Raw genomic sequence first — 230,686 nt, 5'->3', positions numbered from 1 at the left:
GCGCGCGTTCGCCAGAGCGTTTGCTGGACGAGGTCACACTCTTTCTGCACAAAGTCGAATCGCAGTTGTCCCATGAACGGCAGAAGATGCTCAAGACCGCGCGCAGCCGCGACAAGGTCTTCGAGGGTCGCAAAGTGCTGCTGGTTGACGACGATGTGCGCAACATCTTCGCTCTGACCAGTGCACTGGAGACCAAGGGCGCAGTCGTGGTGATCGGCCGGAACGGTCGTGAGGCGATTGAAAAACTCAATGAAGTCGAGGACATCGACCTGGTGCTGATGGACGTGATGATGCCGGAAATGGATGGTTTCGAAGCCACCATTGAAATCCGCAAGGATCCGCGCTGGCGCAAGCTGCCGATCATCGCGGTGACGGCCAAGGCCATGAAGGATGATCAGGAGCGCTGCTTGCAAGCGGGCGCCAACGATTACCTGGCCAAGCCCATCGACCTGGATCGCCTGTTCTCGCTGATTCGCGTGTGGTTACCGAAGATGGAACGCATTTAGTGGAACGCAGTAGTCCCGTTGAACGAAATACCGAAATCGAATTGCGCTTGCTGATCGAGGCTATCTACCTCAAGTACAGCTACGATTTTCGCGATTATTCCGGCGCCTCGATCAAGCGCCGGGTGCAGCATGCGCTGGGGCAGTTTGAGTGCGCGACGATTTCGGCATTGCAGGAGAAAGTCCTGCATGACCCGACCGCGTTCATGCAGCTCCTGCAATTGCTGACGATCCCGGTCAGCGAGATGTTTCGCGATCCGTCGCACTTCCTCGCGATTCGCCAGGAAGTGGTGCCGTTGCTGCGCACCTATCCATCGCTGAAGATCTGGATCGCTGGTTGCAGCACGGGTGAGGAGGTCTATTCGATGGCCATCCTGCTGCGCGAAGAAGGCCTGCTCGACCGCACGATCATCTACGCCACCGACATCAATCCGCGTTCGCTGGACAAGGCGAAACAGGGAATTTTCTCGATGGAGAATGTGCGGGCCTACACCGCCAACTATCAGCAGGCCGGTGGGCAGCGCTCGTTCGCCGACTATTACACGGCGGCTTACGGTTACGCGATTTTCGACAAGAGCCTGTGCGAGAACGTGACGTTCGCCGATCACAGTCTGGCTACCGACAGTGTATTTTCCGAAACAAATTTAATTTCATGTCGTAACGTATTGATTTACTTCAATAAAAAGCTTCAGGATCGCGCCTTCGGACTGTTTCATGAGTCGCTGTGTCATCGCGGCTTTCTGGTGCTTGGCAGCAAAGAGACGCTGGATTTTTCCAGCTATGCCAACCAGTTCGAACCGCTGGTGAAACAGGAACGGATCTACCGCAAATTATGAACGAGACTGCGGAATTGCCTCGAATCGAGGCCATTGTGATGGGCGCCTCAGCCGGTGGCGTCGAGGCCTTGTTGGCGCTGCTGAGTCCGTTGCGCCAGGGTTTTGTGCTGCCGATCATTATCGTTCTGCATTTGCCGGATGATCGCCGCAGTCAGTTGGCCGAAGTGTTCGCACGCAGGCTGGCATTGCCGGTGGCCGAAGCCTCGGATAAACAGGACATCGAAGCCGGCACCGTGTATTTCGCCACGCCCGGTTATCACCTGTCGGTAGAGCAGGATCGCAGCCTGTCGTTGAGCCTGGAAGACCGCGTGCATTATTCGCGGCCTTCGATCGATTTCCTGTTTGAGTCCGCTGCCCACGTTTACGGATCAGCGTTGGCGGCCATTTTACTGACCGGTGCCAATCACGATGGCGCGCGCGGTCTGGCAGAAGTCAAACACTTTGGCGGGTTGACCATCGTGCAGGATCCCGGCGACGCCCAGGTCGCCACCATGCCTCTGGCGGCGCTGAACGTTCAGCAGCCGGATCATGTCTTACCCATTCACGGCATCGGCCGTCTGCTAGTCGAGCTGGAACGAATCGCATGCTGAGTAATATTCAAGCCAAATTGCTGATCGTCGACGATCTGCCCGAGAACCTGCTGGCGCTCGAAGCGCTGATCAAACGCGAAGATCGCACCGTCTATAAGGCGTTGTCGGCGGACGAAGCCCTGTCGCTGCTGTTGCAGCACGAATTCGCCATGGCCATCCTCGACGTACAGATGCCGGGCATGAACGGCTTCGAACTCGCCGAGTTGATGCGTGGCACCGAGAAAACCAAGAACATCCCGATCATCTTCGTCAGCGCCGCCGGCCGTGAACTGAACTATGCGTTCAAGGGCTACGAAAGCGGCGCGGTGGATTTCCTGCACAAGCCGCTGGATATCCACGCGGTGAAGAGCAAGGTCAACGTCTTTGTCGATCTGTTCCGTCAGAGCAAGGCCATGAAGCAACAGGTCGAAGCACTGGAGCAGGCCCGACGCGAGCAGGAAGCGCTGCTGCAACAATTGCAGAGCACCCAGCTGGAGCTGGAGCAGGCAGTGCGCATGCGCGATGACTTCATGTCGATCGTTGCCCATGAAGTGCGTACGCCGCTCAACGGCCTGATACTCGAAACCCAATTGCGCAAGATGCACCTGGCGCGGGATAACGCCGCCGCGTTCACCCTCGACAAGATGCACGCCATGGTCGATCGCGATGAGCGTCAGATCAAAAGCCTGATCCGTCTGATCGAAGACATGCTCGATGTGTCGCGCATTCGCACTGGCAAACTGTCGATCCGGCCGAGCCGTTTCGATCTGGTGCAGTTGGTCAGCAATCTGCTGCAAAACTTCGCGGCACAGATCGAAGCTGCTGAAACCGAAGTGTCGTTTACCGCGCTAGCACCGGTGGAAGGCAACTGGGACGAGTTCCGTATCGAGCAGGTGGTCACCAACTTGCTGACCAACGCCCTGCGTTATGGTGGTCGCAGCCCGATTCAGGTGCGGGTTTACTGCGAGGGCGATGAGGCGCGTGTCGAGGTGCAGGACCGTGGCATCGGCATCAGCCAAGAGAATCAGAAGCGTATTTTTCAACAGTTCGAACGGGTTTCCGCCAAGACGGTAGTCGCCGGCCTCGGGCTGGGTCTGTTCATTTCCGAGCAGATCGTCGCCGCCCATGGCGGCTCCATCGTCGTCGAGAGTGAAATCAACGAAGGCGCCCTGTTTCGCGTTTGTCTGCCGATCCAGGAAAACGGCAAATCCGACGCAACCTCTGAGTGACCGCACGGTCGTATCAGCAGCTATTGACCGAACAAAGGCTTCCCATGAGCGTAGATGCGCAAGATGTAGTACTCGTCGTCGAGGACGAACCGGTTATCTTGATGGTCCTGAGCGATTATTTGTCAGGGCAGGGCTATCGTGTGTTGCAGGCGGAAAGCGGCGAGCAGGCTTTCGAAATTCTGGCGAGCAAGCCGCATCTGGACGTGTTGATCACCGATTTCCGTTTGCCTGGCGGCATCTCTGGCGTGCAGATCGCCGAACCTGCGGTGAAGTTGCGACCTGATCTCAAGGTGATTTTCATCAGCGGTTATCCGCAGGAAATCCGCGAGACCGGCAGCCCGATCACCCTCAAGGCGCCGATCCTCGAAAAGCCCTTTGATCTGGACGTGTTGCAGGAAAAAATCCAGGAACTGCTGGCCTGACCCCAACCTGTAGCTGCCGCAGGCTGCGATCTTTTGATTTTGCTTTTAAAAAACAAGATCAAAAGATCGCAGCCTGCGGCAGCTCCTACATTGTTGTCTGGGGTTAGCTTTTGATCATTTCGCGGACCTTCGCAGTGAGAAGGTCGAAAGTGAAGGGCTTGGTGATCATCTGCATGCCCGGGTCGAGAAAGCCGCCGCGTACCGCCGCATGCTCGGCGTAACCGGTGATGAATAACACCTTCAGACCAGGCCGGTACTGGCGCCCGACTTCGGCCAATTGCCGGCCGTTCATGCCGGGCAGACCGACATCACTGATCAGCAGATCAATCCGTTGCGTCGAGTTGAGAATCGGCACCGCGCCGTCGGCATCACTGGCTTCGACAAACGCATAGCCCAACTCACTGAGCACGCCGCTGACCAGCACGCGCACGGCGGGATCGTCTTCGACAATCAATACGGTTTCGCCATCCATTGCATACGGGGTTTGCCCGCTATCAGCGACCGGTTGCTCATCTTCTTCGCCGCGAAAACGCGGCAGATACAGTCTGACGGTGGTGCCCTGATCGATTTCGCTGTCGATCGACACATGCCCGCGCGACTGCTTGCTGAAACCGTAGATCATCGACAGGCCCAACCCGGTGCCCTGGCCGATCGGCTTGGTGGTGAAAAATGGATCGAAGGCACGATTGATCACACTTTGCGGCATGCCGCTGCCGTTGTCGGTGACGCTGAGCATCACGTAATCGCCCGGTTCGAGGTTGCTGTAGGCCTCGGTGAATTCGCTCTGCAGCACCTGATTGCTGGTTTCCACCACCAGTTTGCCGCCCTCGGGCATGGCGTCGCGGGCGTTGATCACGAGGTTGAGCAGGGCGCTTTCCAGTTGATTGGGATCGGCCTCGGCGACCCACAATTTATCGTTCAGGCGCATGTCCAGATGGATGCTTTCATTGAGACTGCGTTCCAGCAGTTCGCCCATCGACAGCACCAGGGTGTTCATTTGCACGGCTTTGGAGTCGAGCGACTGCCGGCGGGAAAACGCCAGTAGTCGGTGGGTCAGGCTGGCAGCGCGGTTGGCTGAGGTCACGCCAAGGTCGATCAGGCTATCGAGGTCATCCGTGCGCCCACGAGCCAGACGCCGGCGCAACAATTCCAGGCTGCCGATAATCCCGGTCAGCATGTTGTTGAAGTCGTGTGCGATGCCGCCCGTGAGCTGGCCGACCGCTTCCATTTTCTGCGACTGGCGCAATGCTTCTTCGTTATGGCGCAATTGCGCGGTGCGTTCTTCGACTTGTTGCTCAAGGGTTTCCAGCGTCGATTGCAGACGTCGTTCGCTTTCGCTGAGGTCGATCAAACGGTCGCGGGCTTCGTATTGTCGTCGTCGCCCACGCAAGGCGGCGGAGACCAGGCTGACCAGTGTCGCCGGGTGAAACGGGCGTTCAAGAAAGGTCACGTTGCCGAGCAGATTGCTCAGTTGCGAGGAGGGACCTTGTTCCTGTCCGCCGTGATGGGTGAGCAGCACGATCGGCAGATCCGACCAAGCCGGCTGCTGCTCCAGATGCATAAATAGTGCTTCGAGTTCCGGACCGCGCAAGGCTTCGGCAGAGATCAGCAACAAGCCTGCGCCGAGTTCCAGCTCGGTGCACAACCTGTCCAGCCCTGGCGTGACCAGGCCGCCATAACCGGCCTCGTTGAGAATCATCAGCGCAATCTGGCTGTCGCGACCCACGGGCGCCAGAATCAGCGCCCGTTCGGCCAGCGGCACCGAAACCGTCACAAGGTTTCTTCCTGAAGCAACGGCTTGCTTGCGCCGAGGTAGGTCGGTACGCCGCGCAACACGCCCTGAAAGGCCTCCAATGGTTCACCGATGGTCATGCCTTGCGTCGAAATGCGGTATTCGCGAATCGTCGATTCGTGGCTGCCGGTGCGTTTCTTGATGATGGAAATGGCCCGGCGAACCTTGCCCAGTGCTTCGAAATAACGCAACAGAATCACCGTGTCGGCCAGGTAAGTAATGTCGACCGGCGCCTGCATGTCGCCAACCAGACCATGCTGGGCGACGGTCATGAAAGTCGCCGCGCCTTTGCGGTTAAGGTACAGCAGCAGTTCGTGCATGTGCAGTACGAGGGCGTTTTCTTCCGGCATCGCTGCCTGATAACCGTTGATGCTGTCGATCACCACGGTTTTGATCTGGCCTTCATCGACGCAGCGGCGCACGCGATGCGAGAACTCGCCGGGCGAAAGCTCGGCGGCGTCGACCTGCTCGATCAGCAGATTGCCGGTGTCTTGCAGGGCCTTGAGGTCAATGCCGATGTTCTTCATGCGCTCGAACAGCAAGCCCAGTTCTTCATCGAAAATAAACAGTGCAGCCTTTTCGCCGCGTTGTACGGCGGCAGCGGCGAAGACCATCGAGATCAATGACTTGCCGGTACCAGCTGGGCCGAGAATCAGCGTGCTTGAACCGGTTTCGATGCCGCCGCCGAGCAGCGCATCCATTTCCGGGATGCCGCTGGTCAATTGCAGGCGCGCGTAGTCGCCGCGATGTTCCGCCGCCACCAAACGTGGGAACACATGCACGCCGTCGCCCATGATGGTGAAGTCATGGAAACCGCCGCGATACTTCTGGCCACGGTATTTCACAACCCGCACACGCCGACGTTCGGCGCCGTAGTTGGGCGTCAGTTCTTCGAGGCGGATCACCCCGTGAGCGACGCTGTGCACGGTCTTGTCGAGTGATTCGGTGGTGAGGTCGTCGAGCAGCAGAACCGTGGCGTTGTAGCGTACGAAGTAATGCTTGATCGCCAGAATCTGCCGGCGATAGCGCAATGAGCTTTGCGCCAGCAGGCGAATCTCCGACAGGCTGTCGAGAACCACGCGGGTCGGTTTGACGCGTTCGACGGCCTCGAAAATCTGCTTGGTCGCTTCACCCAATTCCAGATCGGAAGAGTAGAGCAAGCTCTGCTGATGCTCGGCGTTGAGCAGGCTTTCCGGGGGCGTCAGCTCGAAAATCTCGATATTCTCGTCCAGTTCCCAGCCATGCGATGCGGCGCCCTGGCGCAATTCACGCTCGGTTTCCGACAGCGTGATGTACAGGGTGCGTTCGCCGGCAACGGAGCCCGCCCGGAGGAAGTGCAAGGCGACAGTGGTTTTGCCTGTACCGGGTTCACCCTCAAGCAAAAACACATGCCCGCGAGACAATCCACCGGCCAGGATATCGTCCAGACCTACAATGCCGGTGGCAGCTTTCGCACTGATAAACTCGTTGGATGTAGACAAAAAATGCCCTCTCATGACTACGGGAATCGAGGTCGCTGAAAAAATTAGCGCGGCCTGAATTACTTGACCCGTTGCCGTGATGGCAGTTCCGCATTTTCTTGCGGAATGTGTCGGGAGAACAGTTGCTTGTGGTTCAGAGGCCTTGCTGCAACGCCGGGTCATCCGGATTCAGCTGTTCGAGCTGCGCCAGCAGAATCTGCACGTTTTGCAGTTGGCCGCTTTCCTTCCAGTAATTGATCAGCAACACCCGCGCCTTGCGGTCGGCCGGATGGCGCTGGACGATGTCCTGCAATTGCTTCTGCGCCGCTTCCAGTTCTTCGGCGCTGTGCAGGGTCGTGGCGAGGTCGTAGCGGTAGTCCTTGTTGTCGGGCTCGAGTTCGACCGCTTTGGACAAACCGAGCAAGGCGTATTCGCGTTGGTTATGGTGCAGCAGCCACAGCCCCAAGGCATGTTGCAGATACGCCGAATCTGGCTGGGCCTTGAGTTGTTGCGCGAGCAATTGCCGGGCGGCATCGCTCTGGCCCTGGCGGTCGAGTACATCGATCTGCATGACCAGTGCCGGAAAATTACCCGGTTCGATACGCAAGGTGTTGTCCAGTGCTTCCTGCGCCTGCTTGAGTTCGGCGTTGTGTATGTAGAGGCGCGCCAGTTGCGCGTAAGCGGCGGCGCTCGGCGGCTGATCCTTTAGCGCCTGCTCCCAGCCATCGATGGCCTGTTGCAACGGCGCAAAATACAAGCCGAGCTCATCTGGAGACAAGCCGAGCAGGGCGTTGATCGCGGCAAATCGCACGGTTTGGTCTTCATCATCGAGCAACGGCCCGAGCAACAGGCTGCGTTGCCCACCCGGTATCAGTCCAACCAGACTTCTGATCGCCGCCAAGCGTACTTCGGGCGCTTCGTTCTGCAGGTCCGCGTCGGCCAGTTTCAACGCCTGCGGGCTTGGGTAGTTGGGCAGTTCGGCATGCAACCAGACGCGGCGTTTTACCGACAGATCCGGTCGGCCCAATTGCTGATACAACTGACGTGCGGCGCCCGGCTGGCCGGCGCGGGCGGCGGCCAATGCTTCGCTATAGCCATGTTTGATCGCTTCGGGCACCACCGGTGCAGTGCTGCGCAGGGACAACCAGCCGACGAGGATGACGAGTACGAGGCCAAGGCCGATGAGCAGAAAGCGGCGGGACTGAGGCATGCAGGGTTCCGGAAGCGTGCGTACTTGAGCAGAGCGGCAAGCTTCGGTCAGCTCGGGCCGCGAGTCAAACCCCGTGCATGCGAATCGCCCTACAAGTCGCGTCGACTCAGTTACCCGTCAGGCTCTCGATGCAGTGACTACGCTTGCAGGAGTCGCTTCGATGAGAGTTCCCATGCAAGCCCTGCTCAACTACTTCAAGGCTGTGATCCATCCCGGTCAAGCCGTATTGCTGTTTGCCCTGCGCACCATCGCGGCGGGGTTACTGACGCTGTATCTGGCGTTTCTGTTCGACCTCGACCAGCCCAAGTGGTCGATCATGGCCGTGGTCATCGTCAGCCAGCCTTTGGCGGGAATGGCCTTGGCGCGCAGCTTTGGCCAGATCATCGGCACCACGCTCGGCGCCGCCGTGGCGGTATTGCTCATGGCGATCTTTCCGCAGGCGCCACTGCCCTTCATTACCACGTTGGCGTTATGGCTGGCAGTGTGTACGGCGGGTGGCACGTTGTTGCGCTACACCAGTTCCCAGGCGTTCGTCCTCAGCGGTTATACCGCAGTAGTCGTAGCGTTGCTGGCGATCCCGGATCAGGACGGCACGTTTCTGCTGGCCGTCACCCGGGTCACCGAAACCTTGCTCGCCGTGGCCTGCGTCTGCGTGGTGAGCCTGCTCACGGCCCGGCCGGAAGCGGTCGCCAAAGGCTATTTCACCAAGGTCGATCAGGTGATCAAACTGGTCGCCAGCCACGCGGCAGCGGTCATTCGCACCGAAGAAAGCGAAGCGGATTTCCAGCGCCGGCAAATGCAGTTGCTCGGTGAAATCAGCGCACTGGAAGGATTGCGTCGGCATCTGTATTTCGACGCGCCGCGCCTGCGTAGCGCGAACAATCTGGTGCTGTTACTGGGTAATCAACTGATGCTGCTGACCTCAAGGTTGACGGCGCTGCGTCACCAACGGCAGTTGTTGACCGAGCGCTGGGAAGGGGATTTGCCACTGGATGTGCAGCGTCTGCGCGCAGAAGAGCTGGCACTGCTCGACCAGTTGGCGCAGCAGGGGCGCGCATTGCCGGCCGAAGCACGGCACCAGTTCGTCACGTTGCAGCAGCAATTCGAGCAGCTGGCATACAAGTCCGAACAATTGACCGAAGACATGAGCGCGACCCTGCGCTCGCTGGCGTGGGCGCTGCGCTGGGAGCAGGCGCGGCTTTTGCGGCAACTCGAGCAGATCCTCGAATTGAGCGAGGCCATCCAGGAGGGACGCGAGGCCAGTTGCATGTATCGCGGTCAGGCCAGCCCGTTGCATCTGGATTTCACCCTGGCCTCGATGAACGCCATCCGGGCCTTTACCGCGCTGCTGGTGGCCGGGCTTATCTGGATCGAGACCGCATGGGACGGCGCTCGGGGCGGGATGATTCTGGTAGGAATTCTGTGTTCGCTGATGGCCACATTTCCGCGTCCGCTGATGGCCGCACAGAGTTATGCACGCGGGCTGGGGCTGGCACTGCTGGTGTCGGCGCTCTATCAGTTCGCGCTGGTACCGGCAGTCAGTGATTTCGAACCCCTGGCCTTGCTGCTCGCGCCATTGTTGTATGTCATCGCTGTGGGGCTGGCGAGTCCTGCAACTGCGGGCATCGGCATGGGGCTGGGGCTTTCGAGCTTCCTGATGATCGGCCCGCAGAACATCGGTACCGGGCAGAACACCGCGATTCAATGGTTTGAGTTTGCCGGTGCCTATGTCTGCGCCGCAATGCTTGCCTTGATTGTCTACGCGTGGATTTTCCCGTTTCGCCCGGTGTTGCGCATTCGCCGCTTATATAACGAGGCGCGCGAGCAGGTGTATCAGTTGAGCAAGGCCCCCGCCACGGATGAACAACAGTTTGCCTTCGAGAGCCGTATGACCGATCGGCTGACCAGCATGCTTGGGCTGTTGCCAGCAGTGAATGACCGGGCGATGCAGCAACTGTATGAAATCAGTCTGGCCTGCGTCGCATTGGGGGTGGCCACCCACCAATTGCGGCAACAGGCACAAAACAATGCTTTGCTGACCGACGCCTTCAGCCAGCAGCTGTCTTCGGCATTGCGCAAAACCGGGCGGTTTGTTGCCGGGCGTGCGGACGTGCAACTGGCGCCGTTGCTGGGCACGCTGCACACCCTTGGCGAACAACTGGACGAGTTGCACGTGGCCAGTCACGAGCATTTATGGTCGGTGTTTCGCATGCGCGTGGCGTTGCTGATTGTCGAGGCGTTTCTGCAGCGTCATGGTGAACATTTGCAACGAAACGTCGAGGAAGGAGCACCGGCCCTTGCCCATTGATTTCGAGATTGGCGGCGTCTACTTGCCGCCCATTGCCCAGGCGTTGTTGCTGGCCATACCGATTTTCATGCTGCTTGACTGGTTCTTGCGACGCATGGGCGTATTGCGGCGTGTCTGGCATGAAGCCCTGTTCGAAGGCGCCTTGTATGCCTGCGTCTGCGCCACGCTGATTCTGTTGATGGGAGCCTGATGCCTTGAAAGTGTTAGTTGCGCGGTTAACGACAGTGGCAGTGGTGATTCTGGCCATCGTGCTTGGCTGGTTTGCCTGGGAGCATTACACCCGCGCACCGTGGACGCGGGATGCACGGGTGAGGGCGGACGTGGTGACGTTGTCGGCAGATGTCTCGGGGCGCATTGTCCGCCTGGCGGTGCAGGACAACCAGCATGTCGACAAGGGCCAGTTGCTGATGGAGATCGACCCTGCGCGCTACAGCCTGGCGGTGGATCATGCACGGCGTTCGGTGGAAGTGGCGAAGGCCACGCTGGGGCAGTCGCAAGCGGCGATCATTTCCAGTGAAGCGTTGCTCAAGCAACGCCAGAGCGAAGAACGCCGCAGGCGTACGCTGAAGCAGGGTTTCGCCATCTCGGGCGAGGAATGGGAGAAGTCCAGCACGGATGTGGCCGTGGCTCAGGCCGATCTGTTGCGTAATCAGGCCAATCTCGGCCTGGCTGAAGCCAATGTGCAGTTGGCAGTTGCCGCGCAGACTCAGGCCGAGCTCGATCTGCAGCGCACTCGCGTCGAGTCACCGGTCAGCGGCTACATCACCAATCTGCTGACCCGCGAGGGTGATTACGCGGTGGCGGGCGGCGCGCTCCTGGCGCTGGTCGACAGCGACTCTTTCTACGTCAGCGGGTATTTCGAAGAAACCAAACTGCCGCGGATCGAGGAGGGTGATCGGGTCCGGATCCAGTTGATGAGCGGTGAAACCTTCGGCGGCACTGTGCAGAGCATCGCCTTTGCCATCGCCGACCGGGAAAACGCCCCGGGCAGCCGATTGCTGGCCAACATCAACCCCAGTTATACCTGGGTGAAACTGGCGCAACGGGTGCCGGTACGGATCGCCATCGATGCCGATTACGCGGAAAAAAATCGCCTGCGCGCCGGCACCACCGCGACAGTCACCGTCCAACACCCCTGACAACGCAACCCACTGAAACACCTGACACACCCACGACAACGCTGGCCCTTGGCACACCCCCTCCTATAGGAGCTGCCGCAGGCTGCGATCTTTTGATCTCGTTTTTTACAGTACAGATCAAAAGATCGCAGCCTGCGGCAGCTCCTACAGGAGGACGGTTCGAAAATTAGGCAGGCACAAAAAAGCCCCGCGACCGAATGATACGCGGGGCAAAGAATTTGGTTGGTTGCGGCCAACCAAAGGAGCTCTTTAACAATCGATTACTTGCTGGCGACCGTCTCCGGTTGCCAGCCGCCACCAAGGGCTTTGTAGATCGCGACAATGCCGCGATACAGATCGACTTCGGCCTGGGCCTGACTGTCTTCGGCGTTCAGACGTTCACGCTGCGCATCGAGCAGCACGAGAAAGTCTGTGGTGCCTTCGCGGTAGCGAATCTCGGCGAGGTCAGCAGCCTTGCGGCTCGATTCACTCTGACGGATCAGCGAGATCAAGCGTTGCTGACGTTTGCCGTAATCACTGAAGGCGTTTTCCGATTCTTCCAGTGCCAACAGCACTTGCTGCTCGTAGGTCGCCAAGGCGCCCTCGGCGTCGGCATCGGCGCCGCGCAAACGCGCTCGCACACTGCCAAGGTCGAATGCAGCCCAAGTGATGCTTGGGCCGAGTGCCCAGGCGTTGGCCGCCGAGGAACCGATCTGCGAGCCACGCCCGGCCGTCCAGCCGAGGAAGCCGCTAAGGCTGACCCGAGGGAACAGATCGGCTTTCGCCACACCGATGCGCGCGGTGGCCGAAGCCAGTTTGCGTTCAGCGCTGAGGATGTCCGGGCGACGCTGCAACAGTTCACCCGGATCACCGATCGGCAAGGCCTTGGCAATCGCCGGCAGGTCTTTCGGGCTGAGATCGACAGTCAGCTTGTCCGGACGCTCGCCCAGCAGGGTAGCGATACGGTTTTTCTGCCGAACCTGTTCCGCCTGCAATTGCGGCACGCTGGCTTCGACCGAGGCCAGGCGTGCATCGGCACGTTCAACATCGAGCTGATCGCCAACACCGGCATCACGCAGGCTGATGGTGATCTTGCGCGATTCCACCTGGTTGTTCAGGTTGGCCACAGCGATCTTTTCGCGCAGTTGCGCACCACGTAGTTGGCCGTAAGCATCGACCAGCTCGGCAATCATGGTGACTTGCAGTTGGTACAGATCAGCCTCGACAGCTTGCTGTTCTGCATCGGCCGATTCCAGATTGCGCTGAATACGCCCGAACAGGTCCAGCTCCCAGGCCATGTCCAGACCGAGGTCATAGCGTTCGCTGTTGACCCGCTTGGTGGTCTGGCCAGGGATTTGACCCTTGGCCAGGTCACTGCTGGCGCGGCTGGTGATAGTTGGCATCGCGTCGTTGCTGACGTCGTCGCGGATCGCCCGGGCGGCTTTCCAGCGGGCGAATGCCACGCGCAGTTCACGGTTGCCTTGCAGCGATTGGGTCACCAACTGGTTGAGGGTCGGATCGTCGAATTGCTGCCACCAGATGCCTTCGAATTTCGAACGGTCGAAGTTCTTTTGCCCGGCGGCGCCATCGGTGACGGCCGTGATGTTGGCCGCCTCCGTGGCTGGGGTCTTGTAGTCGGGGCCGACGGCGCAGGCACTGAGGGCCAGTACCAGCAGACTCGGCAGGAAGACTTTCAGACTCATTGTTGCGCCTCCAGTTTCAGGGCTTTGGCCGCTTTGCGGGCTTCGCCGCGTTCGACAAAGTTACGGATCAGCACGTAGAACACTGGCGTCAGCAACAGACCAAAGAAGGTCACCCCGAGCATCCCGGAGAACACCGCCACACCCATGGCATGACGCATCTCGGCACCGGCACCGCTGGAGAACACCAGTGGCACCACACCCATGATGAACGCGAAGGAGGTCATCAGGATCGGCCGCAGACGCAGACGGCAAGCTTCCAGTACCGCAGCGAGCGGGTTGAGGCCTTCTTCCTGTTTATCCTTGGCGAATTCGACGATCAGAATCGCGTTCTTACAGGCAAGTCCCACCAGTACGATCAAACCGATCTGGGTGAAGATGTTGTTGTCACCCCCCGAGATGATCACGCCGGTGATGGCCGACAGCAGGGTCATCGGTACGATCAGGATCACTGCCAGTGGCAGGCTCCAGCTTTCGTATTGAGCCGCGAGCACCAGGAACGCCAGCAGTACGCAGAGCGGGAACACGAACAACGCAGTGTTGCCGGACAGAATCTGCTGATAGGTCAGGTCGGTCCATTCGTAGGTCATGCCGTTCGGAAGTTCATCCTTGAGCAGTTTCTCGATGGCTTTTTCGGCCTGGCCAGAGCTGTAGCCGGGAGCCGCGGCACCGTTGATTTCCGCGGTGATGAAGCCGTTGTAGTGCATCACGCGATCCGGGCCCGAGGTGTCGCTGACCTTGATGAAGGTCGCCAGCGGGATCATTTCGCCTTTGTTGTTGCGCACTTTCAGCTGACCGATCTGATCGGATTCGAGGCGGAACTGCTGCTCGGCCTGAACGTTGACCTGATAGGTGCGCCCGAAGCGGTTGAAGTCGTTGGCATACAGCGAACCCAAGTAAATCTGCAGGGTGTCGAAGATGTCGCTGACAGCCACGCCGTGGGTCTTGGCTTTTTCACGGTCGATGGCGGCATCGACCTGCGGCACGTTCACTGTGTAACTGGTGAACAGGCCAGCCAGTTCCGGCACGTTGTGGCTTTTGTTGATGATGTTCATGGTTTCTTTGTACAGCTCGTCGTAGCCCAGGTTGCCCCGGTCTTCGATTTGCAGACGGAAACCACCAATGGTGCCCAGACCTTGTACCGGCGGTGGCGGGAAGATCGCCATGTACGCTTCCTGAATGTTGGCGAACTGGCCGTTCAAGGCACCGGCAATCGCACCGGCGGACATGCTCGGGTCTTTACGTTCGTCGAACGGTTTCAGGGTCACGAACACGATGCCGGCGTTCGGGCTGTTGGTGAAGCCGTTGATCGACAGGCCCGGGAACGCTACGGCGCTTTCCACGCCTGGCTGTTTCAGCGCGAGGTCGGACATGCGCTTGATCACGTCTTCGGTGCGATCCAGGCTCGAAGCGTCCGGCAATTGCGCGAAGGCCACCAGATATTGCTTGTCCTGACCGGGTACGAAACCGGTCGGGGTGTGTGCGAAGCCGAAGAAGGTCAGCACCATCAGGCCTGCGTACAGTAGAAGGGCGATGCCACTGCTGCGGATAACACGGCCCACCGTGCCGACGTAACCATGACTGGCGCGATCAAAGAAGCGGTTGAATGGACGGAACAGCCAGCCACCGAAGATCTTGTCGAGCACCTTGGAGAAGCGGTCTTTCGGTGCGTCGTGGCTTTTCAGCAACACAGCGGCCAGCGCTGGCGACAGGGTCAGCGAGTTGAACGCCGAGATCACCGTCGAAATAGCGATGGTCAGTGCAAACTGCTTGTAGAACTGCCCGGTGAGGCCGGAGATGAAAGCGGCCGGGATGAACACCGCGCACAGCACCAGTGCCGTGGCAATGATCGGGCCGGTCACTTCACGCATCGCCCGCTTGGTCGCTTCGACCGGCGTCAATCCGAGTTCAATGTTGCGCTCGACGTTCTCCACCACCACGATGGCGTCGTCGACCACGATACCGATGGCCAGTACCAGACCGAACAGCGACAGCGCGTTGAGCGAGAAACCGAACAGGTGCATGACCGCAAACGTACCGATCAACGATACCGGCACCGCCACCAACGGAATGATCGAGGCGCGCCAGGTCTGCAGGAACAGGATCACCACCAGAACCACGAGAATCAGTGCTTCGAAGAGGGTGTGAACCACCGCCTCGATCGAGCCACGCACGAAGATCGTCGGGTCATAAACGATGCTGTAGTCCATGCCTTGCGGGAAGCTTTTCTTCAGCTCATCCATCTTCGCCCGGACTTCGTTCGAGATTTCGATGGCGTTGGAGCCTGGACGCTGGAAGATCGGGATCGCGACGGCCGGCTGGTTGTTCAGCAACGAACGCAGGGCGTATTGGCTGGAACCGAGTTCGACGCGGGCAATATCCTTGAGGCGAGTGATTTCACCGTTATCGCCTGCGCGAATGATGATGTTCTCGAACTCTTCCTCGGACACCAGACGGCCCTGAGTGTTGACCGACAACTGGAAGCTCTGCGCATTCGGAGCGGGCGGCGCACCGAGTTGACCGGCGGCGACCTGACGGTTCTGTTCACGAATCGCCGTGACCACATCGGTCGCGGTCAGATTGCGCGAAGCAGTCTTGTTCGGATCAAGCCAGACCCGCAGCGAGTAGTCACCCATACCGAACAACTGCACGTCACCGACACCACCGAGACGAGCGAGCTCATCCTTGATGTTGAGGATTGCGTAGTTGGACAGGTAAAGCATGTCGTAGCGTTTGTCCGGCGAGGTCAAGTGCACAACCATGGTCAGGTCGGGCGATGCCTTGTCGACAGTGATACCGATGCGCGTCACTTCCTCGGGAAGCTTCGGCTCGGTACGGGTCACCCGGTTTTGCACCTGTACCTGCGCGTTGTCCAGGTCAGTACCCAGGGCGAAGGTGATTGTCAGGGTGATCTTGCCGTCAGCGGTCGACTGCGAGGACATGTACAGCATGTTCTCAACGCCAGTGATGGCTTGCTCCAGCGGAGCCGCCACGGTTTCACCTATGACTTTAGGGTTGGCACCCGGGAAGTTGGCACGCACCACCACGGTCGGTGGCACGACTTCCGGGTATTCGCTGATCGGCAACTGGAACAGCGAAATCGCACCGGCGATCAGGATCAACAGCGACAGCACCGCTGCGAAGATCGGCCGTGAAATGAAGAATTGGGAAAAATTCATCGGAGTTGTCGTCCCTTAACCGCGTGGGGTCGCAGCCGCGAGCTTCACAACCGCACCAGACGCACCCTTGGCAGGGGCGACTTTGGGCAGGTTGCTGGCTTCCAGCGCTTGACGTTGTTGAGCGAGTGCCGCGATGGTCGTTTCGCTGGCCATCGGCACCACTTCAGGCGTGACCGGCGAGCCAGGACGAACCCGTTGCAGCCCCTTGACGATGATCGTGTCGTCCTTGTTCAGGCCGGTACGGACGATGCGCAGGCCTTCGATTTTCGGACCCAGTTCGACGGCGCGGTAAGCGGTTTTGTTGTCGGCATCCATGACCAGCACGAACTTCTTGCCGAGGTCGGTACCGACCGCTTCATCGTTGATCAGCATGGCGTTGTAGGTGCCGCTGCCGACCAGTTTCAGTCGTGCATACAGGCCTGGGGTGTAGGTGCCATCACTGTTGTCGAATACCGCGCGACCACGGATGGTGCCGGTTTTCGGGTTGACCTGGTTGTCGACGAAGTTCATCTGACCGAGGTGCGGGTTACCGTCTTCGTTCGACAGGCCCATGTACACCGGAGTGGTCGCGCCACGCTGACCGTTGCGGGCCAACTGGGTGTATTTGAGGAAGACACGTTCGTCAGCGTCGAAGTAGGCGTAAACGCGGTCAGTCGAAACCACGCTGGTCAGCGCGGTAGTGTCGGCAGTCACCAGGTTGCCGGCGGTGATCTCGGCACGGCTGACACGGCCACTGATCGGTGCGGTGACGCGAGTGAAGCTGAGGTTCAGTTTGGCCAGATCCAGCTGCGCTTGCAGGGCGCCGACAGCGGCGCGGGCTTCTTGAGCGGCACTGGTACGCGAGTCGGCCAGTTCTGCAGAAATCGCATTGCTGGCACGCAGACGTTCACCACGACCGGCTTCGTTTTCACTGCGGGTGGCGTTGGCGCGGGACTGGGCTACCAGTGCTTCGAGGCGGCGGACCTCAGCCTGGAATGGACGCGGGTCGATCTGGAACAGCAGGTCGCCTTTCTTGACCAGTGCGCCTTCAGTGAAAGCGACCTCGTCGATCTGGCCGGAGACCCGTGGACGGATTTCAACGGTTTCCGGCGCCTCCAGGCGCCCGGTGAATTCGTCCCACTCGTTGACCGGTTGTTCGATCACCTTGGCCACGCTGACTTTGGCAGCAGGCGCGGTGGCGGCAGTCTCCGGAGTCTTGCCGCAGGCGCTCATCACCAGTACGGCCAACAAGGCCAACGGGAAGCGCAAATGTTTGAGTGACTGTTCCATGGATGCATCCGCCAATGTATTGAAGATGGGCGGATGATGCTCGGCGGGGTGTGATGGCACGAATCGAATGAAGCAAAGGTAACTATCATTCGGAATGATATAAGAACGATTCGAGCCCTCTAGCATGCACCTTTCGTTAGGGTGCTATCAATGTCCGTGATGAAAGTTTCATGATGCGTTGCGTAGCAAATCACGGTGCAAATCCGCAGGCCAGAAACAAAGAGACGGCCATGAAGGCCGTCTCGATCAGCTAGATGCCGATGTGTATCAGTTGATGCCTTTGCGGTTCGGGCCGAAACGGTTCGGGCCCGGCTGGCTGTCTTGCGCCAGGAACACCAGGTTGACGATTGGCAGCAGCAACCACCAGCCGCTGCGATCGGTGTCGTGCATACGACGTACACCAACGGCAATGCTCGGCACCAGCAGCGCCAGATTATAGAGAGCTTGCAGAACCCCGCCGGTTTTGAAAAAACCGTCGATGAAGCCCATAACGAACGCAACACCCATGCTGATCAGGAAAAACAACCAGTATTCACGGCGCGTAGCACGACCGTTGAATACCGCGTAATTCTTCAATGCTTCAAGGTAAGGATTGCCCGTCGAAATGGCGGGGCCCTGTGCGTAGGACTGTTGGGTTGCCTGAGGCGCCCCACACTGTGGGCAAGCCACGGCCAAAGTGCTTATTTCCTTGGCGCAACCGCGGCAGAAAACCATGCTCATATTTTTTCCCTAAAATTATTCAATCGATAGACACAGCAAAACCAACGCGGTAAGGCCAGACAAAATGATGCCGGCGATCGCGAGGTTTCTTCCTGAGTGTTTTTGGTTGATGCAAATGATGCCGCAGGCGAGACCGGCGATGCTGATAAAACCAACACCGAGGATCGTTTCAGCGTCCCATTCGGAATCATCGAAGAGCGTGAGTGCGCAGATAATTCCGAGGATCATCGAAACGATGGCTAGCCAGGGTACTTCGGCTTGCGTTTGCGGCACGAAGGCCTGTTGGCTGGCCCCGCACTGGGGGCAAGTGTGCGCCGTTTCGTGAAGCTCCTTGGCGCAAGCACGACAATAGACCATTGCCATCGTTTTCCTTAACTGAGTGCGAAATCCCCGACCTTGCGTAGGCCGAGGCGGCGCTAAGTTAATCTTTATTACCAAATTTGTCATCAGGCACTGTGCCATTAATGGCATTTTTGCAGCGCAGAGGGTGTGGCAGGTGGTTCAACGCTCGTTTGGAGGCCTCAAGACCGCGGAGCGTCATCCACCACACTGACTTGCAATCGCAACGTCAGGCCTTGAAGTTGTCTGTTTTTCAGGACGCCCAATGGTGGTCCTTTGCGTTCTTTGCCATTGGCATCTACCCCAAAGCACTGAAGGTCAGGCACGGTCGAGCCTTCACGCGGAGCGCCTTTCCAGTGCGGAGGACGCGCACTACGGGGATTGCGTAGACGTGTTGCGAAAAAAGCATTGAGTCCGTCCTTGTGACTCCCTATAAGGCAATGGTTTGCGGCGGCGTATTTTAAGTTATTCCTGCGGCGCTATATGCGTGATTATTCTGATGCAACAAAGCCCCTGGAACGGGGCTTTGAAGAAAACAACAGGGTTGTACGACATCGAATCAGGGCATAGAGGCTGAGGCTCGAACGCCATGGTGCTCGGCTGCTTACGCTCTTGAGATCCGCACTCAATGACTTGCCTGACGGCTTCTGCCTTGAATTTCGGCGTGAGTCGTTGGGTGCTCATAGACTTCCTCCTATGCTCAAAGCAAAGGCCGGAGATGTCTGCGGTGCCGAGTTTAGTCGAAAAGAGCTTGCAAGGTGTTTAGAGAGCCCGAGGCGATTCACGGCCTGCAAACTTACTCTTGCGCCTACCGAGTCCGGATGATCTCGGAGCCTACTATTGTGGACGATTGGTGTTCCCATCGTTGAAGGGGCATGCACAAACGAAAGACTATTTCGAGTTGCTCTATCCGTCCCTTACAAGTGATGGCACCATGGAATCACTTTCAAAGGATGGGATGACAACACGTGGCGTCAGATTATTTTACCAGCGACCAATTCGATTGTTTAAGTGCATGGCACGACAAGGTCTTTGACAAAGACGACGCATCACATCGGCAAGCCTACAGCCAATTGCGCGAGGCTTATAACGTCACCAAGCAATGGGCGTACGCATTGCAACGGCGTGTATTTCCGAACAGCATTGCCCCCCAAGTCATTCGCAGGCCCATCGGCCAGTGGAACAAGAAATTTTTGGGCTACAACTGGGCGCGAATCTATCCTCGTGCGGACGCTCCTCAAGGCTTGGCCTACACCGTCGGTATCGATGCCAATTGGGGCTTTGTCGTCAAGCTTGACCTGGTCGATAAAAAGATCACCGATATCACGTTGCGAGAGCGCTATGACAAGTTGCGCGGCCCTTATCAATCCTCACCTATTGTTGCGACCTTGTCCGCTGAAGAAGGATTGGCGCTCGGGTTTCAGGGGATTGTGGATTGGAGTGCCGCGGCCATTGAAAAATTTGAAATCGGATACGACGATATGGCTGAACAGTTTGGATTGAACACTTCGCCCGCCTTGTCCAAATTATTGGAACACTTCCAGATCAGCAAGGACTTCAGACTGCGGCAGCCAAAGTGGAGTCGCGAGATGACGGAGTTATTTGCCCGGTTCGCCGTTGCGATACACGAACTCGGTTTTGACTGGTGGTCAACGAAGTCTACTAATACTCAGTTGGTCTTCGGCAGGAAGCGCAAAGATGCGTTAAAGGGATCATCAACGGGCGTGTTGTTTGTCCAAGCGAATCGTGTTTCGGTCCGGTGGGCATCATTCGGTGGTCTGAAGACGATATCGGTAAACGAGGATCTGAGTGAGGCGCTTGTGGCATCGGTTGAAGAGCTGAAGGCGCAAAATACCAACATCTGGCTTGAACAAGATCAGCAATCCAGTCGCGCAGGTTTCTGGCCGGATGATTACGGCAGCGAAGAAGGTTCGAGTGAGGAGGAGGGGGGACAGCCGGATAGCATCAGGGCCACTGATGCGGCTGTCATTCCACGCAATGAAATCTATTTTGGCCCTCCCGGCACCGGCAAAACCCGCAGGCTGCAGGAGTTGCTTCGCGAGAGCTACACATCCGCCGAAGGGATAAAACGCTATGAATTTGTCACCTTTCACCAATCCTACGGCTACGAAGAGTTCGTCGAAGGTCTGCGTCCGGTGCTTGTGGATCCCGAATACCTGACTCAAGAAAAGGAACAAGCAGATTGTCCAAAGGATGTCCGTTACGAGATCAAAAGGGGTGCATTCCTGCGGCTGTGTGAAGAAGCGCTGAAAAATCCGGATCAGCAGTACGCGATGGTGATTGACGAAATCAATCGCGGCAATATCAGCAAGATTTTCGGCGAGTTGATCACGCTGATCGAAGTCGACAAACGTATGGGAGGCGAATATGAGGTAACCCTCACACTTCCCTACTCAGGCAAGCCATTCAGCGTTCCTTCAAATGTTGATTTGATCGGGACGATGAACACGGCCGACCGATCACTGGCATTGGTTGATACGGCGTTGCGTCGCCGTTTCGAATTCATCGAGTTGATGCCAGAACCGTCTGTGTTGGCTGAAATAGCGATTTCCGAAGGAGGGCATTCCATCTTTCTCGGTCAACTGCTGACTGCACTCAACAGGCGTATCGAAGCGTTGTATGACCGTGAACACGCCATTGGGCACGCGTATTTCACGTCGTTGAAAAATCTCGCGATTGAGGAGCGTTTCAAAGCGCTCGGCGGCATTTTCAAGACGCGCATTATTCCATTGCTGGAAGAGTATTTTTTCGAAGATTGGCAAAAAATTCGATTAGTACTGGGTGATAACCAGAAATCAGCGGACATGCTTCAGTTTGTCCAGGAGTTGAAAACCGACAGTCTCCCCAAGGACCTGTTCGGCGCCAATCACGGCCTGGATGAATACTCGCTGCGGCCTCAGTACCGTTTGAATGCGGGTGCGCTGCTTGAACCGAAAGCTTTTATCGAAATCTACGCGACGCTTGTTTAATGACGTCCATGCAGATTTTCGAGTTCGACACGGTGTTCCCCAAGGCTGACGGTGTGAATGGTAACACCGTCCCCCCAAAGGTATTTGCCTGGCTTGAAGAACAATGCCTGACCCCTGACGTGCTGGCGCCGGTCTGGATGAAACTGACTAGTCGTCGGGGGCGGCGCGCCATTCAGTTCACCAACTATGTGGGCGTGGTCTGCGCTCCTTGTGGCTATCAAATAGAGATTCTGCCCAAGATTGGTCGCGATACGTCTGTAAAAACGGCACGTAATAATTTGATTGAAATGCTCAAGTGTCTGCGGAGCTTTCGTCATATCAAGACAGCCAATGCTGATCTTCAAAAGCAACAGATGCCATTGCTTGAGGTATTTCTCCAGCAGTTTCTAGCGTCAGCAAGGGATGTGGTAAAGCGAGGTGTTCGAAGTGACTACAGTACTCGGCAGGCTAATCTGTCGAGCCTGCGTGGCAAATTGTTGATAGCGCCTCATCTCTCGCAAAATGTGGTACGTCGTGACCGTTTTTTCAGCGAGTTCGACGAGTTTACTCAAGATCGGGCAGAAAACCGGCTCATTCATACCGCACTGCGAAAAACGCTTGGGATGTGCAAAGCACCGGGCAATCAGCGCTTGGCGCGCGAGTTGAGTTTCGTGTTTGCCGATGTGCCGATTTGCACCGATATTGCCCGGGATCTCAAACGTATCCGGCTGGATCGGGGAATGACCTATTACGAACCTGCGCTTGCTTGGGCACAGTTAATCCTGCAAGGCGACAGCCCGGTGACTGGTACAGGCGAGCACAACGCACCTTCCATGTTGTTTCCCATGGAGGCGGTGTTTGAAGCTTATGTCGCGAAGCACCTTGGGACTCAGGTCCGGCAGGGTTTCAATCTACGGACCCAGACCTGCAAGCACCATTTAGTGAGCCATAAGCAGCAAGACTGGTTCCGTCTCAAACCGGATTTGCTAATTGAGCAGGGCACACAAACTTGCATGGTGCTCGATACGAAATGGAAGCTTCTGGATAGCGCCAAGGGTAACAGTGGTGAGAAGTACCAACTCAGCCAAAGCGACTTCTACCAATTGCACGCGTACGCACACATCTATTTAAAAAGCCCGGGCAGCGTCGTGTTGATCTATCCGTGGACGGAGTCATTTACTCAACCTTTGCCTGTATTCGACTTCAGTAGTTCGAATGACTTGAAGCTCTGGGTTGTGCCGTTTTGCTTTGAAAGCCGCACGTTGTTACTGCCAGAGATATCACCTTTGGGTCTGTGTCTCTATGGCAGTAAAACGTGCGAAACCGTGGAGGGGACGATAAGGTGAGGTCGGCGGGCGGAATGCTTGCCGTTTTTACACAACCGGTGCAGAGAAGAAGTGCCAAGTACATGAAACTGCGGAATCTGTTCATTGGCCGAAAATACCGTTGAATGAATCAAAAATCAGATCACAGGCAGACTTCGCGCCTTGCACAGGTTCGATAAACATCCAGTCCGCGGAAGCATGGTGCCTATCAATGGCTTTATTGATGGTCGGACCGGCTTCGATCATCCAGCGCTCCCCGAAGTCAGCGACACCGTCAGATTGGTCAGGTGAGCTTGCGTTGGCTCGGATTTTGATCCATGTTTCAGCGACAGGCGTTGGCTGAGAAAAATAGATGTCGGAACCCAGCCATACGAGAAATCCTGCACCCACCGGATCCAGTGTCACCAGAAAGTTTCAAGAGGTCAGGTCGGGCAGTTGTGATCGATAGCAATATCGTAGAGCTCCAAGGCTGTCCGAGGATCGGCAGCCTTAAGCGGTCGTAATTCAGAGCTGCTGACGCGAGTCTCTGATGAGCGTTTTGTTGTTCGTGCGTTTACGTGGTGACAGTTGGCTTGAGATGAAAGGGGCCCGGGAGTAACTCTGCAGAAACGCGCCAAGGTCAGTCGCGTCAACTCTTTTAGAGACTATCCGGATCGCCAAAAAACATCTGAATCCGCGACCGCAACCAACGCTCCCCCGGATCATTATCCTGCGACCCGCGCCACGCCATATGCAGCTCAAACGTACGCGTCGGCAACGGCGGATCCTCCGCGCGCACACCGCCGGCCGCCGTCAGCGCATCAGCCGTGTAATCCGGCACGGTCGCGACAATGTCGGTGCCCGCCAGCAACGTACTCAATCCGTTGAACTGCGGCACGGCCAGCACCACATGTCGCTTGCGCCCCAGTTTCTCCAGCTCTTCATCAATAAAGCCACTCAGATCCCCGGCAAACGACACCAGCGCATGCGGACGCGCGCAATAGTCATCCAGGCTCAGCGGCCCCGGCACGGTATCGGCACGGAGCAATTTCGGCTGGCTGCGGCGCAGCACTTTGCGTTTGGCGTTGGCCGGCAAGTCGGTGGTGTAGCTGACACCGATGGATATTTCGCCGGAAGCCAGCAGGCCAGGCATCAATATGTAGTTGACTCGCCGCACCACCAGCACAATTCCCGGCGATTCCGCGCGCAGGCGTTTGAGCAGCATCGGCAGCAGGGCGAATTCGACGTCATCGGACAGTCCGATCCGAAATACCGATGTGCTGGTAGCCGGATCGAATTCCGATGCACGGCTGACTGCCGTGGAAATCGAGTCGAGGGCCGGCGAGAGCAGGGCGAAGATTTCCACCGCGCGGGCAGACGGTTCCATGCTGCGCCCGGTGCGTACAAATAGCGGGTCATCGAACAGGCTACGCAGGCGCGAGAGCGCCGCACTGATCGCTGGCTGACCGAGAAACAGCTTTTCCGCTGCCCGGGTCACGCTGCGTTCGTGCATCAAAGTTTCGAATACGATCAACAGGTTCAGGTCGACACGACGCAGGTCATTACGATTCATCTGGAGTCCTGGCAGAGTCATCAAGCTTGACGAGAGCGGCCATATGAGAACAATGGCCGGCATGAATATTACGGGGAAAGGCTGGTACTCTGCACCGGAAAATTCAGCTTTACTGAAACGGTGACAGCAGATTTTCCATGGTTTTTGCCAATGCCGCCCATACTGCGGAATCAATGACAGGCATGTCGACTATTAATAGCCACTGATAGTCTTGGGTCGAAAGCCCAGATAGAGTTCATGGCATTAGAGGTTACTTTGACGAGGTTTGCGATGTCCCGCACGATCCGTTTTCACAAGTTTGGTCCCGCCGAGGTGCTCAAATGCGAAGAGCATGCGGCCGCTCAGCCAGGTCCTGGCGAAGTGCAGGTACGTGTCGAAGCGATCGGCATCAGCTGGTATGACACGCTTTGGCGTCAGAACCTGGCCTCGTCTCAGGCACGACTGCCTGCGGGCCTTGGTCATGAGATGGCTGGCGTGATCACCGCGGTCGGTGACGGTGTCGATGATCTGGTAGTGGGCGACAAGGTCGCCAGTTTCCCGGCCGAGAGTGCGAACGACTACCCGGTCTACGGCGAGTCAATCGTGCTGCCACGTACCGCGCTGACCCGTTATCCAGACGTACTCAGCCCGATTGAAGCCAGCGTGCATTACACGCCGCTGTTGATCGCTTACTTTGCTTACGCCGATCTGGCGCGGGTCAAACCGGGGCAATTTGCGCTGGTGACTGACGCTAGTCACTGCGCCGGCCCTTCGTTTGTCCAGTTGGGCAAGGCCATGGGCGTACGGGTGATTGCCGCCACCAAAGAGGCGGAAGAACGCGAATACCTGCTGTCCCTTGGGGCCGAAAAGGTGATTGTCACCGAGGAAGAAGATCTGCTGATTCGCGTCAACAAGATCACCGACAACCGTGGCGTTGACGTCGTGTTCGACGGTCTGGGTGGCCCGCAGATGTCGTTGCTTGGCGACGTCCTGGCACCGCGCGGCAGTCTTGTCCTGTATGGCCTGCAAGGTGGTAACCAGACGCCATTCCCGGCGTGTGCAGCGTTTCAGAAGAACATTCAGTTCTTCGTCCACTGCATCGGTAACTTCACCGGCAAGCCGGAGCTGGGCATCACCCAGGATCACGTCGCACTGCAACGTGCCCTGCGTGACATCAACCAGCTGACAGCCGATCGAGTGCTGGTGCCGTTGAAGACTCGGGTGTTTCCGTTCAACGAGTTCGTCGAAGCGCACCGCTACATGGACGAATGCCCATGCCGCGAACGGGTCGCACTGCAAGTCGAACCTGCGTAACCCTGCTGAACAGAGTCCGTGGCCCCACGGACTCTTTTGTGTTTATCCCCCTCCAAAAATGAAAGCTTTTCAGGCTGCGCCTGCGCGACCGTTCAGCAACTGAACTGGTTTTTGCTTTCTATCTGTATCTTCTAATCATCATATAAGCCCTGATAATTGAATGATTACTTTCATCTCAAGGAATGAGCCATGTCTGTGCATTCTATTTGTCCTGTGCAATATCAAACGGCTACTTCTGTGTGCTGCGGCAATTTCTGTTTAATTGTTGTAGGGCGTTTCCGAGGCAGCGTCTTTTTTTCTTGTACTCAATTGTCGTGGGACGTTGTCGGAAGTTTCCTAGGGCATTTTTCATCTGGAAAATATCCTTTTATAACAATGCGTTGAAAGCCTCGGTTGGGTGCTGGCCAGTCTTTAATTGCTCATGTGTTTCAAATAACTACGATTGCGTAAGTGTTAGCATTTGAGCGTCTATTACTTATTGATGAATTGTTGTGCCGCTGACACTCTCAGTGTGCGCGGCATGAAACTATTGATACCGGGTAAATACCGATGACTACGATCCATGATCAGGCAATGAATTACGTCTTCCAGCAAGTTCTGCAACGGTTGCTGAGCTTCTTCTCCCGTGCAGAGCGGACGGCTTTGCAGCTGTTGATCCAGCGCTTGCTGGTGGCGGCCGGCGGCATGGAGCACATCGGTAACTTCAAGGTGCTGGTGATCCAGTCAGGCTCAAGGGACAGTTGTTACACGCTGGCCTTGCTGCGAGCCGCACAACTGAGCCTGGCGGGTCGCGCGCCGGCGACCTTTCAATTGCGCGTTGCCTCCTTGCGCTTGAATGGCACCAGCCATGGCGCGCTGCAAAACATGCACCGCAGCTACGGCGCGTTGTTTCTAAATGACGATCCACGGGTGGAGTTACTGATGGTGGATCATCGACAGGTTGGCCCCTTCGATCTCCAGTCGGTGGTCAGCGAAGCCAGCCGTGAGGCGAATCGCATCAATCTGCTGATGTCGGGGCATCGCCGAACGTCGAATGAAACACTCGAATTGTGGGATGACGCCTACCTGGCGACAGCGGAGTTCTACAGCCAGATCGCACGCTGGAACAACGGTGTCGACGCGATGATCGGCGCTGAGCCACCGCGTCGGCAGAAACTGTTTCTGGAAGGACTCAATCGGGCCGCACTCAAAGCGGGGCTTGGTGGACTGCCAGCGAATCATGGCGGTTTCGAGATGTTGTTTCCGATGCTTGACGGGCTCGGCAGCGACTACTACCGACACTTCTACACCGGGGGCGAGCAATTGCCGTGGCGTCCGGAAGGGCAGTTCGAGGCGTGTCGTCGTTCCAGTTTCATCGACATCAACGACATGATTGTCGGCAAGCTCGAAGAGCGCTGGCCATTGCTCAGTGACTTCCTCGGATTTCAGGCTGACGACCTGACGCTGTATCAAGGCGACTTTGAGTTCGTCGAACCACTGGTGGCCGCGCACCTGCGTGGCTTGCAGGCGAGTGTCATCGAAAGCCAAACCTATGAAAAGGGTGTCGCTGACTACCTGCAAGAAAGCCTGGCAGCATTGCGCCGCAATCAAGTGCCCGAGCCGGTTTGTGAGCATTTGCTGGCAACCTTCGGCAACCTGCTCGATCTTGAACAGCGACGAATACACGCGGCCAATCATTTGCAGGAAACCTTCAATCTCAGTGAAAACCAGCTGACTTGCCTGCTGTTTGCGCCTTTTATCAACAGCGGTGCGGGGCTCGAAATGTTTCTGCGCAAATGTCATCCGGGCATGCTCGTGGCATTGCCGGATTTGCACCGGGCCATGCAAGGCTTGCATGCACCGGAACAGGTGGTGAAGTGGATGACCGATGTCAGCGGGCTGCCGGTGAAATTGATTGCCCGTTTGTACGCCATGAGCGCAATCCAGATACCGGAATCGCTGGCGCAAGACCCGCAAAAAACTGCGGCTGCCGTAGCACCAACAGTTGCCAATGAGCGGTCGGCGGAAGGTTGAACGTGATTGTTGCCAGAGTCGCTGCGCAATGACTCGCGCAAACGCACCCACGAAGCCTCAGCGGGAAAATGATTTCGCCTATCAGGCGGTTTATCGCTACCTGACCGTATTGATCAACGCCTCCGTCAGTGGCTGTGCAGTGCGTTTACCTTCATTGAGGCAACTGGCAGAGCGTTTGAATGTTTCGATCTCGACTATTCAATACGCCTATTCGTTGCTGGAGAAGGAAGGGCGGGTCTATTCGGTCGCCAAGTCCGGCTATTACGCCCAGGCGTCCGCGCTCATGGTGCCATCCGGTAACGCCAGTGATGTACTTGAGGCCGTATATGGGAACGCGCGACGACCAGGGATGTGTGTATTGAGTGCGGATGAGCCGGCTTCATTGCAGTCGCTGGACAGTCCCTTGCTGATGCTCGAACGCGAGCTGCTGCGCCAGTATCCACGGCAGCCGCAGTTATTGGCGCAGCCTTGTGGTGAGCTGGAGCTGCGCACGGTGCTGGCCGCGCGATATACCGTTTCGCCGATTAACTGCTGGCATGCGGATGACGTTTATATCGGCGCCGATCTGCGTTCGGTGCTGGAAATTCTGATCGCCGTGCTGCAATTGCGCGGCGTGACGGTGCTGGTTGAATCACCCTGCGACTGGATGATTCTGCGACTGCTGGAAGCCGCGGAGGTACGGGTTATCGAATTGCCGTTGCAAGCTGATGGCCAACTCGATCCGCAGCAACTGCTGACGCTGCTTCAGTCCGAGCGTATCGGATTGATCCTGCTGTCTTCGGCGTTGAGTTTGCCCCACGGCAGTCTCGCACCCGACGCCAATCGGCAGTTGATTGCGCACCTGCTGGCTAACCAGGGTACCTGGGTGCTGGAGAATGACTGCAGCAGCGAGTTGGCTGACGAGCCATGCTGTCAGCGCCTGCGCGACTGGCTCGATCCTGATCGGCTGCTGGTATTTTCGGCTTTCGACAGACTCATCGGTGTTGAAGCGCCATACGGTTTCGTCCTGTCGCGGCAATGGCGCACCGAGTTGCAACGGCATTTTCTGCTGCGTTCATTTCGATTGTCGGCGACGCGCCAGAAAGCCCTCGCACGGTTGTTTACCAGTGGCCGCATCGACCAGCATTTGCAGGTATTGCGCCGTCTGCTCAAGGAGCGTCGAACGCAGTTGATTCATTTGCTGCGTGAGCGTCTGGGCGATGCGGTGGAGATTGTCGAGCCGCAAGGTGGCGCAACCCTCTGGTTACGTTCGGTTCGCCGGGTCGACATGAGTGAAGTGTTCCAGCACTTGCTCAGGCAACAGATCGTCATTGCCCCCGGCGAGCTGTTCAGCCTCAATGGCCATTATCCACATCACCTGCGCTTGAGCCCGATCAGTCACAGTGATCTCGATCTGCCTGATGTGGTCGGACGGGTGGCTGACGCGCTGCGACTTGCTCCCGGAGACTGACGTTAAAAAACATCTGAGTTGATCCGGATACATCCCATCGCACTGCGGTCAAACTGCCAGTAAACTGCGCTGTATTTCCTGAACCACTCGATCTCAGAGGTTTTGCATGACACTCAGTCCTTTTGCGGGCAAACCGGCACCGGCAGAATTGTTGGTCGATATCCCGCGACTGGTAACGGCCTATTACACGGGCCAGCCTGATGCATCTGTTTCTACTCAGCGAGTGGCGTTCGGCACTTCCGGACACCGCGGCAGTTCCTTCGACTTGAGTTTCAATGAATGGCACGTTCTGGCGATCAGCCAGGCCATCTGCCTGTACCGCGAAGCCCAGGGCATTACCGGCCCGTTGTTCGTCGGCATCGACACCCACGCCTTGTCGACCCCGGCCGGCGCCAGCGCGCTGGAAGTGCTGGCGGCCAACGGTGTAACCGTGATGATCGCCGAGGGTGACGAGTACACCCCGACGCCGGCCATTTCCCACGCGATTCTTTGCTACAACCGTGGCCGTACTTCGGGCCTGGCCGACGGCATCGTCATTACCCCGTCGCACAACCCGCCGCAAAGCGGTGGCTACAAATACAACCCCACCAACGGTGGCCCGGCCGATACCCACATCACCAAGTGGATCGAAGCAAAGGCCAACGAACTGCTGGCGAACAAGCTGGCCGGGGTCAAGCGCATCAGCTACGAGCAGGCGCTCAAGGCCAGCACGACCCATCGTCACGATTACCTGAATACCTACGTTGCCGACCTGATCAACGTCATCGATTTCGATGCCATCCGTGACGCCAAATTGCGTCTGGGCGTTGATCCGCTGGGCGGAGCAGGGGTGCGCTACTGGTCGGCCATTGCCGAGCATTACCGTCTGGATCTGGACGTGGTCAACAAGCAAGTCGATTCGACTTTCCGTTTCATGACCGTCGACTGGGATGGGCAGATTCGCATGGACCCATCGTCCAGCCACGCCATGCAAGGCTTGATCGGCTTGAAAGAACGTTTCGACGTCGCGTTTGCCTGCGACCCGGATCACGATCGCCACGGTATCGTCACGCCATCCGGTGGTTTGCTGGCACCGAACAACTACCTGGCCGTGTCGATTGATTACCTGTTCCAGAATCGCCCGCAATGGCGTGCCGACGCTGCCGTGGGTAAAACCGTGGTCAGCAGCGGTCTGATCGATCGCGTTGCCAAGCGTCTGGGCCGCCGCTTGTACGAAGTGCCGGTCGGTTTCAAATGGTTTGCCGAGGGTTTGTTCGACGGCTCGCTGGGTTTTGGCGGGGAAGAGAGCGCCGGCGCTTCGTTCCTGCGCAAGGACGGTGGTGTCTGGAGCACTGACAAGGACGGTCTGATTCCGGCCTTGCTCGCGGCTGAAATGACTGCCCGCACTGGCCGTGACCCAAGCCAGGCTTATCGCGCGCTGACCGATGAACTGGGCGAACCGTTCTCGGTGCGTGTCGACGCCAAGGCCAATCCGGAGCAGAAAGCCCTGCTGAGCAAGTTGTCGCCGGCGCAGGTGACTTCGACTGAACTGGCAGGCGAGAAGATCCAGAGCATCCTCAGCCACGCACCGGGTAACGATCAGGCGATTGGTGGCTTGAAAGTGATGACCGAAAACGGCTGGTTCGCAGCGCGTCCATCTGGCACCGAAGACATCTACAAGATCTACGCCGAAAGCTTCGTCAGCGACGACCACCTCAAGCAACTGGTGGCCGAAGCGCAGACGTTGGTGGATGGCGCTATTTCGACCAAATGATCCGAGCCTGCAGATAACCCAGTAGAGAAGGGATAGATCTCCCCAAAATACGGAGTTTGCAAAGCAGAGATGAAAAAGGGGCAACCGTCATGGTTGCCCCTTTTTTGTGGCTCGCGTTCAAGCGATCAAGCCAGATCCACCAAGACGATTTCACTGTCTTCAATCGCCGTGACGGTCAGCACCTGCTCATGCGCTACCGCGACACCGTCTCGAGCTTGTGCACGCAAGCCATTGACTTCAATCACACCGGTTGCTGGAACCAGATAGGCGCGGCGTCCTTCATCCAGTCGATACTCTGCGGTTTCCCCGGCCTTGATATTCGCCGCGACCAAACGTGCATCGGCCCGAATGCGCAGGCTCTGGTCATCGCCGTCCTTGCCGCTGGCCAATGTCACGAAGCCTTCACGTTCGCCCTTTGGAAACGGTTTTGCACCCCACGAAGGCGGCGCACCGGTTTCGGTGGGCAGAATCCAGATCTGGAAGATCTTGGTGTCATGCGCTTCCAGGTTGTACTCGCTGTGCGCAATGCCGGTACCGGCACTCATGACCTGCACGTCGCCCGCTTCAGTACGGCCTTTGTTGCCAAGATTGTCCTGGTGAGTAATCGCACCTTCACGGACGTAAGTGATGATTTCCATGTCGCGGTGCGGATGCTGCGGAAAACCGGTACCCGCCGCGATGATGTCGTCGTTCCACACGCGCAGATTGCCCCAGCTCATGCGCTGCGGATCGTAATACTCGGCGAACGAAAAATGGTGATGGGCATCCAACCAGCCGTGATGGGCGCCGCCCAGCGAGTTGAAAGGTCTGAGTTCAAGCATGATCGTCTCCTCAAAAGGTTCGTCATGGGGCGCGATGCTTGCACCCGACGCGAGACCGTTGGTTTATGACGGCGATCATCTATCAGTTAACCATCGATAAAAAGCGTAAAAAGTGCGGCGTTATTATCTAAATGACTGATGAGAACGGCGCTCGAAATCGTCTTGTCTCACCTTCAATTGATCGTCTAAACCAATGACCTGTAAGCATTTCGCTAGAACTCAACGGCAAATACAGACACCATAGCCGCAACAGCCTCACACACTGGAGCCCGTCAGCGTGGCGCAACACACCCCCGATCTTCCTCCCGAACTTCGCCCCCTGGCCGAGATGCCATGGTTCAAACGTCTGGCCGCGCGCTTTTTCGGCCACGGCTTGACCCGATTGCGTGCACAGCACCGTGCATCGTGGCTGCACGGTCAGGCTGATGGCTTTCGCAGCGGGCACACCGCTGGCGTCGAATATGGCTTTAAAGAAGGCAAGCTCGAAGGTCTGGAAGAGGGCCGGCAAGTCCTGCTGATCCGCGACAGCCGCAACACCGAGCATCGTCCGCCCAGTGTCGACAATCACCTGTTCGACGATTGGCGCCTGCCGCTGACGGCCGAGCTGAAAAAACGCATGAAGGCCGATGTCGCGCGTTTGCTGCCGGAGCATGCGCAGCCGAGCGCAGCGCAATGGAAGATGATCTTCAGCGATACGCCGTCGACCTCCGTGGTCGCTGGCGCTGGCGCCGGCAAATCGACCACGCTGGTGTTGCGCATCCTGCTGCTGAGCCATTACCTCGGATTCGAGCTGGACTCAATGACCGTGGTGACCTTCACCCGCGAGTCGCGCAAGGATTTCATCAATAAGTTGATCGAACTGTTCGCACTCTGGGGTCAGGCACTCAGCCTGAAACAGGCGCGCGAACTGGTGCGAACCTTTCATTCGCGGATCTTGCCGATGGTTCGCAGCCTGCCCGGGTTCGAGCGTTTGCAGGCATTTGAAAACCTCAGCCTGCGGCCGCAGGGCGGCGAAGAAGAGGTTGATAGCAATCCGTTCGACCTGCGTATCAACGATGCTCAGCGCCAGCAAATGAACGCCTGCTATCACCGTTTGTTCAGCGAGGACGAGCGTTTCCGCCAGTTGATTCAACCGCTTTCGCGCGCCGGTTTGCAGCTCAAGGAGCTGGAGCGCGATCATCCTGACGTGCAAAAACGCATGGCAGTGACCGAGCTGGCAGCGAAGCGCGACGAAGAGCTGTGCGACGCGATCGAAGATCTGTGGTTGCGCGCCGGTGCCTGGCCAATCAAAGGCATTGAGCCGAAGCGGCAGACCTTTGATATCAATGGCTCGACCTTCCATTGCCACGGCTATATTCCGGGTCTCGATGCTTGGGTAGTGCTTGGCTTCGACCCACGTGAAAACCCTCAGGTTTGCCGGCCCAACGCCAAGCTGTCAGTGCGGGCGGAGTGGGCAGTAAAGCGCACCCTGTTTCAAGCTTTCTGCCGTAAGCCATTGATATGGTTGGATAGTTACGAGTCATCAAAGCGCGTTTTGGCGACCTTGGCGGGCGATGCCAGTGCGGGGCCAGGGTTCGACTACAAGGTCAAAGGCGAGTTGGCATCGGCGCCTTTACTCGATTGTTTTGTCGCCGCTGCAGGCTTTATCGAGAACCTTGGGCTGGATGTTCCGGACGCTGTCGGGCGCATGAGTTTTGCAAAGGACGACCCGGACCGGTTTTTCTTTGAAGCGCTGAGTCTGTTCTGGCGCGCGTTCGAAGATCATTTGCTCGACCAGAAACCGCCGGTGATGACTTACAACCGCATGTTCGCGCTGTTCAGCGAACATTCGCCAGAGAATCTCAAGCTGTTGAGTGATGAGTTGCTGCGGCCACTCTCGCACCTGATGATCGATGAATTTCAGGATGTATCGCCCCAGATAGTCTCGTGGATCCGCGCCAGCCTCACGGAAATCCGCAGCCGTGGCCCGGCCATGCACGTCGGTCGCGGAGCGCAGCGTTCGTCGTTGTTGTGCGTGGGTGATGACTGGCAGTCGATCTATGGATGGCGGGGCAGTTCGCCGGCGTATTTCATGGAATTCAACAAGGAGTTCCCTTCACCGAGTACCACGCGCGTGATGCTCAGTGACAATTATCGCAGCCATCAACACATCATCGATGCGGCCGAGCATATTGTTCGCGCAGCACCGGCGATTCCCGGCAAGAAGGCGAAGGCCAGCGGCGAGCCGAAACCGTTACAGCCGGTCAACGTCCTGCAGCGTGATGATCAGGCCTTGGGGCAGCGCTTGGCCGAACACTATCACCAAGGTCATTCAATCTTGATGCTCTATCGAAAAAGCAGCGATAAGTTATTGATTGAAGAGCATATTCAGTCAGTAGTTAATGTTGATTCGAGCTTGCCGTATGACGCCCGCCGCCTCAAGCAACTGACTTATCACAGCGCCAAGGGTCTGCAAGCTGATGCTGTGTTCCTGCTGGGCGATTGTCAGCATCTGACCAGTTCGCCTTACAAGAATCAGGTCTACCGCATGGCCGGGCTGGGCAAAAATGGCGACAGCGAGCCCTACGATACCGCGCAGAAGGACGAAATTCTGCGCCTGGCCTATGTCGGTATCACCCGCGCCGTCAGTCACTGCTACTGGTACGTCGAGCCGCAGGAATCCCAAGCCGTGAACATGCCCCGGGCATCGGACCGGGTGGCCAAAGGCAAAGCGTTCTTCGCCGACCATCGACCGGAAAAACACACCGCCTAGTCACAAAAAAGCCCGCATAAATGCGGGCTTTCTTATTGTAAATCAGCAGCTTATGCGTAACTTCTAAAAGACTCTGGAGGTACAAAAGCCTCCAATTCATCCTCCACGGCCTCAATAATTCGCTCGACATCAGCGGCATTCATCACCGTGGCGCACGGTATGCCGGCGATGGCGATCATCGTTTCGCCACTGACTCGATCGAACAGGCGGGCAATCATGCTGCCCGGCGCATCCATCGTCGCCTCGAAACCCATGGGATGAAAATGCCAGCGCATCAGCTGGCAAGCGTTGGGGAACGTGACTTTGCTTGACCCTTTATTCATGTGTTGCCCGCCTTCTTCATCGAGCGCTTCCGTTTGCTCATGTTAGGTGGGAAGAGCCTTCATGGCTCAACCGGTGCTTGCCATTAAAAGTAGCATCCCGGTGTGAAATTCCTGTGAGAATTTTCAGTTCATTTGGCGATTGCTTTGATTTTTTTGATGTAGGTCACGCTCGTTGGCGAGAGTGCCAGATGGCCACTATCGATTAGCCATTGCTGCCGGTGTCGAACTTGGGCAAGCTCGATTCTTTTGTACTGAGCCTTTTATGCACGCCGACGACGACGGCCCCGATCAGACCGAAGCCACGGCCGCCACGGTCATGCGCTACCACTTGAGCTGGAAGCATCGGGATCTGGACAGCGTGATGGCGCTGTATCACCCGGACATCCAGTACAACGATTTCTTCCAGAACCGTGTACTTGGCCTGGATGAGTTGCGCGAGTACGTGCGCGTCAGCATGCCGCGAGAATCCGACGAACTGCTCGAGCATTGCGACCGCATTCGCGTCGACGGCAACACTGCGTTCATTCAATACGAAGTCACGCTGCGGGGCGGGGATGGCCTGGTGTCGTTTCGTTCCAGCGAAGCGATTACGGTCAAGGACGGACTGATCTGGCGCGTCAACGAATATGCTTCGCTGGTGCGCACGCAAAGCACTGGCAGCACGGCGGCGAACCAGCGCCCGGCAGTCAGTCGTCTGGGTTTGTCGCCACGCCAGTTAAGCTTCATGGCCGAAGATCTGCAGCAGTACTTCGAAAAACAGCAGCCTTACCTTGATCCCGAACTCGACCTGCAACGGGTGGCGAAGGAGTGCGGGTACAGTCGCAATCAGATTTCCTACCTGCTCAATCAGGTGCTGGGGCAAAGCTTCTACCGTTACGTCAATCAGGCGCGCCTGCAGCATTTGCTGCGTTCTTTGGACCATGCCGCGCCGCCGTTGCGCATCGATGAGCTGGCGTTCGCCGCCGGATTCAATTCGTTATCAGCGTTCTACAGCTGTTTCCGTCAGCACACCGGCCAGTCACCGAAGGCTTACGCCAAACAAATTTCTTTGCGGACACGCGCGCAAGACATCGGCTGAACTCACGCACTAGGATCGACGCCATCGAAGGTTTTCAGTGGCGGAGTCTTGCATGCCGGCGTGGCGCACTATCAGTTTGTGGATGGATCAACTCGATGAGCCGTTGCTTGCGCGGCCTGAGCTTGAGCGGGACCTGGACGTCGACGTGGCGATCATCGGCGCCGGTTACACCGGGCTGTGGACGGCGTACTACCTGAAGAAACTGGCTCCTGGCCTGGATATCGCCATCGTCGAGGCGCAAACCGCCGGCTTCGGTGCTTCCGGCCGCAATGGCGGCTGGTTGATGGGCAATCTGCTCGGCGAGGATCGGCTTTTGGCCGGTCTGTCGCCGGAACAGCGTCGCGCCTCGTTCGACCTGCTGCACAGCATTCCCGATGAAGTCGAGGTGGTCCTTGAGCGCGAAGGCATCGACTGCGATTACCGCAAGGGCGGCGTTCTTTACTGTGCTGCGCGCTATCCGGAACAGGAAGCCACGCTGCGCGACTACCTGAGCAAACTGCACGCCCAAGGCCTGACCGACAACGATTACCGCTGGCTCAGCCCTGAGCAACTGGCGCACCAGATCCGTGTGGCCAAGCCTTATGGCGGCATCTATGCGCCGCACGTGGCGACCATCCACCCGGCCAAACTGGTGCGTGGTCTGGCGCGGACCGTGCAGAACATGGGCGTGAAAATCTACGAAAACAGCCCGGTTACCCATTGGCAGGCGGGCAGCTTGCGCACCGCCAAGGCCAGCGTGCGCAGTCGCTGGATTGTGCCGGCGGTCGAAGGTTATTCGGTGACCTTGCCACCGCTGGGTCGATATCAGTTGCCGGTGCAAAGCCTGATCGTTGCCACCGAGCCGTTATCTGCCGCCACCTGGGACGAGATCGGGCTGAATCGCGGGCAAGCGTTCAGCGAGTTCAGCCGCCAGGTCACCTATGGCCAGCGCAGCGCCGACAATCGCCTGATCTTCGGCGCCCGTGGCGGCTACCAGTTCGCCGGCAAGCTGCGCCACAACTTTGACCTGACCCGCGATGAAGTCGAACTGCGCCGTTATCTGTTTGGCGAGCTGTTCCCGCAACTGAAAAACGTGCAGATCACCCACGCCTGGGGCGGCAACCTCGGCATGTCCCGGCACTTCAAGCCGCACATGCTCTGCGATCGCGCCAACGGCATTGCGTTGTCCGGCGGTTATGGCGGCGAGGGCGTTGGCGCCAGCAATCTCGGCGGTCGCACCTTAGCGGATCTGATTCTGGAGCGCGACAGCGAACTCACTCAGCAGCCATGGGTGCTGCCCGACGGCGGGATTCATGCGCTGCGCGCGTGGGAGCCGGAGCCGTGCCGCTGGCTCGGTTACAACGCGATCATCAAAAGTTTTGTCCACGAAGACCAGACCCTGGCCAACCCGGCGACCGCGCCATGGCGGCGCAAGCTTGCCAGCCAGGTGGCGAGCTTCATGGAAGGTTTCATGCACTAAACGTCGTTTATTGAATAGACAGGTCCGACCATGAGCATTACGCAGTTCAAGAACACCGCGACATTAAAACTCGACGAATCCAATCCGGTGGCCGTGCCGCTGGGCGAACCGGTCGCGGTTGCCTCGACCACCAGCGTCGAGCGCGACGACGGCGTCGAAACCGGCGTCTGGGAATGCACGCCCGGGCGCTGGCGCCGGCAGATCACCGCCCAGGAATTTTGCCATTTCATTTCCGGGCGCTGCACCTTCACCCCGGACGGTGGCGGCGAAACCCTGCACATACAAGGTGGCGACGCACTGATGTTGCCAGCCAACTCGCTCGGTATCTGGGATATCCAGGAGACCGTGCGCAAGACCTACGTGCTGATTTTCTGATTGCTTGATCCTTTGATTGCCTGCCAACAAAAAAAACCTCAACAGGAATCGCCCCATGATCCGCAAAACCTTTGCTCTGGCACCGCTGATGCTTGCCGTTTCCCTCGCCCAGGCGGCGGAAACGGTCAAGGTGTACAACTGGTCCGATTACATCGCGCCAGACACCACGAAGAATTTTCAGAAAGAAACCGGCGTCGGCGTCACGTATGACGTCTACGACAGCAACGAAACCCTCGACGGCAAGTTGATGACCGGCAAATCCGGCTACGACGTGGTCTTTCCGTCCAACCATTTCATGGCCCGGCAGATTCAGGGCGGGGCGCTGAAGAAACTCGACAAGAGCCAGTTGCCGAACTGGAAGAACCTCAACCCGGTGCTGCTCAAGGCCTTGCAGGTCAACGACCCGAACAACGAGCATGGTTTCCCGTATCTGTGGGGCAGCACCGGTATCGGCTACAACATCGCCAAAGTCAAAGCGGTGCTGGGCGACAACGCCCCGGTGGACTCCTGGGATTTGATCTTCAAGCCCGAGTACATGGAAAAGCTGCAGAAGTGCGGCGTGGCGATTCTCGACAATGGCCCGGAACTGCTTCCGGCAGCGCTCAACTATCTGGGCTTGCCGCCGCACAGCAAAAATCCTGAGGACTACAAGAAAGCTGAAGCGTTGCTGATGAAAGTGCGGCCATACGTCAGCTATTTCCATTCTTCGAAGTACACCAGCGACCTGGCCAACGGCGATATCTGCGTGGCCGTCGGTTTCTCCGGTGACATCCTGCAGGCGGAAAATCGCGCCAAGGAAGCCAAGAATGGCGTCGACATCGGTTATGCGATTCCCAAGGAGGGCGCCGCGATCTGGTTCGACATGGTGGCGATGCCGGCGGATGCGCCGGACGAGAAGGCCGGTTATGCGTTCATGAACTACCTGCTGCGCCCGGACGTGATGGCTGGGGTCAGCAACTACGTGCACTACGCCAACGGCAACGAGCAGGCCGACAGCCTGATCGACCCGGCAATCAAGAACGACACCAAGGTCTATCCGAGTCCGGAAATGATGGGCAAATTGTTCGCGCTGGAAGCAATGCCGCTGAACATCGACCGGATCCGCACCCGCGTCTGGAACAAAATCCGCACCGGCAGCTGACCCCCCGTTGGAGCTGCCGCAGGCTGCGATCTGTTGATCTGCCGTTAAATGCAAGATCAAAAGATTGCAGCCTCGTTGCACTCGTCAGCTCCTACAGTTTTGAGTGGGGTGGTGGCTGATATCAATACACTGGCATCGCACTATTAAAGTGCAGCAAAGTGAGACGCGCCTAACAAAAAACAACTTACCCATATTTAATAATTAAATAGAAAATCGTCAGACAATTAGGCAGTTCTCTACCGTTTAAAACATTCTTTCGTCCGCGCGCGCTTTGTTTACGGCAGTTCCACCAAACAGTTCAATTTGATCTCAAAAAAATGCTTTACGTCAGATTTCAAATTGTGTCAGGTTTCCGATGCCTTCATTGGGCGAGTGATAGGACTATCTCGCCAGAGATTGTCGCTATCGGACAAAAACTGTTCCATTGCTAAACAAGGAAGTGTGTTTATGTCGAAAGTTAAAGCTAATGCTATTGATACCGCCGAACAGGCTTTTTTGCTGTCCGCGGCGCCGCAACCTCTGGCCGCAGCCAGCTCGGCGTTTAACCAGATCGATAGCTTCAGCCACCAATACGATCGTGGCGGCAACCTCACGGTCAATGGCAAACCCTCCTTTTCCGTCGACCAGGCCGCAACCCAGTTGCTGCGCGACGGCGCTGCCTACCAGGACAAGGATGGCAGCGGCAAGATCGAACTCACCTACACGTTCCTGACCTCGGCATCGTCCAGCACGATGAACAAGCACGGGATCAGCGGGTTCAGTCAGTTCAACGCACAACAACAAGCCCAGGCCAAGCTCGCCATGCAATCCTGGGCCGACGTGGCTAACGTGACCTTTACCGAGAAAGCCTCGGGCGGTGACGGCCACATGACCTTCGGTAACTACAGCGGTGGCCAGGATGGCGCAGCAGCGTTCGCCTACCTGCCAGGCACCGGCGCCGGTTATGACGGCACTTCGTGGTACCTGACCAACAGCAGCTACACGCCGAACAAGACCCCGGATCTGAACAACTACGGTCGTCAGACCCTGACCCACGAAATCGGCCACTCCCTGGGCCTTGCTCACCCTGGCGACTACAACGCCGGTAATGGCAACCCGACTTACAACGATGCGTCCTACGGCCAGGACACCCGCGGTTACAGCATCATGAGTTACTGGAGCGAGAGCAACACCAGCCAGAACTTCAGCAAGGGCGGGGTGGAAGCCTATTCGTCCGGCCCGCTGATGGACGATATCGCTGCCATCCAGAAGCTCTACGGCGCCAACATGAACACCCGTACCGGTGATACCACCTACGGCTTCAACTCCAATGCCGGGCGGGATTTCCTCAGCGCCTCGTCGTCTAGCGACAAGCTGGTGTTCTCGGTGTGGGATGCGGGCGGCAAGGATACTCTGGACTTCTCGGGTTTCACCCAGAACCAGAAGATCAACCTCAATGATGCCTCGTTCTCCGACGTTGGCGGCCTGGTGGGCAACGTGTCCATCGCCAAGGGCGCCATCATCGAGAACGCCATCGGCGGCTCCGGCAATGACCTGCTGATCGGCAACAGCGTGGCCAACGAACTGAAGGGCGGTGCCGGCAACGACATCCTCTTCGGCGCCGGTGGTGCCGACAAGCTGTGGGGCGGCGCGGGTTCGGACACGTTCGTGTTTGCGGCCAGCTCCGACTCCAAGCCAGGTGCGATCGATCAGATTCTCGATTTCGTCAGTGGTCTGGACAAAATCGACCTGACCGGCATCACCAAAGGCGCCGGCCTGCACTTCGTCAGCGCCTTCACCGGTGCGGCGGGCGATGCAGTGCTGACTTCGTCGGGCGGCAACAGCCTGCTGTCGGTGGACTTCTCCGGGCACGGCGCGGCTGATTTCCAGGTCAGCACCGTTGGCCAGGCGGCGACCAGCGACATCGTGGCGTGATGTAGAAGTGGAAAGCGGCGTGTAATGCGCCGCTTTCTTCACTTGCATCGGCTGATCCTCTAGGCAAGGCTACGCGCCGGAGCGAATATTCCCATGATCTGTAAAGCTTTTACCTACACGACAATGGCGTGGCTGACGGCGGCGCTCTTCACGATTTCAGGAGAAACCACTATGGCAAGCAGCCTCAGACTTGAAGAACCCGCAGTATTCGCCGGCTCATGGCAGGCGACATTGTCCGGCCGTGATGACACGCCTGAAGCACAGGCGCTGCAGGACAAACCCTCGAATACCTGCGTCGTCGAGTTGCAAGTCAATCAGACCCTGGGCAAAGGCGCCGACTGCCTCGGTGCATGGCTTGAGCAGACGCCGATTGGCTGGTTTCCCGATCCGGATGGCTTGTCGATCACCGGCAAGGAAGGCTCAAGAATCCAGTTCTTCAGCCGACAACGTGATGGGTTTTATCTTGCGACTTTGCAGTCGGGCTTGAAGATTACTCTGGAGCGCACTGCGCAATAGTCGTAATGATCAAGTTGGCCGTAGAGTTTCAGTATAAGGCAGCAGCATGTGGTTATAAGTCGCCGAGTGAATGGCAACTGCACCGCAATAAACAACGCAAGTTGTTATGAAAGTGTAATCGGTCGTTCGCTAATTGCGTTGTGGCCAGGCACGAACAATTAATTGAAGTCTTGCCAAAGATTGGCGAGAGATCTCTTTCAGGAATAATCAATGAAGATGGCGAAGGCCCCAGCCACCGCTCCCTTATTCAAGGCTTTGGGTGACTATAAAAGCATCCTGATCAGCGTCGGCTGTTTTACCGCACTGATTAACGTGCTGATGCTGGTGCCCTCCATCTACATGCTTCAGGTCTATGACCGGGTGCTGTCCTCGCAAAATGAAACCACCCTGGCGATGTTGTCGCTGATGGTCGTTGGTTTCTTCGCCTTCATTGGCCTGCTGGAGGTGATCCGCAGTTTTATCGTGATCCGTATTGGCAGCCAGTTGGAGCGTCGTTTCAATCTGCGCGTCTATCAGGCTGCATTCGAACGCAATCTGTTCAAGGGCGAGGGCAATGCCGGGCAGTCGCTGGGCGATCTCACCCACATCCGTCAATTCGTTACCGGGCCGGCGCTGTTCGCGTTCTTCGATGCGCCGTGGTTCCCGGTCTATCTGTTCGTGATCTATCTGTTCAACGTCTGGCTCGGTGTCCTCGCCACGGCGGGCGCGCTGCTGCTGATCGCGCTGGCTTGCCTGAACGAATACATGACCAAAAAGCCGCTGGGCGAAGCCGCCGGGTTCTCGCAAAAATCCAGCCAGTTGGCCACCAGCCATCTGCACAACGCCGAAACCATTCAGGCAATGGGCATGCTCGGTTCGTTACGCAAGCGCTGGTTCCAGGTGCATTCGCGTTTCCTTGGCCTGCAGAATCAGGCCAGCGACACCGGCGCGGTGATCAGTTCTCTGAGTAAAACCTTGCGTCTGTGCCTGCAATCGCTGGTGCTCGGCCTCGGCGCTCTGCTGGTGATAAAGGGCGACATGACCGCCGGGATGATGATCGCCGGGTCGATCTTGATGGGCCGCGTACTGAGCCCGATCGATCAGTTGATTGCCGTGTGGAAGCAGTGGAGCGGGGCGAAGCTGGCTTACCGCCGTCTCGACGCCTTGTTGCAAGCGTTCCCGCCAAGCGACGACGCCATGGCGCTGCCGTCACCGAAAGGTCAGATCACTTTCGAACAAGTCAGCGCTGGCCCGCCGGGGCAGCGTGCGGCGACTCTGCACATGGTCAATTTCAATCTGGGGGCGGGCGAAGTACTTGGCGTGCTCGGCGCCTCCGGCTCTGGCAAATCGACCTTGGCGCGGGTGCTGGTCGGTGTCTGGCAGGCGCTCGGCGGCACCGTGCGTCTGGATGGCGCTGATATTCACCGCTGGAACCGCGATCAGCTCGGCCCGTACGTCGGTTACCTGCCACAGGACATCGAACTGTTCAGCGGCAGCATCGCCGAGAACATCGCCCGGTTCAGCGAAACCGATGCGCAGAAAGTCGTCGCTGCGGCGCAACAGGCCGGTGTTCACGAAATGATTCTGCGTTTGCCGCAAGGTTATGACACGCAACTGGGCGAGGACGGCAGCGGTTTGTCCGGTGGCCAGAAGCAGCGCGTGGCACTGGCGCGCGCCATGTATGGCAAGCCGAGCCTGGTGGTGCTGGATGAGCCGAATTCCAATCTCGATACCGTCGGCGAAGCCGCGTTGGCCAGTGCCATTGCGCAATTGAAAGCGCAAGGCACCACCGTGGTGCTGGTGACGCACCGTTCTTCGGTACTGGCTCAGGCGGACAAGTTGCTGGTACTCAACGACGGCCGTTTGCAGGCGTTTGGCCCAAGCCAGGATGTGCTCAAGGCGCTTTCCGGCCAGCAGGAACAACAACGTGAAAAACCGGCGCAAGCACCGGGCGGGCTCAGCATGAGCCGGCAGTATCAGCCCACGACAAGGAATTCGGGTGTATGAGCAGCGCCAGCATGAACACTGAAAACGAAGCGAGCATGGAACACGCCTACATCACCGAGCGTCCGGAGCGCGATGCGAAATTTTTCGCGCGCATGGGCTGGATCCTGGCCATCGTTGGCGCCGGCAGTTTCTTCACCTGGGCGGCATTGGCGCCACTCGATCAAGGCATCCCGGTGCAGGGCACCGTGGTGGTCTCGGGTAAACGCAAAGCCGTACAGTCGATGAGCAGCGGCGTGGTCAGCCGGATCCTCGTGCGCGAAGGCGAGATCGTCAAACAGGGCCAGCCTCTGTTTCGCCTCGACCAGACGCAAGTCGCCGCCGACGTGCAGTCGCTGCAAGCGCAGTACCGCATGGCCTGGGCCAGCCTCGCGCGTTGGCAGGCTGAGCGCGACAACCTCAAGCAAGTGACGTTTCCGGCGCAGTTGAGCACCGACCCGGATCCGCGCCTGGCACTGGTTCTGGAAGGCCAGCGGCAGCTGTTCAGCAGCCGTCGCGAAGCGTTCTATCGGGAGCAATCGGCATTGCGCGCGAGCATCGAAGGCGCCACCGCGCAACTGTCGGGGATGCGCCGCGCACGTACCGATCTGAATGCCCAGGCCGATTCCCTGCAGCAGCAATTGCGCAACCTGCAACCGCTGGCCGACAACGGCTACATCCCGCGTAACCGCTTGATGGAATACCAACGCCAACTGTCGCAAGTGCAGCAGCAACTGGCGGAAAACACCGGTGAAAGCGGCCGCGTCGAGCAGGGCATCCTCGAATCGCGCCTGAAGCTGCAACAGCATGGCGAGGAGTATCAGAAGGAAGTCCGCACGCAACTGGCCGACGCGCAACTGAAAAGCGTCACCCTGTCCGAGCAACTGACCTCGGCCGGTTTCGACCTGCAACACAGCGAAATCATCGCCACCGCTGATGGCGTCGCGGTCAATCTTGGCGTGCACACCGAAGGCGCGGTGGTGCGGCAGGGCGAGACTCTGCTGGAGATCGTTCCGCAAGGTACGAGGCTGGAAGTGGAAGGGCACCTGCCGATCAACCTGATCGACAAGGTCGGCACGCATTTGCCGGTCGATATCCTGTTTACCGCGTTCAACCAAAGCAAAACCCCGCGTGTACCGGGCGAAGTCAGCCTGATTTCCGCCGACCAGATGGTCGATGAGAAAACCGGCGTGCCGTACTACGTGTTGCGCAGCAGCGTCAGCGATCAGGCCATGGAGAAACTCAACGGTCTGGTGATCAAGCCCGGCATGCCGGCAGAAATGTTCGTGCGCACCGGTGAACGTTCACTCCTCAACTATCTGTTCAAACCGCTGCTCGACCGGGCCGGCTCCGCGTTGACCGAGGAATAAGGATGTTCGGCTGTATGAATAAGCTTTCGATGCTTACGGCGGCGCTTGCGCTGCTGGCGGGCAATAGTGCACTGGCGGCCATGGGGCCGTTCGATATCTACGAACAAGCGTTGCGCAATGACCCGGTGTTCCTCGGGGCGATCAAGGAGCGTGACGCCGGCCTGGAAAACCGCGCGATTGGCCGCGCCGGGCTGTTGCCGAAAATCGGTTACAACTACAACAAGGGCCGTAACACGTCGAAAGCCACGTCCCTTGATGAGCGTGCACGCAATCGTACCGATGAACGTAACTACAGCAGTTACGGCTCGACCCTGACCGTGCAGCAACCGCTGCTCGACTACGAAGCCTACGCGGCGTATCGCAAGGGTGTGGCGCAGTCGCTGTTTGCCGACGCGAACTTCCGTGGCAAGAGCCAGGAGTTGTTGGTCCGCGTGCTGGACAACTACACCAAGGCCTTGTTTGCGCAGGATCAGATCGACATCGCTCAGGCGAAGAAGAAGGCCTACGAGCAGCAGTTCCAGCAGAACGAACACATGTTCAAGCAGGGCGAGGGCACCCGCACCGACATTCTCGAAGCCGAGTCGCGCTATGAACTGGCGACCGCCGAGGAGATCGAGGCGCGCAACGAGCAAGACGCCGCATTGCGTGAACTGGGCGCGCTGGTCGGTCTGCCGGCGGTGGACATCACGGATCTGGCGCCGCTGGATCAGGATTTCCAGACGTTCACCCTGCAACCGGCCAATTACGACACCTGGCACGAACTGGCGATCAGCAACAACCCCAACCTCGCGTCGCAGCGTCAGGCTGTGGAAGTGGCGCGTTACGAGGTTGAGCGCAATCGAGCCGGGCACCTGCCGAAGGTCAATGCTTACGCGTCGGCGCGGCAGAACGAGTCGGAAAGCGGCAACACCTATAACCAGCGTTATGACACCAACACCATCGGCATTGAAATCAACGTGCCGCTGTATGCCGGTGGTGGGGTTTCGGCCTCGACGCGTCAGGCCAGCCGCACCATGGAGCAGGCCGAGTACGAACTCGACGGCAAGACTCGCGAGACCTTGATCGAACTGCGTCGGCAGTTCAGTGCCTGCCTGTCGGGGGTCAATAAACTGCGCGCTTACCAGAAAGCGCTGACCTCGGCCGAAGCGCTGGTGGTGTCGACCAAGCAGAGCATTCTTGGCGGCGAGCGGACCAACCTCGATGCGCTGAACGCCGAGCAACAGCTGTTCACTACCCGCCGCGATCTGGCGCAGGCGCGGTACGACTATTTGATGGCCTGGACGAAATTGCATTACTACGCCGGAACCTTGAGCGAACAGGACCTTGCCCGAGTGGACGAAGCGTTTGGCCAGGTGCCGAAAACCCAATGACAGCGACCTCCTGATGGCTGTGATCTATGCAAAGCAAGATCAACAGATCGCAGCCTTCGGCAGCTCCTGCATGACGGTTTCAACGATGAGGTTTGAGTAGCACAACACATCCCTGCAGGCGCTGCCGCAGGCTGCGATCTTTTGATGTTCGCGGCATGAGTCAGAACCTGCACAACAATAAGAAAGTGAGTGGTGAACATGGACGTACGCATCAAGCCGATCTCGGTCGGTACCCTGCTGCTTGTGATTTCGACAACCCAGGCCCAGGCGCAATACCTGGAAACCGGCAAACCCGGCGATCCGGGCAGTTGGCGCAGCGCCGAATTCCTCCGTGACTGGGGCCTCGGTCGTATGCAGGCCGATCAGGCTTACGCGGCGGGCATCACCGGTAAAGGCGTGAAAATCGGCGCCCTCGACTCCGGATTCGATGCCGCCCATCCCGAGTTCGCGGCCGACCGCTATCACCCGGTGTTGGCCAAGGGCACTTACGTCGATGGTTCGCTGTTCAACGTCGACGGCACGCTCAACCCCAACAACGATTCACACGGCACTCACGTGGTCGGCACCATGGGTGCATCGCGTGATGGCAGCGGTATGCACGGCGTCGCCTACAACGCGCAAATCTACGTCGGCAACACCAACAAGAACGACAGCTTCCTGTTCGGTCCCAAGCCCGATCCGCGCTATTTCAAAGCGGTCTACAACGCCTTGGCCGATGCCGGTGTACGTGCGATCAACAACAGCTGGGGCAGCCAGCCGCCGGACGTCAGCTATCGAACTCTCGCCGATCTGCATGCTGCCTACGCCCAGCACTGGAACCAGGACACCTGGCTCGATGCCGCAGCCGAGGTGTCCTCGCAGCGCGGCGTGATCAATGTGTTCAGCGCCGGCAACAGTGGGTACCCGAACGCTAGCGTGCGCTCGGCGCTGCCGTATTTTCAGCCGGATCTCGAAGGGCATTGGCTCGCGGTGTCCGGGCTCGATCAAAGCAATCAGCAGAAGTACAACCAGTGTGGCATCGCCAAGTATTGGTGCATCACCACGCCGGGAGCGAAGATCGACAGCACCATCCCCGGCGGCGGTTACTCGGTCAAGTCCGGCACCTCGATGTCGGCACCGCACGCGACCGGCGCCTTGGCGCTGGTGATGGAACGCTACCCGTACATGAACAACCAGCAAGCGCTGGAAACCCTGCTGACCACCGCCACGCAACTGGATGGCTCGGTGACCGATGCGCCGAACGGGCAGGTCGGTTGGGGCGTGGCCAACCTCAATCGGGCGATGCGCGGGCCGGGGCAACTGCTCGGCGCGTTCGACGCCAATCTGCCGGCCGGGCAGAGCGATGTCTGGAGCAATGACATCTCCGACAAGGCGCTGATCCAGCGCCAGCGCGAAGACCTCGCCGAGCACAGCGCCTGGCAGCAAACCCTGCTGGCCAACGGTTGGCAAAACGGTATTCCGGCCAGCGCCAGCCAGCAGGATCAGACCGACTATGCGGTCGGCATGGCTCGTGATGCCGCGGCCGCCACGCGGGTTTATCAAGGCAGCCTGATCAAGTCCGGTGACGGCCAATTGTTGCTGACAGGGGAGAACAGCTATCGCGGCCCGACCACGGTCAATGGCGGTCTGCTGACGGTCAATGGTTCGCTGGCCTCGGCAGTGACCGTCAACGACAGCGGCACCCTCGGCGGCTCCGGGCGGATTGGCGCATTGCTCGCCAACAGCGGCGCGCGCGTGGCGCCGGGTAATTCCATCGGCACTTTGAATGTGGCCGGCGACGTGACCTTCGCGCCGGGTTCGACCTACGCGGTGGAACTGTCGCCGACCAGCAGCGACCGTATTGTCGCCGGCGGCGCAGCGACCATCAGTGGCGCCACCGTAAGCCTGTCGCTGGAAAACAGCCCGACGCTGCTGAGCACCGTCGAAGTGCAAAGCCTGCTCGGTCACCAATACGACATCTTGCAAGCGGCCAGCGGGATTCAGGGCCGGTTCGGCGCCGTGCTGCCGAATTACCTGTTTATCGGCGGCAGCCTCGACTACGCCGCCAACGGTATTCAACTGAATATCAAGCGCAACACGAGGTCATTCGCCAGCGTTGGCCTGACGCCGAATCAACGCTCGGCAGGCGCGGCCGTCGAAAGCCTCGGTGCCGGCAATTCGGTCTATGAAAGCCTGTTGTTGTCGCCCTCAGCCACATCGGCACGACAAGCGTTCCAGCAACTGAGCGGTGAGATCTACCCGGCCATGGGGACGATGCTGATCAACGACAGTCGTCAGTTGCGTGATGCGGTCGGCGAGCGTCTGCACGATGCCAACGCTGCGCAAAACAACGGCTGGATCAAAGCCCTCGGCGCGTGGGGCACTACCGATTCGGGTCATGACACGGCGGGTTACAGCACTTCGCTCGGTGGCTTGCTGGCCGGTGTCGACGGCGCGCTCGATGAGCAGACACGCATCGGTCTGGTCACGGGTTACAGCGACAGCTCGTTGAGCATGGGGTCGGGCACGCACTCTTCGGCCAAGGTCGACAGCTACCACCTCGGTGCCTACGCCGGTCACGAAAGTGGTGCCTGGCGCTTGAGTACCGGCGCGGCCTACAGCTGGCATCGCGCGGATGTGAAACGCGATCTGCAATACGGCGAGGTCAGCGCCAAGCAGAAAGCCAAGGTCGATGCCGCGACCACGCAAGTGTTCGGTGAGGCGGCTTATCGACTGCAGCTGCAACCGTTGGCGCTGGAGCCGTTCGCCAATCTGGCCTATGTGCATGTCGACACAGAAGGGTTTACCGAGAAGGGCGACGCTGCCGCATTGAAAAGTTCTGGCGATCAACGCGACGCGGTGTTGAGCACCCTCGGCGTGCGTGCGGTCAAGACTTTCAATTTGTCGAACCGGCAGTCACTCGACGTCAGCGGCCACCTCGGCTGGCAGCACAGCTTGAGCGATATCGATGCCGAACAACACCTGCGCTTCGCCAGCGGCGGTACGCCGTACCGCGTCGAGAGTTCGGCACTGGTGCGCGACGCCGCGCTGGTTGGCGTACAAGCCAGCCTGGCCCTGAGCAAGGACGTACGGGTGAACCTCGATTACAACGGACAACTGGCCAATCGCGAGAAGCTGCATGGCGTCGGCTTGAGCCTGAACTGGCAGTTCTAACCCCTTACCCCCCCCTGTAGGAGCTGCCGCAGGCTGCGATCTTTTGATCTGGCCCTTGATGGATCAAAGGCAAAAGATCGCAGCCTGCGGCAGCTCCTACAGGTTATGTGGGGATGAATTGGATACACGGATTTTTCGCAACATCACTAAGGAAGGTCGCTGGATGAATAACAACAATACCCCCGCGCAAACGGGTGGCCGTTTTGCCCTCAAAACCCTGACGTTCGCCGTACTGTGCGCTATCGGCACGGCACATGCCGCTGGCTATGTGGAAAACGGGCGCAACGGTGATCCTTCAAGTTGGCGCAGCAACGAGTTTCAGGCCGATTGGGGCCTGGGCGCCATCGGTGCCGATCACGCCTACGCGGCGGGCTACACCGGCAAGGGCGTGAAACTGGGCATCTTCGATCAGCCGGTGTATGCCGCGCACCCGGAGTTTTCCGGCAGCAATAAAGTCATCACCCTGGTCACCAGCGGTATCCGCGAATACACCGACCCGTACATTCCGGTGAAGGCCGGCGACGCCTTCCGTTATGACGGCTCGCCCTCGGTCGGCTCCGACGGCAAGCTCGGCGCCCACGGTACTCACGTCGGTGGCATCGCCGCCGGCAGTCGCGATGGTGGGCCGATGCATGGCGTCGCGTTCGGTGCGCAGATCATCAGCGCCGACAACGGTGATCCGGGCCCGGAGGACGGCATCGTGCGCGGTAACGATGGCGCGGTGTACAAGGCCGGTTGGGATGCGCTGATTGCCAGTGGCGCACGGATCATCAACAACAGCTGGGGCATCGGCATCACTGACCGCTTCGACCTCGGCGGCCGCGATCCGGCTTACCCGCATTTCACTGTCAACGACGCCCAATTGCAGTTCAACGAAATCCGCACCTTGCTCGGGACCAAACCCGGTGGCGCTTATGACGGCGCTATCGCCGCCGCTCGCAGCGGTATCGTGACAATCTTCGCCGCCGGCAACGACTACAACCTCAATAACCCGGATGCCATCGCCGGCCTCGGCTACTTTGTGCCTGAGATCGCGCCGAACTGGATCACCGTCGCCGCGTTGCAGAAGAACCCGGATCTGGCCAGCGCCAACCCGTACATCATGAGCACGTTCTCCTCGCGATGCGGTTACACCGCGAGCTTCTGCGTCTCGGCGCCGGGCACGAAAATCTTCAGCTCGATCATCGAAGGCACCAACGCCGATAACCTGACCACCGGCTACAAAAATTACAACGGCACCTCGATGGCCGCGCCACACGTCGCTGGCTCCATGGCGGTGTTGATGGAACGCTTCCCATACATGACCGGCGATCAGGTCGCCACGGTGTTGCGTACCACCGCCACCGACCTCGGCGCACCGGGTATCGACGCCTTGTACGGCTGGGGCATGATCAACCTGCGCAAGGGCATCGATGGCCCGGCGATGTTTGTCACCGAGAAGGACATTCCCGAGGAATTCCGCATTCAGGGCGCCTACGGTTCCGGCCAGTTTGTTGCTGATTTGCCCGGCATTGGCGCGATCATCGATCAAGGCAAACCGACCGAGCGCGTGTGCAATGACATCACCTGCGGCCTCGACACCTGGCGCAACGACATCTCCGGCCATGGCGGTTTGACCAAGCAAGGCATCGGCACGCTGGTGATGACCGGCAACAACAGCTACAACGGCCCGACGCTGGTCAATCAGGGTCGCCTGGCAATCAACGGTTCGCTGACCTCGGCGGTCACGGTCAATGACAGCGGCATCCTCGGCGGTAATGGCCGCATCGGCGCGTTGTCGGTAAAAAGCGGCGGTACGGTTGCGCCGGGTAATTCCATCGGCACGCTGAATGTTGCCGGGGACGTGACCTTCGAACCGGGTTCGACCTACGCGGTAGAAGTCTCGCCAACCGCCAGCGACAAGATTGTCGCCGGTGGCAAAGCGTTGATTGACGGTGCCACGGTCAGTCTGTCGCTGGAAAACAGCCCGACGCTGCTGACCACCACCGAAGTGAAAAGCCTGCTCGGTACGCAGTTCAATATCCTGCAAGCGGCAGGCGGTATCGACGGCCAATTCGGTCAGGTGCTGCCCAATTACGCGTTCCTTGGCGGCACCCTGGCGTACTCGGCCAGTGGTGTGCAATTGGAGGTCGGGCGCAACGGTGCATCGTTCGCCAGTGTCGGTCTGACGCCTAACCAGCGTGCGGTCGGTGCGGCTGCCGAGCGTCTCGGCGCGGGCAATGCGTTGTTCGAAACCCTGCTGCTGTCGCCCAATGCGGCCACGGCGCAACAAGCCTTCCAGCAGTTGTCCGGTGAGATTCATCCGGCGATCGGCACGCTGTTGATCAACGACAGTCGTTACCTGCGTGAGGCAGTCGGCGAACGTCTGCGCGAGCGTGATCTGTTCAACGCCGATGCACCGACTGACGATCGCAGCAATGCCTGGGTCAAGGTATTGGGTTCGTGGGGCACCAGCGATGGCGGCAATAAATACGCCGATTCGACCAGCTCCATCGGTGGTTTGCTGGCCGGTGTCGATGGCTTGATTGCTGAAGATACCCGGCTGGGTTTCGTTACTGGTTATAGCGACAGTTCGTTGAGCATGGGCAGCGGCACGCATTCGTCGGCCTCGGTTGATAGCTACCACTTGGGTGCGTATCTGGGACATCAGATCGATGCCCTGCGCCTGACCGTTGGCGGCGCTTATAGCTGGCACCGCATCGACGCGAAACGTGATCTGCAATTCGCTGATGTCAGCGGCAAGCAGAAGACCAAACGCGACGCGACCACCGCGCAATTGTTCACCGAAGCCGCTTACGATCTGGGCTTGCAACCGATGAACCTTGAGCCGTTCGCCAACCTGTCCTACGTGCACCTGAACACCGAGAGCTTCACCGAAAAAGGTGATGCCGCCGCGCTGAAAGGTGGCGAAGACAACCGCGATGTGCTGTTGTCGACACTCGGCGTACGCGCCAAGCGCAGTTTTGCCCTGTCGGACCAGCATCAACTGGAGCTGGGTGCGAGCCTGGGCTGGCAGCACAACCTGAGCGATGTCGACGCTGACAGTCATCTGGCGTTTGCCAATGGCAACAGCGCGTTCACCGTGCAGAGCGTGTCGATGGATCGCGACGCCGCCGTGGTCGGCGTGCGCGCAGGTCTGGCGCTCAACCGCGATGTGCGGGTCAACCTTGATTACAACGGGCTGATCGGCTCGAACGAGAAGGACCATGGTGTGGGCCTGACGCTCGACTGGCAGTTCTAGGCAGCGCCGGCAGTTCCCCACGGAACTGCCGTTTTTTAAAAGGAAGAGAGAGCACAACATGGGATTGTTCGATTACAAAAATGCCGATGGCAAAGCGCTGTACAGCGACGCCATCGCACTGACGCTGTATGCCTACACGCCAACCGGCCAGCCTTTGCCGGCCACGGGCTGGGCACCGGTGGCTGCGACCGCGCTGGCTTACCAAGGCAAGGTCGGGCCGCAGGGCACGTTCTTCGGTGAGAAGGACGGCTTCACCAGCGCCGAAGCCGAGGTGCTGGGCAAATACGACGCTGCCGGCAAGTTGATCGGCATCGGCGTGGCCTTTCGTGGCACCGGTGGGCTGAGTTACAGCGATACCTTTGGCGACATGAAAAACAACTTGCTGGCGGCGATCGGGCCGTCGGATTACGCCAGTGACTACGCGAAAAACGCCTTCGACAATCTGCTCAAGGCCGTCGCCGCGTTTGCCATTGCCAACGGCATTGCTGCCAAGGACGTGTTGATCAGCGGCCACAGCCTCGGCGGGCTCGGGGTCAACAGCGTGGCCGAACTGAGTGGCAGCAACTGGGGTGGTTTCTTCAAGGACGCCAACTACATCGCGTTCGCTTCGCCAACCCAGAGCAGCACCGGCAACAACGTGCTGAACATCGGTTACGAGAACGACCCGGTGTTTCGTGTGCTTGATGGCACCACGTTCAGCACCGCGTCGATGGGCAAGCACGACAAGCCGCATGATTCGACTACCGACAACATCGTCAACTTCAACGACAATTACGCGTCCACCGCACAGAACCTCGTGCCGTTCAGCATCGTCAATCCGCTGAGCTGGTCGGCGCACGGCTCGCTGGGCTATGCCGATGGCCTGAATCGGGTGATCGATTCGAAGTTCTACAACCTCACCGGCAAGGACTCGACGATCATCGTCTCCAACCTGGAAGCGTCGTCCCGTGGCAAGACCTGGGTCGAGGATCTCGGCCGCAGTGGCGAGCCGCACACCGGCAGCACCTTCATCATCGGCACCGACAGCAACGATTGGCTCAAGGGTGGCGCGGGCAACGACTTCCTTGAAGGTCGCGCGGGCGATGACCGTTTCCGCGATGACGGCGGTTTCAACATCCTCCTCGGTGGCCAGGGCCACAACACCTTCGAGCTGCAGAAGCCATTGCAGAACTTCAGCTTCGCCAATGACGGCGACGGCACGCTGTATGTGCGCGACGCCTACGGTGGCATCAGCATGACCCGCGACATCGGCGCGCTGGTGAGCAAGGAGTCGGGTTCGTGGTGGGGCAGCAAGGAAATCACCTGGGGTGTGACGGCCAAAGGGCTGACCAATGGCAATGAGCTGACGCAGTACAACCATTCGCTGAGCGGTGATGGCTACGGCAACGCGTTGCATGCGACGGCTGATGGCGACTGGCTGTTCGGTCTCGGTGGCGATGACAAGCTGATCAGCGACAAGGGCCACGTGACCTTCGTTGGCGGCGCCGGTAACGACGTGATGACGGCGATTGGTGGCAACAACACGTTCCTGTTCAGCGGCGCGTTTGGCTTCGATGCGATCAATGGCTATCAGGGCAGCGACAAGCTGGTGTTCATGGGCGTCGAAGGCGCGGGGCAGGGCTACGACTACAAGCAGCATGTGGCGCAGACCGGCGGCGATACCGTGCTGAAGATTGGCGACTATGCCGTGACCCTGATCGGGGTGGGAGTGGCTAACCTGTCGGATTCATCGTTCGTTTTCGCCTAACCACAACAGCCCTGTAGGAGCTGCCGCAGGCTGCGATCTTTTGATTGTGTTTTTAAAGATCAACAGATCGCAGCCTCGTTGCACTCGACAGCTCCTACAGGGGATTTGATTCGTCGTTTGTTTTCGCCTGACCCCAACAGCCCCTGTAGGAGCTGCCGCAGGCTGCGATCTTTTGATGTGTTTTTAAAGATCAACAGATCGCAGCCTCGTTGCACTCGACAGCTCCTACAGGGGATTTGCATGTGGTGTTTGAAATGCTCCGGAGCGCTCTGTGAGGGGCGCCCTGGCTGTGAGCTATCTCTGAACAATTCCAACAAAGAGAGAGGCAATAGCAATGGGTGTGTATGACTACAAGAACTTCGGTACGGCGGATTCCAAGGCGCTGTTCAGCGATGCCATGGCGATCACGCTGTATTCCTATCACAACCTCGATAACGGCTTTGCCGCCGGTTATCAGCACAACGGTTTCGGCATCGGCCTGCCAGCCACACTGGTCACCGCGCTGATTGGCGGCACCGATTCGCAAGGCGTGATTCCCGGCATTCCATGGAATCCCGATTCGGAAAAACTCGCTCTCGATGCGGTAAAAGCGGCCGGCTGGACGCCGATCACTGCCTCGCAACTGGGCTATGACGGCAAGACCGATGCGCGCGGAACCTTTTTCGGCGAGAAGGCCGGCTACACCAGCGCTCAGGTGGAAATCCTCGGCAAGTACGACGCCCAAGGCCATCTCACCGAACTCGGCATTGCCTTTCGCGGCACCAGCGGCCCACGAGAAATCCTCATTGGCGACTCGATCGGCGACGTGATCAACGATCTGCTCGCGGCCTTCGGTCCCAAGGACTACGCGAAAAACTACGTCGGCGAGGCGTTCGGCAATCTGCTCAATGACGTGATGGCCTTCGCCAAGGCCAACGGCCTCACCGGCAAGGACATCCTGGTCAGCGGCCACAGCCTCGGCGGCCTGGCCGTCAACAGCATGGCCGACCTGAGCGGCGGCAAGTGGGGTGGGTTCTTCACCGACGCCAACTACATTGCCTACGCGTCGCCAACCCAGAGCGGCACCGACAAAGTGCTCAACGTCGGCTATGAAAACGATCCGGTGTTTCGTGCCCTCGACGGCTCGACCTTCACCGGCGCCTCGGTCGGCGTGCACGACGCGCCGCATGCCTCGACCACTGACAACATCGTCAGCTTCAACGATCACTACGCCTCGACCGCGTGGAATCTGCTGCCGTACTCGATCCTCAACATTCCGACGTGGATTTCACACCTGCCCACCGGTTATGGCGACGGCATGACCCGCGTGCTCGACTCGAAGTTCTACGACCTGACCAGCCGCGACTCGACGATCATCGTCGCCAACCTGTCCGATCCGGCGCGCGCCAATACCTGGGTGCAGGATCTCAACCGCAACGCCGAAACCCACAAGGGCAGCACGTTCATCATCGGCAGCGACGGCAACGATCTGATCCAGGGCGGCAGCGGCAACGACTATCTGGAAGGCCGCGCCGGCAACGACACCTTCCGTGACAGCGGCGGCTACAACATCATCCTGGGCGGGCAGGGCAGCAATACCCTCGACTTGCAGCAGGCGGTGAGCAAGTTCGACTTCGCCAACGACGGCGCCGGCAATCTGTACATCCGCGACGCCAGCGGCGGGATCAGCATCACCCGCGACATCGGCAGCATCGTCACCAAGGAGCCGGGGCTCCTCTGGGGTCTGTTCAAGGACGACGTGATTCACAGCGTCACCGCCAGCGGCTTGAAGGTCGGCAACAATGTCACGGCGTACGAGTCGAGCGTGAAGGGTGGCAGCGGTGCCGATACGCTCAAGGCGCATGCCGGTGGCGATTGGCTGTTCGGCCTCGACGGTAACGATCACTTGATCGGCAGCACGGGTAACGATGTGTTTGTCGGCGGTGCCGGCAATGACCTGATGGAGTCGGGTGGCGGGGCGGATACGTTCCTGTTCAACGGCGCATTCGGCCAGGATCGGGTGGTCGGTTACACCGCGAATGACAAACTGATCTTCCTTGGCGTGCAGGGTGTGTTACCCACGGATGACTTCCGCGCGCATGCCGCCACGGTCGGCCACGATACGGTGCTGACGTTTGGCAATGATTCGGTGACGCTGGTCGGTGTGGCGCTGAATAGTCTGAGTGCCGACGGCATCGTCATCGCCTGATATTGATGTGCTGACCAATACCTGTGGCGAGGGGGCTTGCTCCCGTCGGGAGGATAAGCGGGCCCGTTCCATTTCAGACAATAGGGGCCTGCTTCGCAGTCCAACGGGGGCAAGCCCCCTCGCCACAAGGTATTTAAAGTGACTCGATAGCCACTCCCTGACTCAAACCCTTGCGAAAACAACGGATACGGCCTAAAGCCAGCACGTGCGCGCACGTTCTATAGCTAGCCGTTATTGAGTACAGGAGATTCACACGTGAAAGGTTTCAAGGGGTATGTCGGTACGCTGGGGCTGGCACTGTTGTCAGCCAATGCCTGGGCCGACCTGCCTCAAAGCTCGATACTGAGCCGTTACGGCGTCACCAACGAACAATTGCCGGCGCCAGCCAAAACCGAAGTGGTTGAACCGGTTGAAGAGAAAAGCCGCTTTCAGATCCAGCCCGAACAGCCCTTCGTGACCCTGCGTCTGGGCGATGGCAAGCAGCCGCAAACCACCGGCAACCTGAGCATCGACCGCATGGCCCAACAGGACCTTGAACGTTGCCAGCGTCTACAGGGTGAAGTGGCTCGTCGTGGCGGCACCTACATGCGCTGCGACAACAGCCTGCCAGGCATGCCCGCCTTCGAATAACCTGTAGGAGCTGCCGAAGGCTGCGATCTGTTGATCTTGTGTTTTAAGATCAAAAGATCGCAGCCTTCGGCAGTTCCTACAGAAGCGGAGTCAGTCTTCTTTGCGCACGGTGGCCACTTCGTCGGAGCGGACTTTCACTTTGGCACCGGAAATATCTTCGAACTCATAGAAGCCGTCCTTGGTTTTGGTCTTCGGCATGTCCTTGGTCAAATACTGGGTGCCGTTCTGCAAGGTCACCACCGTCTGGGTCGAGCAACCGCCCAGCACCAGCAGCGCGGCGACTACCAAGGGAATGCCCAGTTTGTTGATATTCATACCCACCTCTAATTCCTCATGCGATGTGATCCCGAGCATTGTCGGTTCTCTAACGCGGTTGGTGCCACTCAGCCGGGAAAAGTTCGATTACCCGGTTAAAAAATGCCATTGATCCTTTTCCGTTTGCACCGGGCAGGGCTGAACTGGTATCTGTACGCATAACCAGTACTCGCTCGCCATGGCCCTGAATTCCCGTGACTGCCAATCCCCTCGACGATCCGTTCTATTACCTCAACAACTTCCGGCAAGTGCTTGATTGGCTTGAATTGCGCTATGCCGACGTGATGAGCGAAACCGAGCACGGCTTCATCCGCGACTTCAAGGCGTTGCCCAAAGCCTCGCAAGGCCTTTTGGTGCGCATGGTGATGCGCAAGGGCGTGCACTTTCGCGCCGGCAAGCTCAATTACCCTGAAATCGGCGACATCGCCCACGCCGCACAATCGTTGCTGGCTCATGGCTGGCTCGACGAATGCGCGCCGCTGGCAGTGGCCGAACTGTTCGATGTATTGCTCAAGGCCGAAATCCTCCAGGCATTCAGCGAATTCATCGAGCAACCCAAGGGGCGCAAGGACGATTGGCTGCCGCTGCTCGCCGAACAGTTCAGCGACGCCCGCAGCCTGCGCGATTGGGCGCCGCAGCTGACCGAGCGGCTATTCAGCCTGACCATCATGGACCTGTGTGATCGCCTGCGCCTGATGTTCTTCGGCAACCTTTATCAGGATTGGTCGGAGTTCGTCCTCGCTGATCTGGGCATCTTTACCTACGAGAAAGTCGAGTTCTGCGCTGATTCGCGCGGCCTGCGCAGCCGTGAAGACGTCGACGCCTGCCTGTTCCTGCACAACTGCCAGTTGCGCTTCGAGGCCGGTGAACCGCTGGACAGCATCGTCGAGCAAGTCAGCGCCGTGCATTTCGATAACCCGTGGCTGCAACGTCGACGTGGCAAGGTGTTGTTCCAGATCGGCCAGTATTGCGAGCGCATCAGCGAGTTTGCGCTGGCCTTGAGCATCTACCGCGAATGCGCCTACCCCGGCGCGCGATTGCGCATGATTCGCGTGCTGGAACGCTGCGGCGAATACGCCCTTGGCCTGCAACTCGGTACGCTGGCCGAACAGGCGCCTGAAAGTGCCGCCGAACAGCAAGGCTTGCAGCGAATAATGCCGCGCTTGCGGCGCAAACTCGGTGGACCGCCACTCAAGCGCACAGCGGCAAAACCGGTCGAGCGCCTCGATTTGCAATTGCTGCGCAGCGATCCTGGGTTGTCGGTGGAGTTTTACGTGCAGGCGCATCTGCATGACGACGACGGCCCGGTGCATTACGTGGAAAACAGCCTGATCAACTCCTTGTTTGGCCTGTTGTGCTGGCCGGCGATCTTTGCGCCGTTGCCGGGGGCATTCTTTCATCCGTTCCAGCGCGGGCCGGTCGATTTGCTCAATGAAGATTTCCAGCCACGTCGCGCTGCGCTGTTCCAGGCCTGCCTCGATGAACTCGACGATGGCCGCTACGCCTCGACCATTCGCCAGCGGTTTGCCGAGAAATGGGGCATTCAGTCGCCATTCGTGTTCTGGGGCGCACTCAGTGAACCGCTGCTGGAGCAGGCGTTGGCCTGCCTGCCGGCTGAACACCTCAAGCACTGGTTCCAGCGTTTGTTGCTCGACATCAAGGCCAACCGCGCCGGCATGCCGGACCTGATCCAGTTCTGGCCGCAAGCCAAAACCTATCGGATGATTGAAGTCAAAGGCCCCGGCGACCGCTTGCAGGACAACCAATTGCGCTGGCTGGAGTTCTGCCACGAACACCAGATGCCGGTGGCTGTGTGTTACGTGCAATGGGCGGAGCAGAGCGCGTGAGCTACAGCATTGCGGTGCGGGCGCTGTGTGAGTTCACCGCCAAGACCGGCGACCTCGACCTGCGTTTCACCCCGTCGCCGACGGCACTCGAAGGCATCGCCGGCCACCGCACCGTGGCCTCACGGCGCAACGACAAATACCAAAGCGAGGTGGCCCTTGAGGGCGAGTTTCGCCAGTTGAAGATCAAGGGCAGGGCGGACGGCTACGATCCTGGGCAAAACTGTCTGGAAGAAGTCAAAACCTACCGCGGCGACCTGAGCAAGCAACCGGCCAATCACCGTCAGTTGCACTGGGCGCAAGCGAAAATCTACGGCTGGCTGATGTGCCGCAAGCTCGATCTGCAGCAGATCAATCTGGCGCTGGTGTATTTCGACATCGTCAGCGAAAAGGAAACCTGTCTGGTCGAAGCGTTCAGCGCTGAGGCCCTGCAAGCGTTTTTCGAGCAACAGTGTGGCTTGTTCCTGCACTGGGCCGAAGAGGAAATGGCTCATCGCCAGGCGCGTAATCTCGCGGCGCAGCAACTGCGCTTTCCTCACGCAGAGTTTCGTCCGGGGCAACGGCATCTGGCGGAATCGGTGTTCAAGGCGATCAGCACCGGGCGTTGCCTGATGGCCCAGGCGCCGACCGGCATCGGAAAAACCCTCGGCACCTTGTTTCCGATGCTCAAGGCGCTGGCGCCGCAGCAGCTGGACAAAGTGTTCTTCCTGACCGCCAAGACGCCGGGGCGCAAACTGGCGCTGGACGCCAGTCAGGTACTGTTCGAGCAATCGGCGAACTTGCCTTTGCGGGTCTTGGAAATGGTCGCCCGGGACAAGGCCTGCGAACATCCGGACAAAGCGTGCCATGGCGAATCCTGCCCGTTGGCGCAAGGTTTCTACGATCGCTTGCCGGCCGCTCGTGAGGCGGCCAGCCGGGTCAATCTGCTCGATCAGGCCGCCATGCGCGCCGTCGCCACGCAGCATGCGGTGTGTCCGTATTACCTGAGCCAGGAAATGGCCCGTTGGGCTGACGTGGTGGTCGCCGACTACAACTATTACTTCGATTTCAGTGCGCTGCTGTTCGGTCTGGCGCAGCTCAATCAGTGGAAAGTCGCGGTGCTCGCCGATGAGGCGCACAACCTCGTCGAGCGCGGGCGGCAGATGTACAGCGCCAGTCTCGACCAGTTCGCCCTCGGTGCGGTGCGCAAAACCGCGCCCGAAGCGCTGAAGAAATCCCTGCAACGCCTCAACCGTGAATGGAACGCGCTGCATGCCCCGCAACTGGCTGCGTATCAGGCCTACGACAAGGCGCCGGAGAAACTGCTGCAAGCAATCTCGCTGTGTTGCGCGGCCATCGGCGATTACCTGAATGACCATCCGCAGGGACTCGACAGCGCATTGCAAAGCTTCTATTTCGAGCTGCTGCAGTTTGCCCGGGTCGCGGAGTTGTTCGATGAGCATTACCTGTTCGATATCAGCAAACGCGACCTCGACCGCAAGCGCCCGCTGTCGCAACTGTGCCTGCGCAACGTCGTGCCTGCGGCGTTTATTGGCCCGCGCCTGAAGGCGGCGCGCAGCAGCGTGCTGTTTTCCGCGACGCTGAGCCCGCGTAACTATTACGCCGACTTGCTTGGCACGCCGGCCGATACGGTGTGGATCGACGTCGAATCGCCGTTCAGCGCGGCGCAGTTGCAGGTGCAGGTGATCAGCCGGATTTCGACGCGCTTCAATCACCGTCAGGCGTCGCTGGAGCCGATAGTCGAGCTGATCGCCAGGCAATTCGCTGAGCGTTCGGGCAATTACCTGGCGTTCTTCAGCAGCTTCGACTATCTGCAACAAGTCGCAACGCTGCTCGCCGAACGGCACCCGCACATCACCTTGTGGCAGCAATCGCGCGGCATGCTCGAAGGGCAGCGGCAGGCGTTTCTCGACCAGTTCACCACGCAAAGTCAGGGCGTCGGGTTTGCCGTATTGGGCGGAGCGTTCGGCGAAGGCATCGACTTGCCCGGCGCACGGCTGATCGGCGCATTCATTGCCACGCTGGGGCTGGCACAACTCAATCCGGTCAATGAACAGTTGAAACGGCGCATGGCGGCGATCTTCGGCGCCGGCTATGACTACACCTACCTGTATCCCGGTGTACAGAAAGTGGTGCAGGCCGCCGGCCGGGTGATCCGCACGCGCGAAGATCGTGGCGTGGTGATGTTGATCGACGATCGCTTTGCCGAGAGTCGGATCCAGCAACTGCTGCCGCGCTGGTGGTCAATCAAAAACGAGGCGGACGCTTTTCAATTTGGCGGATTGACGCATACTCCAGCACATAACTGTGTGCGGTGAATGTGATGATTGAAAAGAACAAGGCCGCGGCGATCGAGGAAATGCGTTTCAGGCTGTTGATCGATGCGGTCGTCGACTATGCGATCTACATGATCGACCCCGGCGGCATCATCACCAGCTGGAACTCGGGCGCCAAACGCTTCAAGGGTTACGAAGAAGCGGAAATCCTCGGCGAGCATTTTTCACGTTTCTATACCGCTGACGATCGCGCCGCCGGGCTGCCGCAACGCGCGCTCGATACGGCGATCCGCGAGGGCCGTTTCGAAGGCGAAGGCTGGCGGGTACGCAAGGACGGCACCAACTTCTGGTCGCACGTGGTGATTGATCCGATCATCGACCCGAATGGCCAGTTGCTCGGTTTCGCCAAGATCACCCGTGATCTGACCGACCGCAAGATGGCCGAAGAAACCCTCAAGCAAAGCGAACAGCAGTTCCGCCTGCTGGTGCAGGGCGTGACCGATTACGCGATCTACATGCTCAGCCCGGAAGGTCGGGTGAGTAACTGGAACCAGGGCGCACAACGCATCAAAGGTTATTTGCCGGAAGAAATCATCGGCCAGCATTTCTCGATTTTCTACACCCCCGAAGACCGCGAGATCGGTGAGCCGGCACGCGCGCTGGAGATAGCCACCCGTGAGGGTCGCTTCGAAAACCGCAGTTGGCGGGTACGCAAGGACGGCACACGCTTTCTCGCCCACGTGGTGGTCGATGCGATTCGCGGTGACACCGGCACGTTGCTCGGTTTCGCCAAGATCACCCGTGACGTGACCGAGGCCCATCAGGCACAAGAGGCGCTGGAGAAAACCCGCGAGGCGTTGTTCCAGGCGCAAAAGATGCAGGCCATCGGTCAGCTCAGCGGCGGCATCGCCCATGACTTCAACAATCTGCTGACGGTGATTCTGGGCAATCTGGAGATTCTGCAAAAGCGCACGGGCGACGATCCAAAGCTCGGCCGTCTGCTCGAAAACGCTACCCAAGGGGCGCTGCGTGGCGTGTCGCTGACCCAGCGCATGCTGGCGTTCGCGCGTCGCCAGGAACTCAAGACCGAATCGGTGAATATTGCGCAACTGGTGCAAGGCATCATGGGCCTTCTGCGCAGTTCGATGGGGCCGGGGATCCGGATCGAAACGCAATTTCCCGAGGATCTGGAAGCGGTGCTCGCCGATACCAATCAACTGGAACTGGCCATTCTCAATCTGGCGACCAACGCCCGCGATGCCATGCCCGACGGCGGCAGCGTATTGATCACCGCGCAACCGCAAGTGGTACTTGAGCAAAGCCAGGCAACGCTGACGGCCGGGCGCTATGTGTGCTTGAGCCTGATCGACAGTGGCGAGGGCATGGACGAGCACACGCTGGCGTCGGCCAGAGACCCGTTTTTCACCACCAAGGGCCTGGGCAAAGGCACCGGGCTGGGGTTGTCGATGGTGCACGGGTTCATCGAGCAACTCGGCGGGCGTTTTGTGCTCAAGAGCGAAAAAGGCCGCGGCACCCACGCCGAACTCTGGCTGCCGGTGGCCGTCGCGGGCGCAACGGTGAAACCCTTGTATCCCGCGATCGAGCCGATTTCGGTGCCCAGACTCAGCGTTTTGGTGGTGGATGACGACTCGCTGGTCTTGACCAGCACCAGCCTGCTGCTCGAAGACCTCGGCCATCGGGTCGTCAGCGCCACGTCTGGCGCACAGGCGCTGAAACTGCTCGAGCAGAACGAAATCATCGATTTGATGATCACCGACATGGCCATGCCGCAGATGAGCGGCGCGCAACTGGCGCATTCCGTGCGTCTGTTGAAACCCGATCTGCCGATCATCCTCGCCACCGGTTACGCCGAACGCCTTGAAGGCTTCGCTGCGCAGTTGCCACGACTGCCAAAACCCTTCACTCAATTGAATCTGGTGGAGATCATTGCCCAGTCGATGAAATGACAAAACGCGGCAAATCCGCCTGAACTAGTGCGCAACGGGGGGCTTCTAAACGGTTTACCTGCCACGGAGCGTGCGTCTTTTGTCTCGCATACTGACCCAGCCGACCGCTGAAGAAAACCTCACCGAACACGACGCCAAGATGTTCGGTTCACCCAAGGAAAGGCTGGATTTCTATCGTCGGGAGATCCAGTACGAAACCAGCATTCTGGCCAATCGCACTGACGCTTACCTGGCGGCGCAATCGTTTCTGGTGATTGCCTTCGCCTCGTGCATGGCCAATCTCAACCCGGAATGGGGCAAGTTGTTCACCCTCGTGGTGCCACCTTTTCTGGCGCTGCTCGGGTTGCTCAGCTCGTTGAACGCCTGGCCGGGCATTCGCGCGGCGTACGACATCATCGATCACTGGCATTTCAAACAGAGTCATTTGCTGCACAGTGAGCCGCTCATGGGTTTGGCGTATGACGAGTCGCCGCTGTTCAGTGAGATGGAGTCGAGCCACAAGGGTTATCGCAAGTCGCTGCTGTTCTCAGTGCGTACCCCATGGATTTTTGCGGCGTTCTGGATGATGTTGGGCAGTTACTCAGTGTTCATCCAGGTGACTAACCCCGGGGGCTGATCGACAGGCAAAGAAAAAGCCCGGCCATACCAGCGCCGGGCTTTTTCTTTAGCTGAATCATTACGCCGTGGTTTCCAGCTGTCGACGCAACTGTACCGAGTTGTGCGAGGACATCGGGATCGGCGGGAAATCTTCGTTGAGCACACACAGATGGTCGATGGCATCTTCAAACATCAGATCGGCTCGTTTGCGCATGGCTCGATAACGCTCGAATTGCTCGAAGTCCAGATTGTCTGTTTCAAGCATTTCGTTGGCCGCACGGTTGAGGGCATGGGCGTTTTCGAACAATTGGCGATTGCGTTCCAGAGCCAGTGCTCTGCAGGCTTTGATTTGCGCAGGAGTCGAGCATTCTTTCATGACCGTAACCTTACTTTTCGGGATTCCTTTTCATAGGCATGAAGCCGCAGGGGAACCGAACCTGCCGGGCCCCACCGAATCGATCCAGCGGGGGTTATGCTTGTGACTGTCGGGAGTTACGCCGCGATCCATTTTTTTTGAAAAGAAAATTCGATGAATTTCTCCAGAAAATTTCGCGATAAAAATCAGTTTTTTCGCTGCTTGTGTTGTTCGTAGCGAGCGAGGATCGGCTGAGTGCTGATGCCATGCAGCAAAATGCTCAACGCCACCACCGACAACGTGAGGTCCGTGCACACCGTCGCCAGCGTGTCGCTCAAGCCATGGTTCAAGGCGTAGAACAGATAGAACAGGCTGCCGATCCCGCGAATGCCGAACCAGCCGATCATCCCGCGTTGGCGGCGGTCGAGCAGGGTTCCCCACGGCATCAGCGCGACACACGCCGGGCGAATCAGGCAGAACAACACACCGCCGACCAACAGCGCGCGCCAATCCCAATGCGCGATCAGTACCACGCCGAGCAGGGTCACCAGAAACACTTCCATTGCGCGCTCGACCAGACCGCCGAACGACAACATATCGCCCATCATGATGCCGGCCGCCACCTGACTGCTCTCCATCTGCTCGGTGTTGCCATGCACGGCATGCTGCGGCTCGATGTTCTGATGCCCGACCACTGGCTGCACCAGGTGTTCGGCGGGCGGTTGGCTGGCGCCGGTGGATTTCACTTCGACCTGGCGCAGGCCCAGGCCGGCGGCAAACACCGACAAAAAGCCGTAGCCGCCGATCGCATCGGCGACGACGTAAGCCAGGGCGATCAGCGATAACGCCAGATAATCATTCGGGCTCAGCGTGCTGTCGTCATTGCGAATGCGCAGCGACAGCGTCACCCGGCCAATGCCTCGACCCATCCAGTAACCGGTGAGCAAGCCGGCAGGCACCGCCCACAATAAGCTGCGCAAGACCCAGCCCTGCCATTCGGCAGCACTGCCTTCGCCATGAATCAGCAACAGCCCGAGGATGACGAACGGGAAGGCGATGCCATCGTTCAGCCCGGCCTCGCCGGACAGGCCGAAACGCACGCTGTCGACATCCCGAGCATCATTGACCTGGACCAGCGCCGCGAGTACCGGATCGGTCGGCGCCAACATCGCCCCGATCAACAGCGACGGCCCCCACGGCAACTGCAACGCCCAGTGCAGCAACAGGCAAACCCCGGCGATGGTCAGCACCATCACCGGCCCCGCCAGCCCGAAAGCGATCCGCCAGCGCTTGTCGCGCAAGGGCAGGCGCAACTTCAGTCCGCAGACAAACAGCGAAAACAGCACGGCGACTTCTGTCAGGTGCTCCATCCACAGCGAAGCGTCCTGCAAGGGCAATTCGAGCAAGTCGAGACCACTGGGGCCGATGCCGATGCCCAGCAGCAGGCAGACTGCCGAGGTGGTCACGGGCATCCAGCGCAGGTACGAGGAGGTCAGTGCAAGGGTCAGCAGCACCGCGCCGAGGACCGCCACCCACACGACAAAGCTCATGATGTGCCGCCCTCAGTGATTAATGACGGCCGCCTGCAGAGACCCTTTCGCTTCTGACGCCGCCCCTGTAGGAGCTGCCGCAGGCTGCGATCCTTTGACCTTGTTTTTAGCATCCACATCAAAAGATCGCAGCCTGCGGCAGCTCCTACAGTTCGATTACTCACAGCATCGGCTTACCGCCGGTCACGCCATAGCGCTGGCCAGTGATGTAGCTCGCTTCATCCGAGGCCAGCAGCACGTAGATCGGTGCCACTTCCACCGGTTGTCCGGGGCGGCCGAGCGGGGTTTGTGCGCCGAAGTTCTGTACTTCCTCGTCGGGCATGGTCGAGACGATCAAAGGCGTCCAGATCGGCCCCGGCGCGACGCAGTTCACGCGGATCTCTCGCGGCCCGAGCATCTGCGCGAGGCCGCCGGTGAAATTGGCGATGGCGCCTTTGGTGGTAGCGTAGGCGAGCAGGGACGGCTTGGGCATGTCCGAGTTGATCGAACTGGTGTTGATGATCGACGCCCCGGCGCGCATGTGTTTGATCGCGGCCTGGCACAGCCGGAAAATCGCCGTGATGTTGACGTCGAAAGTCATCACCCACTCCTCGTCGGGGATTTCCTCGAAGGTCTCGTGGGTCATCTGGAACGCGGCGTTGTTGACCAGCACGTCGATGCGTCCGAAACGCTCGACCGTCTTGTCGACCAACGCCTGGCAATGGGCTTTCTGTGCGATGTCACCGGGCAGCAGTAAACACTGGCGACCGGCCTGTTCGACCCAGCGCGCGGTTTCCTTGGCGTCTTCGTGTTCATTCAGATAGGCGACGGCAACGTCGGCACCTTCACGGGCAAAGGCTATCGCCACGGCGCGGCCGATACCGCTGTCGGCGCCGGTGATCAGGGCAATCTTGCCGGCCAGCCGACCGGAGCCGACATAGCTTTGCTCGCCGCAATCGGGATAGGGCTCCATCTTGCGTTGCGAACCGGGCACGGCCTGGGCTTGTGTAGGGAAGGGCGGTTTTGGATAGTCGGTCATCGCGGGTCTCCGAGGTCTCAGGGCAGGTATGGGTGGTTGACCCGGATTTTTTGCCGTGAGTTCGATCGGATTTCCGCCCCTCATGTAGGAGCTGCCGCAGGCTGCGATCTTTTGATCTTGATCTTGATCTTAAAAAACAAGATCAAAAGATCGCAGCCTGCGGCAGCTCCTACAGGGGAAAGGTGTTAGCGGGGAGTCAGAGCGCGCTCCATGCGGCTGATGCCTTCTTCGAGCAGCGAGCGCGGGCAGCCGAAGTTCAGGCGCACGAATTGCTGGTGCTGATCGCCGAAGTCGAGGCCGGCGCTGAGGCCGATCTTGCCCTGTTCGAGGAAGAACTGCTGCGGGTTGGCCAGCTCCAGCGCCGAGCAATCAAGCCACGCAAGGTACGTGCCCTGCGGCACATTGATGGTTACGCCCGGCAAGCGGCTGCGCACGGCTTCAACCAGCCAGTCACGGTTGCCTTGCAGATAGGTTTTCAGCTCGGCCAGCCACGGCGCGCCTTCACTGTAGGCCACGCGCGTCGCTTCCATGCCCAGCGGATTGACGCTGTCGACCATGCCGCAACGGGCGTGGTTGACGCGTTCGCGCAGGGCGGCGTCCTGGATGATCATGAACGAGGTCTTCAGACCGGCGATGTTGTAGGCCTTGCTCGCCGACATCAGTGTGATGGTACGTTGGGCGATTTCCGCGCTGAGCGAGGCGGTCGGAATGTGCACGCGACCGTCGAAGCACAGCTCGGCATGGATCTCGTCGGAGATGATCCATGCGTCCTGCGCCACGCAGATATCCGCCACGGCTTGCAGTTCTTCACGGCCGAATACTTTGCCGATCGGGTTGTGCGGGTTGCTCAGCAACAGCGCGCCGCCGCCGTTCAGCGATTCACGCAGCACCTCCAGCGGGGTCAAGTAGGTGCCGTCTGCCTGCGCGTCGAACTCCAGCTCGACCTTGTTCAAGCCCCAATGCCCCGGTGCATGGCGTAGCGGCGGGTAATTCGGCACCTGCACGACGACGTTCTGTTGCGGCTGCACCAGTGCTTTCAAAGCCATGTTGAAACCGGACTCGACGCCCGGCAGGAAGATCAGCTCTTGCGGTTTGACCTGCCAGGCAAACTTGGCCCATAGGTCGGCGACGATGGCCTCGCGCAGGTTGTCCTGAGCGACGCTGTAACCCACCAGCGGGTGCAGCAGGCGCTGTTGCAACGCCTCGATGATCACCGGTGGCGCGGCGAAATCCATATCAGCGACCCACATCGGCAACACATCGGCCGAATAGCGGCTCCATTTGGTGCTGCCGGTGTCGTGGCGGTCGAATACCTGATCAAAATCGAAAGTCATGCGCGGTCTCGTGAAGGCGGGTTGATTCTGCCGGCCATGATAAACCCTCAAACCCTGTAGGAGCTGCCGAAGGCTGCGATCTTTTGATCTTGTTTTTTACAAGCAAAGTCAAAAGATCGCAGCCTTCGGCAGCTCCTACAAAGGCTCTACAGCCTCCGACGGTCGGTTTTCACACAGATCGTGTGGTCATTGTCTACAGTGAAAAGGTCGGCAGACGTTTGCCGCAACCGTGTTTGTCCAGACAAAACCCGGCACAAGTACCGGGTTCCACCTGATCAGGAGTGCACGATGGATCTCAGCCGTCGTCAGTTCTTCAAGGTCGCCGGTATCGGCCTTGCAGGCTCGAGCCTGGGCGCGTTGGGCATGGCCCCAACGCTGGCCTTCGCCGAGCAGGTGCGCCACTTCAAGCTTGCCCACACCCATGAAACCCGCAACACCTGTCCGTATTGCTCGGTCGGCTGCGGGTTGATCATGTACAGCCAGGGCGATGGAGCGAAGAACGTAGCGCAGAGCATCATTCACATCGAGGGCGACGCCGACCATCCGGTCAACCGCGGCACCCTCTGCCCGAAAGGCGCCGGCCTGCTCGACTTCATTCACAGCCCCGGCCGTTTGCTCTACCCGCAAACGCGCAAACCGGGCAGCAGTGAATGGACGCGGATCAGTTGGGACGAAGCGCTCGATCGCATTGTCGACCTGATGAAAACCGACCGTGACGCCAACTTCATCGAACAGAATGCCAACGGGCAAACGGTGAATCGCTGGCTGAGCACCGGGTTCCTCGCCGCGTCGGCAGCGTCCAACGAAGCCGGTTACATCACCCAAAAGGTGATTCGCAGCCTCGGCATGCTGGGGTTCGATAACCAGGCGCGTGTCTGACACGGCCCGACGGTGGCAAGTCTTGCCCCGACGTACGGCCGTGGTGCCATGACCAATACCTGGACCGATATCGCCAACGCGAATCTGATCCTGGTGATGGGTGGCAACGCAGCAGAAGCGCATCCGTGCGGCTTCAAATGGGTGACCGAAGCCAAAGCGCACAACGCTGCGCGGCTGATTGTGGTCGATCCGCGTTTTACCCGTACCGCGTCCGTGGCCGACTATTACGCGCCGATCCGCACCGGCACCGACATCGCCTTCATGGGCGGGCTGATCAATTACCTGCTGACCGAGGACAAGATCCAGCACGAGTACGTGCGCAATTACACCGACGTGTCGTTCATCGTCAGAGAAGGCTATGGCTTCGAAGACGGCATCTTCAGCGGCTACGACGTCGCCAAGCGCAGCTACACCGACAAGTCCGGCTGGGGCTACGAGATGGGCGACGACGGCTTTGCCAAAGTCGACCCGACGCTGCAACACCCGCGCTGCGTCTATCAATTGATGAAGCAGCATTACAGCCGCTACACCATCGACCTCGCGAGCCAGATCTGCGGCATGCCGGTCGACGCCATGCAGAAAATCTGGGACGAAATCGCCACCTGCTCGATTCCGGGCAAGACCATGACGATTCTCTACGCCCTCGGCTGGACGCAGCACTCGATCGGTGCGCAGATCATTCGTAGCGCGGCGATGGTGCAACTGCTGCTGGGCAACGTCGGCATGCCGGGTGGCGGGGTCAATGCCTTGCGCGGACACTCCAATATTCAGGGGCTGACCGACCTCGGCTTGCTCTCAAATGCGCTGCCGGGCTATCTGACATTGGCCAGCGACAGCGAGCAGGACTACGGTCAGTTCATCCACAAGCGCACGCAGGTTCCGCTCAGACCGGGGCAATTGTCCTACTGGCAGAACTACAGCAAATTCCACGTCAGCCTGATGAAGTCGTGGTACGGCGCCAACGCCACGCTCGAGAACAATTGGTGCTACGACCATTTGCCAAAACTCGACATCCCCAACTACGACGTTTTGAAGATGTTCGACCTGATGAGCCAGGGCAAGGTCAACGGCTACTTCTGCCAAGGCTTCAACCCGATTGCCGCGTTGCCGGACAAAAACCGCGTGATGGGCGCATTGGCGAAGTTGAAGTGGCTGGTGGTGATGGATCCGCTGGCCACCGAAACCTCGGAGTTCTGGCACAACGTCGGGCCGTACAACGATGTGAAAAGCGACGAAATCCACACCGAAGTCATTCGCCTGCCCACCACTTGTTTCGCCGAAGAGGACGGCTCGCTGGTCAACAGCAGCCGCTGGCTGCAATGGCACTGGAAAGGCGCCGATGGCCCGGGCGAAGCGCAGACCGACATTCGCATCATGGCCGAACTGTTCCTGCGCCTGCGCAAGCGTTATCAGGCCGAGGGTGGCAAATTCGCCGATCCGCTGTTGAAACTGACGTGGCCATACAAGATCCCCGACGAACCTTCGCCGGAGGAACTGGCCAAGGAAATCAACGGTAGCGCCGTGGCGGATTTCACCGATGCCACCGGCGTCGCGGTCAAGGCTGGCTCGCAACTGGCAGGCTTTGGCTTGCTCAAGGATGACGGCAGCACCGCGTCGGGTTGCTGGATCTTTGCCGGTAGCTGGACCGAGGCTGGCAACCAGATGGCGCGCCGCGACAACAGCGATCCTTACGGCATGCACCAGCATTTGGGCTGGGCGTGGGCCTGGCCGGCCAACCGGCGGATTCTCTACAACCGTGCTTCGGCGGATGTCGCCGGCAAGCCGTGGGATCCGAAAAAACGTCTGGTGTGGTGGAACGGCAAGGCTTGGGGCGGCACCGACGTCCCGGACTACAAGGCCGACGTGCCGCCAGAGGCCGGGATGAATCCGTTCATCATGAACCCCGAGGGCGTCGCGCGGTTCTTCGCCGTCGACAAGATGAACGAAGGGCCATTCCCCGAGCACTACGAGCCGTTCGAAACGCCGATCGGCATCAACCCGTTGCACCCGCAAAACAAGAAAGCCACCAGCAACCCGGCGGCGCGGATCTTCGATTCGGTCTGGGAAACCCTCGGCGAGGCCAAGGACTTCCCGTACGCCGGCACCAGTTACCGGCTGACCGAGCATTTCCACTTCTGGAGCAAGCACTGCAAGTTGAACGCGATTGCTCAACCCGAGCAGTTCGTGGAAATCGGCGAAGTGCTGGCGAAAGAGAAGGGCATCGCTGCCGGCGATCGCGTGCGGGTCAGTTGCAAACGCGGCTTTATCGAAGCGGTGGCGGTGGTGACGAAAAGGATCCGGCCGCTGCAGGTCAACGGCCAGGTCGTGCATCAGATCGGCATTCCGTTGCATTGGGGTTTTACCGGCCTGACGCGTCACGGTTACCTGACCAACACCCTGGTGCCGTTCCTCGGCGATGGCAATACACAGACCCCGGAATCCAAGTCATTCCTGGTCAACGTGGAGAAACTCTAAATGGCCAGCCAAGACATTATTGCCCGCTCGGCCACCACCACTGTGCCACCGTCGGTGAGGAATCAGGAAGAAGTGGCCAAGCTGATCGACACCACCAAGTGCATCGGCTGCAAGGCCTGCCAGGTCGCGTGCTCGGAATGGAACGAGCTGCGCGACGAGGTCGGTCACAATCACGGCACCTACGACAATCCGCAGGACTTGAGCGCTGAAACCTGGACGTTGATGCGCTTCACCGAGCACGAAACCGACGCCGGCAACCTCGAATGGCTGATCCGCAAGGACGGCTGCATGCACTGCGCCGAACCCGGTTGTCTGGCGGCGTGCCCGAGCCCCGGCGCGATCATCAAGCACGCCAACGGCATCGTCGATTTCGATCAGGATCACTGCATCGGTTGCGGCTATTGCATCACCGGATGCCCGTTCAACATTCCGCGCATTTCGCAGAAAGATCACAAGGCCTACAAATGCACCTTGTGTTCGGATCGCGTGGCGGTAGGCCTGGAGCCGGCCTGCGTGAAAACCTGCCCGACCGGCGCCATCGTCTTCGGCACCAAGGAAGACATGAAGGAACACGCTGCCGAGCGCATCGTCGATCTGAAAAGCCGTGGTTTCGAGAATGCCGGTCTGTATGACCCGGCCGGTGTTGGCGGCACGCACGTGATGTATGTGCTGCACCATGCGGACACGCCGAAAATCTATGCGGGTTTACCGCAGGATCCAGCGATCAGTCCGTTGGTCGGTCTGTGGAAAGGCATCAGCAAACCTTTGGGCCTGTTGGCCATGGGCGCGGCGGTGCTGGCCGGGTTCTTCCATTACGTGCGCATCGGCCCGAATCGCGTCGAAGAAGATGAGCATCCAACGCCACCCGATACCTCGGTGCATGTCGTCGATCCGGCGGTGCACACCTTCGATCCACGCGGGGAGGAGCGGCCATGAGCAACAAGACGATCCTGCGTTACACCGCCAACCAGCGCACCAATCACTGGCTGGTGGCGATCCTGTTTTTCATGGCCGGGCTGTCCGGGCTGGCGTTGTTTCATCCGTCGCTGTTCTGGCTGAGCAACCTGTTCGGCGGCGGGCCGTGGACGCGGATTTTGCATCCGTTCATGGGTGTGGCGATGTTTGTGTTGTTCCTCGGCCTGGTGTTTCGTTTCTGGCGTGCGAATTTCTTTATCGACAATGACTGGAAATGGATGCGCCGCATCGATCGGGTGTTGGTCAACGATGAAGAAAGCGTGCCGCCGGTAGGCAAGTACAACGCCGGGCAGAAGATGCTGTTCTGGACTTTACTGCTGTGCATGCTCGGTTTGTTGTTTACCGGGCTGGTGATCTGGCGCGCCTATTTCAGTGCGTATTTCGGCATCAGCGTGATTCGCTGGGCGATGCTCCTGCATGCGCTGGCCGGGTTTGTGCTGGTGCTGAGCATCATCATTCACATCTACGCCGGGCTGTGGATCAAGGGCTCGGTGGACGCGATGATGCACGGCTGGGTCAGCCGCGCCTGGGCGAAGAAACACCATGAACTGTGGTATCGCGACATCACCCGCGATGAACGCAACCCGGACGTGCCGGAGCGACCGATCACCAAAAAGGGCTGACTTTTGCCAACCATTCTGGAACCTGGGGAAATCGAAGCGGCGGCGAGTTCGCCGCCGTTTTTGCATCTGCCGCCGCATAATCTGTTTTCGCTGCGTGCTGATCGGCTGGAGCAACTGGCCGAGGGGCATGCGCTGGCCGAGTATCTGCGCTTGATTGCCGGATTGTGTCGGGTGCAGCAGCAGGTGTTCGATGATCCACCGCTTGTAGCGCCGTTTGATCAGCAACGGATCGAGGTGTGTCAGCAGCATGGTTTGCCGCCGTTCGCCGCCGATACGCTGATCCGCGAAGACGCGTGGCAGGCGTATCTCGATGCTCTGTTGCAACGTTATGTCCCTGATGAGCAACCCGCCGTGGTTGATGCGCTGACGACGCTGCGGGTCGCCAGTTCCGGACAGTTGCGTTCGTGGGGCGTGGCGTTGGTCAGTGGTCAATATTCGATGGTGCCGGCGCAACTGGTGCCGTTTCTCGGCGCGGCGCTGCAAACGGCGTGGAGCCATTGGTTGCTCAGCGCACCGAATCTGCAACTGAAACCCGGCGACAGTCTCAGCCAATGCCCGGCCTGCGGTTCGCCTGCCATGGCCGGGGTCATCCGCCATCGTGGCAAACACAACGGTTTGCGTTATCTGGTGTGTTCGCTGTGTGCCTGCGAATGGCATGTGGTGCGGGTCAAGTGCGTGTACTGCGAGTCGAGCAAAGGTCTGGATTATTTCAGCCTTGAGGATGATCGCCATGCCGCCAATCAGGCGCCGATCAGGGCGGAGGTCTGTCCGGGCTGCAACAGTTATCTGAAACTGGTGTATCTGGAAAACGATGCCGACGCCGAGGCGCTGTCGGCTGATTTGAGCAGTCTGCTGCTGGACATGCGTCTGGCGCAGGATGGTTATCAGCGTCTGGCACCGAATCTGTTGCTGGCTCCGGGAGACGAGTGACCACAGCGTCTACACTCTTGTTTTTCACTGCGTGGCTCAGTGATCTGTCTCCAGGAGTGGCTGATGTCCCTGCGGTTACCTTCCATTGATGGTTTGTTGCGTCACCCGGCGTGCGTGCCGTTGCTAGAACGTCACGGGCGTGAGTCGCTACTGGCGAGTTTGCGTGAGTTGCTCGATGAACTGCGTCCAGGCGTGTTGAGCGGGCATTTGTCAGCCGTTGAAATCAGCCCCGAAGTGCTCGCCGGCCGCGTCGGCGAACGCCTGGCGCAGCAACAACGCAGCAACGTTCGGCGGGTGTTCAACCTCACCGGCACCGTCCTGCACACCAACCTTGGCCGCGCCTTGTTGCCGGACGAAGCCATCGACGCCGTGCAAATGGCCGCGCGTTATCCGCTCAACCTCGAATTCGATCTGGCCAGCGGCAAACGCGGTGATCGCGATGATCTGATCGAAGGCCTGATCCGCGAACTCACCGGCGCCGAAGCCGTCACCGTGGTCAACAACAATGCCGCCGCTGTGCTGCTGACGCTCAACAGTCTCGGCGCGCGCAAGGAGGGCATTATCTCGCGCGGTGAGCTGATCGAAATCGGCGGCGCCTTTCGCATCCCCGACATCATGGCCCGCGCCGGCGTGCGCCTGCATGAGGTCGGCACGACCAATCGGACCCACGCTCGCGACTATGAAGCGGCGATCAGTCCACGTAGCGGATTGATCATGCGTGTGCATGCGAGCAACTACAGCATCGAAGGGTTTACCGCTCGGGTGCCCACCGCCGAGTTGGCCGAATTGGCGCATCGGCATGGCTTGCCGTTGCTGGAGGATCTGGGCAGCGGCAGTCTGCTTGATTTGACTCGCTGGGGTTTGCCGGCCGAGCCAACAGTGCGCCAGGCATTGCTGGATGGCGCGGACATCGTCACCTTCAGCGGTGACAAATTGCTTGGCGGACCGCAGGCCGGATTGATCGTCGGGCGTAAAGAACTGATTGCGAAGATCAAGAAGAATCCACTGAAACGCGCGTTGCGCGTGGACAAACTGACTTTGGCGGCGTTGGAAGCGGTGCTCGGTTTGTATCGCGATCCGGACCGACTCGCTGAGCGTCTGCCGAGTTTGCGGTTGCTGACTCGCCCGCAGGCTGACATCTTCGCGCAGGCTTCACGGGTACAGCCCTTTGTGGCTGAACTGCTGGGCGAAAGCTGGCAAGTCAGTGCAGTTGAGGCCTTGGGCATGATCGGCAGCGGCAGCCAACCGGTGGCACGCTTGCCGAGTGCGGCGTTGTGCATGCGCCCGCAAGTCTCCAAGCGTTTACGCGGTCGTTTTCTGCTTGATCTGGAAGCGGCGCTACGTGCATTACCGATCCCGGTGCTTGGTCGTATCGACGACGATGCGCTGTGGCTCGATCTGCGCCAACTCGACGATGAACCGGCGTGGCTGGCGCAATTGCCGCAGTTGCAGGTTGAGCAGTGATTGTCGGCACGGCAGGGCACATCGACCACGGCAAGACATCGCTGCTGCAAGCCCTGACCGGGCAAACCGGCGACCGCCGCCCGCAGGAACGTGAACGCGGGATGACCATCGACCTTGGCTATCTCTACGCCGAACTGGAAACGGGCGCGGGGCTGACCGGGTTTATCGACGTGCCCGGTCACGAGAAATTCACCCACAACATGCTCGCTGGGGCGCAAGGCATCGATCTGGTGTTGCTGGTGGTCGCGGCGGATGACGGCGTGATGCCGCAAACCCGCGAGCATCTGGCGATTGTCGAATTGCTCGGGATTCCCCGCGCCTTGGTGGCGATCAGCAAATGCGACCGGGTCGAGACGGGCAGGGTGGAGGAGGTGCAGCGGCAGATTCTCGATCTGCTGGAGGCCGGGCCGTTTGCCGAGGCGCCGGTTGTGATTGTGTCGAGCGTGACCGGGCAGGGCGTTGATGAGCTGCGTGAGACGTTGTTGCACACGCAGCGTGAAGTGCAGGAGCGCAGCCGCGAGGGTGGTTTTCGCCTGGCCATTGATCGTGCGTTCAGCGTGGCCGGCGCGGGGATTGTGGTGACCGGCACCGCGCTGTCGGGCGAGGTTTCGGTGGGCGATAAACTCACGCTCGGGCCAATCGGAAAATCGGTGAAAGTGCGTGGATTGCACGCACAGAATCAGGCTGCCGAGCAAGCCTTCGCTGGGCAGCGGGTGGCGCTGAATTTGAGCGGCGAACGCCTTGAGCTGGCGCAGATCCATCGCGGGCAATGGCTGTTGTCGGAGTGGTTGCACGCCCCGACTCAGCGCGTGGATATCGAATTTCGATTGCTGCCGGGCGAACGGACTTTCGAGCATTTTCATCCGGTGCATGTGCACCTCGGCACACAGGACGTGATCGCGCGGGTGGCGCTGCTCGAAGGATCACGGCTGAGTGCTGGCGAGCGCATGTTCGCGCAACTGCTGATCAACGCGCCGGTGCATGCGGTGAGGGGCGATCGGCTGATCCTGCGTGATTCCAGCGCTCAGCGCACCCTTGGCGGTGGGCGCGTACTGGATCCGTTTGCCCCGGCCCGACAGCGCCGCAGCCTTGAGCGGCTGGCGCAGTTGCAGGCGTTGGCTGACAGCGAAAGTTTTGAGCAGGTGTTGCCAGCGTTGCTTGATCACAGTGCCGGCGGCCTCGACCCGCAACGGCTGGAACGCCAATTCAATCGGCCGCGCGCAACCTGGTCACTGCCTGAGAATGTGCGCCTGATCAACACCCGCCAAGGGCCGGTGCTGTTCAACGTGCAACGCTGGGGGCAGCTGAAATTCACCTTGCTGGAACAACTGGCGAAGTTTCATGAACTGGAGCCCGATCAGATGGGTCCGGATCGTGATCGCCTGAGACGCTTCAGTGCGCTGCCGCTGGAACGTTCGACGTTTGCCAGTTTGCTCGATGAATTGCGCGAGGCCGGCGCGATCACCGCCAGCGGCCCATGGCTGCATCTGCCCGATCATCAGGTGCGCCTGAATACCGAAGACGAAACCCTGTGGAAGCAGATGCAACCGTTGTTTGCAAACGCTGGATTCGATCCGCCGTGGGTACGCGATGTGGCGAAAGCGCTCGCCCAGGACGATGCCGTGGTGCGCCTGCTGTTGCGCAAACTGGCGCGCCTGGGGTTGATGCATCAAGTGGTGCGCGACCTGTTCATCAGCGACACCGTGCTCAGGCAAATGGCCGCGGTGCTGTTGCAACTGGCCAAGGAAAATCCGCAGGTCCAGGTGACAACCTTCCGCGATGCGCTAGGCTTGGGACGCAAACGCAGTATTCAGTACCTCGAATACTTCGACCGCATCGGCATGACCCGACGCCTCGGCGAATCCCGCCAGATCCGCCCCGACAACGCGCTGGCGCACGCCGATACACACTGAGTTCAAGGAAGGCAATCGCGCCCGGTGGCGCGGCCGGGCTTCAAACCCGGTTGGGGACGGCATCCGTTCCCGGGCAGGTTCGACTCCGGCTGCCTTCCGCCAGTTTCCGAAAAGCAAAAGATCGCAGCCTTCGGCAGCTCCTACACCGAACTGTGTTGATCGTTGATCGTTCCCACGCTCCGCGTGGGAATGCCTCAACGGACGCTCCGCGTTCGGCTTCGGAAGGAACGCGGAGCGTCCCGGGCTGCATTCCCACGCAGAGCGTGGGAACGATCTGTAATCCCCTGCAGGCCTTCGCCTGCTCGCGATGGAGGTTTTCAAACCCGATTTAGCAGGAGGTAAACCAGGACGAATCAGAGATTACGCTGCGCATCCATTCGATCATGCAGAACCCTGATGATCGCAATTCCGTACGCAGTGATTCGAAAATAGATCATATGCCTCTCCACCCGACAGCGGCGGTAGCCTATCGCCTATCGTCGAAGGCCGGCGCTGTTTTAGGGCGCACTGCCAACTGTGCAAATGAAGAAATAAGGACGTCAATATAGCTATTGCCTGGATCCACGCCCCACCGGCGAACGGTGTAAATCCAGATTGCTTCAAGGTCAGCTTCGGCAGCGGGCGTCAGACGATATTCACTCATGCGTGATTAACATTCTCTGTTTGAATGCAACAGGATCGAATGGTCGCGGTTTTCCCCTGGACTCACCCTCACGAAGCGCTGCACGAATAGTTTCGATTTCAGCGTTGCGTTCCTGTTCACGGCGGATCAGATCGCGGATGTATTCGCTGTCGTTGATGTAATTACCGGCTTCGATCTGGGCTCTGATCCAGTGGCCTTGCTGCTCAGTCAAGGTGATGGTTTTTCGTACGGTTACCATGAGCAGGCCTCCGGAGGATGGTCGACTGTGCGCGAAAGCAAAAAGCGGAGAACGTTGTCTGGTTCGCTGCGAAACGAAGGGAGGTGGCAGCTGTACGCAGGTTCGCAGACCGGGAATCAAGGTACCCGGCATACCCGAAGGTATCCCGCGCACAGCCGCCATGAAGCACCATTGCCATAAATCGTTGATGGCAATGAACTGGAGCGCTGTGCGCCTTGATTGATCCGGGCTGCGAAACCCGATCGCTGATTCGTCAGCGACCGTCCCACAATAGAACCCGTCCCTAAGGCGCACAAGCCGGCGGATTCTGGCGTAGCTGTAGGCAATGGCGCAAGGATGTGTAGCCTGGAAGGCGTGTCTGGAGGTGTCTTTTAAACGCCTGCGTTTAAAAGGCTGGCAAGTTAGCTCCCACACCTGGATTGCGTTTCGGTCAGAAGCTCAGCGGATACTGCACCACCACATAAACCCGGTCGATATCATCCCCAGCCTGCGCCTCATTGGCCCGGTGCGAAACGTGCGAAACCTGCACCGACAGATCCTTCGCCGCCCCCGACTGCACCACGTATTTCAAATCGATATCCCGCTCCCAATGTTTGCCGCCATCACCTTGCTGCGGCTGATACCCGCCGCTGTCCGGATCAAACGGGTTGTACGCGCCGCCCTTGGGCGCGTGGGTGCCGTCGATGTGGTCACCGGTTACGTAGCGGCTCATGAAAGTCAGGCCCGGGATGCCGAAGGCGCCGAGGTCGAGGTCGTAGCGTGCTTGCCAGGAGCGTTCGCCGGCGCCGTTGAAGTCGGCGTATTTGATCGAGTTGGCCAGATAAATCGAATCGCCACCGACGAAATCGAACGGCGTGTCGCCATCGATCCGTTGCCAGCCGAGCATCACGCCGTGGGCACCGAAGGTGTATTTGCCGGACAGGCTGAACGCGGTGTTGTCGATGGCGCCGGCCAGTGCCTGGCCGGTGTTGCGGGTGCGGTAGAGGTTAGCGTCGAGCAGCACACCGGATTGCTTGAAGTGCAGATTGCCGTAGTACTGCTGCCAGGTGTCGCTGAGTTCCGAGGCGTACAGGGAACCGCCAACGGGGCTGTCGCCGAACAGGTCGGCGCCGAGGAAGCTGATCCCGCCTGCCTCGGTATTGGCGCCATAACCGAAAAAATCGCCGTGGCTGGATGAACTGTCCTGATTCTTGAAGGCGGTGAAGTGTCCCGCCGTGAGACTGACGTTGTCGATCTCGTGGCTGGTTAACAGAAAACCAGTGGCGTATTCCGGTTGCAGGCGTTTGTCCGAGGTATCGAAAACCGGGGTTTCGACGGTCATTTCACCGAACGCCAAGGTGGTTCTTGAAACCTTTAATTTGAACGCTCCGCCCGCGTCGGAATAATCCGCTTCGCTGCGACCGTTGCTGTCGACCGGCAGTAAACCGGTGCCGGAATGGCCTTTGCCGCCATCCAGTTTCAAACCGAGAAAAGCATGGGCATCGACACCGAAACCGACACTGCCCGGCGTGAAGCCCGACGTAAATGTGCCGATGAATCCTTGCGCCCATTCCTGCTTGTAGTTTTTGCCGGTGGGCGAGGGCGAGCGGTAGTCGTTGCTCAGGAAGAAGTTGCGGCTGAGCACGTCGGTTTTTGCATCGTCGAGCAAACCACTGGCGCTGGCGGTTGCCTGCAGACCGCAGAGCAAAGTGAGCAGGCTGAGACGCGAAGGGGCACGGTCGATCATGGTCAGTGGCCAGCAATTAAGTGGGCTGAATGATCGAGTGATATCCGCTAACAAGATTGAGCCGATGTGCTGAATTGCACAGACGCCATCGCTGGCAAGCCAGCTCCCACAGGGTTTTGGGTCGCTCACACAATCCCGGGCAGCCCAAATCATTGTGGGAGCTGGCCTGCCAGCGATGGCGGTGGGTCTGCAACATCAATGTCGCAGAATTACTGCTATCGCGAGCAGGCTCACTCCTACATAAGTGACGGGTTACAGGATGCCGTATTCGCGGGCCGTGCGATCCACGGCGATACGGGTCTTGTCGATCAGTTCGTCCAACTCGGCGCGCGTGGCGATCAACGCCGGGGCCATGATCATCCGGCCCAGCGTAGAACGAATGATCAAACCCTCTTCAAAACCGATCGTGCGGCAACGCCAGGCGATGTCGTTTTCGTTGGCGAAACGCTTGCGCGTTACCTTGTCTTCGGCGAACTGCAACGCGGCCACCAGCCCGATACCCTGAATCTCACCCACCAGCGGATGGTTGCCAAACACCTCACGCAGGCAGTTTTGCAGATACGGGCCTGTGTCGGTTTTAACCTGCGCGACCACGCCTTCATCGCGCAACGCCTTGAGGTTGGCAATCGCCACAGCGGCAGCGACCGGGTGGCCGGAGTAGGTGAGGCCGTGCGCGAACACGCCACCTTTTTCCACCAATGCCTCAGCCATGCGCCGCGACAGGATCAGCCCGCCCATGGGGATGTAACCGGAGGTCAGGCCTTTGGCAATCGACAGCGTGTCGGGTTCGAAGCCGAGCGCCTGATGCGCAAACCATTCACCCGTACGGCCAAACCCGCCAATGACTTCGTCAGCGCACAGCAGCACGTCGTACTTGCGGCAGATGCGTTGAATTTCCGGCCAGTAAGTCGCCGGTGGAATGATCATGCCGCCTGCGCCCTGGAACGGTTCGGCAACAAACGCGGCGACCTTGTCGGCTCCCAGTTCGAGAATTTTCTCTTCCAGTTGCTGCGCGGCTTTCAGGCCAAACTCTTCCGGGCTGAGATTGCCTTCGTGGGCAAACCAGTACGGCTCATCAATGTGCGCGACATCAGGAATGGTGCCGCCCATTTCGTGCATGAACTTCATCCCGCCCAGCGCCGTCGCCGCGAGGGTCGAGCCGTGATAGCCGTTCCAGCGGCCGATCATGATTTTCTTCTCGGGCTGGCCCATCACCTGCCAGAACTTGCGCACGGTGCGGATCAGCACTTCGTTGGCTTCGGAACCGGAGTTGGTGTAGATCGCATGGCTGTAGTGCTTGGGCAACAGGCTGAAGAGCAGCTCGGACAGTTCGATCACCGCCGGGTGAGTGGTGTGGAAGAACATGTTGTAGTAGGGCAATTGTTCCAGCTGCTTCGTCGCAGCGCCAGCCAGATCCTTGCGCCCATAACCGAGGTTGGTGCACCACAGGCCGGACATGCCGTCCAGGTAACGATTGCCATCGTTGTCCCACAACGCCAGGCGATCACCGCTGACCATCACCCGCGGGCCTTCCTCGTTGAGGGCTTTCTGATCGACGAACGCGTGAATGTGGTGGGCGGCGTCGGCGTCCTGATAATCGCGGGTGCTGCGGGTCGAATCGAATTCGGCGGACATGGCTGATCTCCAGGGAAATGGACAAGGGCGTGCGTTCATTCCAGCGGTGCACGGCTAATATTTGGCATTTAAAAATATTTTTGTAAAGAAAATATTTGTCGATGTAAAAAGATATCCGTAGGCTGAAGCGCATTGGCAAGGATCATCAGAGGCAACATGAGCGGACTCAGAGAGCGGCAGAAGGAACAGCGCAGACAAGTGATCGCCGAAGCGGCGCTCGCGTTGTTCAAGACCCAGGGTTTTGCCGCGACCACGCTGGAGCAGATCGCCGTGCAGGCCGGGGTGTCCGCACCGACCGTGGTCAATTACTTCGGCGGCAAGCAGGAGATTCTGCTGGCGTTGCTCAAACAACCGGATGAACAGGCGATGCGTGAGGCGCGCGCCAATCTTGACGATGACAGCGATCCGCTGGAGGCGTTGTGCGAATTCGAAGGGCTGATGACCCATTACCAACTGCAGGCGATGCCCGCATCGTTGTGGCGCGAGTTGGCGCCATTTCTGTTCACCGGCGAGCTGGCCCGGGCACTTGAGCCGTGGAACGGTGCAGTGATCGAAGAAACCAAAGCGCTGCTGGTGCACTTTCAGCGCAACGGCAAAATCCGCCAGTCAATCGATATCGACGTCGCGGCGACCCTGTTCAATCAATATGCCAATGTCGCCTTCATTCGCCTCGCGACCGAAGCCACACCGGACCGCGATGCGCATGCCCGGCATATGCGCAGTGTGCTGAGCCTGATCTGCCACGGCATACTGGAGCTGCCCGTCACGACCGCTCCGATAACGTGACGGCGCTATAAATACGCTGTTCATCGAAGCTGAAGCGGATGTCGACATTGAACGCTTCGACGACTGTTTTCAGGGCCGGCGTCAGCACCTCGATGATGCATGGCCCAAAGGAGGCCGGCAGGTGCACCTTCAACGCCATTGCTGGCACGGGGCGTTGGCAAACCGGATACAGCGCTTTGTAAAACGCCTCTTTCAAACTGAACACCAACGTACCTTCGCAGTGACCATCGCTGGCAATGGTTGTGCCTGGGCGATGCCCGAGCACTCGCCGATACAGTGATTGATCGAGGTCGACATTCTGCTGGGCATCGATGCCGATGCTGCTGACTCCTGGCTTTCGGCACACGGCCGCCGCGCAATAGTCGCCCGTGTGAGTGATGCTGCCGGTCACCGCGCAGGGAAACAGCGGTTCACCCTGCGCACCCTTGCCAATCGCAACGTCCGGCAAGCCCAAGGATCGCAATGCCGCCCGGGCACAATTGCGCCCGGCGGTGAATTCACGGCGGCGCAATGCGTGCATTTTTTGCGCATGCCAGCGCTCTTCGGCATACAGTCCGCCTGACCACCACTGCGGTTCATCGGCTTGTTTGACGCTGCATCGCTTCGGCAGCAGCGCAACGAACGGTGAGTCACTCATGCGCTGTCGTGTGCCATCGCCGCACGGGCAGGCGCGGTGGCCGGCTGGTGCAGTTCGTGGCTGATACGCGCCGCGACGACTTCGACATGCGGCGGCGCGAGCATGCTCATGTGGTCACCCGGAACGCTGTGCAACACGGGAGGCGCGAGCAACCGCTGCGCACAAACGCGCAAAAAGCCCGCACGCAGCTTTTGCAGGAGCAGCGCCTGTTCCGCCAACAGTGCCGTGACCGGTGCACGCAGGATGCCGCTGGGTACGTAAGCCGCGAAGATCCGGCAATGTTGCAGGTACAGCGTTCGGGCGCTGGCGAGCAGGTCATCCTCGGCGATCTGCCCTCCAGGCAATTCTGGCGCAATCGCCAGCCATTCGGGCAAACGATCCGCCGGCGCGGCAATACCGGCCTCGCGTTCGAGCAGGCACGGGTCGACCAATGTCGCGTCGAGCAGGATCAGGCGCACAGAGAGTGACCGCTGCTCAAGCAACCGCGCGGTTTCGAAGGCAAGTGAACCGCCGAAAGAATGCCCCACCAAGGTAATCGGTGTGGTTTTACGGTGACTGATGATTGCCTCGGCGTATCGCTGGGCCAGCGCTTGCACCGTGACCAGTTGCCCGTCGGGTGATTCCGGCTCCAAAGGCTCCAGAGCGTGAAAGTTGCACACCGGGGCCAAAGCCCGCGCCAATGGAAAATAGGCCGCGCCGTGCATGCCACAGCCAGAAAAACCGTAAACGTCGGGCAAATCGGGCTGGCTGAACCAGGTAGTCATCCGCACTTGTTCAACAGCGTTCGGTTGCGCCTGTATTTGCAGATGAAGATCTAGCGCTGCAACCGTCTGGTGTTCGAAAAAAGTGCGCAGTGACAGCTGTTTGTCGAACTCACTGTTGATCCGTACCAGGCAACGGATCGCCAGCATCGAGTTGCCACCCAGTGCGAAGAAGTTGTCCTGCAGGGCGACATCCGCAATTTGCAGGGTTTGCGCCCATATCGCCGCCAGACGTGCCTGGCTGTCGCTCAATACCTCAGGGTTTGGCCGGGCATCGATGGCTGATGTCCGTGGCGGCGCGGGCAGGCGACTGCGGTCGATTTTTCCGCTGACGTTCAACGGCAGTTTTTCCAGGAACACCCACAGGCCGGGCACCATGTAGTCAGGCACCGATTGTTGCAGTTCGTGCGCGAGTGCTTCGCGATCCAGCGTGTGCCCCGGGCGCGCCACCACATAAGCCACCAGTTTTCGGCTGGCAGTTTCTTCGCCATGCGCGGTGACGACGGCCTGGCGCACGTCCGCAATCCTTCGCAGCGCGGCCTCGATTTCGCCCAGTTCGATGCGCAAACCACGAATTTTCACCTGGAAATCGATACGATCGAGGTAAACCAGATCGCCGTTGGGCAACTGCCGGGCGAGGTCGCCGGTACGATACATGCGGCTGCCTGGCGGACCGAACGGATCGGGCAGGAAGCGCTCGGCGGTAAGGTCGGGGCGATTGATGTAACCCCTGGTCAAGCCGTCGCCGCCGATATGGATTTCTCCGGTGCAACCCACCGGCAGCGGATTGAGGTGGCGATCGAGCACGTACAAACGAGTATTTTCGACCGGTCCGCCAAGAGTCGGCAGGTGCCCGCTGAGGATCTTTGTGCGGCTTGAATAAATTGTCGTTTCCGTGGGGCCATAGAGGTTCCACACCGTTTTGGCGAGGCTGCGCATGCCCTCAGCCAAGGCCGTATCCATCGCTTCGCCGCCACTCATGGCGGTGCGCAGCGACATGCTCACCTGGCTGTCGATCAGCATGCGCCAGGTGGCGGGCGTCGCTTGCAGCACTGTCGCGCCGTGCACCTGTGCCAAGCGTGCAAGAGCGCTCGGATCTGCAGCCTCTTCTTTGCTCGCCAGCAGCAGCGTGGCGCCCGTGATCAGCGGCAGATAAACCTCTACCGCGAAGATGTCGAAAGCGGCCGAGGTCACGCTCAGCCAGACATCGTCAGGCCCAAGGCCGGGCGCAGCCTCCATCGCCGCGAGCAGGTTACTCAGTGCCCGATGTTCGATCTGCACGCCTTTCGGACGGCCCGTCGAGCCGGAGGTGAACAGGCAATAAGCGAGCTGTTGCGGGCTGACTGCGATGTCTGGATCGCTCAGCGGCTGGCGGGCCAGTTGCTCATTCTGTTGATCCAGGCAAACCAGTGGTAATGGGCTTTCTGGCAGATGTTCGAGCAGCGCTGCGCTGGTGATGATCAAACTGACGCCGGCGTCTTCGAACATGTTGCTGATGCGCTGGGCAGGGTACATGGCGTCTAGCGGCAGGTAAGCGGCGCCGACCTTGAGGATCGCCAATAAACTGCTGACCAGGCGCGGACCGCGCTCAACCAGCAGCGCCACCACGCTCTGCGATCCAACCCCGAGACTGTGCAAGTGTGCGGCGAGTTGATTGGCCTGACGGTTGAGTTGCGCATAGGTGCAGGACTGCTGTTCAAAGATCAGCGCAATCGCCTCAGGCGTCCTGGCCGCCTGCGCGGCAAACCGCCGAAACACCGGCAACTGCTGATGTTCGCTGAACGCTGTCAGATCCTCGTTGGTCGACAGCGACGCGCAGCCTGCCGGCGCCAAGGGCCACTGCTCGATGCGGCTGTGCGGCGTCAGCGCCAATGCCTGCAACGCAGCTTCGAAGTGTCGCGCCATGCGTTGCAGGGTCACGTCAGTGAAATGCTCTGCGGCATATTCAAAGCATCCTGCCAAACGCGTCGGGTGGCTGTAGACGACCAGTTTCAGGTCGCAATCGATGGTCTGGCTGGCAAACGGCAATCCTTCGACGGCCACGCCGGTCAGAGCCAGTCGCGCAGGATCACGCCGTTCGAAGGTCGCGCTGAGACCATTCTCCAGCGTGCCGTCAGCCTCAGTGGCCGAAGCCGCGAGCAGGTGCGCAAGGTCGATATCAGGAAACTCTTCAGCCTTGAGCCGGGCCTCGCGAGTGAGCGATACAGCCTCTTCAAGGCTGACACCGTCGCTCAGCACCGTGCGCATGATCAAGGTGTTGGCCAGACCACCGATCAGGCCTTGGGTTTGGGCATGGCGGCGATTCGGCGTGGCGAACCCCAGGCAGATTTCATTCTGCTGGCTGTAGCGATATAGCACGGCGTTGAAGGCCGCTGTCAGCACCCCGTCAAGATTGCTGTTGTGGCGAGTGGCGATCTGTTCCAGCAAGGTCAGTATCGACGGATCGGCCTGCCATTCCACCACACCGACTTGCGCAGAGGCTGCGGTGGATGCGACATCCGTACGGGGCAGCTCGAGCGTCCATGGCCGCTCGCGATAATCCTCGCGGGCGCTGTTCAGCAGATCGCGTATTGCCGGAGTTTGCATCCGTTGATGTTGCCAGACACAGACATCGGCAAGCTGAACTTCCAGCGGCGGCAGTGTCGCGTCGGCAGTCAGGCCACCGGCATTATGGATCTGGCTCCACTCCTGGCAAAGAATGCGCATTGATGGGTGATCAGCGACGCTGGGGTGAGCCGTCAGTAGCAATAAATGCTGATCTTCGCCGAGCTGTATCAGGCAGACGCGCAGCAGCGGCCCACGGCTCAGGTCGAACAGTTCGTCAGCGCGCTGACGGGCCATTTGCAGACCGCGCGGCAATGCCGATCCAGCCAATGAAGAGAGGTCGATGAGCTCCAGCGGGATCTGCATCCCTTCATCAATCCATTGCACCAGCTCGTTGTCTTCCCAGGAAAAAACCGTGCGCAGGGCCTCATGCCGTTGCACCACGACGGCCAGGCTGCGTTCAAGTCCTGCGCAGTTCAGTGGGCCGTGCACGTGCATCAGCGCCGAGCAATGTGCCGGCGCCAGGCGCGGATCTTGTTGGTGGCGTTGCCACAGTCGACGCTGGGCCGTCGAGGCGCAAAACCGGTAGACGGGGGCGAGTTTGCGGTTCATCAGCACTTCCTTGTCATCAATGGTTCGCCACCGGGGCCGCAACGGCCCAACTGAATGGCGCAGGACTTCAGCGCAGGCTCAGCGGCCGCATGTCGGTCCAGTGTTCGGCGATGTACGCCAGGCAGGCTTGTTTGCTGCCGCTGATGTGCAGCGCGTCCCATCCTTGGGGACAGGCAAGGTGCGAGGGCCAGATCGAGTACTGTTCTTCGCGGTTTTTCACAACGGTGTAGGTCTGTTCGGACATGGGCTATTTCCTTGGCAAACGATAGAAGTCGGGTGCGGTTGCGCCGTGGTTGATCACGAAATCAGGCTGCGGACATCGATGCGTGGCTGGCGCAGGATCGGCGTCAGTGCCAGGCCGTCAGCCGCAGTCTTTTGCTGAACCCGCCATGCGGGTGGCGGCAATGCCTTGCGGTCCAGCTTGCCGTTGATATTCAGCGGTAGTTGCGGCAGCGCGATCCAGGTGTCCGGCACCATGTAGTCGGGCAAGTCCTCGCGCAAGGTGTTGGCCAGTTGCTCGCCGTCGATCACGTGGCCATCCCCGGCGACGAGGTAGGCGACCAGGCGCTTTTCACCCGCACCGGCCTCGAGCGCCATGACCACCGCTTCACGAATGGCTGCACAGGCTGACAAGCGACTCTCGATTTCGCCCAGTTCAATGCGGTGACCGCGCACCTTCACCTGAAAATCGATGCGACCGATAAATGCGAGGCTGCCATCGGACAGGTACCTGCCCAGGTCGCCGCTCTTGTACATGCGGCTGCCGGCAGGGCCGTAAGGGTTGGGGATGAAGGTTTGCGCGCTGAGTGCGGCACGCCGCAGATAGCCTTGGCCGACTCCGGTTCCGGCGATGTGGATTTCGCCGGCTTCACCGATCGCGACGGGTTGCAGGTTTTCGTCCAGCACAAACACCTGAACCCCGGGTATCGCCTGGCCCAACGGCATTTCAGCGGCCTGCGCCAGTGTTTGCATGTCCTGACTGCACCAGCTCGCGACGTCGGAGCACTCGGTCGGGCCATAGGAGTTGACCAGGGTCAGCGGGCGCCCGCGCAATTGTTCCAGCAGTGCGGCGTCGACTGGCTCGCCACCAAGGACCAGCATGCGCAGGCTTGCGGTGCGCGCTGAGCCGGCGAACGCGCGAAACGCCGACGGTGCGCAGTTCAGCCAGGTCGGGCGGTACGCTGTCAGTGCCTTCATGAAACCCATGGCGTGCGCGGGTGAGTGCTGCGGGATCATCAGGCACGCGCCGGCGCACAGCGGCCCGAGGATGTTTTTTTGCGTGAGGTCGAAACCGACCGAGCTGGCGAGCATCACCCTATCGTCGTTGCGCATGTGCAGGCCGTCACGCACATACCACTGCACCAGATTGGCGAAACCGCCGTGGGTATTGAGCGCTCCTTTCGGTTGCCCGGTGGAGCCCGAGGTATAGATGCAATAGGCGAGGTCTTGCAACGCGACGCTCAAGTTCAGGTTAGTCGTGTCGTGCGCGGCGGATTCTGCAAGGTTATCCAGGCACATCAGGTTCAACGCAAAGTCGGCAAACCGTGGCTGCAAATGGCTTGAAGTAAGCAGGGTGCCCAGGCCAGTGTCTTGCACAATGAAGCGAATACGCTCATCGGGATTGTCCGGATCAATCGGCAGATAGGCTGCTCCGGCCTTGAGTACAGCAAGGATGCCGACCACCATCTGCGGGCCACGCTCGATGCACAGGCCGACCAGTACGCCCGGCGTGACACCGGCATCGCGCAGGCTGCGAGCGACCTGATTGGCCCGGGCGTTGAGCTCGCGGTAACTCAGGCGGCTGTCCTCAAACACCACGGCAATGGCGTCCGGCGTCTGTTCGACCTGGGTTTCGAACCATTGGTGCACCGGACGACTGCTGGCGGGCGCGGCGGGCAGATCCCGCCATTCGGTGTCCGGGTTGCCCAGCACCGCCGACAGCAGATGGTGATACTGCTCGGCAAGCGCGCCGATGTCGGTGCGATCGAAGCGCATGTCGTCGAATTCGAAAACCGTGTCAAAACCGGTGTCGGTTTCGACAATGGCGAGGTTCATTTCGAACGCCGCGGTGATGTTTGTCGTCGGCAGCAGTTCAAACGTGCAGCGCCCGGCCTGAAAGGGCCGGCGCAGCACCGACGCATGGTTGAGAAAGACATGAAACAGCGCGCCGGTTTCCCGCCCGGCGCGCAACTGGCTGACCAATTCGTGGTACGGCAGATCGCGGTGCATCATCGCCCGCAGAATACGTGCCCGAACGTGTTGCAGCAGCTGTGCGAAAGTCCGCTGCGCGGTCAATTGCAGGCGCAGCGCGACGACGTTGACGAACAACCCCGTCAGGTCGTTCGTTTCCGCGCCGTCGCGGGTCGACAGCGGCATGCCGAAGACCATGTCTTCGACGGCGGTCTGGCGTTGCAACAACATTGCGCAGATCGCCATGTGCACCATGAACGGGGTGAACGTGCCGGGTCCGGTCAATTCACGCAGCTGTTGCGCCGCTGCCGGTTGCATCTGAGTAACGACGTCAGCGGCCCGGCGTGCGGTCTTTCCGCTGGCCAGCCGGGCACAGGGAAAGCGTTTGGCTGGCGGCCGATCAGCCAGGGTTTTAAGCCAATAGTCGAGGGCGGCTGGTGTGCGCACAGTCGCTTGACGCTCGACATACCCGGCATAGCTGAACGGCAGCGCTGCCGGCACCGCAGGCGTGCCTTGTGAAAACGCGACATAAGCCTCGCGCAGATCGCGCAACAACACCTCAATCGAGCCGCCGTCGAATATCAGATGATGGATGATCAGCAGCAGCACATGTTGCTCTGCGCCGGATTGCAGCAACACGCTGCGAAACAGCGGCCCTGCGGTGATATCCATCGACTGCAGCAGCAAGGCGTCAGTGCGCGCGTGCAGATCAGCGGCATCGATCCGTTCTTGCTCGAGCGGCGTGTGCCGGTCGGCGCTGATGATCTGGCGTGGTGTTTCTCCCTCCAGGACAAAGCGCGCTCGCAGGTTATCGTGGCGTTGCACCAGCCAGTCGATCGCTTGTTGTAACGCGGCGACGTCGAGTGCGCCGCCAATCGCCAGGCGCACGTGGATGTTATGCGAGGTGCTGGCCTGATTGACCTGTTCGCTGACCCACAGGCCAACCTGCGTGTCGAGCAACGGCAAGGAGCGGTCGGGCAATGGCATCGTGTTCATCAGGCTTGGGTCTCGACTTCACAGGTTTCCAGGTAATCGAAGATTTGCAGTGCCTGCTCTTTCGAGGCGCAGCTGAAAAAGGCCGTCAACACCGTCTCCATGGCCACGGGCGGGGCCATGACGAACTCGCCATTGTGGCGATGCTGGATGATGGTGCTGGCGCCCATCTCCCGGCATTGCGCGACAGTTTTCTCGATGGATTTCAAGACGCCGCTTTTTTTCACACTGAAGTCGTACTCGAGGCCGATGCGCCGATGGGGCAGCGCAAGTTGCAACGACGGCGAGGCGAGTTTGAAGTCGACGTCGTAGACGTCCAGCCCCAGGCAGATGTCCATCAGGTAACGCGAAGAGATGCCGCCACCGGAGATTCTCGGCGCCAGTTCGAGCACGTAGACGCGTTGCTCGGGCGTAATGCGGAACTCGGCATGGAACGGCGACTGGTCGAGGCCGACTGCGGCAATGATCTGGCGCAGCGCAAGCATGAACGGTTCGCCCAGGCGCTCATCGAATGGCCGCGAGATCTGCGCGTTCTCATGAAACGTCGGGCCTTCCAGCCGTGGGTATTTGTGGTGCAGCAACAGCGGTTTGACCTGGCCGTCGAGCACATAGCCGTCGACCGAAAACTCTTCACCGTCGATGTATTCCTCGACCAGAATTTCCGAATCGCCGCGTTGTTGGGTCATGAGCGCGCAGACCCGTTTGGTCAGAGTCAGGGCCTTGTTGAAGGCGGCGCGGTCGTCAACCCGGATAACCCCGGCGCTGTAGAAACCGTTGGAAGGCTTGAGCACCACCGGCAAGGTCAACGCTTGCTCGACTTGCTGCCACGCCTGCGCGGCGTCGATCTGCTGTGGCAGGCGCAGGTAGCGGCTGATGAAATCTGCAGTGGCCGGTACAGCCTTGAACGCTGCCTTGTCCGTCAGGGTGAACAGCGTGTCGGTGTTACGCGCGGCAAGGCCGAAGATTTGCTTGAACACATCAGCCTGAACCTGAAACCCGTCATTGAACGAGACCACGTGTGCGAACGTATGCCCCGGCGCGACGGCGTCGAGCGCGGCAGTCAGTTGCGAAGCCCATTGAGCCTTTTCGTCTTGTAGAAGAGCGGGCGGCGAAAAACACACGACGTCTCTGCCCAACCCCTGACAGTACGTCACGTAATCGTGTAAATCACACTCACGGCCCAGCGCCAGAATTTTCATTGTTGTTCTATCCCTGAAAACAAAATCGTCGGACTGCCCCCGCGCAGATCGCTTTGCGGGTTCAGTCAATTAACCGTTGGTTCGCAGCGCCCGTCAGGCGTCTTGCAGTGCCTGGTGCAGCTCCAGCCAGAGCGTCGATGTCAGCGCCTCGATCAGCGCAAAACGTTGCTCCAGGCGCGCCAGTACCTGTGGCGAGTGAGTCGCCTCGAATTTCAGCGCCAGCAGCGACAACGCCCGCCAATGATCGGTCAGCGTCTGGCTCATGTCCTGCAACCGCGCGTCACATCCGGCGCGTTGCAATGACTGCCCGAGCAAACTGAGGCCTGGAATGACGTACAGCACCACAATGTGGTCGAACAACCGCCGCGCCGCGATGGCCGCCGGTTGGGCCGGGCCGCGAAAGCGCCCCAGGCACAGTTCGCGATACACCTGCAAAGCGTCTCGATGGCGCTTGTTCACGCGATAGCTGCGGGCTTGGCGGAGGAGATTTTCACGGACATCGAAGGCGACCGGTTGCAGGGCAGGGCGCATCACCACGAAGTGGCCCATGTGATCGTAGGTTTCGGTGCGTACACGGTCGCAAATGGCCGTGGCGAATGCCTCGATCGACAACCATGCCTCACAACCGTGCGGCTCGCGATCGACGATCAGCGAGTCGAAGATTTTCACGTGGCTGGCGCTCTCATGAATGCCGGTGACCAGTACCGCGTGCAAATAACCCGGTTTGCTCCGGTAGACCGGCGCGTAATCGAGGTGGGCAGAGTTGACCCAGACGACGACGCCGGGATGCGTTTGCAGCAATGTGCGCAGTTGCTCCAGCCAATCCGCAGCGAACGGCAAACGCTGCACATCGGCGCCCAGCGCCTGGCAGGCGAGCAGGCCGACTTCTTCGACGGCGAAGGTGTATTCGGGCATTCCCCACTCATCGAGACCGGCGCGGTACAGGTAGCCGTCACCGGCTTCGAGCAGCTGCGCCTCATCAATCGGCGCGCCATTGCGTGCGTACAGTTGTGCCAGGCTGCCGGTGAAGCAGTTGATGGCCAGCGGTGCGAAACGCACGACTTCATCGAGGTTCATGCGGCACCTTCCGTGACGGTTTGATGATCGTTGTGCAAACGGTTTTCAGCACCGCGAACGGCCTTGGCGATCCGCCAGAAATAAATCCCGCCGATGGCAAACTCGAACACCGAACCGATGATCCAGCACGTCACCAGCGTCGACGGCGCATCACGGTTGTTCATAGCGAAGTAGTAGATCAACGGGATGCTCATGAACCACATCAGCACCAGCCGCACGATCAGCGAAAACCGCGCCATGCCGATGCTTTCGAGCACGGCCGCACCGGTCATGGAAAACACGAAGGCCCCGGAAAACGTCCATAAGACGCGCTGGGTATCGATCGCCAACGCCAGCGTTTGCGGGTTGTGTCCCAAGTCACCGAAGGCCTTGAGCAGCACCTGCGGCATAGTGATCTGCACCGTCGAGACCAGCAGCACGTAAGCCAGTTCGATGATCACCGTGACCCGCAGGATGGTGGCCAGTTCGGCGTATTGTTGTTTGCCCGCAGCGGTCGCGCAGAGAATGCTGCAGCCGATTCCCAGGCCGATGATCGGAATGATGCCGAGGTAATTGATCGTCAGATTGACGTTGTTTGCCGCCAGGGCACTCGAGCCCAGCACCGCAATGATCCAGATGAACGCGGTATTGCCCAACTGATCGACGCCAGCGGACAAACCGCTGGGCACGCCCCGACGCAAGCGAAACAGCAAGCGCGAGAGCAGGCGTTCACTGCGGGCGAGGAAGATGTTCAGGAGCTCGCGCCAGACTTCGCCGGGCAGCATGACCGCGTAGCACGCAAGCATCGACAGCGTACCGATCAAAGTGCCGATCGCCGCGCCAGCCATGCCCATTTCCGGCAGGCCGAACTTGCCGAACACCAGGCCGACGGTAAACACCGAATCGACCACTTGCCCGACGATGCCGACCAGCAGCGTTTCGCGGGTGCGTCCCACGCCGTTGAAAAATGATGACAGCGCCGTGTTGATCGCCATGACGCCGCCGAACATCGCCGCCCAGAACATGTACTGCGATTCGAGGCTGACAATCTGCTCGGGACGCGAGCTGAGTTGCGGGATCATCGCCATCAGCGGCGCGCCGATGAACAGCAGCACGCCGCACGCCAGTCCGATGAACAATCCCAATGCGGCCTCATGCCTGGCCTCACTGAGGCCGGAACGCCCATTGGCCTGCGCGATAAACGAACGCGAAACGCCGACGGTACTGCAGAAAAACGCAATGATCGCCATGCTGGTGAACACCGCCGGCCCCGACGCTGCCAGGGTATCTTGCGAGTAGTGCGCCAGGCACAGGCGATCGACCAGCATCATCAACAGGTTGCCGACCATGGTGCCCATCAACGGGAACGACACCACGGCAATGCGTTTTGCGACGCCGGTGTCAAACCAGGGCTGCATGTTCAGACTCCCTGGCGTGGCGGCTGGCCGGTTGATCCCCGAGGACGTCCTGCAGATGCGCGAGCAATGCTTCGGGTTCACCGATTTGCGCAAGCAATGACAGCAACAGACGCTCCATGCCAAAGGCCACGCACGCCGAATGCATCAGCGGTTCAGGTGCTTGCGGGCCGATCTTGAAAGCTTGCGTGAAGAGGTCCCGATGCAAGTTGCGTGAACCGACGCTGACCTTGCGCTCGGGCCACGGAATCAGCACTTCCAGTTTCACCCCCATGGCCAGTTGCACTTTGCGCGTGACCTCGGCGGTTTCCCCATAAAATACATCGCTGGCGCGCTCGACAAAGGTCGACGGCACCAAGCGTTTAATCAGTTCCACGCCACTGTCAAACAGCACCTGGCACATGTGTTCGACCTGCGCCTGGCTACCCAGCAGCACAAACTCACGCATGGTAAAACTGCCCAGCCGCGTGGCTTCGTCGAGAACCGGCTCGTAGCGGTGGCAGTGGCCCAGCGCGGTAAAACACTTGAGGTCCCAGCGTTCGGTGCTGCCGGCCAAATGCGCAAACGTGTGGTAGCAGGTAGAGGGGCTGAGCACCCAGTCGCCGTCGCCAGCCTTGTGCTGGTGATCGCTGCATGCGTGCGGACTGGCCGTCATGGGAATGCACGGCAGTTTGTTGAAGAAGCCGATTTTTTCCAGGGTCTGGCGTTCAATCAGCGTGGTGCACGAATGGGCCGTGGCGCGGATATGCCGCGCCATGCTCTGTTGCAGCGCTTGATCCAATGCTTCATAGGCCTGGAGCAGCGTGTCGCAAAAGCGATAGCCGATCAGGCCGTTGCCCGAAACGACCACCGAGAGCAGGCGACGAGCCTGCAAGTCTTGCAGCGCAAACATGGTGTTCATCCCTGTTGATTCATCATGGCGGCCACGCTGTTGACCAGCGCTTCGCGGCTGTCCAGGCAAAACGGCTGCAGCGCCGCATCGTCAAAGACAAATTGCAGGCGATCTTCGATCGCTACCAGCAGGCGCATCTGATCCAGCGAGTCGAACACGATCTGCTCCAGCGGCGCATCCGGGCTGACCCGTTTGGCGCTGGCGAGTGTTTGCAGCACTTCATCGACCACTTGGGCCAGATCAGCGTCAATCAAGGTTTCCATACGATAAATCCTTCCATGTAAAGCGTGTCGAGGGCGATGCTGCGGAACGTGGCGAGGGCGACATCCGGTGCCATGATCAGCGGTTGCCCCTTGACGTTGAACGAGGTGTTGATCGAACAACCGAAACCACAGACCTTGCGCACCTCGGTCAACAGGCGCCAGAAATTCTCGTTGACGTCCCGGCTGACCACCTGGATCCGCGCACTGGCGTCGGCGTGGGCGACACCGCTGACCGCGTCCATGGTTTCTTCGCGCACGCGCGCGGTACACAGCATGTAGCGGGTGGGCTGGAGTTTTTTCGATTCGAACAGGCGATCGCAATCGATATCCAGCACGGCCGGGGCAAAGGGGCGAAAGGGTTCTCTGAACTTCACCAGACCGTTGATACGGGCCTTGATCGCTTGCCCGTTCGCACGGCCGAGGATCGAACGATTCCCCAGCGCGCGCGGGCCGAATTCCATGCGCCCGTGGAACCAGGCAATGATCTTGTCGTCCGCCAGATCGCGGGCGGCCTGAGTGAAATATTCATCGGTGAGGCCGACATAACGCCATTGCAGGCCGCCATCTGCCGCCGCCTCGTGCAAATGCTCGCGTATGCATTCAACGCTGTATTGCGGCCCCAGATAAGGTGAAAAACCGTCGATGCGCGGCTCGCCCGCTTGCGCCGCGTGATAGAGCGCGGCGCCCATCGCGGTGCCGTCGTCGCCGGCTGCCGGCTGCACGAACGCCTGCTCGACAGCGGGCAAGTTGCACAGCGCCTCATTGGCCTTGCAGTTGAGGAAAGAGCCGCCCGCCAGGCACACCGCCGTTTCACCGGTGCGCTCCAGCCAATGAGCGACAAGCGCTTGCAGCAGTGAGGCGAATTTTGCCTGCAATGCGGCAGCGAAGTCGCCGTGCACATCGGTAAGTTCGTCTTCCGCCGCCCGCGCAGGAATGCCGAACGTGCGCTGAAGAAACTCCATCGCCGCCGGGTAACCTTCCTCTGCGTCGGTCAAGGTGTTGGCGGGCCAGTGGATATTGATCGAGCCAGTGGCCGGATCGAACCGCGCCAGCTCATTGAAGGCTTCGCTGTAGGCTGCGCCGTTGCCATAAGCGGCCAGCCCCATCACTTTGTATTCGTCACTGTTGAAGGCAAAACCGAGAAAGCGCGTGCAGATGGAGTAGAGCAAGCCCAACGAGGTCTTGATCGGTTGGCCATGCAATTTCTTCAGGGTGCGCCCTTGAGCCTGGAACACCGTCAACGACTCGACTTCACCCATGCCGTCGGAAACGACACACAACGCACGCTCAAAACCGCTGGCGAAATAGGCCGAAGCGGCGTGGGCGACGTGGTGCTCGACGGCCTTGAAGCGTGCGCCGACATCTTTCCAGCCGGCTTGCTCGAGGCCCTCGATAATTGCTTTGCCGCTGTAGACCTGGTCAAACGATTCGCCCGCTTGAGGGAAAAAACGCCGGTAACGATCGTAGTCAAAACCGTGCGCGATGACCTGCACATCGCTGGGCTGCAACTGTGCGACCTGCAAGCAGTATTCGATGGCATTGACCGGCAGTTCACCGGTGCCTTTGACGCCAGTGAAGCGCTCTTCGGCGGCAGCAGCAATTATTTTGCCGTCGACCAAAAGACAGGCGGCGCTGTCCAGGCCCTGGCAAATGCGTTCATCGATTTCCAGGGCCTGTGGACAGCGCTCGTGGCGGGCCCTTTGCGCGTTGGGTAAGCCGCTGATACCAAGAATGATCATTGTTCGATGGCCTTGAAGATTGAGATGGCGTTGTTGCCGCCAAAACCGAAGGAGTTGTTCTGCACGTAACGCAGCGCACGCGACACGCCACCCGGCTGGGTTACCAGGTCGATCTCATATTCCAGGCTGTCCGGGTCAATCCGCGTCGGCGGCAGCCATTGATTGCGCAGCGACAGGCAACTGGCGACCGCACCAATCGCGCCGGCCGTTGCCATCATGTGGCCGACCGTGCCTTTTATGGCCGTTACCGCTGCCGAGGCATAAGTGCGGTTGAAAATGGTGCTTTCGGTCAGGTCGTTGGCCTTGGTGCCGGTGCCATGGGCATAAATTGCGCAGATGTCGCTGGCTTGCAGGCCTGCCTGTTCCAGTACTCGCTGGTGGCAGGCCGCAACGCCGGTCAGGTCGGGATTGGTCGGGTGCGCGGCGTCATTGTTGCTGGCCACGGCGAGAAGTTCGGCGTAAGGCGTGGCGACGACAGCGTCGGCACGTTGCAGGACCAAAAAGGCTCCGCCTTCGCTGATGGTGATCGAGCGCCGATCGCGCGAGAACGGTTTGCACGGTTGCTCGCCCAGCGCGTTGAGGGTGTAGAAGCCCGACCAGACCTTTTTCGAAAAAGCATCGCCACCACCGACAACCGCCGTGTCGACAGCCCCGGAGCGGAGCATGCGCAAGGCAAATTCCAGCGCTACATTCGTCGAGGCGCAGGTGTTGTGAAAGCACAATGCCGGGCCTTGCGAACCAATGGCGCGCGCGACATTGCGGGCAATCGCATGGCTGGAGTAGGTGTTGTTGCGCCAGGCCTCATCGTTGCCCTCAACGCTGAGGTCGAGGATGTCGGCTTCGGCTTCGTTGTTGCCAACGCACACCAGCGCATTGCGCAGTGCAGCGCAGCCGACAGGCAGACCGGCATCATTGATCGCCTGCATCGCGGCATCCACGGCGTAGAGCGAGGAATCAGGAACATCGGGGCCGGTGATCTGCGGCGCGCGCTGCTTGAGCAACGCCTTGTGGGCGTCGTCGATCCGCGCGGCCATGAAGCCCGGTTTCATCCCCGGATACACCGGATCCTGGCCGCTGAAATTTGCCTGGCGCTGGAGCAATGCCTGCCAGAAATGGTCGACGTCGAGGCCAATGGGCGTGACCGCCCCAAGTCCGGAAACATGGATTGTGTTCAAGGGGTTTTCCTTTTCACGGAAATAGCGTTGTGCACCACCAGCCGCACGCCCTGTGCATCCCAGGCGCAGGCGTCCCACGCGAGGAACGAGCCGAAATGTCGCACGCGGGTGTGTAAATGCAGGGGCGCAGCGCTGGTTGTACGGTTCAGGGCAATCTCCAGCGCGTCGAATCTGGCGAAGACATAACTCGCCGGGGTACCAGCGGCGTGGCGTTGTTGCAGGACCAGTGCCAGATTGCCCAGGGCTTCGCTGACAACCAGCAAGGCCGGATCAACGATCTGTGCGAGGTAACCGTGCTGCGCGATCACCTGTGCAAGGTCGATGCAGGTGCTGGCGTGGCTGCCGTCTTCGTTGACGTTGACCTGTTCCGGCAAAAACCAGTACTGCGGCTCACGCGTGGGGCTGACATGCACTGGGTTCAGACACGGTTGCCCGATGTACTCAGGTGCGTCGAGAGCGCCAGCGATGCTGGATGCAAACGAGCAGCACATACCGGACTCGTTATCGATGCGGGTTTGCGCCGCTTCGTTGACATAAGTGACGGTCTGGCCCGGACGCACAAAAGCCTTGAACAGCAACCGCTCGACGCGGGTGCTGGCATCGGTTGGCGCGGAGCGCTGTTGCAGCTCGTTGAGCACCAGCAACAGGCCGGGCACGATCGGGTCATTGTCGAAATGCACCTTGAACACCTCAAGGCTAGGGTCGAACACTGCACTTCGGCGGCTATTCATGATGGCGCGCAATCTCGATGCTGCTGGCGCTGTCCGCGTCGGCCAGTAACAGCGCCGTACGCTGACCGGGCTTGAGGGCCAGGGCACCCTGGAGGAATGCCGCGAACACGAAAGCCCGATTGTGTTCATCAGCGGCAAAGCCTTGGTCGTTATCGTCTGGCGGACACTGCGCAGCCAGTTGCGCACGACTGCCGCTGTCGAGGTAAACGCGGGCATCCGTGGCGATGCTTTTCAAGGCACGTTCTGCCGTCGACTCAAAACTGACCCGGGCACTGAACTGGCGCCCTTCGGTGAGCGCCAGATAGCAGATACCTGAAGAGCTGCGGGCCGCGGGAGCCTGTTTGCGAATGTCGTCTCGCGCTTCGTCGCAATAGGTATCGCCGACGAACACGTGGCTGCGGGCGCGCGGATGACTGTGCACATGGAGCAAAGCATGCAATAACGCCAGCGCCGGGGTCTGCGCACCGGCATTGAGCGTTGCGTTGCCGCCGCCGATGTGCCGGCTGATATTGATGAAGGTCGATGCAGAACTGGTGGTCGCGTACGGAAACTGCTGGGCCGACAGGGCCTTGTGATCGGCTTTGGCCTGGCGCTGGAAACGCAGCATGGCTTGCAGATTGCCGTATTCGGTGCCGACGATAACGGTTTCTTCGCGGCTGTTGTCGACAGGGCTCACGTAGCGTTCGGCCAGATAAAAACAGATCCGGCTGAACGTATCGCGGAAACGGTCGCCTTTGGCGTCCACCCATTCGTTGAAGTCATCCGGCAGCAGATCGGCTTCTGCCGAGGTTGACGGGGTCGACGGATAGACGGCGTAGCGCTCGATGGAAAACTCGAGAGTCGCTGGATTCATGGGGTGCTCCGAGCGTGAAATGCGTGCGTGCATTTCGATTGGAGAGGGCATCAGCACGGCGGGATCAGCGCCGGGTGATGCCTTCTACGGTCCTTGTATGGCCAGCGCGCATTGCGCAGCCGAAGACGAATGACTCAGGCGCTGGCACCCTCGATTTCCTGCCAGAGTTCGCCCACCGTCCGCGCGCGCACCAGGGCATCTTCATCCAGTTCGGTGCCGAACTCGCGCTCGACGGACATCACCACGTCGATCAACTTCAACGAATCGATTCCCAGCGCCTGCAGTTCCTGCGTCAGCTCGAGGGGGTGATTGGCATCCAGTTCGGCAACGGTTCTGAGGATTTCTGCTAAACGGCTATCAACAGGCATGGTCTGGCTCTCTTTTTGTGTTTATCGGATAAGCGGGAGGAGGGGGCGTCAGTGCGTCAGTTCAGCGTGGATGTCACAGACGAAGTCACGGGTATCGAGCACCGCCGCGTTAAAGCCATCGCGGACCTGACTGGCCTCGATCGTGCCGTCGGCGATCAGCGCTTCGATGGATTCGCAGGTGGCCTTGGCGTGAGCTTCTTCCCCGCTCTCGTCCATGTGAATGGTGAAAAACTCATCACGGGCGATGACGTTGGGGAATTGCTTGAGCAATGCGCTGTGGATCACCGCAATCTGAAAGTCCGCTTCGGTTTCCACACCCAGCGCGTAACCCAGGGCGAATCCCAGTGTTGCGCTGTAGCCGGCAATCAGTTTGTCGACAAAGCGCTGAGCGGTCTCCGGGCGGTCACCCACTTCATAACCCAGGCTCTGGACAAAATTGCTGAACATCGTGGAGTGGCAGCTCGGCGTGTTTTCTTCGCGGATGATGCTTTTGATGTAGCCGCGCCAGTTTTCATTGCTGTGGGCTTTCAGTGCCGCCGGCAGCACCTTTTTGTTGAAACCCTGGCTCGAGCCCCAGTAGTACGGGCGCAAGAAAGATTCGAAGGCGCTGGATGACATGTTGCCTTCCAGCAGCGTCAGGTACATCGGGTTGTCGATGTGATCCAGCTCGAGCATTCCGTGTTTGAGCAACTGGCTGAGCCAGGGCAGGGACGACGGATCGTCTCGCGAAACGATGCGCTCCCGGTAGAGTTGATTCGCCGCTGACCTGGCATTGCCGGATAGCGTATGCGGCGCGTCGGCCGGGGGTTTTTCCATGGTTGTCATTGTGTCTTGCCTTCCTTGTGACAGAGATTTCCTTGCGGTGGTCGCGGCTCAGCCGGACAACCCGCCATCGAGCGTCAACGCGGTTCCGGTCAGGTACGGCGAGTCGAGCGTGGCGATGCAAAAGTGCGCCACGTTATCCGGAGTGGCGAGGCGTTTGAGCGACGGTTCCCGGGCCAGCAGGGTCTTTTTTTCAACCGGCAGGTCGGCCAGCATGCCGCCGTCGACATAACCCGGCATGACCGTGTAGGCGCGGATGTTGAATCGGCCGTAATCATGCGCAATGTTCACCGCCAGTGCGTTGAGCGCGGCCTTCGAACAGGCGTAGGGCGCAGCCCCGGTCGCACCGCGTACGGCGGCGGTCGAGGAGACGAACTGGAAAACGCCCTGACGCGCTTTGATGAAGTGGGGAATGAGGTGGCGGGCCACACGCACGGCGCCGAAGAGGTTGACGTCGAATGCGTTGCTCCAGGCGTTATCGTCGAGTGCGTGGATCAGACCGTCGCTGGACAGCGCCGGCGCGTAGATCACCGCATCGATCCTGCCAAAATCGGCAAGCGCCTGCTGGATGGCCGACTTCACGCTCTCATCCGAGGTGACGTCCATGAACAATCCGGGCATCGATCCGGACCGTTGGGTCCCTATAACCTGATAGTTGTTTTGTTCTGCCTGGCGAACAATGGCTGAGCCAATTTCGCTGGAAGCACCGACCACCAGTAAATTCTTGTTATTCATATTCAAGCCATCGTTTAGAGAACTAAAGGCAACCCTTGCACTGCTGAAACTGCAAAGTTTCAGAGTCTCTTCACCAACATCCAGTTGATGATAATTACTGCTTTACCCATTGGCTTTCGGGGGTAAAGCCTGCACTTCCAACATTGCAATGAGTCGTTACAATCTTTGCAGCCGCCGGGACTATGCCCAGTCGAAAAATGCCTGTCAAGCGCGTTGGATCCAAAATAATTTCATCGAAATCGAGGGTTATTAAATTGCCATCAAGTAAAATATCTTTTAAAAACAAGCAGATGATAGATAACTGGAAAGTCAGAGCTGGATTTCGGTTTTTGTTTTTTTTGAAATTATTTTTCTGACGCAAATGATCGAGCCGCATCAATTAATTGCATGGGCAATTATTCATGGAATTTATTGTGGTATCTGTCTTGGCTAGTCTTGCAAGTGCAACGAGCAACAAACACCCAGTAGTTTCGCCTTTGACTCGTCAGTTTCCGGACGGTTTAAAGCCGTCAACCCGGCACATGGCCGGGTTGACAGGTTTAATTGTTTTTGATGTTTACGTGAAATAACGACTACTGCACCTGGTTATTCATTCAAGAACTTTACTCGTTGCCCGATCCGCTAAATGGCACCCGACTCAAAACCGCCACGTTACGCCGCCGCCAACGATGTGCAGGGCACTGTTGGGGTAGCTGCCCGACAGCGTCTGGCCATTACGCTTACTTTGCTGCACATCCATGTCGCCCAGCCAGACCAGGGTATAATTGAGGTTGAGGTCGGTGTCTTCGGCGAGTTTGTAGCTGATGCCTGTCGCCAGCCGCCAGGTCTCGTTCATCGGATTGTCGACGGTGCGGTCCTTGTCTTTGACGGCGGAGCTGTCATAGCCGATGCCCATGTTCCAGCGCAGCTTTGGGCTGATCTGGTTTTGTGCACCAATCGACAGGTGCCAGGTGTCCTGATACTTGCGATCCACCGAACGGGAGACGTCACCGGCTGCCGAATCCACCGACACCCCGATGTCGGCAAAATCGCTCCAGTCCTGCCAGTTCACCGAACTCAACAGCGTCCATTGCTCGTTCAATTGATGGGCGATGCTCAGGGTCGCGCTCTGGGGGATGTTCATGTCGATCTCCAGCTCGTCGACATCCAGCCGCGACAGCGCCAGATTGAGCAGCGGATTGCGAATGCCGTGGGCCGAGGGTGAGTCCTTGAACTCAAGCTTGACCTTGCTGGTGTAGGCGAAACCGAGCGTAGTGCGCGGGTCCACCTGATAGCGCAGACCGAGGTTGATGCCCACGCCGGTGTCGGTGTCCTTGTATTGCACGTTGCCATCTTGCTGGAACGGCGTGCCCGGCAGGAAGGCGTTGTTGTCGACCGCCAGTTTTGTGTAGTAATAGCCGTAGACCAGGCGCGGGCCGATGCCCATCGACAGGTCGTCAGTGATCTTGTAGGCGAACGTCGGCTGCATCGAGATGCCGATCAGTGTCGATTCCTGAGTGAAATAACGCCCGGCCCAATCGTCGTCGTATTTCACGCTCAGGCCGAAATTGCCGTACAGGCCGAAGCCGATGCTGGCGCGATCATTGACCTCATGGCTGATGAAGAAACTACTGCCGGGCAGTATCGGCAGCGGATTGCCGCCCTCGTTGCCGGAAAAATCATTGTCGCTGTCACGATCGAAGCCCAGACCACCGAGCACCGCTTGCCCGGTCAGGCTGATCTGCGTGCCCTTGAGCGCAGCAATACCGGCGGGGTTGCTCATCAATACGCTGGGGTCGGTGGCCAGCGCCGCCGAGCCGGCGTTGGCCAGTCCTGCGCCTTCCTGTCCGGCTTCATACAGTTGAATGCCGCCTGCCGACACTTGGCCGGCGCTGCCAGCCAAGGCAAGAATGATCAGCGAATGCGTGGATTTCATCCGTAACTTCCTTATAGATGGACCTGCATCAGTTTTAGACGTGCTTTGGCCAGTACACCAGTCAATGGTCGGGTTTGTTGCAGACAGCTCTGCGAGTCCGGTTCTGACAACAGGGACGAAATGCCGCTGATACCGCAGATGTGTTCTAGGCTCAGCCAGTCGATCAATCAACAGCATCGAGTGAACAGTCCTGGTCAGGAGAACCGCTATGGAAGAAAAACCGCTGCTCACCTTCAACAGCTCCAGAGCATTGCTGGACGTGCTGATTCGCGCCGGGTTGATCACCACGCTGGTGCTGTTCTGTTTCGACATCTTCCATCCGTTTCTCAACGTCATGCTGTGGGCGTTGATTCTGGCGATCACCTTGTATCCACTCAATCAGAAACTCGGCGCCAGGCTCGGCAATCGCTACGGTTGGGCCGCCATCGTTCTGGTGTTGCTGGGGCTGCTGATTCTGATGGTGCCGCTGAGCCTGCTCGGGGCGTCCGTTGCCGATTCGGTGAAAGTCGGCATGCACACCATGGAAGCGCAACAGTTCGAGATCCCGCCGCCACCGGCCAGCGTCGAGAACTGGCCGCTGATTGGCGCGCCACTGTTCGGTATCTGGCAACACGCCTCGCAAGACCTGAGCTGGGCGTTCAAGGAACTGGCGCCGCATCTGTCCAGTTGGGGCAAGGTGCTGCTGCATCACGCCGCCGGTGTCGGTGCCGGGATTGTGGTGTTCGTCATTGCCTTGATCGTTGCCGGGGTGATCATGACCCATGGTGAGCGCGGGCATCGCACTGCGGTGGCGATTACCACGCGGATTTCCGGTCCCGTGCGTGGCCCGCAGATCGCCGAACTGTGCACCTCGACCATTCGCGCCGTGGCGCAAGGCGTGGTGGGGATCGCGTTTATCCAGATGCTGCTGATCGGTGTCGCGCTGGTGATCATGGGCATTCCGGCCGCCGGCATTCTGGCTTTGATGGTGCTGCTGCTGGGCATCATGCAACTGCCGGTTCTGCTGATTACCGTGCCCGTGGTGATCTATGTGTTCGCCCAGGACGGCGTCAGTGCCGGCACGATCATCTTCACCGTCTGGATCATCATTGCCGGGCTTTCCGACAACGTCCTCAAACCGATGCTGCTCGGGCGCGGTGTCGCGGTGCCGATGCCGGTGGTGTTGATCGGTGCGCTCGGTGGCATGGTCACCAGCGGGATCATCGGCTTGTTCACCGGCCCGGTGATTCTCGCCGTCGGTTACGAATTGTTCATCGGCTGGGTGTATCAGCCGGCGGAGGTCCAGCGTGTGCTGGATGACGGCAACGAAGAAACCCTGCCGTAATCTGACAACCGTTCATCGCTCAACTACGCTGGCTTACGTATCCCTCTCTGACACTTGGGCGTAAGGAACAAGGCGCATGCGAAGCAGGCTGCTGGCGGTATCGATGTTGGTGTTCGCAGCGCTTTGGAGCGGACTGGGCTGGGCTGCCGATGAGGCGACAAAACCTGCGGATGAAGCAGTGGAATTGAAGGTCGCCAATCGCAGCATCATGCTGTTTCGCGCAACCATTCTGGGCGAGGCGCCGGCGTCACGGGTCAAGCGGGCGAAGATGGTCATCAGCGAAGCGCTGGATGAAGACGCGGCGCTGAATATCACCACGGATGCGATCCAGAACAGCTACATGGTGCTGATCGGTGACAAGCGTGCGTTCATCGTCGCGCCCAAGGATATCGACAGCCTCGAATACTCCTCAGTGCAGCAGGCCGCCGAAGGCGCGGCGGAAAAACTGCGTCAGGTGGTCACTGAAACCCGTGAAGCGCGCAACCTGCAAATGATCGTGCGCTCGCTGGCGCTGGCGGCCGTGGCCACGCTGATCTATTTGAGCTTGCTCTGGTGCCTGGCGTATCTGCGGCGCAAGTTGCTGGCCAAACTGCCGGCACTGATGGATCGCCACACCCAGGCGCTGAAAGTCGGGCGCGTGCAACTGATCGATTCCAACTTCCTCTATCCGCTGGTCAGCCGTTTTCTGTTATTGCTGCGCTGGCTGGTGATCCTGCTGCTGACCTATGAATGGCTCGGCTTCGTCCTGTCGCGATTTCCCTACACGCGGCCATGGGGCGAAAGCCTCAATAACTACCTGTTCGAACTGGCCGGCTATCTGCTGCAAGGCATTGTCGGGGCGATTCCCGGGCTGGGCGTGGCGCTGGCGATTTTCTTTATTGCCCGTGGCGTGACGGCGTTTACCCGGCGGATTTTGCGGCGCATGGCGATGCCGGGCACATTCAGTTGGCTGAACCACGAAACCCTGCAACCGACGCAACGCCTGACGGCGCTGGCGATCTGGCTGTTTGCCCTGGCGATGGCCTATCCGTATCTGCCGGGGGCGGGCACCGATGCGTTCAAGGGCCTGTCGGTGCTGATCGGCCTGATGATTTCTCTCGGTGCGACCAGTGTGGTCGGGCAGGCCGCCGCCGGTTTGATTCTGACTTACACACGTACTTTGCGCCCCGGTGAGTTCGTCAAGATTGGCGAATACGAGGGCACCGTGACTGAGCTGGGCATGTTCACCACGCGCATTCGCACCGGGTTGGGCGAAGTGCTGACGCTGCCCAATTCGATGATCACCGGCACCGTCACCAAAAACTATTCGCGCACCGTGCAAGGCCCGGGTTACGTGGTCGATACGGTGGTGACCATCGGTTACGACACGCCGTGGCGCCAGGTCGAGGCGATGTTGCTGGAGGCGGCGCACCGCACGCCGGGGGTTCTCGAAGATCCGCCGGCGCAGGTGTTCCAGACGGCGTTATCGGATTTCTATCCCGAATACCGCTTGGTGGCGCAGGCGATTCCAAGCCAGCCGCGACCGCGTGCAGTGCTGCTGAGCATGCTTCACGCCAACATTCAGGACGTGTTCAACGAGTACGGCGTGCAGATCATGTCGCCGCATTACCTGGGCGATCCGCAGCAAGAGAAGTGGGTGCCGAAAGACAAGTGGTACACCGCCCCCGCGCAACCGCCGAAAGACCAGTGACCGCCGCCGCAAGGAGTCCGCGACATGCTCGATTTCATTCTGCACGCGCTACGCACTGACCCGGAAATCGCGGTGTTCCTGGCGATCGCACTGGGCGTCTTCATCGGACGCATTCACATCGGCAGCTTTCATCTGGGCTCGGTGGCCGGCGCGTTATTGATGGGGCTGCTGATCGGCCAGATCGGCCTGGAAGTCCCGGCGGGATTGAAGTCGGTGTTCTTCGTGATGTTCATCTATGCCGTCGGCTTCAAGAGCGGACCGGAGTTTTTCGGCAGTCTGAATCGCGGCACGCTGAAACTGGTGCTGCTCTCGGTGGTGCTCTGTGGCACCGCGTTGGGAGCGATTCTGCTGATGTATTCGGTGTTCGATTTCGACGCCGGGTTTACCGCAGGGCTAGGCGCCGGCGCGCTGACCGACACGGCGATCATGGGCACCGCGACCAGTGCAATCAATCAATTGAGCCTCGACGCGGCAGCCAAGGTGCAACTCAACAGCCACATGGCGATCGCCTATGCGATTACCTACCTGTTCGGCACCATCGGCCTGATCGTGTTTGTCGGCAGCATCGCGCCGAAACTGCTCGGGGTGAACCTGCGTGAATCGGCCCGCGAGCTGGAGCTGGAATTGGGTATCGCCAAGGAAGAAGAGGCGATCACCGTGCCCTATACCCGCATTGTCGTCAGGGCGCATCAGGTGGCAAGCAATGGTCAGGCGGATGGCCAACGCATCGTCGATTTTGAAAAGCTGCATGACTCGTTGACGGTCGAGCGCGTGGTCCGCGCCGGGCAAGTTATCGAGCGCGATGAAACCTTTGTGCTGATGGCCGGCGATGTCGTCGGTGTGTATGCCTTGCGCGATGCGGTCGGCACGTTGAGCCATTGGGTCGGGCCGGAAATCGACCATCCGGAATCCTTGTCCTTTCCGACGCGTGAGGTGGACATCGTGCTGACCTCGGCGGAGTTTGCCGGCAAAACCATTCACCAGGCCAAGACCCGACTGGCAAGCGACGGGCGCCTGGGGTGTTTCGTCAATACCATTTCGCGGCAGGGTTACGAGCTGCCGTTGCTGCCCAACACGGTGCTGCGTCGCGGTGACGTGTTGACATTGACCGGGCGTACCGCGAGCGTTGAAGCGGTGGCCAAACGTCTGGGGCGCATCCGTAAAAACAACTACAAGAGTGATATCGCCATGCACACGTTGGGCATGGTTTTCGGTTCGCTGCTGGGATTATTGTCGACGCACATCGGCATGATACCGGTGGAGCTGGGCATTGGCGGCGGGGTGTTGGTCGCGGCGCTGGTGATCGGCTGGTACAACTCGCGCCACCCGGAAATCGGCGCGCTGCCACCGGCCGCGCAATGGGCGTTTTCCGAATTTGGTTTGACGGCATTCGGCGCGGTGGTCGGCTTATTGGCGGGGCCGGCAGCGTTTGCCGCGATGAAGGAGCAGGGCCTGGCGCTGTTGGTGTCCGGCGCGGTGGTGACGATCTTGCCGCCGTTGGTGGCGTTGTACTTCGGCCGCTACGTGCTGCGCTTGCATCCGATGATCCTGTTTGGCGCGCTGGCCGGAGCACAGACCGAAGCGGCGTCGATGAACAAGATCATCGAACAATCGGGGAGTAACACCCCGGTAATCGGTTTCACCGTGTGCTATGCGATTTCCAACGTCCTGCTGGCCGTGTGCGGGCCGATCATCATCTTCGTCGTCGCTGGCTGAGATATCGAAATACAACAACCTCTGTGGCGAGGGAGCTTGCTCCCGCTGGGCCGCGAAGCGGCCCCTGTTTTAGAGCTTGGGCCTGCCGCGCAGTCCAGCGGGAGCAAGCTTCCTCGCCACAGGTTCTCCACTGGCACAGGTTCTCCAGGGTTTCAGGTGCATACCTTTGCGTCAAAAACCGCTTTCGCGCATCAGTACGGCGAGGACGTGTGTTGCGCCATCGCCCAGCAAACTTCGTCGTTCACCTTCGATCTTCATATGCCCACGGGTCTCGCGCAGGCTCGGCAGTGGCTCGTCCAACTGAATCAACACCTGAAATAACGCACTGCTCGGAATCAGCGAATGCTCAGCGTTGGTTGTCGGTACCGGCCCACCAAAACGTGACGACAGCATGCGATGCGACAACTGACTGGCACGGGTGCTGCCGATCTGTGCAACCCGGCCGGACAACGGCGTGGTCTGGCCGTCCGGGTAGAAGCGCACGCGATCGCCGGTGGCCAAGCGATGCACTTGCTCCTGCCCGACATACGCATCGACTTGCCAACTGCGCGGATCGATCAGCATGCCCAGCGATTCCTGGCGACCGACCCATTGTCCGGGTTTCCAGTCCGGATTGACGTCCAGCCAGATCCCCGCGAATGGCGTTTGCAGGTTCAACCGGGCGATTTCCGAACGGGCGGCGCGGGCTTCTTCGAATTGCACGTTGAGGCGCTGGCGAGTCACCGCATCTTCAGCCAGGCCGCCCGGATCGGCGATCAACCCGGACAACCGTGCCTCGTAGCTGCGCGCGCTGGCTTCGCTGGTGTGCAGGCGTGCAGCGATGTCCGGCTCATCGAGGGTGATCAACGTCTCGCCGGCCTTGACCGGGCCATCCGGGTGAATCGATTGCAGCCGAGCCGGGTAGGGCGCATACACGCGTAACTGGTGCTCGGCGCGGGCCACGCCGACCGCATCGATCTGCGTGCGCCACGGGATCGCCAGAGCGACGAGGATCGCCAGCAATACAGCGTAGAACGCGACTTTGCGGCGGCTCGCAATGGCCGCGCGGTTTTTCCACCAGTGGCCCAGTTCGCGCATCACGGGCAGGGCGATAAACCACGACAGTTCGACCATGAACAGGAAAATCCCCAAGACCTTGAAGAAGAACAGATAGACCGCCAGCGCGATCCCCAGAAACAGTACCAAGCGGTAAACCCAGGTGATGATTGCGAAAGTCACCAGCAAACGCCGTTGTCCGGTCGGGAACGTCTCCGGCCAGTCTTCGCGCAAACCCAACAGATTGCGCCGCAACGTCACCCGCGCCAGCGCCGAGGCGCGTTCGTGCAGGTTAGGGAAGTCCAGCAGGTCGGACAGAATGAAATAACCGTCGAAACGCATGAAGGGGCTGGCATTCAGGGCCAGCGACAGCAGCCAACTGGTGGTCGCCAGATACAGCAGAGCGTTGCGCAACGCACCCGGATCGCACACCGCCCAGCCCAATGTCGACAGCCCGGCCAGCGACAACTCGGTGACAATCCCGGCCGATGCAATCGCCAGCCGTTGCCGCGAGCGACTGAGCTTCCAGCTCTCGCCTGTGTCGGTGTAGAGCATTGGCCACATCACCACAAAGGCAATGCCCATGTGCCCGACGCGCAAACCCAGGCGGGTGGCGACCAAGGCGTGCCCGAGTTCATGCAGGGTTTTTGCGACGATCAGCGCCAAGGCAAAACTGAACAGGCCTTCGGTGGAAAACGACTCGACCACCGCGCTGGTGAACACGTCCCACTGTTGCAACACCAGAATGATCCCGAGCAGGCTCAGGCTCAGCACGATAATCCCGGTCAGCGGATGAAACAGCCAACTCAGCGCCCGCGCCAGATACTGCAAAGGTTGTTGTGGGCGCAGCAGTGGAATGCGGAAAAACAGGTAGTGGTGCAGCCACCAGCGCCAGGTCAGCCAACTGCCTTCCTCGCTTTTGCTCTTGAGTCGCTCAAGTGCTGCGGGGCCTGCGCGCAGCAACTGATGCTGCTCGAGAAACTGACGAAAATCGAGGACCTGCTCGACGTCCGGTTTCAGCGCGGTGCCCTCGGCAATCTGCTCGCTGATGGTGCGCGGCGATTGCCCCCAGCGCAGCAGGCATTCGAATTCCAGCCAGCCGATGCGGTAGAAACGGTTGATTACCGTGTCCTGAATCACCCATGCCGGCTCACCGTCGCTGCCGTGCGCCGCTTCGCTCAGGCGCAAGTCTTCGCGCAAGGGTGGTACGGGCAGATCGGCCGGATCGAGCATCACCAACCGCTCCACGCACGCAGCGTCGCCAGCGGCCGGCGCAGCAGGTAATAGCCGAGCATCACTCGCCCGCCGTAAATCTTCGCCGTGCCGTGCAGGCCAAGACGCGCATGTTCCGGCACACCGTCGATACTGGCGAGCAAGCGATAGGCGACCACACCTTCATCGCTCGGCCGCGCCTGATAACTGGTTTCGAGGATCTTGCCCTTCAGCGGTGCCAGCGGATACGCAGTGAGGAACAGGGTGACTTCGGCGCCCGTTTCCAGCGCGATGGCATCGGCCACCGCCAGTTGAATCAGCATGGCCGGTTGCGTCGGATCGGCCACTTGCATGATGCGTTCACCCGTCACCACTGGTTTGCCCAGCCAATCGTTGGGGTCGCTGAACACCGCAACGCCGCCGCGCGGGGACAACACTTGCGTACGCTTGAGCTGCGCCTGCACCGCCGCCAGTTCCGCGCGACGTTGTTGTGAACGGCCGGCGAGCAAGGTCAGCTCGCTCTTGCTCTGCGGGTTGTCGAAGGCGCGCTGGCTGGCCGCTTGCAGTTCGGCATCGGCCACCGCGACTTCCTTGCCGAGCACTTCGGCGCGGCTGCGCAGGGTGGTTTCGTCCAGCGAGAACAGCGGTGTGCCGGCGTCCACCGGCTGATTGGGACGAACCTGGATCTTTTCGATCACACCATCGATGGGCGAACTGATGATCTGCGCCTGCCGCGAGACAATCTCGGTGGGTGCCAGCGCGGTTTGCCGCACGGGCAACAACAGCAGGGCAGCGATCACGAGCGTCACGAGCAGCAGTTGTTTGCGATTCGGCCGCCAACGACTGAAGCGCTTGCGCCGGGTCAGCGCCGACCAGCAATACGCCCACGTGCCGACCAGCCCTTTCAGGTGCGGCCACAACACGGCGGGCGGTTCCTGCTCAAGCAAGATGATCAGCACGCCGAGGCGTTGATTGTCACGATCCTGCACCGGCACGCACCACAGCCCTGACGGCCACCATTCGTTCCAGCCTTCGGCGATGTCTGCCGGCGGCTCGGCGTTGTCCTGCGCCAACCATACGGGCTCGTCGCCGGGCACCTGCGCCGCGACCCAACGACTGGCCCGGCGCAGCCACACCAGATAGGGCGAGTCTTCGCTGGGCCGCGACAGGCCCGAGACATTCAACAGCTCCAGCGAATTTTCACGCTGGGCAAACACCAGTGCCTGATGAAACTGCAGCAGCGGGTACAAGTCGTTGGCCATGCTGAACGCCAGGGCATTCAGCGAGTCGGCGGCCAGGGCTTTATCGCGCAGCGCGTCAAGTTCCAGCAGCAGGTGCGGGTGGGGCAATTGCTCGTTCATGGTCATGGGCGCGCGTCTTGATCGAACTGCGCCGTGCCGCTCATGCCCGCCATCAGGTCGGGGTATTTGTTGTCGAGACGGGCTTCCAGTTCAACGGTTTGCGCCACCGCATCGACCCGCGAGTTGATGCCGCTGACATGGGCCGGATAGGTCTTGCCGGTTTCATGGATGCTGACTTGCAGCGGCAGCCCCGGCTTGAGGTCCTTGAGCAAGTTGGACGGCACGTTCAAACGTACTTTCAGCGCGCCGTCGCTGACCAGATCGAACAGCGGCGTACCGGCGGTCACGGTTTGATAAGGCTTGACGTAAACCTTGGCCACCCGCCCGGAAAACGGCGCGAGAACCTGACAATAACTGCTCTGCGCCGCGCCCATCGCCCGTGCGCCATCAGCCTTTTGCACTTCGGTGTTGGCCATCGACACTTCGATATCACCGACCGCATTGAGCTGACGCAGCTGCTGTTTGGCTTGCAGGTTCTGTTTGGCCATGGCCAGTTCCGCCGCCGCGACTTTTGAGCGTGCTTCGGCTTCGTTGCAGTTGAAGCGAGCGAGCAGTTCGGACTTGCCGACCTGTTCGCCGAACCCGGCTTTCAGTTCACCGAGGGTGCCGGCCATCTGGCTGGAGAGCGTGGTTTCCAGTTCGGCGGCGAGCAGCACGCGAATCGCACTGGCACTTTCCAGCGCTGGGGCTTGCGGGTTGTCTTCAGCGTGGACGGACAGGATCAGACTGGCCAACAGCAGAGCCCCGATACGAGACTCAAGGGCGATTTTGCGCATTCGGCGTTCCTTGCGAAGTGGCGGCGAGCAGACGTTGTTGTTCTTGTTCGTTCAAGGTGCGCTGGATTTCCCGGGCCAGGGTCTTGATGTCGTGTTGCGAGATTTCCTTGGGCAGCACGTCGAGGCCCACCGAGTTGTACATCCGCCCCCACGCGGCCTGAGCACTGGAGAACGCCGCCTCGCGCTGATAACGCGAGAGCAGATAACGGCCTTCGGAGCGGATCACTTCCAGTTCCGAGCCTAACGCGCCGGTCTTCGCCGCCTGGGCATAGTCGAGCAGACTGCGATCGACGCGCAGGCTGTCCTCGGCGAATTCCACCTCCTGACGCGCCAATTGATAGCGCAGGGTGCCGACTCGCACTTGCGTGAGAATCGCCATCGACAGCGCCACGCGACGGGTGTCGTCGGTTTCGCTCTGGGATTTTTCCGCCGCGTTCAACGACGGCAATTGCAGCAGACGAATGAGGTTCATCGACACTTGCAGGCCGGTGCTCATCCAGTCGTTGTTGTAGAGGTATTTGTTGGAGTCGTATTTGTAGCCGAAATCGACGCTGACGTTCGGCCACAGCTGCGCCTTGGCGATCTCCAGATCCTTTTGATTGACGCGTTTGCGGTACCACTCTTCCATGATTTCCGGGCGGTTCTCCAGCGACAGCTGTTCCAGCCGCGCCATGCTTTGGCGCACTTCCGGCAGTGCCGGGTCGGGCGCGTCGGCGAGGATCATTTTCGAGCCCGGCGGCAGCGACATCAGCGCCGACAGTTCGGCCTGGGCGAACTCCAGATCCTGACGGCGCACGGTCAACAGGTAGATCGAGTCGAGGAGGGCGCGCTGATAGGCAAGGATCTCCTGACGCGGCAGCAGGCCACGGGTTTCCGCCTCGCGGGCGGAGGTCAAGGCGGTGTGGGTGCGCATCAGCAACTTGTCGACTTCCGGCATCAGACGCTGCGCGCCGAGTGCCCGCCAGTAGGCATTGCGCACGTCCTGCAAGACGTTCTGCGCGACTTTGCGCCGACGCTCTTCGGCCATCAGGATCTGATCGGATTTTTGCTGGGTGCGGTAATACGCCACGCCGAAATCCAGCAGGCTCCAGCTCAGGCCCAGACCGTAGACTTCGCGATAGCGTTCTTCCGAGGTCGACGGACGCAAGCTGACCTGGCGGTCTTCGATGCCGATCGAGGTGCCGCCGGAATCGTTGTCGCGCCCGGCGTAACCGGCCGAGGCCACCAGACGCGGGAGCATCTCGTGGCTGGAGACGTCGCGCAGGTCCGAGGCCAGCGCGCTTTCCATCAGTTTCAGGCGGTAGTCGAGGTTGTACTTCAGCGCCCGCGCGGCGGCTTCGTAAAAGGTGATCGGCGCGGTGACCGGCTCCTGGCCGGAATACATGCGTGACTGGTCAGCGATGATGCGTTGGCGGTTTTCTTCGTCGGTCGAAGGTTTCGGTTCCGTTGACGAGCAAGCACTGAGCAACAGTGCAGAAGCGATGGCGGTACTGAGAAGCCGGGTCGCATGTATACGCATGTTCATTCCTTTGTATTCTTGGAATTGGTTCTGTTCGAGCGCTTTATCGCGGCGCGCGCCGTTGCGCTGCATCGCGCAATTGCGCGCTGAAACCCTTGGCTCGCGGTTTTTCCTGTTGTTTTTCAACATGGGCCGGACTGTGCGTCAGGTCTACCGGGTTCAACGTGAACAGCGACGGATCGCTCAACAAGCCATCGGCGCTCAAACCGGTACGGCCCTGACGCCCCTGAATCCACAACTGATCCAGTTCACTTTCCAGACGGCTGCTGCGCACGGCTTGTGAGACGAATTGCCCTGGCACCAGACCCAGACCATTGCCCACCGATTCACTGGTGAACTCACCGACGGCTGCCAGGCGCAGATTGCTGCCATCGACGCCCCACGCCGACAGCTCGGAGATTTCGGCCGCACGCTCAACCACCGGCGTCACGAAAATCGCTGGTTGCGGATCGGGGATGAGGAAGTTGCGATTGAGGGTGTTCGGGTCACGCTCGAAATTGTCGCCGCCCGGCGCCGGAATAAACGGTGTGGCGATGTCGAGAGTGATCGCCAGTTCGGCCTGATCGCTGGCACCGTTACGGTCATTGATGGTGTAGGTGAACACGTCGCGCAGAATCTGGCCGAGACCGGCGGCGGCAAGGACTGCCGGGTTGTTCTGGTCGATGGTGTAGGTGTAGCTGCCGTCGGCGTTCAGCAGCAAAGTACCGTACAGGCCAATGATGGGCTGACCGATGACCCCGGCCGTTCCGGAATCAGCCTCAGCTCCGGTGCGAATGCCGACCACCACCAGACTGTCGTTATGATCGACATCGCCATCGTTGGGCAGCACGTTGCCGGTGGTTTGTGGCGCCGGCGCCTGATCGCTGGCAAAGCCGCTGTCGTTCTGCGCGACCGGGGCGTCGTTGGCGCCCTGAATCACCACGGTCAGGCGCGCATCCGCAGTCGCGCCGGCAGTATCGACCATGCGGTAGGTAAAGGTTTCGCTAAGGGTTTCACCGGCAGTGCGCAAGGCCTGCACCACGGGATTGTTGTTGTCGATGACGTAGGTGTAGCTGCCATCGGCGTTCAGCGTCAGTTGCCCATAGAGCCCGATCAGCACTTGCCCGGCGCCGGTCGACTGGCCGGCCTGATTGCTCACGCTTTGCACCTGTTTGCTTTCGCCATTGGCCACGCTGTCGACGTCAGTGTCGTTGTCCAGCACATTGCCAGTGGCGTTGCTGCCGGGCGTGCCGTTGTTGACGCCACCGGCCTCGACTGCCGTGGCGCTGTCATCGACGGCAACCGGCGTATCGTTGCGGCCATCGACGGTGATGCGCAGCTCGGCAGTGCTGGTGTCGCCCCAGCGGTCGACGATGGTGTAGCTGAACACTTCGTTGAGGGTCTGACCGCTCTGGCGCAAGGCTTGAACGGCGGCCAGATTGTTGTCGACGGTGTAGCTGTAGCTGCCGTCGGCGTTGATCAGCAGGTCACCATACAACCCGCGCAGTGGAGTGCCGACGCTGCCCACCGTGCCGATGTCAGTGACGGTGCCGGTGTGAATGCCGATCACCGACAGCGGATCACTTTCGGCATCGGTGTCGTTGCTCAGGACATTGCCGCCGGGGTTGATGCCGGGTTGATTGTTGTTGCTGCCGCCAGCCTCAACCGCTGTCGCGGTATCGGTATTGGCCACCGGTGCCGAGTTGCGGCCGCGAATGATGATGTGGATTTCCGCCAGATCGTTCTGTCCGCCACGGTCAGTGACCTGATAGGTGAAGCGCTCGTTGAGAAATTGCAGCGGCCCGAGGGCCAGTACGGTCGGATTACTGGAGTCGAGGTTGTAGGTGAAGCTGCCGTCGGCGCCGATGATCAATTGCCCATAGAGGCCGTTGATCAGCGTGCCATTGCTGTTGTCGGTGCCTGCGGTGACCCCGGTCAGGCTGCCGCCGGCGTCTTCAGTGCCGAAACGGATGCCGGTGACGGTTTTGCTGTCACCCTGGTCGACGTCAGTGTCATTGGTCAGCACGTTGCCGCTCGGGTTGACGCCGTTGCCGTTGCCGTTATCGGCCACGGCGAGCGCGGTGTCATTGGCGGCGACCGGCGTATCCCAGGCGCCGTCAATGCGGATGCTCAGTTGTGCGGTGTCGATGGCCCCGGCGATATCGCGCAGGCGGTAGGTGAAGGTTTCCACCAGCGAATCGCCGACTTTCAGCGCCTGCACGGCGGCGAGGCTGTTGTTGATCACATAACTGTAAGTGCCATCGGTGTTGAGGGTCAGCGTGCCGTACAAACCGTTGAAGGTTTGCGCGCCGACAACGTTGGTGAAGGCGCCGCCGGCCGCTTCGCTGCCCGTGCGAATCCCGGTCACCAGTTTCGCGTCGTTGGCGTCGACGTCGTTGTCATTGGTCAGCACATTGCTGCTCGGATTGACCCCCGGCGTACCGTTGAACGTGCCGCCAGCCTCGACGGCCACGGCACTGTCATCACTCGCCAGCGGATTGTCGTTGGCCCCGCGAATGGTCAGGGTCAGCGTTGCGGTACTGGTAGCGCCGGCCAGGTCGCGGATCTGATAAGTGAAGGTTTCCGTCAGGGTGTCGGCATTGGTGCGCAAGGCCTGGACCTGCGGGTTGAGGTTATCGACCAGATAGCTGTAGCTGCCATCGGCGTTCAGGGTCAACCGACCGTAAGTGCCATTGAAGGCGCTGCCGATCAGGCCGACCGAAGAGCCTTGATTGACGCCGATCACACTCAGCACTTCACCGTTGCCATCGACATCGCTGTCATTGCTCAGCACATTGCCGCTCGGATTGCTGCCCGGCGTGGCGTTGTTCAGGCCACCGGCCTCGACAGCGGTGTTGCTGTCGTTCTGCGCGATTGGCGTGTCGTTGCGCCCCTGAATACTGATGTTCAGCGTCGCGCGATCAGTGGCGCCGGCCGCGTCGATGACCTCGTAGCTGAACGCATCGAGTAGCGTGTTACCGGCGCGCAAGGCCTGCACCGCCGCCATGCTGTTGTCGAGGCGATAGCTGTAGCTGCCGTCGGCGTTCAGGGTCAGCCAGCCATAAGTGCCGCGCAGTTCCGTGCCCAATGTGCCGGCCGTGCCAGTGCCTGCCTCTGGGCCGGTGCGCACCGAGGACACAGCGCGGGTTTCGCCATAGTCGTGATTGGGCAGATCGCCGGGGACTTCGCCGCCATCGACATCAGTGTCGTTATCCAGCACGTTGCCGCTCGGGTCTTGTCCGGGCTGGCTGTTGTTGAGGCCACCGGCCTCGATGGCCACACCGGCATCATCATTGGCAATCGGGTTGTCGTTCTGCCCGCGAATCAACACGATGATTTCCGCCGTGTCGGTTTGCGGGGTCGCGCCAACGCCATCGCTGACGGTGTAGGTGAAACGTTCCGAGAGCAGATCGGCGCTACGGCGCAGGGCCTGGACGTCGGGGTTGCTGTTGTCGACTTCGTAGACGTAGCTGCCATCGGGGAAAATCGTCAGCGTGCCGTACAGCCCGGCAATCACCGTACCGCCGAGATTGACCGCGATGGGCGTGCCTGGATCCGCGCTCGCGCCGGACTTGATCAGCGTCACCGTCAGTGGGTCGCCATCGGGATCGGTGTCGTTGACCGTGACATCGCCCGAAGGGTTGACGCCCGGCGTCAGGTTGTTGATCCCGCCCGCTTCGGTAGCGACGGCGATGACGTTTTGCGCCACGGGTGGATCGTTGACGCCGTGGACGGTAATCACCAGTTGCGCGGTGTCGGTGAGGCCAGTGGTGTCGGTCACGCGGTAGGTGAAGAACTCGGTCAATGTCTGCCCTGGCGCCAAGGCCTGGACCGCCGCATTGGTACTGTCGACGTCATAGAAGAACGAGCCATCGGCGCCGATGCGCAAGGTGCCGTAAAGGCCTGCAACCAAGGTTCCATTGGCTGAGGTGGTGCCGGTGGCGACGCCGCTGAGCACGTCGACGGCCGGGTTGTAGGTGGCTTCGCTTTTGTTGATCACGCCGTTGACCAGCAACTGACTGCTCGGCTGATCGTTGGCATCGACGTCCTGATCGACGCCGTTGCCACCCGGTTGAGTGATCGGCCCCGGACGGCTGGGGAACTGAATCACGTTGCCACTCGGATTGCTTTCTGAAGCCGTGCCGTTGGTTGACGCGGCTTGCGCAGAGGCGGCGTCGTCGCTGGCCACCGGGTTGTCGTTGGCGCCCTGGATGACGATGCGCAATTGCGCGACATCGTCCAGCCCGCCAGCATCGGTCAGCCGATAGCTGAAGAACTCGACCAATTGTTGCCCGGCACTCAGGCGCTGAACCGTGGCGTTGCTGTTGTTGACCACGTAGCTGTAAGTGCCGTCGGGGTTGATGGTCAAGGTGCCATAGAGCCCGGCAATCGCCGTGGCGCCGCTGACGGCGGTGAAATTGCCGGAGCCAGCCTCGGCTACCGGGCGGATGCCGGTCACCGTGCGGGTTTCGCCGTTGGCCGCGCTGTCGACGTCCAGATCATTGCTCAACACGTTGCCCCTGGCGTCACTGCCCGGTGTGCCGTTGTTGACGCCGCCGGCCTCGATGGCCACGCCGTCGTCGTCGATGCCTTGCGGCGTGTCGTTGGCGCCCTGAATGGTCACGCTCAATGTAGCGGTCGAGGTTTCACCGGCGAGGTCAGCGAGCACGTAATTGAAGTCGTCGCGCAGGGTCTGGCCTAACAGGCGCAGGGCCTGCACGGCGGCGTTGTTGTTATCGACGACATATTGGTAGGAACCGTTGCTGCCAATCACCAATTGGCCGTAAAGACCATTGATTACCGTCACGCCGAGCACCGGCGTCTGAATGCCGGCACCCGGGCCGACCGACACCACGTGCAGTTGATCGGCGTTGGTGGCGATGTCGACGTCGGTGTCGTTGCTCAGCACATTGCCGCGCGGGTCGATACCGGCCGAGCCATTGTTGTTGCCACCGGCTTCAACGGCCGTGGCGCTGTCGTTGACCCCGACCGGGTTGTCATTAACGGCGGCGAGGATGATTTGCAGGGTGTCGGTGTCGGTCAGCGCATCGGCTGCGGTGCCGGGAATCCCATCGCCGTCGGCATCGCCGTCGGCATCGCCGTAGTTGCCCCGGTCATTGCTGAGCACGGTGAGGGTGTCGGTGCCGTTGAAGTTGGCATTGCCCAGATATTGCAGGCTGGCCAGCGCGGTGTTGATGTCGGCGAGGTTGCCGGTCAGGGTCATGCTCGCGGTGTTGGCGCCGCTGACGGTGACGCCGGGCACGGTCGCGCCGAGGAACAGTGTGCCGTGGGTGACCGTGAGAATTACGCTGATCGCCCGGTCGTTGACGTTCGGATCGCGGTCGGCATCGATATCGGTAACGCTGATTCCGCCGATATTCAGCACCACGTCTTCGAGGCCGTTTTGCGTGCCGGGGAGGGTGTTGACCGGGGCGTCGTTCTGCTCGACATAACCGGCGTTGGCGCTTTGCGTGTCGGCATCGCCCAAGGTGATGGTGATCTGGCCGAGGGTGCCGGCATCGCTGTCGACGCGCACGCGCAAATCACCCAGTGGTTGCGGATAGCTGACCAGCCCGGCCGGCACGTCGATACGGAACACCCCCAGCGGCAACACGCCGAAGCGGTACTGGCCGTTGGCATCCGTGGTGGTGGTGAATTGCAGGTTGTCGGCCGTGGTATCGAGGCGGCCGTCGGCACCGGCCCAGGTCAGGGTCACGGTTTGTCCGGCCAGACCGGCGCCATCCGGCGTAGCGCTGGCAGTCGGGGTGGCGGTGTCGTTCCACAAGGTGCCGGTGATCACGCCGAGCCCGGCGGTGTCGCGCAAGATGTACTGGTTCGGGCCGACGGCACTGCCATCGCGCTCGCCGGTGGTGGTGCCATCGACGCCGACGCTGTTACCGCCCCAACTGGTGAAGTCTTCCGGCAGGCTGCTCCAGGTCAGTGTCGCGTTGCTGCTGGCGACAATGCTCGAGTTGGGCAGGTCGACCGAGTAGCGCACCTGAATCTGCGCGCCGACATTCAGTTGATCGAAATTGACGCTCAAACCGCCGTTGGTGCTGAAACTGATGCCCGCCGGCAGATTGCCCGGGCCGTAACTCACGCCGTTGATGCTGACGCTGAGCAACGTGTAATTACTGCCGCCAGCAAAGCCGTCGCTGACGCGCGCATCGAACGCCGGCAGTCCGCCGTTCTGGGTGAAACTCAATTGCACGGTGGCGTTGCCAACGGTGCCGCTCGGGTTGGGGTTGAAGTTGATGATCTGCTTATCGAGGCCGCTGAAGCTTGGCTCGACCACGCGCTCGAACACCGTGTCACTGACCGCACGCCCCGCGCCATTGACGACTTCCTGCGCAGTCACCGCCAGTTGCGCGCCGGCGATGTTGGCGGCGATGTTGGTGACACGCACATTGAATTCGATGGAGATGCCTTCGAGGTCATCGTCGTTGCCATTGCCGTTAACCACGTTACCGAGGTTGAACGTCACTACCTGGCTGCCGTCGGGATTGGTGACGATGGTCAAACGGCTCGGGTCGAAGATGCCTTGTGGCGCCAGCCCGGACAGGTCGGAGGTAATCGGCAGGGCTTCGGGGCTGTTTTCGTTGCCGTCGATGTCCAGCGTGCCGCCGACGATCAGGTTGGCGTCGCTGGTCAGACCGCCGTTGGAGATGAAAGCAATGCGCAGGGCATTGACCAGTGCATCCGGCGAAATGAACTGCAAGCCGTTGGCCAGGGTGATCTGTATCTGATAGTTGGGGTTGTTGCCCTCGGGCACCAGCACCACCACTCGGTAGCGGATCACTTCGCCGACGGTGACTTGTTCGACGGTTGCGGTGGTCGGGTTGGGCGCCGCCGTGTCTGGCAGGCCACCGACACGGGAAATTTCGATGGCCTGAGCCACCGGAATCAGCAAGGTCGACAGGTTGCGATAATCGTTGAGCGTGCCGCCATTGAGCACGCCGTCGACGCCGGTACGCTCGCCGGCATTGCCGTCGTCGAGGCTGGTCCATTGCACGCTGGCGACGTTGGCGATGTTTGATAGTGCGGCGGCGCTGGCGTTGACGATGCCACTCAGTTGCAAAACGATGCTGCCGCCCTTGGCGATGTCGATATTGGCGCCGCTGGCGGTGCGCAACTGCCCGCCGACGATTTCGAAGGCAACCCCGCCATTGTTGGTGGCGCCGTTCTGATACAGCACGCCGACCAGCGTGACGTTGCTGAGTTGGGTCGGCAGGGTGTCGAGGAAACTGATGTCGAACGCACTGAAATCGGTGCTGCCATTGCCGTTAGTGATGGTGATATTGAAAGTCACCGTGTCGCCCTGGTCATAACCGCCGAGGCCCGAGGTGGACGTGATCACCTGATTGACCTGCAGGGTCGGTTCGCGCACGGTCACGGTCGGCTGGCCACCCGAGAGGGTGACGGTGCGATCCACGGCGACGGCGCCGTTCGGTGTGTCACTGTCCGGATCGCTGAAAATCAGTTGCGCATTGTTTTGCAGTGAGACGTTAGCCTGGTTGGCGATGACGTTGTTGGCCACCAGTTGCAGGCGAATCACGAAGGTGTTGTTGCCGGTCTGGTTGTCCGCCGACACGCTGGAAACGCTGAACGTCCAGCGCCCGTCCACGCCATCGCCGCCCAACGCGCCGCCAATCCCGGTGAAACCACTGACCAGTACGCTTCCGGCGAAATCGGCGCCGAGTGCGCCACTGCCGACGCGGGTGGTGATGATCTGGTAACCGAGGCCACCGTTGAAACTGGTGTCGAGACGCATGCCCGGTGGAATCAGGTCTTCGATGCGCAGGTTTTGCGTGGTGCCTTCGGGCAGGGTGATGACGATGTCGTAGCGCATGCTTTCGCCGATCACCAGATCGCTGCCGGTGGTGTGCGCGGCACTGGAGTCGCCGGCGTCGAGCGTGCCGTCGGCGAAGACTTTGCTGATCACCGGGGCGGCAATTTGCTGGTTAGCCAGATCGGTGAGGTCGGTCGGGGTGAAGTCGGTGCCGCCATTGACGCTGGCGTAGTTGCTCAGGGTCGCGGTGGATTGCAGGCTGCGGCTGGCCTCGATGGTGGCGCTGACGACCACGTCATAGCTGATCACCACGACGTTGGCGCCGCTGGTATCGGCCGCCGTGCCGCTGCGCCCGGCCAACAGACTGGCCTGACCGCCCGCATCAAGGAAGTTGATCTGGTTGCCGCTAACGCTGTAATCAGTCCCCAACACCAGCAAGGTGCCGTCACCGCGATAAATCTGCAGATTGGCCGCCGCCAGACTGCCGCCGACAAAACTCAAACCCGAGGGCAGCGTGATGCTGGTGCTGACGTCAAACGCGCCGCCGCCACCGCTGTTTTCGATCGCCGTGACCAGGCGCAAGCGGTCGGCACCGTCGATGTTGCTGATGTTGCCATCGACCGCAGACAAATCGGTGACGCTGCCGTTGAACGGCACGCCGGTGCTGCCCGGTGGGTTCCAGCTACCGCTGGTGCCGGTGACCGTGCCGTTCGAGCCGGAGACCACGCCATGTTTGATGTTGAGTACCGGCTCGGCGACGGAAACGATCGCGACCACGTCGGAAGAAATCAATGTGCGGTCGGTGAGGGTGGTCTGCTGGCTCGATTGCGCGAGCACGTCCAGCGAGCGCTGATCGGCAAACGGCTGATCGCCGACTTTGACGGTGAAGCGAATGACGATGCGACTGCCGGTGGTGGTATTGGTGGCAAAACTGCCGAAGTCGAATACCACCGAGTTGCCGTTGGCGCTGATCACACTGACCACACCGCCGGCGTTGGTATTGCCCGGGCCAAGTTCCCACTGGCCGATGTCACTGCCCGAACCCCAGGTAATCCCGGTGACATTGAACAGCGGCAACGGCAGATAAGCCGTCAGTTTGAATTGCTCGTAGTCGCCGGTGACCAGGTCGTAACTCAGTTCGAAGGTCACTTCATCGCCGGGGCGCAGTTCGCCGTTACCCGGTGGCGCGCCGTTATTGACCTCGACCAGACTGATATCGACGTTGCTGGTGGGGATCACACTGGTGGTTGCGGAACCGTCGGTTTCGCTCTCGCCGGTGAGGTTGAACTGATCGACCAGCAGCGTTCCGTCTACCGTCGCGGTGTTGCCCAGTTCGTCGCCTTCGTTGATGTCCGGTTGCGGATTGCCCGAAGGTGGTTTGTAGGTCTGGCCGACGATGGCTGAGTAACTGAGGACCGCGACCACCGCGCCTTGCAAGGTGTCGTCAAAGGCCAGATCGCCGTTGAGCCAGCCACGAATATTGCCGAACGCGTTACGCAGCGACTGCGCAATGTCGAACACCATTGAAGTCGTGCCGTCGGCATTGTTGACCACGCTGGTGACCAGAGTGATGGTCTGCACGACGCCGTTGATGGTCACGGTGAGCGTCGGTGTGCCGCTCAATGTCTGGCCGTCGCTGAGCTGATCGCGAATCACCAGCTGGCCTTCGTTGAAGAAATCCTTACCGAAGGCAAAGTAATCGGAAATCGCCAGATTGAGGGTGTACTGCAACGTGTCGCCGGGGCTGATACCGGTGTGGCCGATGTCGTTCTGCATCGTCGCGGTTTTCAGCAGGGTGATCGATTTGGCGATGAACTGAGTGCCTTGTCCGGTACCGCTGAAATCGATGGTGGTATTGGGTGCGGTGAGGTCGCGCGGATCGAGCGGCACCCATTGCCCGGAAGCAGTTGGCGCGCCGAGGCTGACCGTCACCGCGTCGCCGGTCAATGGGTTGATCACCGGCTGACCGTTGGCGTCTGCCTCCGGCACGTAGAAGGCGACCACGGTATCGGTCTTGCCGGTAAGACTGTCGTAGGTGACGGTGAACGAATTGATGTAGACGTCGTTGGCCGCAATCAATACGGCGATTTGTGCGGCATTGGTGACCACGGTGCCGTCGTGCAGGGTGATCGAGGTTACCCGGCCGCCGGGGCCGGGAGTGATTGCGTTGACCTGGATGTTGTCGGGCAGCGGCTGGGTGATGACCACGTTGGTCAGCGTCTGCCCGGGTGCCGGTGTCGCCGACAAGGTCAGCGTGCGTACATAGTTGGGGCCGGTAGCGGTTTCTCCCTCGGGGGTATTGATGGTTTCGCTGACCGTAATCACTGTCGGGTGCACGACAAACGCTGCGGTGCCGGCCTGAATCAGGCTTGGGTCGTTGGTCGGGTTGTCCAGCGCATCATTGCCGAACTCGAAGCCGCCACTGGCGCGAATGGTCAGGTCAGGCGTGCCATTGGAGAACGCCGTATCGGCCCGGTTGCTCAGGCTGGCGGTGATCTGCACGCCAATCACCGGTTGCTGATTGGTGACGCTGGCGAAGGGCAACTCGATGACCACCAGTTTGTCGCCAGCGCGCATGCCGTAGGTGGCGGCGTTGATGATCAGGAAGTTGCCGTTGGCGTCTTTCGCCAGCGGGTGCGTAGCGTTGCCGTTGGCATCGAACGTCACCACGTGGCTGATCAGGTTTTGCCCCAGGTAGGTGGCGGAAATGAAATTGACGCCGTCATTGCCATCCTTGCCGGTCGCCGGCATCGCCAGGTTGATGAACGGCGCGTAACCGACCTGCGTCGAGGTATTGCTGAAATTCACGGTAAAGGTGAAACGGTCGCCCAGCAGTACGTCGCTGCCAGCGCTGGAAACACTGGCGGTAGGCGCGGCATCGGCCAATAGACCGTCGAAGTGCTCCATTGCCAGGCTGCTGATGGCGAGGGCTTTGTCGATGTTGCCGACCCTGGTTTCCAGCGTCCAGTCGCCGCCGGCCTTGCTGCTGCCGGTGTCATTACTCGAAGCGCCGACATCGGCGCCGGTCCAGCGCGCGAGTTCGCTGACCAGGGTTTGCCCGGCCGCACCGGCACCGACATCGCAGCCATACAGCTGGATATCTGCGCCTTGGGTGAGATTGTTGCGCCATTGTTCGAGGGTTTTGCCCAGCGAGTCGATGTTGTCCGAGCTGACCGTGCGATTGCCCAGGGTGAATTGCCCGGCGGCGCCGTGGGACATGATCTGAATCGAATCGACCTTGCCCAGTTGCGCGAGCGCCGCAGAGATCGCCGCGAGGCCATCTTCGCCGACATTCACCACAATCGCAGTGACATTGCCCGGCAACTGCGCGACGAGTTGATCGCGGTTTTCGATGCGACTGTCGATCACCAGCAGGCTGCGCGCGGCCGACGGTGCCTGCTCGGTGGCGGCGCGGCCTTCGGTTGGTGTCGCGTGAGGGACTTGTGCCTCGACCGCAGCAGGCGGCGCGGCGGGGTCACTGTGATGCTGCTCGACAGTCGCCGAAGCGGCGGCGCCGTCGAACAGAATTCTGGGTTCCAGTGCCAGTGACTGACGCTGCGGGCGCAAATGTGCCGCAGAAAAACCACCTCGTGAACCTTGCATGATCGGCCCTCGTACTGCGCGCAGAATCCTTCCGGTGAGTGCCGACGCCAGGCGACGGACAAATTCAGCGTAGGCCGTTTCTTACGGTTTGCCACCGAATGGGCCGCAGTTTCAGATGCTTGGAGACGCGCGGCGCAGCAGCCTTTGGCTATCACTGTGACGGGGGATTTGTACGAATTGGCGCACAGCAACACTGGCGTCTAGGCTGGTCAGTCAGTCGCCCGTCCGGGCGCAACGCCCACGCAGGGACAGGAGCGCAACCGATGAAAGCCCCAGTCAGTGTTTTCTGCCTGATGTTCACGTTGGTTCTCGCGCCGGGAGCCTACGCCGAAGACCCACCCGCAGCGGCTGCGCAGCCCACGACCAGCGCGGCGGACGACACGCCGCTGGTCAATCCGCAAGTGATCGACAAACTCATCGATATGGGCAATTACCTGCGCAGCCTGGCGAAATTCCAGGTCGATGCCGAAGTGTCGCGCGACACGGTTCTGGAGTCTGGTCAGAAGATCAAGACCGAGTCGTTCAATACGTTGAAAGTGGTTGGCCACGATCGCCTGTATGCGAAAAGTGAAGGCGATGTGCGCACCCGCGAATTTTTCTACAACGGCAAGAAGCTCACTCAGTACTCGCCATACCTGAAGTACTACACCACCGTCGATGCGCCGGCCAATGTCGCGGAAACCCTGCATATGGTCGAGAACTTCTACGGTGTGCAAGTGCCGATGGAGGATCTGTTTCTGTTTGGCAGCGATCAGGCGCAGATCGATGCCTTGAAGGCTGCGCTCTATGTCGGCCCGTCGATCATCAAGGGCAAGCTTTGCGACCATCTGGCGTTCCGTCAGGACGGCATCGACTGGCAGTTGTGGCTGACCCGTTCGGACAAGCCCTTGCCGTGCAAACTGGTGATCACCACCACCGACGAAAAGAGTTTTCCCGAGTACAGCGCGGTGTATCAGTGGAACCTCAAGCCAACCATCCCGGACACGCTCTTCACCTTCAAACCGGCCAAGGGCGATGTCGCGATTGCGTTGAAAAAAGCCAGTGATCAGGGAGGGCAGTGACATGAACAAGTCGATGTCGTGGAGTCTGCTGTTATCGCTGGCCACCGCCACCTTCCTGACTGCCGGGCTGATCGCCGAAGCCGACGCCAGGCCGCAGCGCGCGCAAGGCCATGCCCGCGCCAACGTCAACCGCGCACCCGCGCCCAACGCGCAGCGGGCACAACGCATCAATGCGCCGCAACGAACCAATCACGTCAACGCCGGAAACCGTGCCAATGCGGGAAATCGGGTAAACGCCGGCAATCAGGTCAATTCCGGCAACCGCGTAAATGCCGGCAACAATGTCGGTAACCGCACCTACGTCAACAACAGCAATCGCAACGTCAACCGCAACGTCAATATCGATAACCATCGCGACGTCGACATCGATGTCGACGGGCATGGTCGCTATGGTTACGACGATCACTATCACCCGATAGCGACTGCGGCGGCGGTGACGGCAACGGTGGCGGTTACCGCCGCTGTCGTCGGTTCGATCATGACCCCGGCGCAAATGCCCAGCAGCTGTGTGCAGGTAATCCGCTACAACGTCGCCTACATGCAATGCGGCTCGACCTGGTACCAGCCGCAATATCAGGGCAGCGATGTGACGTATGTGGTGGTCAACGCGCCTTGATCAGGCTTTCGGCACCCAGGGTTGCATCAGCGCGAGCATGCCACGGCCGCCGCGTCGCAACCCGGTGGCCAGGGTCAGCCACGACAGTTCGGTGACGATGACATGGGTGGCCGGCACCAGCCGCACTTCACCGGCGGTGCCGCCCGCCGGCCCACCGTCCGGCATGAAAATCGTCAGCCAGTCATCCACGCTTTCGACGATCAGGCAGAGGCGAAAGCCTTCGCCCTCGGCGATCATGCCGACCTTCGAACCATCCTCGTTTTCCAACCCGGCAAAACGCGCGGTGGTGTCCTTGAACAGCTGGTAGCCCGGCAGATTGCTCAGCAGCTTGTTTTCGGTGGCTTCCAGCGCCCGTGCCGCCGCCGAGGTGCGCGCGAGCAATCCGGCGAGAAAACACAGGACGATCAGGCCCAGCAAGGTGGCAACCGTCACCAGTGTGACGCCAGCGACATCGAAGCCCTTGAACATTGGCAAGAGCTTCTCGACTGGCCCGCGCAGCAGGTGGATGGCTTTTTCGATCAGCACCACAATCAGCATCAGCGGCAGGATGAATAACAGCCCGCCGATGACGGTGGTCTTGATGAACTTGAACATGACGGCTCCTTGAGTGACGGGCGATCCGCACTCAAGGCTAGCTGAAAAAAAAGTCGAGCCGCACGACTGGCTGCCGATGGCCGCTGTACAGAGGCCACCGGTAACGGGCTTCAGTTGATCCGCGGATGCTGCTGCACCAACTCCTTGCGCTTGGCTTCGAGCGCGGCGATCTCGGCGTCGATGTCTTCGATTTTCTGTTCGATGTTGTCGTGGTGCTCTTGCAGCAGTTCCTTGGCTTCTTCCAGATCGGAAGCTGCCGGGGCGGCGCCACGCAGCGGTTTGTTGGCGGTTTCCTTCATGGTCACGCCGGTGACCAGGCCGACCACGGCGATGACCATCAGGTAATACGCCGGCATGTACAGATCGTTGGTGCTTTCGACCAGCCAGGCGACGATGGTCGGGGTCAGGCCGGCGATCAATACTGAAACGTTGAAGGCCGCTGCCAGCGCGCTGTAGCGGATGTGCGTGGGGAACATTGCCGGCAGGGTCGACGCCATGACGCCGATGAAGAAGTTCAGCAACACCGCCAGCATCAGCAGACCGGCGAAGATCAAGCCGATCTTGCCACTGTTAATCAGCATGAACGCCGGAATCGCCAGAATGAACAAGCCGATGCTGCCGACTACGATGAAAGGCTTGCGGCCGATCTTGTCGCTGATGAAACCGATCGCTGGCTGCACGAACAGCATGCCGACCATGATCGCGATGATGATCAGCACGCCACGGTTTTCACTGTAATGCAGGTTGTGCGACAGGTAACTCGGCATGTACGTCAGCAGCATGTAGTAGGTGACGTTGGTCACCGCCACCACGCCGATGCAGGTCATCAGGCTGCGCCAGTGTTTGGTCGCGACCTCCTTGAACGACACTTTCGGGCCACGCGCGAGGCCTTCGCGGTCACCTTCCTCGAGCTTTTCAACGTGCTGCTGGAAGGCCGGGGTTTCTTCGAGGGCGTGACGCAGGTAGAGGCCGATCATGCCAAGGGGCAGGGCGAGGAAGAACGGCAGGCGCCAGCCCCATTCTTCGAACTTGGCTTCGCCCAGCGTCGTCGAGATCAGCACCACGACCCCGGCACCGAGGACGAAGCCGGCGATCGAGCCGAAGTCCAGCCAACTGCCGAGGAAACCACGTTTGCGATCCGGCGCATATTCGGCGACGAAGATCGACGCACCGGTGTACTCACCGCCCACCGAGAAACCCTGGGCCATTTTTGCCAGCAACAACAGGATCGGCGCCCAGATGCCAATCGAGGCATAAGACGGAATCAGGCCGATGGCGAAGGTGCTCAGCGACATGATGACGATGGTTGCGGCGAGGACTTTCTGCCGTCCGTACTTGTCGCCAAGGGCGCCGAAGAACAAGCCGCCCAAAGGCCGGATCAGGAAGGGCACCGAGAACGTCGCGAGCGCGGCGATCATCTGGGTGCCGGGATCGGCGCCGGGGAAAAATACTTTGCCGAGCACATAGGCGACAAAGCCGTAAACACCAAAGTCGAACCATTCCATGGCGTTGCCCAGAGCGGCGGCGGTGATCGCCTTGCGCATCTTGGCATCGTCGACAATGGTGATGTCGTTCAGGCCGATTGGCTTGACGGTTTTCTTGCGTGATTTCATCCGGGTCTTCTCTTTGCTGATCCATCTTGCCGCGTAGATGCCATCGATTTGATGGCGCGTGCTCTTTGGCTCAGATACATGAGGACACGAAATAATTCACTACCCAGCGCATTTTTCCCCAAACATCCCAAAATCTCCCCGTAGGAGCTGCCGCAGGCTGCGATCTTTTGATCTTGGGACGCGGAGCGTCCCGGGCTGCATTCCCACGCAGAGCGTGGGAACGATCAAGCGTGGGAACGATCAACGCAGAGCGTGGGAGCGATCAACGTCGTCTGTGCGCGGGCTTTACTGCGCCAACCACTCCAACGCAATCCCGACTCTGGACGTCTGCCGGCGATCCGTCGGCTGAACCGCAGTCTGGCCATCCATCTGCCGACGATAACCATTCGGGCTGACCCCCAGATGCTTTTGAAACGCCCGACGCATGCGCTCTTCGCGGCCAAAACCCACGGTTTCGGCAATGCGCTTGATCGGCTCATGGGTGCTTTTCAGCAATCGACCCGCCGCCTCCAGCCGCACGTGCTCGACCGCTTGCGCGGGTGTCTGCCCAGTGGCTGCAACATACGCACGGGCGAAGTGGCGCGGGCTCATGCCGAATTGCTCGGCCAGCCGTTCGACGCGCAAATCACCCTTCAGATTAGCGGCAATCCATGCATGCAGACGGGCCAGACGTACGTCCGGGTCGGTGCGCAAGGCGTTGGATTGCGCGTTGAGTGAAGCGCTGAGTTGCGGATGTTCTGCGCCACGCCAAAGGAACACGGTGAAATACCGCGCCAATGTCAGCGCTGCTTGCGCGCCGAGGTCCTGTTCCACCAAGCCAAGAGCGAGGTCGATGCCTGCGGTGGCGCCGCCGCACGTCCACAGATTGCCGTCGTTCAGGTACAACGCATCAGTCTGACAGCGCACCGCCGGGTAGCGCGCCTGTAGTTCAGCGGCGAATTTCCAGTGCGTCACCACTTGCCGACCATCGAGCAACCCGGCGGCGGCCAGGGCGAACGTGCCGGTGCCGATCGAGCACAGCCGGCGGATCTGCGCCGAGCGAACGCGCAGCCAGTCACAGGCCTGTTGATCGGCCTCCAGCGCGGCCATGCCCGGGCCGCCCGCAACGATCAGGGTGTCGATCACCGGGGCGAGCTGGTCGATCTGCTCAAGCGAGCACGTCGACACCGTAATCCCCGAGATCGACATGACCGCGCCACCCTGCGGCGATGCCATCAGCAACCGATAGGGCGGCTGACTGCTGAAGTGGCCGCCCAACACGCGCGGTATCGCCGCGAAGACTTCCAGCGGCCCGGCCGCATTAAGTAACAACAGGTCATCGAAGGCCAACACCACGACGGTGCGCAACGGTTGCGGCGGGATGTCCGCCATGGCAGCAAAGGAGGGGTGTTTGGCATGGAGCGGCACGGCGGGCCTCGACATACTGAATTCACTGCAAAAAACGAGGGCACGACAATGCCGGTAAAACCTCTAGCTGCCAAGTATTCGCTGACCCGCCATGTCGCCCTGTGCCTGAACGCGCTGGTGTGCTGCGCGACGTTGCTGCTGAGCGCGCAGGCTTCTGCCGCTGAGACCACGCTGAAGGTCGGCGACCAGAGCGGTTTGACTCAGGCGTTGTTGCACGCCGCCGGTGAGGACAAGGACATTGCCTATACGCTGTCATGGCATCCGTTTCTGGCCGGAACGACGCTGCTTGAAGCGTTGAGCGCCGGGGCGATCGATGTCGGTGTCGTCGGTAATGCGCCACCGGTATTCGCTCAGGCCGGCGGCTTCGATGTGCGCATTGTCGGCGTGGCCAGCGGCGCGCAGAACAACAATGCATTGCTGGTGCCCGAAGGCTCGACCGCCAAACAAGTCGCCGATTTGAAAGGTCAGCGCATTGCCGTGGCCAAGGGCAGCAGCGGCCACTATTTGTTGTTGGCTGCGTTACGTGAAGCCGGCCTCACGCCCCGGGATGTCAACATCGCCTACGTCAGCCCGGTGGACGCACAAAATGCGTTCGCCAGTGGCAAGCTCGACGGCTGGGCGGTGTGGTATCCGTTTGTGGGGCAAGCCACGGCGCGTGGCGCGCGGGTACTGGTCGACGGCAGTGGCTGGCCGGAAACCGGGCTGAACTTCACCGTCGCCAGCCTGCAAACACTGGAAGATCCGCAACGGGCAGGGCCGTTGGGCGATCTGCTGGCAAGACTCGCCCGCGCTCAGGCTTGGGCCACCGCATACCCGCAAGCGTGGGCCGAGGTTTTTGCGCAAACCACCCGCCTGCCAGTTTCGCTGGTGCAAGAAATGCTGGCGAAGCAGGATCTTCGCTATGTGCCGATCGAATCCTCGGTCATCGCCTCGCAGCAGCATCTGGCCGACCTGTTTGCCACTGAACACCTGATTCCGCGACCGCTACAGGTCGAGCAAATCTTCGACGACCGCTTCAACAAGCTGCTGCCGAACAACCCATAACCCACTGAGTTCACCTTGCCGCGTTGCAGGCGGCGGGGATTTTCACGCCTGGAGAAAAGTCATGCCTAATCTCGAAACCACCACCCTCAAGCGGCGCAAAACCGGCCTGATCGCTGTCGATCATGCCCGCAGTGCCGGCGGTTACACGCTGTTCGCCCCGCAAACGGCGGACGGCAATGTGTTCCTGATCGACCTCGACGGCGAAGTCGCGCACCGCTGGAAACTGCCGCAACGTCCCGGTCGTGACGCGGTGATTCTGGCCAACGGCAACCTAGGCTACAACGGCAACCATCCCGATTCGCCGGACCTGTTCCCGGGCTGGTCGGTGTGGCACGGCGGTGCTTTCAGCGAAGTTACCCCCGAGGGCGAAGTGGTCTGGCAGCACACCGATCTGCTCCATCACCACGACGCGCAGTGGCTGGATAACGGACATCTGCTCTACACCACGGCCGAGCCATTGAGCCCTGAGTTGGCCAAACGCGTGGTCGGCGGGATTCCCGGCAGCGAGGCGCCAGGCGGGGTTATTTATGCCGACGTGGTCAAAGAGGTCGATCGCCAGGGCAATGTGGTCTGGCAGTGGCGCAGCTGGGAGCACCTGCGACCTGAAGACTATCCGCTGCACTCGGCCTTCGAACGGCATCACTGGCCAATGACCAATGCGGTCACGCCGGGCCGCGACGGGAAGGTGATCCTCAGCCTGCGCAGCGTGTCTTCGGTGATTGCCGTGCAACGTGGCAGCGGTGAAGTGTTGTGGCGTCTGGGCCACGATCTGGTGGCCCAGCAACATTGCCCAAGCGAACTGGAAAACGGCAACGTGCTGGTCTTCGACAACGGCATCTTCCGTCCGCACGTGAGCATGCCGCACTCGCGCATCGTCGAAATCAACCCGCACACGCAACGCATCGAATGGCAATACGCCGACACCCCTGGCTATGCGTTTTTCACCCCGTTCATGGGCGGTGCACAGCGTTTGCACAACGGCAACACGCTGATCACCGAAGCCAATTTCGGTCGACTGTTCGAAGTGACGCCTGCCGGCGAAGTGGTGTGGGAATACGTCAATCCGCACTTCGCGACCTATCCCGATGCCGCCTCCCGACGTTATCTGCCGGGCGAGAACAACGCGATCTTCCGTGCCCACCGTTATCAGCGCGCAGACCTTGCATGGCTGCGTGACTGACGACGCCGCAAACGCTGGGCATGACCGTGCGCTACGATTTTTGAGCGGGCGACGCTATAAGTTGCCGACGCCACCGTCGACCAACAGCTCGCTGCCCACCACGTACGTCGATTCGTCCGAGGCCAGGTAAACCGCAGCTTTCGCCAGTTCCCACGGGGTGCCCATCCGGCCGATGGGCACCAATTGGCGGATTCGTTCACGCAACGCATCCTGCTCGGCGGCGGGCAAGCCAAGCTTGTCCAGCGCCGCCGTTTCAGTAGGGCCCGGGCTGAGTCCGTTGACGCGGATGCCGCGCCCGATCAGTTCGCCGGAAAGCGTCCGCGCCAAGGACAACAGACCCGCCTTGCTCGCGGCATAGGCGTTGCTCTGGGCGAGGCCGATTCTGGCGGCAACCGATCCACAGAGAATCACCGACGATGGATTCGCCAGCAACGGCAGCAGTGCCTTTATCAGGAAGAACGGGCCTTTGAGATTGGTCTGCATGAGCTGATCCCAGCTCGCTTCGTCCCAGTCCTCGATCGAGCGGTGCGTGACGTCACCGGCGTTGATGAACAACACGTCCAGCCGCGACCACTGTTCGCCAATCTGTCGGGCCAATGCCAACTGGCCTGCGGCATCACCGGCATCGCTGCGAATGGCGAGGATACGTTCGCCGAATTCTTCCCTGACGGCCGCCAGGGCTTCTTCGCTGCGTCCGGTGACCGCAACGGTTGCACCTTCCTCGAGGAACTGGCGCGCGGTTTCCAGGCCAATGCCCGCCGTGCCGCCAGTGATCAACGCGAATTTGTTTTTCAGTCTCGACATGTGCTGCATCCCTGTAATGAGCTGGAGAGGCCATTCTCAGAGCGTTAGTATCCTTTGACCAGTAGGCACCTTTTGCATACCAAGGCACGGATGTGATCCTCATGAACAAACAATCAGCACTGCAAACTGCGATACCGAGCTGTCCGATGGTGGACTTCGTCAGCCTGATCTCCGGCAAGTGGGCGATTCCGATTCTTTATCGGTTGATCGTGCTTGATTGCCCGGTGCGTTTCAGTGAACTGCAGCGCGCCGTCGCGCCGATTACCCAGAAAGAACTGACCCGGCAACTGCGCCTGTTCGAACAGCGCGGGCTAGTGATGCGCACGGTGTACGCCCAGGTGCCACCGCGCGTGGAGTACCGGATCACGGCGCTGGGCCAGACACTGCGCGAGACATTGGACTCCTTGGCGCAGTGGATGCGCGTGAATGCCGATCAACTGCGAGATCCCGTGGTTCGCAGCGTCTGAGACTTTTTCATATGCACGGTCAGGTGGGTTGCTCGCGTGAAATTTATTCTGTAGATTTTCATGAAATTATAAAAAGATAATTTCACGAGGTCGCGAATGTTTCAGCAATCCACGCAGCACGTCGACAGCTATTACGCCCACAGTTGCGCCGATATCCTGTGCACCCGACCTGCGCTGGAAGGCGAACAACAGACTGACGTTGTGATCATCGGCGCAGGCTTCAGTGGCCTGCACACAGCGTTGCGCCTGGCGCTGGCCGGTAAGCGCGTGACCTTGCTGGAGGCCAGTCGGGTGGCGTGGGCTGCCTCGGGGCGCAATGGCGGGCAGGCGATTCTCGGCTGGTCGTGCGACATGCCGCCGCTGGAAGCTGCGCTGGGCCATGAACGGGCCAGACGCCTGTGGGATGGCATGCGCTGGGCTGCCGAGGAATTGCGGGCGTTGCCGGCGCGCCATGGTTTCGATTGCGATTATCGCCCCGGGCATTTGTGGACGTCGGTCATGCCGCGTCGAGTCAGCCTGCTGCGCGAATGGCAACACGAGGCCAGCCACAAATGGGGCCACGACGCCTTGCAGTTCATCCCTCGTGAAGAGCTGCCGGCGTGGGTCGCCAGTGATCGTTATCAGGCCGGGCTGTACGACCCGGAAGGTGCGCACCTCAATCCTTTGAAACTGGCCCTCGGCCTCGCCGCCGCCATCGAGCGTGCCGGCGGCCAGATTCATGAGCAAAGCAAAGCGCTCAATTATCAGGAGGAGGGCAGTGGTTTTCGGGTCAACACCGAGCGTGGTTCGGTTCGCGCCGATGTGCTGATCCTCGCCTGCAACGCTTATCTGGATGAACTCGATCCGCAACTGTCCAGTTGCATCTTGCCGGTGGGCACTTATCAAGTCGCCACGGCGCCACTGACAGCCGAACAAGCCTGCGCATTGCTGCCGAGTAACGTCTGCGTGACCGACAACCAGTTCGTCCTCGATTACTTCCGGCGTACCCCCGATCACCGTCTGTTGTTCGGCGGCGGCTGCACCTATCTCGGCGGTATGCCCAAGGATATCGCGGCGGCGACCCGGCCATTTCTGCAGCGCGTGTTCCCGCAACTGAAAGGCGTCGACGTTGCATTCGCCTGGGGTGGGCACATCGATCTGACCCTCAAACGCACGCCTGATGTCGGACGCGAGGGCAACCGGTACTGGCTGCAAGGTTATTCCGGCCACGGCGTGTTGCCGACGCTGGCCGCCGCCCGCGCGGTATCTGATGCGATTCTCGGCGACGCCGACGAGTTGGCGTTGTACCAAGGCCTGAGCAACGGCCGTTTCCCCGGTGGCAAACACTTCGCGGCGCCGCTGGAAGCCATCGGCAAAGCCTGGTACCGACTGCGCGACAGCGTCTGATGAGACATTTTGCGGAGCCTTTTCTGGAACCCCGACCATGAACAAGCAAGAAGAAATTGCCGCGCTGGCGATCCTCATCCACGACCTGCGCAAACACAAGAAGTGCACCCTGAAGGAACTGGCCGACAGGATCGGCCGCTCGGTGGGTTTTCTCTCGCAAGTCGAGCGCGGCCTGTCACGGCCAACCGTCGCCGACCTGACCGCGATCAGCGAAACCTTTGGCGTGCCGACCACCTACTTCTACAGCCTGCCCAAGCCTAAAGAGTTGCCGTGGGTGACGCGCCCGGACGAGCGCCGCACGTTGTATTACGCCAACGGCATTACCGACATTCTGGTGTCGCCACAGATGCGCGCCTCATTCTCGATGCTCGAAAGTCATCTGGAAGCGGGTGCCAGCAGTGGCGACCGGCATTTGACGGACAGCTCGGAGCAGGGCGGTTACGTACTCGAAGGCGAGCTGACGCTGTGGCTCGGCGATGACCCGGAACCGACCACGCTGAAGGCCGGCGACAGCTTTCAGTTCGACAGTCATACCCGTTGCCGCTACGGCAATCTCACCGAACAGCTCACGCGAGTGCTGTGGGTCTACACCTGAGAACAATAAAGGATGAACACGATGGACGCTGTCTACGCCGACCTGCTGGCTGAAGTGCGTGCATTTCGCCAACAACACCCTGAAGTGCGTTATGTCGAGCTGATTTCCCTGGACATCCCCGGGCATTTTTACGGCAAGCGCTATCCCGTCGACATGCTCGAAAAAGTCGCGGCGGGCAGTGCACTCAAATTGCCGCAGAACTGCGTGTTGCTGGGCGTACAGGGCGGGCTGTTCAAGATTGGCGATTACTGCTTCAACGACGGCGATCCGGATGCGCTGCGGCGGTTGGTGCCGGGCACATTGAAACCGGTGACCTGGGAAGCGCAGCCGCTGGGACAGATGCTGATCACCTCGGACGGCACCGAAAAGCCGATTGAATTCGAACCGCGTGAAGTCCTCGCGCAGGTGCTGAACCGGCTGGCGCGCAAAGGCATTCATCCGGTGGTGGCGTTTGAGCTGGAGTTTTATCTGTTCGATAAAAAGCTGCGCGACGGCCTGCCGCAATTCCCCCGTGACGAACTGAGCGACGACGCTGATGATCAGCCGAACATGCACATCGAACGCCTGTCGCGGTTTGCGCCGGTGCTGGATGACATGGTCGAGACGACGCGGGCGCAAGGTATCGATGCCACGGTGATCACTGCGGAGCTTGGGCCGGGTCAGTTCGAAATCAATTTCGGCCACCTCGATGATGGTTTGCGTGCGGCCGATTGGTCGGCGTTGTTCTGCCGCAGTACGCGCGGGGTTGCCCTCAAACACGGCTATCGCGCCAGTTTCATGGCCAAACCTTATTTGCAGCACCCGGGCAGCGGCATGCACGTGCATGTCAGCCTGTACGACGCGGCGGGCAATAATCTGCTCGCGGCGAATCAGCAACAGCCGTTGCGCCATGCCGTGGCGGGGTGCCTGGAATTGTTGCCGCACAGCATGCCGATCTTCGCCCCGAACCAGAATGCCATGCGCCGTTTGGGCGGCACGGTCAATACGGCGACCCAGGCGAGTTGGGGTTTTGAGGATCGCGATGCCTGCTTGCGCATTCCTGAATCGGACGCGAAGAACCTGCGCATCGAATATCGCCTCGCCGGGGCGGATGCCAATCCGTATCTGGTGCTGGCAGCGATTCTGGTGGGCATGGAACATGGGCTGCAAGCACGCAAAGAGCCGATTGCGCCGCTGAATGAGGATCGCAGCAGCGGCATTGATTTCCCCAAGGAGATGTTTGAAGCCGTGCGCGCAATGCAGCATCAGCCGCAGTTGCGTGAAGGCTTGGGCGCCGAGTTTGTCGATGTCTATTGCGAGAACAAACGCCAGGATCATCAGGCGTTCATGCAGGAGATCAATGCGCGGGAGTATCGGTGGTATTTGTGATTGATCTTGTAATATCTTGAAACATTCGACCGAAGGCAGGGGTCAACAGAGTTCATCCCCTGCCAGAAGTCCCCATGAAGACACCTCGTCCCTCCGCACGCCTGGAAACCCTTTCGCAACTGCGAAACTTCAAGATGGCGAGGTCGGCTCATGCTTATGTTCGCGGCAGCACCGTGCAGTTTTATGAATGGCTGCACAGCCAACCCGGCCGGCGCCTGCCGCACGGACCCGCAGCATGGATCTGCGGCGATTGTCACGCCGGTAACCTCGGGCCCACTGGCGATTTGAAAGGGCGGATCGACATCCATATTCGTGACCTTGATCAGACTGTCATCGGCAACCCCGCACACGATCTCGTCAGGCTGGCGTTGTCACTGGCCACGGCAGCGCGTGGCTCCGATCTGCCCGGTGTGGCTACCGCACGCATGCTCGAAGAAATGATGCGCGGCTACGAGCAGGCCTTTGTCGACGATGTCGATAAAGAACCGCCGCGCCCGGCGCAAGTGAAGGCGGGCATGCGCAACGCCGTGCAACGCACCTGGAAGCATCTGGCGCAGGAACGCATCGAGAACACCCAACCGACGATTCCTTTGGGCAAACACTTCTGGTCACTTTCGCGCGCAGAACGTGCGGCGCTGAAGACCCTGTGCTCGACCGATGAAATCCATGGTTTGGTGACTGCTTTGAAAGGCCGGTCGAAGGATGACCGCGTCAAATTGCTCGACTCGGCGTACTGGGTCAAAGGCTGCAGCTCTTTGGGTTTGAACCGTTACGCAGTGCTTTTGGGCGTGGGCGACGACGATGATCAGGACTTCTGCCTGCTCGATATCAAGGAAGCAGTGGCCGCTGCTGCACCGCGTGCGGCCAGGGCGCGGATGCCGCGTGACAACGGTAAACGGGTGGTCGAAGGGGCGCGGTTTCTATCGCCGGGATTGGGTAACCGAATGATTGCGACACGGGTGCTCGACCACGGTTTTTTTATCCGCGAATTGCTGCCGCAAGACATGAAGCTGGAACTCGATCAGTTGAGCCAACGCGATGCCATGCTGGCAGCGGGTTATCTGGCGCGAGTGGTCGGGATCGCCCATGCACGGCAAATGGACCTGGCGACGCGGGCTTCATGGATGCGCGATCTGCAGGCGTGCCGTTCAAAGACCCTCGATGCGCCGTCGTGGTTATGGTCGAGCGTTGTGCAGTTGGTCGGCAGTCACGAGAAAGGCTATCTGGAGCATTGCCGCCGGTATGCACTGCAACACTGAAACCACTGAAACCACTGAAACCACTGAAACCACTGAAACCACTGAAACCACTGAAACCACTGAAACCACTGAAACCACTGAGATCCTGAAATCCCTGTAGGAGCTGCCGAAGGCTGCGATCTTTTGATCTTTCTTTCAGATCAAAAGATCGCAGCCTGCGGCAGCTCCTACACAGGGTTGGGGGTTAGAGGGCGGCTTTTACTTGCAGGCCCACGACCAGGGCGTTGTCGATGTCTTGTCCGGAGAACGCGCCCGGTTCGATGATGTATTGCACGTTCGGGCGCAGCGTCAGCCAAGGCGTGGCTTGATAGCCGTAACCGAGTTCGATCAATTGTTCAGCGCTGTCCAGATTGGGGAACGCGGCGCCATTGGCGAGCGCGGCGTCTTGCTGCACATCGCGGCTGCGCGGGTTGGGTACGGCGCGGCCATAACCCAGCGCGACGGTGTCATGCGGGCGGCCCTCGAACGGTTTGTACAGAACCACGCCGGTGCCGTACCACTTGCTGAACGGCGAGGCTGCTTCGCTAGCTGCCGAGTACTGACCGAAAGCGTGCAGGCTGCGGCCCTCGGAGGTCGGCGAGCTCCAGACGGCCTGATCGACCAGCAGGTAATGACCGCCACGACCGGACACGTCTTTGTCACTGCCGATGCGTTTCACGTCGGAGCTGTCGTAGTAGTAACCGACCTTGTATTCGCCGGGCAGCTCACCGGCGTGCTTGTACACCAACTCGATCGGCACCACGGTGCCCGTCGTGTGTTTCGGGCCAAGGTGCCAGGCGCGGCTGGAGTTGCCGTTACTTTCCGGGTCGACGTTGAACGCCGCCACGCGCAATTGCCAGGACGACGACAGGTCGTACTTCACCCGCACGCCCAAGTGCGCATTGGGGTAGTTGGTCCAGCCGCTGCCGCCGGACATGTTCAGCGGATGCCCGCAGAAACCGGCGTTCATGAAGTTGCAGAGAATGCCGCTGTCGAGGCCACCGAGGTCGTTGCCCATGGCCATGTAGCCGAGTTTGACGTTGAGCGCGGGGGTGAACAGGCTGCGCTCGTAACTGAGTTCGGTCAGGCGCGTGTACAGGCCACCGTAGTTTTCCTGGATCGGCAGACGGTTGCCGACCAGGTCTTCCGAGGCGCTGTTGCCACGACGGTCGTTGATGGTCAGCTGAACCTTGCCGGCGTTGTCGAAGCCGTACAACTTGCTCAGGTCGAACTGCACACCGAGCTTGATGTTCTGCGAGTAGCGCGCCGAGCGATGCAAGCCGCCGTCAGCGTTGTAGGCGGTTTCGCCGCTGTAGTCGCCGGTGAACTTGACGCCTTGTTCATCCATTTGGTGACGCAAGCCACCCCAGTCACCGGTGAGGGTGCTGCGGGTCAACAGATCGGAATCATCAGCGGCCAGCGCGGGGAGGGCGGTGGTGCAAGTCAGGCCCAGCAACAGGCCTTTGAACAGGTCGGAACGAGAGAAACCAACAGCCAAAACCATGTGAATCTTCCTGCTGAAAACATGTTCGCAATAGAACGAAGCGCGGTGCCCTCAGGCACCGCGTTTTACGATGTGCCCACGCAGTAATCGCGTGGGCCGGTGGCAGCAACGGGTTACGGCAAGGCGTAGGCCATGACGTAATCGCCACGATCCGTCGACTGGCGCGCGCCGCCGGCGGTGATGACGATGTACTGCTTGCCGGTTTTCGGCGAAACGTACGTCATCGGGCCGCCCTGGCTGCCGACGGGCAGACGTGCCTTCCAGATTTCTTCACCGTTGCCGCTGTTGAATGCGCGCAGGTAGAAGTCCTGGGTGCCGGCGATGAAGATCAAGCCACCTTGGGTCGACAGGGTGCCGCCGAGCGTTGGCAGACCGATCTTGATCGGCAGGTGCATGCGGATGCCCAGTGGACCGGTGTCTTCAACCGTGCCGACCGGAACCTGCCAGGCGATTTTCTGGGTTTTCATGTCGATCGCGGTCAGCGTGCCGAACGGTGGCGCCTGACACGGAATGCCGGCCACCGACAGGAAGCGGTTCTTGTTCACGGCGTAAGGCGTGCCTTTCAGCGGAACGGCGCCCATGCCGGTGTTCAGCGCTTCGCCACCGCCAGCGGCCTGGCCTTTGTTCTGCGACGGGATCATCTGAATCCACAGACCCAGGCGCATGTCATTGACGAAGATGAAACCGTGCACCGGGTCAGTCGAGATGCTGCCCCAGTTCATGCCGCCCAGCGAACCCGGGAAGCTCAACGATTTGTCCATGCCCGGCGCGGTGTACAGGCCGTCGTAACGCATGCCTTTGAAGTCGATGCGGCAGAGCAACTGGTCGTACGGTGTTGCGCCCCACATGTCCGCTTCGGTCAGGTGCTGCGCGCCGATCTGCGGCATTCCCAGCGATTTCGGCTGGGTAGGGGAGTACGGTTCGTTCGGGATGTTCGCCGCTTTGACCGGCACTTCTTTCACGTCGGTCAGTGGTTTGCCGGTGGCGCGGTCGAGGACGTAGATCTGCCCGGCCTTGGTGCCGATGACCAGCGCGGGAACGGTTTTGCCGTCCTTGGTGAAGTCGATCAGGCTCGGCTGCATCGGCAGGTCGAAGTCCCAGAGATCGTTGTGCACGGTCTGGAACACCCAGCGCTCGGCGCCGGTCGTGGCGTCCAGCGCGAGGATCGAGGCGCCGTAAGTGTGATCCAGTTTGCTGCGCTCGACACCATAGATGTCGGTGGACGAACTGCCCATCGGCAGGAATACGGTGTTAGTGGCCGGGTCGTAGGACATCGGTGCCCAGCTGTTCGGCGTGCTGCGCACGTAAGTGCTGCCGTCTGCCGGGGCCTTTTTATCTTGCGGGTTGCCCGGGTCGAACGCCCAGCGCATGGCGCCTGTGATCACGTCGAAACCACGGATCACGCCACCTGGCATGTCGGTCTGCACGTTGTCCGCCACGCGACCGCCAACCACCACGGTGGTGCCGGCCATCAACGGCGCGGAAGACAACTGATAGTAGCTGTCCGGCACATCGCCGAGGCCAGCCTTCAGATCAACCTGGCCATTGGTGCCGAAATTCTCACAGAACTCACCGGTGTCAGCATCGACCGCGATCAGGCGGGCATCGATGGTGTTGGTCAGCAGACGGCGTCGGCAATTGGCGGCCGGCTCCGGTTTGGCTTCGATGATCGTCGAATTGCTTGGCTGGGCGATAGAAGCGGTGGCATCGAAATACGCCATGCCACGGCAGCGCTGCCAGACTTTCGACTTCGCGTTGATCGAGTTCTTCCACAGTTCTTTGCCGGTGTCGGCATCGAGTGCGATCAAATTGTTGTGCGGGGTGCAGATGAAGACTTTGTTGCCGATTTGCAGTGGGGTCAGCTGATCTTCAGCACCGTTGCCATCGCTCTCGGCGACGTCACCGGTGTGATAGGTCCAGGCAACTTTCAGCTTGTCGACGTTGTTGCGGTTGATCTGGTCCAGCGCTGCGAAGCGGCTGCCACCTTCGGTATTGCCGTAGTGCGCCCAATCTTTTTGCGCCTTGTCCGGTTCAACCGGAGTCAGGCCCGGGCCAGTGCCGGTGGCAGCAACGGTCGGGTGTGCGACGAACATGTTGCCAGCCGCCACAGCCACGCCAACCGCCAGCACCGCAGCCACGGCGTAAGTGCCGCTACCCGCAACGCCGCCGTTGGCACGTTTGAGTAGCGGATAAACCAGCGCCACGACCAGGCCGATCACACTGAACATGAACAGGCGCGAGAACACTGGCCAGAACACCAGACCTGCATCGCTCACCGCCCAAATCGCGGTGCCCACCAGGAACGCGGCGAACAACCACGCACCGGCCGGCTTGAAGCGCGCGATCAGCAGACCGGAAGCGCCCATGACCAAGCCACCCACCAGGAAGTACCACGACCCTCCCAGGCTGACCAACTTCACGCCGCCCGCAGCCAGCGCCAAGCCGAGCAGGGCGATGACGACGCCCAGCCCGACCAGAATGAATTTTGATATGCCCGAGAGGCGTTGACTCTGCTTCACGTTGAGTGTCCCGTTGAAATGAGATGGCCATTATATAGTTAGTTAACTATCCAGTTAAATCATCAATTCGGCGTAAAGCGCAGATCACTGCCGAATGGTCTGTCTTTCAACGGGAAGCGCGCTCTTCAACGGGCGGGATAAATTCGAGAAATCTCAAAAAACAGCGTTTTCGCCAAATAAACCGTAAGTTATGACAGCCAGCGATTCCTTGTAGGAGCTGCGGCACGCTGCGATCTTTTGATCTTTAAACAATCAACATCAAAAAATCGCAGCGCGCCGCAGCTCCTACAAAGGCTGTGGGGACGCTTCGCTGCGCCGTTCAGTGTCCAAAGAATCACGCTGCATCGACTGCAGGTTTTTCTCGATGGTTTCGCACAACGCTTCCATCTGAATCTGATGTTCGCTGTGGCGAAACGGACTCTGCAGATCCGTGCCAATGCGCTCGATGGCCAACAGCATAAAACCGACCACGGTCGAGGCCAGCGGCGTGAACCAACCCAACGATTCCACCAGTCCCACTGGCACGATCAGGCAGAACAGCGAAATAAACAGGCGCGGAAAATACACATAAGGGTAGGGCAGCGGCGTATTGGCGATCCGCTCCATACCGCCCTGACTATTCGAAAGGTCCACCAGCGTCGACTCCAGCCGTGCCAGACGAATGCTGTCCAGCCGCCCGGCCTTGTATTCCCGCGCCAGGAGCGCAGCGGAGCCGGTGAGAATGTCGTTGGCGAAATTATTGGTCGTGCCACTGCGGGCGAATTCATCAGCGGGAATAAACGCCCGGATTTCATCGGGACAAGGCAAACCTTGCAGATGCGCCGCGAGGCAATTGACGTAAGCAACGTGGCGGCGCAACAACGTCGACTTGACCGGATTCACCTCGCTGCCGGGGTCATCCAGCAACGTCAGCACCTGCCGGGCGAAGCTGCGCGAACTGTTGATCATCGAGCCCCACAATGTCCGCGCCTCCCACCAGCGGTTGTAGGCGCTGCTGTTACGAAAACTGATCAGCACGATCAATGCCGAACCCAATAACGTCAGGGGCATCAGCGGCAAATTCAGCTTGGCGTTGAGAAACAGCATGAAGTCGACCGTGACCGCGATGTCCCAGAGCAACAGCCAGAACAACGCCCAGCCGACATAGCCCAGGGTCTTGATGATCAGACGGTATTTTTTGACGATGGCAGCTTTCAAACGGAAACCTCGTGGCGAGCGGGAAGCATTGATGCCTTAGCTCGGACGGCGGTATGCGGTGAAAGGTTCGGCGCTGCAATGCAGCGATTGTTCGTCCGGATGTGTACTCAGGCATTCATGCTTACGCGGGGGGAAACGACAGCCGCTGGCTTTTTTACAACATTTCGATCAACTCAAATTCCTCTGCCACAAGTTCCATGGCCTCGTTGAACGAGCCCTCTCTTTGGAAAAAATCTTTATGACCTTGCATCCAGTACCTGAGGCTGAGATCCCCTTCACCTTCCTTTCTAGCAAGGTTCTGATCCACATCGCAGTACCGAACGATGCGCATCGAAGTAACTCGAGTGACACAGACAGGTTCGCCGTTACCATTTAGAACAATGTTGTAACCGCCGATAGTGGGCGGTTCACTTTCAAGTTTGAATGACGAAAGGGAGCTGCATGTCGCCGTTTTTACTCCTTTGGCGACCAGTTCTGCCAGCTTATCTGCCATTTCTGGAGTATCTCCAAACGGCCACGCAATGGCTCCGGGGTACCTGGCCTTTAAATCATCAATAATGCTCATCATTAAGTCCCTTTAAAAATCCCATGGTCATTCGACATGGCCTGCTACACCGCCGTACTTCAACTTTGCGGCCTCGATCGTCTGAGCCGTTCCAGCATCCTTATTTTGCGATGGCTTTGACTTGCGAGGCCGCTGAGGTCTCAGCCAACCATCACCTCATCCACCGCCTGCTCCAGCGTGCTCACCGTGCGCTCGATATTGTGCAGTTTTTCCAGCCCAAACAGGCCGATGCGGAAGGTCTGGAAGTCGGCCGGTTCGTCGCATTGCAACGGCACGCCGGCGGCGATCTGCAGACCGTGGTTGGCAAATTTCTTGCCGTTTTTGATGTCGGCATCGTCGGTGTAGCTCACCACCACACCTGGGGCCTGAAAGCCTTTAGCGGCCACGCTTTTGAAGCCCTTGCCGGTCAACATGGCGCGCACCTGATCGCCGAGCGCCTGTTGTTCGTCGCGAATCTTGTCGAAGCCGTAGACCTGCGTTTCTTTCATCACCTCGTTAAACCGCGCGAGGGAATCGCTGGGCATGGTCGCGTGGTAGGCGTGGCCGCCCTGTTCGTAGGCCTGCATGATTTGCAGCCATTTTTTCAAGTCGCAGGCGAAGCTACTGCTTTGCGTGTGCTCGATGCGCTCAAGGGCCAAAGGGCTGAACATCACCAGCGCGCAGCAAGGGGAGGCGCTCCAGCCTTTTTGCGGGGCGCTGATCAGTAGGTCGACGGCGCATTTGTGCATATCAACCCAAAGCGTGCCCGAGGCGATGCAGTCCAGCACGAACAGGCCACCCACTGCATGCACGGCGTCGCCGACGGCTCGCAAATATTCGTCGGGCAGGATAATCCCGGAGGACGTTTCAACGTGGGGCGCGAAGACAATTTTCGGCTTATGCGCCGCGATGGCTGCCAGCACTTCGTCCAGCGGCGGTGGGGCATAGGCAGCCTGGTGACCGGCGTCGACGGGGCGAGCTTTCAGCACCGTGGTGGCCGCCGGGATGTTGCCCATCTCAAGGATCTGGCTCCAGCGATAACTGAACCAGCCATTGCGTATCACCAGGCATTGCTGGCCGGTCGCAAACTGCCGCGCCACCGCTTCCATGCCAAATGTGCCGCTACCCGGCACCACCGCAACCGCCTCGGCGTTGTAGACCTGTTTCAGGGTCTGGGAAATATTCTTCATCACCGCTTGAAAGGACTGCGACATGTGGTTCAGCGAGCGATCGGTGTAGACCACGGAGTACTCGACCAACCCCTCGGGATCGATACTGGGATAGAGCTTCGACATGGCGTGATTCCTTTGGCAGAGATGTCAGTGGTATCGACCCTGCCTTAAGCGTTGGGAAATGACAAGATTGCTGGCGCGGGTCAGCGTGCGTGCCAATCAAATGTCTGGTGCACAGACCAGAGGGATAGAAGTGTAGGCAAGGGCAGGGATGCGCTCATTGAATTTCATAAATGAGATAGAGTGCCCGTCAATCTCTCCATCGTTGTGTGAACAATGAATCGTCCGCTGTTTGTTTCTCTGGATGGGCCAAAAGGCACCGGCAAAACCACACTGTTGGAAGCCGTTACCGCAGCATTAAGGTCAGAAAACCTGAAAGTCATCCGACTTTGCGAGAGAAAAAGCGATCCTTACAGGGGTGAAACCATGGCCCTTGTCAACCAACTCGCGAGAAATCCGTCCCGGGATCTGGAGTGGGCTGTGTGTCAGCGACTTGCTGATAGCCGTAGCTGGATCTCGCGAAACGTTCTGCCTAAACAGCCGTTGGACAGCATTATCCTGATCGATCGCTGGTATCCGTCGGATGCTGCGTTTCGGCATACGGTGCCGTTTGCGGAGATTCTTCAGTTGAACCTGGACAGGAACGTGCGAGTGCCAGATCTGCATGTTGGCGTTGTTACTGCTGCGGATATTTCTTGGGCGAGAGCAACGGCACGCTCGCGGGGACTGGGCGGCACGGTGATTCAGAAGCACGCTGAGCATGTCGCGTGTACCGAGATGTTTGAGCGCGCGGTTGTCGATCAGGGGTGGGTGTTGTGTCGTAATGAGGGAACGGTTGAGGATGCAGTGACGCAGGTGGTTGCTGAGATCTATAAGGTGCTTGGGTGATTGTCGAGATGGAGACTGAGTTGTTGTAAGCGTGCGTAGCTTAATACAAGATTTAACATAATATACATTACACGTAACAACGTATTTCAAGATTGGCCCTGTGCCTCAGAACATTCCAATCTCCAGCGCCACGCCTAAATCTCTTTTCCCAACACCAAGCGCTTCCTTCAAATCCATCCCCCTCAACCATCACCACGCGTTAACTTTTCAATCAGCGCTCGATGCTGTGGAAACTGCGCCGTGAGTTTCTCTCGATCGCCCATCTCCATAGCTGCAAAATCAAAACCGGGTGAAACTGCCTCGCTGATCAATCCAAATCCATTTGAGCCGTCCAGCAGTCGCGAAGCTTTCCAGATTCCGCCAGGCACGTGTAATTGCAAATGTTGGCCAGCCAGGACGTCGCTGCCCATGACCAACGTTTGCAATGAGCCGTCAGCGTGAATCAGGTTGTATTCGATGGCGTCGCCCAAATGAAAATAATGCAGGATGTCCGAGCGATTGAAATGGAATTGGCCCACTGGTGATTGTTCTGTCAGCAGGTAATAAATCGAGGTCATCAGGTAGCGTGGACCGCCGGCGGTTTCCAGGCTGTCGCGATGGTCGGATTGGTAGGTTCGGCGAAAATAGCCGCCTTCGACATGAGGCTCAAGATTCAGCGCAGTAATCACGTCCTGCGCGTTGGCTTTAGCCTTAATCATGACCTACTCCATTGTTTTTATTGAATATTATTGATAGCTCTACTAAACGGTCATTTAGTAGAGCTAGCAATCAGCCTCGCCTCAACACACAAACAATGCCCCATCCCGTGCCTTGATTAAAGGGCAAACGTAGAACCCGGCAATCCGCTACACGTTGATTCCCCTGCGTTCGAACGCCACAGCAAACAGCTCTTGGCAAATCCGCCGATGGTCGATCACTGAGCGGCGAGCCTGCGCCGCAGTGAAACGCATTGAGATCCACGCCAGTCTGCGCTCGGCGCAGACACGCTCACCGACCCGATAGCAATCTGACGGACGTGCGTCGCCAGCTCCGCCTCCCCTCGCCCTGCCCGAACGCCCGTCTATCGGCGGCTCATGACCGACCGTTTCAACGTCTCGCTGGGCAACTCGTTGAACAGCGCCCGGTAGCTGCTGGAAAACCGCCCCAGATGCCAGAACGACCAGTGCATGGCCACTTCGGCGACGGTGGTTTCGGTGGGCTGGCGTTTGAGCAGTTCGCGGTGTGCGCTGTTCAATCGGCGCAGGCGCAACCAGTGGCTCGGCGTCATGCCGGTATACGCCTTGAACGCTTGCTGTAACTGCCGCAGTGACACCCTCGCCACGTGCGAAAGCTCCATCAGATTGACGGTCTCTTCAGGCGAATCCGCCGCCCATTCAGCAACGCGTTTCATGATGATGCGCTCCTCGGTCCTGCGCTGTAACCCGCCGCCGTCCAGGCACACGCGCGCGTTGTCGAGGATGAACAGACAGTCGTCCAGCAGCTGTCGAGTCAAACCATCTTTATCAAGTGGATCAACGGTTTGCGACAACTTTGTGAGAGTCGAGCTTAACCAGCGAGTGAACAAGGCGTTCTGTCCGCAATTGAGCTGGGTCATGAACAAGCCTTCTAGCTTTGCCACATCCAGACCCTGCTGGCGGACAAATTCGGCGCCGAACACCACGGCGATTTCCTGGTAGTTCTCCGGGGTGATCCAGATGTTGCGGCTCTCTTCATTAAGCAGATAAAGCGCGTTGTCGCTGCGATCAAAACAGAACGCCAAAGCACCCGACGGCGCGCTGAAATTCTGCTCGACCCGGGTGTTCATCTGCTCTTCGTAAACCTCGACGCCCTGCAGGTCCAGATAGCGGATCTGTCCGGCGAAATGCCCCGGCGACATCTGCTGGTAATGCTGGACCCAGCCCGGTGTCACACGGACTTGCTCAGCCAGATCGGCGGTGTTGAACGCTTGAACCTGGAGCGGATTGCACGTTGTCATGGGGTGACCTTGCGCACTCTTTTGGTGCGCTTTGGTGCTGCTTAAAGTGGATAGATGGAACTGCAAGGCTCGCCCAAGATAGTCGTCAACGCGCCACAGGGGAAGGGGCGGAAGATGAAACCCGCCCTCCCCGGCGTCTATAAAACCAATAACGAGGTCTTTATGAATGCCCCTTTCGATCAGCTGTTCACGTGGCTGAAAGATCACAAGATTACCGAAGTCGAATGTGTGGTCAGCGACCTGACCGGCATTGCCCGCGGCAAGATCGCACCGACCAACAAGTTCCTGCATGAGCGAGGCATGCGCCTGCCGGAAAGTGTGCTGCTGCAAACGGTAACCGGGGATTTTGTCGACGACGACATCTACTACGACCTGCTCGATCCTGCCGACATCGACATGGTCTGCAAGCCAGTGGCTGACGCGGTCTACGTGATTCCATGGGCGATCGAACCGACCGCCATCGTCATCCACGACACCTTCGACAAGTTCGGCAACCCGATCGAACTGTCGCCGCGCAACGTCCTGAAGAAAGTCTTGCAGCTCTACACCGACAAGGGCTGGAAGCCGATCGTTGCGCCGGAAATGGAGTTCTACCTGACCCAGCGCTGCGAAGACCCGGACTTGCCGCTCAAAGCACCGCTGGGGCGTTCGGGCCGCGCGGAAAGCGGTCGGCAGTCGTTCTCCATCGATGCCGCCAACGAATTCGATCCGCTGTTCGAAGACGTCTACGACTGGTGCGAACTGCAAGGTCTGGACCTCGACACGCTGATCCACGAAGACGGCCCGGCGCAGATGGAAATCAACTTCCGTCACGGCGATGCGCTGGATCTGGCCGACCAGATCACCGTGTTCAAACGCACCATGCGTGAGGCCGCGCTCAAGCACAACGTTGCGGCGACGTTCATGGCCAAGCCGATCGGCGATGAACCGGGCAGCGCCATGCACATTCACCAGAGCGTGGTGGACATCGCCACCGGCAAGCCGATCTTCGCCAACGCCGACGGGCAGATGAGCGAGTTATTCCTGCATTACATCGGCGGTTTGCAGAAATACATCCCGAAAGTGCTGCCGATGTTCGCGCCGAACGTCAACTCGTTCCGCCGCTTCCTGCCGGACACCTCGGCACCGGTCAACGTCGAATGGGGCGAAGAAAACCGTACCGTCGGCCTGCGTGTCCCGACTTCCAGCCCGGAAGCCATGCGCGTGGAAAACCGCTTGCCGGGCGCCGATGCCAACCCGTATCTAGCGATTGCCGCCAGTTTGCTCTGCGGATACATCGGCATGGTTGACGGCATCGAGCCAAGCGCTGCGGTACAAGGCCGCGCTTATGAGCGCCGCAACCTGCGTTTGCCGATCACCATCGAAGAAGCGCTGACGCAGATGGAAGAGTGCGAAGCCGTTGCGCAATACCTTGGCGACAAATTCGTCCGTGGCTATGTCGCGGTGAAGCGTGCCGAGCATGAGAACTTCAAGCGCGTGATCAGCTCGTGGGAGCGTGAGTTCCTGATGCTCAGCGTCTGACTAACCTAAAAAGATCCCCTGTGTCGATCGTTCCCACGCTCTGCGTGGGAATGCAGCCCGGGACGCTCCGCGTCCCATCCAAAGCCGAACGCGGAGCGTCCGTTGAGGCATTCCCACGCAGAGCGTGGGAACGATCATTCTAAGAAGAGGTGTCGATATGCGTCTGTTGAAATCCGTAATCCCGGTCGCCCTGAGCGTGCTGTTCAGTGCAGTAGCCCACGCCCAGCCCCAAGTCAGCGTCTACAACTGGACCGACTACATCGGCGAAACCACCCTCGCCGACTTCCAGGCCAAAACCGGAATCAAGGTGATCTACGACGTTTTCGACTCCAACGAAACCCTCGAAGGCAAACTTCTCGCCGGCCGCACCGGCTATGACGTGGTCGTGCCGTCCAACCACTTTCTCGCCCGTCAGGTAAAAGCCGGCGCGTTCCTCAAACTGGATCGCTCGCAACTGCCGAACTTCAAGAACCTCGACCCGAAACTGCTCGAACTGCTGGAAAAGAACGACCCGGGTAACGAGCACTCGGTGCCGTACCTGTGGGGCACCAACGGCATCGGCTACAACGTCGACAAGGTCAAGCAAGTGCTGGGCATCGATCACATCGATTCCTGGGCCGTGCTGTTCGAGCCGGAGAACCTGAAAAAACTCACCCAGTGCGGCGTGTCGATGATGGACTCCGCCGATGAAGTCTTCCCTGCCGTCCTCAACTACATGGGCATGGACCCACGCAGCGAAAACCCTGAAGACTACAAAAAAGCTGAAGCGAAACTGCTGAGCATTCGTCCGTACATCACCTATTTCCACTCGTCGAAATACGTCTCCGATCTGGCCAACGGTGACATCTGCGTAGCCTTCGGTTATTCCGGCGACGTGTTCCAGGCCGCCAACCGCGCCAAGGAAGCCAAGAACGGCGTGAACATCGCCTACGCCATTCCGAAGGAAGGCGCCAACCTCTGGTTCGACCTGCTGGCAATTCCGGCCGATGCCAGCAACACCAAGGAAGCCCACGCCTTCATTAATTACCTGCTCGATCCGCAAGTGATTGCCAAGGTCAGCGCATCGGTGGGTTACGCCAACCCGAACCCGGCCGCCAAGCAATACATGGATCAGGCGCTGGTCAACAATCCTGAGGTTTATCCGCCGCAGGAAGTCCTCGACAAGCTCTACATCTCTACCACCCCGCCTCAAGCGATCATGCGTCTGATGACCCGGTCCTGGAGCAAAGTGAAGTCGAACAAATGAATCAGTACACCGAAGAACACGCCCGTTCCTATTACGCCGCTTCGGCTCGGGCGACTACACCTTATCCGCGACTGGAAGGTGATCTGAGCGCCGATGTCTGCGTCATCGGCGGCGGGTTCACCGGGGTCAACACGGCTATTGAACTGGCGCAACGCGGGCTCTCGGTGATTTTGATCGAAGGCCGCCGCATCGGCTGGGGCGCCAGCGGGCGCAATGGCGGACAGTTGATTCGTGGCATCGGCCATGACGTTGACGGCTTCGCCAAGTATGTCGGTCAGGACGGGGTGCGTTATTTGCAGCGCGCCGGCATCGATTCGGTGGAACTGGTGCGCCAGCGCATCGGCGACAACGGCATCGAGTGCGACCTGCGCTGGGGGTTCTGCGACCTGGCCAACACCACCGCGCAGTTCGATGCGTTCAAGGATGAACTGGTCGATCTCGCCGAACTCGGTTATTCCCACGCAACCCGCCTGATCGGCCCGGAGCAGATCCGCCAGCAAGTGGTCAACTCCGACATCTACGCCGGCGGGCTGCTGGACATGGGTTCCGGTCATCTGCACCCGCTGGATCTGGTGCAAGGCGAAGCGCGGCTGGCGGCATCACTTGGCGTGCGGATTTTCGAGCAGAGCCAAGTGCTGGAGATCATCCACGGCGCGACGGTGCAGGTGCGTTGCGCCCATGGCACGGTGCGGGCCGGCAGTCTGGTGCTCGGCTGCAATGCGCATCTGGATGAACTCGAACAACAACTCAGTGGCAAAGTGCTGCCGGCCGGCAGTTACATCATCGCCACCGAACCGTTGTCCGAGGAACGCGCTGCGCAACTGATCCCGCAGAATCTGGCGGTGTGCGACCAGAAAGTCGGTCTCGATTATTACCGGCTTTCGGCTGACCGGCGCTTGTTGTTCGGCGGTGCCTGCCATTATTCCGGGCGCGATCCTGCGGACATCGCTGCTTATATGCGGCCGAAGATGCTCAAGGTCTTCCCGCAACTGGCGGACGTGCGCATCGATTACCAGTGGGGCGGCAAGATCGGCATCACCGCCAACCGTTTCCCGCAGGTCGGGCGTCTCAAGCAACACCCGAACGTGTTCTACGCGCAGGGCTATTCCGGGCATGGCCTGAACGTCACGCACTGGTGCGCAAAACTCCTCGGGGAGGCGATTCATGCCGGGCACAGCCAAGGCATGGACGTGTTCAGCGGTGTGCCGCACATGACCTTCCCCGGCGGCCCGGCATTGCGTTCGCCGCTGCTGGCACTGGGCATGTTCTGGTATCGCCTGCGCGAAATCCTCGGCTAACCTCCTGCCCAATCTGATCGTTCCCACGCTCCGCGTGGGAACGCCTCAAGGGACGCTCTGCGTCCAGTGACGCGGAGCGTCACGGGCTGCATTCCCACGCGGAGCGTGGGAACGATCAACGCTCCGCGTGGGAACGATCAATACAGGGAAATCGGGGTGCATGCGCTATACGGATTTGCTCTATCGCCAAGCACTTCTATATTGATGAGGTGCTTTTGCGTTCCTGACGCTCAGTGCCCAATCAATCGAGGAGGACATGGATGAAGTCGTCAGCCACCGACGAGCCGCAAGCACCAGGCCAAGCCCCCGTCAAAACCCGCCGTTTCGGCATTTCGCTCGTGTGGATCGTGCCGATCATTGCCGTGCTGGTGGGTATTTCGCTGGTGGTGCACAACATCCTCCAGGAAGGCCCGACCATCGTTGTCACGTTCAAGACCGGCAGCGGTCTGACGGCGAACAAGACCGAGGTCAAATACCGCAACGTCGTGGTGGGCCAGGTCACCGACGTTGAGTTGAGCGACGACCAGAAAAGCGTCAACGCGACGATCAAACTGGCCAAGCAGGCAGAAACCTTTACCCGCGAAGACTCGCAGTTCTGGGTTGTGCGCCCGCGCATCGGTGCTGGTGGCGTTTCCGGTATCGACACCCTGCTCTCCGGTGACTACATTGGCGCGGACATCGGCCAGGCGAATGGCCGCGCGAAACACTTCAACGGCCTCGAAAACCCGCCACCGATCACTTACGGCGAACCCGGCAAGCGCTTCATGTTGCATGCCTCGGACCTCGGTTCGCTGGACATCGGCTCGCCGGTCTACTATCGCAAGATTCCGGTCGGCCAGGTCGTCACCTACGCCCTTGATCCGGACGGTAAAGGCGTGAATATCGAAGTGTTCATCCATTCGCCGAACGATGCCTTCGTCACGGAAAACACCCGTTTCTGGAACGCCAGCGGCATCGACGTCAACGTCGGCGCCAACGGTTTTGCGGTGAAGACCGAATCGCTCTCGACGTTACTGATCGGTGGCATCGCCTTCCGCGCCCCGGATTACAGCCCCAACGACGTTGCCGCCGCCGATGACAAGGACTTTGACCTGTTCGCTGACCAGACCACCGCCCTCGCCCCGCCCAACGGCAAGGCGCAATACCTCAGTCTGCGTTTCGATCAATCGCTGCGTGGGTTGAAAGTTGATGCACCGGTGGAATTCCTCGGCATGGAAATCGGCCGCGTGGTGGCGATCAATCTGGATTTCGACGCAAAAAAACGCAGCTTCCCGCTCAATGTCGGCATCGTCATTTATCCGCAGCGGCTCGGTATGGCGTACGGCAAGATGCTCACGGCGTTCAAACATGATCCCAATGACGAAGCCGCCGGCATTCGCCTGATCGGCACCTTCATCGACAACGGTCTGCGCGCCCAGGCCCGCAGTGGCAACCTGCTGACCGGGCAGTTGTACGTCGCCCTGGATTTTTTCCCGAAAGCCGAGAAAGTCGCTTTCGACCCGACCGCTCGGCCAGTGGTCATTCCGACCGTGCCGGGCAGCCTCGAACAGTTGCAGGAGAAACTCGAGGCGGTGGTCGACAAACTCAACAAGCTGCCGGTGGACCGCATCGCCAGCAATCTCGACAGCAATCTGGTCGAACTGCGCAAAGGCCTCGCTCAGTTCAACGCGAAGACCTTGCCGGGCGTGCAGAACACCCTCGCCGATGTCAGCAAGACCTTGCAGTCCGCCAGTTCGACCCTGGCCGAAGATTCACCGCAGCGCGAGAAGCTCACCGAGACCCTCGACGAACTCGGGCGCATGTCGCGCTCGCTACGGGAACTGTCGGATTACCTCGGTCGCCATCCGGAATCGCTGATTCGCGGCCGGCCAGACAACGCGGCGCCACTGGACCTGAAAGGACCGCCACGCAATTGAGCACAGGAGCTACCCCATGGCTTTACCGCTGAAGATCACCGTGCTCGCTGCGTTCATGTTGCTGGGCGCCTGCCGCAGCGACCCGATCAGCTTTCACACGCTGACCCCGGTGCAACTGGGCAGCACCCGCGCCGGGGTGCAAATCCCGATTGAAGGCATCAGCGTGCCGCCGCAGGTCGACCGCCCGCAAATCGTCATTCGCCAGGGCAACAGTGGCCTGGCGATTCTTGAAACCCAATGGTGGGGCGCGAGTCTGGCGGATGAACTACGCAGTGCGTTGACCGATCAATTGAATAACAGCAGCGGTCGCGGCAACGTCTCGGTGCGCATCGACGTCCAGCGCTTCGACTCGATTCCCGGCCAGTACGCGCTGATCGATGCGAAATGGCGGCTGCGCCCGCTGGGCGATACCGACAGCGAACTGGTCACGTGCCGTTCGACCTTGCAGACCCCGTCGGGGCCGAGCATCGATGAACTGGTGACGGCTCAGCAGAACAACGTCAAACGCCTCGCGGCGCTGATCAGTCAGGCCGCCGGTAATCCGCGCGCTTGCCCGCCCTCCTCCTGAGCCAGGGTCACGGTAAAAATACAACCGTTGGGCTCGCGGGTCGTCAGTTGTACCCGCCACTGTTGCTGGTTGCAGATTCGCTGCACCAGCGACAGTCCGAGACCAAGCCCTTCCCCACGTTGTTCATCGCCGCGCACGAAGGGCTGAAACATCGCGTGGTGTTGCTCCTCGGGAATGCCGATGCCACTGTCCTCGACCACAAAACTGTCGTCACGCAGGGTCAAGCGAACGAAGCCGTGGTCGGTGTAGTGCCAGGCGTTGCGCAACAGATTGCCCAGCACCGACTGCAAGAACGTCAGGTTGTAGCGCGTCGTGCAGGCCAACTGCTCAACGTAGATAAACTCCAGGCCTTTTTCGCGGATCAACCGCCCCCAGACTTCTACTTGAGCATCCGCCACTTCCTTGAGCGTTACCGCTGACTGCACGGAGACTTCATCAGGCTTTCGCGCGAGCATCAGGAAGGTTTCAACCAACTGGCGCATTTCACTGCTGGCGCGGGCAATGCGATTGACCTGCGCCGTTGAACGCGCATCCAGTGACGGGTTGGCCAGCAGCAGTTCGCAAGAGCTGCCGAGCACCATCAGCGGTGTGCGCAGTTCATGGCTGACGTCGCTGGTGAAGAGTTTTTCGCGGCTCAGGGTGGCTTGCAGGCGACCTAGGGTCTGATCGAACGACAACGCCAGTTCGCCGACTTCATCAGCGGCGTAATCCGGGTGCAGGGGTGGCGCCAGTTCGATCAGCTGATCGCGGTGGCGCACCTGTCGCGCCAGGCGGATCACCGGCGCCATCACTCGGCGCGCCAGCAACCGGCCGAGCACAATCGCCAAAAGAATGCTGAGGATGAAACCGACAATCACCACGATGAACAACAAGTGTTCACGCTGTTCGAGGCTGCCTTGGTCACGCAGCAGCACGTACTTGCGCCCGGCCACCGATTCGACCATCGCGTAGAAGTCTTCGCCGTGGAACTTGATCTCCTGAAAGCCCAGTGGCAGCGCCGCCAATTGCGTGGTCAACGTCAGCGGGGGCTTGGCGCCTTCAGCGAAAAACAACTCGCTCTTTTCCGGTTTGTGGCTCCAGTGGCTGATGTCTTCCATCGCCAGCAGCCGGTGCAGGCCACCGCTCAACGTGGTGGTAGTCAATTTTCGCTCGACCACATGCACGGTGGCGACGATCCCCAACGCAAATACCCCGGCGACGAAGGCACTCATCAGGGCGAACACGATCACGATCCGCGTCGTCAGGCTGTGCTTGAGATCCATTCGTTCAGTCGGCTCCTATCGGGTTGTCTGGCGTGAGGGCAACAATAGACCAGCGCAACGCCGTTGTCCGCCACAACCGAGCTTCGCCGCAACCCCTGCGCGTTGTTAAGACCTGCGCCAAACAAAAACAGCGTTTGAGTTTATTTATCAAATAGTCGTTTTAGTTAGGCGCTTCAACTTTGCGCAATATTTTCACATGTTATTCACCGCGCCCCTACGACCCCGAACGTAGTGTTCAGCCAGCATTCAACCAAGTAGTCGTAAAGTTGCTCGCTGCCTGAGCCTTGCGTTGCACTGAATGAAACATCAGGAGTTAGAAGGGGCAATATTGTGGCGCAATTATTTCAATCTGAAACAACATCAAAGTCGCCGCGTACTCCGCGCCTGCGCCTGTTGATCGCGCTTGCTTGCGTTGTGTTTGTAGCGATCCTGGTCAGCGGTTTTGTCTGGTGGCCACGCTCGCCGGTCGACCTCGATCACGCCGATCGCGCCACCACCGCCGAGTGGGTCAAGGCGTGGCAAGCGGGCGAAATCGTCGCATTGGTCCGCCATACCGAACGCTGCGATCGCTCGAGCAACACTTGCCTCGGCCCGGCTGACGGCATCACCCAAGCGGGCAGTCTCGCGGCAGCAGCCGTCGGTCAGGGCTTTGTGCGTCTCGGCATGCAGCAGACGCAAGTATTGAGCAGCCCGTTGACGCGGACAGCACAAACCGCGCACTCGATGTTCGGTCACGACGCCGGCACTGAGGATTGGCTGGCCACCTGCGGGCCGACGCTGCGCGATGAAATCGTCGCGAACAAGACACCGCAGCACAATCTGATTCTGGTCACCCACAGCGGTTGTATCAGCGACTTCGAAAAACAGAGCGGTTTTCCTCATGCAATTGCCGCCGAATACGGCAGCGTATTACTGGTGCGAATTAACCATCAGCAGAAACTTAGCGTCCTGGGCATTGTAAATACCCCGTTCTGGCAAACAACAAGTGCCCAGTAACCCGCAAACATCCGAACTTTCGCCCCACATACTTTATCCGCGCCAAGGTCCAGTCATGACGTCTGATAACAAACCGTTGCGCCACGCTGTCCGACATTTATCACAAGCCCCCTCGATGGTTGAGCGCTGGGCGATTCCCGGGCTGATCTTCGCCTTCGTGCTGTTTTATCTGCTGCCACTGATGAGCCACGGCTTGTGGATCCCCGACGAAACCCGCTACGGTCAGATCAGCCAGGAAATGCTCCTCAGCGGCAACTGGGTCGCACCGCATTTCATGGGCATTCGCTACTTCGAGAAGCCGATTGCCGGTTACTGGATGATCGCCATCGGTCAGGCGATTTTCGGTGACAACCTGTTCGGGGTACGCATCGCCTCGGCATTGAGCAGCGGCGCCAGCGTCTGGCTGGCCTATGTGCTGGCGCGGCGTTTGTGGAACAGCCCGCGCATCAGCGCTGCCTGCGCATTGCTGTACATGAGTTTTGGCCTGATCGCCGGTCAGGCGGGCTACGCCAACCTCGATCCGCAGTTCACCTTGTGGGTCAATCTGAGTCTGGTCGCGGTGTGGTTTGCCATTGATAGCCGCAGCGTAAAGGCGCGCCTCGGCAGTTGGGCGTTGTTGGGCGCCGCCTGCGGGATGGGCCTGATGACCAAGGGTTTTCTCGCCCTGCTCCTGCCGGTGCTGATCGCGCTGCCTTACATGATCTGGCAACGCCGCTTCGCTGAATTACTGCGTTACGGGCTGGTGGCGGTGCTGGTCGCGGCACTCGTCAGCGTGCCTTGGGCGTTGGCCGTGCAGGCGCGCGAACCGGATTTCTGGCGATTCTTCTTCTGGCATGAACACATCCGCCGTTTTGCTGCCGGCGATGATGCCCAGCACGCGCGGCCATGGTGGTTTTACCTGCCGTTGCTGTTCGCCGCGACGCTGCCGTGGGCCATGTTGTTGCCATCGACGTTGATCCGTACCTGGCGCGAAAAACGCCAGCCGAAAATCGCGTTCCTCGCGTTGTGGTTCCTCCTGCCATTAGCGTTTTTCAGCCTGAGCAGCGGCAAGTTGCCGACTTACCTCATGCCGTGTCTGCTGCCCTTGGCCTTGCTCATGGGGCACAACGTGGTGCACTGGCTGCAGCAGCGCGACAGCCGGATCCTGCGCCTCAATGGGGTAATCAACACTGCACTGGCGAGTGTTGCCCTGATTGCGCTGATCTATCTGCAAACCAGCAAAGAGATCTACACCCACAGCGAAATGTTCAGCCTGTCGCTGGTGTTTATCGTGCTGATCGGCTGGATCATCGCCAACGCCCTGCAGATCATGCGTCCGCTGACACTGTGGGCGATGCCGGCGCTGGGCATCGGCCTGTTGATCGCGCTACTGCCGGCGGCGATGCCCGCGCTGATCGTCGACAGCAAAATGCCTGACCAGTTTATTGCCGAACATCAGCCGGCATTGAGTGAAACGGCGTCACTGTTGAGTAATGACCTGGGCGCGGCGTCGGCGCTGTCGTGGCGTTTGCAGCGACCGCAAGTCGACCTGCTCAACACCGTCGGCGAACTTAAATACGGTCTCGAAGACCCGGCCATGGCGTCGCGCAAGGTCAGCCTGGCCGACGTCGGCGAATGGATGACGCAAGCACGCAAAAAAGGCTCGGTGGCGGTGGTGATGCGCGTCAACAGCACCCAGGATGAACAGGAAATCGGCCTGTTGCCGGCGGATGGCAAGCACTACCAGCGCGGCAATCTGCAAATCTACATCTTCGCCAAGAGCCAGCCATGACCGCAACGGCCAATGACCGCAAGGCTTTATGGATGCTGCTCGCGGCCACGGCGCTGATGCTGCTCTTCGGCCTCGGCAGTCGTGAGCTGTGGGGCGCGGAAACCCGCTGGGCCAACATCGCCCTGCAGATGCTGCAAAGCGGCGACTATTTCGATCCGTATCTCAAGGGCGGGCCGTACTACGACAAACCGCTGCTGTCGTATTGGCTGATTACCGCCAGCGCCTGGCTGACCGGCAGCCTCGGGCCTTGGTCACTGCGTTTGTCATCGGTTGTCGCGGCGTGGTTGAGTGTCTGGCTGGTGTACCTGCTGGGTGAGCAGCTGTTTCGCAAAGGCACCGGGCTGATTGCCGGATGGATGCTGGCCACCACGTTCTATTTCGTGTTCTGGGCGCGCGTCGCCACCGCCGACATCCTCACCGTGTGCGGCGTGCTCGCTGCCGTATGGTGGTACTGGCGCGGGCCGGACGATACAAAACTCTGGCGATACGTGGTGTTTTTCGGCTTGCTGGCGCTGACCTCGCTGTTCAAGGGCTTGATCGGCTTCATTCTGCCGGGACTGGTGCTGCTGCCGCATCTGCTGAGCGAAAAGCGCTGGAAGCTGCACCTGAATCTGCGTCTGGCCGCAGCGTTGCTGATTGCCGGCACGTTCTACATGGCGCCGTTCCTGCTCTCGCATCTGTATGGCGCGCCGAACTACGGCGAAAGTGGCCTGGGTCTGGTACTGCGGGAAAACGTCGTGCGGTTTTTCCAGCCGTTCGACAACATCGGGCCGATCTACACCTACCTTATCTATCTGCCGGTCTACACCTTGCCTTGGGCACCCTGCTGGTTGATTGCATTGTGGGTGGCGCTGCGGCATTGGCGGCAGATCGAGCCGGACACCCGCTGGCTGATTCAGGGGCTGGCGCTGCTGATGATCTTCTTCACCGCCAGCGGCAGCCGTCGCAGCTATTACGTGCTGCCCTTGGTGCCGTTCGCGCAACTGCTCGGCGCCTGGTGGATCACCCGGCGCATGGCGGCGCGCAACGTCGAAGGTCGTGGATTGAACATCGGTTTCGGCATTGCCACTGCGGTGCTGGTGGGCGTACTTGGCGTGCTCTACCCGTGGACCAACAGCGGTGGCGGCGTGATCCGTTTCGGCGAAACCGTGCGCGAACAGGCCAGCCAGCAGGCGCCGCTCGATCAGTGGCGCATGGTCATGGTCGAGGTCGACAACAAAGTGCCAATGTACCTGCAAACCGGCGGAGCGCCGTTCTATTACGTGGCGCAAACCGCAGACTATCCGCGCAACGGCGACAGTGCCGCGCTGATCGCCTGGCTTGAACGCAGCAGCGGTCAGCAATGGAATCCGCAACGCACCATCTTCGTTGCGCAGTACCGCCAGGGCGAGCCGGTGCCGCTCGGTTATCTCGGCGCCGACCACCGGATCATCACCACCACGCCGACACGCGGCGAGCAATTTTTCCATGGCCGCGAGGACCAGAGCGTCGCCTACCTGCCCAATCCCTCCTGAAATCTCATGACGTTGAATGACGCACGGCAATCGTGCGTTTTCAAGTCGCTGCTAATCTGAATGAAAATGACATGTATTAACGGTCTGTTTGACGTTTTTTTCTCATTTGCCTCTCTACATTGCCTGCGACTCAACATATGCAAATCATTCGCATTGAAGTCCGCTCGCGAGTGCCTGCCCATAACGTCAAAAAAAACAGGAGCGTTGTCGTCATGAATCCACAGTTTCCGTCTTTCCTGAAACGCGCGTTGCTGGCCACCGCCCTGCTCGCTGCCAGCCAGGCCTACGCCGCCGACGGCGTCGGTCTATTGGTTTACAACGCGCAGCATGAAAGCCTGACCAAGGCCTGGGTCGCCGGCTTTACCGAAGAGACCGGCATTCCGGTGACCATTCGCAATGGCGATGACACCGAAATGGGCAATCAACTGGTACAGGAAGGCGCGGCCTCTCCGGCGGATGTGTTCCTCACCGAAAACTCCCCGGCGATGGTGCTGGTCGACAACGCCAAATTGTTCGCGCCGATCGCGCCCGCCACGCTGGAACAAGTCGATGCGGCGTACCGTCCGGCCCACGGCCAGTGGATCGGCATCGCTGCGCGCTCCACGGTATTCGTCTACAACCCGGCGAAACTTGCCGAAAAAGACCTGCCGAAATCCCTGCTCGACCTGGCCAAACCGGACTGGAAAGGTCGCTGGGCCGCCTCCCCGGCCGGTGCTGATTTTCAGGCCATCGTCGCTGCGGTGCTGGAGCAAAAAGGCGAAGCCGCCACGCTCGACTGGCTCAAAGGCATGAAAACCAATGCCACCGTGTATCGCGGCAACAGCGCCGTGCTCAAAGCAGTCAACGCCGGCCAGATCGACAGCGGCGTGATCTATCACTATTACAGCTTCGTCGATCAGTCCAAGACCGGCGAAAACAGCCAGAACACCAAGCTCTACTATTTCAAACATCAGGACCCGGGCGCGTTCGTCAGTACCTCCGGCGCCGGCGTGCTGGCCTCCAGCAAACACCAGGAAGACGCGCAGAAGTTCGTCAAATACATCACCGGCAAGGAAGGCCAGGAAATCCTCCATAGCGGCACCTCGTTTGAGTACGCGGTGGGCAAAGACGCGCCTTCCAATTCGAAACTGACGCCGTTGAAGGAGCTCGATGCGCCAAAAGTCGATGCGTCGAAACTCGACAGCAAGAAAGCCGTCGAGCTGATGACCCAGGCGGGAATCCTGTAAGTGATCCCGGAACCTTTACCGGCGGAAATCGCTGCGGCGTCTTCCGCTCACCTGCCACTGAAAACCCGCGCCCTCACTGGTCGCGGGGGATCGTGGGTGGTTGCCTTGGCGATCACGGTTTCACTGTTGTCGTTGCTGCCGATTGCGTTTGTGATCGGCGTGTCGTGGGCGACAGGCTGGGCGACAATCGAAGCCCTGGTGTTTCGTCCACGCGTCGCCGAACTGCTGATCAACACGGTGCTGCTGGTGTTGATCACCCTGCCCTTGTGCATTGTGCTCGGCACGACGCTGGCGTGGCTGACCGAGCGCAGCAACCTGCCCGGCCGGCGCCTGTGGTCATTGCTTGCAGTGGCGCCGTTGGCGGTACCGGCGTTCGTGCACAGCTATGCGTGGGTCAGCCTGATCCCATCGATCCATGGATTGCCGGCCGGAGTGCTGGTGTCAGTGATCGCCTATTTCCCGTTCCTTTATCTGCCGGTTGCGGCGACCTTGCGGCGACTCGATCCAGCGATAGAAGACGTTGCCGAATCCCTCGGCCTCAAGCCTTGGGCGGTGTTTTTCCGCGTGGTGCTGCCGCAGTTGCGCCTGGCGATTTGTGGCGGTGCGCTGCTGGTGGGTTTGCATCTGCTGGCCGAGTACGGCCTCTACGCGATGATCCGTTTCGATACGTTCACCACGGCGATTTTCGATCAGTTCAAATCGACCTTCAACGGCCCGGCAGCCAACATGCTCGCCGGCGTTCTGGCCCTGTGCTGTCTGGCGATGCTCACGGTCGAATCCGCCGCCCGTGGCAAGGCGCGTTACGCCCGCGTGGGTTCCGGCAGTGCGCGCGAACAACGCACCGTGTTGATGAGTCGCGGCGCCAAAGCGCTCGGGCTGGGCCTGCAAGTGCTGACGTGCCTGCTCGCTCTCGGCGTACCGTTGCTGACCTTGGGGCGTTGGTTGATCGCCGGAGGTGTGGAGGTCTGGGGCGGCGGCGAGTTATTACCCGCGCTGTTGCAAACCCTGTCGTTCGGCGTGGCCGGAGCGCTGTTGACCAGTCTGGCGGCGATACCGATTGCCTGGCTGTCGATCCGTGCGCCCGGCAAACTGCAACGTTTGCTGGAAGGCTGCAACTACATCACCAGTTCGTTGCCGGGGATTGTCGTCGCATTGGCGCTGGTGACCGTGACCATCCATTTCGCCCGACCGATCTACCAGACCACCATCACCGTGTTGCTGGCCTACTTGCTGATGTTCCTGCCGCGCGCACTGGTCAGCCTGCGCGCCGGTTTTGCCCAAGCGCCGGTGGAGCTGGAAAACATCGCGCAAAGCCTCGGCCGCTCACCGTTGCGTGCCTTGTGGCTGATCACCCTGCGCCTCGCCGCACCGGGTGCGGCAGCCGGCGCAGCACTGGTGTTTCTGGCGATTACCAATGAACTGACCGCGACCCTGCTGCTCGCGCCCAACGGCACGCGCACCCTCGCGACCGGATTCTGGGCCATGACCAGCGAAATCGATTACGCCGCTGCGGCGCCTTACGCACTGCTGATGGTGCTGTTATCGCTGCCACTGACGGCCATCCTCTACCACCAATCCAGGCGCACCGCGGGCCGATGAACGCACTTGAACTGATCTCCCTGAGCAAAGCCTTTGGCGCGCAGAAAGCGCTGGATGACATCTGCCTGTCCGTACCGACCGGCAGCCGCACGGTGATTGTCGGCCCTTCGGGTTCCGGTAAAACCACGCTGTTGCGGATGATCGCCGGTTTCGAATTCCCCGACGCCGGCAGCCTGACTCTTAACGGTCAGGTACTGGTCGACAGCAGCCACGCGGTTCCGGCTTATCAACGCCAGATCGGCTACGTGCCGCAGGACGGCGCGCTGTTCCCGCACATGACCGTGAGCGCCAACATCGGCTTCGGTCTGGCCCTCACCGGCACGGCGCGACACGAGCGCATCGCGCAACTGATGGACAGCGTCGCGCTGGACGCCAACATGGCCCAGCGCTGGCCGCATGAGTTGTCCGGTGGCCAGCAGCAAAGGGTTTCACTGGCGCGCGCGCTGGCCCAACAACCACGCCTGATGCTGCTCGACGAACCGTTCTCCGCGCTCGATACCGGCCTGCGCAGCGCCATGCGCAAAATGGTCGCGCGACTGTTGGCGGATGCTGGCGTGACGACCATCCTGGTCACCCACGATCAGGGCGAAGCACTGTCATTTGCCGACCAGTTGGCGGTGATGCGCGGCGGTCGCCTGGTGCAGTCCGGGCATCCGATGGATCTCTATCGTTATCCGGAAGATGAGCAGACCGCGCACTTTCTCGGTGAAGCCGTGGTGATGCCGGCGCGCATCGAATCCGGTTGGGCGCACTGCGATCTCGGCCCGGTGCCAGTCAACAGCAATGGCTTCATTGGCGATGCGCAAATCATGCTGCGACCGGAACAATTGCAGGTCGGCGGCACCGTCATTGGCGCTCCGAGCTGCGATGCAGTGGTCACCGAACGTGATTTCGCCGGCAACACCTGCACGCTGACGGTCGAACTGCGCTCCCCCGCCAGTCATGCGCCGGGCCGTTCGCTACTGGTGCGCAGCTCTGGCATGCACGCGCCACCCGCCGGCAGCGCGGTGCAATTGTCGGTGCTCGGTGCAGCCCACGTGTTCGCCGCGCTCTGATCAGAGATCGAAGCGATCCACCGCACGCCGCCGCTCGTTGTCATCGCGCACATCGTAGTTGGCGGTGGTCTGGATATTGCTGTGGTGGGCGAGCTTCTGCGCAATCGACAGATCGTGCTCCTCGATCACCCGGGTGATGAACGAGCGACGGAAATCGTGCGGCATGATCTTCACCCCGACCTGGGTGCCACGTTGGCGCGCGATGTAGTAGATCGCGTGCTTGGTGATGCGCTCACGGGTGATGTGGCTGCCACGGCGGATGCGGTTGAACAGAAAGGCATCGTCGCTCTCGCCGTCCTTGAGCTGCTCGCGGCGGAACTCCAGCCATTTATTGAGCTTGTCGAACGCCCACGTCGGTGCATATTTGATCAGTTGCTTGTTGCCCTTGCCGGTGACGGTCAGGCTGCGTTCGCGGAAATCGACCTGATTCAAATCCAGATCCACTGATTCCGACTTGCGCATGCCGGTGCCATACAACAGTGCGATCACTGCCGCGTCGCGCAGGCCCTGCGGGCGCGGGTCGGCGGCGCAGACTTCCATCAGTTCGTGAATCAAGGTGCGCTTGAGATTGCGCCCCTGCGACAGTCGCGTACCGGCAATGCCTTTTACCGAACGCATCTTCAAAAGATGATCCTGGCTGATCAGGCTCATGCGCCAGGCTTCATTCATTACACCGCGTATGGCATTGACATACAGCGAAGAAGTGTTCGGCGCGTAGTTGTCTTCGCGTAAAGCGGCCACCAGCGCGACAACATCTTCAGGTTGTAACGCGTGCCAGGGAATATCTTCGACATTCATCTCGGCAAAGCCGAGGCGATCGGCAGCGTCCTGCAAAACGTAACGCATGGTCAGCTGGCTGGAAGGTGCCAGGCGTGCCAGATACACGGTCATCGGATTGGTTTGGCGGGTTTCCAACGGAACAGCGGGCAAGTCAATCAAACGTAAAGGCCTTGAGTAAAAACAATTCAACACACCAACTAACAACTGCAACATTCCCCGTCTAAGGGGAACACTTCTGTAGGACTTTTCTACTAAAAATGACGATAAACGGTAGAAGTCTGAACAGCGGCTGTATGAGTTTCAGATAAACGATTCGCCGACCGGTTTTTCATGTTCCTTTCACAAAAACGGGCATAACCTTAATTCCAACAGATCCCGTGCCGGCCTTGTCCAAACTGCCGCGCGAAGCCACAAAAGTCAACCAGCCCCCGACGGAAGCCGTTTCAGCAACTTATTGATGCAAAGGTGATTTTTGCGTCTACGCTGAAATTGGATCCTATTTAAAGAGTTGGTTTTCTTTTGATTGTTTGTGATGAGGTGTCCATGAGTCAGGCGTTTCTCCCTTTTTCTCGCCCGAGTATCGGCGAAGAAGAAATTGCAGCCGTAGAGCAAGTATTGCGTTCCGGCTGGATTACCACCGGGCCTAAAAATCAGGCACTCGAAGAACAATTCGCAGACTACGTTGGTTGCCGGCATGCGGTAGCACTTTCCTCGGCAACCGGCGGCATGCACATCGCGCTGCTCGCGCTGGGCATCGGCCCGGGTGACGAAGTCATCACCCCGTCGCAAACCTGGGTCTCGACCGCCAACATGATCTCGCTGCTCGGCGCCAAACCGGTGTTCGTCGACGTCGACCGCGACACCCTGATGACCGACGCTGCGCGTATCGAAGCGGCAATCACTCCACGCACCAAAGCGATCATCCCGGTGCATTACGCCGGTGCCGCATTCGATCTCGATCCGCTGTACGCGCTGGCCGACAAGCACGGCATCGCAGTGATCGAAGACGCCGCCCATGCCGCCGGCACACGCTACAAGGGCCGCCACGTTGGCTCGCAAGGCACGGCGATTTTCTCGTTCCATGCGATCAAGAACATGACCTGTGCCGAAGGCGCGATGTTCGTCACCGACGACGAAGCCCTGGCCAGCCGTGTGCGCATGCTCAAATTCCACGGCCTCGGTGTGGATGCCTACGACCGCCTGACCGGTGGCCGCAAGCCGCAGGCGCAGGTGATGGAACCGGGTTTCAAATACAACCTGGCCGACATCAACGCTGCCATCGCGCTGGTGCAGCTCGAGCGCCTGGATGCAATCAACGCGCGCCGCACCGAGCTGGCCACCGCCTACCGGCAAAAACTCGAAGGCCTGCCGGTGCAACCGCTGGCCCTGCCCGCCTACGCCCAGCAACACGCCTGGCACCTGTTCATCCTGCGCATCGACAGCGAGCGCTGCGGCATGGACCGTGAAGCCTTCATGAAAGGCTTGCAGGACCAGGGCATCGGCACCGGTATCCATTTCATCGCCACCCACCTGCACACCTGGTATCGCCTGCGTGATCCCGACCTGTACCTGCCCAACACCGAATGGAACTCGGCGCGGCTGTGCTCGATTCCGTTGTTCCCCGACATGCGCGATCAAGACCTTGATCGCGTGGTCGGCGCCATCGCCACTCTTATGGACAAACGCCTGTGAAACCCTATCCGATCCGCTGTGTGTCGATCGTCATCCCGGTCTACAACGAACAGGACAGCCTGCCGGAACTGTTGCGCCGCACCGAAGCGGCGTGCCGGATGCTGCGTCACGACTATGAAATCGTCCTCGTCGACGACGGTAGCCGCGACGAATCCGCCAACCTTCTCGAAGAAGCCGCGACCCGCGTCGACAGCCCGTTTGTCGCGGTCATTCTCAACCGCAACTACGGCCAGCACGCGGCAATCATGGCCGGTTTCGAACAGTGCAAGGGCGACGTGGTCATCACCCTCGACGCCGACCTGCAGAACCCGCCGGAAGAAATCCCGCGCCTGGTCGCCGAAGCCGAAAAGGGTTACGACGTGGTCGGCACCGTGCGCGGCAACCGCCAGGATTCGGCGCTGCGCCGCTACCCGTCGAAGCTGATCAACCTCGCCGTGCAACGCTCCACCGGTGTCGCCATGAGCGACTACGGCTGCATGCTCCGTGCTTACCGCCGGACGATCATCGACGCGATGCTCGCCTGCCGCGAACGCAGCACCTTCATCCCGATTCTGGCCAACAGCTTCGCCCGCCACACCACGGAAATCGTCGTCGCCCACGCCGAGCGTGAACACGGCGATTCGAAATACAGCCCGATGCGTTTGATCAACCTGATGTTCGACTTGATCACCTGCATGACCACCACGCCGTTGCGCTTGCTGAGCATCGTCGGCTTTGCCATGGCCGGGCTCGGCTTGTTGTTTGCCGCCGTGCTGATTGTCCTGCGCCTGACGCTCGGCGCCGGCTGGGCGGGCGATGGCTTGTTTGTGCTGTTCGCCGTGTTGTTCGTGTTCACCGGTGGCCAGTTCATCGGCATGGGCCTGCTCGGCGAATACCTCGGGCGCATGTACAGCGACGTGCGTGCCCGACCGCGTTTCTTCATTGAAAAAGTCTTGCGCAGCCACGCCGCCCACCCGGCGCCTGCGGTCACCGTTGACGGTCTTTCTTCCAATTCCACTTCTACTTCCGGTCAGGTTCTCTCATGAGTGCAAAAACTGTTGTCTTCGCTTACCACGACATTGGCTGCGCCGGCATTCAAGCCCTGCTCGACAGCGGCTACGACATCGCTGCCGTGTTCACTCACGCCGATGACCCGAAAGAAACCGCGTTCTATGCCTCGGTTGCGCAACTGTGCGCGCAAAAAGGCATCCCGGTGCACGCCCCGGAAGACGTCAATCACCCACTGTGGATCGAGCGCATTGCCAAGCTCGACCCGGAGTTCATCTTCTCGTTCTACTACCGCAACCTGCTGAGCGAAGCGCTGCTGGCCACTGCCAAAAAAGGCGCGTTCAACCTGCACGGTTCGCTGCTGCCGAGCTACCGTGGTCGCGCCCCGGCCAACTGGGTGCTGGTCAACGGCGAGACCGAAACCGGCGTGACCCTGCACCGCATGGTCAAGCGTGCCGACGCCGGCGCCATCGTCGCCCAGCAACGCGTGGCCATCGAGCGCAGCGACACCGCGCTGAGCCTGCACGGCAAACTGCGCATCGCCGCCTCCGACCTGCTGCGCGATACCCTGCCAGCAATGCTCCAAGGCAAGATCAGCGAAACCGCGCAGGACGAATCGAAAGCCACGGTATTCGGTCGTCGCACTGCCGCCGACGGCAAACTGGTCTGGGCGCAACCGGCCGAGCAACTGTTCAATCTGGTGCGTGCCGTAACCCAACCCTATCCGGGTGCTTTCTGCGCCGTGGGCGAACACAAACTGATCGTCTGGAGCGCTGCAGTCGTCAAAGGCAACGACGGTCAGGCACCGGGCCGCGTGATCAGCGTCGATCCGCTGCGCATTGCCTGCGGTGAAGATTCGCTGGTGGTGCTCTCCGGCCAGCGCAACGACAACGGCCTGTTCCTCAGCGGCCCGCAACTGGCCAACGAGCTGGGTCTGGTCGACGGCTCGCTGCTGCGCGGCGCCGAGTCCGGTCGTGCGCCACGTCGTACCCGTGTGTTGATCCTGGGCGTCAACGGCTTTATCGGCAATCACTTGTCCGAGCGTCTGCTGCGTGATGACCGCTACGAAGTCTATGGCCTGGACATCGGTTCCGACGCCATCGACCGTCTGCGCAGCCATCCGCACTTCCATTACGTGGAAGGCGACATCAGCATTCACTCCGAGTGGATCGAGTACCACATCAAGAAGTGCGACGTGGTCCTGCCGCTGGTGGCCATCGCCACGCCGATCGAATACACCCGTAACCCGCTGCGCGTGTTCGAACTCGACTTCGAAGAAAACCTCAAACTGGTGCGCTACTGCGTCAAGTACAACAAGCGCGTGATCTTCCCGTCGACCTCGGAAGTCTACGGCATGTGCCAGGACAAGCATTTCGACGAAGACTCGTCCAACCTGGTGGTTGGCCCGATCAACAAGCAGCGCTGGATCTACTCCGTCTCCAAGCAACTGCTCGACCGGGTGATCTGGGCGTACGGCGCCAAAGGCCTGAATTTCACCCTGTTCCGTCCTTTCAACTGGATGGGCCCGCGTCTCGATCGCCTGGACTCGGCACGTATCGGCAGCTCCCGCGCCATCACCCAGTTGATCCTCAACCTGGTCGAGGGCACGCCGATCCGTCTGTTCGACGGCGGCGAGCAGAAACGCTGCTTCACCGATATCGCTGACGGCGTCGAGGCACTGGCGCGGATCATCGATAACGACAACGACGTCTGCAACGGCCAGATCATCAACATCGGCAACCCGGACAACGAAGCCAGCATCCGTCAGTTGGGCGAAGAGCTGCTGCGCCAGTTCGAAGCGCATCCGCTGCGCAGCAACTTCCCGCCGTTCGCCGGTTTCCGCGACGTCGAAAGCAAGGCGTTCTACGGCGCCGGTTATCAGGACGTCGAGCACCGCAAGCCAAGCATCGCCAACGCCAAGCGCCTGCTCGACTGGACGCCAACCGTGGAAATGCGCGAGACCATCGGCAACACGCTGGATTTCTTCTTGCGCGAGGCCATGCTCGAAATCGCGGACAAGCGCTGATGCAAGCAGGACTTCGTATCGATGTCGACACCTTTCGCGGCACCCGTGAAGGTGTGCCGCGTTTGCTGGAGATGCTCGACGAGGCGCAGATCAAGGCGACGTTTTTCTTCAGTGTCGGCCCCGACAACATGGGCCGGCATCTGTGGCGCCTGATCCGCCCGCAGTTCTTCTGGAAGATGCTTCGTTCCAACGCGGCCGGCCTGTATGGCTGGGACATTCTGCTGGCCGGGACTGCCTGGCCGGGCAAACCGATTGGCCGTGACCTAGGGCACCTGATGCGTCAGGCCCGCGATGCCGGTCATGAAGTCGGTTTGCACGCCTGGGATCACCACGGCTGGCAAGCCAATGCCGGGCGCTGGAGCAACGAACAGCTGATCGAGCAGATCCGCCAGGGCGTCGACACCTTGAGCGACATTCTCGGCGAGAAGATCACCTGTTCAGCCGCCGCCGGCTGGCGCGCGGACGAGCGCGTGATCGAAGCCAAGCAGGCTTTCGGCTTTCGCTACAACAGCGATTGCCGGGGGCAGCGCCTGTTTCGTCCATTGCTCGCCGATGGCACACCGGGGACGCCGCAGATCCCGGTGGACCTGCCGACCTTCGATGAAGTGGTCGGCCCGATCGTCGCAGCGCGGGATTTCAACGGTTTCATCCTTGATCACTTTCGCCCGCAACAGCTCAACGTCTACACCATTCATGCCGAGGTAGAAGGGATTCTGATGGCTGAGGATTTTCGTCAATTGCTGGCCGATGCGCGCCTGCGCAACATCGACTTCGCACCGCTGGGCGACTTGTTGCCTGAATTCTTCAACACCTTGCCCGTGGGTCGCGTACAACGCGGCGCCCTCGACGGCCGTGAAGGCTGGCTGGGAGTGCAAGGCGCATGACTAAACGCTGGGCATTGCCGCTCTTGTTATTGGGAATCTGCCTGCTGGCTTATCTGCTGCCGTTGGGCAGTCATGGTTTGTGGATTCCCGATGAAACTCGCTACGCGCAGATCAGCCAGGACATGCTGCTGAGCGGTAACTGGGTGTCGCCGCATTTCATGAGCCTGCGCTATTTCGAGAAGCCGATTGCCGGCTACTGGATGATTGCGCTGGGTCAGGAATTGTTCGGGCAGAACCTGTTCGGCGTGCGCTTTGCCTCGGCACTGAGCACCGGGTTGAGCGTGTTGCTGTGCTACCTGGTGGCCCGGCGTTTGTGGAATCAGCCGCGCAAAAGCTTTGCCTGCGCCCTGCTCTACATGAGCTTCACGATTGTTGCCGGTCAGGCTGGTTACGCCAACCTGGATCCGCAATTCACCTTTTGGGTCAACCTGAGTCTGGTGGCGCTGTGGTTTGCCGTCGACAGTCACGCCAGCGGCAAGCGCATGGCCGCGTGGGCGCTGCTCGGGCTGGCGTGCGGCATGGGTTTCATGACCAAGGGTTTTCTCGCCTGGCTGCTGCCGGTGCTGATCGCCCTGCCGTGGATGCTCTGGCAAAAGCGCTGGCGTGAACTGCTGACATACGGCCCGGTGGCGATTGCCGTGGCGATCATTGTCAGCCTGCCGTGGGTGCTGTCGGTGCATGCGCAGGAAGCGGACTACTGGCGGTTCTTCTTCTGGCACGAGCACATTCGCCGCTTCGCCGGTGACGATGCCCAACACGACGCGCCGTGGTGGTTTTACCTGCCGCTGCTGGTGGCGTTCAGTCTGCCGTGGGTCGGTTTGCTGCCGACCGCTTTCAAGCAGGCCTGGCAAAGCCGTGCTCAACCGAAAGTGCTGTTCCTGTTGCTGTGGCTGCTGATGCCACTGGCGTTTTTCAGCCTGAGCAACGGCAAGCTGCCGACTTACATCCTCCCGTGCCTGCTGCCGATGGCGTTGCTGCTGGGTAACGCGCTGGCCGACCGCCTGCACCTGGAACAAGGCCGGGCACTGAGCGTCAACGGTCTGCTCAACCTGGCGCTGGGCATCGTCACGCTGATCGCGTTGGTGTACCTGCAATTGACCAAACCGGTGTATGACCATGAGCTGCACAGCATGGTGCTGGTGTTCATTGCCCTGATCGGCTGGATCATCGCCAACCTGCTGCAAGCCTTACTGCCCCTGCAATGCTGGGCCGCCCCGGCGTTCGGCAGTCTGCTGCTGATTGCCGTGCTACCGGCGGCGCTGCCGAAATCGGTGGTCGCCAACAAGATGCCTGATCAGTTCATCAAGCATCACATCACCGAACTGGCGCAGACCGAACACCTGTTGAGCAACGATCTCGGCGCTGCCGCCGCCCTGGCCTGGCGGGTCAAACGCCCGCAAGTGGCGTTGTACAACACGATAGGCGAATTGAAATATGGCCTTGCCTATCCTGACGGCATTCAGCAACGGGTCGATCCCGATCAAGTGCAACAGTGGATGCGCGAGGCGCGCCGCAGCGGTTCGGTCGGCGTGGTGATGCGCGTCAAGGGGCAGGACGAACTGGACGAAATCGACCGACTGCCAAAGGACGGCATCCGTTATGAGCAGGGCAACCTGGTGATCATGATTCTGCCCAAGGAGGCGTCATGAGCCTGTTGCTGCTGTTGGCCGCGTGCCTGCTGACCTGTCTCGGCCAGGTTGCACAAAAATACGCCGTGGAAAGTTGGCGCGGCGTCGAGTCGGGCTGGGCCGACAAACTGCGTTCGCCATGGTTATGGCTGGCGCTGCTCGCTCTCGGCTCCGGTCTGCTGGTCTGGCTGCTGGTGTTGCAGCGCCTCGAAGTCGGCATCGCCTACCCGATGCTCAGCCTCAATTTCGTCCTGATCACGCTGATCGCCCGCTTCGTCTTCCGCGAACCCATCGATCGCCAGCATTGGCTCGGCGTGGCGTTGGTGATCGGCGGCGTGGTGTTGTTGGGGCAACAATCATGAATCAGCGTCGTGGCATCACCTTCGCTTTGGGCAGCGTGTTGTTGGTCAGTGCTGCGCAACTGGGCATGCGCTGGAGCATGACGCGCCTGCCCGCGCCGGAACAATGGCTGGCCATCGACAGCCTCGATCTGCGCGCCTTGGCCGTGGTGGTTGCGGCGATTTTCGCCTACGCCCTGTCAATGCTCTGCTGGCTCGCCGCCCTGCGCGACCTGCCGTTGGGCCGCGCCTATTCACTGCTGAGCATCAGCTACGCGCTGGTGTACCTGTTGGCGGCCAGTCTGCCGCTGTTCAACGAATCCTTCAGTTTCACTAAATCACTGGGCGTGGCGCTGGTCATGCTCGGGGTCATCACCATTAACACTCGTCCGGCTCGTGCGCCCGAATTCAGGAGTGCTCCATGAAAATCACAGTATTTGGCAGCGGTTACGTCGGTCTGGTGCAAGCGGCCGTATTGGCCGAGGTCGGTCATGACGTCGTGTGCATGGACGTCGACCAGAAGAAGGTCGACCTGTTGCGCCAGGGTCACGTCAGCATCTTCGAACCGGGGCTGGCCAGCCTGGTGCGCGAAGGCCTCGATTCGAAACGTCTGTTGTTTACCACCGATGAAAAACTCGCCGTGCAGCACGGTCGCGTGGCCTTTATTGCAGTGGGGACGCCATCGCGTGAAGACGGCTCGGCAGATTTGCGCTACGTGCTGTCGGTCGGTGATGCCATCGCTCGCCATCGTGAGCAGCCGCTGATTCTGGTGGAGAAATCCACCGTGCCGGTCGGCACCGGCGATACCTTGCGCACGCACATCGAAAAAGCCCTGATCAAGGTCGGTCGCTTGCTGCAGTTCGACATCGTCTCCAACCCGGAATTTCTCAAGGAAGGTTCGGCGGTTGCCGACTGCCGGCGTCCGGACCGCATCGTCATTGGCTGCGAAGGTGACGAGGTGCGCGACGTGATGCGTGATCTGTATTCGCCGTTCAACCGCAACCACGACCGCATCATGTTCATGGACCTGCGCAGCGCCGAGCTGACCAAGTACGCCGCCAACTGCATGCTGGCGACCAAGATCAGCTTCATCAACCAGATCGCCGAGCTGGCCGAACACCTCGGCGCCGATATCGAATCGGTGCGTCAGGGCATCGGTGCCGACACGCGCATCGGTTATCACTTCATCTATCCGGGCTGTGGTTACGGCGGCTCGTGCTTCCCGAAAGACATGCGTGCACTGATTCACAGTGCCGAAGAAGCGCATTGCTCCAGCGACTTGCTGCAAGCGGTCGAGGCGATCAATCAGCGGCAGAAACACAAGCTGTTCGAGCGTATCAACGCGTTCTACAAAGGCGATCTGCGCGGCAAGACCTTCGCCCTCTGGGGCCTGGCGTTCAAGCCAAACACCGATGACATGCGCGACGCGCCAAGCCGCGTCCTGCTGGAAGAGTTGTGGGCCGCCGGCGCTAGCGTGCGCGCGTTCGACCCGGAGGCCATGCAGGAAACGCAAAACCTCTACCCGGACGAATCGAAACTGATGCTGATGGGCACCCCGGAATCGGTACTGCCCGGCGCCGACGCATTGATCATCTGCACCGAATGGCAGCAGTTCAAGGCACCGGATTTCGAGCTGATCAAGCAACGCCTGAATACCCCGGTAATCTTCGACGGTCGTAACCTCTACGACGCCGAGCGCCTGGCGCGTAACGGCTTCCATTACTTCCCGATGGGCCGTGGCGAATCGCGCAAGCTGCCGATTCCGCTGCAACAATGGCCGCATGCGTCCGACGTCGCTTGATCACCTTGTCGCCTGACATTCGCCGGCAGTCGCTGATCCTCGGGCTGCTGGCGTTTTTATTGTTCATGGCCGGGGTCTACGGGCAGGCTCCGATCGGTTTCGATTCGCGCTTTGTGTTGTTCGCGCAAGAAATGCTGCGTCATGGACCGACCTGGTTTCCGACAACGTATGGCCAGCCGTACGCTGACTATTCAGCGCTGTCGACGGTATTCATCTGGCTGCTGTCGTCGCCCTTCGGCACGGTCAACGCCTTTGTCGCGTGGGCGCCGAGCGCAATTGCCGGCGCGGCAATCGTGACGTTGATGTATCGGCTGTTGGCACCCTATTCGCGGCGCTGGGCGCTGATCAGCATTGCGCTGTTGTTGCTCACCAGCACTTTTGTCACTGAAGTGCGCGCGGTGTCGCAGGACTTGATGCTCGCCGCAGTGGCACTTGCGGTGTTTTATCTGGGTTATGCCCATGAGCATTTTGCCGGCGGGCGGCGCTGGCCGTTGATTTTCGCTTTGCTGTTGCTGGGTTTCGGTGTTCGCGGGCCGATCGGCCTGGTGGTGCCGACCGGCATGCTGTGCAGTTACTACCTGCTCAACCGAGAGTGGTCACGGTTGCTGGTGTTTGGTGTGCTCGCCTCGGTGTTGCTGGCCGCCTGTATTGGCCTGTTGTTGTGGCTGGCGCAGGTCAGCGGCGGGCCGGCATTCGTGCAGGACGTGATCCGCATGCAGTTCATGGGACGCATGGACGGCAGCGAAGGCGTCAGCGGTTCGCTGTATTACTTCACCAGCTCGCTGGGCAACTATGCGCTGGCGTACCCGCTGGCATTGCTCGCGTTGGCGGCGACCTGGCTGAGCAAACCACAGCAGCGCGGCCCGGCATTGCGCCTGGTGCAGTATTGCGCGGCGGCCGGCTTGATCGTGATGCTCGGCTTGTCGATTCCGCAGGCGAAAAAGGCGCGCTATCTGCTGCCGATGTTGCCCATGGCGGCGATCATCGCGGCGTATCCGTTTCAGGTGATGCATGGGCGGGTGTTCCGCTGGTTGCGCGGTTTGCTCCTGGGTCTGTGGCTGCTGACGCCGGGATTGTTGCTGGTCACGCTGCTGATTGCGCGGCGCAGGTTTCCCGAGCAATTGAGTGAGATCACCTTGGTTGCGATCGCGCTGGGTGTGTTGCAACTGGCGGCACTCTCGCGTCTGTTGATCCCGCGCTGGCGTGCAGAAGTGCTCGCGCTGTGTGCCGTGTTGGCAGTGTGGACGGTGTATGCGGCCGTGTTCGAACCGGTGGAACGGCGGCTGTATGACACGCAGGCGTTCAGTCGCGCAGTGTTCGCGCAGGTAGAGCAGGCACCGGCGCCGCTGGTACTGCACGGCATGGGCAAAGACGCCAAGGCGATCAAGTTCATGGTCAATCTTGAGCAGGACCTGCAACCGCAGTTCACTGAATCGGTGCAACAACTGGAAGCGCTCAAGGCGCCGGCGTGGCTGATGATGGATCGCGGCGATTTGCAATCGCTCAAGGGCACGCCGCTGGAACAGCTGCAACCGGTGCTCAGCGGCCGTTTCGACAAAAACGATTACGTCCTCCTGCACCTGAAACCCTTGTAGACGCTGCCGAAGACTGCGATCTTTTGATCCTTAATCGTTCCCACGCTCGGCGTGGGAATGCAGCCGGGGGACGCTTCGGGTCCCGAAATCAAAAGATCGCAGCCTGCGGCAGCTCCGACATGAATATGCTCATTCGTCTTGCACGGCCCGCTGACGCGGTTGCCCTCCCCGCCATCGAACGTTCGGCTGCCGAACTGTTTCGTCGTGATCCCTCACTGGCCTGGCTGGCTGACGCCGAGGTGCCGGATGTCGCGCAGCACTTATTGGCGATCCAGCACAAACACGTGTGGGTGGCTGAAAACACCGAGGGGCAACTGGCCGGGTTTCTTCGCGCGGTGCAAATCGATGGACAATTGCATATTGAAGAACTGTCCGTCAGTCAGGGCTTTCAGGGCCAGGGCATCGGTCGTGCACTGGTGACGGCAGCCATTGAGAAGGCCCGCCAGCAACAATTGCAGGCAGTGACATTGACCACGTTTCGCGACCTGCCGTGGAATGCGCCGTTCTATCAACGCATGGGTTTTATCGAGTTGCCGCCCGCACACACCTTTGGCCATCTACAGGACGCACTACAGTCTGAAATCGCCCACCACTTTCCCGCAGAACGCCGCTGCGCCATGCACCTGCCCACCAATCCCCTTTAGGCGCTGCCGCAGGCTGTGATCTTTTGACTGATCGTTCCCACGCTCGGCGTGGGAATGCTGCCGGGGGACGCTCCGCGTTCCGAAATCAAAAGATCGCAGCCTGCAGCAGCGCCAACCGGATTGTGTTTGACCGGGAATGGCTGCGCGGTGAGGATGGCGTACGCCCGCCAGGCATTTTCAAATAAGGACATTGACCCTTCGTGGCCACCTACTCACGCTTCATCCGCCGGTTGATGATCAGCTCGCTGACCGTCGTCGTCAGCCGCGCCCTGATCGGCCCGCTGCTGACCCTGTTCCTCAGCAACAAACTCGACCTAAACCCGCAAGACGTCGGCCTGCTGCTGGGCATCGCGGTCTTCAGCGCCACGCTGTTGTCGCTGTACGGCGGCTACATCATCGATCGGCTGGACAAGCGCCAGTTGCTGATCCTGACCATGCTCTCCAGCGGTATCGGCCTGATCCTGCTGACCTTCGCGCAAAACCTGTACCTGGTGACGCTGGTGCTGATCATCAGCGAAACCGCCTCGGCGCTGTTCATGATCTGCTCCAAGGCGATCCTCAGTGAAAACCTGCCGGTCGGCCAACGGGTCAAGGCGTTTTCGCTGAACTACACGCTGACCAATATCGGCTATGCCGTCGGCCCGATGATCGGCGTGGTGATTGCCGGTATCCAGCCGTCAGCGCCGTTTATCGTCGCCGGGGCGATTGCCATTGGCAGCATTTTTCTCCTGCTCGGGGCCGGCAAAGACGCCAAGCCGATTGCGCCGCCTGGTCAGCCGCAAAGCTTTCTGAAGACCCTGGTCATCCTCAAGAATGACCGCACGATGATCCTGTTTACCCTCGGTTGCCTGCTCAGCACGCTGGTGCACGGACGCTTCACCCTGTACCTGTCGCAATACCTGCTGGTGACCCACACCCAGCAACAGACGCTCGACACCATGGCCGCCCTGCTCGCCTGCAATGCGATCACGGTGATCCTGTTGCAATACCAGATCGGCCGTTTCCTCACGCGCGAACATCTGCGCCACTGGATTGCCGGCGGCACCGCGCTGTTCATCGGCGGGCTGATCGGTTTCAGCGTCGCCGACAGCCTGGTTGGCTGGTGCGTGGCGATGTTCATTTTCACCTTGGGCGAGATGATCATTTACCCGGCAGACTTTCTGTTTGTCGACACGCTGGCCCCGGAGGAACTGCGCGGCAGCTACTACGGCGCGCAGAATCTGGCAGCACTGGGTGGCGCGGTGAGCCCGGTGATGTGCGGCTTTCTGTTGATGCACACACCGGCACCGAGCATGTTCTATGCCTTGAGCGCATTGGCGGCATTGGGCGGGTATTTGTGCTTCGTCAGTTGCCGAAGAGCCGCCTCAATGCAAAAATAATGCACTGAAGCTGCATTAATATGAATTTGTCAGCATCGAGATAGATCGGCAAACTGTGCGTGTTCCTCCCCCAATGTTGGAACACTTCGAGGGCTTTCCGGATTGCCGGACAAGTCCTTTTTTTTGCCCCGAATTTGTTGCAAGGACTGGATTCACATGCTCGCACGCTGGTTGCCCGCCGCCATCAATACCCGCCCCTCCGAATGGAGCCGCGCCGCCATCGGCATGGCGTTGGGCACGCTGTTCAGCGTGTGGTTCTGCGCGCAGGTGTTCGGGCATGAAGTCGCCTATCACCTGATCGGTCCGCTGGGCGCCTCGGCGGTGTTGCTGTTTGCCGTGTCGTCTGGCGCCCTCGCCCAGCCGTGGTCGATTCTCGGCGGTTATTTGTCTGCCGGTGTCGTCGCCTTGCTCGTGGCCCACGTACTCGGCCGAACCTTGGGCAGCGCTTGCCTGGCGGCGGGCATGGCGCTGATCCTGATGTGCTGGCTGCGTTGCCTGCACCCACCCGCTGGCGCGTTGGCACTGACGCTGGTGCTGGCCGACCCCGCGACCATCGCCCTCGACTGGAAAGCCATGGCACCGGTGATGCTCGGCGCCGCGTGCATGCTGCTCAGTGCCCTCGCCTACAACAACCTGACGCGCATCCGTTACCCGAAACGCCCGGCCGAACCGGCGCCGCTGGTGGCGCCCGTCGACACTCAGGCGATCACCGCCGAAGACCTCAAACTCGCCTTGGCGGACATGCAAGCCTTCATCGACATCACCCCCGAAGACCTCGAACAACTGATCCACGCCAGCGAACTGCACGCCAAACGCCGCAGCATTACCGCCACCTTCACCTGACCCCTTATGCAGGAGCTGCCGCAGGCTGCGATCTTGATCTTGCTTTTGATTTCTAAAAATCAAAGTCAAAAGATCGCAGCCTGCGGCAGCTCCTACATGAGTCCGCGTGTATTTTTGGGTAAGGTAAAAACGCAGACAGGCCCTGCAGATATCCCCGTTGTACAAGGCAAATTTGCACTGTTACGATCCGGTAACGCTCGCGCGCGAGCTTCTCGAATAAAGACAATAAAAGCAGGGAGTTACTGATGACAGCTCAGGCTTCATCCCCGCGGACACCGTCCATGGATGCCATGCAAAACGAAGTGCTGGCCGAGGTTCGCAATCACATCGGTCACCTGACCCTTAACCGCCCCGCCGGTCTCAATGCCATAACCCTCGACATGGTGCGCCTGCTGCAACAGCAGCTCGATGCCTGGGCGACTGACGCCGATGTGCAGGCCGTGGTGCTGCGCGGTGCCGGTGAAAAAGCCTTCTGCGCCGGTGGCGATATTCGTTCCCTGTACGACAGCTTCAAAAGCGGCGACACGCTGCACGAAGATTTCTTCGTTGAGGAATATGCCCTCGACCTGACGATTCATCACTACCGCAAACCAGTGCTGGCGCTGATGGACGGTTTCGTCCTCGGCGGCGGTATGGGCTTGGTGCAAGGCGCGGATCTGCGCGTGGTTACCGAAAAGAGCCGTCTGGCGATGCCGGAAGTGGCCATCGGTTACTTCCCGGATGTCGGTGGCAGCTATTTCCTGCCACGGATCCCCGGCGAACTGGGGATTTACCTGGGCGTCAGCGGCGTGCAGATCCGCGCGGCGGACGCGCTGTATTGCGGGCTGGCCGACTGGTATCTGGACAGCAGCAAACTGGCGCTGCTCGATGAAAAACTCGACACGATGGAATGGCAGGACACGCCGCTCAAGACCTTGCAGAACCTGTTGGCCAAACACGCCGTGCAAACCCTGCCCGATGCGCCGCTTGAAGCGTTGCGCCCGGCCATCGACCACTTCTTCGCCCTGCCCGACGTACCGAGCATGGTCGAGCAATTGCGCGCGGTGACCGTTGCCGACAGCCATGAGTGGGCAACCACCACCGCTGATTTGCTGGAAACCCGTTCGCCGCTGGCCATGGCCGTGACCCTGGAAATGCTCCGTCGCGGCCGGCACCTGAGCCTGGAACATTGCTTCGCGCTGGAACTGCATCTGGATCGCCAGTGGTTCGCGCGCGGTGACCTGATCGAAGGCGTGCGCGCCCTGCTGATCGACAAAGACAAGACACCTCGCTGGAACCCGCCGACCCTCGCCGCGCTGGACGCTGCGCATGTCGCGAGTTTCTTCCACGGTTTTGCAGAGAGCGGGAGCTGAGCCATGCACGATCTCGAACTGACTGAAGAACAAGTGATGATCCGCGACATGGCCCGGGACTTTGCCCGAGGCGAAATCGCGCCCCATGCGCAGGCCTGGGAAAAGGCTGGCTGGATCGACGACGCGCTGGTCGCGAAGATGGGCGAGCTGGGTTTGCTCGGCATGGTCGTGCCCGAGGAATGGGGCGGTACCTACGTCGACTACGTGGCCTATGCCTTGGCGGTCGAGGAGATCTCCGCTGGCGACGGCGCGACTGGCGCGTTCATGAGTATTCACAACTCGGTCGGCTGCGGCCCGGTACTCAATTACGGCAGCGAAGCGCAGAAACAGACCTGGCTGGCAGATCTCGCCAGCGGCCAAGCCATCGGTTGCTTCTGCCTGACCGAACCGCAGGCCGGCTCCGAAGCGCACAACCTGCGCACCCGCGCCGAACTGCGCGATGGCCAATGGGTGATCAACGGCGCCAAGCAATTCGTCAGCAACGGCAAACGGGCGAAACTGGCGATCGTGTTTGCCGTGACCGATCCGGATCTCGGCAAGAAAGGCCTTTCGGCGTTTCTGGTGCCAACCGATACCGCCGGTTTTATCGTTGATCGTACCGAACACAAGATGGGTATTCGTGCGTCGGACACCTGCGCGGTGACGTTGAACAATTGCAGCATTCCCGAAGCCAATCTGCTTGGCGAGCGCGGCAAAGGTCTGGCGATTGCCTTGTCCAATCTCGAGGGCGGACGCATCGGCATCGCCGCGCAAGCATTGGGCATTGCCCGTGCGGCGTTTGAAGCGGCGCTGGCTTATTCGCGCGACCGTATTCAGTTCGGCAAACCGATCAACGAACACCAGAGCATCGCCAACCTGTTGGCCGATATGCACATGCAGATCAACGCGGCGCGCTTGATGATCCTGCATGCGGCGCGGCTGCGTTCGGCGGGTAAACCGTGTTTATCAGAGGCTTCGCAGGCCAAGTTGTTTGCGTCGGAAATGGCCGAGAAGGTCTGCTCATCGGCGATCCAGATTCATGGCGGCTATGGCTATCTGGAAGATTATCCGGTCGAGAAGTATTACCGCGATGCGCGGATTACCCAGATCTATGAAGGCTCGAGCGAGATTCAGCGGATGGTGATTGCCCGCGACTTGAAGAACTACCAGATGTAATGGTGTTGGCCCCTTTCCCTCACCCCAGCCCTCTCCCAGAGGGAGAGGGGGCCGACCGAGGTGTCTGGCGTCATACATCGACCTGAAAGACCGGGTCGATTATGGATTCGCTATATCAGGTTCAGGTCGGCGTATCTGCGAAGCATTCCCCAATCAGCCCCTCTCCCACCGGAGGTGGTTGACCGAGGTGTCTGGCGTTATACATCGACCTGAAAGACCGAGTCGATTATCGATTGGATAAACCAGGTCGATCAGGGATTCAGTACAGCTCTTTCAGGTCGGCGCAGATCATCAATATCCCCCAGTCAGTCCCCTCTCCCTCAGGGAGAGGGAGCCGACCGTGATGTCTGGCGTCATACATCGATCTGAAAGACCGGGTCGATTATCGATTGGATAAACCAGGTCGATCAGGGATTCAGTAAAGCTCTTTCAGGTCGGCGCAGATCATCAATATCCCCCAGTCAGTCCCCTCTCCCTCAGGGAGAGGGAGCCGACCGTGATGCCTGGCGTCATACATCGACCTGAAAGACCGAGTCGATTATGGATTCGCTATATCAGGTTCAGGTCGGCGTATCTGCGAAGCATTCCCCAATCAGCCCCTCTCCCACCGGAGGGGTTGACCGAGGTGTCTGGCGTCATACATCGACCTGAAAGACCGAGTCGATTATCGATTGGATAAACCAGGTCGATCAGGGATTCAGTACAGCTCTTTCAGGTCGGCGCAGATCATCAATATCCCCCAATCAGTCCCCTCTCCCTCCGGGAGAGGGTTAGGGTGAGGGGCTTTTCGCTCTAGACGCCTTACTTGCCTTGGAACACAGCCTCACGCTTGGCAATAAACGCCGCCATCCCCTCCTTCTGGTCCTGGGTGGCAAACGCCGCATGGAATACCCGGCGCTCAAAACGCACGCCTTCCGTAAGGTTCACTTCGAAGGCACGATTGACGCTTTCCTTGACCATCATCGCAATCGGCAACGATTTGCTGGCAATCACTGCTGCTACTTTCAGCGCTTCATCGAGCAGCTCATCACTCGGCACAATGCGCGCGACAATCCCGCAACGTTCAGCCTCAACTGCATCGATCAAACGCCCGCTCAGGCACATTTCCATGGCCTTGGCCTTGCCCACCGCGCGGGTCAGACGCTGGGTGCCGCCCATGCCCGGCAACACGCCGAGATTGATTTCCGGTTGACCGAATCTGGCATTGTCGCCGGCCAGAATGAAGTCGCACATCAGCGCCAGTTCACAGCCACCGCCGAGGGCGAAACCGTTGACCGCAGCGATGATCGGCTTGCGCCGGTTGGCAACGCGATCGCTGTCGCTGAACAGGTCATCCATGTAGATCTGCGGATAGGTCAGCTCGGCCATTTCCTTGATATCGGCGCCGGCGGCGAAGGCTTTTTTCGATCCGGTGATGACGATGCAGCCGATGTTGGCGTCCGCTTCCAGCGCATCGAGCGCCTGGTTCACTTCGCTGACCAGTTGCGCGTTCAGGGCGTTCAGCGCCTGTGGGCGGTTCAGGGTAATCAGGCCAACACGACCATGGTTTTCCAGCAGAATCGTTTCATAACTCATACATAACTCCTCAATTCGCCTCCTGTAGGAGCTGCCGCGGGCTGCGATCTGTTGATCTTTCTTTCAAAAAATCAAAGACAACAGATCGCAGCCTGCGGCAGCTCCTACAGGGGTTGGGTTTACAGGTTGCGGGAGATGACCATGCGCTGAATGTCGCTGGTGCCTTCGTAGATCTGGCAGACGCGCACGTCGCGGTAGATACGTTCCAGCGGGAAGTCGTTGAGGTAACCGTAACCGCCGAGGGTTTGCAACGCCATCGAACAGACCTTCTCAGCCATCTCAGAGGCGAACAGCTTGGCCATCGACGCCTCGACCAGCGCCGGTTGGCCGCTGTCACGCAGCGCTGCGGCGTAGTGGACCATTTGCCGGGCAACGGCAATCTGCGTGGCCATGTCGGCGAGACGGAAGGCCACGGCCTGATGCTCGATGATCGGTTTGCCGAAGGTGTCGCGCTCACGGGCATAATCACGCGCGGCTTCGAACGCGGCGCGGGCCATGCCCACCGATTGCGAAGCGATGCCGACGCGACCGCCTTCAAGGTTGGCCAAGGCGATCTTGTAGCCCTCACCCTCCTCGCCCAAACGGTTGGCCAGCGGCACTTGCACATCTTCGAAGAGGATCTGGCAGGTATCGGAGGCGTGCTGGCCGAGCTTGTCTTCGACCCGTGCGACTTTGTAGCCCGGTGAGTCGGTCGGCACGATGAATGCGCTGATGCCGCGCTTGCCGGCACCGGGATCGGTTACCGCAAAGACGATGACGATCCCGGCGTTTTGCCCGGAGGTGATGAACTGTTTGCAGCCGTTCAACACGTAGTGATCGCCTTCGAGGCGTGCGCGGGTTTTCAGGCTGCTGGCGTCGGAGCCGGCTTGCGGTTCAGTCAGTGCAAACGCACCGAGCATGGCGCCGCTGGCCAGCGGTTTGAGGAAGCGTTCACGCTGGTCGTCGTTGCCGAACTTGAGGATCGGCACGCAGCCGACCGAGTTGTGCACGCTCATGATCGTCGAGCAGGCGCCATCGCCAGCGGCGATTTCTTCCAGGGCCATGGCGTAGGCCAGATAGCCGGTGTCGCAACCGCCCCACTGTTCCGGCACGAGCATGCCGAAGAAGCCCAGCTCGGCCATCTCTCCGATGGCTTCCTTGGGAAAACGGTGCTCGCGATCCCACTCGGCGGCGAACGGTTTGAGGCGCTCCTCGGCGAACTGCCGGGCCATGTCACGGATCTGGGTTTGGTCTTCGTTGGGAATCATGCTGAGTCCTTAAATCCGGTTTACCACAATCCCCTGTAGGAGCTGCCGAGTGCAACGAGGCTGCGATCTTTTGATCTTAAAAAGCAAAGTCAAAGGATCGCAGCCTGCGGCAGCTCCTACAGGGGTGGTGTGTTTAGTAGAGGCATTCCACGGCCATGGCCGTGGCTTCGCCGCCGCCGATGCAGATCGCGGCGATGCCGCGTTTGAGCTGGCGCTGGCGCAGCGCCGAAAGCAACGTCACCAGAATCCGCGCACCGGAAGCACCGATCGGATGGCCCAGCGCACAAGCGCCACCATGCACATTGAGCTTGTCGTGGGGGATTTCCAGATGGGTCATCGCGGCCATGCCGACCACAGCGAACGCTTCATTGACCTCGAACAGATCGACGTCACCCAGCGACCAACCGGTTTTCTTGATCAGCTTCTTGATCGCACCAATCGGCGCCACCGGAAACAGGCCCGGGGTATCAGCGAACGCCGCATGGCCATGAATAACAGCCAACGGTTTCAACCCCAGTTTCTGTGCCTGCGACTGACGCATCAGCACCAACGCCGCCGCCCCGTCAGAAATCGAACTGGAGTTCGCTGCCGTCACCGTGCCGCCTTCGCGGAATGCTGGTTTCAGCGAGGCAATCTTGTCCAGCTTGGCTTTCGGCGGCTGCTCGTCGTGGCTGATCAGCACCTGCTCTTTGCCAACGGTTACGGTCAGCGGGACGATTTCGTCCTTGAAGCTACCGTCCTTGATCGCCTGCTGCGCGCGGGTGGTCGAGGCGATGGCGAAGGCATCCTGAGCTTCGCGGCTGAAATGATTGATCTCGGCGCAATCCTCAGCGAAGGTGCCCATCAAGCGGCCCTTGTCGTAGGCGTCTTCGAGGCCATCGAGGAACATCGAATCGAGCACCCGGCCGTGGCCCATGCGGTAACCGGCGCGGGCGCGATCGAGCAGATACGGCGAGTTGGACATGCTTTCCATGCCGCCGGCAATCACCACATCGGCACTGCCAGCGATCAACATGTCATGAGCGAGAATCGTGGTTTCCATGCCCGAACCACACATCTTGTTGACGGTGGTGCAACGGGTCGATTTATCCAGCCCGGCGCCCAATGCAGCCTGACGCGCCGGTGCCTGACCGAGCCCCGCCGGCAACACGCAACCGAACAACACTTCATCAACCGCGTCGCTGGCAACACCGGCGCGTTCCACCGCAGCCTTGATCGCGGCAGCACCGAGTTGCGGTGCGCTGAGGCTTTTCAGTTCGCCCTGAAAACCGCCCATTGGCGTGCGCACGGCGCTGACGATAACAATCGGATCGTTGGAAATAGTCATGACAAATCCTCCTTACTTGGCGGCCATGCGCAAGGCACCGTCGAGACGGATCACCTCGCCGTTGAGCATGCTGTTTTCGATGATATGCCGAACCAGTGCAGCGTACTCGGCAGGCTTGCCCAAGCGCGGCGGGAACGGCACGCCGGCCGCCAGCGAGTCGCGCACTTCCGGGGTCATGCCCGCCATCATCGGGGTTTCGAAAATGCCCGGGGCGATGGTCATCACACGGATACCGAAGCGCGCCAGTTCGCGCGCGGCGGGCAAGGTCAGGCTGGCGATGGCGCCTTTGGAGGCAGCGTAAGCCGCCTGACCGATCTGGCCGTCGAACGCCGCCACCGAAGCGGTGTTGATGATCACGCCGCGCTCGCCATCAGCATTGGCTTCGGACTCGGCAATCGCTGCAGCAGCCAGACGTAGCATGTTGAAGCTGCCGATCAGGTTGACGTTGATCACCTGGGCAAAACTACTCAGCGCATGCGGGCCGTTCTTGCCGAGGATCTTCTCGCCACGAACGATGCCGGCGCAGTTGACCAGGCCATTGAGGCTGCCAAACGCTGAAACCGTTGCCTGCACGGCGGCTTCGGCAGCGGCTTCGTTACTGATGTCGGCCACCACGCTGTGCGCGCCGAGACGCTGAGCCTGCGCGGCGACGGCTTCGGCGTTCATGTCCACCAGCATGACTTTGGCGCCAGCATTCACCAGCAATTCAGCGGTGGCGGCACCGAGGCCGGAGGCGCCGCCGGTGACGATAAAAACCTTGTTCTCGATCTGCATGACTGTAATTCCTGATTCAAGCTGAAACGTTATGCGCCGCGGCCTCTTGAGCCTTGGCGATTTCCTGGTTGCGCAAGATAAAGCGCTGCAATTTGCCACTCGGGGTTTTGGGCAATTCGCTGACAAATTCGATTTCACGCGGGTACGAATGCGCGGCCAGACGCTTGCGCACGTATTGACGAAGTTCTTCGGCCAGCTCCGGCGCCGCGCGGTATTGCGCACTGAGCACGACAAAGGCTTTGACCAGTTCCGTGCGCTCCGGGTCCGGTTTGCCGACGACCGCCGCTTCGACTACCGCCGGGTGTTCGATCAGCGCGCTTTCCACGTCGAACGGGCCGACCCGGTAGCCGGAAGTGGTGATCACGTCATCGCTGCGACCGACGAAGCTGATGCTGCCGTCCGGGTTCCATTCCACGGTGTCGCCGCTCAAGTAGTAATCGCCGACGAAGGCTTTGGTTGGCGCGCCTTGGTAGCCGCCGAACCAGCACATGGGCGATTGCGCGCGGTCGATGGCGAGGATGCCCGGCTGGCCGACGCCGAGTTCGTTGTAATGCTCATCGAGCACAACAATGCGATGCCCCGGCGAGGTGAAACCGGCGGCACCGATGTGTACCGGGTGTTCGAGGCCGTGGTGGTTGCACAGCACCATGCCCAGTTCGGTCTGGCCGTAGTGATCATGAATGACCACGCCGAGGTTGTCCGCGAACCAGCGGATCACTTCCGGGTTCAACGGTTCGCCGGCGCTGCTGACAATGCGCAGCTTGCCCTTGATTGCCTTGGCAAACTCATCACCGCCAGCGATCAGCAGGCGATACGCCGTCGGCGAACCGGTGAGGTTGGTGATGCCGTACTTGTTGATCACCCGGCAGGTGCTTTCGAGGGTGAACGGGCCATCGTAGAAGGTGATCGGGTGGCCCATCGACAACGGACCGGTAACGCCGAAATAAATGCCATAAGCCCAACCCGGATCGGCGACGTTCCAGAACGCATCTTCCGGGCGCAGATCGACGGCATCGCGGGTGTAGCTCTGAAAGGCGACGATGGCTTTGAGTGGTACCGACAGCGCTTTCGATGGGCCAGTGGTGCCCGAGGTGAACATCAGCAGGAACGGATCTTCGCCGGTCAGCAGCACCGGTTCGCAGACGTTGGAATAATTGGCCAGTTCGGCCCAGAAACTGAAATCGCCACGGACGATGCCCTGGCCTTTGGCGCCGCCGACGGTGACGAGGGTCGGGCAATCGGCGACGTCGGCGAGTTTCGGCCGGTTGACCGCATCGGTGACCACGACTTTGGCGCCGGAGCTGTTCAGCCGATGTTCAAGAGCCTTGGGGCCGAATGCGGTGAACAGCGGCTGATAGACCGCGCCGATGCGCCAGGTGGCGAGCACGGTGATGAGCAATTCGATGTTGCGCGGCAGCAGGCCGGCGACCTTGTCACCCTTCTGCACGCCTTGGGCGAGGAGGAAGTTGGCGAAACGCGCGGCTTTGTCCTGCAGGTCGCTGAAGGTGTATGTCGCACTGGCGCTGTCGCGGCCTTCCCAGAACAACGCGATACGCCCCGGCAACGCGTGACGGTCACAGCATTCGACGCAGGCGTTGAGTGCCTCAAGCGAACCGCTGAGCGCGGCTTCCACGGTGTGCTGATAGTTGAACTGTGTGGTGGCAGACAAGTAATCGCGCATTGCCAGAATCCCTCTGTGTTTTTATTAGGCTGGGAAGCGTAAACAACAGAGGGATAGTCGCGCTGTACGGGGCTTGGAGCAATGGTCAAAGCCATCAAAGTGGCTGACTGGTTTGGCCAAGACAGCTCAACATCGCCCCCCTGTAGGAGCTGCCGAAGGCTGCGATCTTTTGACGTTGACCTTTTTAAAACAAGATCAAAAGATCGCAGCCTTCGGCAGCTCCTACAGAGGAATGCCTTCCAAATGTAGGAGTGAGCCTGCTCGCGATAGGGCCGGGTCAGACAACTTCGTTGAGAATCAGCGTCCGGTAGTGGCCCGGATTCGATCCCGACCACTTGCGAAACGCCTTGTAAAACGAACTGGCATCGGCAAAACCCAAACGGCTGGCAATCTCGACAAAACTGATCGAAGGCTCCGCCAGCCAGACAATCGCCAATTCCTTGCGCACACTGTCCTTGAGGCCTTGATAGGTCTGCCCTTCCTCCGCCAGACGTCGGCGCAAGGTCGAGGCCGACATGCACAGTTGCTGCGCCAGGGCCTCGGTTTCCGGCCACTGCTCAGCCGGCAACTGCCGCAGATCCTGCTTGATCCGACTGGCCAGACTTTGCGGGTCGCGGTACTTGACCAGAATGTTGGCCGGCGCATGGGCCAGAAAGCGTTTCAGCTCTTCGGCAGAACGCTTGATCGGCAGATCCAGGCAATCCGCCGAGAAAATCATCCGCGTACGCGGCCGGTCGAAACGCAGGTTTTCCGAGAACATCACCCGGTAGTCATCGGTGAAGTCCGGCGCCTGGCAGCGCAGCTCAATCGCCAGAATCGGAATGCGTCGCCCGGCCAGCCAGCAGGCAACGCCGTGGACGATCATCCAATAAGTGAAATAGCTGAAGGCACGACGCGGCTCAAGGTCTTCTTCCAGTAGAACAATCTCGGCCAGACTTTGCTGGTGCACCAACTGCGCCGGCATGCGCTCCAGCATCAACGACAGAAAACCCAGGCCGCTGCTCAAACCCGCCGCCAGTGTCGGCTGCGCCATCGCGCTGCGGCAGAGGTATTCCAGGCTGCCAGACCTGAGCTTGCGCGGGTCCATGCCGAAAAACTCGTCATCGCCACGCCGCGCGAGCAAACGCCAGAGCTTGGCGTACTGCGAGGCCGGCACCCGACCGTTGTCGGTTTGCAGCAGCGCCGGATCGATCCCGATCTTGTTCAGGACTTCGTCCGTGGCCACGCCCGGGGCACAACTTTGCAGCAGCGCTTCACGCACCAGTTGAACGGCGATGGTGTCTTTTTCCGACATGGAACGCGGTGAACCTTGTTGTTTTTGAGTGGCCCGCATCTTACCGCATCCAACGCAAAACCCGTGTAGGAGCTGCCGAAGGCTGCGATCTTTTGATTTTAAAAACCAAGATCAAAAGATCGCAGCCTTCGGCAGCTCCTACAAAGTTCCGGTGTCACCTGTATGAGAATGGTTGTTCTTCAACTTGTTCAGCTTTCGTTCAGGTTCATATCAATGAATGTCATGTGAGAATGGTTGTCATTATGTTACAACTTGTAACCTCTACGAATGACTTACTGGACACCGAATGCTCGTTCCTTTTCTGATCATGCTGCGCGAAGGCATCGAAGCCGCGCTGATCGTTGGCATCATCGCCAGCTACCTCCAGCAAACCGGCCGTGGCCAGTGGATGCCTGCCGTGTGGATTGGCGTATTCCTTGCGGCTGCCCTGGCGCTGTTGGTCGGCGGTGGCCTGGAACTGGTCAGCGCCGAATTTCCGCAGAAGCAGCAGGAGCTGTTCGAAGGCGTGGTCGGGCTGGTGGCCGTGGGCATTCTCAGTTCCATGGTGTTCTGGATGCGCAAAGTCGCGCGTTCGATCAAACACTCGCTGCAAGCCTCGCTGGATCACGCGCTGACTGCTTCAAAACATCAGGTCATCGCGCTGATCGCCATGGTCTTCTTCGCTGTCGCCCGCGAAGGCCTGGAAACGGTGTTCTTCCTGCTCGCCGTGTTCCAGCAAAGCGAAGGCCCGGGCGCGCCGATCGGTGCCCTGCTCGGCCTGATTCTGGCAATCATCGTCGGTTTCCTGATCTACAGCGGCAGCATGCGCCTCAATCTTTCCGCCTTCTTCAAGTGGACCGGGCTGTTCATTCTGGTGGTGGCTGCGGGGATTCTCGCCAACTCGGTGCAGGCGCTGCATGAAGCCGGGCTGTGGAATCACCTGCAAACCGTACTCTTCGATTTCAGCGCGACGCTGCCGATGGACGGCCCGTTGGGTTCGGTGTTGGCCGGCATGTTCGGTTACCAGGACACGCCGACCGTCAGCACCCTCGGCGCGTATCTGCTCTATCTGGTGGTGGCGCTGGTGATGTTTTTCTATCCCGCCGCGCCGGCTGCTCCGCTCCCAAATACCAAAGCCGCCGCCAAATCGTCTTCAGCTTCCAGCCAATAAGGGCCTCCATGTCAAAGCCTAATACTCCTCAGGCCTCCCCTCCCCGCGCCTTGCGCTGGGCGGTGGCCGGTTCGGTGGTCATCATGATCGCCGCCGGAGGCCTGTTCTGGTACGCCTCGAAAATGGCTGCGGCCAAGCGTCAGCACAATCACGATGAAGTTGTGGTGAATATCCATCCGGGCAGTTGCGAGCCGAATGCGCTGACGGTGCCGGCCGGTCGCGCCAGTTTCCGCATCGTCAACCGCTCCGAGCGCGCGGTGGAATGGGAAATCCTCGACGGCGTGCTGGTCGTCGAAGAACGCGAAAACATCGCCCCCGGCCTGAGTCAGGTGATCAACGCCAACCTGCAGCCCGGCGACTATGCGATCACCTGTGGCTTGCTCAGCAACCCGCGCGGCACTCTGCACGTCACAGCGACGGCGGCGTCTGATGCCGCTGCCAAAGCCAAACCGTCGATGGTCGCTTTCGTCGGCCCGCTGTCGGAATTTCGCGTGTACCTGGCCAGCCAGAGCAGCGCACTGATCAAAGCCGTGACCGCACTCGATGAGGCAATTGCCAGCGGCGACCTGAGCCAGGCGCAGGCCCTTTACCTGCCAGCCCGTGCGGCTTATCAGCGTCTGGCTCCGGCGGCGCAACGTCTCGCCGAGCTCGACAACAACATCAACGCCCGCGCCGATTACTTCGAAAAGCGCGAGCAGGATCCGGCCTTCGTCGGTTTCCACCGCATCGAATATGCGTTGTTCCAGCAACGCAAACTCGATGACCTGGCCGTCGTTTCCCTGCGCCTGCTGGGCGACGTCACCACGCTCAAGCAGCAATTGCTCGCCCAGACCCTGCCGCCAGAGCAACTGGTCAATATCGTCGTGCGCAACCTCAACACGCTGGCCGACGTGCGCGCCGCCAGCGGTGAAGAGGAACGCTACAGCCACAGCGACCTCAACGGTTTCGCCGCCAATGCGCAAACCGCGCACAAAGTCGTCGATCTGCTGCGGCCGATGCTGAGCAAATCGGCCGCCGAGCTGCTGCCAAAAATCGATCAGGCACTGGCCGACTTCGACACAGAACTCAACAGCTACAAGATCAAGGACGGCTACGCCAGCTACGACTCCGTCAGCGGCGAACAACGCAAGCAGATCGCCGACAAGGCCCAGGCTCTGGCCGACGCACTTGATGGCATTGATCCCGCCCTCGGCCTCTCCGGCCTGTAAGCAGAAGACGAGTACCGATGAACGATTCAGAACCACTCAACCTGCAACGTCGCCGTGTCCTGATGGGCATGGGCGCCGCCGGTGTCGCTCTCGCAGGTTCAGCGCTGAGCTGCCCGGCGATGGCTGCTGCGCCCGCGCAAGTCACTGAAGCACCGAGCAGCGACAAGACCGAAGATCGCCACGACTTCCACGGCACGCACCAGACCGGCATCGTCACCCCGCGCCCGGCCTCGGGCATGCTGGTTTCATTCGACGTGCTGGCCAGCGATCGCGAAGACCTCGAGCGGCTGTTCCGCACCCTCAACGAACGCATCGCCTTCCTGATGAAGGGCGGCCCGGTTGCGCAGATCGATCCGAAACTGCCGCCGCCGGACTCCGGCATCCTCGGCCCGAACGTGACGCCGGACAACCTGACCATCACCGTTTCCGTCGGCGAATCGCTGTTCGACGAGCGGTTCGGCCTAGCCGACGCCAAGCCCAAGCGCCTGATCCGCATGGTCGGTTTCCCCAACGATGCGCTGGAAGCCGATTGCTGCCATGGCGACCTGAGTTTGCAGTTCTGCTCGAACACCACCGACACCAATATTCACGCCCTGCGCGACATCGTCAAAAACCTCCCTGACCTGCTGCTGGTGCGCTGGAAGCAGGAAGGCAGCGTGCCGCCGCAAGCCCCGGCGAAACCGGGTGTGCCGGCACAATCGGCGCGTAACTTCCTCGGCTTTCGCGACGGCTCGGCCAACCCGAACTCCAACGACGCGAAAGCCATGGACAGCATCGTCTGGGTGCAACCGGGCAGCGATGAACCGGCCTGGGCTGCTCACGGCAGTTACCAAGCGGTGCGGATCATCCGCAACTTCGTCGAACGCTGGGACCGCACGCCGTTGCAGGAACAGGAAAGCATCATCGGCCGGGTCAAAACCAGCGGCGCGCCGATGGGTGCCCAGCATGAAACCGAAGTCCCGGATTACCACAAAGATCCAGAAGGCAAGCTGACCAAACTCGACGCGCACATTCGTCTGGCCAACCCGCGCACTGCTGCGAGCCAGGCCAACCTGATCCTGCGTCGTCCGTTCAACTATTCGAATGGCGTGAACAAGAACGGCCAACTCGACATGGGGCTGCTGTTCATCTGTTATCAGGCCGATCTGGAAAAAGGCTTCATCACCGTGCAGACCCGCCTCAACGGCGAACCGCTTGAGGAATACCTCAAACCGGTCGGCGGCGGCTACTTCTTCACCCTTCCGGGGGTCACGGGCGACAAGGATTTCATCGGTCGCTCGCTGCTCAACGCCACACAACCGAAAACCGCTGCATAAAAACAACATTCAACACTGGAGCCGCCCCCATGAAAAAGACGCCACTCGCGTTATTGCTGACCCTTGGTTTGCTCAACACCCCGCTGTCGGCATTCGCTGCCACGGCACCGCTGGATCTGGTCGGGCCGGTTTCGGACTACAAGATCTACGTCACCGAACAACTCGATGAACTGGGCAGCCAAACCCAGCAGTTCACCGATGCAGTGAAGAAAGGCGACCTGGCCACCGCGCAAAAGCTCTACGCACCGACCCGCGTTTACTACGAGTCGATCGAGCCGATTGCCGAGCTGTTCAGTGACCTCGATGCGTCCATCGACTCCCGCGTCGACGACCACGAGAAAGGCGTGAAGGCTGACGACTTCACCGGCTTCCACCGCATCGAGTACACCCTGTTTTCGGAAAAAAGCACTCAAGGCCTGAACGAGCTGGCGGACAAGCTCAACAGCGACGTCAAGGACTTGCAGACCCGCGTCGCCGGCCTGACCTTCCCGCCTGAGAAAGTCGTCGGTGGCGCAGCTGCGCTGCTGGAAGAAGTCGCCGCGACCAAGATCTCCGGTGAAGAAGATCGCTACAGCCACACTGACCTGTATGACTTCCAGGGCAACATCGACGGCGCGAAGAAAATCGTCGATCTGTTCCGTCCGCAAATCGAAAAACAGGACAAGGCTTTCGTAGCGAAGGTCGACAAGAACTTTGCCACCGTCGACAAGATTCTGGCCAAGTACAAGACCAAGGATGGCGGGTTCGAGACGTATGACAAGGTCAAGGACAGCGACCGCAAGGCGCTGGTCGGGCCGGTTAATACTTTGGCTGAAGACCTGTCCACGTTGCGTGGCAAACTCGGTCTGAACTGACAGATTTGATTTGTTAGCAGAAAAGATCGCAGCCTTCGGCAGCTCCTACATTGGGCGGTGTATACCCTGTAGGAGCTGCCGGAGGCTGCGATCTTTTGCGTGCAACCGTCAGAGAATCCGGTAGAGCAACCGCTCGATCCGCACTCGGCTCACGCGCTTGAGAAACTTGGCCACCGCGCCCGGGTACTCCGGCAGCGTCTCCAGGTTCTGAAAGCTGTCGATCCGCGTGGTATGGCGGAAAATCTCTTCCAGCTCCTTCGCCCGTGGCGCCAGCCATTCTCCTTTCGGATCATCGATCAGCAAGGCATTTTCCAGATCGAGACGGAACGCCCGGGGATTGAGGTTGTTGCCGGTCAGCAGCGTATAGCGCTGGTCGACCCACATGCCTTTGAGGTGATAGGTGTTGTCGCCATCACGCCACAGGTGCAGGTTCAACTGCCCGCTGTCGATCGTGCGCTGATGCCGCTTGGCAAACCGGCGCAGGCTGATTTCGTAGAGATACGGCAACGCCGCGATCACCTTGAACGGCTCGCTCGGCGGGATGTAGAAGTCGTTGGCGGTCTTGTCGCCGACCACGATGTCGATCTTCACGCCACGAGCCAGCGCGCGGTTGATCTCGCGGATCACCCCCAACGGCAGGTTGAAATATGGCGTGCAGATGGTCAGCTGCTTTTGCGCGCTGGCGATCAGTTCGATAATCGCGCGGTTCAGCGGGTTGTTCTTGCCGACACCCAGCAACGGCGTAACCGACAAGCCATCTCTGGCGGTGCTGCCAGTGGCCGTGTCGTAGGTCGCGTATTTGAGGCGACTGCGCAGATCACCGATGTCATTGCGCAGGCTGCGCGTGGTCGGCAGGTTCGGCAGGTCGAGACGATGCACAGCTTTCGATTCGATCAGGCCATGCTTGACCAGATGATGCATCGAGTCCGCCAGCTCGTGGCTTTGCAGAAGGTGATAACGGTCGAAGCGATACTTGTCGAACTTGTGCAGGTAGACGTTGTTCAGGCTCGCACCGCTGTAGACCACACAATCGTCGATCACGAAGCCTTTCAGGTGCAGGACGCCAAACAGTTCGCGGGTTTGCACCGGGACGCCGTAGACCGGCACTTCGCTCTGGTGCGTGCGGGTCATCTCTTGATACCACGCCGCGTTACCCGGCTGTTTGCCCGCACCGATCAAGCCGCGCTGGGCGCGCAGCCAATCGACGACCACGGCGATTTCCAGCTCGGGGCGCTTGAGCTTGGCAGCGTGCAGGGCATCGAGGATTTCCTGACCGGCTTCGTCTTGCTGCAGATACAGCGCGACGATGTAGATGCGCTGGGTCGCCGTGGCGATTTTCTCCAGCAGGCAACGACGAAACTCGGCGGCGCCGGACAGAATGGTCACGGCCTCGGCGGTCAGCGGAAAGCTGCGCAGTTTGGGCAGCAAGGAACGTTTGAAAAGCAACGGCATAGGGCTCGCAATGGGTCGAATCCGAAGAACCCGAGAGCTTACACCATCACATCCTTCGGGTCTTGTTAGTGCCCGTAAACAGATCAAAAGATCGCAGCCTTCGGCAGCTCCTACACCGGCCAATGCAGGAGCTGCCGAAGGCTGCGATCCTTTGATCGTAAAAAACCATTGCCAAAGAAGAACACTCGTTCTACTGTTGAGCGAATGAACAAATCAACCAACACAGAAACCCGCGACATCATCCTCGACGTCACCGAAAAGTTGATCTACAAAAGTGGCATCGCTGCCACCAGCATGGATCTCCTGGTGAAAACCGCCGGCGTCTCGAGAAAAAGCATTTACCGCTACTTCGCCGACAAGGACGCGCTGACCGTCGCCGCCCTGCAACGCCGCGACGAGCGCTGGATGCACTGGTACAGAAACGCTGTCGATCAGGCCGAAACCCCGGCCGGGCGCCTGCTCAACCTGTTTACCGTACTCAAGAGCTGGTTCGCCTCGGAAGGCTTCCGTGGCTGCGCGTTCATCAACACCAGCGGCGAGACCGGTGATCCACAGAACCCGGTACGGCGGGTCGCCAAAGAACACAAACAGAAGCTGCTCGACTACGTGTGCGAGTTGTGTACCGAACATGGCGCCGAAGATCCGCAACAGTTAGCCAGACAGTTGCTGATTCTGATTGACGGGGCCATTACCGTCGCGCTTGTCATGGGTGATCACAGTGCCGCCGATAATGCGCAATGCATGGCGCGTAAGTTATTGGACCTGTAACGCCTGAATAAGCCGGACTCGTTGTTGAATCGAAAATTTTATCGGGAGATCTGACATGTCTACTGCAGCCCAGGTACGTCCGCCATTGCCGCCCTTCAATCGTGAATCGGCCATCGACAAAGTTCGTTTGGCCGAGGATGGCTGGAACTCCCGCGATCCGGAAAAGGTATCGCTGGCTTACACCCTCGACACAAAATGGCGCAACCGCGCCGAGTTCGCCAACAACCGCGAAGAAGCCAAGGCTTTCCTGACGCGCAAATGGGCAAAAGAGCTGGATTACCGTTTGATCAAGGAGCTTTGGGCGTATTCGGACACGCGCATCGCCGTGCGCTACGCCTATGAATGGCACGACGATTCGGGCAATTGGTTCCGTTCCTATGGCAACGAGAATTGGGAGTTCGATGAGCAGGGCTTGATGTTCCAGCGCTATGCCTGCATCAACGACCTGCCGATCAAAGAGAGCGAACGCAAGTTCCGCTGGCCACTGGGCCGCCGCCCGGATGATCACCCGGGCCTGTCCGACCTCGGCCTATGACCTCACCCCCTGTAGGAGCTGCCGAAGGCTGCGATCTTTTGATCTTAAAAACAACATCAAAAGATCGCAGCCTTCGGCAGCTCCTACAGGGGATGTGTTGCGATCAGGCTACTGCTGCGGTTTTTTCCGATTCAAGCTCGCGCACCAGTGGCAACACGCGCTGGCCGAAGTATTCCACCTCTTCCTGAAAATGCAGAAAGCCCGCCAACACCAGATCCACCCCCACTGCTTTCAGCGCGACAATCCGCTCGGCAATCTGCAACGGTGTACCGATGAGGTTGGTCTTGAAACCATCGTTGTACTGCACCAGATCCTCGAACGTCGATTTCGCCCAGTTACCCTCTCCCTCCGGTGACGCCCTGCCCGCCTGTTTCGCTGCGTCGCCAAAGGCATTCACCGCTTCAGGATCGGCCTGATCGATGATCTGCGCCAGCACTGCCCGCGCCTCTTCCTCGGTGTCGCGAGCAATGACGAACGCGTTGACGCCGATCTTCACCGAATGGTTATTCGCCGCCGCTTTGCCACGAATATCGTCAACCTGCGCCTTGATCCCTTCAACGCTATTGCCGTTGGTGAAATACCAGTCCGAAACCCTTGCGGCCATGTCCCGCGCCGCACGCGAGCTGCCGCCCTGAAAGATTTCCGGACGGCCCAGTGGTTTTGGCTTGAGGGTGTAATTGTCGAAACGGTAGAAGTCGCCGCGAAAGCTGAAGTTGTCCTGACTCCAGACACCGCGCAATGAGCGAATGAACTCCTCGGAACGGCGGTAGCGCTCGTCGTGCTCCAGCCAGTGTTCGCCGATGGCCTGGAACTCACCTTTGAACCAGCCGCTGACGATGTTTACCGCGATGCGCCCGTTGGTAAGTTGATCGATGGTCGCCAGTTGTTTGGCCGCCAGCGCCGGTTGCCACGGGCCGGGCAAAATGGCTGCGATGACTTTCAGTCTGGTCGTGGCGGCCAGCAAGGCATGACTGAACGCAACCGACTCATGCTGGAACTCGGCGCCGTAACCGGCGGTGAAGCGGATCTGCGTCAGCGCGTATTCGAACCCGGCGGCTTCGGCGATCTGTGCGAGTTTGCGGTTGTAGTCGATGCCCCAGTCGGTGCGCTGTTCAATCTTGCTGACCACCAGCCCACCGCTGACGTTCGGCACCCAGTAGGCAAATTTCACGGCTTGCTGACTCATTGGCGTGTCCTCGGGACATTTGGGGGAGATGGGAGTGATAGAGCAGCAAGCGTGCCAAGGCTGGAGTGCCTGATTTTTTTGGGTTTCCCGGCTATCAAGATGTTTTTTTAAGGGGGATTTGTTGGCTGGATGTTGAGTGGGCAACAGTAGGTTTTGCATTGGCTGGGATGCCGCCTTCGCGAGCAAGCCCGCTCCCACAGGGGATTTTTGGTGAATATTGATTTTGTGACCAACCCAAAAACTGTGGGAGCGAGCCTGCTCGCGAAGGCGTCAGACGGGTCGCCGCAAAAGTTGGATACAGGTAACATGACCGCCCTCCCCGCAGCTCCCGTTCTGCGCCCTGCCGAATAAGCCGATTCCATGCCTTTCGAACTCAGCGTTGACCTCACCACCCTGGCCATTCTGGCTATCGTCGCTTTCATTGCCGGTTTCATCGATGCCATCGCCGGCGGTGGCGGTCTGTTGACCACGCCTGCGCTGCTGACCGCCGGCCTGCCACCGCACCTGGTGCTGGGCACCAATAAACTCAGCTCGACGTTCGGCTCGGCCACCGCCAGTTTCACCTTCTACAAACGCAAGCTGTTCCATCCACGCCAATGGGTGCACGCGATTGTCGGCACATTGGTCGGGGCATTGACCGGCGCCATCGTCGCCCATTACCTGCCGGCGGAATGGCTGAACAAGATGCTCCCGGTGATCGTCTTCGCCTGCGGTTTGTATTTGCTGTTCGGCGGTACGCCAAAAGCGCCGCTGGACAGCGACGCACCGATCAAGAAGAAATGGCAATCGACCCAAGGCTTCAGCCTCGGTTTCTATGACGGTGTGGCCGGCCCCGGCACCGGCGCGTTCTGGACAGTGAGCAGCCTTCTGCTCTACCCGATCGATCTGGTCAAGGCCAGCGGCGTGGCGCGCAGCATGAACTTCGTCAGCAACATTGCGGCGCTGTCGGTGTTCGTGTTTTCCGGGCAGGTGGACTGGATCATCGGCCTGAGCATGGGCCTGTCGGTGATGGTCGGCGCGTTCTTTGGCGCGCGCACCGCAATCAGCGGTGGCGCCAAGTTCATTCGCCCGGTGTTCATCACCGTGGTGTTGGGTTTGACCGTGCGCCTAGCCTGGCAACACTGGTTCAGCGTGGCCTAAGCGCCGCGCCACGTAGACGTCGATCAGGTAACGGGCAATCGACTTGGACGCCGGCAACGGCGGCAGGTCGTGCACGTTGAACCACTGGGCGTCTTCGATCTCGTCTTCCTGACAGACAATCTCGCCACCGGCGTATTCGGCATGGAAGCCGAGCATCATCGAGTGCGGGAACGGCCAGCACTGGCTGCCCAGGTACTGAATGTTCTTCACCTCGATCTGCACTTCTTCGCGCACTTCACGAATCAGGCAATCCTCGGCCGATTCGCCCGGCTCGGCAAACCCGGCCAACGTGCTGTAAACCCCGGTGACGAAACGCGGTGAACGCCCCAGCAGAATCTCGTCGCCACGGGTGATCAGCACGATCATGCTCGGCGAAATGCGCGGATAACTGCGCAGGTCGCACGGCTGACAATACATCGCCCGCTCCCGTGGCACTTGCGTCATGGCCTGTCCGCAGTTACCGCAGAAACGATGCTCGCGCGCCCAAGTGCCAATCTGCGCGGCGTAACCGAGCACTTTGTAAATCGTGTGATCACCCTCGAGCATGAATGCCCGCAGACCTTTCCAGTTGCAACCCGGCACCTCGCTGGCACTGCGCAGTTCGAGCAGGTAGACCGGCTCGCCGTCGAGATGGCCAATGCCGTGCTCAGTGAGGACTGACAAGTCCTGCCGCTTGAGCCATTCCCGTGGGAACAGCGCGCCGTTGTCATCGAACAGAAAGCCTTCCGGGCTGCGTGCCACGGCCCAGCCGCCCGGTTGATCGGTGTCGAGTACTGCAGTGGTCCAGCGAGCTGTCATGGTTTTTCAGTCCAGAAATTCGGGTTTCTGTTTGCTCATGTGGGCGGCCATGGCCACGCGCAAATCGGTGGATTGCAGCATGGCGGCGTTCCAGGTGGCAACGTATTCGAGGCCGTCGTCGATGCGATGGTCGCGCATGTAGCTGATCATTTCCTTGGTGCCGGTAATCGCGATCGGCGACTTCGAAGCGATCTCGCGGGCAATGTCGATCACGCCTTCGAGCAACGCATCCTTGTCGCTGTAGACGCGATTGACCAGGCCGATGCTGCGCGCTTCGTCAGCGCCAAAGGTGCGACCGGTATAAGCCAGTTCACGCAGCATGCCGTCCCCGATGATCCGTGGCAACCGTTGCAAAGTGCCAACATCGGCGGCCATGCCGATATCGATTTCCTTGATCGAGAATTGGGCGTCTTCGGCGGCATAACGCATGTCGCAGGCCGCGATCAAATCGATAGCGCCGCCCAGGCAGTAACCCTGAATCGCCGCGAGCACCGGTTTGCGGCAGTTGTCGACGGCGTTGAACGAAGCTTGCAGGGTGAGGATCTTGCGGCGCAGCAGGCGCGCGTTGCGGCCGACGTCCTTGCCCAGTTCATTGGCGACGCCGGCGAGCATCATCAGGTCGATGCCCGAGGAGAAATGTTTGCCGTTGCCGCTGAGCACCACCACGCGCACTTCGTCGGTGTCGTCGATCCACTGGAAAATCTCGACGATCTCGCTCCAGAACGCCGCGTTCATCGAGTTGATCTTTTCCGGGCGATTGATCTGCACATGGGCGATGTTATCGGCCAGTTCGACGCTGAAGGCGGAGTATTGAGTCATGGCAGTGATCCTTTACCGGGCTGAAAATGAGGCCCGAACTATAACAAGGCATCACAGTGGCGGTTCAGCCAAATGCGGGACTATCACACCGCCCCCTGTAGGAGCTGCCGCAGGCTGCGATCTTTTGATCTGGTCTTTTAAGAATCACAATCAAAAGATCGCAGCCTGCGGCAGCTCCTACAGGGGTTTTTGCGTGACGAAGGCGGCGGTTTCGTAGGGCACCGTCACCACATCCCTGCCGCGCAACTGCGGCTCGGACGCGATCAACGCGCGAATCTGCTCATCAACCTTCGCCCGTTGTGCGTCCGGCAGTGCGGCAATGAAACTGGTCGAACGCACTCGATTGAAAATCACGTCCTCCGGTGAGCCGGTATGGCCGTTGTGGAACTGCTGCAATTGCAACGGGCCGAAGCGCGGATGGGGGAACGCCTTGCGCCATTCGCCGGTGTAATAACGCGGCGTATCACCCTCCAGCGCATTGACGATGGCATCGAGTTTCGGCACCCAGCTCACCTGCGTATCACGCAGGTTCCAGATCAGTCCAAGCTTGCCACCGGGCTTGAGCACCCGGGCGATCTCGGTCAACGCCGCCTGACTGGCAAACCAGTGAAACGCCTGAGCGCAAACCACCACATCGACCGACGCGTCCGGCAAGGGCAGATCCGTCGCAGTACCGCTGACGGCCAGCACATCGGGCCATGCCTCGGAGAGTTTCTCAAGCATCTGCGGCACCGGTTCGACAGCAATCACCTGCGCGCCCGTCGCCACGAGTCGGCCGGTGAATTTGCCGGTGCCCGCGCCGAGATCAATCACGGTCTTGTGAGCATCCAGCCCCAACGTCGCGGTCAGCCAGTCGGCGACCTGCGGCGGATAATCCGGCCGTCCTTTGACATAAGTGTCGGCAGCGGTCTTGTAGCCGGCGGCGGAGTGATGGAGCTGTTCGTTCATGGCAGTTTCCCCTTATGGCGAAGCATCGGATCGACGGCGGATGTTCACGAGCATAGCGCTTGAATTTACCGCGACCTTGAACAGTCACTGACAATGCAATGAATAAAAATTCACCCTCGGGTGTTAACCCTATATTGCCCACGAGGATGACCGATGAGCGTTACGACCACTGATATACCCGTCCGTTACGACCGACTGACCATGACCCTGCACTGGCTGACTGCCGCGCTGGTGATCGGCCTGTTTGCCTGCGCGCAGATTTGGGAGCAATTGCCCAAAGGCACGCCGCTGCGCAAAGAGCTGCAGGCATTGCACATCTCCTTTGGCATCTTGCTGGCCGTCATTGTTGTCGGCCGGGTGCTCTGGCGTTTGTTCAAGGGGCGGCGCTTGCCGCCGGCGAACAAGGGCGCACTGAACATTCTGGCGAAAACCGCACACCTGGCGCTGTACGCGCTGCTGTTGAGTCAGATCGTGCTGGGGTTTTTCTTGCGCTGGGCTCAGGCCGAACCTTTCAACTTCTTCGGGCTGTTTGATGTCCCAACCCTGATTGCCTTCGACAAAAGCATGAAGTCGGTGTTTGGCGGCCTGCATGAACAAGTAGCGTGGGCCATCATTATCCTCGCGTCTTTGCACGCGATCGTCGCGCTGGTGCATCACTACGGCCTGCGCGACAACACCTTGCGGCGCATGTTGCCGGGACGTGTTTCCAACTGAAACGACACTTTCACTCTGGAGCCTTGCCCATGACTATCCGTTCCGTTATGTTCGCCGCCCCGCTGCTACTGGCGGCTGCCATGTCCAGTCATTTGGCCTTCGCCAATGGTGACGACGACGAGCCGGTGCAGAAGCCTGAATGCCCGAAAGGCCAGGTCTGGGACAGCAAAACGCAAAAATGCGTCTTGCAGACCAGCAGCCTGTTGCCCGATGCCGACCGCACCGATTACGCCTATCGTCTGGCCAAGGCTGGCCGCTACGAGGAAGCATTGGCGTTGCTCGACACGCTGAAACAACCGAACACCGCCAAGGCGCTGAATTATCGCGGGTACGCCACGCGCAAACTCGGGCGTACCGACGAAGGCATCAGCTATTACCTGCAATCGGTGAAACTCGATCCGCAGTACGCGCAAGTGCGCGAATACCTCGGCGAAGCCTACGTGATCAAAGGCCGCGTCGACCTCGCGCAAGAACAGTTGCAGCAGATCCAGTCGATCTGCGGCACGACGTGCGAGGAATACCAGGACCTGGCGCAAGCCATTAACGACTCATCGAAAACCTGACATCAATAGCGGAGGCCATCATCGTCAGCGATCAGGCATTCAGAGCGGAACTCGGACAGCATCTGGCGCGATTGTGGCGCTACGGCTTGCTGCTGTCGCGCAATCGGCATGTCGCCGAGGATCTGGTGCAGGCGACCTGTGTGCGCGCGCTCGAGCGTTTTGCTCAATACATTGCCGGCACGCGTATGGACCGCTGGCTGCTGAGCATTCTGCATTCGATCTGGCTCAATGAAGTACGCGCGCGGCGTGTGCGTCAGGGCGCGGGCCAAGTCGATGCCGACGGCCAGTTGGCGTTCGATGGCGAATATGCCGCGCAAACCCATGTGCTGGCCGCGCAAGTGATACGCCGCGTCGATGCCCTGCCCGAGACCCAGCGTGAAACCGTGTACCTGGCTTATGTCGAAGGCTTGTCCTACCGCGAAGTCGCCGATGTCCTGCAAGTGCCGATCGGCACGGTGATGAGCCGCCTGGCCACCGCACGCCTGAAACTCGCCGAATACCCGCCGCTGCAAGCGGTGCCGAAAACCACCGAAGGAGACCGGTCATGAACACACCTTCGGATGAACAACTGGTCGCTTACCTGGACAATGAACTCGACCGCGAACAGCGCAGCCAGCTCGACAGTGCGATCGCCGACGATCCGCTGCTCAGCCTGCGTGTGCAATGGCTCAGCCGCAGCAGTCTGCCGTACAAAGCGGCCTACGATGAACTGGCGCAGCAAGCGCCTCTGGAACGCCTGCAGGCTCGGCTCGACGGCATTGCGTCACCGGAACATCCGGGGCTGAGCCGACGCTGGTTTATCGGCGCGGCGGCCGCCACCCTGGTGGCTGGCGGCGTGTTGGCCGATCGACTGTTGCTCGGCTGGCAAGCGCAGCAAGACCACAACTGGCGTGAACTGGTCGGCGACTACATGGCGCTTTATGTCCCGCAGACGCTTGATCATCTGCCGGCAGACGAGGCGAGTCAGCGCGCGCAGTTGCGTACGGTGGACACGCGGTTGGGCCTGAGCCTCGCACCGGCCACGCTGAGGCTGCCCGGCGCCGAGTTCAAGCGCGCGCAAATGCTCGAATACGATGGCGTGCCGATCGCGCAAATAACCTATCTCGATGCCAGGCATGGCCCCATGGCCTTATGCGTCACCCGTTCCAACAGCGGCAGTCAGCCGCTGGCTCACGAACGCCGGCACGCCATGAACGTGGTGTACTGGACCGAACGCGAGCACGCGTGGATGTTGATCGGGCATAACCCGGCGCCGGAGCTAGAGGTTCTGGCCAGGCATTTGATCGAACGACTGAGCGCATGACGGCCGCTGCCACTATTCTGTGCGGGTGATTATCCAAGGAGGACATACCGATGCAGATTTCCCCGCGCAGCGCGCTGCTGGTCATCGACGTGCAGAACGACTTCACCCCCGGCGGGCAGTTGGCCGTACCTGAAGGCGATCAGATCGTCCCGCTGATCAACCGTCTCGCCGGCCTTTTCAAGCAGGTCATCATTGCGCAGGACTGGCACCCTGCCGGGCATGCTTCGTTCGCCTCGAGCCATCCCGGGCGCAAGCCTTACGATGTGATTGAGTTGCCCTACGGCCCGCAGACGCTATGGCCGGATCATTGCGTACGGGCAACACCCGGCGCCGAGTTCCACCCAGAACTCGATCTGCCCCACGCGCAACTGGTAATTCGCAAAGGCTGCAACCCGGACATCGACAGTTATTCGGCGTTTCTCGAAGCCGACCGCACCACGGTCACCGGGCTCGCCGGCTATCTCAAGGAGCGTGGCATCGACACGGTCTATATGGTCGGACTGGCGCTGGATTTCTGCGTGATGTTTTCCGCGCTGGATGCACGCACGGCGGGCTTCAACGCATTTGTCGTGCTGGATGCCTGTCGGGCGATTGATCTGCAGGGCTCGCTGGCAGCCGCGACCGAGCGCATGCAACTGGCCGGGGTCGGCCTGATCCAGTCAAGCGACCTCATCTAACCCATGTAGGAGCTGCCGCAGGCTGCGATCCTTTGATCTTAAAAACAACATCAACGGATCGCAGCCTGCGGCAGCTCCTACAGGGGCTTCAGGGGGTGGGTAGCCATAGCCGGAAGCGGGCGCCGCCCAATGGGGAGGATTCAACGGTCAACGTGCCGCCCTGCGCTTCCAGTGCCCGGCGGCTGATGGCCAGCCCCAGGCCAAACCCACCGGTGGCTCGGTCACGGCTGCGGTCCAGGCGGTAGAACGGCTCGAAAATCCGTTCGCGCTCATCATCCGGGATGCCGATCCCGTCGTCGTCGACCCAGATCTCACACCCTTCGCCATTCACCTGCACGCCAATCTGGATGCGTTTTTCACAATAACGCATGGCATTGCGCAGCAGGTTCTGGATGGCGCGGGCGGTCAGGCGCGGGTCCAGCGAGAAGCGTTCGAGCTGGCCATGCAGCAACACGTCAATGACGATTTCCGGCGACTCCAGTTCCTCATCGACGCTGCCGAGAATGCTGTCGATGAATTCGTCCAGCGAGACTTCAACCTGCTCAGGCAATTGCGCCGGGTTCTGCAAGCGGCTGTAGGATAGCAGCTCAAGCACCAGCTCATCGAGTTCACGAATGTGCGCGACCAGACCCTGCAAGCGCTCGCGGCTGGCGGTCGGCAAGTCGTCAGACAGCGCCAGCGCGAGGCCGAAATCGAGACGCGTCAGCGGTGTACGCAGCTCATGGGAGACAGCGTTAAGAAGGTCGCGCTGCTGATTCAGGAGGTTTTCGATGTCGCCGGCCATGGTATCGAAGACGTTGGCCAGACTGCCGATGTTGGAACTCTGGGCGATTTTTGTGCGTTCGCTCAAATGGCCTTTACCGAAGCGTTCGGCGGTGCCCTTGAGGCGTTCGAGATCGCGCCAGTGCGGGCGCAACCACAGCAGCAGGCACGCCAACAGGCTCGCGCCGATCAGCACGTTGATGCTCCAGTACAACAGATTGACGTCCATCGGGTCCGGCGGCACGACCATTTGCACCGCCATGTCGTCATTCAGCGGCGTCACCGCCAACGTGCGCCAGCCCCAGTCACCGATGCGCACCACGTTCTCGCCACGACGTAGCCGTTGCTGCTCGATCGCGGTGAAGTCGGCGTCGTCGATACGCGCGAGGACGATGTGCAACGGCTGGAAATCCTTGTCCATCGACGCCGCAATCGCCGGCCACTGATCGTGCGGCGCAGCATGGAACTGCTTGGTGATCAGCGATTGCAGGCCGCGCGAATAATCGAGATTGTAGGTGACGAAGCGATCACGAAAGGCCATGACCACCAGGTCCGGTACCAGATAGATCGCCGCGCTGTACGAGATAATCGTCACCAGATACAGGCGAAACAGGATGCGAAACATCAGCTCAGCATTCCCACTCGGAACGGCTGAACAGATAACCCTTGCCCCACACGGTCTTGATCTTGCGTGCCTCGCCGGCGTGGTCGTCGAACTTGCGCCGCAGCTTGGAGATCGCGACGTCTACCGAACGGTCGGTGCCGTTGAATTCAATGCCGCGCAAACGTTGCAGAATCTGGTCACGGCTCAGCACTTCGCCGGCATGCCGGGCCAGCACGACCAGCAAGTTGTACTCGCCGCTGGACAGTTCGACCAACTGCTCGCGCCAGGTCACGGTGCGCTCGGACAGATCAATGCACAGGTTGCCCATGACGATGCGATCGTTGACCGTCAACGGCTCGCCGAGGCTGCTGCGGCGCAACAAGGTACGCACCCGCGCGAGCAAAACACGCGGCTCGCAAGGCTTGGTGACGTAATCGTCAGCGCCCATTTCCAGGCCCAGAACCTGATCGTGGCTGTCATCGCGGGCGGTGAGCATCAGGATCGGCAACGTCGCCGAGTCGGCACGCAGCAAGCGGCACACCTGCAAGCCGTCGAGGCCCGGCAGCATCAGGTCGAGAATCACCAGATCCGGCGGATTGACTCGCGCCCGCTCCCGTACGTGATCGCCACGGCCGATGACGCTGACGGAATAGCCATTGCGCTCCAGATAGCTGGAAATCAGTTCGGCGAGGGCGGTGTCGTCTTCGACCAGGAGGATGTTGGGCATGGAGGTGTTCCAGAAAGTGCGGTGGCGACATTGAAGGCCTCATCGCGGGCAAGCCCGCTCCCACAGTGTTTTCGGGTGTTCACATGATTTGTGTCCACAACCAATCCCTGTGGGAGCGGGCTTGCCCGCGATGGCGATGCAACTGTCGCAATAAATTTCAAGGGCTAAAGGATATACGCCCTCACCCGTCCCTGAGTAAAACCCTTACACAATTTCACACAGCGCCTACAAAGCTTCACCGCTACTCTGCGCGACTGGCCGTAGGATGCGCGCATCAATATTGGGGGTGGTAAATGTCGAACAAACTGTTGGCCGGGCTCGGCCTGATCGCAATGGCGCTGACGCTGAGTGCCTGTGACTCGTCCTCGAAAGCCGAGGAACAGGCGCCACCGGCCACCGTGCGCATCGAAACCATCGAGGCCCATCCCCTGTCGATCAGCAGCGAACTCAGCGGCCGCGTCGCGGCGCCGCGCATTGCCGAAGTGCGCGCACGGGTTGCCGGCGTGGTGCTGCAACGGACCTTTCGCGAAGGCAGCGACGTGAAAAAGGGCGACGTGTTGTTTCGCATCGATCCGGCGCCATTCAAGGCTGACCTCGACAGCGCCGAAGCCGCGCTGCGCAAAGCCGAAGCCAATGCCTTCCAGGCGAAATTGCAGGAACAACGCTACGCGCAATTGATCGACGACAAAGCCATCAGTGCTCAGGACTACGACAACGCGCGCGCCAATGCCCGGCAAACCGCCGCCGATGTCGCGGCGAACAAAGCCGCCGTCGAACGGGCGAAACTCAATCTCGGCTACGCCACCGTCGTCGCGCCGATTTCCGGGCGTGTCGGTCGCGCACTGGTCACCGAAGGCGCGCTGGTCGGGCAGAACGAAACCACGCCGCTGGCGTTGATTCAACAGCTGAACCCGATTCACGCCGACGTCACGCAATCGACCCGCGAGCTCAACGAACTGCGTCGCGCGTTCCGCTCCGGGCAGTTGCAGGAGGTCGGTCAGGATCAGGTCAAGGTCACGCTGATTCAGGATGACGGCAGTCTCTATGCGATGCCCGGCAAACTGCTGTTCAGCGATATCACGGTTGATCCGGGCACCGGCCAGATCATCCTGCGCAGCGAATTTCCAAACCCCGATCTCGACCTGCTGCCGGGCAGTTTCATCCGTGTGCGCATCGAACAGGCGAAGATCCAGAACGGTATTACCGTGCCGCAACGCGCCGTTCAACGTGACAGCGCCGGCATCGCGCAAGTACTGACCGTCGACGCGCAAATGCGTGTGGCGCAGCAACCGGTGCAACTGGGCGCGGTGCAAAACGATCGCTGGATCGTCACCGGCGGACTCAAGCCCGGCGACCGCATTGTCATTGAAGGCCTGCAGCACGCCCGTGCCGGCGAAAAAGTGCAGATCGACGACACCCCTCTTCCACTTGCCCAGACTTCTGGTCAGTAAGCAGGACGCTTTTCTATGCCGCAGTTCTTTATCGACCGCCCGGTGTTTGCCTGGGTCGTCGCGCTGTTCATCCTGTTGGCCGGTGCGCTGGCCATCCCGCAATTGCCGGTGGCGCAATACCCCGACGTCGCGCCGCCGCAGATCGAAATCTATGCCGTGTACCCGGGCGCCTCGGCGCAGACCGTCGATGAAAGCGTGGTCAGCCTGATCGAGGAAGAGCTCAACGGCGCCGATCACCTGTTGTACTTCGAATCGCAGAGCAGCCTTGGCAGCGCGACCATCAAAGCGACCTTCCAGCCCGGCACCAATCCGGAACTGGCGCAGGTTGACGTGCAAAACCGTCTGAAAGTGGTCGAGTCACGCCTGCCGCAAGCGGTCAATCAGCAAGGCTTGCAGGTGGAGAAGGTCTCTTCCGGTTTCCTTTTGTTGATCACCCTGACGTCCAGTGACGGCAGGCTTGATGACGTCGCGCTCAGCGATTATCTGGCGCGCAACGTGATGAACGAGATCAAGCGTCTGGATGGCGTCGGCAAGGCGCAACTGTATGGCGCCGAGCGAGCGATGCGCATCTGGATCGATCCGCAGAAACTCATCGGTTTCAACCTGACGCCGGCTGACGTCAACGCCGCCATCGTCGCGCAGAACGCCCAGGTTTCCGCCGGTAGCATTGGCGATTTGCCCAACCCGTCCAGCCAGGAAATCACCGCGACGATTCTGGTCAAGGGCCAGTTGTCGACGCCGGAAGAATTTGCCGACATCGTGCTCAAGGCCAATCCCGACGGCTCGACCGTGCGCATCGGTGACGTCGCCCGGGTCGAGGTTGGCAGTCAGGAATATCAGTTCGGTACACGCCTCAACGGCAAACCGTCGACCGCCGTCGGCGTGCAGCTGTCGCCGGGTGCCAACGCGCTGAACACCGCGACGCTGGTGCGGGCGAAGATGGATGAGCTGGCGCGCTATTTCCCGGCGGGCGTGGAATACAAGATCCCGTACGACACTTCACCGTTCGTCAAAGTCTCGATTACCAAAGTGGTCTACACCTTGGGCGAAGCGATGTTGCTGGTGTTTGCGGTGATGTTCCTGTTTCTGCAGAACGTGCGTTACACGCTGATCCCGACACTGGTGGTGCCTGTGGCATTGATGGGCACGTTCGCGACCATGCTGGCGCTGGGTTTCTCGATCAACGTGCTGACCATGTTCGGCATGGTTCTGGCCATTGGCATTCTGGTGGACGACGCGATTGTCGTGGTCGAGAACGTCGAGCGGATCATGGCCACCGAGGGTTTGTCGCCCAAGGAAGCCACACGCAAGGCGATGACGCAGATCACTGGCGCTATCATCGGCATCACGCTGGTGCTGGTGGCGGTGTTCATTCCGATGGCGTTCATGCAAGGCTCGGTCGGGGTGATCTACCAGCAGTTCTCGCTGTCGATGGCCACTTCGATTCTGTTCTCGGCGTTTCTCGCCCTGACCTTGACCCCGGCGCTGTGCGCAACGCTGCTCAAACCGATCGCCAAAGGCGAACACCACGAAAAACGCGGGTTCTTCGGCTGGTTCAACCGCCGCTTCGAGCAACTGACCGATCGTTATCAGGGCTGGGTCGGTTATGCGCTGAAACGTACCGGTCGCTATCTGCTGATCTACGGCGTGTTGCTGGTCGGCCTGGGTCTGCTTTTTGCGCGCCTGCCCTCCTCGTTCCTGCCGGTCGAAGACCAGGGTTACACCATCACCGATATTCAGCTGCCACCCGGCGCGACCAAGAACCGTACGGTGCAGGTGGCCGAACAGTTCGAGGCGCATAACGCTGGCGAACCGGGGATCAGCGACAGCGTGGTGATTCTCGGTTTCAGCTTCTCCGGCAGCGGGCAGAACGCAGCCTTGGCGTTCAGCACATTGAAGGACTGGTCGCAGCGCGGCAGCGACGACTCGGCAAGCTCGATTGCTGATCGCGCGAATATCGCCCTGAGCCAGATCAAGGACGCCATGGCCTTCGCCGTGCTGCCACCGCCGGTCGATGGCCTGGGCACATCGAGTGGTTTCGAGTTCCGTTTGCAGGATCGCGGCGGCCTCGGCCACGCAACATTGATGCAGGCGCGCACCGAACTGCTAGCCGCCGCCGAGAAAAGCCCGGTGCTGATGAACGTGCGTGAAAGCGCACTGGCCGAAGCACCGCAAGTGCAACTCGAAGTGGACCGCAAACAGGCCAATGCGTTGGGCGTGTCGTTTGCCGATATCGGCAGCGTGCTGTCCACCGCCGTCGGCTCGAGCTACATCAATGACTTCCCCAATCAGGGACGGATGCAGCGCGTGGTCGTACAGGCCGAAGGCAGCCAGCGCAGTCAGGTCGATGACCTGCTGAAGATGCACGTACGCAACAACAACGGAAAAATGGTGCCGCTGTCGGCATTTGTGCAGGCCAAATGGATTCAGGGCCCGGCACAGTTGACCCGTTACAACGGTTATCCGGCGATTGCCATTTCCGGCGAGCCGGCACCGGGGCACAGCACGGGCGAAGCCATGGCCGAGATTGAACGTCTGGTTGCCCAAGGCCCAAAAGGCCTGGGCCAGGAATGGACCGGGTTGTCGTTGCAGGAACGCCTGTCCGGCAGTCAGGCGCCGATCCTGCTCGGGTTGTCGCTGCTGATCGTATTTCTCTGCCTGGCGGCACTGTATGAGAGTTGGTCGATCCCAACTTCGGTGTTGCTGGTGGTGCCATTGGGCGTGCTCGGCGCGGTACTCGCGGTGACACTGCGCGGGATGCCCAATGATGTGTTCTTCAAGGTTGGCCTGATCACCATCATTGGTCTGTCGGCGAAGAACGCGATCCTGATCATCGAGTTCGCCAAGAGCTTGTATGACGAAGGGCATGACCTGATCGATGCGACGTTGCAGGCCGCGCGTCTGCGTCTGCGTCCGATCGTGATGACGTCACTGGCGTTCATTCTCGGCGTAGTCCCACTGGCCATCGCCACTGGCGCCAGTTCCGCGAGCCAACAAGCCATCGGCACCGGCGTGATCGGCGGAATGATCACCGCGACGCTGGCGGTGATCTTCGTCCCGGTCTTCTTCGTCGTCGTCATGAAGCTCGTACAACGATTCACCAGGCACTGATGCAAAAGTAGGAGCTGCCGCAGGCTGCGATCTTTTGATCTTCAAAACAAATCAAAAGATCGCAGCCTGCGGCAGCTCCTACAAAAGCAAGGGTGTGTGAGCTATGGTGCTGGGACAGTTCACCAAGTGAGTCCCCATGCGCTTTCTCGCCCGTACCCACCCTCGCCTCTCCGCCGCCGCGCTGGTCGGTCTCGCCACCGGGCTGCTCGCTCCCGCTGACTCGATCGTCAGCAAAATCCTCATCGGCTGGAACGCCGGCGTCTGGACTTATTTGGTCCTGATGTTCTGGCTGACCGTGCGCGCCAAGGCTCCAGACGTCAAACGCATCGCCGAAGTCGAAGATGAAAATGCCGGGCTGGTGCTGTTTGTGGTGTGCATCGCCGCACTGGCCAGTCTGGCCACCATCACCCTGGAACTGGCCGGCAGCAAGGATCTGGAGACCAGCCGCAAACTCATGCACTACGGCTTCACCGCACTGACGGTCATCGGCTCATGGCTGCTGATCGGGGTGATTTTCTGCGTCCACTACGCCAGGCTGTTTTACACCTGGGACGGCAAGGAACCGGCGCTGCGCTTTGCCGAAGGCCTGACAACGCCCAATTACTGGGACTTTCTGTACTTCTCGTTCACCATCGGCGTGGCGGTGCAGACGGCGGATGTTGGCGTGGCAACGCGGGAGATGCGCAAGATCGTGCTGGCGCAGTCGTTGATCGGGTTTGTTTTCAATACGGCGATTCTGGGGTTCTCAATTAATATTGCTGCTGGCTTGTTCGGCTGATGAAAGTTGTCTTCCACAGTCGATGGCGCACATCCAATCTGCCACAAAAATTACTTTTTGATATAGCGGGAACGTATAAAAACCAATCCACACTTTCCTGCATCTGCCTACCTGTCAACTCTGACAGTATACAAAGTAAAGCACTCGCGCTTATATAGTTCATCCATGCTTTAAGCTGGATCCGGCTTATGGATTAGCTCCCCCTTAACTCTGGAGAAACATTCATGAATGCGCTAGTCAAACCACAAATCAGACTCGTCAACTCATTCACTGCAAAAGTACTTCGCAATGGAGACACGGAAGATTTCAACGCGAAATATTTCACTCTTGAGCTTAAAGATCTACCGGACCTGGGCGGAAACTATTGGGTGTTTTCTGCCGAATACACCGTAAAAGTAGATGAGAATCGAGTCGACAAGAAAACCATTACCCTTGCCCTTCCAGAAGAATCAAAATCGGGCCAGTTTTTTATTCCGGACGAGCCGAAGGGACTGTACATGGACTATACCGACACCTCCGACCCAGAGCCGTATATTCATACCGCGACGAAAGGCACGGTGATATTGACGCTCGGCTATAAAAGAGATGAACTGAGCACCATAACAGGCAAGTTGGACGTCACAGTAAGTGATACGGATGGACAGTCATTCATGATCTCCGGGGATCTGGCTTACAGTACATCAGTCATTTGACCCGTTTCATTGAAAACAAAAAAGGAAGCAATCGCTTCCTTTTTTTATTCTAGAAATTGTAACTCAACCCTACACCTGCGCCCCATTCCTGGTTGACCGTCTTCCCCTTGCTGGTACTGACTTCGGAGTATACCTGCCAGCTTTTCCGCGCTGGCACCCAGTTAATGCCCGCGCCCAACTCCACGCTGGTGGACGAAAGATCATTAGTAAAGTCGGCGCCATTTACACTGACCTCGTTATTTTTTATAAACTCATGCGCCAGTGCTACCTTTAGCCGAGGCTGCAGTTCTCCGCCGCGATCCAGACGAATTTGACTCCCGACCGATGTCCCTACCTTACCTACGAGTGAGCGTGCGTGGTCATTGCTAACTCGCATGCCATTATCGAGCGTGTAGTCCTTGCCCTGCGCAACGGCAGCGGCAATCTGGGTAAAAGGTTCGATAAAAATTCCGTTATCAAACGCAACATATTTACCCACTTCAACAGAGCCGCTTACAGCAAGGTTTTTATAGTGTCCCTGGGTGCGAGTTCCGTCGCTCAGGGTGATTTTGGCACTGTTATCAAACTGGTTGATCTTGCTCACCGTGTCGACGTAATAACCACTTTGACGATCGTACCAAGTCAAATAACCACCAGCATAGTAACTGTCGATTGCAGCAGTGCTCCCCCACTTCAGATCCATATCAGTCTTGCTGTAGCCGCCGAATCCACCTATAAGCCACTGTCCATCACCAAACGGAAATGGCGTGTCGGCTCCCACTGATATCCCACGCTGTTTTTGTGAGAAACCGTCACCATAGGCGTTAGCCACGTTGTACTGGTTCTCATAGCTGCGGATCCATACACCGGAGGGGGATTCGCCAGTGGCCCGCGTCAAGGTATTGGGCTCGCTACCACTCAACCGTCGGTCACCAAGACGACTATTCAACGTGGTCATTTCCGAGTACAGGATAGTCGGCGCGGTGCCGGCAATCGCCAGAGCTGCATTGGTACCGGTACTGACGACTTCCTTGTCTGGCGCCAGGTACACCCCGCCATTTTCGCTCAATAGTTTGTAGGTGAAAGCGCCTGCATCTACCGGTCGCCCGTTATACAGGCTGAATGCGGCGTCTCCCGTGTTAACGCTACCGACTTTTATCGCGTTGCCTGTTGCAAATTCAGTTCCGCTCGCGGCTACCCGCAGTTGATGATTACCTGTCGCCGTACCGGTCACATTGAAGACGTCGCTCTTGTCAGCAGCAAAATTGGCTCTTATATCAAACAGACCATTACCAGACAGGTTGACAATATCCAGTTTTTTGAAATCGCCACCACTCCCCAGAACAACATTACCGCCATTGAGGTGCAACCTATTGAGCTGGTTATTATTTGCCATGGTCCACCGAGAGCCATTGCTGATATCTACACGCGAAGAATCAACAATATTCCCGTCTATTGTAGAGCCATTATCGATCAACACTGAGGAACCGCCGGCCACGCCGCCGCCCACATTCCCTTTGAGAGAGCTTTGATTATTCAAGCTGATCACTGCTACGTTATTCAGATTGCCGGTCAACGAACTTGCGTTTTGCAAAGAAATATTGGTAGTTGCTCCGCCTGTCACGACCACATCGCCTTTCAGAACGGCATTGTCAGCAATAAGATTTACTGTTCCTCTGTTACCGACTTCCAGAAAATTGCCATTACCGCCGGTCAAACTCGCGCCATTGAGTATATGGATATTGGTCGCAATTGGGCGTCCGCTGGGGTCCACGGAGATAGCCGCGCCACTTCCCCCTATTACCTTAGTGCCATCCAGTACAAGTGTATTGGCCCGACTGATAAAGTTATCGCCACTCAGAAGTATGCCGTTAAGCCCGCCTTCCATTCGCCCCCCTCTAGCGAAGACATCTCCACTCGCGAGACGCAATCCGTAGCCCGTAGAGTTCTGAGACAGCAGGTCTGAGTTACTCATATTGAGTGTAGTTTGTGCGCTGACCACGGCTCCACTTGCCCCCCCCATTACAGTGCTACCGGACAACGAGACCACCGTCGTAAGCGGAGAACTGGGCACGCGAGCAACTTGTAGCCCAGTACCATCACTTGTGATGGTGCTGTTGTTGATCGTTGCCATCGAGTTGGTGATTGTGACCCCTGGCTGATTTGCTCGAGCAATGACGGTCGCTTTGTCAAGCGTGACAGTGGAACCGTTATTAGCTCTGATATCCTGCAACGTGCCAGTATTGACCACCAACTTTGCCGCATTCGTAGAAATATTAAGAGTGGTGGCGTCATTAACCGTTAACGTCGCACCTTGACCAACAATGAAATCCTCAACAAGCGCTCCGTTGTTGATAGTCTCGTCAACAATAATGGGGCGAGCCTCGGCAAAAGATGTAACCAGAAGGGAAAATGCAACAAAGCACAACTTATCTTTGCAAGAAACAGGTACGTCTGTCGAACCAATGTGCGAAGCCATAAGAATAACCACTCGGAGGTATCATAATGTTGACCAGGATGACTCACTCATCAGAGCAGTCCGACCCGAAAGCGCACGCCAGACTACAGACCAGTCGCCTACATTTATGTAGGATTAATCCTCAAGTCATGGAGGGTAAGTCCGGATCTATCCGGTAACAGATAACGCAAGGAGGCACTTTCATGCCTCCTTGTCATTCATGGAACTCCGTACGCGTCACCTCACCTCGTGACAGAACTCACGATTGCCGTTAACAATTGAAACCATTTTCACGGTGGCGTCCGAAGTGGCTTTAGTACCGTCTGTCCATTCCACCGAATACTTGAGTGATGCATAAGTAATGGGTGGAGGGGGCGCAGGGAAAGGCTCCGGCCGTGTCTGGATAGGCACGATTTTAGTCAGATACTCCGCAATCGACCCAACGATCCCCGTCGTGGTTTCATTACCCGTCACTGGAATGTCAACATCCTGGTCCGTGCCGGAGATGGGCCCCGTCCCGTCAGCGTTAGTTGTTCCGACCCAATGCGCAGTGATGCTTCTCAAGCCTGCCAGAACCGGGTCTGCTGCTGTCGTGAATGTGAGAGAAGGGAGTGGAGGTTTGTTTCCCCTGACAAATCCAACGGTCGGGCAGTTGATCGTTGTGGTGAGATACAATCTATCAATCGCAGGAATGGGTACGGTTTTCCTGACCGTTGTCACGGTCACCGTTTCATCGAGTGAGCGTTGCGGATTGATGCCACCGATAAACGAACAACTCCAGTAAGTAAGCTTTTCCCCCGGACCACCGATGACGACCTCTGCAGCTGGTAGCTCACCTTCAAATTGAGTCAATCCATCAGGTGAAAATTCGGCGATCGGCTTCCCGTTGTAATACCAGGTACAAACAACGTTGGCAGGTAATTTGGCGCTGCCGGTCGGCATGGGGATGATGGCCTTCGGATCTGTAACCAGGTCACCAGGCCCAAGGATATTGAGTACATTGTCGACACCACGCAGTTGTACCTTGGCGAAATTGCGGTTGATCAAGCTGGGTTCATCCGGATTCTCACCTGGATAGGACAAATCCAGATCCGGCGTAGCGGGCGGGGAGTCTTTGGTCTGGATACCTCGTACCCAGGTCCATTTGAAACTCAGAGGAATTTCCCGGGCATCCGGGTCTCCGCCCGTTTCAGTGGCATAGATCAATTTGAGATCTGTGTACTTCATTCTGAACACCAACTCATTGTTGGTTCCAAATGCGTCCACCGGCGGAACAAGCTCAAGAGTTTCATAGCCTTCTACGAAGACCGTAGCCTGATCCGTATCTTGAGTATTGAGCGGTCGAAAGACCCTGACGGTGATACCGGTTGGCTCGGCATCCTCGGCATCCTTGATATCGATCGTGTTATCTCCGGCCTGGCTAGCGGCATCAACCACAGGAGGCGCCGGCACAGGCAGGGGCACAAACTCGACGATTCGGCTGTTGGCGAGCATATCGAGGCTGCGGTTACCGGTTTCATCCTCATAGGCCATGATCAGCCAACAGGTTCCGTTTTGCAGTTTGCCGATCTCTGAAGCAGGTATTGAGACTTTTCCGTCCGCAGGCACCGGGTCAACAATCAGCGTGGGTACAAGCTGGCGTGACGGCCGCAAGTTCGAACTCAGATAAATGAAGGCCTTATCCGTCGCCTTGTAGACCCACTTGGCGTCAGTGACCGGGAGCGTGAATTCCATCCCGGTGGTTGCGATGGTTCCCAGATAAGCGGTATCAATTTTGGCGCCGAGGGGTAACGGAAAGTCGAGACGAGTTGGAGGGGCGAGTCGTACATCGCCCTTGTTGTGAAAGGGAGCAAAAATATCGACGAAATAATCCGCGATTTCAGAGTATTGCGGGTTGCCATCCAAGGCTCCGGAGCTCTGGATTTTCCAGTGCGTGGGCGAAACTGATCCCGTCGCTGGAAGGTCCGTCAATTTGCCTGCAGGTATCGTGACGTTCCACTCGGTCGGGCGGCCCGCAACGGGAGGCGCCGGTTCAGTATGGAGTACTTCCCAAACCCAATCCTCCGGCTTGTCGGGATCATCCACACCTTGCTTAAATGGATAGCCCTCGATCACCACCATATCCCGGTCATTCGGAAACTCCCAGCCGGAAACCCTCAATGTTACAGGCAGATCCGGCTGACGAGCGGCTGTCGTGGTTCCCGCTTGCGCTGCGGTACTTTTTAACAACGCGACCGGAACCGTGCCCCCATTCGGCACACCGACGATCACGGGCTTCGGTGAATCCGCCAGTACTCCGCCTGCACTCAGACTTTTTTGCCTGAGTGCTACTCGGGAGTTTTCGGCAGCCTGTTGAACCGCATTCAATTTCATATCGATTGTCATGTGACAGTTCCTTTCGTCAAGTAGTGATACCCGCACTAACATATTTCATTAACCAACATCGAACACACACACCATTGATCATGGTCCACAGAAATGACTTTCCCCGGGGATGGCACGATCAATCTTCACTAGTCCCGCACTGGACTCAGCAACAAGTACACCTTTGCGGTAAATCGAATATACCGCGCGGACTGAGGCGTCCTTTTCCAGCGGCTCTATAAAGTTCTTGAAATCAGTTATTCGAAACTCATAATCACCAATCACATCCTGCGCTGTCAGTGTTTTAATCACCGTATGCGAGAAAAGCGCAGTACCGGATCCATTCAGCGTTTCATATCCTGCCCAAAAAAGATGCAGTTCATCATCTACCTGCCAGGTTGTTTTTGTAGGTAACGGAACGCGCACGATCACGACCACCCAAATTGGGGGCTGGGTAAAACAGTTCAGATACCCCCACAGTGTAGCGGCCGGATAAACGGGCTCAGGCAGCAAGACCACGGGCAAACGCCTGACAGTAAGATCCCGCGGATCGGAATAGGCGTGATTACCGGTGGTAACAGTTTCATACGTTAGTCGATACGTTCCATCGATCGAGAAGTACTTTGGATCAATGATCGGACGGAACTCTAGCTGAGTCAGAGGACTGATATAAGTATCGTGAAAAACCTCCGTGCCATTCAAATACAGATATAGTTCATTCGGCAATCCGTCCGGGGAAGGTGAATCCCATCGTGGAACAATTACAGTCAATCCATTTTGATGGGCAACATCGAGGATGACCCAGTTCGCATCAACTTCCACGACACCGGGAGGTGCATAGTCCAGTGTCGAGATGGGGTCCGCTGGGGCAGGACTGACGACAGTTTTTCCATCACCCGGTGGTTTTTTTTCGGACATTGAGGGCCGCCTCTACAACGGAAATACAACTTAACGAGAAGTTTATTAAGCGCTCATACAGGAATATCGCCCACTGTCAGATCTGACAGGTATCGCTACCGTCGGTCGGATTTACTCATTGTCCAGAAGTTTTTCAACTTGACGGGAGTGGTCATTATCCTGTTTCCTGGAACCGGTTTCAGACAATAAGAAGACCCAACCGTGAACGATTTTTCCGCCGCCCAGCGCAGCCGCGTGACCATGCTCGACGTCGCTGAACACGCCGGCGTGTCCAAGGCCAGCGTCTCGCGCTTCATCGGCGATGACCGCTCCCTGCTTTCCGATGCCATTGCCCGGCGCATAGAGCAGGCGATTGCCGAACTTGGCTACCGTCCCAATCAGATGGCCCGCGGCCTGAAGCGCGGCCGCACGCGCCTGATCGGCATGCTGGTGGCCGATATCCGCAACCCTTATTCGATTGCCGTGATGCACGGAGTGGAAACCGCCTGCCGTGCGCACGGTTACAGCCTGGTGGTGTGCAACACCGACCGCGATGACGAGCAGGAGCGCCAGCACCTGGCGCTGCTGCGCTCGTACAACATCGAAGGGCTGATCGTGAACACCCTGGGCCATCACCGGGATGAGCTGGACGAGTTGAAGCGGGAAATGCCGCTGGTGCTGGTGGATCGCAAAGTGGGCGGGCTCGACAGCGACATGGTCGGGCTGAACAACCCGCAGGCCATCGAGATGGCGCTCGAACATCTTCAGCAGCGCGGCTATCGCGATGTGCTGCTGGTAACTGAACCGTACGACGGTACCAGCTCTCGGATCGAGCGGGTCAGCAGTTTTCAGCAGCAGATTGGCCTGCGCAAAGACATGCATGGCGCGGTGCTGGAAACCGGCCCAAGCCTTGCGAACGATCTTCAAACTTTTTTGAACACACCTGATTCGGGCCCGAAAGCCCTGTTCTGCGCCAATGGCGTGGCGGCGCTGGCTTGCACTCTGGCGTTGCGCGAGATCGGCTGCCGGTTATTCGAGGATGTCGGGCTGATTGCCCTGGATGATCTGGATTGGTATCCGTTGGTGGGCAGCGGGATTACCGCGCTGGCCCAACCGACGCAAGAGATTGGCGCGCGGGCGTTTGAGTGTTTGCTCAGGCGTTTGCGTGGAAATAATGAGGTGGCGCAGGTGGTGGATTTCGCGCCGGTGCTGATTGAGCGTGGGTCTACTGTTGGGATTTGTGGTGTTTGAGCTGACGCTATCGCGAGCAGGCTCGCTCCTACATTTGGAATGCGTTCCCCTGTAGGAGTGAGCCTGCTCGCGATAGCGCCCTAAAGGACAACACATAAACACCTGATATTTTTTTGAACAAAAATGAAACCGGTTTCAGAGGTCAATAACAATGAATAAACCCGCCGTTTCCATCAGCCTGTCCAGCTACGGCGCCGACCTGGTGCGCCAGCGCGGCCAAGGCTCTTTCATCGAAATCCTGGCGAGCGCCGGGGCGAGTCGCATCGAATGGCGCGAAGAACTGCTGACGCGCGAAGACCCTGCGCAACTGGCTGAGGCCAGCCAATCCCACGGCTTGCAAAGCATCTATTCGTCACCGACCGAACTGTGGCTTGCAGGTCAGGCGCGGCCCAATCCCGAGTTGATCACTGCCCTGCAACAGGCCGAAGCATTTGGTTCGAAATGGCTGAAAGTCTCCCTCGGCTACTTCACCGACACCAACGATCTGCAAGCCCTGGCCGAACGCTTGAAGCTCAGCCCGGTACAGTTGCTGGTGGAAAACGACCAGACCCTGCACGGCGGACGCATCGAACCGTTTCAGCGCTTTTTCGCTGCGGTCGAGCAGCACAACCTGCCGATCAAAATGACCTTCGACATTGGTAACTGGCAGTGGCAGGACCAGTCCGCCGCCAGCGCCGCACGCCTGCTCGGTCGACATGTTGGCTACGTGCATTGCAAAGCCGTGGCGCGCCGCGAGGACGGCAAACTGGTCGCGGTGCCGCCTGCGGTGAGTGACCTGCATCTGTGGGAACAACTGTTGCGGCACATGGCCCAAGGCGTTATGCGCGCGGCGGAATATCCGTTGCAGGGCGATGATCTGCTGCAACTGACGCGCGAACACGTCGCCGCCCTCGCCCGCCTGGGTCAATCGCGTCTGGAGCCTGTTCATGTCTGAGATCGATATTCTCTCGTTCGGCGAAACCATGGCGATGCTGGTGGCCGAGCAGACCGGTGACCTGGCCCGCGTCGAGCAATTCCACAAACGTATTGCCGGGGCGGACAGCAATGTCGCGATCGGCCTTTCGCGTTTGGGTTTCAACGTCGCGTGGTTGAGCCGGGTCGGCAACGATTCACTGGGTCGCTTTGTGGTCGAGACGTTGATCAAAGAAGGTCTGGATTGCCGCCATGTCGATGTTGATAAACAACATCCGACCGGGTTCCAGTTCAAATCGCGCAATGACGATGGCAGCGACCCGCAGGTCGAGTATTTCCGGCGCGGTTCAGCGGCCAGTCATCTGTCGCCGCAATCAATCAGCGCAAGCCTGCTGAGCGCTCGCCATCTGCACGCCACGGGTATTCCTCCGGCGCTCTCGGCCTCGGCGCGGGAGATGTCGTTCGAGCTGATGACGCGCATGCGTGATGCCGGGCGCAGCGTGTCGTTCGATCCCAACTTGCGCCCGAGCCTGTGGGCCAGCGAGCGCGAGATGATCACTGAAATCAACCGTCTCGCCGCCCTCGCCCATTGGGTCCTGCCGGGGTTGAGCGAAGGCCGTCTTCTCACCGGTTTCGAGGATCCGGCGGACATCGCCGCGTTTTATCTCGACCAAGGCGCCGAAGCGGTGGCGATCAAGCTTGGGCCGCAAGGCGCTTATTACCGCACGCATCTGGATCAAGGCTTTGTCGCCGGCGTGCCGGTGGCCAACGTTGTCGATACGGTCGGTGCCGGTGACGGCTTTGCGGTGGGGATGATCAGTGCCCTGCTTGAGCATCTGAGTTTTGCCGAGGCGGTGCAGCGCGCGAACTGGATTGGCAGTCGGGCGGTGCAGAGTCGCGGGGATATGGAGGGTTTGCCGACCCGGGCTGAACTTGATCGATCGTTCCCACGCTCCAGCGTGGGAATGCATACCGTGACGCTCCGCGTCACAGAGGACGCGGAGCGTCCTTAGAGGCGTCCCCACGCAGAGCGTGGGAACGAGAAGTTGTTTGAACCTGCTGCGACAAAAACAACAAGCTCAGGAGCAAGACCATGAAAACCGCAACCCTCGCCAGCCGTCGCTGGTGGTACATCATGCCGATCGTGTTCATCACCTACAGCCTGGCGTATCTCGATCGCGCCAACTACGGCTTCGCCGCCGCATCGGGCATGGCTGCCGACCTGATGATCACGCCGGGGCTGTCGTCCCTGCTCGGTGCGCTGTTCTTTCTCGGTTACTTTTTCTTCCAGGTACCCGGCGCGATCTACGCGCAAAAGCACAGCGTGAAAAAGCTGATTTTCGTCAGCCTGATCCTCTGGGGCGGGCTCGCGACGTTAACCGGCGTGGTCTCCAACGCCTATTGGCTGATCGTCATTCGCTTCATGCTCGGCGTGGTCGAAGCGGCGGTGATGCCAGCGATGCTGGTGTATCTGTGCCACTGGTTTACCCGTGCCGAACGCTCGCGGGCCAATACCTTTCTGATCCTCGGCAACCCGGTAACGATGCTGTGGATGTCGGTGGTCTCGGGGTATCTGGTGCAGCATTTCAGCTGGCGCTGGATGTTCATCATCGAAGGTTTGCCGGCGGTGATCTGGGCGTTCATCTGGTGGCGTCTGGCCGATGATCGTCCAGCTCAGGCGAAGTGGCTGAGCGATGAGGAAAAGCACGATCTGGAAAGTGCCCTGGCTGCCGAGCAGGTCGGGATCAAAGCCGTGAAGAACTACGCCGAGGCATTCCGGTCGCCGAAGGTGATCATTCTTGCGCTGCAGTTTTTCTGCTGGAGCATCGGCGTCTATGGCTTTGTCTTGTGGCTGCCGTCGATTCTCAAGGCCGGCGCGCAAATGGACATGATCGAAGCCGGCTGGCTGTCGGCGTTGCCGTATCTGGCGGCGGTGATCGGCATGCTCGGCGTGTCGTGGGGCTCGGACAAACTGCAAAAACGCAAACGCTTCGTCTGGCCGCCACTGTTGATCGCCTCCATTGCGTTCTACGGCTCTTACGCCTTGGGTGCAGAACATTTCTGGTGGTCATACACGCTGCTGGTGATTGCCGGCGCCTGCATGTACGCACCGTACGGGCCGTTCTTTGCGATCGTCCCGGAGATCCTCCCGGCGAACGTCGCTGGCGGCGCCATGGCGTTGATCAACAGCATGGGCGCGCTCGGTTCGTTCGGCGGCTCGTATCTGGTCGGTTATCTGAACAGCTCCACCGGTTCGCCCGGCGCTTCGTATCTGCTGATGAGCGGCGCACTGCTGCTCTCGGTGGTGCTGACGATTTTCCTCAAGCCCGGCGCCAGTGATCGCGTCGTGGCCAAAGCCGCTGCCACGCGTGTCGTGCCGGCGCACTCCTGAAGAGACTTTTGCCATGAAAAAACACGTCGTGTTGTACAAGAAACTCTCGCCAGCGTTGATGGCGCGTCTGCAAGACCAGTGCGAGGTGACGCTGATCGAACGCCTCGACGCCGACGGCCTGATGCAATTGCGTGACGCCCTGCCCCGCGCCCACGGTTTGCTCGGCGCCAGTCTGAAACTCGATGCCGCGTTGCTGGATCTCGCCCCGCAACTGCAGGCGATTGCCAGTGTGTCGGTGGGCGTCGATAACTACGATATCGACTATCTGAGCCGGCGCCAAATCGTCCTCACCAACACCCCGGACGTGCTCACCGAGACCACTGCCGACACCGGTTTCGCGCTGATTCTCGCGACTGCGCGCCGTGTCGTGGAACTGGCGAACATGGTGCGCAGCGGTCAATGGAACCGCAACATCGGCCCGGCACATTTCGGCACCGATGTGCACGGCAAGACCCTGGGGATCATCGGCATGGGCCGGATCGGTGAAGCACTGGCGCAGCGTGGGCATTTCGGTTTCGGCATGCCGGTGCTCTATCACAGCCAGTCGCGCAAACCCGCGGTCGAGGCGCGATTCGCTGCGCAATATCGCAGTCTTGAAGACTTGCTCTCGCAGGCCGACTTCATCTGCCTGACCTTGCCGCTGACGGCGCAGACCGAAGGCTTGATCGGTGCCGAGCAATTTGCATTGATGCGCCCGGAAAGCATCTTCATCAATATCTCGCGGGGCAAGGTGGTCGATGAATTGGCGATGATCGATGCGTTGCGCAACAAACGGATTCGCGCGGCCGGGCTGGATGTGTTCGAGCGTGAGCCGCTGAATCATGACTCGTTGTTGTTGCAGCTCGATAATGTTGTGGCAACGCCGCACATGGGTTCGGCGACGCACGAGACGCGGGAGGCGATGGCGCGCTGTGCGGTGGAGAATCTGCTCGCGGCCTTGAATGGCGAAAAGCCGGCGAATCTGGTGAATCCAGCGGCCTGGCAGCGCTGATATTTTTATTGCCTGTTAAATCGCTATCGCGAGCAGGCTCACTCCTACAAGGGTCAGGGTGAACACTGAATTTGTGTTCACCTCAAATCATTGTAGGAGTGAGCCTGCTCGCGATGAGGCCAGCAAAGGCGCTGCAAAACCATCAGGCACTGCGCATCTGCAGAAGCTGCTCCGCACACAGCGCAATCCGCGCACAGGCATCCGCCAGTTTCACCCGGTCCACCACCAGGCCGATACGAATATGCCCCGCCGCACTCGGCCCGAACGCCTCACCGGCGAGGACCGAAACCCCGTAACCTTCCAGCAACTGCTCGGCAAACGCCTGCGCACCCAGCCCGGTCTCGCGCACATCGACCATGACAAACATGCCGCCATCCGGGCGGATCGGGTACAGCCCCGGGCACCCGCGCAAACGTTCGCACACCAGATCCCGACGCAAACGGTACTCCTCGCGCATCTGCGTGACTTCCGGCAGATCCGAGGCCAGAGCGACCTCGGCGGCTTTCTGCACGAAGTCCGGCAACCCGAACAACATGCTCAACGACAGATTGACCAAGTGTTCCGCTAACGGCTTGGGGCCGATCATCCAGCCGATGCGCCAGCCGGTCATGGCGTGGGATTTCGACAGGCTGTTGATCGTCGCCGTGCGCTCGGCCATGCCCGGCAGACTCGCCGGGCTGATGTGCTGGCCTTCATAGAGGAGTTCGCTGTAGACCTCGTCGCTGATCAGCCACAGATCATGCCGCACGCACAGCGCCGCCAGTTCCTGCCAGATCAACAACGACAGGCTGGCGCCACAAGGATTGTTCGGACTGTTGAGGAGCATGGCGCGGGTCTTCGCAGTGATCCGCGCGGCGACGTCGGCGGGATCGACGCGAAAACCGTTTTCCGGCCGCACCGGCACTGGCACCACCGTCGCGCCGCAAGCGCCAAACACCCCTTCGTAGGTGACATACATCGGCTCGGCGACGATCACTTCATCGCCCGGATCGAGCAGGCATTGCGCCACCGAATACACCGCGCATTGCGCGCCGGGCATAACGATCACATGCTCGGCATCGACCGCATGGCCACTGTGGCGCCGATGCCGTTCGGCAATCAGCTTGCGCAGCGCCGCGCGACCGCGCACTTCGGAGTAATGCGTATCGCCAGCCAACAGGCTGTCGATGGCGCCATGAACAATCGGCAGCGGCGTATCGAAATCCGGATCGCCCACGCTCAGCAGCAGGATATCGACACCCTCGGCGCGCAACTCCAGCGCTCGGTCATGAATCTGCCAGGCTGCGGCTCCGTCCCCGGCGATTCGTTGGGTCAAGGCTGAATAGCGCATGCACGTCTCCTGATTGCGCGGTCTCCAGCCTTCACCCTATCTCAAATCACAAAACGCGCCACCATGGCATTCAAATCTACCGCCAGACGCGACAGTTCATGGGTGGCGGCGCTGGTCTGGTTGGCCCCGGCAGCCGATTGCGTGGCCAGATCGCGAATATTGACCAGGTTGCGGTCAACCTCACGCGACACTTGCGCCTGCTCTTCGGAAGCACTGGCGATGACCAGATTGCGCTCGTTGATCTGATGGATCGACTGGGTAATCTGCTCCAGCGCGACGCCAGCCGCGCGGGCCATTTCCAGGGTGGACTGGGTGCGCTGGTTGCTCTGCTGCATCGACGAAACGGCTTCACCGGTGCCGTTTTGAATGCCGGCGACCATTTTTTCGATTTCCTGGGTCGACTGCGCGGTGCGATGGGCCAGCGCGCGCACTTCGTCGGCGACCACGGCAAAACCACGACCGGCTTCACCGGCTCGTGCGGCTTCGATGGCGGCGTTGAGTGCGAGCAGGTTGGTCTGTTCGGCGATGGCGCGGATCACGTCGAGCACTTTGCCGATGTCACGCCCTTGGGCAGCCAGACCTTCGATCATGTGCGCGGTGTTCTGCACGTCGTGGGTCATGGTCTGGATCGCGTCAACGGTTTTCACCACTTGATCGCGACCTAAACGCGCGGCCTGGGTCGACTGGTTCGACGCTTCGGAAGTGGACACGGCATTGCGTGCGACTTCTTCGACAGCGGCGGTCATTTCGTTGACTGCTGTCGCGGCTTGTTCAATCTCGTTGTTTTGCTGTTGCAGGCCACGGGAAGCCTCTTCGGTCACGGCGCTGAGCTCTTCGGCAGCAGCGCCGAGTTGCGTGGCGGAACCGGCGATCTGTTCAATGGTTTTGCGCAGGTTGGTCTGCATCGCGACCAAGGCTTCAAGCAGGCGGGCCGGCTCGTCGTTGCCGTCGACTTCGATGACTTTGCTCAGGTTGCCATCGGCAATCGTCCGTGCTGCAGCCACTGCACGGTTGAGCGGCGTGACGATGCTGCGGGTCAGCAACCAGGCGAGCAGCACGGTGGCCAGTGCGGCAATCACGGCGACAATGATGATGCCGGTGATAGCGCTGTCGTAGTGTTCACCAGCCTGAATCGACGCAGCTTTGGCATCGGCGGCGTTGATCGCGATCAGTTTGTTGAGCTGTTCGCCCATCTGGTCGGTACCGTCCTTGATCCGCGTGTTGATCAGGGTGCGCATGTCATCGAGCTTGTCCTGACGCGACAGCTCCATCATCTGGTTCTGCGCTTGCAGGTAGTTGTCCAGCGTAGTGGCGAAGCTCTGGTACACAGCACGCTCTTCAGCGCCGGCCGGCAATGCGGCATAACTGGCCTGGGCGCTGCGGACCTTGTCGACCAGGGCGGCGATGCGGGTTTGCGCTTCCTGCAAACCGGACGGCTCACGGTTGACCAGCACGCGGAACGAGAGGATGCGCAAACGCAAGACGTTTTCCGTCACCACGCTGAGTTGGGTCACGCTGGGCAGTTGCGTCGAATCCATGTCGACGGAGGCCTGACGAATGATCGACATGCGATTGACGGCGAACACGCCGAGCACGATCACCAGCAAGGCGATAAAGGCAAAACCGAGGAAAGCACGGGGCGCGATATTGAGGTTACGCAAGGACATAGTTGGACTCTCGGATGATAAGAACTACGAGCGTCCATGCCGTGATCACTGGCCCATGGGCTGGGCTTCAGTCCGGCGTCACTGTTTTGCGAAGGTTTTGTGCGCGCCTGTTAGCTGTATCGGCCAGGCTTTAGGAAGATTGCGGGTCAAGTGCAATTATTTTTCAAGTTGTTACAACAATGAAACAGTGTTCACCCCACATGTAGGAGCTGCCGAAGGCTGCGATCATTTGATCTTGCTTTACAAAAACAGGATCAAAAGATCGCAGCCTGCGGCAGCTCCTACAGGGGTGGGTCATGCTCTGGCGGCGAGTTGCCAGACGCGGGCGATGTCGGTCGCACGTTCGCGCAGCAGCCGCGGTGCTTCGGCGCAGGCCTGCTCCAGCGACATCGGGCCGCTCGTCACGGCGAATGCGGCATCGATGCCATGCTCGTAGAGTGACTGATAACCCTCACCCAGCGTGCCGGCAATGACGATCACCGGCACGCCATGTTGCTTGGCAATCCGCGCCACGCCAAACGGGGTTTTGCCACGCAAGGTCTGGGCATCGAAGCGCCCTTCGCCGGTAATCACCAGATCCGCGCCCTTGACTGCTTCGGCGAGACCGACCAGTTCGGCGACCACTTCAACCCCGGCCTGAAACTGCGCAGCGAGAAACGCCTTCGCAGCGAAACCCAAACCACCGGCCGCGCCACTGCCCGGCTCGTCGCGAACGTCTTTGTGCAATGCCTGCGCGCACCGTTCGGCGAAATGCCCCAAGGCTTGATCCAGCTGCTGAACCTGAGTCGGCGACGCGCCTTTCTGCGGGCCGAAAATCGCCGAGGCACCGTGCGGGCCACACAACGGATTGTTCACATCGGCGGCAATGTCAAAACGCACCTGCGCCAAACGCGGGTCAAGCTCGCTCAAGTCCAGACGCGCGAGTTGCGCCAAAGCCAGGCCACCCGGTACTAACGGCTGACTCTGCGCATCGAGCAACTTCAGCCCCAAGGCCTGCATCGCGCCGGCGCCGCCGTCGTTGGTCGCGCTGCCGCCAATCGCCAGAATCACCCGTTGTGCGCCGGCATCGAGCGCGGCGCGGATCAATTCGCCAGTGCCGAACGTGCTGCTGATACAGGCATCGCGTTGCCCCGGCGGCACCAGTTGCAAGCCGCTGGCCTCGGCCATTTCGATGATCGCGGTGTGGTTGTGCGGCAACCAGCCCCACGCAGCGTCGACCGGCGCACCCAACGGGCCACGCACACGGGTGCGGCGCAGCTCTCCTTCACAGGCTGCAAGAATCGACTCGACCGTGCCTTCGCCGCCATCGGCCATCGGGCATTTGACCAGAGCGGCCTGCGGCCAGACTTGCGCCAGGCCCAGGGCAATGGCTTCGGCAACGCCTTGGGCACTCAGGCTGTCCTTGAACGAATCGGGGGCGATGACGATTTTCATGCGAATTCTCCAGTTCCAATGCTCCTCATGCTGCCAGTCGGCATGCGCATTGACGCCGGTCCGTTGCACAAGCGGCGCAGGCGTTTATTGTTCATTTCCACAAAATCGATTGCACCCACAACACACTTACAACTCCACACTCCATCTGTAGGAGCTGCCGAGTGCAACGAGGCTGCGATCTCTTGATCTTGAAAAACAACATCAAAAGATCGCAGCCTCGTTGCACTCGGCAGTTCCTAAAGGGGCGATGAGGTCAGGGCTCAGTCTGCGGCAGGAGTTGCACGCCAAGATACAGCGCCAGCATCCCGTCCAGCCGAAGCGGATCAACCCCGCTCAACTCGGCAATCCGCTCCATTCGATAACGCAGGCTGTTGCGATGGATCCCCAACGCATCCGCGCACGCCTGACTCTGCCCGTCGTGTTCGCACCAACTGCGCAACGTCGCCAGCAACTGACCGTTGCCGTCCTTGGCGATCACTTTGCGCAACGGTTTGAGCAATTCATCCAGTGCGTCATCGTTGCGATGGCGCCACAACATCACCGGCAGGCGATATCGGTTGAGCGTCAGCAGCCGCGAGTGCGGCAACACCTCACGGCCATAGGCGAGCAGATCGCCGACCCGTCGATAACAACGGCGCAACCCGATCAGCCCGTCCGCCTGACCGCCGACGGCAATCCGCAGGATCTTCCAGCCCAGACCATCGAGTTTCTCCAACAGGCGATCATGCTCGACGCTCTGACTCGCCGGCCGACACCAGAGCAGCGACGACTTCGCCGAACTCACGCACCAGCTATCGGCGTAGCGCGACGTCAGCCAGGCGCTCAGTGCCTCGACGGTTTGCCCTGGCGCATGTTCAAGGCCCAGTTCGAACAGATACGGCACCCGCGTCAATTGCGGTTTAAGCCCAAGCTGCTGCGCCTCGTCGACCAGACGTGGGGAATCCCCGGCCTCGCTCAACAGCAAGGCCAGCAGATCATCACAACGCTGGCGCCGCCACTGCTGCTCGGCCTGCTGATTGCGCTGGCCGACGAGCATTTCGGCAGTCATGCGCACCAGTTCGGCGTAAGTGCGCAATTGCTCAGGCTCACCGGTGATGCCGAGCACACCGATCAGCCGCTGATCGAGCAGCAGCGGCAGGTTGATCCCCGGCTGCACGCCTTTCAGATGCACCGCCGTCTGTGCGTCGATTTCCACCACCCGACCGTTGGCCAGCACCAGTTGCGCGCCCTCATGACGGGTGTTGATGCGCTCCGGTTCGCCGCTGCCGAGGATCAATCCCTGGCTGTCCATGACGTTGACGTTGTAGGGCAAAATGGCCATGGCGCGGTCGACGATGTCCTGGGCGAGGTCGTGATCGAGTTCAAACATAGAGGGCAAAATCCTTGAAAACACGCGCGGGCGGTTGTTCACCCGCACAGGGTCTGGCGGCAAACCCTGTGCTCAGGCACAAAGACAATCCGGCCAAAGGTGGCCGAGACTCTCGGGACGATCAACGTTAACCTGTGGATCGCAAAAAATCATAATAAAGAGAGAGCCGCTATGTCGCAGAGCGCCGCAGCTACCCAGACCATCGAAGACGATAAAAATGCCGTTTACAAACGCATCACCCTGCGTTTGATCCCCTTCATCTTCATCTGCTACTTGTTCAACTACCTCGACCGGGTCAACGTTGGATTCGCCAAACTGCAGATGCTCGACGCACTGAAAGTCAGCGCCACCGGGTACGGCCTGGGGGCGGGGCTGGGGGGCGTG

177 protein-coding genes, 1 tRNA gene and 1 pseudogene (1 of these 179 cut by a window edge) are annotated in these 230,686 nt (G+C 59.8%); 101 read left to right on the top strand and 78 right to left on the bottom strand.

Features of this window, described 5'->3' with window-relative positions; genetic code table 11:
* The 5 genes in view from ACIPZE_RS02245 to ACIPZE_RS02225 are tightly spaced (at most 44 nt apart) and all read left to right on the top strand, a layout consistent with a single transcriptional unit that may run on beyond the window.
* A protein-coding gene (locus ACIPZE_RS02245) for a response regulator (RefSeq protein ID WP_400770976.1) crosses the window boundary here: on the top strand, window positions 1–506 show its end. Its footprint begins 2,986 nt before the window's first position; 506 of the gene's 3,492 nt are visible here — the last part of the coding sequence; its start codon lies beyond the left edge, outside the window; it ends in the stop codon at window positions 504–506.
* Window positions 506–1,339, top strand: coding sequence for a protein-glutamate O-methyltransferase CheR (locus tag ACIPZE_RS02240; RefSeq protein ID WP_129393699.1), 834 nt, complete (start codon window positions 506–508; stop codon window positions 1,337–1,339). The genes ACIPZE_RS02245 and ACIPZE_RS02240 overlap by 1 nt, the downstream gene beginning before the upstream one ends.
* Window positions 1,336–1,929 carry a chemotaxis protein CheB gene (locus ACIPZE_RS02235; RefSeq protein WP_400770973.1) on the top strand — a complete coding sequence of 198 codons (594 nt, stop codon included), beginning with the start codon at window positions 1,336–1,338 and terminating at the stop codon, window positions 1,927–1,929. The genes ACIPZE_RS02240 and ACIPZE_RS02235 overlap by 4 nt, the downstream gene beginning before the upstream one ends.
* Window positions 1,923–3,137 carry an ATP-binding protein gene (locus ACIPZE_RS02230; RefSeq protein ID WP_400770970.1) on the top strand — a complete coding sequence of 405 codons (1,215 nt, stop codon included), beginning with the start codon at window positions 1,923–1,925 and terminating at the stop codon, window positions 3,135–3,137. The genes ACIPZE_RS02235 and ACIPZE_RS02230 overlap by 7 nt, the downstream gene beginning before the upstream one ends.
* Window positions 3,138–3,181: 44 nt before the next feature.
* Window positions 3,182–3,559, top strand: a complete 378-nt coding sequence (locus ACIPZE_RS02225; protein ID WP_129393706.1) for a response regulator — start codon at window positions 3,182–3,184, stop codon at window positions 3,557–3,559.
* A gap of 103 nt (window positions 3,560–3,662) precedes the next feature.
* Here ACIPZE_RS02225 and ACIPZE_RS02220 read toward each other — a convergent pair whose 3' ends face one another.
* The 3 genes from ACIPZE_RS02220 to ACIPZE_RS02210 all read right to left on the bottom strand — a co-directional run bounded on the left by ACIPZE_RS02220 (window position 3,663) and on the right by ACIPZE_RS02210 (window position 8,021).
* Window positions 3,663–5,333: an ATP-binding protein gene (locus ACIPZE_RS02220; RefSeq protein WP_283436532.1), complete on the bottom strand. Its 1,671-nt coding sequence runs from the start codon at window positions 5,331–5,333 to the stop codon at window positions 3,663–3,665.
* A complete protein-coding gene (locus ACIPZE_RS02215; RefSeq protein WP_283436531.1) occupies window positions 5,330–6,832 on the bottom strand; it encodes an ATPase domain-containing protein in 1,503 nt (500 codons plus the stop codon). Before ACIPZE_RS02215 ends, ACIPZE_RS02220 begins: the two co-directional genes overlap by 4 nt.
* Before the next feature lie 133 nt (window positions 6,833–6,965).
* Window positions 6,966–8,021, bottom strand: coding sequence for a tetratricopeptide repeat protein (locus ACIPZE_RS02210; protein ID WP_283436530.1), 1,056 nt, complete (start codon window positions 8,019–8,021; stop codon window positions 6,966–6,968).
* A gap of 172 nt (window positions 8,022–8,193) precedes the next feature.
* Between ACIPZE_RS02210 and ACIPZE_RS02205 the strand changes: the two genes are divergently transcribed.
* From ACIPZE_RS02205 to ACIPZE_RS02195, 3 genes are read left to right on the top strand one after another with little or no spacing between them, the layout of a single operon-like run.
* Complete coding sequence (locus ACIPZE_RS02205) at window positions 8,194–10,329, top strand: FUSC family protein (RefSeq protein WP_283438626.1); 2,136 nt, start codon at window positions 8,194–8,196, stop codon at window positions 10,327–10,329.
* Window positions 10,319–10,519: a DUF1656 domain-containing protein gene (locus ACIPZE_RS02200; protein WP_129393714.1), complete on the top strand. Its 201-nt coding sequence runs from the start codon at window positions 10,319–10,321 to the stop codon at window positions 10,517–10,519. The genes ACIPZE_RS02205 and ACIPZE_RS02200 overlap by 11 nt, the downstream gene beginning before the upstream one ends.
* Before the next feature lie 4 nt (window positions 10,520–10,523).
* Window positions 10,524–11,468, top strand: a complete 945-nt coding sequence (locus ACIPZE_RS02195) for a biotin/lipoyl-binding protein (RefSeq protein ID WP_400770965.1) — start codon at window positions 10,524–10,526, stop codon at window positions 11,466–11,468.
* Between the two features lie 260 nt (window positions 11,469–11,728).
* Here the strand turns inward: ACIPZE_RS02195 and ACIPZE_RS02190 are convergent, their stop codons facing one another.
* The 5 genes from ACIPZE_RS02190 to ACIPZE_RS02170 form a co-directional block, all read right to left on the bottom strand.
* A complete protein-coding gene (locus ACIPZE_RS02190) occupies window positions 11,729–13,150 on the bottom strand; it encodes an efflux transporter outer membrane subunit (RefSeq protein ID WP_129393717.1) in 1,422 nt (473 codons plus the stop codon).
* Window positions 13,147–16,326, bottom strand: a complete 3,180-nt coding sequence (locus tag ACIPZE_RS02185) for an efflux RND transporter permease subunit (RefSeq protein WP_283436527.1) — start codon at window positions 16,324–16,326, stop codon at window positions 13,147–13,149. The genes ACIPZE_RS02190 and ACIPZE_RS02185 overlap by 4 nt, the downstream gene beginning before the upstream one ends.
* A 15-nt stretch (window positions 16,327–16,341) precedes the next feature.
* Entirely contained in the window at window positions 16,342–17,595 is a 1,254-nt protein-coding gene (mexE, locus tag ACIPZE_RS02180; RefSeq protein WP_129393721.1) for a multidrug efflux RND transporter periplasmic adaptor subunit MexE, read from the bottom strand.
* Window positions 17,596–17,862: 267 nt separating this feature from the next.
* Window positions 17,863–18,315: a DUF805 domain-containing protein gene (locus ACIPZE_RS02175; protein ID WP_129393723.1), complete on the bottom strand. Its 453-nt coding sequence runs from the start codon at window positions 18,313–18,315 to the stop codon at window positions 17,863–17,865.
* A 15-nt stretch (window positions 18,316–18,330) separates the two neighbouring features.
* Window positions 18,331–18,678, bottom strand: coding sequence for a DUF4190 domain-containing protein (locus ACIPZE_RS02170; protein WP_283436525.1), 348 nt, complete (start codon window positions 18,676–18,678; stop codon window positions 18,331–18,333).
* A 944-nt stretch (window positions 18,679–19,622) separates the two neighbouring features.
* On the opposite strand from ACIPZE_RS02170, the gene ACIPZE_RS02165 reads away from it, so the two are divergent.
* Both ACIPZE_RS02165 and ACIPZE_RS02160 read left to right on the top strand, forming a co-directional pair.
* Window positions 19,623–21,644, top strand: a complete 2,022-nt coding sequence (locus tag ACIPZE_RS02165; RefSeq protein ID WP_283436524.1) for an McrB family protein — start codon at window positions 19,623–19,625, stop codon at window positions 21,642–21,644.
* 8 nt (window positions 21,645–21,652) lie between these two features.
* Complete coding sequence (locus ACIPZE_RS02160) at window positions 21,653–22,969, top strand: McrC family protein (protein ID WP_283436523.1); 1,317 nt, start codon at window positions 21,653–21,655, stop codon at window positions 22,967–22,969.
* Window positions 22,970–23,050: 81 nt separating this feature from the next.
* Here ACIPZE_RS02160 and ACIPZE_RS02155 read toward each other — a convergent pair whose 3' ends face one another.
* Together ACIPZE_RS02155 and ACIPZE_RS02150 are read right to left on the bottom strand one after the other, a co-directional pair.
* On the bottom strand, window positions 23,051–23,353 hold the full coding sequence (locus ACIPZE_RS02155) for a hypothetical protein (RefSeq protein ID WP_283436522.1): 303 nt from the start codon (window positions 23,351–23,353) through the stop codon (window positions 23,051–23,053).
* Window positions 23,354–23,585: 232 nt separating this feature from the next.
* Window positions 23,586–24,500, bottom strand: a complete 915-nt coding sequence (locus ACIPZE_RS02150) for a LysR family transcriptional regulator (protein WP_129393734.1) — start codon at window positions 24,498–24,500, stop codon at window positions 23,586–23,588.
* Between the two features lie 270 nt (window positions 24,501–24,770).
* Here ACIPZE_RS02150 and ACIPZE_RS02145 point away from each other — a divergent pair, with 270 nt between their 5' ends.
* From ACIPZE_RS02145 to pgm, 4 genes are all read left to right on the top strand, one after another.
* Window positions 24,771–25,793: a zinc-dependent alcohol dehydrogenase family protein gene (locus ACIPZE_RS02145; RefSeq protein WP_400770958.1), complete on the top strand. Its 1,023-nt coding sequence runs from the start codon at window positions 24,771–24,773 to the stop codon at window positions 25,791–25,793.
* A 549-nt stretch (window positions 25,794–26,342) separates the two neighbouring features.
* Window positions 26,343–27,806, top strand: a complete 1,464-nt coding sequence (locus ACIPZE_RS02140) for a hypothetical protein (protein ID WP_400770955.1) — start codon at window positions 26,343–26,345, stop codon at window positions 27,804–27,806.
* Between the two features lie 28 nt (window positions 27,807–27,834).
* The gene (locus ACIPZE_RS02135; protein WP_400770953.1) at window positions 27,835–29,256 is read left to right on the top strand and encodes an aminotransferase class I/II-fold pyridoxal phosphate-dependent enzyme; all 1,422 of its coding nucleotides are present in this window, start codon (window positions 27,835–27,837) and stop codon (window positions 29,254–29,256) included.
* Between the two features lie 106 nt (window positions 29,257–29,362).
* Complete coding sequence (gene pgm, locus ACIPZE_RS02130) at window positions 29,363–31,009, top strand: phosphoglucomutase (alpha-D-glucose-1,6-bisphosphate-dependent) (RefSeq protein ID WP_400770950.1); 1,647 nt, start codon at window positions 29,363–29,365, stop codon at window positions 31,007–31,009.
* A 125-nt stretch (window positions 31,010–31,134) separates the two neighbouring features.
* On the opposite strand, the gene ACIPZE_RS02125 is transcribed toward pgm, so the two are convergent.
* Window positions 31,135–31,830 carry a pirin family protein gene (locus ACIPZE_RS02125; protein WP_129393744.1) on the bottom strand — a complete coding sequence of 232 codons (696 nt, stop codon included), beginning with the start codon at window positions 31,828–31,830 and terminating at the stop codon, window positions 31,135–31,137.
* A 277-nt stretch (window positions 31,831–32,107) separates the two neighbouring features.
* Between ACIPZE_RS02125 and ACIPZE_RS02120 the strand changes: the two genes are divergently transcribed.
* The gene (locus tag ACIPZE_RS02120; RefSeq protein WP_400770947.1) at window positions 32,108–34,582 is read left to right on the top strand and encodes a UvrD-helicase domain-containing protein; all 2,475 of its coding nucleotides are present in this window, start codon (window positions 32,108–32,110) and stop codon (window positions 34,580–34,582) included.
* A gap of 50 nt (window positions 34,583–34,632) precedes the next feature.
* On the opposite strand, the gene ACIPZE_RS02115 is transcribed toward ACIPZE_RS02120, so the two are convergent.
* Complete coding sequence (locus ACIPZE_RS02115) at window positions 34,633–34,905, bottom strand: DUF1652 domain-containing protein (protein WP_283436518.1); 273 nt, start codon at window positions 34,903–34,905, stop codon at window positions 34,633–34,635.
* 262 nt (window positions 34,906–35,167) lie between these two features.
* Here ACIPZE_RS02115 and ACIPZE_RS02110 point away from each other — a divergent pair, with 262 nt between their 5' ends.
* The 14 genes from ACIPZE_RS02110 (at window position 35,168) to ACIPZE_RS02045 (ending at window position 57,049) form a co-directional block, all read left to right on the top strand.
* Window positions 35,168–35,983: a helix-turn-helix domain-containing protein gene (locus tag ACIPZE_RS02110; RefSeq protein ID WP_400770944.1), complete on the top strand. Its 816-nt coding sequence runs from the start codon at window positions 35,168–35,170 to the stop codon at window positions 35,981–35,983.
* A 52-nt stretch (window positions 35,984–36,035) separates the two neighbouring features.
* The gene (locus ACIPZE_RS02105) at window positions 36,036–37,442 is read left to right on the top strand and encodes an NAD(P)/FAD-dependent oxidoreductase (RefSeq protein ID WP_400770941.1); all 1,407 of its coding nucleotides are present in this window, start codon (window positions 36,036–36,038) and stop codon (window positions 37,440–37,442) included.
* 30 nt (window positions 37,443–37,472) lie between these two features.
* Window positions 37,473–37,817 carry a cupin domain-containing protein gene (locus ACIPZE_RS02100; RefSeq protein WP_129393755.1) on the top strand — a complete coding sequence of 115 codons (345 nt, stop codon included), beginning with the start codon at window positions 37,473–37,475 and terminating at the stop codon, window positions 37,815–37,817.
* Between the two features lie 55 nt (window positions 37,818–37,872).
* Entirely contained in the window at window positions 37,873–38,958 is a 1,086-nt protein-coding gene (locus ACIPZE_RS02095; RefSeq protein ID WP_129393757.1) for a polyamine ABC transporter substrate-binding protein, read from the top strand.
* A 447-nt stretch (window positions 38,959–39,405) separates the two neighbouring features.
* Window positions 39,406–40,872 (top strand): serralysin family metalloprotease, encoded by a 1,467-nt coding sequence (locus tag ACIPZE_RS02090; RefSeq protein ID WP_283436516.1) that lies wholly within the window; start codon window positions 39,406–39,408, stop codon window positions 40,870–40,872.
* Between the two features lie 93 nt (window positions 40,873–40,965).
* Entirely contained in the window at window positions 40,966–41,388 is a 423-nt protein-coding gene (locus tag ACIPZE_RS02085; protein ID WP_400770936.1) for an AprI/Inh family metalloprotease inhibitor, read from the top strand.
* A 210-nt stretch (window positions 41,389–41,598) separates the two neighbouring features.
* Window positions 41,599–43,374 (top strand): type I secretion system permease/ATPase, encoded by a 1,776-nt coding sequence (locus ACIPZE_RS02080; RefSeq protein WP_400770933.1) that lies wholly within the window; start codon window positions 41,599–41,601, stop codon window positions 43,372–43,374.
* Entirely contained in the window at window positions 43,371–44,720 is a 1,350-nt protein-coding gene (locus tag ACIPZE_RS02075) for an HlyD family type I secretion periplasmic adaptor subunit (protein WP_283436513.1), read from the top strand. The genes ACIPZE_RS02080 and ACIPZE_RS02075 overlap by 4 nt, the downstream gene beginning before the upstream one ends.
* Before the next feature lie 2 nt (window positions 44,721–44,722).
* Window positions 44,723–46,090, top strand: a complete 1,368-nt coding sequence (locus tag ACIPZE_RS02070; RefSeq protein ID WP_283436512.1) for a TolC family outer membrane protein — start codon at window positions 44,723–44,725, stop codon at window positions 46,088–46,090.
* 198 nt (window positions 46,091–46,288) lie between these two features.
* Window positions 46,289–49,243, top strand: a complete 2,955-nt coding sequence (locus tag ACIPZE_RS02065; protein WP_400770930.1) for an autotransporter domain-containing protein — start codon at window positions 46,289–46,291, stop codon at window positions 49,241–49,243.
* A gap of 163 nt (window positions 49,244–49,406) precedes the next feature.
* Window positions 49,407–52,484, top strand: a complete 3,078-nt coding sequence (locus ACIPZE_RS02060; RefSeq protein ID WP_400770927.1) for an autotransporter domain-containing protein — start codon at window positions 49,407–49,409, stop codon at window positions 52,482–52,484.
* Window positions 52,485–52,542: 58 nt separating this feature from the next.
* Entirely contained in the window at window positions 52,543–54,231 is a 1,689-nt protein-coding gene (locus tag ACIPZE_RS02055) for a polyurethanase (RefSeq protein WP_400770924.1), read from the top strand.
* A 334-nt stretch (window positions 54,232–54,565) separates the two neighbouring features.
* The gene (locus tag ACIPZE_RS02050; RefSeq protein ID WP_400770921.1) at window positions 54,566–56,419 is read left to right on the top strand and encodes a polyurethanase; all 1,854 of its coding nucleotides are present in this window, start codon (window positions 54,566–54,568) and stop codon (window positions 56,417–56,419) included.
* 255 nt (window positions 56,420–56,674) lie between these two features.
* Window positions 56,675–57,049: a hypothetical protein gene (locus tag ACIPZE_RS02045; RefSeq protein WP_400770918.1), complete on the top strand. Its 375-nt coding sequence runs from the start codon at window positions 56,675–56,677 to the stop codon at window positions 57,047–57,049.
* 90 nt (window positions 57,050–57,139) lie between these two features.
* Here the strand turns inward: ACIPZE_RS02045 and ACIPZE_RS02040 are convergent, their stop codons facing one another.
* The gene (locus ACIPZE_RS02040) at window positions 57,140–57,364 is read right to left on the bottom strand and encodes a YgdI/YgdR family lipoprotein (protein ID WP_129393779.1); all 225 of its coding nucleotides are present in this window, start codon (window positions 57,362–57,364) and stop codon (window positions 57,140–57,142) included.
* Window positions 57,365–57,558: 194 nt separating this feature from the next.
* Here ACIPZE_RS02040 and ACIPZE_RS02035 point away from each other — a divergent pair, with 194 nt between their 5' ends.
* The 4 genes from ACIPZE_RS02035 to ACIPZE_RS02020 all read left to right on the top strand — a co-directional run bounded on the left by ACIPZE_RS02035 (window position 57,559) and on the right by ACIPZE_RS02020 (window position 64,067).
* Entirely contained in the window at window positions 57,559–59,211 is a 1,653-nt protein-coding gene (locus ACIPZE_RS02035) for a VRR-NUC domain-containing protein (protein ID WP_400770915.1), read from the top strand.
* The gene (locus tag ACIPZE_RS02030) at window positions 59,208–61,526 is read left to right on the top strand and encodes an ATP-dependent DNA helicase (RefSeq protein WP_283436505.1); all 2,319 of its coding nucleotides are present in this window, start codon (window positions 59,208–59,210) and stop codon (window positions 61,524–61,526) included. The genes ACIPZE_RS02035 and ACIPZE_RS02030 overlap by 4 nt, the downstream gene beginning before the upstream one ends.
* A 5-nt stretch (window positions 61,527–61,531) precedes the next feature.
* Window positions 61,532–63,451 carry a PAS domain S-box protein gene (locus ACIPZE_RS02025; protein ID WP_400770912.1) on the top strand — a complete coding sequence of 640 codons (1,920 nt, stop codon included), beginning with the start codon at window positions 61,532–61,534 and terminating at the stop codon, window positions 63,449–63,451.
* A gap of 79 nt (window positions 63,452–63,530) precedes the next feature.
* A complete protein-coding gene (locus ACIPZE_RS02020; RefSeq protein WP_129393787.1) occupies window positions 63,531–64,067 on the top strand; it encodes a hypothetical protein in 537 nt (178 codons plus the stop codon).
* Window positions 64,068–64,127: 60 nt separating this feature from the next.
* Here the strand turns inward: ACIPZE_RS02020 and ACIPZE_RS02015 are convergent, their stop codons facing one another.
* From ACIPZE_RS02015 to ACIPZE_RS02000, 4 genes are all read right to left on the bottom strand, one after another.
* Window positions 64,128–64,424 (bottom strand): hypothetical protein, encoded by a 297-nt coding sequence (locus ACIPZE_RS02015; RefSeq protein WP_400770909.1) that lies wholly within the window; start codon window positions 64,422–64,424, stop codon window positions 64,128–64,130.
* Window positions 64,425–64,609: 185 nt separating this feature from the next.
* Window positions 64,610–65,953 (bottom strand): cation:proton antiporter, encoded by a 1,344-nt coding sequence (locus ACIPZE_RS02010; protein ID WP_400770906.1) that lies wholly within the window; start codon window positions 65,951–65,953, stop codon window positions 64,610–64,612.
* Between the two features lie 160 nt (window positions 65,954–66,113).
* Window positions 66,114–66,971: a glucose 1-dehydrogenase gene (locus tag ACIPZE_RS02005; RefSeq protein ID WP_129393793.1), complete on the bottom strand. Its 858-nt coding sequence runs from the start codon at window positions 66,969–66,971 to the stop codon at window positions 66,114–66,116.
* A 185-nt stretch (window positions 66,972–67,156) separates the two neighbouring features.
* On the bottom strand, window positions 67,157–68,305 hold the full coding sequence (locus tag ACIPZE_RS02000; RefSeq protein WP_400770903.1) for a MalY/PatB family protein: 1,149 nt from the start codon (window positions 68,303–68,305) through the stop codon (window positions 67,157–67,159).
* A 288-nt stretch (window positions 68,306–68,593) separates the two neighbouring features.
* Here ACIPZE_RS02000 and fdnG point away from each other — a divergent pair, with 288 nt between their 5' ends.
* From fdnG to ACIPZE_RS01965, 7 genes are all read left to right on the top strand, one after another.
* Window positions 68,594–71,659: a formate dehydrogenase-N subunit alpha gene (gene fdnG, locus ACIPZE_RS01995; RefSeq protein ID WP_400770900.1), complete on the top strand. Its 3,066-nt coding sequence runs from the start codon at window positions 68,594–68,596 to the stop codon at window positions 71,657–71,659.
* The gene (gene fdxH, locus ACIPZE_RS01990) at window positions 71,660–72,595 is read left to right on the top strand and encodes a formate dehydrogenase subunit beta (RefSeq protein ID WP_129393800.1); all 936 of its coding nucleotides are present in this window, start codon (window positions 71,660–71,662) and stop codon (window positions 72,593–72,595) included. It begins immediately after the preceding gene.
* The gene (locus tag ACIPZE_RS01985; protein WP_283436498.1) at window positions 72,592–73,257 is read left to right on the top strand and encodes a formate dehydrogenase subunit gamma; all 666 of its coding nucleotides are present in this window, start codon (window positions 72,592–72,594) and stop codon (window positions 73,255–73,257) included. The genes fdxH and ACIPZE_RS01985 overlap by 4 nt, the downstream gene beginning before the upstream one ends.
* A 3-nt stretch (window positions 73,258–73,260) precedes the next feature.
* Entirely contained in the window at window positions 73,261–74,187 is a 927-nt protein-coding gene (gene fdhE, locus ACIPZE_RS01980) for a formate dehydrogenase accessory protein FdhE (RefSeq protein WP_400770897.1), read from the top strand.
* A gap of 60 nt (window positions 74,188–74,247) precedes the next feature.
* Window positions 74,248–75,651 carry an L-seryl-tRNA(Sec) selenium transferase gene (selA, locus tag ACIPZE_RS01975; protein WP_400771035.1) on the top strand — a complete coding sequence of 468 codons (1,404 nt, stop codon included), beginning with the start codon at window positions 74,248–74,250 and terminating at the stop codon, window positions 75,649–75,651.
* The gene (gene selB / locus ACIPZE_RS01970; RefSeq protein WP_400770894.1) at window positions 75,648–77,564 is read left to right on the top strand and encodes a selenocysteine-specific translation elongation factor; all 1,917 of its coding nucleotides are present in this window, start codon (window positions 75,648–75,650) and stop codon (window positions 77,562–77,564) included. Before selA ends, selB begins: the two co-directional genes overlap by 4 nt.
* Before the next feature lie 6 nt (window positions 77,565–77,570).
* Window positions 77,571–77,666, top strand: a tRNA-Sec gene (locus ACIPZE_RS01965).
* Between the two features lie 364 nt (window positions 77,667–78,030).
* Here ACIPZE_RS01965 and ACIPZE_RS01960 read toward each other — a convergent pair.
* The 4 genes from ACIPZE_RS01960 to ACIPZE_RS01945 form a co-directional block, all read right to left on the bottom strand.
* Window positions 78,031–78,207, bottom strand: a complete 177-nt coding sequence (locus ACIPZE_RS01960; protein ID WP_346772236.1) for a type II toxin-antitoxin system RelE/ParE family toxin — start codon at window positions 78,205–78,207, stop codon at window positions 78,031–78,033.
* Window positions 78,200–78,445, bottom strand: coding sequence for a type II toxin-antitoxin system ParD family antitoxin (locus tag ACIPZE_RS01955; protein WP_283436496.1), 246 nt, complete (start codon window positions 78,443–78,445; stop codon window positions 78,200–78,202). Before ACIPZE_RS01955 ends, ACIPZE_RS01960 begins: the two co-directional genes overlap by 8 nt.
* A 430-nt stretch (window positions 78,446–78,875) precedes the next feature.
* Entirely contained in the window at window positions 78,876–80,171 is a 1,296-nt protein-coding gene (locus tag ACIPZE_RS01950) for an OprD family porin (protein WP_283436495.1), read from the bottom strand.
* A 252-nt stretch (window positions 80,172–80,423) separates the two neighbouring features.
* The gene (locus tag ACIPZE_RS01945) at window positions 80,424–81,806 is read right to left on the bottom strand and encodes an aspartate aminotransferase family protein (protein WP_400770889.1); all 1,383 of its coding nucleotides are present in this window, start codon (window positions 81,804–81,806) and stop codon (window positions 80,424–80,426) included.
* A 156-nt stretch (window positions 81,807–81,962) separates the two neighbouring features.
* Between ACIPZE_RS01945 and ACIPZE_RS01940 the strand changes: the two genes are divergently transcribed.
* Window positions 81,963–82,592 carry a TetR/AcrR family transcriptional regulator gene (locus ACIPZE_RS01940; RefSeq protein WP_283436493.1) on the top strand — a complete coding sequence of 210 codons (630 nt, stop codon included), beginning with the start codon at window positions 81,963–81,965 and terminating at the stop codon, window positions 82,590–82,592.
* Here the strand turns inward: ACIPZE_RS01940 and ACIPZE_RS01935 are convergent.
* The 18 genes from ACIPZE_RS01935 to ACIPZE_RS01850 all read right to left on the bottom strand — a co-directional run bounded on the left by ACIPZE_RS01935 (window position 82,570) and on the right by ACIPZE_RS01850 (window position 103,492).
* The gene (locus tag ACIPZE_RS01935) at window positions 82,570–83,229 is read right to left on the bottom strand and encodes a 4'-phosphopantetheinyl transferase (protein ID WP_400770886.1); all 660 of its coding nucleotides are present in this window, start codon (window positions 83,227–83,229) and stop codon (window positions 82,570–82,572) included. The two genes, ACIPZE_RS01940 and ACIPZE_RS01935, sit on opposite strands and share 23 nt — an antisense overlap.
* A complete protein-coding gene (locus ACIPZE_RS01930; protein ID WP_400770883.1) occupies window positions 83,226–87,146 on the bottom strand; it encodes an amino acid adenylation domain-containing protein in 3,921 nt (1,306 codons plus the stop codon). The genes ACIPZE_RS01935 and ACIPZE_RS01930 overlap by 4 nt, the downstream gene beginning before the upstream one ends.
* 67 nt (window positions 87,147–87,213) lie before the next feature.
* Window positions 87,214–87,390, bottom strand: coding sequence for an MbtH family NRPS accessory protein (locus ACIPZE_RS01925; protein ID WP_283436490.1), 177 nt, complete (start codon window positions 87,388–87,390; stop codon window positions 87,214–87,216).
* A gap of 53 nt (window positions 87,391–87,443) precedes the next feature.
* A complete protein-coding gene (locus tag ACIPZE_RS01920) occupies window positions 87,444–90,332 on the bottom strand; it encodes an amino acid adenylation domain-containing protein (RefSeq protein WP_400770880.1) in 2,889 nt (962 codons plus the stop codon).
* Entirely contained in the window at window positions 90,332–91,528 is a 1,197-nt protein-coding gene (locus tag ACIPZE_RS01915; protein WP_283436488.1) for an acetyl-CoA carboxylase biotin carboxylase subunit family protein, read from the bottom strand. The genes ACIPZE_RS01920 and ACIPZE_RS01915 overlap by 1 nt, the downstream gene beginning before the upstream one ends.
* 93 nt (window positions 91,529–91,621) lie before the next feature.
* Complete coding sequence (locus tag ACIPZE_RS01910; RefSeq protein WP_400770877.1) at window positions 91,622–92,605, bottom strand: BtrH N-terminal domain-containing protein; 984 nt, start codon at window positions 92,603–92,605, stop codon at window positions 91,622–91,624.
* On the bottom strand, window positions 92,602–94,002 hold the full coding sequence (locus tag ACIPZE_RS01905) for an MATE family efflux transporter (RefSeq protein ID WP_283436486.1): 1,401 nt from the start codon (window positions 94,000–94,002) through the stop codon (window positions 92,602–92,604). The genes ACIPZE_RS01910 and ACIPZE_RS01905 overlap by 4 nt, the downstream gene beginning before the upstream one ends.
* Window positions 93,986–94,900, bottom strand: a complete 915-nt coding sequence (locus ACIPZE_RS01900) for a hypothetical protein (RefSeq protein ID WP_283436485.1) — start codon at window positions 94,898–94,900, stop codon at window positions 93,986–93,988. The genes ACIPZE_RS01905 and ACIPZE_RS01900 overlap by 17 nt, the downstream gene beginning before the upstream one ends.
* Window positions 94,897–95,154 (bottom strand): phosphopantetheine-binding protein, encoded by a 258-nt coding sequence (locus ACIPZE_RS01895; RefSeq protein WP_283436484.1) that lies wholly within the window; start codon window positions 95,152–95,154, stop codon window positions 94,897–94,899. The genes ACIPZE_RS01900 and ACIPZE_RS01895 overlap by 4 nt, the downstream gene beginning before the upstream one ends.
* Window positions 95,142–96,893, bottom strand: a complete 1,752-nt coding sequence (locus ACIPZE_RS01890; protein WP_283436483.1) for a carbamoyltransferase C-terminal domain-containing protein — start codon at window positions 96,891–96,893, stop codon at window positions 95,142–95,144. The genes ACIPZE_RS01895 and ACIPZE_RS01890 overlap by 13 nt, the downstream gene beginning before the upstream one ends.
* Window positions 96,890–98,068 (bottom strand): beta-ketoacyl synthase, encoded by a 1,179-nt coding sequence (locus tag ACIPZE_RS01885; RefSeq protein WP_283436482.1) that lies wholly within the window; start codon window positions 98,066–98,068, stop codon window positions 96,890–96,892. Before ACIPZE_RS01885 ends, ACIPZE_RS01890 begins: the two co-directional genes overlap by 4 nt.
* A complete protein-coding gene (locus ACIPZE_RS01880) occupies window positions 98,065–98,799 on the bottom strand; it encodes a hypothetical protein (RefSeq protein ID WP_283436481.1) in 735 nt (244 codons plus the stop codon). Before ACIPZE_RS01880 ends, ACIPZE_RS01885 begins: the two co-directional genes overlap by 4 nt.
* Window positions 98,792–99,652, bottom strand: coding sequence for a hypothetical protein (locus tag ACIPZE_RS01875; RefSeq protein WP_400770872.1), 861 nt, complete (start codon window positions 99,650–99,652; stop codon window positions 98,792–98,794). Before ACIPZE_RS01875 ends, ACIPZE_RS01880 begins: the two co-directional genes overlap by 8 nt.
* A gap of 134 nt (window positions 99,653–99,786) precedes the next feature.
* Window positions 99,787–100,020, bottom strand: coding sequence for an acyl carrier protein (locus tag ACIPZE_RS01870; protein WP_283436479.1), 234 nt, complete (start codon window positions 100,018–100,020; stop codon window positions 99,787–99,789).
* A gap of 48 nt (window positions 100,021–100,068) precedes the next feature.
* Window positions 100,069–100,845, bottom strand: coding sequence for a hypothetical protein (locus ACIPZE_RS01865; protein ID WP_400770869.1), 777 nt, complete (start codon window positions 100,843–100,845; stop codon window positions 100,069–100,071).
* A 48-nt stretch (window positions 100,846–100,893) separates the two neighbouring features.
* Window positions 100,894–101,577: an SDR family NAD(P)-dependent oxidoreductase gene (locus tag ACIPZE_RS01860; RefSeq protein ID WP_283436477.1), complete on the bottom strand. Its 684-nt coding sequence runs from the start codon at window positions 101,575–101,577 to the stop codon at window positions 100,894–100,896.
* Between the two features lie 94 nt (window positions 101,578–101,671).
* Window positions 101,672–101,953 carry a hypothetical protein gene (locus tag ACIPZE_RS01855; protein WP_400770866.1) on the bottom strand — a complete coding sequence of 94 codons (282 nt, stop codon included), beginning with the start codon at window positions 101,951–101,953 and terminating at the stop codon, window positions 101,672–101,674.
* Window positions 101,954–102,214: 261 nt separating this feature from the next.
* Window positions 102,215–103,492 carry an OmpP1/FadL family transporter gene (locus tag ACIPZE_RS01850; protein WP_400770863.1) on the bottom strand — a complete coding sequence of 426 codons (1,278 nt, stop codon included), beginning with the start codon at window positions 103,490–103,492 and terminating at the stop codon, window positions 102,215–102,217.
* Window positions 103,493–103,700: 208 nt separating this feature from the next.
* Here ACIPZE_RS01850 and ACIPZE_RS01845 point away from each other — a divergent pair, with 208 nt between their 5' ends.
* The 3 genes from ACIPZE_RS01845 to aspT all read left to right on the top strand — a co-directional run bounded on the left by ACIPZE_RS01845 (window position 103,701) and on the right by aspT (window position 108,222).
* Window positions 103,701–104,816: an AI-2E family transporter gene (locus ACIPZE_RS01845; RefSeq protein WP_400770861.1), complete on the top strand. Its 1,116-nt coding sequence runs from the start codon at window positions 103,701–103,703 to the stop codon at window positions 104,814–104,816.
* 76 nt (window positions 104,817–104,892) lie between these two features.
* Window positions 104,893–106,506 carry a mechanosensitive ion channel family protein gene (locus ACIPZE_RS01840; RefSeq protein ID WP_400770858.1) on the top strand — a complete coding sequence of 538 codons (1,614 nt, stop codon included), beginning with the start codon at window positions 104,893–104,895 and terminating at the stop codon, window positions 106,504–106,506.
* Between the two features lie 24 nt (window positions 106,507–106,530).
* The gene (aspT, locus tag ACIPZE_RS01835; RefSeq protein ID WP_400770856.1) at window positions 106,531–108,222 is read left to right on the top strand and encodes an aspartate-alanine antiporter; all 1,692 of its coding nucleotides are present in this window, start codon (window positions 106,531–106,533) and stop codon (window positions 108,220–108,222) included.
* A gap of 171 nt (window positions 108,223–108,393) precedes the next feature.
* On the opposite strand, the gene ACIPZE_RS01830 is transcribed toward aspT, so the two are convergent.
* Genes ACIPZE_RS01830 through ACIPZE_RS01810 form a run of 5 tightly spaced genes read right to left on the bottom strand, consistent with a single transcriptional unit; the run spans window position 108,394 to window position 125,496 of the window.
* A complete protein-coding gene (locus ACIPZE_RS01830) occupies window positions 108,394–110,490 on the bottom strand; it encodes an HlyD family efflux transporter periplasmic adaptor subunit (RefSeq protein WP_400770853.1) in 2,097 nt (698 codons plus the stop codon).
* Window positions 110,490–111,836 (bottom strand): efflux RND transporter periplasmic adaptor subunit, encoded by a 1,347-nt coding sequence (locus ACIPZE_RS01825; RefSeq protein WP_400770851.1) that lies wholly within the window; start codon window positions 111,834–111,836, stop codon window positions 110,490–110,492. The genes ACIPZE_RS01830 and ACIPZE_RS01825 overlap by 1 nt, the downstream gene beginning before the upstream one ends.
* Window positions 111,833–112,606, bottom strand: a complete 774-nt coding sequence (locus ACIPZE_RS01820) for an efflux RND transporter periplasmic adaptor subunit (RefSeq protein ID WP_400770848.1) — start codon at window positions 112,604–112,606, stop codon at window positions 111,833–111,835. Before ACIPZE_RS01820 ends, ACIPZE_RS01825 begins: the two co-directional genes overlap by 4 nt.
* Entirely contained in the window at window positions 112,587–114,125 is a 1,539-nt protein-coding gene (locus ACIPZE_RS01815; protein WP_129393830.1) for a TolC family protein, read from the bottom strand. The genes ACIPZE_RS01820 and ACIPZE_RS01815 overlap by 20 nt, the downstream gene beginning before the upstream one ends.
* A gap of 43 nt (window positions 114,126–114,168) precedes the next feature.
* Window positions 114,169–125,496, bottom strand: a complete 11,328-nt coding sequence (locus tag ACIPZE_RS01810) for a VCBS domain-containing protein (protein ID WP_400770845.1) — start codon at window positions 125,494–125,496, stop codon at window positions 114,169–114,171.
* A 263-nt stretch (window positions 125,497–125,759) separates the two neighbouring features.
* Here ACIPZE_RS01810 and ACIPZE_RS01805 point away from each other — a divergent pair, with 263 nt between their 5' ends.
* Window positions 125,760–126,557 (top strand): DUF2092 domain-containing protein, encoded by a 798-nt coding sequence (locus tag ACIPZE_RS01805; RefSeq protein WP_400770842.1) that lies wholly within the window; start codon window positions 125,760–125,762, stop codon window positions 126,555–126,557.
* Between the two features lies 1 nt (window position 126,558).
* Window positions 126,559–127,173, top strand: coding sequence for a hypothetical protein (locus ACIPZE_RS01800; RefSeq protein WP_400770839.1), 615 nt, complete (start codon window positions 126,559–126,561; stop codon window positions 127,171–127,173).
* Here ACIPZE_RS01800 and ACIPZE_RS01795 read toward each other — a convergent pair whose 3' ends face one another.
* The 3 genes from ACIPZE_RS01795 to ACIPZE_RS01785 all read right to left on the bottom strand — a co-directional run bounded on the left by ACIPZE_RS01795 (window position 127,174) and on the right by ACIPZE_RS01785 (window position 130,802).
* Window positions 127,174–127,767 carry a hypothetical protein gene (locus tag ACIPZE_RS01795; protein ID WP_400770836.1) on the bottom strand — a complete coding sequence of 198 codons (594 nt, stop codon included), beginning with the start codon at window positions 127,765–127,767 and terminating at the stop codon, window positions 127,174–127,176.
* Between the two features lie 110 nt (window positions 127,768–127,877).
* The gene (gene proP, locus ACIPZE_RS01790) at window positions 127,878–129,380 is read right to left on the bottom strand and encodes a glycine betaine/L-proline transporter ProP (RefSeq protein ID WP_129393840.1); all 1,503 of its coding nucleotides are present in this window, start codon (window positions 129,378–129,380) and stop codon (window positions 127,878–127,880) included.
* Between the two features lie 285 nt (window positions 129,381–129,665).
* Window positions 129,666–130,802 carry a GlxA family transcriptional regulator gene (locus ACIPZE_RS01785; RefSeq protein WP_400770833.1) on the bottom strand — a complete coding sequence of 379 codons (1,137 nt, stop codon included), beginning with the start codon at window positions 130,800–130,802 and terminating at the stop codon, window positions 129,666–129,668.
* A 33-nt stretch (window positions 130,803–130,835) separates the two neighbouring features.
* On the opposite strand from ACIPZE_RS01785, the gene ACIPZE_RS01780 reads away from it, so the two are divergent.
* Together ACIPZE_RS01780 and ACIPZE_RS01775 are read left to right on the top strand one after the other, a co-directional pair.
* Complete coding sequence (locus ACIPZE_RS01780) at window positions 130,836–131,831, top strand: ABC transporter substrate-binding protein (RefSeq protein WP_400770830.1); 996 nt, start codon at window positions 130,836–130,838, stop codon at window positions 131,829–131,831.
* Between the two features lie 61 nt (window positions 131,832–131,892).
* Complete coding sequence (locus ACIPZE_RS01775; RefSeq protein WP_400770827.1) at window positions 131,893–133,011, top strand: aryl-sulfate sulfotransferase; 1,119 nt, start codon at window positions 131,893–131,895, stop codon at window positions 133,009–133,011.
* 54 nt (window positions 133,012–133,065) lie between these two features.
* Here the strand turns inward: ACIPZE_RS01775 and ACIPZE_RS01770 are convergent, their stop codons facing one another.
* The gene (locus ACIPZE_RS01770; protein ID WP_400770824.1) at window positions 133,066–133,815 is read right to left on the bottom strand and encodes an SDR family oxidoreductase; all 750 of its coding nucleotides are present in this window, start codon (window positions 133,813–133,815) and stop codon (window positions 133,066–133,068) included.
* 101 nt (window positions 133,816–133,916) lie between these two features.
* On the opposite strand from ACIPZE_RS01770, the gene ACIPZE_RS01765 reads away from it, so the two are divergent.
* The 5 genes from ACIPZE_RS01765 to ACIPZE_RS01745 all read left to right on the top strand — a co-directional run bounded on the left by ACIPZE_RS01765 (window position 133,917) and on the right by ACIPZE_RS01745 (window position 138,890).
* Window positions 133,917–134,282 carry a winged helix-turn-helix transcriptional regulator gene (locus ACIPZE_RS01765; protein WP_400770823.1) on the top strand — a complete coding sequence of 122 codons (366 nt, stop codon included), beginning with the start codon at window positions 133,917–133,919 and terminating at the stop codon, window positions 134,280–134,282.
* 96 nt (window positions 134,283–134,378) lie between these two features.
* On the top strand, window positions 134,379–135,668 hold the full coding sequence (locus ACIPZE_RS01760; protein WP_400770821.1) for an NAD(P)/FAD-dependent oxidoreductase: 1,290 nt from the start codon (window positions 134,379–134,381) through the stop codon (window positions 135,666–135,668).
* Between the two features lie 37 nt (window positions 135,669–135,705).
* A complete protein-coding gene (locus tag ACIPZE_RS01755) occupies window positions 135,706–136,263 on the top strand; it encodes a helix-turn-helix domain-containing protein (protein WP_129393851.1) in 558 nt (185 codons plus the stop codon).
* A gap of 21 nt (window positions 136,264–136,284) precedes the next feature.
* Window positions 136,285–137,631 (top strand): glutamine synthetase family protein, encoded by a 1,347-nt coding sequence (locus ACIPZE_RS01750; protein WP_400770819.1) that lies wholly within the window; start codon window positions 136,285–136,287, stop codon window positions 137,629–137,631.
* Between the two features lie 74 nt (window positions 137,632–137,705).
* Complete coding sequence (locus ACIPZE_RS01745) at window positions 137,706–138,890, top strand: DUF2252 family protein (protein ID WP_400770817.1); 1,185 nt, start codon at window positions 137,706–137,708, stop codon at window positions 138,888–138,890.
* A gap of 184 nt (window positions 138,891–139,074) precedes the next feature.
* Here ACIPZE_RS01745 and ACIPZE_RS01740 read toward each other — a convergent pair whose 3' ends face one another.
* The 5 genes from ACIPZE_RS01740 to ACIPZE_RS01720 form a co-directional block, all read right to left on the bottom strand.
* Window positions 139,075–140,373, bottom strand: a complete 1,299-nt coding sequence (locus ACIPZE_RS01740) for a carbohydrate porin (RefSeq protein WP_400770815.1) — start codon at window positions 140,371–140,373, stop codon at window positions 139,075–139,077.
* A 113-nt stretch (window positions 140,374–140,486) separates the two neighbouring features.
* A complete protein-coding gene (locus ACIPZE_RS01735; protein WP_400770813.1) occupies window positions 140,487–142,892 on the bottom strand; it encodes a glucose/quinate/shikimate family membrane-bound PQQ-dependent dehydrogenase in 2,406 nt (801 codons plus the stop codon).
* Window positions 142,893–143,177: 285 nt separating this feature from the next.
* Window positions 143,178–144,089 carry a bestrophin family protein gene (locus tag ACIPZE_RS01730; protein WP_129393861.1) on the bottom strand — a complete coding sequence of 304 codons (912 nt, stop codon included), beginning with the start codon at window positions 144,087–144,089 and terminating at the stop codon, window positions 143,178–143,180.
* A gap of 154 nt (window positions 144,090–144,243) precedes the next feature.
* On the bottom strand, window positions 144,244–144,654 hold the full coding sequence (locus ACIPZE_RS01725; RefSeq protein ID WP_283436456.1) for an ASCH domain-containing protein: 411 nt from the start codon (window positions 144,652–144,654) through the stop codon (window positions 144,244–144,246).
* A 140-nt stretch (window positions 144,655–144,794) separates the two neighbouring features.
* Window positions 144,795–145,928, bottom strand: coding sequence for an aminotransferase class V-fold PLP-dependent enzyme (locus tag ACIPZE_RS01720; protein WP_400770810.1), 1,134 nt, complete (start codon window positions 145,926–145,928; stop codon window positions 144,795–144,797).
* 213 nt (window positions 145,929–146,141) lie between these two features.
* On the opposite strand from ACIPZE_RS01720, the gene ACIPZE_RS01715 reads away from it, so the two are divergent.
* Window positions 146,142–146,753 (top strand): dTMP kinase, encoded by a 612-nt coding sequence (locus ACIPZE_RS01715; protein ID WP_400770807.1) that lies wholly within the window; start codon window positions 146,142–146,144, stop codon window positions 146,751–146,753.
* Between the two features lie 182 nt (window positions 146,754–146,935).
* On the opposite strand, the gene ACIPZE_RS01710 is transcribed toward ACIPZE_RS01715, so the two are convergent.
* Window positions 146,936–147,451 carry a cupin domain-containing protein gene (locus ACIPZE_RS01710; RefSeq protein WP_400770804.1) on the bottom strand — a complete coding sequence of 172 codons (516 nt, stop codon included), beginning with the start codon at window positions 147,449–147,451 and terminating at the stop codon, window positions 146,936–146,938.
* Between the two features lie 362 nt (window positions 147,452–147,813).
* The gene (locus ACIPZE_RS01705) at window positions 147,814–148,728 is read right to left on the bottom strand and encodes a helix-turn-helix domain-containing protein (RefSeq protein ID WP_400770801.1); all 915 of its coding nucleotides are present in this window, start codon (window positions 148,726–148,728) and stop codon (window positions 147,814–147,816) included.
* A gap of 162 nt (window positions 148,729–148,890) precedes the next feature.
* On the opposite strand from ACIPZE_RS01705, the gene ACIPZE_RS01700 reads away from it, so the two are divergent.
* From ACIPZE_RS01700 to ACIPZE_RS01680, 5 genes are all read left to right on the top strand, one after another.
* On the top strand, window positions 148,891–150,249 hold the full coding sequence (locus ACIPZE_RS01700; protein ID WP_283436451.1) for a glutamine synthetase family protein: 1,359 nt from the start codon (window positions 148,891–148,893) through the stop codon (window positions 150,247–150,249).
* Between the two features lie 157 nt (window positions 150,250–150,406).
* Window positions 150,407–151,495, top strand: a complete 1,089-nt coding sequence (locus ACIPZE_RS01695; protein WP_129393875.1) for a polyamine ABC transporter substrate-binding protein — start codon at window positions 150,407–150,409, stop codon at window positions 151,493–151,495.
* Window positions 151,492–152,793: an NAD(P)/FAD-dependent oxidoreductase gene (locus ACIPZE_RS01690; RefSeq protein WP_400770797.1), complete on the top strand. Its 1,302-nt coding sequence runs from the start codon at window positions 151,492–151,494 to the stop codon at window positions 152,791–152,793. The genes ACIPZE_RS01695 and ACIPZE_RS01690 overlap by 4 nt, the downstream gene beginning before the upstream one ends.
* 260 nt (window positions 152,794–153,053) lie before the next feature.
* The gene (locus tag ACIPZE_RS01685) at window positions 153,054–154,709 is read left to right on the top strand and encodes an intermembrane transport protein PqiB (RefSeq protein ID WP_400770794.1); all 1,656 of its coding nucleotides are present in this window, start codon (window positions 153,054–153,056) and stop codon (window positions 154,707–154,709) included.
* A 16-nt stretch (window positions 154,710–154,725) separates the two neighbouring features.
* Window positions 154,726–155,277: a membrane integrity-associated transporter subunit PqiC gene (locus ACIPZE_RS01680; RefSeq protein WP_129393881.1), complete on the top strand. Its 552-nt coding sequence runs from the start codon at window positions 154,726–154,728 to the stop codon at window positions 155,275–155,277.
* Here ACIPZE_RS01680 and ACIPZE_RS01675 read toward each other — a convergent pair.
* Window positions 155,235–156,539, bottom strand: coding sequence for a HAMP domain-containing sensor histidine kinase (locus ACIPZE_RS01675; protein ID WP_129393883.1), 1,305 nt, complete (start codon window positions 156,537–156,539; stop codon window positions 155,235–155,237). The two genes, ACIPZE_RS01680 and ACIPZE_RS01675, sit on opposite strands and share 43 nt — an antisense overlap.
* A gap of 414 nt (window positions 156,540–156,953) precedes the next feature.
* Between ACIPZE_RS01675 and ACIPZE_RS01670 the strand changes: the two genes are divergently transcribed.
* The 6 genes from ACIPZE_RS01670 (at window position 156,954) to ACIPZE_RS01645 (ending at window position 164,700) form a co-directional block, all read left to right on the top strand.
* Window positions 156,954–157,535, top strand: coding sequence for a histidine phosphatase family protein (locus ACIPZE_RS01670; protein ID WP_400770790.1), 582 nt, complete (start codon window positions 156,954–156,956; stop codon window positions 157,533–157,535).
* A gap of 55 nt (window positions 157,536–157,590) precedes the next feature.
* On the top strand, window positions 157,591–159,306 hold the full coding sequence (gene arnT / locus ACIPZE_RS01665; RefSeq protein ID WP_400770787.1) for a lipid IV(A) 4-amino-4-deoxy-L-arabinosyltransferase: 1,716 nt from the start codon (window positions 157,591–157,593) through the stop codon (window positions 159,304–159,306).
* Window positions 159,303–160,820 (top strand): ArnT family glycosyltransferase, encoded by a 1,518-nt coding sequence (locus tag ACIPZE_RS01660; protein WP_400770784.1) that lies wholly within the window; start codon window positions 159,303–159,305, stop codon window positions 160,818–160,820. The genes arnT (ACIPZE_RS01665) and ACIPZE_RS01660 overlap by 4 nt, the downstream gene beginning before the upstream one ends.
* Window positions 160,821–161,032: 212 nt before the next feature.
* The gene (locus tag ACIPZE_RS01655; protein WP_129393889.1) at window positions 161,033–162,046 is read left to right on the top strand and encodes an iron ABC transporter substrate-binding protein; all 1,014 of its coding nucleotides are present in this window, start codon (window positions 161,033–161,035) and stop codon (window positions 162,044–162,046) included.
* 3 nt (window positions 162,047–162,049) lie between these two features.
* Window positions 162,050–163,645, top strand: coding sequence for an ABC transporter permease (locus ACIPZE_RS01650; protein WP_400771032.1), 1,596 nt, complete (start codon window positions 162,050–162,052; stop codon window positions 163,643–163,645).
* Window positions 163,642–164,700, top strand: coding sequence for an ABC transporter ATP-binding protein (locus ACIPZE_RS01645; protein ID WP_400770781.1), 1,059 nt, complete (start codon window positions 163,642–163,644; stop codon window positions 164,698–164,700). Before ACIPZE_RS01650 ends, ACIPZE_RS01645 begins: the two co-directional genes overlap by 4 nt.
* Here the strand turns inward: ACIPZE_RS01645 and xerC are convergent, their stop codons facing one another.
* Entirely contained in the window at window positions 164,701–165,591 is an 891-nt protein-coding gene (gene xerC / locus ACIPZE_RS01640) for a tyrosine recombinase XerC (RefSeq protein WP_400771029.1), read from the bottom strand.
* A 432-nt stretch (window positions 165,592–166,023) separates the two neighbouring features.
* Here xerC and arnB point away from each other — a divergent pair, with 432 nt between their 5' ends.
* From arnB to ACIPZE_RS01590, 10 genes are all read left to right on the top strand, one after another.
* Window positions 166,024–167,172: a UDP-4-amino-4-deoxy-L-arabinose aminotransferase gene (arnB, locus tag ACIPZE_RS01635; RefSeq protein ID WP_400770778.1), complete on the top strand. Its 1,149-nt coding sequence runs from the start codon at window positions 166,024–166,026 to the stop codon at window positions 167,170–167,172.
* Window positions 167,169–168,197 (top strand): undecaprenyl-phosphate 4-deoxy-4-formamido-L-arabinose transferase, encoded by a 1,029-nt coding sequence (arnC, locus tag ACIPZE_RS01630; protein WP_400770775.1) that lies wholly within the window; start codon window positions 167,169–167,171, stop codon window positions 168,195–168,197. Before arnB ends, arnC begins: the two co-directional genes overlap by 4 nt.
* The gene (gene arnA, locus ACIPZE_RS01625; protein ID WP_400770773.1) at window positions 168,194–170,185 is read left to right on the top strand and encodes a bifunctional UDP-4-amino-4-deoxy-L-arabinose formyltransferase/UDP-glucuronic acid oxidase ArnA; all 1,992 of its coding nucleotides are present in this window, start codon (window positions 168,194–168,196) and stop codon (window positions 170,183–170,185) included. Before arnC ends, arnA begins: the two co-directional genes overlap by 4 nt.
* Window positions 170,185–171,069 carry a 4-deoxy-4-formamido-L-arabinose-phosphoundecaprenol deformylase gene (gene arnD / locus ACIPZE_RS01620; protein ID WP_400770770.1) on the top strand — a complete coding sequence of 295 codons (885 nt, stop codon included), beginning with the start codon at window positions 170,185–170,187 and terminating at the stop codon, window positions 171,067–171,069. The genes arnA and arnD overlap by 1 nt, the downstream gene beginning before the upstream one ends.
* Window positions 171,066–172,718, top strand: coding sequence for a lipid IV(A) 4-amino-4-deoxy-L-arabinosyltransferase (gene arnT, locus ACIPZE_RS01615; RefSeq protein ID WP_400770768.1), 1,653 nt, complete (start codon window positions 171,066–171,068; stop codon window positions 172,716–172,718). Before arnD ends, arnT (ACIPZE_RS01615) begins: the two co-directional genes overlap by 4 nt.
* On the top strand, window positions 172,715–173,059 hold the full coding sequence (arnE, locus tag ACIPZE_RS01610) for a 4-amino-4-deoxy-L-arabinose-phosphoundecaprenol flippase subunit ArnE (RefSeq protein ID WP_123594538.1): 345 nt from the start codon (window positions 172,715–172,717) through the stop codon (window positions 173,057–173,059). The genes arnT (ACIPZE_RS01615) and arnE overlap by 4 nt, the downstream gene beginning before the upstream one ends.
* Window positions 173,056–173,460 (top strand): 4-amino-4-deoxy-L-arabinose-phosphoundecaprenol flippase subunit ArnF, encoded by a 405-nt coding sequence (arnF, locus tag ACIPZE_RS01605; RefSeq protein WP_129393904.1) that lies wholly within the window; start codon window positions 173,056–173,058, stop codon window positions 173,458–173,460. Before arnE ends, arnF begins: the two co-directional genes overlap by 4 nt.
* A complete protein-coding gene (locus ACIPZE_RS01600) occupies window positions 173,457–174,836 on the top strand; it encodes a UDP-glucose/GDP-mannose dehydrogenase family protein (protein ID WP_129393906.1) in 1,380 nt (459 codons plus the stop codon). Before arnF ends, ACIPZE_RS01600 begins: the two co-directional genes overlap by 4 nt.
* Window positions 174,809–176,431, top strand: coding sequence for an ArnT family glycosyltransferase (locus ACIPZE_RS01595; RefSeq protein ID WP_400770764.1), 1,623 nt, complete (start codon window positions 174,809–174,811; stop codon window positions 176,429–176,431). Before ACIPZE_RS01600 ends, ACIPZE_RS01595 begins: the two co-directional genes overlap by 28 nt.
* Window positions 176,432–176,550: 119 nt before the next feature.
* A complete protein-coding gene (locus tag ACIPZE_RS01590) occupies window positions 176,551–177,075 on the top strand; it encodes a GNAT family N-acetyltransferase (protein WP_283436435.1) in 525 nt (174 codons plus the stop codon).
* On the opposite strand, the gene ACIPZE_RS01585 is transcribed toward ACIPZE_RS01590, so the two are convergent.
* Window positions 177,072–177,266 carry a hypothetical protein gene (locus ACIPZE_RS01585; RefSeq protein WP_283436434.1) on the bottom strand — a complete coding sequence of 65 codons (195 nt, stop codon included), beginning with the start codon at window positions 177,264–177,266 and terminating at the stop codon, window positions 177,072–177,074. The two genes, ACIPZE_RS01590 and ACIPZE_RS01585, sit on opposite strands and share 4 nt — an antisense overlap.
* 9 nt (window positions 177,267–177,275) lie before the next feature.
* Between ACIPZE_RS01585 and ACIPZE_RS01580 the strand changes: the two genes are divergently transcribed.
* From ACIPZE_RS01580 to ACIPZE_RS01565, 4 genes are all read left to right on the top strand, one after another.
* On the top strand, window positions 177,276–178,454 hold the full coding sequence (locus ACIPZE_RS01580; protein ID WP_283436433.1) for an MFS transporter: 1,179 nt from the start codon (window positions 177,276–177,278) through the stop codon (window positions 178,452–178,454).
* A gap of 156 nt (window positions 178,455–178,610) precedes the next feature.
* Window positions 178,611–179,297, top strand: a complete 687-nt coding sequence (locus ACIPZE_RS01575; protein WP_283436432.1) for an HPP family protein — start codon at window positions 178,611–178,613, stop codon at window positions 179,295–179,297.
* Window positions 179,298–179,542: 245 nt separating this feature from the next.
* Entirely contained in the window at window positions 179,543–180,649 is a 1,107-nt protein-coding gene (locus tag ACIPZE_RS01570) for an enoyl-CoA hydratase/isomerase family protein (protein ID WP_283436431.1), read from the top strand.
* Between the two features lie 3 nt (window positions 180,650–180,652).
* A complete protein-coding gene (locus ACIPZE_RS01565; RefSeq protein WP_283436430.1) occupies window positions 180,653–181,804 on the top strand; it encodes an acyl-CoA dehydrogenase family protein in 1,152 nt (383 codons plus the stop codon).
* Between the two features lie 801 nt (window positions 181,805–182,605).
* Here the strand turns inward: ACIPZE_RS01565 and ACIPZE_RS01560 are convergent.
* The 6 genes from ACIPZE_RS01560 to ACIPZE_RS01535 all read right to left on the bottom strand — a co-directional run bounded on the left by ACIPZE_RS01560 (window position 182,606) and on the right by ACIPZE_RS01535 (window position 189,702).
* Entirely contained in the window at window positions 182,606–183,379 is a 774-nt protein-coding gene (locus ACIPZE_RS01560) for an enoyl-CoA hydratase (protein WP_283436429.1), read from the bottom strand.
* 119 nt (window positions 183,380–183,498) lie between these two features.
* A complete protein-coding gene (locus ACIPZE_RS01555) occupies window positions 183,499–184,626 on the bottom strand; it encodes an acyl-CoA dehydrogenase (protein ID WP_400770757.1) in 1,128 nt (375 codons plus the stop codon).
* A gap of 133 nt (window positions 184,627–184,759) precedes the next feature.
* Window positions 184,760–185,953 carry an acetyl-CoA C-acyltransferase gene (locus tag ACIPZE_RS01550; protein WP_400770754.1) on the bottom strand — a complete coding sequence of 398 codons (1,194 nt, stop codon included), beginning with the start codon at window positions 185,951–185,953 and terminating at the stop codon, window positions 184,760–184,762.
* 12 nt (window positions 185,954–185,965) lie between these two features.
* Window positions 185,966–186,727, bottom strand: coding sequence for an SDR family NAD(P)-dependent oxidoreductase (locus ACIPZE_RS01545; protein ID WP_400770751.1), 762 nt, complete (start codon window positions 186,725–186,727; stop codon window positions 185,966–185,968).
* A 16-nt stretch (window positions 186,728–186,743) separates the two neighbouring features.
* Window positions 186,744–188,408 carry an AMP-binding protein gene (locus ACIPZE_RS01540; RefSeq protein ID WP_283436425.1) on the bottom strand — a complete coding sequence of 555 codons (1,665 nt, stop codon included), beginning with the start codon at window positions 188,406–188,408 and terminating at the stop codon, window positions 186,744–186,746.
* A 277-nt stretch (window positions 188,409–188,685) separates the two neighbouring features.
* Window positions 188,686–189,702 carry an AraC family transcriptional regulator gene (locus tag ACIPZE_RS01535; RefSeq protein WP_400770748.1) on the bottom strand — a complete coding sequence of 339 codons (1,017 nt, stop codon included), beginning with the start codon at window positions 189,700–189,702 and terminating at the stop codon, window positions 188,686–188,688.
* 286 nt (window positions 189,703–189,988) lie between these two features.
* Here ACIPZE_RS01535 and efeU point away from each other — a divergent pair, with 286 nt between their 5' ends.
* Genes efeU through efeO (ACIPZE_RS01515) form a run of 4 tightly spaced genes read left to right on the top strand, consistent with a single transcriptional unit; the run spans window position 189,989 to window position 194,230 of the window.
* Complete coding sequence (efeU, locus tag ACIPZE_RS01530) at window positions 189,989–190,852, top strand: iron uptake transporter permease EfeU (RefSeq protein WP_400770746.1); 864 nt, start codon at window positions 189,989–189,991, stop codon at window positions 190,850–190,852.
* A gap of 8 nt (window positions 190,853–190,860) precedes the next feature.
* Window positions 190,861–192,060 carry an iron uptake system protein EfeO gene (gene efeO, locus ACIPZE_RS01525; RefSeq protein ID WP_400770743.1) on the top strand — a complete coding sequence of 400 codons (1,200 nt, stop codon included), beginning with the start codon at window positions 190,861–190,863 and terminating at the stop codon, window positions 192,058–192,060.
* Between the two features lie 17 nt (window positions 192,061–192,077).
* Window positions 192,078–193,376: an iron uptake transporter deferrochelatase/peroxidase subunit gene (efeB, locus tag ACIPZE_RS01520; RefSeq protein ID WP_400770741.1), complete on the top strand. Its 1,299-nt coding sequence runs from the start codon at window positions 192,078–192,080 to the stop codon at window positions 193,374–193,376.
* Between the two features lie 29 nt (window positions 193,377–193,405).
* Entirely contained in the window at window positions 193,406–194,230 is an 825-nt protein-coding gene (efeO, locus tag ACIPZE_RS01515) for an iron uptake system protein EfeO (RefSeq protein WP_400770738.1), read from the top strand.
* Between the two features lie 108 nt (window positions 194,231–194,338).
* On the opposite strand, the gene pssA is transcribed toward efeO (ACIPZE_RS01515), so the two are convergent.
* Window positions 194,339–195,682 (bottom strand): CDP-diacylglycerol--serine O-phosphatidyltransferase, encoded by a 1,344-nt coding sequence (pssA, locus tag ACIPZE_RS01510; RefSeq protein ID WP_400770735.1) that lies wholly within the window; start codon window positions 195,680–195,682, stop codon window positions 194,339–194,341.
* A gap of 204 nt (window positions 195,683–195,886) precedes the next feature.
* On the opposite strand from pssA, the gene ACIPZE_RS01505 reads away from it, so the two are divergent.
* Together ACIPZE_RS01505 and ACIPZE_RS01500 are read left to right on the top strand one after the other, a co-directional pair.
* Window positions 195,887–196,450: a TetR/AcrR family transcriptional regulator gene (locus ACIPZE_RS01505; RefSeq protein WP_283436421.1), complete on the top strand. Its 564-nt coding sequence runs from the start codon at window positions 195,887–195,889 to the stop codon at window positions 196,448–196,450.
* Between the two features lie 55 nt (window positions 196,451–196,505).
* Window positions 196,506–196,985 carry a DUF1348 family protein gene (locus tag ACIPZE_RS01500; protein ID WP_400770732.1) on the top strand — a complete coding sequence of 160 codons (480 nt, stop codon included), beginning with the start codon at window positions 196,506–196,508 and terminating at the stop codon, window positions 196,983–196,985.
* Between the two features lie 103 nt (window positions 196,986–197,088).
* Here ACIPZE_RS01500 and sfnG read toward each other — a convergent pair whose 3' ends face one another.
* The gene (gene sfnG / locus ACIPZE_RS01495) at window positions 197,089–198,171 is read right to left on the bottom strand and encodes a dimethylsulfone monooxygenase SfnG (RefSeq protein ID WP_400770730.1); all 1,083 of its coding nucleotides are present in this window, start codon (window positions 198,169–198,171) and stop codon (window positions 197,089–197,091) included.
* Window positions 198,172–198,531: 360 nt separating this feature from the next.
* On the opposite strand from sfnG, the gene ACIPZE_RS01490 reads away from it, so the two are divergent.
* Window positions 198,532–199,311 carry a TSUP family transporter gene (locus ACIPZE_RS01490; RefSeq protein WP_129393949.1) on the top strand — a complete coding sequence of 260 codons (780 nt, stop codon included), beginning with the start codon at window positions 198,532–198,534 and terminating at the stop codon, window positions 199,309–199,311.
* Here the strand turns inward: ACIPZE_RS01490 and nudC are convergent.
* From nudC to ACIPZE_RS01475, 3 genes are all read right to left on the bottom strand, one after another.
* Window positions 199,279–200,109 carry an NAD(+) diphosphatase gene (gene nudC, locus ACIPZE_RS01485; RefSeq protein WP_400770727.1) on the bottom strand — a complete coding sequence of 277 codons (831 nt, stop codon included), beginning with the start codon at window positions 200,107–200,109 and terminating at the stop codon, window positions 199,279–199,281. The genes ACIPZE_RS01490 and nudC overlap by 33 nt on opposite strands.
* Window positions 200,110–200,115: 6 nt before the next feature.
* The gene (locus ACIPZE_RS01480) at window positions 200,116–200,928 is read right to left on the bottom strand and encodes a crotonase/enoyl-CoA hydratase family protein (protein WP_283436417.1); all 813 of its coding nucleotides are present in this window, start codon (window positions 200,926–200,928) and stop codon (window positions 200,116–200,118) included.
* Window positions 200,929–201,105: 177 nt separating this feature from the next.
* The gene (locus ACIPZE_RS01475) at window positions 201,106–201,876 is read right to left on the bottom strand and encodes a class I SAM-dependent methyltransferase (RefSeq protein ID WP_283436416.1); all 771 of its coding nucleotides are present in this window, start codon (window positions 201,874–201,876) and stop codon (window positions 201,106–201,108) included.
* A 153-nt stretch (window positions 201,877–202,029) separates the two neighbouring features.
* Here ACIPZE_RS01475 and ACIPZE_RS01470 point away from each other — a divergent pair, with 153 nt between their 5' ends.
* The 5 genes from ACIPZE_RS01470 (at window position 202,030) to pncA (ending at window position 205,133) form a co-directional block, all read left to right on the top strand.
* Complete coding sequence (locus ACIPZE_RS01470) at window positions 202,030–202,590, top strand: cytochrome b (RefSeq protein ID WP_400770725.1); 561 nt, start codon at window positions 202,030–202,032, stop codon at window positions 202,588–202,590.
* A gap of 29 nt (window positions 202,591–202,619) precedes the next feature.
* Complete coding sequence (locus ACIPZE_RS01465) at window positions 202,620–203,153, top strand: tetratricopeptide repeat protein (protein WP_400770723.1); 534 nt, start codon at window positions 202,620–202,622, stop codon at window positions 203,151–203,153.
* A 62-nt stretch (window positions 203,154–203,215) separates the two neighbouring features.
* Window positions 203,216–203,701 carry a sigma-70 family RNA polymerase sigma factor gene (locus ACIPZE_RS01460; RefSeq protein WP_400771027.1) on the top strand — a complete coding sequence of 162 codons (486 nt, stop codon included), beginning with the start codon at window positions 203,216–203,218 and terminating at the stop codon, window positions 203,699–203,701.
* Window positions 203,698–204,456: an anti-sigma factor family protein gene (locus ACIPZE_RS01455; RefSeq protein ID WP_400770721.1), complete on the top strand. Its 759-nt coding sequence runs from the start codon at window positions 203,698–203,700 to the stop codon at window positions 204,454–204,456. The genes ACIPZE_RS01460 and ACIPZE_RS01455 overlap by 4 nt, the downstream gene beginning before the upstream one ends.
* A gap of 50 nt (window positions 204,457–204,506) precedes the next feature.
* A complete protein-coding gene (pncA, locus tag ACIPZE_RS01450) occupies window positions 204,507–205,133 on the top strand; it encodes a bifunctional nicotinamidase/pyrazinamidase (RefSeq protein ID WP_283436413.1) in 627 nt (208 codons plus the stop codon).
* Between the two features lie 88 nt (window positions 205,134–205,221).
* On the opposite strand, the gene ACIPZE_RS01445 is transcribed toward pncA, so the two are convergent.
* On the bottom strand, window positions 205,222–206,520 hold the full coding sequence (locus ACIPZE_RS01445) for an ATP-binding protein (protein ID WP_283436412.1): 1,299 nt from the start codon (window positions 206,518–206,520) through the stop codon (window positions 205,222–205,224).
* Between the two features lie 4 nt (window positions 206,521–206,524).
* Window positions 206,525–207,226: a response regulator transcription factor gene (locus ACIPZE_RS01440; protein ID WP_129393964.1), complete on the bottom strand. Its 702-nt coding sequence runs from the start codon at window positions 207,224–207,226 to the stop codon at window positions 206,525–206,527.
* A 293-nt stretch (window positions 207,227–207,519) separates the two neighbouring features.
* Between ACIPZE_RS01440 and ACIPZE_RS01435 the strand changes: the two genes are divergently transcribed.
* From ACIPZE_RS01435 to ACIPZE_RS01420, 4 genes are all read left to right on the top strand, one after another.
* A complete protein-coding gene (locus ACIPZE_RS01435) occupies window positions 207,520–208,677 on the top strand; it encodes an efflux RND transporter periplasmic adaptor subunit (protein ID WP_400770719.1) in 1,158 nt (385 codons plus the stop codon).
* A gap of 15 nt (window positions 208,678–208,692) precedes the next feature.
* Complete coding sequence (locus ACIPZE_RS01430; RefSeq protein WP_400770717.1) at window positions 208,693–211,788, top strand: multidrug efflux RND transporter permease subunit; 3,096 nt, start codon at window positions 208,693–208,695, stop codon at window positions 211,786–211,788.
* Window positions 211,789–211,924: 136 nt separating this feature from the next.
* A complete protein-coding gene (locus tag ACIPZE_RS01425; RefSeq protein ID WP_283436410.1) occupies window positions 211,925–212,566 on the top strand; it encodes a DUF1345 domain-containing protein in 642 nt (213 codons plus the stop codon).
* A gap of 224 nt (window positions 212,567–212,790) precedes the next feature.
* A complete protein-coding gene (locus tag ACIPZE_RS01420; protein WP_400770715.1) occupies window positions 212,791–213,258 on the top strand; it encodes a hypothetical protein in 468 nt (155 codons plus the stop codon).
* A 49-nt stretch (window positions 213,259–213,307) separates the two neighbouring features.
* On the opposite strand, the gene ACIPZE_RS01415 is transcribed toward ACIPZE_RS01420, so the two are convergent.
* The 3 genes from ACIPZE_RS01415 to ACIPZE_RS01405 form a co-directional block, all read right to left on the bottom strand.
* Window positions 213,308–215,716, bottom strand: a complete 2,409-nt coding sequence (locus ACIPZE_RS01415) for an autotransporter outer membrane beta-barrel domain-containing protein (RefSeq protein ID WP_400770713.1) — start codon at window positions 215,714–215,716, stop codon at window positions 213,308–213,310.
* A 216-nt stretch (window positions 215,717–215,932) separates the two neighbouring features.
* Entirely contained in the window at window positions 215,933–218,080 is a 2,148-nt protein-coding gene (locus tag ACIPZE_RS01410; protein WP_400770711.1) for a hypothetical protein, read from the bottom strand.
* Window positions 218,081–218,158: 78 nt separating this feature from the next.
* Window positions 218,159–218,977: a hypothetical protein gene (locus ACIPZE_RS01405; protein WP_400770709.1), complete on the bottom strand. Its 819-nt coding sequence runs from the start codon at window positions 218,975–218,977 to the stop codon at window positions 218,159–218,161.
* Between the two features lie 201 nt (window positions 218,978–219,178).
* Between ACIPZE_RS01405 and ACIPZE_RS01400 the strand changes: the two genes are divergently transcribed.
* The 5 genes from ACIPZE_RS01400 (at window position 219,179) to ACIPZE_RS01380 (ending at window position 224,502) form a co-directional block, all read left to right on the top strand.
* Window positions 219,179–220,207, top strand: coding sequence for a LacI family DNA-binding transcriptional regulator (locus ACIPZE_RS01400; RefSeq protein ID WP_400770707.1), 1,029 nt, complete (start codon window positions 219,179–219,181; stop codon window positions 220,205–220,207).
* 151 nt (window positions 220,208–220,358) lie between these two features.
* Window positions 220,359–221,141, top strand: coding sequence for a sugar phosphate isomerase/epimerase family protein (locus ACIPZE_RS01395; RefSeq protein WP_400770705.1), 783 nt, complete (start codon window positions 220,359–220,361; stop codon window positions 221,139–221,141).
* Complete coding sequence (locus ACIPZE_RS01390; protein WP_400770703.1) at window positions 221,134–222,132, top strand: sugar kinase; 999 nt, start codon at window positions 221,134–221,136, stop codon at window positions 222,130–222,132. The genes ACIPZE_RS01395 and ACIPZE_RS01390 overlap by 8 nt, the downstream gene beginning before the upstream one ends.
* Before the next feature lie 80 nt (window positions 222,133–222,212).
* Complete coding sequence (locus ACIPZE_RS01385; protein WP_283436402.1) at window positions 222,213–223,511, top strand: MFS transporter; 1,299 nt, start codon at window positions 222,213–222,215, stop codon at window positions 223,509–223,511.
* Window positions 223,512–223,524: 13 nt separating this feature from the next.
* On the top strand, window positions 223,525–224,502 hold the full coding sequence (locus tag ACIPZE_RS01380; RefSeq protein ID WP_400770701.1) for a 2-hydroxyacid dehydrogenase: 978 nt from the start codon (window positions 223,525–223,527) through the stop codon (window positions 224,500–224,502).
* A gap of 142 nt (window positions 224,503–224,644) precedes the next feature.
* Here the strand turns inward: ACIPZE_RS01380 and ACIPZE_RS01375 are convergent, their stop codons facing one another.
* From ACIPZE_RS01375 to ACIPZE_RS01360, 4 genes are all read right to left on the bottom strand, one after another.
* Window positions 224,645–225,832 carry a pyridoxal phosphate-dependent aminotransferase gene (locus ACIPZE_RS01375; protein ID WP_400770699.1) on the bottom strand — a complete coding sequence of 396 codons (1,188 nt, stop codon included), beginning with the start codon at window positions 225,830–225,832 and terminating at the stop codon, window positions 224,645–224,647.
* Window positions 225,833–225,873: 41 nt separating this feature from the next.
* Window positions 225,874–227,499 (bottom strand): methyl-accepting chemotaxis protein, encoded by a 1,626-nt coding sequence (locus ACIPZE_RS01370; RefSeq protein ID WP_400770697.1) that lies wholly within the window; start codon window positions 227,497–227,499, stop codon window positions 225,874–225,876.
* Between the two features lie 294 nt (window positions 227,500–227,793).
* Window positions 227,794–228,933 carry a glycerate kinase gene (locus ACIPZE_RS01365; RefSeq protein ID WP_400770695.1) on the bottom strand — a complete coding sequence of 380 codons (1,140 nt, stop codon included), beginning with the start codon at window positions 228,931–228,933 and terminating at the stop codon, window positions 227,794–227,796.
* 253 nt (window positions 228,934–229,186) lie between these two features.
* Window positions 229,187–230,302: a sugar diacid recognition domain-containing protein gene (locus ACIPZE_RS01360; RefSeq protein ID WP_400770693.1), complete on the bottom strand. Its 1,116-nt coding sequence runs from the start codon at window positions 230,300–230,302 to the stop codon at window positions 229,187–229,189.
* A gap of 171 nt (window positions 230,303–230,473) precedes the next feature.
* Between ACIPZE_RS01360 and ACIPZE_RS01355 the strand changes: the two are divergent.
* Window positions 230,474–230,686: pseudogene (locus ACIPZE_RS01355) on the top strand (MFS transporter); the annotation flags it as partial.

The sequence above is a fragment of the Pseudomonas sp. NPDC089741 genome (genome assembly GCF_044748825.1).
Taxonomy (GTDB): domain Bacteria; phylum Pseudomonadota; class Gammaproteobacteria; order Pseudomonadales; family Pseudomonadaceae; genus Aquipseudomonas; species Aquipseudomonas helmanticensis.
The sequence above is the reverse complement of the archived record's forward strand: the minus strand, read 5'-3'. Positions and strand labels throughout refer to the sequence as shown.

Bases quoted from the DNA above. Each gene is read 5' to 3' on its own strand.
- ACIPZE_RS01700 (WP_283436451.1), top strand. From the start codon at position 148,891: ATGAATGCCCCTTTCGATCAGCTGTTCACGTGGCTGAAAGATCACAAG.
- ACIPZE_RS01705 (WP_400770801.1), bottom strand. From the start codon at position 148,728: ATGACAACGTGCAATCCGCTCCAGGTTCAAGCGTTCAACACCGCCGAT.
- ACIPZE_RS01780 (WP_400770830.1), top strand. From the start codon at position 130,836: ATGCCGGTAAAACCTCTAGCTGCCAAGTATTCGCTGACCCGCCATGTC.
- efeU (WP_400770746.1), top strand. From the start codon at position 189,989: ATGCTCGTTCCTTTTCTGATCATGCTGCGCGAAGGCATCGAAGCCGCG.
- ACIPZE_RS01810 (WP_400770845.1), bottom strand. From the start codon at position 125,496: ATGCAAGGTTCACGAGGTGGTTTTTCTGCGGCACATTTGCGCCCGCAG.
- ACIPZE_RS02090 (WP_283436516.1), top strand. From the start codon at position 39,406: ATGTCGAAAGTTAAAGCTAATGCTATTGATACCGCCGAACAGGCTTTT.
- ACIPZE_RS02080 (WP_400770933.1), top strand. From the start codon at position 41,599: ATGAAGATGGCGAAGGCCCCAGCCACCGCTCCCTTATTCAAGGCTTTG.
- ACIPZE_RS01945 (WP_400770889.1), bottom strand. From the start codon at position 81,806: ATGTCCGCCGAATTCGATTCGACCCGCAGCACCCGCGATTATCAGGAC.
- ACIPZE_RS01505 (WP_283436421.1), top strand. From the start codon at position 195,887: ATGAACAAATCAACCAACACAGAAACCCGCGACATCATCCTCGACGTC.
- pncA (WP_283436413.1), top strand. From the start codon at position 204,507: ATGCAGATTTCCCCGCGCAGCGCGCTGCTGGTCATCGACGTGCAGAAC.
- ACIPZE_RS01415 (WP_400770713.1), bottom strand. From the start codon at position 215,716: ATGGCTTCGCACATTGGTTCGACAGACGTACCTGTTTCTTGCAAAGAT.
- ACIPZE_RS01545 (WP_400770751.1), bottom strand. From the start codon at position 186,727: ATGCAGATCGAGAACAAGGTTTTTATCGTCACCGGCGGCGCCTCCGGC.
- mexE (WP_129393721.1), bottom strand. From the start codon at position 17,595: ATGGAACAGTCACTCAAACATTTGCGCTTCCCGTTGGCCTTGTTGGCC.
- ACIPZE_RS01550 (WP_400770754.1), bottom strand. From the start codon at position 185,953: ATGACTATTTCCAACGATCCGATTGTTATCGTCAGCGCCGTGCGCACG.
- ACIPZE_RS01890 (WP_283436483.1), bottom strand. From the start codon at position 96,893: ATGATCATTCTTGGTATCAGCGGCTTACCCAACGCGCAAAGGGCCCGC.
- ACIPZE_RS01935 (WP_400770886.1), bottom strand. From the start codon at position 83,229: ATGAGTGACTCACCGTTCGTTGCGCTGCTGCCGAAGCGATGCAGCGTC.
- ACIPZE_RS01865 (WP_400770869.1), bottom strand. From the start codon at position 100,845: ATGACAACCATGGAAAAACCCCCGGCCGACGCGCCGCATACGCTATCC.
- arnB (WP_400770778.1), top strand. From the start codon at position 166,024: ATGAGTCAGGCGTTTCTCCCTTTTTCTCGCCCGAGTATCGGCGAAGAA.
- aspT (WP_400770856.1), top strand. From the start codon at position 106,531: ATGCTCGATTTCATTCTGCACGCGCTACGCACTGACCCGGAAATCGCG.
- ACIPZE_RS01445 (WP_283436412.1), bottom strand. From the start codon at position 206,520: ATGTTTCGCATCCTGTTTCGCCTGTATCTGGTGACGATTATCTCGTAC.
- arnT (WP_400770787.1), top strand. From the start codon at position 157,591: ATGACGTCTGATAACAAACCGTTGCGCCACGCTGTCCGACATTTATCA.
- ACIPZE_RS01370 (WP_400770697.1), bottom strand. From the start codon at position 227,499: ATGTCCTTGCGTAACCTCAATATCGCGCCCCGTGCTTTCCTCGGTTTT.
- ACIPZE_RS01440 (WP_129393964.1), bottom strand. From the start codon at position 207,226: ATGCCCAACATCCTCCTGGTCGAAGACGACACCGCCCTCGCCGAACTG.
- ACIPZE_RS01915 (WP_283436488.1), bottom strand. From the start codon at position 91,528: ATGAAAATTCTGGCGCTGGGCCGTGAGTGTGATTTACACGATTACGTG.
- ACIPZE_RS01860 (WP_283436477.1), bottom strand. From the start codon at position 101,577: ATGAATAACAAGAATTTACTGGTGGTCGGTGCTTCCAGCGAAATTGGC.
- ACIPZE_RS01940 (WP_283436493.1), top strand. From the start codon at position 81,963: ATGAGCGGACTCAGAGAGCGGCAGAAGGAACAGCGCAGACAAGTGATC.
- ACIPZE_RS01695 (WP_129393875.1), top strand. From the start codon at position 150,407: ATGCGTCTGTTGAAATCCGTAATCCCGGTCGCCCTGAGCGTGCTGTTC.
- ACIPZE_RS02160 (WP_283436523.1), top strand. From the start codon at position 21,653: ATGCAGATTTTCGAGTTCGACACGGTGTTCCCCAAGGCTGACGGTGTG.
- ACIPZE_RS02100 (WP_129393755.1), top strand. From the start codon at position 37,473: ATGAGCATTACGCAGTTCAAGAACACCGCGACATTAAAACTCGACGAA.
- ACIPZE_RS01745 (WP_400770817.1), top strand. From the start codon at position 137,706: ATGAAGACACCTCGTCCCTCCGCACGCCTGGAAACCCTTTCGCAACTG.
- ACIPZE_RS01795 (WP_400770836.1), bottom strand. From the start codon at position 127,767: ATGTTCAAGTTCATCAAGACCACCGTCATCGGCGGGCTGTTATTCATC.
- ACIPZE_RS02060 (WP_400770927.1), top strand. From the start codon at position 49,407: ATGAATAACAACAATACCCCCGCGCAAACGGGTGGCCGTTTTGCCCTC.
- ACIPZE_RS02140 (WP_400770955.1), top strand. From the start codon at position 26,343: ATGACTACGATCCATGATCAGGCAATGAATTACGTCTTCCAGCAAGTT.
- arnT (WP_400770768.1), top strand. From the start codon at position 171,066: ATGACTAAACGCTGGGCATTGCCGCTCTTGTTATTGGGAATCTGCCTG.
- ACIPZE_RS01475 (WP_283436416.1), bottom strand. From the start codon at position 201,876: ATGAACGAACAGCTCCATCACTCCGCCGCCGGCTACAAGACCGCTGCC.
- xerC (WP_400771029.1), bottom strand. From the start codon at position 165,591: ATGACCGTGTATCTGGCACGCCTGGCACCTTCCAGCCAGCTGACCATG.
- ACIPZE_RS01875 (WP_400770872.1), bottom strand. From the start codon at position 99,652: ATGAATCCAGCGACTCTCGAGTTTTCCATCGAGCGCTACGCCGTCTAT.
- ACIPZE_RS01845 (WP_400770861.1), top strand. From the start codon at position 103,701: ATGGAAGAAAAACCGCTGCTCACCTTCAACAGCTCCAGAGCATTGCTG.
- ACIPZE_RS01830 (WP_400770853.1), bottom strand. From the start codon at position 110,490: ATGCTCGATCCGGCCGATCTGCCCGTACCACCCTTGCGCGAAGACTTG.
- ACIPZE_RS02085 (WP_400770936.1), top strand. From the start codon at position 40,966: ATGATCTGTAAAGCTTTTACCTACACGACAATGGCGTGGCTGACGGCG.
- ACIPZE_RS01380 (WP_400770701.1), top strand. From the start codon at position 223,525: ATGAAAAAACACGTCGTGTTGTACAAGAAACTCTCGCCAGCGTTGATG.
- ACIPZE_RS01715 (WP_400770807.1), top strand. From the start codon at position 146,142: ATGAATCGTCCGCTGTTTGTTTCTCTGGATGGGCCAAAAGGCACCGGC.
- ACIPZE_RS01850 (WP_400770863.1), bottom strand. From the start codon at position 103,492: ATGAAATCCACGCATTCGCTGATCATTCTTGCCTTGGCTGGCAGCGCC.
- ACIPZE_RS02025 (WP_400770912.1), top strand. From the start codon at position 61,532: ATGATTGAAAAGAACAAGGCCGCGGCGATCGAGGAAATGCGTTTCAGG.
- ACIPZE_RS01760 (WP_400770821.1), top strand. From the start codon at position 134,379: ATGTTTCAGCAATCCACGCAGCACGTCGACAGCTATTACGCCCACAGT.
- ACIPZE_RS02040 (WP_129393779.1), bottom strand. From the start codon at position 57,364: ATGAATATCAACAAACTGGGCATTCCCTTGGTAGTCGCCGCGCTGCTG.
- ACIPZE_RS01800 (WP_400770839.1), top strand. From the start codon at position 126,559: ATGAACAAGTCGATGTCGTGGAGTCTGCTGTTATCGCTGGCCACCGCC.
- pgm (WP_400770950.1), top strand. From the start codon at position 29,363: ATGACACTCAGTCCTTTTGCGGGCAAACCGGCACCGGCAGAATTGTTG.
- ACIPZE_RS01480 (WP_283436417.1), bottom strand. From the start codon at position 200,928: ATGACTCAATACTCCGCCTTCAGCGTCGAACTGGCCGATAACATCGCC.
- ACIPZE_RS01455 (WP_400770721.1), top strand. From the start codon at position 203,698: ATGAACACACCTTCGGATGAACAACTGGTCGCTTACCTGGACAATGAA.
- ACIPZE_RS02010 (WP_400770906.1), bottom strand. From the start codon at position 65,953: ATGAGCTTTGTCGTGTGGGTGGCGGTCCTCGGCGCGGTGCTGCTGACC.
- ACIPZE_RS01925 (WP_283436490.1), bottom strand. From the start codon at position 87,390: ATGTCCGAACAGACCTACACCGTTGTGAAAAACCGCGAAGAACAGTAC.
- ACIPZE_RS02225 (WP_129393706.1), top strand. From the start codon at position 3,182: ATGAGCGTAGATGCGCAAGATGTAGTACTCGTCGTCGAGGACGAACCG.
- ACIPZE_RS02015 (WP_400770909.1), bottom strand. From the start codon at position 64,424: ATGAAAGAATGCTCGACTCCTGCGCAAATCAAAGCCTGCAGAGCACTG.
- ACIPZE_RS02000 (WP_400770903.1), bottom strand. From the start codon at position 68,305: ATGACTTTCGATTTTGATCAGGTATTCGACCGCCACGACACCGGCAGC.
- ACIPZE_RS02055 (WP_400770924.1), top strand. From the start codon at position 52,543: ATGGGATTGTTCGATTACAAAAATGCCGATGGCAAAGCGCTGTACAGC.
- ACIPZE_RS01555 (WP_400770757.1), bottom strand. From the start codon at position 184,626: ATGATTCCCAACGAAGACCAAACCCAGATCCGTGACATGGCCCGGCAG.
- ACIPZE_RS01870 (WP_283436479.1), bottom strand. From the start codon at position 100,020: ATGCCTGTTGATAGCCGTTTAGCAGAAATCCTCAGAACCGTTGCCGAA.
- ACIPZE_RS01405 (WP_400770709.1), bottom strand. From the start codon at position 218,977: ATGTCCGAAAAAAAACCACCGGGTGATGGAAAAACTGTCGTCAGTCCT.
- ACIPZE_RS01595 (WP_400770764.1), top strand. From the start codon at position 174,809: ATGGCCGCATGCGTCCGACGTCGCTTGATCACCTTGTCGCCTGACATT.
- ACIPZE_RS01675 (WP_129393883.1), bottom strand. From the start codon at position 156,539: ATGGATCTCAAGCACAGCCTGACGACGCGGATCGTGATCGTGTTCGCC.
- ACIPZE_RS01840 (WP_400770858.1), top strand. From the start codon at position 104,893: ATGCGAAGCAGGCTGCTGGCGGTATCGATGTTGGTGTTCGCAGCGCTT.
- pssA (WP_400770735.1), bottom strand. From the start codon at position 195,682: ATGCCGTTGCTTTTCAAACGTTCCTTGCTGCCCAAACTGCGCAGCTTT.
- ACIPZE_RS01385 (WP_283436402.1), top strand. From the start codon at position 222,213: ATGAAAACCGCAACCCTCGCCAGCCGTCGCTGGTGGTACATCATGCCG.
- ACIPZE_RS01905 (WP_283436486.1), bottom strand. From the start codon at position 94,002: ATGCAGCCCTGGTTTGACACCGGCGTCGCAAAACGCATTGCCGTGGTG.
- ACIPZE_RS01410 (WP_400770711.1), bottom strand. From the start codon at position 218,080: ATGACAATCGATATGAAATTGAATGCGGTTCAACAGGCTGCCGAAAAC.
- ACIPZE_RS02230 (WP_400770970.1), top strand. From the start codon at position 1,923: ATGCTGAGTAATATTCAAGCCAAATTGCTGATCGTCGACGATCTGCCC.
- arnA (WP_400770773.1), top strand. From the start codon at position 168,194: ATGAGTGCAAAAACTGTTGTCTTCGCTTACCACGACATTGGCTGCGCC.
- ACIPZE_RS01680 (WP_129393881.1), top strand. From the start codon at position 154,726: ATGGCTTTACCGCTGAAGATCACCGTGCTCGCTGCGTTCATGTTGCTG.
- ACIPZE_RS01710 (WP_400770804.1), bottom strand. From the start codon at position 147,451: ATGATTAAGGCTAAAGCCAACGCGCAGGACGTGATTACTGCGCTGAAT.
- ACIPZE_RS02135 (WP_400770953.1), top strand. From the start codon at position 27,835: ATGACTCGCGCAAACGCACCCACGAAGCCTCAGCGGGAAAATGATTTC.
- efeB (WP_400770741.1), top strand. From the start codon at position 192,078: ATGAACGATTCAGAACCACTCAACCTGCAACGTCGCCGTGTCCTGATG.
- ACIPZE_RS02075 (WP_283436513.1), top strand. From the start codon at position 43,371: ATGAGCAGCGCCAGCATGAACACTGAAAACGAAGCGAGCATGGAACAC.
- efeO (WP_400770743.1), top strand. From the start codon at position 190,861: ATGTCAAAGCCTAATACTCCTCAGGCCTCCCCTCCCCGCGCCTTGCGC.
- sfnG (WP_400770730.1), bottom strand. From the start codon at position 198,171: ATGAGTCAGCAAGCCGTGAAATTTGCCTACTGGGTGCCGAACGTCAGC.
- ACIPZE_RS01360 (WP_400770693.1), bottom strand. From the start codon at position 230,302: ATGTTTGAACTCGATCACGACCTCGCCCAGGACATCGTCGACCGCGCC.
- ACIPZE_RS01855 (WP_400770866.1), bottom strand. From the start codon at position 101,953: ATGCGGCTCGATCATTTGCGTCAGAAAAATAATTTCAAAAAAAACAAA.
- ACIPZE_RS01375 (WP_400770699.1), bottom strand. From the start codon at position 225,832: ATGCGCTATTCAGCCTTGACCCAACGAATCGCCGGGGACGGAGCCGCA.
- ACIPZE_RS01815 (WP_129393830.1), bottom strand. From the start codon at position 114,125: ATGCGTATACATGCGACCCGGCTTCTCAGTACCGCCATCGCTTCTGCA.
- ACIPZE_RS01750 (WP_400770819.1), top strand. From the start codon at position 136,285: ATGGACGCTGTCTACGCCGACCTGCTGGCTGAAGTGCGTGCATTTCGC.
- ACIPZE_RS01645 (WP_400770781.1), top strand. From the start codon at position 163,642: ATGAACGCACTTGAACTGATCTCCCTGAGCAAAGCCTTTGGCGCGCAG.
- ACIPZE_RS01575 (WP_283436432.1), top strand. From the start codon at position 178,611: ATGCTCGCACGCTGGTTGCCCGCCGCCATCAATACCCGCCCCTCCGAA.
- ACIPZE_RS01690 (WP_400770797.1), top strand. From the start codon at position 151,492: ATGAATCAGTACACCGAAGAACACGCCCGTTCCTATTACGCCGCTTCG.
- ACIPZE_RS01950 (WP_283436495.1), bottom strand. From the start codon at position 80,171: ATGATCGACCGTGCCCCTTCGCGTCTCAGCCTGCTCACTTTGCTCTGC.
- ACIPZE_RS01895 (WP_283436484.1), bottom strand. From the start codon at position 95,154: ATGGAAACCTTGATTGACGCTGATCTGGCCCAAGTGGTCGATGAAGTG.
- ACIPZE_RS02125 (WP_129393744.1), bottom strand. From the start codon at position 31,830: ATGCTTGAACTCAGACCTTTCAACTCGCTGGGCGGCGCCCATCACGGC.
- ACIPZE_RS01685 (WP_400770794.1), top strand. From the start codon at position 153,054: ATGAAGTCGTCAGCCACCGACGAGCCGCAAGCACCAGGCCAAGCCCCC.
- ACIPZE_RS01900 (WP_283436485.1), bottom strand. From the start codon at position 94,900: ATGAACACCATGTTTGCGCTGCAAGACTTGCAGGCTCGTCGCCTGCTC.
- arnE (WP_123594538.1), top strand. From the start codon at position 172,715: ATGAGCCTGTTGCTGCTGTTGGCCGCGTGCCTGCTGACCTGTCTCGGC.
- fdxH (WP_129393800.1), top strand. From the start codon at position 71,660: ATGGCCAGCCAAGACATTATTGCCCGCTCGGCCACCACCACTGTGCCA.
- ACIPZE_RS02185 (WP_283436527.1), bottom strand. From the start codon at position 16,326: ATGAATTTTTCCCAATTCTTCATTTCACGGCCGATCTTCGCAGCGGTG.
- ACIPZE_RS01770 (WP_400770824.1), bottom strand. From the start codon at position 133,815: ATGTCGAGACTGAAAAACAAATTCGCGTTGATCACTGGCGGCACGGCG.
- ACIPZE_RS01880 (WP_283436481.1), bottom strand. From the start codon at position 98,799: ATGAATAGCCGCCGAAGTGCAGTGTTCGACCCTAGCCTTGAGGTGTTC.
- ACIPZE_RS02105 (WP_400770941.1), top strand. From the start codon at position 36,036: ATGCCGGCGTGGCGCACTATCAGTTTGTGGATGGATCAACTCGATGAG.
- ACIPZE_RS02205 (WP_283438626.1), top strand. From the start codon at position 8,194: ATGCAAGCCCTGCTCAACTACTTCAAGGCTGTGATCCATCCCGGTCAA.
- ACIPZE_RS02210 (WP_283436530.1), bottom strand. From the start codon at position 8,021: ATGCCTCAGTCCCGCCGCTTTCTGCTCATCGGCCTTGGCCTCGTACTC.
- ACIPZE_RS01655 (WP_129393889.1), top strand. From the start codon at position 161,033: ATGAATCCACAGTTTCCGTCTTTCCTGAAACGCGCGTTGCTGGCCACC.
- ACIPZE_RS01805 (WP_400770842.1), top strand. From the start codon at position 125,760: ATGAAAGCCCCAGTCAGTGTTTTCTGCCTGATGTTCACGTTGGTTCTC.
- ACIPZE_RS01740 (WP_400770815.1), bottom strand. From the start codon at position 140,373: ATGGTTTTGGCTGTTGGTTTCTCTCGTTCCGACCTGTTCAAAGGCCTG.
- ACIPZE_RS01390 (WP_400770703.1), top strand. From the start codon at position 221,134: ATGTCTGAGATCGATATTCTCTCGTTCGGCGAAACCATGGCGATGCTG.
- ACIPZE_RS02115 (WP_283436518.1), bottom strand. From the start codon at position 34,905: ATGAATAAAGGGTCAAGCAAAGTCACGTTCCCCAACGCTTGCCAGCTG.
- ACIPZE_RS01755 (WP_129393851.1), top strand. From the start codon at position 135,706: ATGAACAAGCAAGAAGAAATTGCCGCGCTGGCGATCCTCATCCACGAC.
- ACIPZE_RS01585 (WP_283436434.1), bottom strand. From the start codon at position 177,266: ATGTCCTTATTTGAAAATGCCTGGCGGGCGTACGCCATCCTCACCGCG.
- efeO (WP_400770738.1), top strand. From the start codon at position 193,406: ATGAAAAAGACGCCACTCGCGTTATTGCTGACCCTTGGTTTGCTCAAC.
- ACIPZE_RS01930 (WP_400770883.1), bottom strand. From the start codon at position 87,146: ATGAACCGCAAACTCGCCCCCGTCTACCGGTTTTGCGCCTCGACGGCC.
- ACIPZE_RS01535 (WP_400770748.1), bottom strand. From the start codon at position 189,702: ATGTCGGAAAAAGACACCATCGCCGTTCAACTGGTGCGTGAAGCGCTG.
- ACIPZE_RS01470 (WP_400770725.1), top strand. From the start codon at position 202,030: ATGAGCGTTACGACCACTGATATACCCGTCCGTTACGACCGACTGACC.
- arnF (WP_129393904.1), top strand. From the start codon at position 173,056: ATGAATCAGCGTCGTGGCATCACCTTCGCTTTGGGCAGCGTGTTGTTG.
- ACIPZE_RS02050 (WP_400770921.1), top strand. From the start codon at position 54,566: ATGGGTGTGTATGACTACAAGAACTTCGGTACGGCGGATTCCAAGGCG.
- ACIPZE_RS01720 (WP_400770810.1), bottom strand. From the start codon at position 145,928: ATGTCGAAGCTCTATCCCAGTATCGATCCCGAGGGGTTGGTCGAGTAC.
- ACIPZE_RS01435 (WP_400770719.1), top strand. From the start codon at position 207,520: ATGTCGAACAAACTGTTGGCCGGGCTCGGCCTGATCGCAATGGCGCTG.
- ACIPZE_RS01985 (WP_283436498.1), top strand. From the start codon at position 72,592: ATGAGCAACAAGACGATCCTGCGTTACACCGCCAACCAGCGCACCAAT.
- ACIPZE_RS01560 (WP_283436429.1), bottom strand. From the start codon at position 183,379: ATGAGTTATGAAACGATTCTGCTGGAAAACCATGGTCGTGTTGGCCTG.
- ACIPZE_RS02170 (WP_283436525.1), bottom strand. From the start codon at position 18,678: ATGGCAATGGTCTATTGTCGTGCTTGCGCCAAGGAGCTTCACGAAACG.
- ACIPZE_RS02005 (WP_129393793.1), bottom strand. From the start codon at position 66,971: ATGACCGACTATCCAAAACCGCCCTTCCCTACACAAGCCCAGGCCGTG.
- ACIPZE_RS01430 (WP_400770717.1), top strand. From the start codon at position 208,693: ATGCCGCAGTTCTTTATCGACCGCCCGGTGTTTGCCTGGGTCGTCGCG.
- ACIPZE_RS01365 (WP_400770695.1), bottom strand. From the start codon at position 228,933: ATGAAAATCGTCATCGCCCCCGATTCGTTCAAGGACAGCCTGAGTGCC.
- ACIPZE_RS01395 (WP_400770705.1), top strand. From the start codon at position 220,359: ATGAATAAACCCGCCGTTTCCATCAGCCTGTCCAGCTACGGCGCCGAC.
- ACIPZE_RS01785 (WP_400770833.1), bottom strand. From the start codon at position 130,802: ATGTCGAGGCCCGCCGTGCCGCTCCATGCCAAACACCCCTCCTTTGCT.
- ACIPZE_RS02145 (WP_400770958.1), top strand. From the start codon at position 24,771: ATGTCCCGCACGATCCGTTTTCACAAGTTTGGTCCCGCCGAGGTGCTC.
- ACIPZE_RS02110 (WP_400770944.1), top strand. From the start codon at position 35,168: ATGCACGCCGACGACGACGGCCCCGATCAGACCGAAGCCACGGCCGCC.
- ACIPZE_RS01570 (WP_283436431.1), top strand. From the start codon at position 179,543: ATGACAGCTCAGGCTTCATCCCCGCGGACACCGTCCATGGATGCCATG.
- proP (WP_129393840.1), bottom strand. From the start codon at position 129,380: ATGAAATCACGCAAGAAAACCGTCAAGCCAATCGGCCTGAACGACATC.
- ACIPZE_RS01660 (WP_400770784.1), top strand. From the start codon at position 159,303: ATGACCGCAACGGCCAATGACCGCAAGGCTTTATGGATGCTGCTCGCG.
- ACIPZE_RS01920 (WP_400770880.1), bottom strand. From the start codon at position 90,332: ATGAACACGATGCCATTGCCCGACCGCTCCTTGCCGTTGCTCGACACG.
- ACIPZE_RS01955 (WP_283436496.1), bottom strand. From the start codon at position 78,445: ATGGTAACCGTACGAAAAACCATCACCTTGACTGAGCAGCAAGGCCAC.
- ACIPZE_RS01425 (WP_283436410.1), top strand. From the start codon at position 211,925: ATGCGCTTTCTCGCCCGTACCCACCCTCGCCTCTCCGCCGCCGCGCTG.
- ACIPZE_RS01600 (WP_129393906.1), top strand. From the start codon at position 173,457: ATGAAAATCACAGTATTTGGCAGCGGTTACGTCGGTCTGGTGCAAGCG.
- ACIPZE_RS01765 (WP_400770823.1), top strand. From the start codon at position 133,917: ATGAACAAACAATCAGCACTGCAAACTGCGATACCGAGCTGTCCGATG.
- nudC (WP_400770727.1), bottom strand. From the start codon at position 200,109: ATGACAGCTCGCTGGACCACTGCAGTACTCGACACCGATCAACCGGGC.
- arnD (WP_400770770.1), top strand. From the start codon at position 170,185: ATGCAAGCAGGACTTCGTATCGATGTCGACACCTTTCGCGGCACCCGT.
- ACIPZE_RS01910 (WP_400770877.1), bottom strand. From the start codon at position 92,605: ATGAACCTCGATGAAGTCGTGCGTTTCGCACCGCTGGCCATCAACTGC.
- ACIPZE_RS01825 (WP_400770851.1), bottom strand. From the start codon at position 111,836: ATGACCATGAACGAGCAATTGCCCCACCCGCACCTGCTGCTGGAACTT.
- ACIPZE_RS01725 (WP_283436456.1), bottom strand. From the start codon at position 144,654: ATGAGCATTATTGATGATTTAAAGGCCAGGTACCCCGGAGCCATTGCG.
- ACIPZE_RS01540 (WP_283436425.1), bottom strand. From the start codon at position 188,408: ATGCGCGATTACTTGTCTGCCACCACACAGTTCAACTATCAGCACACC.
- ACIPZE_RS02095 (WP_129393757.1), top strand. From the start codon at position 37,873: ATGATCCGCAAAACCTTTGCTCTGGCACCGCTGATGCTTGCCGTTTCC.
- ACIPZE_RS01775 (WP_400770827.1), top strand. From the start codon at position 131,893: ATGCCTAATCTCGAAACCACCACCCTCAAGCGGCGCAAAACCGGCCTG.
- ACIPZE_RS01500 (WP_400770732.1), top strand. From the start codon at position 196,506: ATGTCTACTGCAGCCCAGGTACGTCCGCCATTGCCGCCCTTCAATCGT.
- ACIPZE_RS01820 (WP_400770848.1), bottom strand. From the start codon at position 112,606: ATGCGCAAAATCGCCCTTGAGTCTCGTATCGGGGCTCTGCTGTTGGCC.
- ACIPZE_RS02150 (WP_129393734.1), bottom strand. From the start codon at position 24,500: ATGAATCGTAATGACCTGCGTCGTGTCGACCTGAACCTGTTGATCGTA.
- ACIPZE_RS02175 (WP_129393723.1), bottom strand. From the start codon at position 18,315: ATGAGCATGGTTTTCTGCCGCGGTTGCGCCAAGGAAATAAGCACTTTG.
- ACIPZE_RS01565 (WP_283436430.1), top strand. From the start codon at position 180,653: ATGCACGATCTCGAACTGACTGAAGAACAAGTGATGATCCGCGACATG.
- ACIPZE_RS02235 (WP_400770973.1), top strand. From the start codon at position 1,336: ATGAACGAGACTGCGGAATTGCCTCGAATCGAGGCCATTGTGATGGGC.
- ACIPZE_RS01465 (WP_400770723.1), top strand. From the start codon at position 202,620: ATGACTATCCGTTCCGTTATGTTCGCCGCCCCGCTGCTACTGGCGGCT.
- ACIPZE_RS02070 (WP_283436512.1), top strand. From the start codon at position 44,723: ATGTTCGGCTGTATGAATAAGCTTTCGATGCTTACGGCGGCGCTTGCG.
- ACIPZE_RS02065 (WP_400770930.1), top strand. From the start codon at position 46,289: ATGGACGTACGCATCAAGCCGATCTCGGTCGGTACCCTGCTGCTTGTG.
- ACIPZE_RS01590 (WP_283436435.1), top strand. From the start codon at position 176,551: ATGAATATGCTCATTCGTCTTGCACGGCCCGCTGACGCGGTTGCCCTC.
- ACIPZE_RS01490 (WP_129393949.1), top strand. From the start codon at position 198,532: ATGCCTTTCGAACTCAGCGTTGACCTCACCACCCTGGCCATTCTGGCT.
- ACIPZE_RS02190 (WP_129393717.1), bottom strand. From the start codon at position 13,150: ATGAGTCTGAAAGTCTTCCTGCCGAGTCTGCTGGTACTGGCCCTCAGT.
- ACIPZE_RS01960 (WP_346772236.1), bottom strand. From the start codon at position 78,207: ATGAGTGAATATCGTCTGACGCCCGCTGCCGAAGCTGACCTTGAAGCA.
- ACIPZE_RS01420 (WP_400770715.1), top strand. From the start codon at position 212,791: ATGAATGCGCTAGTCAAACCACAAATCAGACTCGTCAACTCATTCACT.